Below are 230,686 nucleotides of genomic sequence, written 5' to 3'. Positions count from 1 at the left end.
ATAATCCATGTTGTGGCAGGTTTAATAGCAAGATTACCTGCAAACAGCCACAGCAAGATGGAGCCTGCTTCTACAGGTGTATAGCCTAAGCCCAGTTGCAGCATCAGAGGAATAAGAAAAGGCGCACTGCCTAACGCAATGCGGACAACGGAACCGCCATATACGGACAGTCGAAAAGTGCGATGTTGCATTGCATCAAATGAGAAAAGCGGATTTTTAGCTGTTTTTATGTGCCATATGGCGAGTAGCATACCGGCAAAACCCATCGAAATAATGGTAGCACTTTCCATTATTCTTTCACCGTTACTGGCTAGAAACTCAATGCCAGCCATAAAAAGCGCAAATCCAAAGCCGGTGAGCAGAAAGCCCTTTACATCGAATGTGCTTACTTCGCCTTTTGTATTCTGAAGTAAATATGCCGAGGCAATAATCGCAATTAAGCCCAAAGGAATATTCATATAGAATATCCATTGCCAGCTGAAATGGGTGGCAATATAGCCGCCTAATACAGGGCCGAGCAAAGGTGCACTCAGCGCTGGCCAGGTAATGATGGCCACCGTTTTCACTAACTTTTCTTTGGGCAGGTCACGAAGTACCACTAACCGGCCAACGGGCACCATCATTGCCCCGCCAATTCCTTGCAATATTCTAGATAGGGTAAATTCAACCAAAGTGGTGCTTAAGCCACATAACACAGAGGCAAGGGTAAATACCCCAATGGCAGCAATAAAGATGGTTCTAGCGCCAAAGCGATCGGCAACATAGCCACTGAGGGGAATAAATAGGGTAACTGCAACAAGATATGCTGATACGCCAATTGAAAGGTGAGCTGCGGGGATCCCAAAGTCTGCTGCAATTACTGGAAGCGCCGTGGTTATAACGGTCGCATCCAGTATTTCCATAAAGAGCGCTCCCGCCACAAGCAGGGCGGTAGCGGCTTCTTTACTGAGTAATTTCAAAGGCGCGCACAACTCTTGCAACGCCAGTAACGTTGCGGGCAATATCAACTGCTGCGTTCGCTTCAAGGCTGGTAAGTTTGCCCATTAAGAAAACTTCCGAGTCTTGCACCACTACTTTTACCTGCAACGCTGGAACGCGCTCGTCAGCGACGATTTTTGTTCGTACCTTTGACGCCAACCAAATGTCATTGGCTTGTGTTCCTGCTCCGACAGGAGAGCCAACACGTAGCTGGTTGTGAATCTTTTTCAAATAATCTACGCTTTGAGCACGTTGAACGGCCTCAGAGACTAACGCTTGAGAAGGCGCTTGGCCTGTAAGCAGAGCAACGCCGTTATAAACATCAACTTGTAAGTTAGCTTGCTCTTTCAGTGCTTCGCTTTTTGACCATTGATAAGCTACTGCACTACTCGCGTTTTGATCGTCTAGCTGTGTTCCTACGGTTCGACGATCGTTAGCCACCTTTGCCGCCATAGCACCAGCCGCTCCAACGGCAACAACGCACCCCTGTAGCCCCATGGTAAAAATAATGCACAGTATAGTAAGGCACTTAGTTACGTGTTTCATAAATGAATAATTACTCGTCACCGTGATCAGCTGGGAATAAGCTATCGTCAATGCACTCGCACAAATTATGAATAACAAGTAAATGTACTTCTTGAATACGTGCAGTGCGGTTTGAAGGAACGCGAATTTCTACATCATGCTCGCTTAGAAAACCCGCCATTTCGCCACCGTCTTTACCGGTTAACGCAACAATTGTCATATCTCGAGACAGGGCCGCTTCCATTGCCGCAATAACATTTCGCGAATTTCCGCTGGTAGAAATTGCGAAAAGAATGTCGCCGGGCTGGCCTAAGGCACGTACTTGTTTAGCGAAAATTTCATCATAGCTGTAGTCATTGGCGATAGAGGTAATGGTAGATGTATCTGTACTTAGCGCTATGGCAGGAAGGCTTGGACGGTCTCTTTCGTAACGGTTTAGCATTTCAGAAGAAAAGTGCTGTGCATCGCCAGCCGAACCGCCATTACCGCAGCTAAGCACTTTGTTACCGCGAATAAGTGCTTCAACCATCATGTTAGCGGCTTTTTCAATCGACTCCGGCAAAATCTCAGACGCAGCAATTTTAGTTTGAATACTTTCAGTAAAGTTAGCTTTAATTTGTTCAATCATACTTCTTCTCTTTTAGGGCAAGCTGCTGACGGGACATCTTCACAGCTGTTTAGCGCGGGTAATGCGCTATGAGTTTGAGACTGGAAAAATAAATTATAATTCCATTCAGCCAATATTTTTTAGCCATTGAAGGCGATGGCCGTCGATAGCAATAACGTCGATGCGCAACGGGGTAGACGTTGAATTGAGGTTATTATCTAACAAATAGAACTCGAACGCAGCCTGAATTCGCTGCAGTTTTTTCGCGGTTACAAATTCTATCGCACTGCCATATTGTGCGCTTTTACGATATTTAACCTCAACACACACAATGGTATCGCCATCTTGCATAACAATATCGAGCTCGCCTCGACGAGTGCGATAGTTTCTACAGCGAAGCGTAAGGCCCTGTTGAGTTAAAAAATCACAGGCCTTTTGCTCTGCAGCATTCCCTTGCACTAATGACATAGTTAACTATTACTCAGAGATTGATTCGACTTTTTCATTGCGAATGATAGCTGTAGGCTGCTTTCTTTCTACTTCGCCGTTTTCATTTAATGATAAAGCCCCCGTTAAGCCATTGTGATGCAGGTAATTTAGCGTGTTTAATATACCTAGCTTAGGCAGCAGCTCAAAAGCGTCGTAACCAAAAGCAAACAGACGCTTCTGCATGGTGTTTTGCCCATCGAATGCTTGTTCTACTGTTTGCGCGAGTGGCTTCCATTGATGTTGAGGCATCATCCATGGCATATCAATAAAGTGAATATTTTTGAGGTCTCGCCACTGATTTTTTCCGCTTTCGTAGTCCATAGACCTAGAGGTGGCATAAACTGGAATAGGTTTTCCACCAAGTGGGTTAAGGCTAGCTTCAATGATTGGGTTTAACAATTCAGTGTCTTGCGGAGAAGCGAAAGCGATAATTGCGTCGATATCTCGTCGGCTTCTAGGCATATTATAAACTTCGTCATTGGTCATATACTCAATCTGGTTAATACGCTCATTACTTTGCGCCACGTCTAATGCCGACGTAATACCTTCACGTAACGAGTTACTGTCGTTAAAGGTAACCGAGGTGATATTGGTTTTGTATTTACCTTCTGCTTTGTTGAGCGATTCCCAATGCGATTTAAACGTGTCGTCCATACGCTCATATAGCGAGCTTTGCTCTGTAATAACAATAGGCGCCCTAAACCCTTTGTTGAATATGAGTTCCGCCAGTTGTTTAGCTTCATCTTCGGGCGCTAAAGCAAAGAAGTTGGCAGCAATCGGACCATTTGCCGAACTCTGGGCTGATTCTAATGTATTGTCATCGCCGCGCTTTCCTTTGTCACCGTACTGGGCGTTGTTACTGTACTGGACATCGTTAAGAATAAGCTGTTGGCTATTGCTTGCTGATGTATTAAATGGCGTTTCAATTTGTGTAATATCGTCTGAGCGATTGAGGGCCAGCACATTCACCCCGACAGGCAGTGCAGGAATGATTCGTTCAACATTGCTTTTTAACAGCGGGCCTATAATAAATTTGGCGTCACCAATTTCTGCAATAATGTCGTTAACGTCTTTGTCTACTGTGTCAATGAAGTGAAGCGTAGGTAGATTGCGCTGATCTTGTCCAACCTCATTACCTTGCTTGTCTGCAATACTCTGGTAGTAAGCAGCCATAATTCCATTTTTTACAGTGCTTCCGGTAGTGGCAAGGCGACCAGATAGAGGAAGCAGTACGGTAATAGCGTTAATATTAGCGCGTTGAAGTTTTGTTGCGTTGAGAACGTCATCAGGGAAAGTGGCACCTAAACTATGCCCTGCATACACTTTTTGGAAGTTATTAAGATTTTCCGCAAGCTTCTCAGGCGAACTGCTATATTCTTCGGTTAATTTTCTGAGCGATACAAAAGGGGAAAGCGCAGAATACTGCTGAGCAATATCGTCTAGCGACGAGACAGGCATTGATGTTATCCACTTCCATACCTGTTCTACTTTTTGCTCGTCAGGTAGGTCCGTATTCAGAAGGCTATTTGCAGCGGCGCTGTAATTTCCATCTTTAGCAAATAACTGTGCTTGTAAATGCGCTTTTTCGATAAGAAGGTCTTTGTTACCTGACACTGGTTCCAGTAGTGACAATAATTCTTCGGTCGATACATCTGACTGGTTAGCGTATACTTTCGCCATTAACAAGGCATAAAAAGACTGATTTTCTGGAGAAACTCCATCTTGCTTTACTTCATAAAGAATTTGCTGCGCCATAATAGGTTTTTGTTGCAGCATATATAACTGTGCGGCTTCTAAAAGCAGACTGTCTCGTAACGCTTTATTTTGCATGTCGCTCCACACTTTTTTAGCTTCAACCAGCTTATGTTCGGGCGTGACTTCATTAACCAACGGAGTCTCTTTCACCGCGATAGGTCTACTCTTCGCCACGCTGACCGTTTTTTGTGCGGTGCTGCCACAGCCTGCTAGTAGTAATGGTGATAGCAATAATGAAGCTACCGCAGTACGGGTAATGTTTTTCCGAGAAAATCCGAGATGGCGCACAGTTTCATTCCTTTAACATCGATGAGCACTAAGTTTATCGTAACCTGTGTGAAAATCTATGCTTGGCAGCATAAACTGGACTAATGGCATGGTACACTTATCGCATTCATTAATTTTATTTCCGTGCTTTTACTATTTCTTATGACTAAACCAGCAACGTTGTACATTGTCCCCACGCCAATTGGGAACTTAAATGATATCAGTGCTCGCGCTATCGACGTACTCGGTGAAGTGAGTTGGATTGCAGCAGAAGATACTCGCCATAGTTCAAGGTTGCTACAGCACTTAAGCATTTCTACTAAAACACTGTCGCTGCACGATCATAACGAAGACAAGCGCGCAGCTATGTTATGTGAACGGTTAAAAGGTGGTGAGGCCGTAGCGTTAATTAGCGATGCAGGAACACCGCTAATAAGCGACCCTGGTTTTATTTTGGTACGACGCTGCCGCGAGCAGGGCATTCCGGTTTGCGCACTACCAGGACCGTGTGCAGCTATTACCGCTTTAAGCGCATCGGGGTTACCAACGGACAAATTTATATTCGAAGGTTTTTTGCCGGTAAAAGCGCAGGCAAGAGAAAGCGCGGTTTCTGCTTTATTAGATAGACCCTACACAAGTGTATTTTACGAAGCGCCACGCAGAATTTTAGACACAGTTACGCTTATTCAGCGGGTATTGGGCGAAAGGCACATTGTTATTGCAAAAGAGCTTACCAAAACCTTCGAAACCTATGTAAGCGGCAGCGCGCAAGATGTTATCAATTATCTTACGTCTGATGCTGCTCATCAAAAGGGTGAGTTTGTCGTAATGATAAGCCCAGCTCCAGTGAGTGAACAGGAAATTCCAAGTGAGGCAATGTCATTGCTAAACACGCTTTGTGAGCATATTCCACTTAAAAAGGCTGCGGCTGTAGTTGCCGGTCACTATGGGCTGAAGAAAAACGCCCTCTATCAAGCAGGTTTAGACGCAAAATAGTAAGCCTTTAGCGCGTTAGTAAACCTTTAGCGCATTGGTCAATAGTCCCTAGTTTCACGTTTTTCACTGATCTTAACTGTCTATTGGGAGTTACCAATAGATAGTTTTCATTAAGATAATTTGGACAACAGCAAATGGAGGCGTAAATGAAAAAAACACTGAAAATCACCATGCCAGAAGGTAAGTGGATGGTAGATGTTTTCTCAAAGGCTAATGATTCTGGAGAGTTCGATTTAGTGCACCCTAATACCAGTGCTGAAATTTCGTTTAATGAAGGCGAGATGTATGGTTTTCGCTATAGCGTAAGCGGAAAGCAAGGTACAAAATTTACTATTGAACTGGATGATACAGTGTTAGTAGAAGGTGAAATCGATAAAAGCGAGACTGCGAAAGGCAGCGGTGTTATTTAAGCGGCATCAACAGGTACTGCAAAAGTCGGCTAACGTAAGCCGACTTTTTATTACTCTTCTACAGTTACCAATAGGTGTGAGATGTAGCAATAAGTGTGCGTTGTCAAAGCCCCTTGATAAACTCGAGGGGAGTTGTCACAGAAAAACGTGACCAGATTTATCAGCTTAAGACAAGCGCCCTTTAAAGTCCTCATAAGTGAAGCTTCTTACCAATTCAAATTCGCCATTTGAGCGTAATATGCCAATGGACGGATGATCAACCCCATTGAAAAACGTGGTTTTTACCATGGTGTAATGCATCATATCTTCGAACTGAACACGGCTTCCCGCTACGAGAGGTTTATCGAATGAGTAGGTGTCTATTACATCGCCAGCAAGACATGAGTTGCCGCCAAGTTTGTAGTTGTGGGCTTTCTCATTAGGCAACGCCGCATTTAATACGGTAGGCCTGTAGGGCATTTCAAGCACATCTGGCATATGCGCAGTGGCAGAAATATCCAATATGGCAATATCACCTTCGTTATTTACTACATCCACTACTTCTGAAATTAAAGGGCCAGTTTGCCACGCTACTGCAGAGCCCGGCTCTAGAATTATATCAAGGTGAGGGTAGCGCTCTTTAAATGCCGACAGTGTGTTGATTAAGTGTTCAACATCGTAGCCTTCACTTGTCATTAAATGACCGCCGCCTAAATTCAGCCATTTCAACTGATGTAGCCACTTACCAAATCGCTTTTCAATGGCTTGCAATGTGCGCTCCGTTGCAAAAGAATCGCACTCGCATAAATTGTGGCAGTGAAAACCTTCAATTCCATCAAGGCTTATACCCTCTAACTCATCCGCTCTTATCCCTAATCGCGAGCCGGGTGCAGCTGGGTCGTAAAGGGGCGTATCTGCTTCTTGATGCTCTGGGTTAATTCTCAGTCCAAGTGATACGTCTTTTAGCGCTTCACGATGGGTATGCCACTGGCTAAGGCTGTTAAACGATAAATGATGCACTAATGTGGCGAGTTCTTTTGCATCCTCAGCTTTGTAAGCAGGGGAATAGGCATGAACCTCTTTGCCCATTTCGGCTGCTAATTTTGCCTCCCATACTGAACTCGCGGTGGCTCCGTGAAGATATTGCTTTACGATATCGAAGCAAGACCACATGGAAAAGCCTTTAAGCGCTAAAATAATACGCACACCTGATTCGTCCTGAACCCGCTTCATCAGCGTTAGGTTGCGAATTAATTTTTCTTCCTCAAGGACATAGCAGGGAGAGGGAATATCAGTGCGTTGGGTAAGATCGGTCAAGGTAATCAAGCTCCGGTCAATAACGTAAAAAAGGGGCACTTAACATAGTGCCCCTCGTAAATATCTTATATTTGTTTAAAGCAATCTACTTAGTAAATGGGCTGCTATCGCACTCTAGTACATGCCACGGCAGTCCGTGTTCGTTAAGCATATCCATAAACGGGTCTGGATCAAACTGTTCCATGTTCCACACGCCGGCTTCTTTCCACGTGCCGTTTAGCATAAGTGCAGCACCAATCATCGCAGGAACGCCTGTGGTGTAAGATACCGCCTGAGCACCTACTTCCTCATTACACTTAGCGTGTTCGCAGTTATTGTAGATAAAGATGGTTTTTTCTTTGCCATCTTTTATACCTGTAATGTAAGTACCAATACAAGTCATCCCTACATAACCTTCTGCAAGGGAGCCTGGGTTAGGTAATACGGCTTTTAGAAACTCTAAAGGCACAACTTGTTGGCCTTGGAACTCTATTGGCTCAATACTTGTCATGCCGATACCTTCTAGCACACGTAGGTGGTTAAGGTAGGCATCACCGAATGTCATCCAGAAGCGAGCACGCTTTAGTGTTGGGAAATGTTTAACCAGTGACTCTAACTCTTCGTGGAACATAAGGTAAGACGCGCGTTCACCAATATTTTGATAATCCAAGTCTTCGCGCACACTAAGCGGATCGGTTTCTTTCCACTCACCGTTTTCCCAGAATTTACCACGCTGAGTAATTTCGCGGATATTAATTTCAGGGTTAAAGTTGGTAGCAAACGCTTGACCATGGTCGCCGCCATTACAATCAACAATATCTAGGTAATGGATTTCGTCAAAGTAATGTTTTGCTGCATAGGCGGTAAAAACGTTGGTTACGCCTGGATCAAAACCACTGCCAAGCAGAGCCATAATGCCCGCTTCTTTAAATTTGTCTTGGTAGGCCCACTGCCACGAATACTCGAATTTCGCTTCATCTTTTGGCTCGTAGTTAGCCGTATCTAAATAATGCGTATTTGTTGCTAGGCACGCATCCATGATAGGCAAGTCTTGGTAGGGAAGTGCCAAGTTAATGACGAGGTCGGGTTTAACGTCATTAATAAGTGCTTCTACTTCTTTTGCGTTGTCTGCATCGAGGGCAAAAACACCTTTTACACGATCTTCACCCACTTCTTTTTGCAGGGCTTCGCATTTAGATACAGTTCGGCTAGCTAAGTATATTTCGTCAAAGTGCTGTGGTAAACGAGCACATTTTTTGACTGTTACCGACGCAACGCCGCCAGCACCAATAATAAGAACGCGAGACATAATAAGTAATCCCTAAATTTTGCTAATAAATTTTTGCTGAATGCTAGCAGACACCGGCAATTTGGCAAGTAAAGTCAGTGTCTACCAAATTAAATAGTATAAAATTCTACGTGAAAGGTTCAAAACGTTATGAATGTTTTATTGTATGAGCAGTAAATAGCGCGACCATTTCGGCCGCGCTCATTCTCCGTTATAGCTTAAGTCCAAACTTAACACTACTTGCGGCCTCGTGTTTATGGGGCTGCCGTGCTAATTGGTGGTGAAATTACGATAGAGCCGTCTACTCTGTAGTAAGGATAAAGAAGCAGATGTTCACCTTGGTCTGGCGATGAGGTGACCACGGCAATAGCGTCCATATTCTTGCTATCTTGTGTATTGACGGTGGCGGCATAAACAAGAACGCTGTAGCTATTGCTACCTGTGGTCGCGTCAATTATGCGCCATTGCAACTGTTCTATAAGTTGCGACTCACGTTTACTTTCTTTTGTCTCGTCTGCAAACACACACCCTGTGCGACCATCTTTGTTTATGGCTGCGAAGGGGTAAAATACGTCGCTGATAGGAAGCATAACTTCACATATTTTAAGCGACTTGGAAATGAGTTCTTGCAAAGGGGTTGGCAATGTAACTGGTCGGTCGATCATGGTATATCTCCTTAGAGTTAGCGTTGCTTGCGATACCTAAAGTATCTTCACTGATAATTTTGAATAATGTTTACCTTTAACTTTTTCCGTATTTTTCTTTTGTACACGTTTACATTTGTCTTTACGTTTCTCGAACGTCTTTAGTTTAGTAACAGAAAAACTAATGCAAGTAAAATTGGTTTTGAATATTAGCTGCGCTAGGCCGCGTTGTTTTCATTGGAACTTATTTGTACTTATTCCCATAGCCTAAGACCTTGAGCCTTGCAGTCCTCCTGTATGCACTACCACTAGTGTACTTCCTTTTACAAATGCCCCTTGGCCCAGCATTTTCTTAAGCGCAAAGAATACCTTGCCCGAGTAAACAGGCTCTATGGCTATACCCGTTGCGCTTTTAAATTGGTGACAAAATTCAGTTAAATAAGCTGGAGCTTTAGCGTAACCACCGCAATGGTATTCGTGCTCTATGTGCCAGTTATGATTGTTTTTACTCAAAAATTTGGCAACCAGAGATTCTAAATAATCTTGCCCTTTTAGTACGCCAATGCCGACAACGTGTTGATGCTTTTCTACTGCGCTTACAATGCCTGCCATGGTTGCCCCACTCGCAACTGGCGTAATAATAGTGTGGTAATTGGTACCGATTTCGTTATCAATTTCTGTTACTAAATCTGAAACACCCGCTAATGCCTGAAGCTGACTTCCACCCTCAGGAACTATTGTCGCGTTGGGGTAGCGACGCTTTAACGTATCAAGATACTCTGATGTATCTCTCAGTTTGTACGTGGCTTTGTCTACGTATTCTATGTTTGCATTCCACGCGATAAGGTCATTTATCATGGGCGTTGGCGACGATGAATAGTTACCGCGAATAACAACGGTAAGCGGTATCGCTAGTTGATAACACACATAACCCAATGCATGCAGGTGGTTTGAAAAACCACCACCAAAACTGATGAGCCTGACAGAATCTTCAGTAGGTAAAGAGCCTTCAGCGGAAGCAGAGCCTTCAGCAGGTAAAGAGCCCTCAGCCCGCGACAAGCCACTTTGATCAACAAACTCTCGAATAAAATGTTTGAGTTTACGCCATTTATTGCCGGAGATGACGGGATGTATTTTGTCATCACGCTTTATATAAATAGTGACATCTGACGCACCAGGCCAATTAGGTGTAAATAACTCTAGAGGGGATGGCTGAACAAGTGTTTGTTCCAGCTGGGTTAACTTATTCACAAGGTCCGCTACCGTGATTGATCATTCGCTACAGGCACGCAGTATAACTATTACATTGGCAATTCAAAATAATGCCAATCCCAAGCAAAGGTAAAATGAGACAGCTGACGCAATTTACACAGCATGAGAGCATTGTAAAACGCTGTTTTGATTAATACGGACGTTTTTAAGGTAGAAATTATGAATTCAAAATTAGTGTCTGGTTACAAAAGAGCCAATCGTTTCAGTTCTATACTAATGAGTTTAATGTTTATGAGCGCATCATTCGCAGCCAGTGCATCTTTACCCAAAGAAGTTGCCAAAAATGTCCCAAACGCCGCAGTAGTGGGGCAGGACATGTTTACCTACTATTTCTTTGATGTTTATGAAGCAACGTTATTCGCTCCGCAAGGTAAATACGACAAAGACAAACCACTAGCCCTTACACTGAAATATCAAAGAAGTTTAGACGGTAAGAAAATTGCCGAGCGCTCGATAGATGAAATGCAAAAACAAGCCAGCTTAGATTCAGAAAAATCAAAGCGCTGGTTACAAGACATGATAAATATTTTCCCCGATGTAAGTGAGGGTGACGTCATTACGGGTGTGGCCACAGAAGAAGGGAATGCACTTTTTTTCTATAACGGGAAAGAGGCAGGGGAAGTAAAAGACCCAGAATTTACCCAGAAGTTTTTTGATATTTGGCTGAGTGAAGATACTTCAGAGCCAAAGTTTAGAAAGGCACTTTTAGGAAAAAATTGAGATAAGGGCTTTCATAAGCCTTAGTGCAGAAATGTATTTTCACATCACTATTTTTCACACAATATTTTTAAGATAACAGGTTAATTATGAATACAATTAAACGAGCAACTTACGCATTGGTTGGAGTTGGGGTTACCGCCTTTACATTAAGCGGTTGTTCAGTCTCGGTGGATGGCAAAGATTATACGGCTGTCGAGCCTGCGTTTAATATCGAGCAGTTTTTTGACGGCGACGTGAAGGCGTGGGGCATTGTACAAAACCGCTCTGGTGAAGTAGTACAGCGCTTCAAAGTAGATATCGACGGTTCTATTGACGGTGACACGTTAACGCTGGATGAAAGCTTTGTTTACGGCGTAGGCGAGGGGCCCACTCAACGCACTTGGAAGATTGTTAAGCAAGGTGACGGTACCTTTATCGGCAGAGCGGGTGATGTGAAAGGCCCGGCCACTGGCACGTCTTATGGCAACGCCTTTAATTTCCACTATGAAATGGATTTGCCAGTAGATGATACTACCTATTCAGTAACTTTTGATGATTGGTTTTGGGCGTTCGACGAAACTACTATGATGAACCGCTCATATATTCGAAAGTTTGGCATAGTCATGGCTGAAGTCACCATATTCATGCAGAAGCAGTAAGTTTAATTGCGTTGTCTTGAAAGGGCTTTTTGTATTACCAAGAGCCCTTCTTTGGGGAGTAGCCGGTGGCAAGTAGCCGTTGGGAAAAAGCCTGTTTCCATCTTATATGGGAAAGTTTGTATCAACATAAATTAACTCAGTGCAGTGTTCACCTTCGCTGCTATGTTATTCAGTTGTCCAGCTGTCCAGTTGCCCATATAGGGCGCTAACTATGCATTGTTCGCGTAGTTAGTGCTTCAATAGCAAACAATAACGGGTTATGCCAACACTGATTAAAGCTCAAATCGCTACAGTACCGCTAATTATTGCAGCGAAATGTGGGGCTCGACTAAGAAGTATCAACGTCTAAATCTTAAAGCTTAAAGCTTAAAACAACGCCCAAACCCGAACCCTGCATCAGAGGGTCGTGAACAAACCACACTTTGCCGTCATGTAGCTTCACAATAGCGGAAACAAGAGACAGGCCTAATCCATTTCCTTTACTGGTTCTGCTGCCATCGGCGCGATAAAAGCGTCTTTCCAAGCTTTCAAGCTCATGCTCTCCCACACCCATACCAGCATCGTTAATTGAAATAACATGGTGGGTTTTGGTAGACGTGAGTTGAACCACCACACGACTGCCATCGGGTGAGTATTTTAATGCGTTATCAAGCACGTTAGCCACGGCTTGAAATAGCAAATTCGGATCGGCTGTCATAGAAACTGGATTTAGTGCACTGGTGAGGGTGATCTTTCTGTCTTCAGCTAGAGGGTGATAGAGGTCGACAACATCTTCAACAATGGCGCGAACATCAGTTTCGCAAAACCCTTCTTTTTTGTTGGTAGTTTCAAGGCCACTTATTCTCAATAAACTATTAAACATATTAAGCAGATTATCTGCTTCATGTGTAGTTTCTTCCCGTAACTTTTCGTCGTCGATTTGCTCTAATGTGTTACGCAAGCGCGCGAGTGGCGTCCGCAAATCGTGAGCAATACTGTCGGTAACCGTTTTAATGTTATTTACAGAGCTTTCAATGGTATCAAGCATGCGATTGAATACGGTAGATAGGCTGCTTAAATCATCCCAGTTGCTGTCTATCTCTAAGCGCTCCTCTAAGCTTCCCGTCTTGATAATTTTATCGGCAGTTTGAGACATTCGGTTAATACGATTGACCACGTAAACTGCAATGGCAAAGCTTAAAATACTTAACATAGACAGAAGAACAACAATGATCCAGCTAAAGGCTTTTCCAAACCACTGAGCGCTGTATAAATCGTCGATACCTCGTCCCACGGTTAGTGTGTGTTCGCCAAGTCTTACTTCACGAACCAACGCTTGTCTTAGCGTTTTACGATCTCCACTGTTTGGCAACGTAATAACTATTTCTGCGGTATTAAAATTAGCGCGTTCGTGCCTTTCTAGTACAAGAGGAATGCCTGCGAGATTTCCGGCAATAAACTGCTCATCTTTGCTCAGCACGATAAAGGAACGAAGGGAACGCTCTGCCTCAATAGCATCTGCATTGTTTGCTTGAGAACCATCGTTAAGGATAGGGTTTTGTGAAAACTGTCCGCTGTCAATTGCTTGCTTTACAGCATCGATCCCCAAAGTTTGATGGACCTGAGAAAGAGCGGCAATTTTTGCGTTAATTGCCGCGGTAGATTCGGTGATAAAAAGATCGCTACTTGTTAATCGCCAAAAGTAAACAATAAGAACGATTGCAACACTGGCCAGCGTAGTAAGCAGCGCGCCAACACGAAAGCTTGAACTTCTCGTGAAGTCCCGTATCGCTATCATGTAGCGTTATCGGCGATGCGGTAGCCTGTGCCTCGCACTGTTTCAATTAATGGAACATTAAATGCCTTATCCACTTTTTGACGCAGACGGCTTATATGTACATCAATCACGTTGGTTTGAGGGTCGAAGTGATAATTCCACACCTGCTCAAGAAGCATACTACGTGTAACTACTTTGCCTTTGTGACGAAGTAAGCACTCTAGCAGTTGAAATTCCTTAGACTGCAACTCTATTTCTTGGTCGCCACACAGCACTTTGCGATTCACCAAGTCTAGCGTTAAGTCGCCAAGCTTAATGAGCGTTTTATCGTCACCTTCTTTTGCTCGGCCTGCCAAGCCTTCAATTCGCGCCAATAATTCTTCAAACGCAAATGGTTTGGTTAGGTAGTCGTTAGCACCAGTACGAAGACCGCGTACCTTATCCTCTACCTGGCTTTTAGCGCTTAGCAGTAGAACTGGGGTATGGTTATCTGCTTCTCTTAATTTTTCCAAAACAGTAAACCCGTCATACTCTGGAAGCATCACATCAAGAATAACAACGTCTAATTCGTTTGAAGTTGCTTCTTTATAGCCAGATGCTCCGTCACCCGCAGTAATACATTCATGACCTTCGCCTAACAGTCCATTTGCAATGTGCGAGGCAACCTTTGGATCATCTTCTACAAGTAACACTTTCATGATTACACTTCTACTTTTATGTTGAAACGTGGAGTAAGACCGCTATTGGCTTACGGTTTCTTTTACGTGTCAGGAGATAAAAAGCGATCACTTTTACACTACTGAGGCATTATTTCTGCTACAAGTTTTGTCAGTGTTAACTGCGCTTGAATCGCTTACTTTCTCCGTAAGGCGTAAAGTGCTGAACATCGCCACGCTGGCACTTAAGCTGAACGTTATGCCAGTACTCCGGCGTCATTAAGTCACCATGCAGCGACTTTAAAATATCTTTAAGTTTTCGTTTGCCAACAATGAAGTGTTCGAACTGCTCTGGAAATACATCGGTGGGACCAACGGAGAGTGTGTCGATTGCGTAGGGATCGTCAGATTTTGGAAGCGCGCGAAAATGTCGTTCGTTCATAAGGCAAATTTCGTCGTAGTCGTAAAAAATAACCCGCCCATGTCGTGTGATTCCGAAGTTTTTGTGCAGCATATCGCCCGGGAATATATTCGCCATGGCTATCTGTTTAATGCACATGCCGAGCTCATCTAGCGCGTTTGTTATTTTTTCTTCATCCGTTTCCTGTTGTAGGTATAAATTCAGCGGCGTCATTTTGCGCTCAATATACATGTGTTTAATGACTAACTCTGTTTCAGTAAACTCGAGACTTGACGCGCAAGTTGCCTGCAGCTCTTCAATAAGCTCGGGCGAGAGGCGGTCTAGAGGAAACCGGAAATTAACGTATTCGTGCGTGTCTGCCATTCTGCCGATACGATCTGACATTTTCACTAGCTTGTAGCATTCTTTAACGTGGTCTCGGGTTATTTTTTTACTCTCTGGAAACTCGTCCTTTATGATTTTAAAAACTACCCCGTAAGAAGGAAGGTGAAATACCATCATTACTAGGCCGCGAATGCCAGGGGCTGCTTCAAACTGATCGTCAGAGGTATCAAGATGTGCAAGAAAGTTACGATAGAAAACCGTTTTGCCATGCTTGTAATGACCCATGGCCATGTAAAGTTCGAAGTGTTTTTTGTTAGGCAACAGCTCTTGTAAAAATGCCGCTACTTCAGCCGGGTTTTGCGTGTCGGCCATAAAGTAGCTTCTCGCAAAGCCAAAAATAACGCTTAAATCTTTTCTATCGGTAAGCAGCGCATCGACAAACATGTTGGGTTCATTGTATCGACGCATAGCAATAACAAAAGGAAGGGTTTCATCTGGCATACAGATACGGCCAATCAAGTAGGCTGCTTTTCCTCTAAAGAAAGTAGGCTTTAATATTTCTACCGCATGCACGCTAGCAAGCTGAGCTGTTGTCAATCTCGCCCTTAGAGCGTCTTCCAAATTTTTTAAGTCTCGTTCGTAATCTTCAAAGGGAATGTTGTATCGATAAAGAGAGAAAATAGACTCGTACATCTCTCTTACCGTAGTGGTGGTATCAAAGCTATTAATCACTTTATGTCTGTCTTGGCCGGGCAGATAGCAACGGCTTGGCTGTACAAACATCATGTCGTTGTCTATTTTTCGGTGCTTAAATATTCGCCCGATAACCGAGTTGAAGAATGTTTCGGCAAGTTCAAACTGTGGGTGGCCTTCTAACTGCATTGCAAAGACTTTTTTGAGTTCGCGCCAGAATCCATCGTCTTTTTTGTGCACAGAGGTTAAATGATAAATTTCCGCCACTGCGTCAGATAAGCTCTGTTCGTAAATTGTGATGCGTTCTCTTGATGCTTGTTGGGTTTCCTTCCAATCACCTTTTTCAAAACGCTGTTGTGCACCACGAGTTATTCGTGTGAACCACCTGTAACTTTTGTCAAAATGAGATAACACCAAATAGGCCGCTTTTTTGGCTAGTGACGTTTCCTGTACAGACATGGTGCTTTGCATTGGAAGGTTCCTTTGTGCAGGTTCTAAGCATAATTCTACATTTTAGTTAACCTTCTATGTTTATCACAAAAAAAATACGTAGGCATGGCTAGACGCAGATTTTTTGCGCTAAGTCACCAATAATTAGCGACTTATTTTGTTTTATTATACTTTAGTTTAAGGTAGCTTATGGTTATGGAAATCAGCCGTAATGAGCCCCGATGAGTTTTAATGTGTTAATTTGTGACGATTCCGCGCTGGCGCGGAAAATGATGACACAAAGCCTTCCTGCTGGTTTTACAAATAATACCTTTGAGGTTACAAACGGGGTTGACGCCTTAGAAGTTCTTGCACATCACCCTATAGACCTGATGTTATTAGACCTTACTATGCCGGTACTGGGCGGGTTAAGCGTATTAAGTGAGATAAAACGAAGGGGATTAGAAACCTTTGTCATTGTTGTTTCAGGAAATATTCAGCCAATTAGTCACAGAAAAGTTGCTTCATTGGGAGCACTAGACTTTGTTCCCAAGCCCCTTGAAAGTAAACGGTTACACGAGGTGTTGAAAAAGTTTGGCTTTTTGGAACCTCAAAAAGAAGCTGATGCCCTGGCGATGTAGTGGCCGAGGGCATCAAAATTTTACTGTAGTCTTTCACCTCACCATTTAAGTGGGTGCTTGATCAAACCAGTGGCGAGTTTTGTTAGCAAACCAAACCAGGGAAAGCATGACAGGCACCTCCACTAGAACGCCCACTACCGTTGCTAATGCTGCGCCACTGTGCAAACCAAATAGCGATATCGCCACGGCTACGGCCAACTCAAAAAAGTTAGATGTGCCAATCATACAGGCAGGAGCCGCAATATTATGGGGCAGCTTTATTTTCTTCGCGGCAACGTAAGCAATAGCAAAAATACCATAGGTTTGTATGAGCAGCGGCACCGCTATTAGCACTATATCTTGAGGTTGCGCGAGTATAGTGTTGGCTTGTAATCCAAATAAAATAACGATGGTGAGCAAAAGCCCACAAATTGAAAAAGGCTTAAAGCTCTCTACTAATTTATTAACCGCATCAGAGCCTCTTTTCTCAATACGTTTACGAGTAACGAAACCTGCAATTAGCGGGAAAACCACATATAGCGCCACGGACAGAAGCAGCGTGTCCCAGGGTACAGTAATATCAGTAACACCAAGAAGAAGTGCCGTTAGTGGTGCGAATGCCACAACCATAATGAGGTCGTTAATCGACACTTGTACAAGGGTGTAGTTAGCGTCGCCTTTGGTAAGATGGCTCCATACGAACACCATTGCAGTGCAGGGTGCAACACCGAGTAAAATCATGCCCGCAATGTATTCAGTGGCGGTTTGGGGGTCTACCATGTCAGCAAAAATAACTTTAAAAAATAGCCAGCCCAACAGAGCCATGGTAAACGGTTTTATTAACCAGTTGATCACTAAGGTAAGCACCAAACCTTTGGGTTTTTTACCTACATCCTTAATTGAGCTGAAGTCAATCTGTACCATCATTGGATAAATCATTAACCAAATTAATACTGCAACTACTAAATTAACGTGGGCATATTCTAGTGCTGCAATAGACTCAAAAAGTTGCGGTGCTGCATAGCCAATACCTACGCCAATAGCTATACACAGTCCCACCCATACGGAAAGATATCGTTCAAAGAAGCCCATTTTTTGTACCTGTTAACGTTGTTTTGCTAGAGATAAATGATAAATACTGTCTATTTTTGATTAACACGTTTGCTTACCTCTTCAGCACTTTCAACTCGCTCTGAATAACGGTCGACTAAAAATGCGCTGTTGTCTCTTGTGAGTAGCGTAAATTTCACCAACTCTTCCACAACATCTACAATGCGGTTGTAATATGCGGAGGGTTTCATACGACCGTCTTCCTCAAATTCAAGGAAAGCCTTGGCAACGGAAGACTGATTGGGAATAGTCACCATGCGCATCCAACGGCCCAAGATTCGCATTTGGTTTACCGCATTAAAAGACTGTGAGCCGCCACTGACTTGCATAACTGCTAAGGTTTTACCTTGAGTCGGTCGAATGCCCCCCATGTTGAGAGGAACCCAGTCAATGATGCTTTTCATAATGCCCGTTATACTTCCATGACGTTCTGGAGAACACCAGATTTGACCTTCAGACCAAATCATAAGGTCGCGCAACTCTTTCACTTTCGGGTGGTCGGCATCTTCAGTATCAGGCTGCGGAAGCCCTTTGGGGTCGTACACTTTCGCTTCGGCGCCAAAATATTCTAAAAGTCTGGCCGCCTCTTCTATCACTAAACGGCTGTAAGAGCGTTCACGCAGCGAACCATAAAGCAAGAGAATGCGCGGTTTATGTGAGGAAAGCGAGGGCGAAAAGTCTTCCGCTTCTGGCTTGTGCATTTTATCTTTTTGAATATTTGCAGAGGGCAAGGTTTCATCTTGTAAAGCTGCTTTTGTCATTAGCTTGCCCCCAATGAAAGCAGTTCGTTTTTAAGTTGCTCTTGGGATAGGTTTTTCTCAGAGATCGCAGTTAAAGCTGAAACTCGCTGTTCAATAAGCTCAATAGTGTGATAAAACGCTTCGGCTTTATCTTGCTCGCTGCCCTCTAACTTAGATGGATCTTCTAATCCCCAGTGTACTTTTAATGATTTGCTAAAATAGAATGGGCAGCTTTCTCCCGCTGCAGAGTCGCACACGGTAATAACTAGATCGGGCTCGAAATCTTCAAATTCATCCCAAGACTGACTCTCTAGCCCCTCTACGTTATACTCTTTTTGCGCTAAGTATTTCAGTGAAAGGGGGTGTACCTCTCCAACGGGCTGACTTCCCGCACTTCTCGCCTGCAATTTACCTGAAGATGCATTTGAGATAGCTTCGCAAAGAATGCTTCGGCAACGGTTATGTGTGCAAATATAAAGAACTTTCATTGTAATCCTTTTTACCTAGTGAGTAGAGAGCTCATGCAGCACGCAATGGGCCGCAATGGTATTAAAAACACTGCTTCAACAAATAGACTGGCAGCAGTTCAGCTTTGATTTTGCTTCGCTTATATAATTAGGGTTTTCTTTTGCCGTCGAGGTAATCACTTCAAACGCCCATGCTGGTAATGCTGGGTTAATTTTGTAATAGACCCACTTTCCTCTGCGCTCATCGACGACGAGTTCACATCTGCGCAAATCCGCAAGGTGTCTAGATATCTTTGGCTGACTTAACTGCAAAGCTTCGGTTAAGTCGCATACGCAAAGCTCGTCTGCAAAACTTAGTAAAAGAAGTGTTTTTAGCCGAGTATCTTCAGACAGGCACTTAAAAAAACTCAGAGGAGACATAGCACAATTCATTTAGCAGTCACCGTTATATTACATATATGAAATATCGTATGTTTTAATGGTATACGGAAAACCATATGTGTCAAATCATATCTGAAATTTCATATGTTTTATTTTGAAACAGCTATTAATCTGAAAAAAGCAACACAGCCTGGGTATATTTTAAAAAGTAAGAGAAGAGAAATAGGTGTGATAAAAGAGGTATTAGCTAATTCCAACTTAAAAAAAGAAGCTTGAGCAACGCGCTCAAGCCTCTTTTTTCAAATGCTAAATGACTCTAGCTTGAAGGCTCAGGAATGTATGCATCGAAAGACATAGCCACTTGTGTGTCGTTTATGGCGTTATAGTGGGCAATTACATTATCCATAAACTGATACCAGGTTGGGTTTGGCTGCCAAATTGATAATAAATCTTTTTTCGCGATAGCTTCATCTTCGCCAAGCACATTCACTCGATATAAGTAGGTAAAAGATGCGCCGCGCCAGTTAAGCTTGCAATGAGTGAGAACTTTATCTGATTTTTGGTCAACGCCCTGCATAAAAGCTGCATAGTTTAAAAAGTCTGCAAGCGCAGGCTTTTCCCAATCAACCGGCACATTGAAATATGTTAGTCCTATTTCTGAAGCACTTACAATTTCTTGAGAGCGATCGCCAGGGATAAGGTCTACAACGTGAGAGACCCCCTGATTTTTCAACAGAGACAAATGTGTTTTTGCAGGCAAACCCGATGAGTACATAAAGTCGTTATTGGTTTGGAGGTTGGTAAGAGAGGCTAGGCTATCTATCTTTTGAGCGCTTAGCTTCTGCTCGTTTGAGGTTTCTTTCCCTGGCTCTTGAGAGACTGCGATAACAGAAAAGTTAACGACAAATAATGTGGTTGCCAAAAGAGAAGATTTTAATAAACGTCGTGACGGAGTTTTTCTTAATGCAAATGAATTCATAGAGCGACCTTAAGGGTTAATACATACGCAGGTACCCCATTAACACTATCGCATTATAAAGAACTAACAAGTTTTTCTGAGTGCTAAAGCAAAACAGCCCGTCACGTTTACTTGGCGGGCTGTCTTACTATATTTTTTGCTAGATTGTCTACTTGAAACTAGTTGCGGCTTCTATTGGAGAGCGCCGCTATTTATCCATGTGTACAACAGAGCGAATGCTTTCGCCTTTATGCATGAGGTCGAACGCGTCATTGATTTCGTCGAGGCCCATGGTGTGGGTAATAAACTCTTGCAGGCCAAATTCACCGTTTAAATACTGCTCTACAATACCTGGCAGCTGAGAGCGACCCTTCACGCCACCAAAAGCAGAACCGCGCCATACCCGTCCTGTGACTAACTGGAATGGGCGAGTAGAGATTTCTTGGCCAGCACCTGCTACACCAATAATAACCGACTCTCCCCAACCTTTATGACAGCACTCAAGAGCAGAGCGCATGACATCTACATTACCTATACACTCAAATGAGTAATCAACACCACCATCGGTGAGTTCCACAATAACGTCTTGAATGGGCTTGTCGTAATCTTTGGGATTGATTAAATCTGTTGCCCCTAGCTGTTTCGCTAGTTCAAACTTGCTTTCGTTTATATCGATACCAATAATGCGCTTTGCGCCAGCCATTCGTGCACCAATTATTGCAGATAAGCCAATGCCGCCTAGACCGAAAATAGCGACGGTATCGCCTTCTTGCACCTTCGCCGTATTCAATACTGCACCCATGCCGGTGGTAACGCCGCAACCTAACAAGCAAACTTCTTCAAGAGGTGCAGTTTTGTTTACTTTAGCCAGTGAAATTTCGGGTAAAACAGTAAACTCAGAAAAAGTAGAGCAACCCATGTAATGATAGATAGGCTCGCCGTCTTTAGAAAAGCGACTTGTGCCGTCTGGCATTAGCCCTTTTCCTTGAGTAGCTCGCACTGCTTGGCATAGGTTTGTTTTGCCCGAAGTACAAAACTTACACTCTCCGCATTCCGCTGTGTATAGTGGGATAACATGATCGCCAACCTCGACGCTAGTTACGCCCTCGCCAACCATTTCTACTACACCACCGCCTTCGTGACCGAGAACTGAAGGAAATACACCTTCAGGATCTTCGCCAGAAAGCGTAAATGCATCGGTATGACAAACGCCGGTTGCCTTGATGCGAACTAAAACTTCGCCTTTCTTCGGCAACTCAACATCTATTTCTTCCATCTTAAGCGGTTCGCCGGGTCCCCATGCTACCGCGGCTTTCGATTTAATATGGGTTTGACCTTCGCTTAATGAATCTTTGAACGAGCTCATACTGTTACTCCTATCATTACGGGTGGGTTGATGTTCGTGCTAGTAGAGCAAGTATAGGAGAGGAAGCCACACAGATATATACAGATTTAGTAAATCACTATTTCATATTTGTAATAATAAACCTATCATTACTACTTTAGGGCGTATTTTTGCGCATAGGGTGCAGGTGGCGAACGTAGGAGAGAAATGAAAAATTTAGACGGTATTGTTGAGTTTTGTAGCGTGGCTAGCGTAGGCAACTTTACTGGTGCCGCCAATAGATTGGACACCTCGGTGGCACAGGTGAGTAGAAAAGTAGCGACCTTAGAAAAGCGTTTAGGGGTGAAGTTGCTTCATCGCACCACGCGTAATGTCTCTCTAACAGAGGCGGGAAAGCTGTACTTTGAACAAACAAACCCTGCGCTATCTGTGTTAGAAAACGCGCAACTGTCTGTAAGCGCATTACAGCAATCGCCACAAGGACTAATAAAGCTAACCGCTCCTGTCGCCTTCGGTGAAGCGTTTATCGCGCCTTTGCTCAATCGCTTTCTTGAAACGTATTCTGGCATAAGCATACAGTGCGCATTTTCAAACGATACATTAGATATTGTGGAGCAAGGCTTAGATTTGGCAATACGTATTGGGAAACTGGAGGATTCTTCGCTCATCGCAAAAAGACTGGCTACCCGTCAACTTTATGTGTGTGGCAGCCGTGAATACCTTCAAAATAATTCAATACCCACGTCACTCGAAGATTTAAAACAGCACAGTTTACTTGTTGGCTCTCAGCCTTACTGGCGCTTTTTAATCAACAATGATGTTCAAACCGTTAGTGTTAGCGGCAGAGTACGATATAACAGTGGAAACGCCCTAAAGGCTGCGGCAATTAACGGACTAGGACTTACGCAATTACCTGGTTTTTATGTCAGAGATTCCATTGCACAAGGACAGCTTGTGGAGGTCTTACCAGATTACAAAGACAAGCAAGAGGCCATATGGACGGTATTTCCTTCTAATCGCAATGTGGCACCCAAAATTCGATTACTTGTTGATTTTTTGTCGGAAAACCTGACAGACGACAGATAAGGCATGGCAAAAATTCATGTTTTATACCTAAAAAGGAAATGATTTCACTTAAGTGTTGCACAAACTGAAATACAGTGTGGTGAAAACTGCGGTTGACAGATAGACGTCTATACGGCAAATTGAAGCTATGAAAAAGATTCTAGCGATTCGCACCACCATGATGTTTATTACCACCTTAAATAGGGCGGTCGGTGACTAGTGCAAATACGCAAAAGACAACGAAAGCCCGCCTCAAACAGAGCGGGCTTTTTTTTACACGTTTTAGCATGCGCAACCTTAAGGAGTAGCATATGAAAGTCTTAAAGTTTGGAGGGTCTTCTCTTGCCGATGCACCGCGTTATTTGCGGGTTACAGAGATTAGCATGGACACTCACCAAACCGACGGTGCTGCCGTAGTTCTCTCGGCCCCCAAAGGCGTAACCAACGCACTTTCTCTATTGTGCGAACAAGCAGCAGCGGGTGAAGACTTTCAGCCATTACTCGATAAGTTAAACGCGACAGTAACCGGTATCGCGAATAGTTTAAATGAAGAGTTAGATGGCTTTGAATACAACAGCGTTATTGCGTTTATTGACAGCCATTTAGCAGTATTGAAAAAACATTTGCAGGGCATCAATCTACTTGGTGTTGCACCTGACAATGTAGCAGCGGGCATATTGAGTATTGGCGAGTACATCTCTGTGACGCTATTCAGTGCCATACTTTCTGCCAAAGGTGTAAAAAATCGCATTATCGACCCAGTAACCTACATTCTTGCTGACGGTGAGTATCTAGACAGTATTGCCGACGTAGCATTGAGTAAAGCAAGATTTACCGATGTTCCAGTTGATGGCAGTGAATTTTTAATCATGCCTGGGTTTGTTGCGGCGAATGAAGAAGGCCAGAAAGTAACCTTGGGTCGCAACGGCTCAGACTATTCAGCCGCTATTTTGGCTGCGTGTATCGATGCAAGCTGCTGTGAAATTTGGACTGACGTAGATGGCGTCTACAATGCTGATCCTAACCAAGTTGAGGGCGCAGTTTTACTCGACAAGCTTACGTATCAGGAAGCCATGGAGCTTTCCTACTTCGGCGCAAAAGTGCTGCACCCTAAAACAATAGGCCCTATTGCTCAGCACCATATACCATGCCTTATTCGCAATACGCTAAATCCTGCTGCTCCTGGCACCTTAATCAGCAATGAGAAAAGTGAAAAATGGACATCGGTGAAAGGGATATCTCAGCTTGATAACGTCACCATGTTCAACGTTGCAGGCCCCGGTTTAAAAGGAATGGTGGGTATGGCAAGTCGCGTATTCGAAGTGATGTCGAATGCCAACATATCTATTAGTTTAATCACGCAGTCGTCGTCTGAGTACTCAATTAGTTTTTGTATTCAAAGCAAAGACGCCAACAAAGCGCTAAATTTATTAGAAGACGCGTTTGCACTAGAGTTACAAAATCAGTTGCTTGACCCTATTGAAGTACGTCACGACTTAGCCATAGTTACGCTTGTGGGTGATGGCATGCGCCAAACCAAAGGGCTTGCAGCGCGTTTCTTTAACTCTTTAGCTCAGGCGAGAGTGAATAACGTAGCAATAGCACAGGGGTCTTCAGAGCGCTCTATTTCTACGGTTATAGAAAGCAAACGGGCGAAAAAAGCGGTGAAAGTTATTCATCAAAATTTCTTCTCAGACAGACATACCATTGACGTCTTTCTTGTAGGATGCGGAAATGTAGGCAGTGAGTTGTTGGCGCAAATTGCCAAGCAGCAGCCAGCTTTATTAGCGCGAAACGTGCAGCTTCGTGTTTACGGCATGGCAAACAGCCGCAAGCTGCTGCTCAACAGTCAGGGTATTGATTTGAGCAGCGACTGGAAAGCGGCATTAGAAGCTGCTGGCGAAGGTTTAAGTGTTGAGCGTCTCTATCAATTTGTGAATGACAATAGTCTGGTAAACCCAGTTATTGTTGACTGCACTAGTCATGAAGCCATAGCTAACCAATACGTAGATATGATGGAAAGCGGATTCCACGTTGTTACGCCGAATAAAAAGGCCAACACATCAGCAATGGAATACTACCGCAAACTTCGTAAAACGGCACAAGCAACAAACCGTCAATATCTTTATGAAACAACGGTAGGCGCAGGCTTGCCAGTTATTGATAACCTGCAAAAATTATTTAGTGCGGGCGACGTATTACACAGATTCGAGGGCATATTGTCAGGTAGCCTTTCTTATGTTTTCGGTAAGCTAGAAGAAGGGATGACGCTGTCTCAAGCGACAGAAACAGCGAAGAAAAACGGCTTCACTGAACCAGACCCAAGAGATGACCTAAGTGGAATGGATGTGGCGCGTAAGTTATTAATAATGGCCCGTGAGGCCGATTTGGCACTTGAACTAAGTGATATAGAAATAGAGTCGGTGCTGCCATCTGGCTTCGCAGAATCCTGCTCAGTTGATGAGTTCATGGCTCAACTGCCAGAGCTAGACAGCGAATTTGCTAAGCGCGTTGAAAGTGCTAAGTCTGAAGGGAAGGTATTGCGCTACATTGGCAGTATCGAAGATGGGAAATGTAAGGTAAGTATTCAAGCTGTACCTGCAAGCAACCCGCTTTCACAAGTAAAAGACGGTGAGAACGCGCTCGCTATTAACAGCGATTACTATAATCCTATTCCCTATGTAATACGCGGCTATGGCGCTGGCGGTACAGTAACTGCCGCAGGTGTGTTTGCAGATATTCTGCGCACTATGCCGTGGAAACAAATGGCTTACTGAGTGTTTAAACGAAGCATTTAAACAAAGCTTTTAAAAAGAGTTTTTTAATATGAAAGTAATTCGCGCTTATGCGCCAGCTTCAATAGGCAACGTCAGTCTCGGTTTTGATGTTCTTGGCGCTGCCCTTGCACCCGTCAACGGCACTAAACTGGGTGATGAAGTAGAAATAGCATCTGCTGAGCAGTTTTCTCTTGAGACTGTTGGTGCGTTTGCGCACAAATTGCCCGGCGACGCAGGCAGTAATATTGTCACCAAGTGCTATTACTACTTCTGCGAAAAAATGGAGAGTGAGGGCCGTCAGTTAGCACCTGTTGCCATTACTTTGCACAAAAATCTTCCTATTGGCAGCGGGCTTGGCTCGAGTGCAAGCTCCATCGTCGCTGCTTTTGCGGGGCTTAATGCTTACTTTGATAGTCCATTTGACGACAACACTCTACTTACTATGATGGGGGAGTTAGAGGGGCAGATAAGCGGCAGCATTCATTATGACAACGTGGCGCCATGTTTTCTTGGCGGCATGACGCTGATGACGGGAGCTACCTCTCCGGTAACCCTGTCTTTACCCCTTAATGATGAATGGTATTATGCGATATGCTATTCAGGAATTAGTGTGTCGACCGCGGCGGCAAGAGATATTCTTCCCAAGCAGGTGGATATGTCAACTGCACTCACATTTGGCAGACAGCTTGGCGTATTTGTACATGCACTTCATGAAGGTGAGTTTTCACTTGCCGCATCGGTAATGAAAGATGTGATTGCAGAGCCGTATAGAAAATCTTTGCTTCCAGGGTTTGACGAAGCTAGAGCATATAGCGACAGTGAGGGAGCATTGGCGTTTGGTATTTCTGGCTCTGGGCCAACCGTATTCGCAGTTTGCAATAGTAAGGCGCAAGCTGAAAAAATTGCGGACTATTTGAGTTCAAATTACATACAAAATGAAGATGGTTTTAGCCATGTGTGTCAGGTTCCTAAGCTCGGTACACTTATCACTAGTGAGTAATTGCAGTAGGCTGGACGCAGCGCCTATTTAGGCGCACTAAGAATTAATAAAGGTAAAGAAAGTGGAATTGGTAAATTTAAAAGACGCATCAGACACGGCAAGTTTTGCAGAAGCAGTAAAACGAGGCTTAGGTAAAAACCAAGGCCTGTATTTCCCTGAAACAATTCCAGCGCTAGACGACATAGATGGTCTACTGGAGAAGCCCTTCGTTGAGCGTAGTATAGAAGTATTACGCACGCTTATTGGCGATGAACTAGAAGAAGGCGAGCTTAATGCTATTGTTGAGACCGCATTCTCATTTGGCGCACCGGTAGAAAAAGTGAATGACAATGTGTATTCACTCGAACTTTTCCATGGTCCCACACTGGCGTTTAAAGATTTTGGCGGGCGCTTTATGGCGCAAACCTTATCTCGCATTAGTGAGGGTAAGCCAATCACCATTTTAACCGCTACCTCAGGGGATACTGGTGCTGCCGTTGCTCATGCGTTCCACGGCATTGATAATATCAACGTGGTAATTTTGTTTCCCAAAGATAAGATAAGCAAACTACAAGAAAAGCTATTTACTACGTTGGGCGATAATATTCATACAGTTGCGGTAGAAGCCGACTTTGACGCCTGTCAATCACTGGTTAAAACTGCTTTTGACGACCCAGATGTGCGTGAAGGTTTGCATCTTAACTCTGCAAACTCTATCAATATAAGCCGGTTACTTGCTCAGGTTTGTTACTACTTTGAAGCGATGAGTCAACTTCCAAAAGAAAAACGCGATCAGGTGGTCATTTCTGTACCAAGCGGTAATTTTGGTAACTTAACTGCTGGCATGATTGCTAAAGCGATGGGCTTACCGATAAAACGCTTCATTGCTGCCACCAATTTGAATGATACGGTTCCGCGCTACTTAAAAACTGGTGAGTGGGATCCTAAATCTACCGTTGCGACTATCTCAAATGCAATGGACGTAAGTCAGCCCAATAACTGGCCCCGTATCGAAGCGCTTATTGAGCGTGGATATATCGACAAAGCCTGTTTAAAAGGCGAAATGGTTGATGAAGAGTATACCCAGTTGGCTATGCGTCAGTTAGCACAGCAGGGTTACACCAGTGAGCCTCACGCTGCTATTGCTTATCGTGCAGTAAGTCACGATTTAGAAGAGGGTGAAATTGGCCTGTTCTTAGGTACGGCACACCCTGCAAAATTCCGTGAAACTGTAGAAAATGTGTTGGGCAACCCAATAAGCTTGCCAAAGCCTCTTGCTGATGTTGCGGGTGAAGATAGCTTAGCAGTGGATTTGCCGGCGTCTTACGAGGCGTTGAAACAGCACATGATGAGCCTTTTAAAACCATGATGACATGGACTGAGGCATTAGCAGACGAGAAGGCAAAACCTTATTTTCGAGAGTTGATGCTACAGGTTCAGGCAGAAAGAGAGGCGGGTAAAATTATATACCCGCCTAAAGAAGACGTGTTTACTGCATTTTCAATAACCGCATTGGAAGACGTTCGAGTTGTAATATTAGGTCAAGATCCTTATCACGGTTCTAATCAGGCACATGGGTTGTGTTTCTCGGTTTTACCCGGGGTAAAAATTCCTCCTTCTTTGAAGAATATATACAAAGAACTGGCTAGCGACATAGAAGGCTTTGTAATTCCCAACCACGGGAATTTGTTGTCGTGGGCACAGCAGGGCGTATTGTTATTAAATACTGTGCTTACTGTTGAACAAGGTAAAGCACACAGTCATGCAAAGTGGGGGTGGGAAACCTTCACCGATAAAGTGATAGATGCAGTAAATGAACACCGCGAGGGTGTTGTGTTTTTACTGTGGGGAAGTCACGCACAAAGAAAAGGCGATAGCATAAACAGAGAAAAGCACTGTGTTTTGCACGCACCACATCCTTCTCCGCTTTCTGCGCACAGAGGTTTTTTCGGCAGCCGGCCGTTCAGCCAGACCAATCAGTTTCTTGCACAGGCGGGCAAACCGCCTATTCAATGGCAAGTATAGCTTTTAATCGCGCCTAAAAAGAAAAAAGCCGCCTGATTTCTCAGGCGGCTTTTTGTTATCTTTCTAGTGTTTCAAGTTCGTACTCAAAACCACAGTCTAACTCAGCGAGTTCTTTTTCTAATTTGTATCGATCCTGTAGCGCTTCGATTTCTCTCCACTTTCTTTTTTTGCTTTTTGTTTTTGCTGGACTTGCTTCGATGTCTAACATGGCAAATAGATCTGATTTATCCATTGGGATCTCCTTTTTACACCACTACAACTAATACAGAGCAATTGAGTAATTTCCCTCTGTACATTTTTTATCACAGCCGACACCAAAATAAAATAGTTTTGTTTACCTTTTATTAACAATGTGTGGCAGTTTTATGAAACGGCTAAGGAACGTCAGACATAAGGCAGCTTTATAAACTGTATTAATAATGCCCGGATTGGCTTTAACAACTCGGACACTAATTGATACGACCAACAAAAAACGGCCGGGGGTAAGCCGGCCGTTCAGTTTGTTTATTGCACCAAATGGGGATGATTCTCTATCCCCTATTTTCCTTATTTTGGTGCATTCGCTGCTCTGAATTTAGCAATCAACTGTTGTGTAGAAGCGTCGAAATCGTCTTTGCTCGCTTCACCTTGAATGCCTGCAAGTACTTGGTTTCCTAGTACTTTACCTAACTCTACGCCCCATTGGTCGAACGAGTTAAGGTTCCAGATAACGCCCTGAACGAATACCTTATGTTCATACATTGCAACCAACGCGCCAAGAGTTTTGGGCATTAGGCTGTCGAACAGAAAAGTATTGCTGGGTTTGTTCCCTGGCATTGTTTTATGTGCCGCCAAGCGTTTGCGTTCAGCATCATCCAAACCTTTACCATCTAGGTCTGCATAACAGGCTTCGAAGGATTTACCCTGCATAAGAGCTTGAGTTTGACCAAAGCAGTTAGAAGCAAGCATAGCGTGGTGGGTATCATCTTGGTTCGGCACGTTTAATGGCAACATAAAGTCGGCAGGAATAATGCCCGAGCCTTGGTGAATTAGCTGATGAAAGCTGTGTTGGCCATTGGTTCCTTCACTGCCCCAAATTATAGGGCCTGTAGGGTAATCAACACTATCTCCAGCCTGAGTTACCTCTTTACCATTACTTTCCATATCAAGCTGCTGAACGTAAGCCGGTAAGCCGCGAAGATAGTGGTAGTAGGGCAGTAATACGTGAGACTGTGCGTCGAAGAAGTTGCGATACCATACGCCTAACAAAGCGAGAAGTACCGGCATGTTTTCTTCAAGTGGTGCTGTTGTGAAATGGGTATCCATTTCAAAAGCACCTTCAAGCAATGCCTTAAAGTTGTCAAAACCCAATGCCAGTGAAATAGGTAGACCAATAGCCGACCATAACGAGTAACGTCCACCAACCCAGTCCCACATTGGAAAGATGTTATCTTCACTGATACCGAAGTCGGTGGCTGCTTTAACGTTAGATGATACCGCCACGAAGTGTTTAGCAATGTCTTGTTGCGTGCCACCGGACTTTAAGAACCAATCTTTGGCCGTTAGCGTATTCTGCAGCGTTTCTTGCGTAGTAAATGACTTTGAAGACATCACAACTAAGGTTTCTTCAAAATTCAGACCTGAAAGCACGTCGTGAATATGGCAGCCATCTACGTTAGCAACAAAATGCACTTTTACGGCATCAACAGTGTGAGGTTTTAGCGCCTCAGTCATGATTTTAGGGCCTAGAAAAGAGCCGCCAATACCAATAGCAACAATATGCTTGATTGGTTTTCCTGTGTAACCTTTGTGCTCGCCGTTGTGAATAGACTCGGTAAAGCCTTTCATTTTTTCAAGCGTTGCATGCACTTCAGGCATCACATCCTTGCCGTCTACCATAACAGGGCGGTCAGAGAAATTACGCAGCGCGGTGTGCAATACGGCACGACCCTCAGTAGAGTTAATTTGCTCGCCCTCGAACATGTTAGTTCGAATGGTTTCAATATTACATGCACGAGCAAGGTCGAAAAGAGAGGAAAGCGCGGCTTCGTTAACTCGGTTTTTAGAGTAATCGAGATATATTCCGCATGCGCTAAGACTCATTTTTTCAGCGCGTTCACCATCAGATGCAAACCAGTCGCGCATGTGAGCGCTTTTAACGGACTCTGCAATTTTACTTAGCTCTTTCCATTCAGGAAGTGATGTTAATACACTCATCGTAGTCTGGTCCTTACGCATTCAGTTTTTCGCGAAGCAGAGTCTCAAGCTTATCTTGGTCTGCAGCAAAGTTACGGATACCTTCAGATAATTTTTCTGTCGCCATTGCGTCTTGGTTCATGTCCCAACGGAACTCACCCTCAGTTAGGCGAGGCCCTGGTGTTTTTGTCGCACCACCATCTTTGAGCATAACTTCTAACTCACCTGGCTCGTTTGCTAGCTCTTCAAGTAATGCTGGGCTAATAGTTAGGCGGTCGCAGCCAGCAAGGGCTTGAATTTCACCGATATTGCGGAAGCTTGCGCCCATAACAACAGTTTTGTAGCCGTGTTCTTTGTAGTAGTTATAAATGCTTGTTACTGATACTACCCCTGGGTCCTCACTGGCAGAGTATGACTCTTTACCGGTAGACTTTTTATACCAATCTAAAATACGGCCAACAAAAGGTGAAATTAGGTATGCGCCCGCTTCAGCACATGCTCGTGCCTGAGCGAAGCTGAATAACAAGGTTAGGTTACACTGAATGCCTTTTTTCTCTAACGCTTCTGCAGCTTGAATGCCTTCCCATGTAGATGCAATTTTGATGAGAATACGAGACTTATCAATACCAGCGTCTTTGTATAGCTGAACCAAACGCTCTGCTTTTTCGATAGTGGCAGCGGTATCAAACGATAAGCGAGCATCAACTTCGGTAGAAATTCGCCCTGGAATCGTTCCTGAAATTTCTTTACCGATGGCTACGGCAAGTTTGTCCGACGCATCAACAAGCTGTTGCTCTGCGTCACTAGACTGTAATTTAGCCCATGCCACTGCGTCGTCAATCAAGCTTGCATATTGCGGTAGGCCAGCTGCTTTTAATAACAAAGACGGATTTGTTGTAGCGTCTACGGGCTGGTACTTTTTAATAGCGTCAATGTCACCGGTGTCGGCAACAACGGTAGTGATATCACGTAACGATGCTAGCTGATTGCTCATAATTCTCTCTAATAGTCATTCAAAATTTGCACAACTTGCCAGAAGAGCAAGTTGACTAAAACGGTTCGTTTTTGCGTATGTAGGGCGCTGACGTTTGATAACGTCAATTAATTTATAATTATGCACAGTTATATCAAAATCGCATGAATATTTATAGCGTATCAGCGCTAATTTACGGCTAATCGGATTTCTCTGTTAGCCCAATTGGTGTCTTTGTTCTCTGCCATTATTTTTTCCCATGACGGTGGTGATATACTTGCGCCATGTTGTTCAGCAAATGCCGATAAGCATTGACTGCAAAAACCGAAGGAGTTTTCATGTTAGTTGTAGTTTCCCCAGCAAAAAATCTTGATTTTGATACAGAAGTGCCGGTCAGCACATATACTCAGCCAAGTATGATGGACGATACCGCGCGCTTAATGGAAGTGTGCCGCACATTGTCGCCTGCAGATTTATCGTCATTGATGAAAATCAGCGATAAGCTAGCAACATTAAATGCAAATCGGTTTGCTGAATTTTCCACTCCCTTCAATACAAACAATGCACGGCAAGCTATGTATGCGTTTAATGGCGACGTTTACACAGGGCTTGATGCATATTCGTTAGATGACGAGTCTGTAGCGTTTGCACAAGATCACTTAAGAATCTTATCTGGGCTGTATGGCCTTTTACGTCCGCTTGATCTAATGCAAGCCTACCGCTTGGAAATGGGGACGAAACTGTCTAACCCAGAGGGAAAAGACCTGTACGCATTTTGGGGCGACCGCATTACGAAAGTACTCAATGAAGCCCTTAGTGCTCAAGGTGACAATGTGCTTATTAATTTGGCGTCTAATGAATATTTCAAAGCAGTAAAGAAAAAAGAATTAGACGGCATGGTGATTACGCCTACGTTCAAAGACTGCAAAAATGGTCAATATAAGATCATTAGCTTTTTCGCCAAAAAAGCGCGAGGCCTTATGGCGCGCTATATTATTGAGAACAAAGTAGCTGACGTGGACGGATTAAAAGCCTTTGATACTGATGGATATAGCTTCAGTGAAGAGCAAAGCTCCTCTACCGAGTTAGTATTTTTGCGTAATCAAGAGGCGCAGTAATAACTGGGTCTGCTCAGATCTTAACAAGTGCGAAGTTTTGCTGCTGATAGACTTCTCTTTATCAAACACGAGAATTGAATAGCCCTTTTGCTTTCCCAGTAAAAGGGCTTTTTTTAGCGCTGTCATTTTCTTGTAGTATGTTGTTTATACCTTTACTGTTTGTTTTTCCCCCTGTCCTAAAAGACAGTTTCTATAAATAAACAGGAAAGTTTAATGAAAATAATAAAGACGACATTAGCAATTTCAGTAGGCGCGATACTCACTTCCAACCCAGTAATAGAGGCGTCGGCAGCGGAAATCGCCATAGCCGGCGATATGAATCAAAGTTCTTCGACTAATCTAATTAGTTATCAAAATACTCAGCGAGACGCTTTTTCATCATCTGCTGATGGATTCCAGAAGTATCAACGAGGGGTATCTGACAGCATACCTTTTGCCGTGTTAGACGACAGCCTTTCTACTTTTACCGGCGACAGCCTGGGCATCATTGATGATAACAACGGTGATGAATTTTTCGGCGTAACCGACACAGTAAACCCAGATAACAGCGAGCCTGTAAGCGCGCAATGGGTATTTGATATTAGTGGAGCTCCCCAGTTAGGGTTATCGATAGATATTGGTGCGATGGGGGATTTTGAAAATTCAGATTTTTTCACTATTACAGCCTCAATTGATGGAGGCGTCGAGCAGGTTTTAATTGCTAGTTCTGTTGATGAATCTGGAAGCGCCTCTTACACCTTGGCAGGTGGTAGCTCATTTGAATTAAACGACCCTTTATTTGCCAACGATACACAGCTTTCTAACAAATTAAAGACTATTCGAGCAGCAATTGAGGGCACGGGAGCAACTTTGCAGGTGACGCTTACTGCATCATCTAATGGCGGCAGTGAAGCGTTTGCGTTTCAAAACTTATCAATTATTAGTGGGTTCGAAGAAAGCGAGCCTACCGGTCCAGAGCTTGTTTCCATAGCGGATATTCAAGGCACTGGCTTTTCAACAGAGTTGAGCGGTGAGGAAGTCATTGTTGAAGGTATCGTTGTCGGGGATTACCAGCGTAATGATGAAACCGATAACGGTGATCTTCGTGGTTTCTTTCTTCAATCATTGACACCAGATGGTAACCCGCTGACCTCTGAGGGAATATTTATTTTTGATGGTTCTTCTCCTTCCGTAGATGTCAAAATTGGTGATGTCGTAAGCGTGATAGGCTCTGTTTCAGAGTTTAGTGGAATGACGCAGGTTAGTGCTGATTCGGTGGTAGTAAATGCTGAGGGGCAATCCCTTCCTGAGGCGGTGTCGTTAACGCTTCCCATCAATGATGATTTGGATCTCGAGTCGGTAGAGGGCATGCGAATAATTCTGGAGCAGCCTTTGGTCATTTCAGAATACTTTAATTTTGATAGGTTTGGTGAAATTGTGCTTGCGCTACCACTAAACAACGAAAATCGCTTGATAACACCAACGGCGATAGAAGCGCCTGGTTCTAGTGCATTTGAACAAAGAGATATCGCTAACAGCCAAGCAAAAATTACGTTAGATGACGGCCGTACGTCGCAAAACGCTGATCCTGCCATACACCCTAATGGCGACGTCTTTTTTTTAACGAATAAGTTCCGTGGCGGAGATACGGTGCAATTTTTAAACGGGGTTATGCATCAGGCGTTTGGCGCGTATCGAATTCAGCCAACATCAGGGGCTCAATTCCTTGAAACTAACCCAAGACAGAGCGCTCCCGCTTTTGAAAGTGATATTACGGTAGCTTCATTTAATGTACTAAATTACTTTACCACCTTAGATGAAAACGGAAACCGTTGCGGACCGAATGATAGTTCGTGCCGAGGCGCAGATAACAGCGAAGAATTCGAGCGTCAAAAGCAAAAAATAGTTGCTGCGCTTGTAGATATAGATGCTGATATTGTGGGTCTTATTGAAATAGAAAATAACCCAGATGTATCTTTAAAGGATCTCACCGACAGCGTAAATGGCGTTCTGGGTAGTGAGGTTTACGCTTATGTAGATACCGGAACCATTGGTACAGATGCAATTAAAGTAGGATTAATCTATAAACAAGAAAGCGTGGAAACTGAGGGCGCGTTTGCAACATTAGACTCTTCTGTCGATAGTCGTTTTATAGACCAGTTAAATAGGCCTGTTCTGTTACAAACTTTCCGAGAAAAACAGCGAGGCGGTGTGCTTTCTGTTGCCGTAAATCACCTAAAGTCTAAGGGCAGCGATTGTGAAGATTTTGGTGATGTAGATATGCAAGACGGACAAGGGAATTGTAACGACGTGCGCAATGACGCTGCAAAAGCGTTCGTTGATTGGATCGCTACAGATCCTACAAACAGTGGCGACCCCGATGTATTAGTTATTGGCGATTTGAATAGTTACGATAAAGAAGATCCTATCTTAACAATAACGTCGTCAGGTTTTACTGATTTAGTAGCCAAATATGAAGGCGAGTTTGCTTACTCTTATGTATTTGATGGTCAGGTGGGATATCTTGACCATGCCTTGTCATCATCTGTTTTGACGGAGCAAGTAATAAATACACAGGTTTGGCACATTAATGCTGACGAGCCTGATATTTTCGATTACGACACGTCATTTAAAAAAGATGCACAAGATGCATTATTCGAACCTAATGCTTTTAGAAGTTCGGACCACGACCCTGTGATTGTGGGCATTAATTTAAATGTAGTTCCTGAAGACAAATCCCAATGTAAAAAGGGTAACTGGAAAACACTGAACCGTCATGACGGAAGTACGTTTAAAAATCAAGGTGACTGCGTGAGTTTTGTTAATACGGGTAAATAAAGCAATCATCTTTCTTGTGATGCTGCAAAAGGTAGCTATTTAGGCCGCCATGTTGCAAGCCGTATTAATGGTATGGACCCTCTCCTCCCATAAAGGCTTCAAATGAGCCAAGATAGAGTTATTCAAATCACTATCAAGAAGAAGAGGGTCACATGAATAAGAAAATGACTTCATGAAAAAGCCGAATATATGGCAGCAATGAATCACGTTAATAAGTCAACACGGTGTCTTGCAATCGGAGAGGGTCCATATATGGTATAAAATCACTGTGATAAAGCTGCGCTCAAGCGCAGCTTTTTTTTGATAATTCTTTACACAACTTATGACGATACCTTTCTCCAAAAAATAGCACTTTACAAAGATAACGCCTAAAGTATGTCAATAATTAGATAGGCCATAAGACAGACTTAAAATAATGTCGTCGCCTGATTCGAACAAACAGTGCTTTTAAGTTGATTTGTTATGAATGATATTGGCGTTTGCACACTAAAATAATAAGGAAACCTTACAAATGATAAGAAAGATGTTGGCAGTTAGTAGCGCTGTTGCGTTAGCGTTGAGCACATCAGTTGCTATCGCAAATTCTCATAATGACGCTCTAAAAGAGCCAACCGTTATGCAAAAAGCTCAAAGTGAGCATGAAAAACTCTTTGCTCTTTTTGCAGCATCGGACGAGCGTTATTTAGCACTAAACCCTGTGATGGCCATATTCCGCGGTGATATGCGACGGGCAGATCGCTTGGGCGACTTTTTAACTGATGCTCATGATTTAGCAAGCCGTACCAGTACACAGCTCAATTTGTCGGAACTTGCGCAAATTGATAGAAGCAAGCTAGATGATACTGACAAATTGGCTTATGACGTTTTCAAATATAACCAAGAGCTTGCACTTGAAATGTCCTCGCCAGAGATCAGTGCGTTATTTTTAGTACGCCCTGTAAATCATTTTAGTGGGTTTCATACTTTTTACCCCTTTTTTGCCAGTGGTGAGGGGGCTGCTCCTTTTAAAACCGTTGAAGACTATGAGAACAACTTATCACGCCACAAAGATTATATTGCCATTTCAGACCGTGCTATAGAGCGTTTTAAAGAGGGGATGGAATCTGGCGTGTTAGAAACTACGCTTACCATAGACCGCGTTATTAAGCAGTTTGATACACAGCTAGCAATACCGCTAAAAGAGTCGCAGTTTTGGGGGCCTATGACGATGTTTCCAGAATCATTTTCTGAAGAAGAAAAAACTCGTTTAACGAGTGAATATGAGCAGGCTACGCAAGACATTTACGATGCCACCAGACGCATGCGCGACTTTCTTAAAAATGAATACTTACCCATTGCTCGTGAAACCATCGGTTTGAGCGACATGAAAGGTGGCGCGAAGCTTTATGAGTTGATGGTAGAGGACTCTACTACGCTGCCTTTGACTCCCGACGAACTGCATGAACTTGGTCTTAGAGAAGTTAAGCGCATTAAAAACGACATGCTAGCGATAAAAGACGAAGTGGGTTTTGACGGCACGCTAAATGAGCTTTTCGACTTTGTGCGAACAGACTCTCAGTTTAAGCCTGAAAGTCGTGAAGCATTAACCCAAAGCTACTATCGTATTGGCAAAGAAGTAGACAAGAAAATTGATGAGTATTTCTCACTATTGCCAAAGTCAGGGCTAGAAATAAAGCCTTACGATCCGGCTATTGAACAGTTTAGTGCCGGTGGTTCTTATCAACCGGGTACGCCTGATGGGTCACGTCCAGGAACGTTTTTCTTTAATGCCTATGATTTACCTAGCCGCTTAACTACGGGGAATGTGACGCTATACCTTCATGAGGGAGCACCAGGCCATCATTTCCAAAATAGCATTGCGCAAGAAAACGACTCACTGCCTTCGTTTATGCGCTTTAGCTTTTTACCTGCTTTCGGAGAAGGATGGGCGCTTTACGCTGAAACACTCGGGTACGAAATGGGCTTCTTCGATGACCCGTGGAATCGTTACGGCACATTGCAGGGCGAACAGTTAAGAGCCATGCGCTTGGTGGTTGATACCGGTATTCACGCCAAGGGCTGGAGCAGAGAAAAAGCCATCGACTTTATGCTCGATAACTCAGGCATGACGCGCACTGAAGTAGTGGCAGAGGTTGAGCGTTATATTGCTATTCCCTCACAAGCTTTATCTTACAAGGTTGGCGCATTAAAAATACAAGAGTTACGCGCACGGGCTGAACAAGCCCTTGGCAAGAATTTTGATATTCGAGAATTCCATGCGCAGGTATTAAACACAGGTGGCATTCCGCTGGCTATTCTTGAACAAAAAATAGACCGCTGGATAGCCAGTCAAAAAAGCTAGTCAAAAAAGCTAGTCTCTTAAAAGTACGCACAAAGCCAGCTTTTGCTATCAAGTGAAAGCTGGTTTTTTGATCTCACTTCCTCTACTCTAAAATTCAGCCCGTCGGGACTGGAAAGTAAAGTATGGAGAAGCGCAATGAAGCAACATAATGGATTTTTCGCGACTTTAGCCGCTATTGGCTTTGCATGTGTAGCGTTAAGCCTTTCTGGCTGCCAAAGCACCTCACAGCAAGTGAGTAGCAGCGATGATGTTTCCAGCAATCTGTCTTCTTCACTCAACTGGCAAAGCGACAAATTTAGCCAAACCAAGGTTATTAAGCCCCATGAGATATTGGTGCTCACACCCAACCAAAAAGCGGAATTTTTATCCTTTTTCAATAGCGACGAACAGCAAGACGTATCCCCCAATTTTCGTATATCCAACTTTTTAGAGAAATGGGCTACGGATTTTAGCTACGCAGGAGACACATTTACTGCAACAGAAGCGTTTGAAAAAAGGTCGGGAAATTGCCTGACGCTGGCAATACTAACCACCGCACTCGCTAACGTTGTTGGGTTAGATGTATATTATAAAAAGGTGTTCACGCCGCCTATTTACCGGCGCCACAATCATATTTTGACCACCTCTACCCATGTTAAAACCATTGTGCTTGGCCCTGAGGCGGAAGAGAAAAAGCTTGGCGTTATATTTTTTCGCAGCCGAACCGTTATAGATTATTTCCCGTCATCGCTTAACGACACAGGGGAGTACGTAGCCTTTAACGATTTTATTTCTATGTATTATCAAAACAAAGCGGCAAAGGCGATGGCAGTTAATAACTCGTCGCTAGTCTACAGTTTACTCTCAAGGGCAATGCGCCAAACCCCGCTTAATTCAGAAACCCTTAACGCTTTGGCGGTGTTTTATCGTCAGAACATGCTGTATAAAAAAGCGCGAGACATATATGAATTTGCGATTGAGAATAACGTTGAATCTATACACACCTTATCGAACTACGCTGTGCTGTTATCCGAGGTAGGAGATAGTGCAACATTAGCGAAAATAGGAAGTAAGCTTTTGGCCGTTGAAGAGAACAATCCCTATCAATGGTACGACCAAGGCGTTAAATATTTAAATCAAGGCGAAACAAGAAGGGCGGTTGCCCTTTTCAACAAGTCGGTAAAAACTGGGCCGTACCTGAGTGAAGGTTATATGGGGTTAGCAAAAGCATACTTTTTACTTGGCGATATAGAACGTGCAGAGTCTAAGCTTAAAAAAGCAAAGGAACTCGCCTTTGGTGAAAAGGAAAGAGGGTTATACGCTGCAAAGCTTGATGCCCTGCAGCGTGTTAATAAATTTACCGATTAATTAGCAAAGTAACCTTATTACTTATACAACCAAATAACGCTTAGATTTTCGCAGCCAATTCGGCGCCCTGACGAATAGCTCTTTTAGCATCAAGTTCTGCTGCTACGTCGGCGCCACCAATGATGTGTACCTTAAACCCAGCTTCTTCAAGAGGCGCTTTTAATGGCGTGAATGGTTCTTGGCCCGCACATACGATCACGTTATCGACTTCCAGTAGTTTTGGTTTGTCGTTAATAACAACGTGAAGCCCTTTGTCATCAATTTTTTCGTAAGATACGCCATTGATCATTTGCACGTTGTGAAGTTTAAGAGACTGACGGTGGATCCAGCCGGTTGTTTTGCCCAAGCCCTTACCCACTTTTGTGGTTTTACGCTGAAGTAAAAACACTTCGCGCGTGGTTGGGGTCAGGTGTTTTTCTTTAAGTGCGCCGCCGGCGGCATAGCTTTTATCAATTCCCCAGTGCTGCAGCCACTTGTCTCTATTTTCAGTAAGATCTGCATCTTCAACTAGGTATTCAGCGACATCAAACCCAATGCCCCCAGCACCGATTACCGCTACACGCTGACCTACTTCAACATGGTCCCGTAATACGTCTAGATAACCCAACACTTTCGGGTGATCGTGGCCTTCAATAGTTAAGCTTCTCGGTTTAATACCGCTAGCTAAGATAACCTCATCGAAGCTTCCATTTTTTAATGTCTCTGTGGTTGCAAGCGTATTTAGGTGAATAGTGACATTGGCTCGCGCTAATTGATGCGTAAAGTAACGAAGAGTTTCATAAAACTCTTCTTTTCCCGGTATTTGCTTTGCGTAATTAAATTGTCCACCAATCTCGCTAGCCTGGTCAAATAGATGCACATCGTGCCCGCGGTCGGCGGCATACATCGCAAAAGACAGGCCTGCTGGTCCTGCACCAATAACTACCAGTTTTTTCTTGTTCGAGGTTGGCGAGAAAGTGAGTTCGGTTTCATAGCAGGCCTGGGGATTCACTAAACAGCTTGCACGCTTTTGCTCAAAGGCATGGTCTAAGCAGGCTTGGTTACAAGCTATACAGGTGTTGATCAGCTTCGATTCATTCTGCATTGCTTTGGCTACAAAATGAGCGTCGGCAAGAAAAGGGCGCGCCATGGAAACCATGTCCGCGTGGCCCTCTGCCAACACTGACTCAGCAACTTCTGGCGTATTTATACGGTTAGTCGTCACTAGCGGCAATGATACCTCTGCCTTCATACGCTTGGTTATCCAAGTGAAAGCCGCTCGCGGGACCGAGGTTGATATTGTTGGCACTCTCGCTTCATGCCACCCAATACCTGTATTGATAAGCGTTGCGCCTGCCTTTTCTATCTCTTTAGCTAAATAAACCACCTCATCCCATTGGGCGCCGCCTTCCACTAAATCGAGCATTGAAAGACGGTAAATGATTATAAACTCAGCCCCTACTTTTTCACGCACACTTCTCACTACCTCGATAGCCAGTCGCGCTCTATTTTCGAGGCTTCCTCCCCATTCATCATTACGCTGGTTAGTGCGTTCACAGAAGAATTGATTGATGAGGTAGCCTTCTGACCCCATAATTTCTACGCCGTCGTATCCAGCCTTTTGAGCTAAACCTGCGCAATTTGCATAGTCTTTTATTGTGCTTTTGATACCGCTTGAAGACAGTGCCCTGGGTTTAAATGGAGTAATGGGCGATTTCACGGATGAGGCTGAGACCGCTAGAGGATGGTAGCCATAGCGCCCAGAATGAAGAATCTGCATGCATATCTTACCGCCTTCAGCGTGAACGGCGTCGGTAATAACTTTGTGTTTTTTTGCGTGTCTCTTACTGGTCATTCTTCCTGCAAATGGGGCTACCCACCCAGAAATGTTAGGGCTTATTCCTCCCGTTACGATGAGGCCAACGCCGCCTTTTGCTCGCTCTGCATAGAATGCAGCTAATTTATCAAACCCGCCTTTTTCCTCCTCTAAGCCTAAATGCATAGAGCCCATCAATGTTCGGTTTCGCAGTGTGGTAAAGCCTAAATCGAGAGGCTCGAGAAGGTGAGGGTAGGGGGTAGTCATAATAAGTCTCTTTTTTATAATTTTATTGTTGCGCATAAACTGCCGGTGAACACTTTTACTTAATTACCTAACAGTTCGACAGAGCGTACTTTTATGATTATTTACTAGGAAAGGCTAATGGTAAAGTGACTTAGAGCAATAAAGGTCAACACGCTCTTTTTAGGCCTAAAAAAAGCGAGGGCTCGTGAAAAGCACCTCGCTTGGTATCCGTTTAGCTTTTAGAGTCATCGGCGGGCCGAATGAAAAAAACTGTCTGATAAAACTGTCTGAATAAAACTCTTCCATGGCATTATACTAAATCAGCTATGGCCTCAGATTTTTCAGCCATCGACATACATTTTTTGCTTAAACTTTAACGTCTGCTGGCTTGAAGCCCTTTTCACGCTAATTTCGAAACGATATGTCTCTTGGTCGCGAAACGGTAAGACAGCAAGATAATAGATAGCATCACCGTCTTCTACCTTTTTGAACGAAAGGTCGCGTTTTTTCCCGAGTAAATTAGTGGCATGGCCGTCAACCGAAACCCGCTGTGCTTTACCTGAATCTTTATCGAGCACAGAAATATTAACTAAAGCATTGTACTTACTTCTTACAATCCCATAGTTTGCTGCAACTTCAGGAGTAAGAAAGGGGGTGTTCACTACCATGTAGTGGACATCCCATTCGCCTAATGTCTGCTTTTGTTCTGCGTTAGCTTGAAGGCTCAAGCACATAAGCAACGCGCCTAAAATAACTGCTGACACTTTTTTTACTATCTTCACCGTCGCTCCTCGCTTTGATATTTTTTTAAATTGTGCTTTTAAAACTTCAGCGCTAACTTAAGCTGTTTTTATATTAGAGGCTGTTATGCCAATTTTATACACTCATAGCACTCTGAGAGCATCTTGGATCAACAGCTGTAAAAACTGTAATCCAATGATTGCAATCAGCACTGACAAATCAAGCCCGCCTAATGGAGGAATGATTTTGCGAATAGGCGCTAAAAAAGGCTCGGTAAGTTGATAAAGCACATAATCAACAGGAGATTGCCCTTGAGATACCCAACTAAGTATTGCGCGTAGTAAAAGTACCCAAAACATGAGCGAGAGCGTTTCTTTTATCACGCCCATGAAAGACATAATTGCAATACCTATTGGGTTCAAAGTACCGCCCGATATCAATATCAGCGTGACGAGCTTCAATGCACAAACCGCGAGTGCTAAAACAAATGTGGCGGTATCAAATCTGCCTAATGACGGAATAACGCGTCGCAACGGCCCCACTATAGGATGTGTTGCTTTCACAATAAACTGACTCATTGGATTGTAAAAATCGGCTTGCACCATTTGCAGCCACAACCGCAATATGACAATCATTAAGTAGAGATTGAATAGTGTATCAATCAAAAAAACCGTTGCGTTCATTTACTCTTGTTCCTACAAACGTTAAAGCTGTTTTGCCATTTCTTCGGCACGGGCGACGGCAGCACGCATAGACTTGCTAATGATGTCTTTGAGGCCCTCGTCGATAAAGGTATTTACGGCTTGTGCCGTAGTTCCGCCTTTAGAGGTAACTTGGGCACGCAGCTCGCTTAATTCAAGGTCTGGGTTATTACACACCATCTCGGCAGCGCCAAGCATGGCTTGCTGAACCATAAGACGAGACTGGTCTTTATCAAATCCCATGTTCATGGCTTCTTCTTGCATATTTTGAAGGAATAAGAAGAAGTAAGCTGGGCTGCTACCTGCAGCAGCAATTACGCCATTTATGCCGTCTTCGTGATCAACCCATACGGTTTCACCTACGCTGTTCATTACGTCATCAACGTAAGTTCGGTCTTCTTGAGATACCGTGCTGTCTGCATACATACCTGACATGCCTTTACCTAGAAGGCTTGGAGTGTTGGGCATGATACGAACAACTGGGTAGTCACCACCTAACATCTCTTGTAAGCGAGACACCGGAAGACCTGCCGCAATGCTTAAAAATAGCTTACCCGCGAGGTCGTTGTTTTTCTGAAGGTCGGCACACATGTTGCCCATAATTTGCGGTTTTACTGCAAGTACAATGGCATCGGCAAACTGGCAGGCTTCATCATTTGATTGTGTGGTTTGTATGCCAAATTCTTCTTTCAGCTTGTCTAGCTTCGGTGTAGACGGGTTAGCTGCGAGTATATTTTCTTTTGCATAACCAGACTGAATTAACCCACTAATGATGCTGCGACTCATGTTGCCTGCGCCAATAAATGCCAATTTTTTCTGTTGCATGTAAATCCTTACTGTTGTCTGTGTAATTCTTAATTCAACACGCAAAATTGCACAAATGTATATTCGTAACTGCGTATTGCTTTTATAAGTAGCTCAAGTGCACTGTTAAAACGTCAACGCCACTGTGTTTATCGCTAACGCTGCGTTTTATTACGTTACCGTTTTGCGAAGTGACTTAACCACGCTTACCAAAAATTGCTGTGCCTATGCGCACCATGGTAGATCCATTTTTGATAGCCGCGTGCATATCGCTACTCATTCCTACCGATAGGGTATCAAAATTGGCCAGCGATTTGTGGTAATGGTCATATAATTCCTTCAGCTTACCGAGAGTGCTTTGTTGCTCTTCATCACTTGGGTTGGCTTTTGGAATGGCCATAATTCCGCGAAGACAAAGCTTTTCTTGCGACTTAATAAACTGAATTAAGCTGTCAAGTTGGTCTGGTTTCACGCCAGATTTACTCTCTTCGTCATCGATGTTGAGCTGAATACAAACATTTAATGGAGGTAAATTGTCAGGACGTTGCTCGTTTAGTCTTCGAGCTATTTTTTCTCTATCTACAGATTGCACCCAATCGAAATGTTCTGAAACGACTTTGGTTTTATTCGACTGTATGGGGCCTATCATGTGCCACTCTATGTCGGTGAGGTGAGCAAGTTCCTGAACTTTTTCAACACCTTCCTGAACATAGTTCTCTGCGAACATTCGTTGTCCCGCTTCATACGCTTCAATAATATCCGATACGGGTTTTGTTTTGCTAACCGCTAGTAATTTGACTGAATTTGGTGGACGATGTACTGAAGTAGCGGCTTGTGTGATTCCCTGAAGTGCGGAATCTATTCTTTCTGCTATTGTTTGCATTATTCACCTTGTTATGGAGAAGTGGTTGTGGATATTACCGAACTTTTAGCGTTTAGTGTTAAGAATAACGCCTCAGATTTACACTTGTCAGCCGGACTTCCGCCGCTTATTCGCGTAGACGGCGAAATGCGCAAGCTCAATGTCCCAGCACTTGACCACAAGCAGGTTCACGGGCTCGTTTATGAAATCATGAACGATATGCAACGTAAAGAATACGAGGAAAATCTAGAAACCGATTTTTCTTTTGAAGTAAAAGGGCTGTCGCGCTTTCGTGTCAACGCGTTTGTTCAAAACCGCGGTGCCGCCGCTGTACTTCGTACTATTCCTAGCGACGTTCTGACTCTTGACGATTTAGGCGCGCCGGATATTTTTAAGGAAATTATTAATCAGCCAACCGGCATTGTTTTAGTAACCGGTGCAACGGGCTCCGGTAAAAGTACTACACTAGCGGCCATGGTAGACCACATTAATACTCACAAGCGTGAGCACATTCTTACTATCGAAGACCCCATCGAATTTGTTCACGACAACAAACTTAGTTTGGTCAACCAGCGGGAAGTACATCGAGATACGCATTCATTTAATAATGCTTTGCGATCGGCATTACGTGAAGACCCTGACGTTATCCTTGTAGGCGAGCTTCGAGATTTAGAAACCATTCGACTAGCTATATCAGCCGCAGAAACCGGCCATTTGGTATTTGGTACTTTGCACACTAACTCCGCGCCAAAAACTATTGACCGTATTATCGACGTGTTTCCTGCAGAAGAAAAATCGATGGTGCGTTCAATGTTATCAGAATCTTTGCGGGCGGTTATATCTCAAACGCTGCTCAAGAAAATAGGCGGTGGGCGTGTGGCAGCTCATGAGATAATGGTAGGAATACCGGCAATCAGAAACCTTATTCGTGAAGACAAAGTCCCGCAAATGTATTCAGTGATTCAAACTGGACAGGCACACGGTATGCAAACCATGGATCAATGCTTACAACGGTTAGTGGCTATGGGTGTTATCACTAAGCAAGACGCCGCGGCAAAATCGGTTGACAAACAGGCCATGAATAGCTTTTAGAGTGACTTTTTAGGGGGATTTTAGAACCCCTCTCCATGAACTATCTTCGGGAACAAGCATGCTAGACTCTCTTTTACAAAAAATGATTGATACCAATGCCTCAGATTTATTCGTAACGGCAAACTTTCCGATCAGTGCCAAGATAAACGGAAAGCTTACACCTATTTCCGATAGCGCAACTTCTGAGGAAACTGCTCTCGCTCTGGTTCACGAAGCCATGACCGAGAAGCAGCAAAAGGAATTTCACGAATCTAAAGAGTGTAATTTTGCGATTGTAAGAGAGGGCATTGGACGCTTTCGTTGCTCAGCATTTTGGCAGCGCGATCAAGCCGGCATGGTTATTAGACGTATAGTAACTCAAATTCCTAAAGCGGATGATTTAGGGCTTCCCAGAGTTTTAAAAGAAATCATTATGGCAAAACGCGGTTTAGTGCTATTTGTTGGCGGAACGGGTACCGGTAAATCAACATCATTAGCGGCGTTAATTGGCCATAGAAATGAGAACTCTCACGGTCACATTCTTACCATTGAAGACCCGATAGAGTTTGTTCATGAACATAAAAATTGCGTCATCACTCAGCGCGAAGTGGGCATTGATACCCAGTCGTTTGACGACGCTTTAAAAAGCTCTTTAAGACAGGCCCCTGACGTCATTCTCATTGGGGAAATTCGCTCTATGGAGACCATGGAATACGCTATGTCGTTTGCAGATACAGGGCACCTTTGTGTTGCAACTTTGCATGCAAACAACGCTAATCAGGCCATCGAGCGGATAATGCACTTAGCGCCAAAGGATATGCATGACAAGCTGCGATTCGATTTGAGTTTGAATATTCGCGCCATTGTAGCCCAGCAACTTGTTCCTACCCCTGATGGTAAGGGCCGCGTAGCCGCTATAGAAGTTTTATTAAATACCCCACTTGTGCGCGACCTTATTCAGCGAAATGAAATAGGCAGCCTTAAAGAGGCGATGAAGAAAGGGAAAGAGCAGGGAATGCAAACCTTCGATATGGCGCTTTATGACCTTTATAAACAGGGCCGTGTTGAAATGGATCAGGCTCTGCACCACGCAGACTCGCCTAACGATTTGCGTTTGATGATAAAGTTAGACGCCAGCGACAATTCAAGTTTAGGAACACTGTCGAACGTGTCGTTTGACATGGATGACTAGACATTTTCGCGTACACGGGTAGCTTACTGTAAAAGACTGTTAGGGAATGAACGCTTGAAAAAACTGTTTGCCTCAGAAGATGCCTTTGAGCTTCAAGCCATTCGCAGTGAGCTTGATGCACTGGCCATCCCCTATATGGTAAAAAATGAGTTCGCAGGTGGCGCGCTTGGTGAATTACCTTGGCAAGAAGCACAGCAAGAATTATGGCTAGTAGATGAAACATGGTTCAATCGTGCATCTAAAGTGGTTAATGCGTTTGAAAATAAGCTCAAACCCACCGCGGAAAGTGACAGGAACGAATGGACATGCAGTGAGTGTGGCGAAGAAAATGGCGGCGCATTTGAAGTATGCTGGCAATGTAGCAAGGCCCGATAGGTTATCGGCAGTCTATCAGCAGTCTATCAGCTGAAGGCGTTTTCAACCCAGCTGGTGAAAATAACGCAGGCCGAAACGCTGTCTACCTTATCCTTGGTCAGCTTTTTGTACCCACCCAGTTCAAATAGCATGGCTTTGGCGTCTGTCGTAGTTAAACGCTCGTCACATAACTCTACATGCACTTTAAAGCGACCATGTAAACGGTTAGCAAATTTACGAGCGCGCTGCGTCATCTCTTGCTCAGTGCCGTCCATGTTAAGCGGTAGTCCCACAACGACAGCGTGAGGAAGCCATTCAGCGTATAGTTTTTCAATCAGGCTCCAATCGGGAATGCCATCTCGCGCTTTCAATGCTGAAAGCGGTGATGCGGTGCCTGTGATCTCTTGGCCTACCGCCACACCAATGCTTTTGGTTCCGAAGTCGAAGGCCAGAACCGTGCGGTTTCCAATGTGTTCTTGAGAGTTACCTTGAGATTTATGCATGGCCAGAACCAGGCGCTAACTGCCATACATCAACGCCTAACTTGTTCACCGTAGCCTGCCATTTTTTGTGAATTGGCGTATGAAATAGTATATCTTCGTCGGCTTCAATGGTAAGCCACGCGTTTTCCTGCATTTCTTGTTCAAGCTGGCCTTTAGACCAGCCAGCAAAGCCCAACGCTATAATGACGTCTTCTGGACCTTCATCGTTGCCTATTGCCGTTAGAATATCTTTCGATGTGGTTACCATAATGCCCGGCGCTAGCGCGAGGCTAGAGGCCCATCCCTTTTGCGTAGAATGCAGTACAAAGCCTCTTTCTTGGCTTACTGGACCGCCTGCTAGAACAATTTGTTCCGCTTTGTCTGCAGAAACATCAAGCTCTTTATCCGTTTGCTCAAGTAACTGCTTTACATTCATTGTTGAGGGTTGATTGACAACAATACCCATTGCGCCATCGGCGTCGTGCTCGCACACATAAATGAGGGAGCGAGAAAAGTAAGGATCGTCTAGGCTTGGCATGGCTACCAAAAAATGATTTTTTAAACTCTTTAATTCCGTCATATTTTCTCAGTCTTGCTACATCGGTATTGTTTCAACACGCCCTAGTTATGTGCCAATCTCTTTTCAATGGCTTCAAATAGTTTTTCCATAATATTAATGTCAAAGTGTGCTTCAATTTCTCGAACACACGTAGGGCTTGTAATATTTATTTCGGTTATTTTATTACCTATCACGTCTAAGCCAACGAACAATATATTATTTTCTTTCAAGGTTGGCGCAATTGCTTCGGCTAATGCTTTATCAGACTCTGAAATTGCCTGAGGGCGGCCTGTTCCGCCTGCTGCAAGATTACCTCTAGTTTCCCCTTTAGTTGGAAGACGAGCTAAGCAGTAAGGCATAACTTCACCATCAACGATGAGCACCCGCTTGTCTCCGTCTTTTATCTCAGGCAGATACTCTTGAACCATCATATATCGTGTGCCAAGTTGGGTGAGGGTTTCTATAATCACACCAAGATTATTACCGTCTGGTTTTACTCTGAATATAGAAGCGCCGCCCATTCCATCAAGTGGCTTACAAATTATATCTTTGTATTTTGCGTGAAATTCTCGAATAGGTACTTGGTTATTAGCTACAAGCGTGGCAGGGATGTGCTCAGGGAAATACGATGTAAAAAGCTTTTCATTATAATCGCGCAGAGCCTGCGGATTATTGACTACCAATGCTCCGGCGTCTTGGGCTAGTGATAGCATTTGTGTAGCATAAAGAAACTCGCTGTCGAAAGGCGGATCTTTTCTCATCAGCAGTACGTCAATATCACCAAGCTGAACTGTATTTGTTTCGGTTATTTCATAAAAGTCGGTAGGTTGATCTTTGACTAATACTGTTTTTGCCACCCCCATAGGTTTACCGTTTTCTAGATAGAGATCTTTCAACTCAAAGTATACGACCTTAGCACCCCGGCGCTGTGCTTCCAGCATCATTGCGAGGCTTGTATCTTTATGTGGAGTTATCGCCTCGATTGGGTCCATTATTACGCCAACAGTGTATTGCATAGAGTTCTCGCTTGAATTAACGGTAAATAAGTAAATAGCAATAATACCCCATATGTTGGGGCGTTTTAGCATAGTATCAAGTTACGTTAAGTATTTCAGTTGGGGCTTTTTAGGTTGGCCAGACCTCACTAAAAGTCACCGTGCAACGACTGTAGGATACTTAATGAAGTAATGGCCGCTGTTTCTGTTCTCAATATACGGGGCCCAAGACTGACAGAAATATACCCATTCTCATTTGCTTGGTGTATTTCGGAATCTGACAGCCCACCCTCAGGCCCAATAAGTAATCGATACCCTTGTGTATTATAAGGCTGTCGAGCTAAAGGCTGAGTTGCGCCAGGAGCAAGTACCAGTCGAGAGGTTGACGTGGAATGAGAAAGCCATTGCCCTATAGATACAGGTTCATTTAGCTTGGGAATAACGTTACGACCGCTTTGTTCACAAGCCCCAATAATGATTTTTTGCCATTGTTGTAATTTCTTTTCCCAACGAGCTGGGTCTAATTTAACTGCGCATCGCTCTGTGATGATTGGGGTAATTTCACTTACCCCTAACTCAACGCCCTTTTGAAGCACAGTGTCCATCCTGTCGCCTTTTGATACGCCTTGGCCTAAGTGTAGATGAAGGGGGGATTCGTTTGAGACAGACAAGCAAGCATCGATTTCCACAATGACCTTTTTGCGCTGAACATTAATAATAAGGCCGCTGTATTCATTACCATCGCCGTTAAATAAAACAATGGGGCGGTTTGCCTTCAACCGAAGTACAGTGGCCACGTGATGTGCAGCTTCTGGAGTTAATTCAAACTCTTGTTCTACGGTGATAGCGTTGGGGTAATAGACTCTTGGTATGCGCATGTGAAAAAAGACAAAAATTATTTAGCGCTATGATACGTGGGGAAGGGGCCGACTTGCAACGCTATCACTGCCGAAAAAATGGTACTGCCCTAATAGGCTACCAGTCAATCAGTGACAAACCCAGGTGATCAAACAAGTACTGAACAAGTACTAGGCAAGTACTAAACAAATATTAAATTACCTGTGCTGCTCGCGCTGGGCTTTGACCCGTGGGGACACTGGAAACCTTTGATTCGTTGAGTGCTTTCGAGTCATTTGTGTCTACTGCTGGATAGTGCATTGCTGTGGAACGGTTAGCTTGAGGTGCTAGCTTTGATGACTCTGTCGCTTTTAAATCTGCTGAATTTGAATTTCTTGCATGCTTTGTGTGCCTGCCTTTGTCTGGACGTAAAGCGTAAATAAAAATTCCAGACACTACGACAAATAGGGTGGTTAAAAGCAGCATGAGAAAATCCTTCTTGTTGCATAAATTGCTAGGGCAGCAAACCCTTGAGTATAAAATAGTAAAAATTCTGTTTTTGCAGATGTTCACTATCCATGCATTGGTCGCAAATTTGGTTGAGTACCAAACACATCATCCATGAGACTTTAGTATAACGTCTGCAGCCAAAAAGTAATTGTTTTTTTAATCACATTTTTTAGTTCGCTTTACTGTCTAAAAATGCGTTGTCACGATCAATATGAAAATTACAAAGGAAGTATGAAAGCCAATACCTGATTCTCAACTGTAGTAAAAAGGTTATTAGATTTTTATGACAGGGAAATGACTACATAAAGTCGGGGCGGTTAAACAGCCCAGCTTTGCAACAACACTCTTCCCGATGCTTTTTCTTACTACTTTTGTATAGCTTTTAGCGAGGTTGTATTAGCTGAAAGCCGCGATGCACTATGACTTTAGCGTAATTTTGAAAGGTTAATTAAGTTTGACTATTGGTGATATTTGTTTTTACTGATACCTTGATTTGCACAGTGACCACAAACTCAAAAAGGAAAAATTATGGAAGAACAACTCTCGCTCTTATCTGCAAGTGATATTGAAAGGTATATAAATGATTACGCAATTCCATGGGGTATTAATATCGCCATGGCTATTGCTATCTATGTTATTGGTCGAATTGTTGTAGGCCTGCTGCTTTCTGTTTTCAGACGTGTAATGGCAAAGTCTAAGTACGACGATATGTTGGTCGATTTCTTAGAAGCGATTATCAGCGCCATTTTGATGCTATTTGTTATCGTAGCATCGTTAGACCAATTAGGTGTTGATACAACGTCACTCGTTGCTATCTTGGGTGCTGCAGGTTTGGCTATTGGCTTGTCGCTGCAGGATTCACTGAAGAATTTCGCAGCGGGCGTTATGCTTCTTGTGTTTAAGCCGTTTAAAGCAGGTGATTTTGTTGAGGCGGGCGGTACATCAGGCTCAATCAAAAAGATCGGCATTTTCACGACCACAATGACGACTCCTGACAATAAAGAAATCATTGTGCCAAATGGAAATATCTACGGTGGCAATATCACTAACTATTCGGCAAAACCAACACGTCGTGTAGATATGGTAGTGGGTATTGGTTACGACGCAGACTTGTTAAAAGCAAAGAAAATTCTGCAAGAAATGGTAGAAGCTGACGACAGAATTCTGTCAGATCCTGCTCCTCAAGTAGCCGTGTCTGAGCTTGCCGACAGCAGTGTTAATTTTGTAGTTCGCCCGTGGGTTAATGCAGCAGATTTCTGGGGTGTTAAGTTTGACTTTACTGAAGCGGTTAAATTGCGTTTCGACCAAGAAGGCATCTCTATTCCATTCCCACAAATGGATGTTCACTTACACAAAACTGACAGTGAATAACATCACGCCAGTTGCGTAAACGAAAACGCCGCTTTCTTAAGCGGCGTTTTTTTCTAAATCAAGGTCAGCACGCCTCACTTACAGTTTGGGCGGTTAGTGGTAGCTTGATAGTCAGCAAGCGCAGGACTCATGTTAGCTCGTAAGTCATTAATACGGGTTTGCGGAACGGGGTGAGTGGATAGAAATTCCATTGGGCTATTACCGCCACTCGCTGCTTCCATATTTTGCCAGAGATTCACAGATTGGCGAGGATCGAAGCCAGATTTAGCCATAAGCTGTAGGCCAATTTCGTCTGCTTCCGACTCGTGAGTTCGACTAAATGGTAGCTGTACACCAACCTGCATACCCAATCCTATGGCTGCCATAATAGGGCCTGACTGAGGCACCTCATTCGCTGCTAATACTTGGCCTGCTGCCTGTGTACCCATGTTGATAAGCGTAGATTGTGACATTCGCTCGTTGCCGTGCTCGGCGATAACATGGCCTACTTCATGGCCGATAACCGCAGCGAGTTGATGCTGATTTTCTGCAACTTTTAAAAGGCCGGTGTAAACACCAATTTTGCCGCCAGGTAGCGCGAATGCATTGACCTGCTCATCGTCAAAAACAACCACTTCCCACTGACCATCAAACACTGAAGATGGCACCTGCGCAGTTATGGCATTTGCAATACATTTAACATAGCTATTTTGAACTTGTTTTGTAGACACCGTAAGTTCCTCTTTCATCCCTGAAAAAGCTTGCGCACCCATTTCTGTTAGCTGTGCGTCTGAAAACAACAGCACTTGATTTCTACCAGTAGGGGACGTGGCGCAAGAGGTGAGCGCAATAGTAGCGGCGACAACCGCCGATAGCGTGAATTTCAATTTCATTTTAAATCCTTGGTGTCTGAAAATTATTTAAGCATACCTGCATTTTAATCATGAATATAGCAACCTGATTGGTTGATTTATTCAGATACTTTGCTGCACATTATTTGGGGGCAAAAATGCAAGGAAAAGCTCGAAAAAAAACGCCACATAGAAGCTCGCTGTAAAGGCTTTGCCAAATTAATATTTGTGTCATAAACTGGCTTTAATTTATACATAGAAGTTAAATCAGTTTTCTGTTGTACTGTTGAGATACTGAACATAATACCAAGCCTGCTTATAGCTTATATTAAGCGCCTCGCGGTAAATAAAGCGCAATGCACGCAGGAAGCGATATTTGTCTAGCAGTTCAACTTGAGATACCACAATAAAAAAGGAAATAAAGATGGCAGTGCGTAATAAATTCAAGTACGGGTTACTCGCTCTTTTAGTATCAGCATCATTAACCGGGTGTGGCCTCGATGGCGATGATGGTGAACAAGGCGAAACTGGTGCTCAGGGTCCTCAAGGTGAACAGGGTGCCCCTGGAGCAGATGGATCTGATGGTACCGATGCATCTATTGGGATTGAACTGGATGTTGTAGGTCGAGCTTTCCTTGGTAATCAAGGTGCGGCTGAAATTGTTCAGTATCATGTAGCCACTCAAACGATTTACGCGACTAACACGGGAACAAATACCATTGCGGTTATCCCTGCCGGAAACCTTACCTCTGCCGTATTAGCCGACCCAATCAACACCATTAATCTTACTCCTTCAACTATTACGTTACCTGCTGACATTAACGGTGCAGTGCTAGGCGGCGTCAACAGTATTGCCGTTAATGGCGATCTAATGGCGGTAGCCGTAGCTGCAGATGTAAAAACGGACAACGGGTTTGTGCTTTTTTATAGCGGCCTTGACGCTGGTGCAGCAACTTTCTTAGATTCAGTAGAAGTAGGTGCTCTGCCTGACATGGTTACCTTCACGCCAGATGGCGGTAAGGTATTGGTTGCTAACGAAGGTGAGCCTTCAGATGATTACACTGTAGACCCAATGGGTTCTGTGTCTGTTATCAATATTTTAGCTAGCGGCGAGCCTGAAGAAACAGGCACAACAGTTGGCTTTAGCGCTTTCAACGATGCTCAAGCAGATCTCATGTCTCAAGGCATGATGTTTCCTAATCGGTCAGGTCGTACAATAAACGGCACTGCCATTACTACTACAGTGGCTCAGGATTTAGAGCCTGAATATATTGCGGCTACCAACGACGTGGCCTACGTAAGTTTGCAAGAAAATAACGGGTTAGCTGTTATCGACCTAGAAGAACTGACAGTTGATGTAGTTGGCTTAGGCACAAAAGCATGGGCTAACTTGGATATTGATATCCAAGAAAATGATTCAGTGAGTTTTGGTCAGTACACTGGTTTGTATGGCGTTTATCAGCCAGATAGTATTGCTGCATTCTCATGGAAAGACGCAACGTTTTTAGTTACCGCTAATGAAGGCGATGCTCGCGAATATTTCTTTGACGTAGCAGATGAGGCTGCGTGTACTGCCGCTGGTGGTGTGGAATTTGATGAAGACAACGGTTGTTTAGCCTACACGGACGAGGTGAAAGTAGAAGACTTAACGGCTGCACCAAACTCTGAATTAGCCATGCTACAGGCAACGGGGGAAGCGGACGACTTGCGTGTAACATCTGCCATGGGAGATGCTGATGGTAATGGCGAATACGATGCTGCGTATGCCTACGGTGCTCGCTCGTTCACTATTTGGGATCAAAATGGGCTTGTAGTTTACGACTCAGGTGATGATTTCGAGCGTATTACTGCATCTGTTCACGGTGTTCGGTTCAACAATGATAACGACGTAAACGAAGGTGACTCTCGCTCGGAAAATAAAGGGCCTGAGCCAGAAGCTATTACGGTGGGTCAAATTGGCGACCGCACCTACGCATTTATTGGTTTAGAGCGTATGGGTGGAATTTTTGTCTATGACGTTACCAATCCTTACGATGTTCAGTTCACAGAGTATGTGTTTAACCGAGATCTAACAGACGGGCTAACTGCAGACGATGTTATCGGTGACCTTGCCCCAGAAAGTCTGGTTTTCGTTAGCGCTGAAGACAGCCCAAGCGGAGAAGCGTTGCTTATTGTTGGCAATGAAGTAAGTGGCACAGTGTCAGTTTGGCAAATCAGCCAGTTGTAAATTTCGATGTACTTGTAATAGCCTCTAAAGAAGCTCGTTGTTAAGCGAGCTTTTTTATTCGGCGCGATATAGCGCTGCTTCCCTCTATTTTTTAAAGATCCTTTATCCCCGCCCCAAAAGGTTGATGCAATACAATTCACAGAGTTTGCTCTATATCACAGAATAGTTACAGGGCGAGTGTATTGAGGTAAGCTATAACAAAAGATACGGTGTAACTTAAATCGCCATTGGATTGTTATATTAAAGACTTGCCTAATTCGAATATTCAAAGTGTTTATTCTGTCTTTAATGTTGGTCTAATGGCAATGGCCGTCATAAAGGTGTTTAGCAGACCTTTTATATGCGTTTGCATGCCTTTGGTTACCATATAATTAGAAGAGTATTACTATGTCTCAGCAAGTCGTTATCAGTGGCGTTGGTGTCTGGCACCCCGAAGAGAGCATAACCAACGAAGAGTTGGTGGCGAGTTATAATTCATACGTCGATAGTTTCAACGATAAAAACAAAGAAGAAATAGAGAAATGCGAAGTAGAGGCGATGCCGTACTCAAGTGCGGAGTTTATTGAAAAGGCGTCTGGGATCAAAAGTCGTTATATCTACAAGAAAGACGGTGCGTTAGATATAAACCGAATGAAGCCAAAAATTTCTCCGCGAGGCGACGATGAACTTTCTCATCAAGCAGAAATAGCGGTAGAAGCAGCACGTTTGGCACTGAGCGCGGCTAAAGTAAGCGCTGAGGAGATTGATGCCGTTATTGTTTCTTGTGCTTACACGCAAAGGGCCTATCCAGCCATTGCTATTGAAGTTCAAGAGGCCTTGAATATTGAGGGCTTCGGCTTTGATATGCTTGTAGCTTGCTCGGCGGCAACGTTTGGAATGCATAGAGCGTTTGAAATGCTTAGCGCTGGAAACGCGTCTCGAGTTCTTGTGATCAACCCAGAATTAGTGTCACCGCAAATCAATTATACGGATCGCGACAGCCACTTTATTTTCGGTGATGTAGCGACAGCAACCGTGATGGAGTTGGCTAGCACTGCGAAGAGTGAACATGTTTACGACGTGTTGAGCACAAAAGCGGTAACTAAATTCTCCAACAATATCCGTTCAAATTTTGGTTACTTAACACGCGCGGAAGACGTTGATCCGTATGGTGTCGATAAGCTATTTCATCAGGCTGGGCGCAAGGTGTTCAAAGAGGTGTGTCCTATGGCGGCAAGTCATATTGAAGAGCATCTCGCTAGACATGACATTTCACCTGCTGATGTAAGGCGCTGGTGGCTCCACCAAGCGAACATCAATATGAACACGCTAATTTGTAAACGCCTGCTTGGTCGTGATGCAACTGAACAAGAAGCGCCTATTGTGCTTAATGAATACGCGAATACAGCATCGGCGGGCTCAGTGATCGCGTTTGGTTTAAATCACGAAGATCTTGTTTCAGGCGATCTAGGCGTGCTGTGTTCTTTTGGAGCAGGCTATTCCATTGGCTCGCTAGTGGTGAAAAAGCGTTAGACGTTGTGTGAAGGGGGCTTATTGAGAGCGCCCACAAGACCGTAAAAAATTATTATTCACTAGGACGAATGCAACTAAATGGTTTCAGACTTAGGGTACGGGCTTAACAGCTTAGCGCATCTTGCACTGCTACTTTTATTGTTGACGGTAAGGAAACCAGGCGTAGCAAAGCACTTACTTGTGCTTGCTACTGCTACCACGGTTATTTGGTCAACAAGCTTGATCACGCTGCTTTTTGGACCTATTTCATTAAGTTGGTTACTTACTGTTGATATTGTGAAGCAACTAGCGTGGTTGCTATTCCTCGCAAGCTGCATTCAAACTAATTTTCAAAGCCTTCACCATGTTCTAAGACGTCCGACAACGTTAATAATATTGGCTCCAGCCTGTTTTGCGCTGGCTTCTCCTTATTTTTTTGCTGCCAATCCTGCGTGGAGCTTTTTAACACTAATAGTGCTGTCTCTCGAGGTACTGGTGCTGTTAGAAGTAGTTTATAGACAGGCGGGAAGAGAACAGTGGGCATTTAAACCGCTTATTATCTATCTTGGCGCTGCAAATGTGTTTGAGTTTGTAACCTACGCTAATGCCACTATGGTTAATCAAGTGGAAGTTGGCTATATCGCAGCTCGTGGTTATATTTATTTTCTTCTTATGCCGCTTCTGGTTATTTCAATTCGCCGTATTCATCACTGGGGAATAGATATTTTTATATCTCGAGACGTGGTGTTGCACAGTTCATTGCTCCTTGTTGCTGGTGGCTATTTGTTCGTTATGGCTGTTATTGGCTACGCTATTAACTTTGTTGGAGGTAGCTGGGGAGCAACAGTACAAATCATACTTGTGGTGATGTCATTTGCGCTTCTTGCCACTGTCTTCTTATCGAATGCTTTTAGAACCAAGATAAAAATCTTTATTACTAAGCACTTCTTTGCCAATCAATACGACTACCGTGTTGAATGGGTAAAACTCACTAAATGGCTGACTCGTTCGGGAGAGAGCACTTCAGATGTTTATCACGCAGGACTAACCGGCTTACTAAATGCAGTTCAGTACGACTCAGGTTTGCTTTTCAAGGTCTCAAAAAGTGGTATTGAATGCATCGCTAAAGCATCGCAGCTTAGCCATGCCGATATTGATGAAAAGCAAATCAGTATGCTCAACAAGCTGGTTGAATATAGCGGTGAGAACGGCTGGATTATCGATACCGATGCCTACCTTGTTAAGCCCTTTGACTACGAAGGTTTGAAACTAGACAGAGAGGTGCTAAAGCAATGGAATTACCAGCTTTTTATTCCTTTCATGCAGGATAACAACGTGTGGGGCTTTGCTGTATTAGCCGCTGGAGACAAAGAAAAAGTGACCCTGAATTGGGAGGTGAAAGACTACCTCAATGCAGTTTCAGAGCAAGTTGGAACCTTTATACAACATCATGAAGCTGCGCAGGTTGTGGCCGAAAATGCCCAATTTGCCGCCTTCAATCGCATGTCAGCATTTGTGCTCCACGACTTAAAAAATGTACTGGCTCAGGTTGACCTAATATTGGCTAATGCTCAGCAGCATAAACACAACCCCGAATTTATTGAAGACACCTTCGAAACACTTGAACATACTAAAGCACGTATGGAAAAAATGTTAAAGCAGCTTACGGATAAAAAAGTAGTTGAGGACAGTGTTAACGATGAGCAGTGTCTTTCTAGTGTTATTGATGAAGTAATAAAGCAGCGATGTAGCTCATTAAGTCCAGTGCCTAAACTGCATCTAATGAAAGAACGGTCCGTGGTGGTGGATAAAGAAAAAGTAGCGAATGTGCTCTATCACTTGATAAGTAATGCCCAGCAAGCCACGAGTGATGATGGCGAGATTGATGTGGTATTAAATGTAGATAGTGCGCAAAATACACAATTAGTGCTTATTGAAGACTCTGGCATAGGCATGGAAAAGTCATTCATTGAAGAGCGATTATTCAAACCTTTTGATACCACAAAAGGGAATGCAGGGATGGGTATTGGAGCCTACGATGCAAAAACATACCTAGAGTCTATAGGCGGTAAGCTAGTGGTAACAAGTGAAGTTGGAAAAGGTAGCTGTTTTACTCTTCATTTTCCAATAGTATAGCATTAAGCATTAAAGGTAATAGATACTCAAGGTTCAAGATATCAGCCATCAAAGTATCACGGATTTAGAGGTGATAAACCTTGTGACGATTTGCATAACAGCGGTTCAAATATAGTGATTGCAGTGCTGAGTCATACAATACAATACAATGATACGGTGAACAGCTTACACAAGCTAGCGTACGGACTGACATAGAATGGCAGACAGTGCAGAGTAATTTAGCGGAGCTATGTACCGGAGCTATGTACCGGAGCAATCCACCATAGCAATGCACCAGCGCCATGTAAGTATGCAGAGCACGATTATTACAGTCGCATCGGACAGTGAAGTAAAATAATAGGATGACATAATGACAGATACCATTTTGGTAGTAGATGATGATCTCGGTATCCAAAAACAACTTAAATGGAGTTTAACAGACTACACCGTCGTATTTGCCGATGATCATGCCTCAGCTATTGCGCAATTGCGTCGTCATGAGCCAAAAGTGGTTACCCTTGATTTAGGATTGCCGCCAGACCCTGCAAATGCATCAGAAGGCCTTAGAATTTTACATGACATTATTTCTCTTGCGCCTAGAACCAAGGTGATAGTTGTTACGGGGAACAGTGACAAACAAAATGCGCTAAAAGCAATCGATTTTGGCGCCTATGATTTTTATCAAAAGCCGATAGATTCAGACACAATCAAGCTGTTAGTTAATCGCGCGTTAAACTTAGCAAAACTAGAACATGAAAACGCTATTTTGGCCAGAACCAGAACAGGAATGTCTAGAATTGTTGGCAATAGTGAAGCTATACAAACTGTGGTTAGGCGCGCTGAGAAAATAGCTAACACAGATATTAGTACCTTGTTGCTTGGTGAAAGTGGAACCGGTAAGGAAGTTTTTGCTCGCAGCATTCACGAGCATAGCCCGCGTAAAGAAAAACCTTTTGTTGCCATAAACTGCGCCTCAATTCCAGAAAACCTTCTGGAAAGCGAATTGTTTGGCTACGAAAAAGGGGCGTTTACAGGCGCAAATAAAACCACCCTTGGTAAGATAGAAACCGCTCAGGGTGGCACCTTGTTTCTCGATGAAATAGGCGACATGCCTATTGGTTTACAGGCAAAAATGCTGCGTTTTCTGCAAGAGCGAGTTATCGAACGGGTGGGCGGAAGAAGTGAAATACCCGTCGATATACGCGTGATCTGCGCGACTCACAGAGATTTGCAGGCCATGGTTGCAAACGAAAGCTTTCGAGAAGATTTGTATTATAGAGTAGGTGAAATGCCAATCGTCATACCGCCGCTTCGAGACCGCGACCAAGATATTATTTTATTGGCGCGGACATTTTTGAATATTTACCGCGAAGAGTTCAAATCGAAAGCAAAAAGCTTTTCAGAGTCTGCCGTTAATGCATTATTAGCCCACAAGTGGCCGGGTAATATTCGAGAGATGCAGAACAAGCTCAAGTCAGCAGTTATCATGGCAGAGGGGACGGTAATTCAGCCTGACGATTTAGGACTGTTGCCGGTAGATAGTGTTGACGAACCCACCACGTTAAATCTTCGAGAAGTAAGAGAAATAGCTGAAAGTAAAGCAATTAGACATGCCTATCAGACAGCGGAGAAAAATATGTCAAAAACGGCGGAGCTTTTAGGTGTTACTCGCCCAACGCTTTATTCGTTGATTGATAAGTATCACATGGAAGATATAAAAAGCAGTGATTGATGGCGTAACTTAAGTGTTATTGTCGTTTGGTCGCTAAGGCCACCAAACGACAATAAAGCAGCGATTTTAGTCTTTCGTGTCACACTCGCTTACGTCACCACCCATTTTTTCTTTCATCTTAATGCAGGCTTCACGCAATTTTTTAGCAGTAGCATCTTTTAACTCTTCAGTTTTTGCTGCGCCTTCTTCCATCATATCAGCGCCCATTTCTTTGCCTTCTTCATAGGCGTCAGAGGCTTTTTCTTTACCTTCTTCATACGCATCAGACGCCATACCTTTACCGTCTTCGTATGCTTCTTCCGCGCTGTCTTTGGCGTCATCCCAAGAGTCTGCGGCTTCTTCTTTCGCATCTTCATAGGTTTCAGCTGTGGCTTCACCTGCTTCTTCCATTTCTGACATGACTTCTTGTTTCGTGTCTTCTTTAGACTCTGAGCAGCCTGTTACGCCGAATATGCTGAGTAATAGCGCTAACGCAATCGTTTTTGTTTTCATGGTGAAACTCCATTTGCTGATTTGATCAATATGAATGAAGAGGTAAGTGAAGACTAACTTTACAAACAGCACCTATACGGTACATGCGAACACAGCCGAATCGAATCTTACGCTCAACATTTCGAGTCTAGCCTATATTTTCATCAAAGTATAAGGGGAAATAAATACTACCCTATAACGCGATATTTTGAGGTGATGTTTAAGCGTGTTACGTGGTCACCACGTCGGGCATTGGTTGTGGCCCAAAAACTTTACTTTAAGATGCAATACGTTGGGGCTTTTTTCCACAAATAGTAGAGTACCACATTGATTACAAACATGATGTGTTTCGCCACTGGCGGTGTGAAGTGTGTTAACCGTTGATGGGGCTGAGTCTATAATAACATGCTGCTTATCGGCTTCTAGCATCAGCGTATATTCATCATGTACATGCTCAGAAATGCTCTCTTCAGACAAAGCCATCGGAGGTACACGAGGCGACACTTTTACGGCATCAGACAATTCGAAGTTAACCGCTTGGCACTCACAATTTCCTTTATACACGTTATTACCCCGCTACTTCTTCAGGCCAATGAATACTGGCAATATTATTAAATGAGGTTGCTATTCTCGAGCTCGGAAAGTCGAACTTTTTATCTAACGATGTCCGATTCGACGTCGTTGTATTATACGTCTCAATTACGCCAATCCAGCCATTTCTACCAGAAAGTTTTGCAGCGTAAAGTGCGTAATCGACCACTTCGAAAGTTCGCCGCCACGCGTTGTCGAAATTCACGATTTCATTAGGAGGAAGAATTGAAAACCCAATGCTACAGGTTACTTTTATTGTTTTGCTATCGCCAATATCAAATACATGGCTGGCAACTGTCTCTCGGCAACGCTCGGCAAGTTCTGGTAGTTCCTCGCGAGAGGAATGCCTACAAACCACGAGGAACTCCTCACCTCCCCAGCGTATAATCAAGTCTGTATTTCTAAATACTTCTTTAAGAACGGCTGCAAAACCTTCTAAAACTTTGTCTCCCGCCAGGTGGCCAAAATCATCGTTAATACGTTTGAAATGATCAATATCGATAAGTAAGCACAAAAGGTCGTGTTTTCCGGACGTTGTCGCGTTTTTACTTATTTCTATCTGGCTGCGCTTAATTTCTTCGGGTAATTGTGACTCTAGATAATACCTGTTATAGAGCCCGGTGAGAGGGTCTCTTAAGCTGACGTGTTCGAGCGTTTTATAAGCTCTTTCCAGCTCGCTATTTTTGTCTTGAAGTGCCTCTGTTTGTAGCCTAACTTCACGGCGAAGTATGATAGTTTGTTGGCGCTCTTTAAATCGGCTCCACAACAAAAACATCATTAGCAGTACTGCCAGTGATGCACTCCAGAACAAGGTGTTTTTTAGTTTTTCTTTCTCTGCTTGGGCAATAACAAGCTGTTTAGATTCTTCTAGTCGTTCTAGCTCTTTAGATTGGCGAACAAGTTCAATTTCAGCTTGTAAGCCTTTCAATGCGTTTTGGTTTTCTGAGCTTAGCAAAGCCTCTCGAAGCTTCTGAATTACAGACTGAATATCTAACGCTTTTTGAAAATCGCCTAACGAAACGCTCGCGCTAAGCTGAATAGCTAAAAAGCGAAGTTGGCCTCGTAAATTTCCCTTTTCTCGGGCATCCGTTAATCCCTCGCTGGCGAAGGCTAGGGCAAGATCAAATTTTTGCTCTCTAAGATAATTTTGCGCTAGAGCTAATCGAACATCATTTACCAGACGAGTTTGCCCAGACTCGGCGGCAAAGCTCATTGCCTCTTGCAATAAACTTATTCCTCTTGGTTCATTTCCTGTTTCGATAAGAGCTCTTCCCAGCACTATTTTAGCTTCTGAAATGGCTCCCACATCATTGGTCGCCAAGAGCAAATCTAGGCCACCTGTGATGGAGCGAAGTGCCTTTTCTTTCTCATTATTTTTAAGTTGAAGCGCACCGAGCCTGGTTTTAATGATGCCCATTAACTGCTTATTAGCCGTATTGGAGATAGCAGAAAATGCGTCGTTGTAATAAGAAAGAGCTTGAGTATTTTGGTCTAGAAGGGCGTAAATATCGCCGATATGAGATAGGCATGCGCTTGAATCGGCGATAGAGTCATTATTGCGGAAAATGCCAAGGGCTTCTTTCAAAGGTTCCAACGCTCGTTCTACCTCCCCTTGCTCTTTAAAAACGATACCCATCTCTAAGCTGATCTTAGCTTGCAGAAGCTTTTGCTTTTTCATTTGAGCAATAGACATGGCTCTTCGCAAGTAATCCTGAGCCGTCACATAGTTTGCAAGCTGCCGCTCAGATTGACCAAGATACAAAAGTGCTCGGGCAACTTCGGATAACTTTCCTTCTCGGGTATATGCTTCAAGGGCAGCATTTAATACTGCAATAGATGATTCAAAGCGGGATGACGTTTGCAACAGTTCCGCTAATGTAAAAAAGCCGGATGTGGGTGTTTCCTGTTGAAGTGCCGATTCAGCAAAAAGAAGTGCCTGACGGTCGGCATCTTCGTACTGTTTTGCATCTAGCAGACCTTGTATCACCTTTATATCGGAAGCGTTGCTCTTTTCGGCGTATGCAGGCGAGGCTGTGACAAGATAAAGAGCAGCAACATTGAGAAACAGAGTCAAAACTAGCGTAAGCGCTGTGCGAATACCGAAAACCACGTTCGTCCTCCTGAGTTGCGTAGTAACTTCTCTTTATTAAGTAGGTGCAATGTAAGCCGCCGATGTGCTTCAATGCTCAATGACAGCGTCGGGTCTGAGTATGAACGATTTCGCGCACCGAAACTATATAAAGATACTCCTTTATTGGCACGTGCTGGCCTTTTTATGCTCGTGTAGGCTTGGAATTAGACCGTGAAGTTCAACACGTCCTTAGTTCATGCTTCTCGCTCGGATAATGTTGTATTAAGTAAATTAACAACCCATTTTCAAACTACTTCGTCTTAGGTATTCGCCCTTCAAGTCTAGTGTATTCGCCCTTCAAATAGATGCTTTTCAGCAAGCTAGTTTTTTGATTCTTTTATAAGTCGGCGTTCTTCAAACTCTCTGGTAATCCATTTTCTAATAAGCGCTGATTTGGGTATTCCGCTGTCCTGTGAGAGCAACGAAAGCTGAGATATGCACTCTGGTGTTAGGGTAAAGGTAGCGTGACGCATGCCTAGATACGTATTTTTACCTTGAGAGATTGGCTTGTCGGTGTGCGGCATTACTTTGGCTGTTGTTTTCTCATTTGCTTTCTCATTAGCTCTCTCACCCGCTTTCGCATCTGGCTTTTGCTTCGTTTTTAACTGTCGTTGAATATGGCCCTGTATGCTTGAAGACGATTCGTTTTGCACATAAGGTGCATCCACCGATTTTAAATGCACTGGGTGCGTGTCAGTGCTGCGACCTTCAATATGACGATGTTTAGCCTGTGCAATTTCCTCTTGCCCGAGTGCTTGCACACCCGCTGCGTAAGAAATCGCATCGTCTATAAAAGCATCTACCGAATGAAGCGTTGTTTTAGCTGATGGCTTCGACTTTTTGAGGCTGAGTAAACTCATGCGAATCCTCCACTTTTCCAGCTAACAATTCTTCAAATAATGTTCTAATCTCGTGAGAGGCTTTACCTTCAGGCTCGCTTTCTATTACAGACTGACCAGATTCTTCAGAATCGTCATACATATTGCGGCTGAATGTAACGGCGTTTAGCACTGGAATTCCAAATGAGCGACATACTTCTTTTGCTTCTAAAATTCGACCCGCTAGGCTTGGCAATGATGGGCACTGAGTAATAACGAAGGCCGCGTTCATTTTGGGGTTCACCATTTTACACGTTGAAAGAATATCTTCCATGTGAGGTACAGTTTTCAGATCTCTGCGCTTTGGGCGCAACGGAATAAGAATATGATCAGCAACTGCCATAGAGGAGCGAAGCGCTAGATTATCTTGACCGCCACAGTCGATAACCACGTAGTCGTAGTACTGCCTTAAGTTGAGTAACTCGTTACGTATTTTTCCGTATAACTGAACGCAGTTTATTTCAGCAAGCTTTGGGTTAGCCTTTCTTTCTTGGATCCAATCAGAAGTGGTGCGTTGAGGATCGCAATCCACCATTAGCACGTTTGCGCCTTTTTCAGTGCGTAAATACACTGCTATATTCTGGGCTAAGCAACTTTTACCGCTACCACCTTTTTCACCGCCGACCAAAATAATCATGGTACCAACCCTCTAGTAAACTCTTAATAAACTGCTTTTACCAATATGCGCTTATCGGTTTGAAGTACGCTACGGGTAACCTATTTGCAATAGCATAGAACACTCCCATCATTGTTCAGCATCAAAAACGATATTTACGAATGTAGGTGAATACCTAATGGTGGCTTTAGACAAAGTGGCAGCATTGTTAATTTGCTTACACCAGGTTTTAAAATCTCACTGTAGATAAGCGCTGCTTTTTATTGATTTGTGATTTAACACGCACTAGGCTTGTCGGTAATCAGTTAGTCTTTTAAAAAGTGAGGGAAGTTATGTCTGAGGGTCGTTTTAAATCCAAAGAAGGTGAAAAAGTACCAAGTGTTACGTTTCAATGCAGAGAAGGTGAGTCGTGGGTAACAAAAACCACAGAAGAAATCTTTGCTAACAAAAACGTAGTGGTATTTTCACTACCAGGGGCGTTCACACCTACATGTTCATCAACTCATTTACCTCGCTACAATGCACTTGCCAAGAAGTTTGCAAAGCATGGTATCGATGACATCGTGTGTATGTCGGTCAATGATACCTTTGTAATGAATGCATGGTCTGCAGACCAAGAAGCAGAAAATGTTACTGTTATTCCAGATGGTAATGGTGAGTTTACTGATGGCATGGGTATGTTAGTAGACAAAGCCGATCTGGGCTTTGGAAAGCGTAGCTGGCGTTATTCGATGTTAGTTAAAGACGGCGTAGTTGATAAAATGTTTATTGAGCCAGATGTGCCAGGAGACCCTTTTGAAGTCTCTGATGCCGATACTATGCTGTCCTATATTGCTCCTGATGAAGTTACAAATGCTCCGGTTGCTATTATCACAAAACCAGGTTGCCCATTCTGCACGAAGGCAAAAGCGTTACTTACTGAAAAAGGCTTCGATTACGAGGAGTTAGTGCTAGGTAAAGACGCAACGTTAACAAGCTTATCAGCAATTAGCGGCAGAGAAACTGTGCCTCAAATTTTCATTGGCGGTAAACACATTGGTGGTTCTGACGATCTCGAGGCGTACTTTAGCTAACAGACTTGTCGCTATGTTCTGAATACTCAACTCTAATCAGAACAACATACAGCGGGGCCGTGTTATCATGGCCCCGTTTTTTATTGCGCTTTTTCGAGATGTCTTATCACACATTTGTTTCATGGAGATTTACAGTGTTAACAAAACCAGGTTTTAAACTTTTTGCTGCTTTCTCATTGTTCTTTTCATCAACGATGGCAGTTGGTAATGAGGTAAATGAAGAGTTTAAACGTTTATATGAAGCAGAATGGGGACAAACGCAGCCCTGTCGTGAGACATCCTTAAACAAGTATGGCGTGTGTAGCAATGTGTTGCGAAATGAAGGGAATGCGCCTTTCATTATGCATAACAAACAAAGTGAGCGTGTAGCTGTACTGGTGCACGGGCTAAGTGATTCTCCGTTTTTTATGCGCGCTATTGCACAAATACTCTTTGATGAAGGTTTTTCTGTTGTAGTACCGCTACTGCCAGGGCATGGCTTGCGGGATGCCGGAGATAACATGTCCGATTGGGATCTAGCTGAGCGTTGGCAATTACACATAGACGACGTGATTTCGCTAGCCAGTACAATGGGCGAAACGCTTGTTGTTGGAGGATTTTCTACTGGCGGAGCGTTGGTTGTTGATAATCATTTTAAAAATGACAAGCGTATTGATGGTTTGATGCTATTTTCAGGTGCCTTGGCCTTATCTGATAACGCTGAAGGTATGTCGCGCATATGGGGGATTAAACTTCTTGCACTGATGATCGACGGCGCCTACGAAACTCACGGCCCCAACCCTTACAAATATCCCAATGTCGCAGGCTTTGCTGGTTTGGAGTTAATGGATATTATCAATGACATTCGGGATACTATCGACAATGGTCAGCAGCTTGATGTGCCGATATTTGCAGCTCATTCACAAGCAGATACAACAACGCCAATATATGGTGTCGAAAACCTGATAGAGCAAAGCAAAGGACCCAATACGTTTTTCGTCATCGATGAGTCCTATGAATTGTGTCATGCCGACTTGGTAGTCAACAAACCTTTGCTAGCGCAAATGAAGTTTAACGCCAATATGGTCAACAAGCAGGAAGATTGCGCGGTGCCCAAATCTAACCCACTGTTTCCTACCATGACACTCATGCTTGTAGATTATCTATCGCAGTTTAAATAAGCTCTTGGCAAAGCGCTATAGAGGCGAAGCTAATGGCTTTTGGCGTAGTCTTCGACCTCTTGCCAAACGCGCAATAAGTTTCCGCTGAGGATTTTTTCGATATCCTCTCGGCTATAATCTCTGTCTAATAATCCTTGTACCAAATTTGGAAAACTTGCTACGTCTTTAAGTCCTATTGGAAGAGAATCACCAACGCCGTCATAATCTGAGCCTATACCCACGTGTTCAACACCAATGAGTTCTACAACATGATCGATATGATCAAGCACTTCATCTAGGGTTGAATAAGGATAGGGGACTTCTTTGCGATACTGAGCCTCAAAGTTTTCAAGTTTAGGGCTATCCTCGCCTTCTTCTTTTATCAGCGCTTTACGTGCGTTTGTTAGACCTGTACGCCACTGCCCGGCCTCTTTAGAAACAAAGCTAGAGCCAAAGTTAATCATGATCACACCGCCATTTTCACCTAGCTTTTTAATCATGTCATCATTCATATTACGCTCGAAGCCCGGCGTGAAACGGCGAAGGGACGAATGCGATGCAATAACGGGCACTTTGGTTAGTTCAACAACTTGATAAAAGGCGTCGTCAGATACATGTGAGATATCCAGCATAATGCCAATATTATTCATCTCGGTAACGAGCTGTTTACCGAAAGGGCTTAATCCCTTCCACTGTCGACGCAAGTCGTATGAAGAGTCTGAAATATGATTAGACTGACTGTGGGCAAGAGTTATATAGCGAATGCCCCGCTCGTAGAAATCATTTAAGTTGTCGAGGTTGCCCTGAATAGGAGATCCGTTCTCCATTCCTAATGGGAGTGATATTACGCCTGTTTCGAAGTGAGACTTCACATCACTAGGGCTTTTAGCAATGGCGAATTTATCAGGTGCTCTTGCAACTATAGCCTCTACAGAGTCGATAAGTAGATGAGCTAATTGTGTAGATTCTGGAGAATTATCTAAACTCGCTGGCACGTAAATACTCATAAAGGGGGCATTTAAGCCGCCTTCAACCGCTCTTGGATAATCAAAATCTCCATCTTCGGTAGCTTTAGTCACATCTACCCACTGGTTTTTCACTCTATAGGGCACATCAATATGACCGTCCACTATAATAGTCTCTCTAGCAATGGCTATCGCCTTTTCAGATGCACTGTATTGAGGCTGCTCCTGAGCAGCAGCGGCCAACGTGACTTCACTTACTGTCCCTAACGTAAACAATGTCGTTAAAGCTAGTGCGCACTTTCTCTTTGAAAAGTGTGTTTTTATCAAGCGCCCCTTCATTTATTATCCTTATTTTTGTTGTCATCATGTTCACTAGAAGATTAATGCATATCGGTTTGCGCTACAACGACTGCTTTTTTTATGCCGAGAGCCAAAGTTCGAGCGAGCATATGACCTCAATTGCTCAATTTTAAAGCGGTTGTGAGCATTTACGTCAAGTTTACATTGCAATAAAAATTTAAAACTTGTTATTGTGGAGCCTGCGTGACTTCGGTGCACGAATACGGGATACTCCACAGCGCGACTAAGGTATATTCCCAGCGCTCAGCCGATAGGCAATGGCGATACGTCATCTGAACGGCACAACATCATTTTTTGTGGCTCCGCACTTATCAAAACAAAAGCAGGGGCCACCGTTAACAAGTATGAGAAATAAATATGGCTATTAATTTTGTACCGCTAGATAAAGAAAAGCATAAAGACCTGAAGGTTGCGGTAAATTCATCTTTCAGCTTCGCAAAAAATACTCACCTAGCAGCGGCAACGATCCGCGAGTTTGCTCAACTTGCAGCAACTATGCCTTTAGTTTTTATTGAAGATCCAACGTCTAAGCGTCACCACGTTGTGACTATGCTAGGCATGGAGCAGGGGCAAAACTTGTTCTTAACTGGCGACACGTGGAAGGGCCCGCATGTACCAATGAACATTATTCGTTACCCGTTTGACGTGCGTCCTGACGGTGACAAGTTAGGTGTTTACATTGATGAAGGTAGCGATCTAGTTTCTACCGGTGAAGGTCAAGCGTTATTCACTGAAGCTGGTGATCCAAGTGAGTTCCTAGACGGCCGTCAGAAGTTCTTAGCAGACCTTGCGAACAGTGAAATGCTTACTCAGCGTTTTGTTGCCAAGGTAGTTGAGTTAGACCTTCTCGATCAAATCCAAATTCGCCTTACTTACCAAGACGGTAAACAGCGCAATGTTACTGGCATGATGAGCATTAATGAGAAGAAGCTGCTTGAGCTTCCAGAAGAACAAGTGATTGAACTTCATAAAGCTGGTTTCCTTGGCGCAATTTACGCGGTAATGATGTCGGTAGGCCAACTTAACCGTTTAGTTGAGCTATCAAACGATACAGAAAACCCTATTCGTAATATGCAGCTTTCAGCGGTTAAGCCTGAAGACCAAGCGGCCAGCGAAGAAGCGCCAACCGAATAATAGCGGTATTTCAGCGCAGCAAGTATAAAAGCCAAGCCCCGCTAGATAGCGGGGTTTTTAGTTCTACTAAGCCCAATCTAAAACAGCAGTGCAAAGATTTATAACAAAGATTGAAACGCTCCAGCTTTGCCACACTCCCTGATGCAGTTCATCGATTAATTTTTTCGCGTCTTATTTCTTTTCCTTTCATTTTCCTTTTTTTTGCATGCCTTATCATACACTTCCTAAAACCACTGTATATAAAGCCAGTTTAAAGCCAGTGAATACGCGGCCTACACGCCATTTTTATACTTGACAGTGGGGAACATTGGTACCTAAACTGTAACCTAGTGGGTAAATGTGGCGAAATGTGGATCAAATCATCATCACTTTGCAAATTAGTACTCAAAAATTAATAAAAATAACAGTAAATAATAAAAGGCTAGGGGAATGTTCCGCGGCGCTAACGCAATCAACCTGGATACAAAAGGCAGACTGGCAATACCTACGCGGTATCGGCAGTCGCTGCTGGATGATTGTGAGGGACAACTAGTTTGCACTGTCGATACACAACAAAGTTGTTTGCTACTTTACCCACTTCCCGAATGGGAAGAAATCGAGCTTAAGCTTATCAAGCTTTCTAGTATGGTTCCGGCAGAGCGCCGTATGCAGCGCTTACTGCTTGGTCATGCATCGGAAGGTGAGATGGATAAAAGCGGTCGAATTCTTATACCTACACCTTTGCGTGCTCACGCAAAGCTATCAAAAGAAGTCATGTTAGTTGGTCAGTTAAACAAATTTGAAATTTGGGATGCCGAAGTATGGGCACAACAAATTGAGGTTGATATAGACACCGAACGCAAAGGCGAATTTGAACTAACCGAACGGCTACAGGATTTTTCTCTATGACAACGCAAAACACTTCATCATCAAGCGAGTTTAAGCATATTTCCGTGTTGCTTGATGAATGTATAGAGGCGTTAGCCATAAAACCTGGCGGTATTTATATTGACGCAACCTTTGGTCGTGGTGGGCACTCTGCGCATATATTAGATGCGTTGGGCGATGATGGTCAGTTAATTGCTTTTGACCGCGACCCTCAAGCTATTCAGGCCGCTGAGCGCTTTGCTGAAGATAAGCGATTTCGCATTATTCATGCACCTTTTGGCAATATGGCTGAAGAGGTTGAAAGTCTTGGTCTTACTGGGAAAATAGATGGCGTGTTGATGGATTTGGGCGTGTCGTCACCTCAGTTAGACGATGCTGAGCGCGGATTCAGTTTCTTAAGAGACGGACCTCTTGATATGCGCATGGATACGTCTAAAGGACAAAGTGCGGCAGATTGGTTAGCACATGCTGAAGAGCAAGACATCACTCAGGTGATTAAAGAGTTTGGCGAAGAAAAGTTTGGTAAGCGAATAGCGCACGCTATCGTGAACACGCGCAAGGAAACCCCTATCACGCGCACGGCGCAACTTGCGACAATTATCGACCAAGCAGTGCCAGTTAAAGACAAGTATAAACACCCAGCTACACGCGCTTTCCAAGGTATTCGTATTTACATCAATGCAGAGCTTGAGCAACTTCGCGTTGGTTTAAAAGCAGCAACGCAAGTGTTAGCCAAAGAAGGTCGACTGGCCGTTATCTCTTTTCACTCTCTAGAAGACAGATTGGTTAAGCGTTTTATCAAAGACCAAAGTAAAGGCAAAGTCGTTCCCCACAATATGCCTATAACTCAGGCAGAAATTGATGCAGATAAAGTATTAAAAGCACTCGGCAGGGCAATCAAGCCCTCTGAGGAAGAAGTGATGAATAACGTACGCTCTCGTAGCTCCGTATTACGTGTGGCTGAAAAACTATGACTAAGCCAGACAAAGCCAGTACGAACTTTAATTTAATACTGATTATGGTTTCAGATTTGACCCGCAACAAGTTGCGGGTTTTGTTGTATTTGATGGTTATTGTTAGTGCAATGGCGGTGATTTTGAGTAGCCACCACAACCGTCAGCAGGTCATTGCTTTAGAAGACTTAATGCAAGAGAAAGACGAGCTTGACGTTGAATGGCGAAATCTGGTTCTTGAACAGCGTGCGCTAACCGAACACAACAGAATAGAAACCCTGGTTGAAAAGCAGCTTGGCATGTATCGCCCCACTGCCGATGACGAAGTAGTGGTGAGACTCAAATGAGTACAGTATCAACTTCTCGTTCACGCAAAAAAACAGGTGCAAAGCAGAATGTTACGCCAAGCTTTATGCATTGGCGCTTTATTGTTGTGCTTGTGATGATTGGTTTGGTGTTTTCCATGCTAGCGGCCCGTGCTGCGTATATTCAAGTGATAGAGCCCGATGAACTCATTCAGCAGGGCGATAGTCGCACGTTACGCACACGCAATATGCCTACATACCGTGGAATTATTACCGATCGCAACGGTGTTGAGTTAGCGGTGAGCGTGCCAGTAAGAGCTATTTATGCCGATCCTAAAGTTATTCACGAGAACAATGGCTTTGAAGAAGAGCGTCGTTGGGATGCATTAGCAGATGTATTGCGGCAAGACGTGAAAGAGCTCAAAGAGAAAGTGTCTAATCCCAAGCGTCGTTTCGTTTATCTACAGCGCCAAGTATCGCCAGCTATGGCCGAGTACGTGGATAAACTCGATATTCCAGGCATTTATTTGCGCAGAGAAAGTCGTCGTTACTACCCTACTGGTGAAGTGTCTGCCCAGCTTATCGGTGTAACCGACGTTGATGATACCGGCATCGAGGGCCTTGAGCATATGTTCGACGAGTGGCTTACCGGTACACCTGGCTCAAGAAAAATCCGTCGTGATGCCAAGGGGCGTCAGGTAGAAATTTTGGAAACCAAAGCTGGCGAAAAAGCGGGTGATCTCCAATTAGCTATCGACCAGAGAATTCAAGCGCTAGCGTACAAAGAAATTAAAGAAGCCATGATTTATTACCAGTCGAGCTCTGCCTCGGCGATGGTGGTCGACGTGAAGACGGGCGATGTATTAGCAATGGTGAATGCGCCTTCGTTTAATCCAAACGATAGAAGCGATATTGCGCCACACAGAATGCGCAACCGCGTTATAACAGATGCGTTTGAGCCTGGCTCCGCCCTTAAACCCCTTGCGGTGCTTACAGCACTAGAATTTGGTGAAGTAGAGCCTAACGATACAGTAGACACCAACCCAGGTTGGATGCGTCTTGGCGGCAGCCTAGTGAAAGACTCTAGAAACTATGGCGAGCTAACCTTAGAAGAGATTATCCAGCATTCAAGTAATATGGGCACGTCTAAGCTAGGGCTTTCGGTGCCTAAGAACTTTCTTTTAGATACGTATTATAACCTTGGGCTAATGAGCGATACCGGGCTCAATATGTCGGGTGAAAGCAGCGGTATTTTTCACGAAAGAAGTCGTTGGTCGAAGTTTGAATTAGCCACCTTATCTTTTGGTTACGGTATTTCAGTAACGACTGCTCAATTGGCAAGGCTATATGCCACCATCGCAAATGGTGGGATAAAAATGCCGTTGAATATGATCAAGTCACCGGAGCAACCCGCGTGGCAGGGACAGGCTGAACGAGTTATCAGTGAAGAAAATGCAAAAGCGATAGTGCAAATGATGGAAAGCGTTACGCAGCGTGGAGGCACTGCCACCAAAGCTGCTGTGCCGGGTTACCGCGTTGCGGGTAAAACCGGCACCAGTCGTAAAGCAGTAGCAGGTGGCTATGGCGAAGAGTACGTAAATATTTTTGCCGGTATTGCACCTGTGTCTGATCCTAGGTTGGTTACTGTCGTGCTTATTAACGAACCCGGTGGTGATTTGTATCATGCTGGAGACACAGCAGCACCTGTTTTTTCCTCAATTATGGGCGGCGCGCTGCATATTTTGAACGTTACGCCAGATGACAAACAAGTTACCTTCAGTCGATTTTTAAAAGGAGGCCAAAGTGGTAGTTAGTGCCTTCACCCAAAGTATTCGTGCGTTGTTAGCAAAGTTTGAAATAGATGCGCCAGATATTCGCGTTGAGGGATTAACCCTTGATAGCCGCGAGGTAAACACAAAGCTGGCGTTTATTGCTGTAAAAGGTCATGAGCGCGATGGCAGAGAATTTATTCCTCAAGCAATTAGCTTAGGGGCAAGAGTCATTATGGCGCAAACTGACGACAGTGACGCCCATGGTCAGATGGAAATGCGCGACCACAGCATGATTATTTCTATCTACCAATTGCCCAGTTTATTGTCGTCAATTGCGGGGGCGTTTTATGATTACCCCGCACAGAAAATGATGACCGTTGCTGTAACGGGTACTAACGGGAAAACTTCGACAGTTCAACTGCTTACGCAGCTTAAAGATGCGCTAGGCACCCGAAGTGCAAGTATAGGCACCTTGGGAAGCAGTATTTTTGAGGGCGAAGAAACTCAGTGGAAAACCACGCCAGCAGCTAACACCACACCAGATGCTATTCGCATGCAGTACGTGTTGGCAGAGTTTGTGCAAAGCCAAGTTCGACATACTGCATTTGAAGCCAGTTCACACGCCCTAGTGCAGGGCCGCTTGGGAAATGTAAAAACAGACATCGCCGTATTTACTAATCTGACACGAGATCACCTTGATTACCACGGGTCTATGGAGGAGTACGCAAAAGCCAAGCGCTTGTTGCTTACCCAGCCAGGATTAAGTGCCGTAGTGCTTAATGCCAACGATAAAGAAAGTGAAAACTGGGATGCTTATGCAGATAAAAGCATTGCTCGGGTTTGGACAGGCATTGAAAATAAGCAGCTTGTAAGTACTTACCAACAAGATGGCGCCGGTGAAAAAGCGAAGTACTGCTTTGCAAGAAGCGCAGAATATCATGACGCTGGTTGTCGCTTTGAGATCCAAAGCTCATGGGGAAATGCGTTGATATCGCTCCCTTTATTTGGTGCTTTTAATGTAAGTAATGTGCTAGGTGCCATCGCTGTCTTGCTTCAACAAGGCGAACGTTTTGAAGACGTCGTTAATGCGGTTAACGCTATTACGCCTGTAGCCGGGCGCATGGAAGTCTTCACTTTCAATGCGAATGCGAATGTGGTGGTGGATTACGCACATACTCCAGACGCCCTTGAAAAAGTACTAGACAGCGCTAGGGCGCATACTGAAGGAAAAGTGTGGTGTGTGTTTGGCTGTGGTGGAGACAGAGATAAAGGTAAGCGCCCGTTAATGGGGCAGGCCGCAGAAGCTGGCGCAGACAAAATTATTATTACAACAGACAACAGTAGAAGCGAAGCGGCTGAAGCAATTGCAAAAGACATTATGGATGGGCTGCACAACCCAGATTCTGCTGTTGCCATTTCTGATAGAGAAACCGCTATTCGCTACTGCCTAGATCAAGCTGCGACTGACGATATTATTATCGTGGCTGGGAAGGGGCATGAAAACTACCAAATTATTGGTAATGAAACGATAAATTACAATGAACGCGAGGTTGTAGCCAAGCTACAGCAGCTACTGCAGCAGGAGTACAGCTAATGATAAAAACAACGCTGTCATGGGTAGCCGAAAAGATTAACGGTAAATTAGTGGGAGCCGATTGCCACATTGTTGATGTGAGCACCGATACGCGAACCATTCGTGAGGGCGCGATATATCTTGCGCTAAAAGGACCTAACTTTAACGGACACGATTTTGCGAAGCAGGCCGAAGCTGCTGGCGCGAAGGCTATTATAGCCAGTGAACAAGTAGAAACGTCGTTACCTGTTGTTCAGGTAAACGATACAAAGTTAGCATTAGGTTTATTGGGCGCTGCGGTTAAACAATGTGTGGCACCCAAAACGCTAGCTATCACAGGAAGCAGCGGTAAAACCACAGTTAAAGAAATGTGTGCTGCTATTTTGCAGCCTTGTGGCAGCGTGCTGGCCACGCACGAAAACTTTAATAACGATATTGGCGTGCCTCTTACGTTACTTCGTTTAGAAGAACATCACAAATTTGCTGTCATGGAGTTAGGTGCCAACCACAAAGGTGAAATTGCCTACACCACAGATTTAGTAAAGCCCGACGTTGCTACGATTGTAAACGCCGCAGCTTCTCATTTAGAAGGCTTTGGCAGTATAGACGGTGTGGCGCGGGCAAAAAGTGAAATTTTTGACGGCTTAGGTGATGACGGGATTGCTATTGTTAATGTAGACAGTGAGTTTGCAAGCTTTTGGCTAGATAAGCTGGAGGGCACGCAAACACTGACATTTTCACCCAATCAGAAAAATGCCGCTGACTTTTATGCCTCAAATATTCATATGCAACAAGACGGCTGTGCATCGTTTGTCCTTAATTGTCCGCAGGGCAATGTTGATATTCAGCTAATCATTCCTGGTATCCATAATGTTGGCAATGCGTTACTTGCAGCAGCGCTTACCCTCAACATTGGCGCCACTCTTGATAATGTTCGAACTGGGCTAAGCTCGATGAAGCAAGTCGATGGGCGCCTTAACGTTAGGCAATTGAATACAAAAATTAGACTACTTGATGATAGCTACAATGCAAACGTTGCATCAGTGAAGGCGGCCATAGACACATTAAGTCAGTTTACGGGTGCTAGAGTTCTTGTGCTCGGTGATATGGCGGAGCTCGGCGATGAGTCGGAATTCTATCATCAGCAGATAGGCGAGTATGCCAAGCAGAAGGGCATTGATTATTTGTATAGCATGGGCGATTTCAGTGTACTTTCTAGCCAGGCTTTTAATGTTAACGGCGCGCATTTTGCCGACGTTGACAGCTTAGTGAAAACCTTTGAAAACGATGTGGTTAATGCGTTTGGGGATATTTCTATCTTAGTAAAAGGTTCCCGCAGTTCGAAAATGGAGCGTGTCGTAAAGGCTATCGAAGCCTCTTCATTCGCACGAAGCAACACAAATGAGGAGCACGATAAATGCTAATGTGGCTAGCCGACTGGCTAACTCAATTTGATTCTGGGTTTAATGTATTTTCCTATCTTACATTAAGGGCTATTTTAAGCACTCTTACGGCGCTGCTTATCGCTATTCTAATTGGTCCGAAAATGATTCGCTATTTGCAAAACATGCAGATAGGGCAGACGGTACGCGACGATGGTCCTCAAAGTCATTTGTCGAAGTCTGGAACGCCGACTATGGGTGGATTACTTATCTTAGCGGCCATTGTTATTAGTGGTTTGCTTTGGGCAGATTTATCAAACCGTTATGTGTTGGTAACCCTTACTGTGGTTGTTGCTTACGGCATTATCGGTTTTGTTGATGACTACAGAAAGGTTATTCGCAAAGACTCTAAAGGTTTGATAGCGCGCTGGAAATATTTTTGGCAGTCGGTGATAGCTTTAGGTGTTGCTTTTTACTTGTACAGTAGCGCAACATTAAGTGCCGAAACATCGCTGTTGGTACCTTTCTTTAAAGAAGTTTTTCCTCAGCTGGGCGCGTTTTTCATAATTATCACTTACTTTGCCATTGTGGGTACAAGTAATGCCGTTAACCTAACAGACGGCCTGGATGGCTTAGCCATTGTGCCTACCATCTTGGTTGCTGGTGCATTTGCCGTTTTTGCTTATGTAACGGGTAATGCAAACTTCGCAGCTTACTTAAATATTCCTCATATTCCCCTTACCAGTGAACTCGTTATTGTGTGTACCGCCATGGTGGGAGCTGGCCTTGGGTTTTTGTGGTTCAACACCTATCCTGCGCAAGTTTTTATGGGGGATGTAGGCTCGCTGGCGCTTGGTGGCACCTTGGGTGTGCTTGCCGTTTTAGTAAGACAAGAATTAGTGCTGATAATTATGGGCGGTGTGTTTGTAATAGAAACCTTATCGGTCATTCTGCAAGTGGGCTCTTACAAACTGCGCGGTCAGCGCATATTCAGAATGGCACCTATTCATCATCACTACGAATTAAAAGGCTGGCCAGAGCCAAGAGTCATTGTTCGATTTTGGATAATTTCTATTATTTTGGTGCTGGTAGGTCTAGCAACCTTGAAACTGAGATAAGTCATTAATGACATATAACGTACGCGAACACAGCTATGCAGTTGGAGGCCTTGGAATGACAGGCCAGGCTTGCGTGCGCTACTTACTCAGCCATGGCGCTAAGGTTAAAGCCTTTGATACCCGTAGTTCAGCGGCGCTATCTGATGAAAACTTAACCAAAGACATGATAGCGAGTATGCAGGGTAAAGTTGAAACGTCACCGCTTACAAGCGCTTTCTATGATGACGTAGACACCCTTGTGCTAAGCCCAGGGCTTTCACCTGAAATTGAACAAGTTGCGCTAGCAAAGTCCTGCGGCGTAGAAGTGATTGGTGATATCGAGCTATTTGCACGGCTAAATACTAAGCCCGTAGTGGGGATTACCGGCTCAAACGGCAAGACGACTGTAACTCTGCTGGCAACGCATTTGCTAAATAGTACTGGCTTAAAGGCCCTAGCTGCTGGAAACGTAGGGCTTCCTGCATTAGATACGTTAGACACAGATGCAGACGTTGTGGTGTTGGAGCTGTCCAGTTTTCAGCTTGAAACAACATCTAATTTAGCGCTGAACGCGGCTACTATTTTGAATTTATCTGACGATCATCTCGACCGCCACGGCTCATTCGAACGCTACGCAAGTGCAAAGCACCGTATTTTTGATAACGCTTCTCTTGCTATTGTTTGGCGCGATGGCGATAACATTCAGCCTCGCTCAGCCTCTTTGCAGCTTATGCATTATGGCTTAGGCGAATCTGAATATGGATTTGGTATTGCCCAAATTGACGACAAAGCCCAGTTGACGTTCAACGGCAATGCATTAATAGACGTTAGTGAAATACAGCTTGCGGGTACACACAATGTGTTAAATGTCATGGCTTCCTTGGGCTTATGTCATGCACTTGGTGTTTCACCCGAGGCGGCGGTGCCCCACATTAAAAACTTTACCAGTGCGCCTCACCGCTGTGTGGAATTGGCCAATAACGGCGTGCGTTTTATAGATGACTCGAAAGCGACCAACGTTGGGGCAACCATAGCTGCCCTTGAAGGTCTTGCGCCAGTTACTACCGGAAAACTTTTGCTGATTGCAGGGGGCGACGCAAAAGGTGCCGATATTAACGCTCTATCGCCGTACCTTTTGCAGCATGTGGCTCAAGTTTTTGCCATCGGCAAAGATGCTGAACTTTTTGCAAAGGCGTTTGAAAATACAGTGTTGAGCAATGATTTGAGCGACGCTGTAAAAAGAGCTTACAGCGCGGCCAGTCATGGCGACGTTGTTCTGCTTTCTCCAGCCTGTGCCAGCATAGATATGTTTGATAATTACATGCATCGCGGGCAGGTGTTTAAAAACGCAGTTGAGGAGGTAATAGCAGCATGATGTTAGCCTCTACAAAACTCAGTCAGCTTTTTGCGGCTCGTCACGACAGCCCGAAGCAACCTAAGCATCCATACGATGCCACCCTTGTGCTTATAGCCCTTGCGCTGTTAAGCATTGGAGTGGTGATTGTAACCTCTGCATCCATGCCCGTAGCAGACAGACTGCACGGCAATCCTTTTTACTTTGCTATTCGCCACGGCATTTACATAGTGGGCGCTATACTCGCAGCAATTGTTGTGCTGCAACTGCCCATGCAGTTTTGGCGGGTGACTAATCCGTATTTGCTTTTCGCCGCCATTGGGTTGTTAGTTGCGGTGCTTCTAGTTGGGCGCACAGTTAACGGCAGTACACGATGGCTTGCGATTGGGCCTATCACTATTCAGGCCGCTGAACCTGCCAAGCTCTTTTTCTTTGCGTATTTAGCTGGGTATTTAGTTCGTCGTTATGAAGAGGTTACCGAAAATTTAAAAGGCTTTATTAAGCCGTTAGGCGTTTTCTTTGTGCTTGCGCTGTTGCTGCTGCTGCAGCCAGATTTGGGGACTGTGGTTGTGATGTTTGCTACCACTATTGGTCTACTATTCTTAGCCGGCGCAAGACTCTGGCAGTTTTTTGCGCTTGTCTTTGTGGGGTTAATGGCCGTAGTTGCCCTTATCGTATTTGAGGAGTACCGCTTAAAGCGGGTTACCTCGTTCCTAGACCCTTGGGCCGACCCGTTTGGTGCCGGCTATCAGTTAACTCAGTCGTTAATGGCATATGGCCGCGGAAATTGGTTTGGGCAAGGCTTAGGCAACAGTTTGCAAAAGTTAGAGTTCCTGCCCGAGGCTCACACCGACTTTGTTATGGCCATATTAGCCGAAGAATTAGGATTTGTTGGTGTGCTTGCTGTTTTAGGACTTATTCTCTGGATGGTGATAAAAGCTCTTCATATTGGCAATCACGCACTTGAAAGAGGACGCGCGTTCGACGGTTTCTTGGCTTACAGCATTGGCATCTGGTTTAGCTTTCAAACAGCCGTAAATATCGGCGCTAGCGCTGGCGTGCTTCCAACCAAAGGACTGACATTACCACTAGTTAGTTATGGTGGATCTTCTCTTATTATTATGGCAGCTGCAGTAGCTATTTTATTGCGCATAGATTTTGAATTACGCGTTGACGGTGTTCAGGCGTTAGATCGCGGTGAAAAAAGAAAGTCTAAGGCTGCCGTAAAACCGGCAAAGGGGTCAGAACAAGCCACGGTGGCAAGTGGTGTCAAATCGAAACAAAAAGACACCAAGGTAGATATCGCCAAGGTAGACAATGCAAAGGTAGAAAACGCCAAGCCCGAAGATGAGGGTAAAGCAGGCATAAAAGCAATTTTAGCTCGCGTTGCCGAGGAGGCCGATAATGACTAAGCGCTGTCTTATTATGGCTGGCGGAACCGGCGGGCATGTGTTTCCAGGGCTGGCAGTAGCCAATGCACTTAGAGATGAGGGGTGGGATATTCAATGGCTTGGAACGCCTGAGCGTATGGAAGCCCAAGTAGTGCCTAAATACGATATTCCTATTCACTTTATTCCTGTTAAAGGCTTACGTGGTAAGGGATTAGGTGCGCGTATGAAAGGAGCGTTTGCGCTTGTAAAAAGCCTCCTGTCAGCCCGTCGAATTATAAAGCGCATAAACCCCGATGTTGTCGTTGGGTTTGGTGGTTATGCAAGTGGGCCGGGCGGTGTTGCGGCCAAGTCATTGGGTATTCCTGTGATCATCCACGAACAAAACGCTGCAGCCGGCATGACAAACAAACTTTTGAGCAAGATTGCACACAAAGTGTTGCTGGGCTTCGAAGATGCTAAAGCGCAATTTGTAAAAGTAAAAAACAAAGTTCATGTTGTTGGTAACCCCGTAAGGGACGACATTTGGGAAATACAGCAGAAGTCGCAGGAAAACAGCGGCGAGCAGTCTGCAGATAAAACGCTGAATATGCTTGTTGTCGGAGGAAGCCTTGGTGCACAGGTACTTAACGACGTCGTACCGCAAGTGTGTAGTGCGTTAAAGGGGCTTTCAATTCGCCACCAATGCGGAAAAGGAAATGCGAAAACCGTAGAGCAGACTTACGCAAACACAGGTTCTGTACACATTGATTCTGCACGCGGTGGTTCTAAGAGTGCCGATGTGGTTGTTAGCGATTTTATCGATGATATGGCAGCTGCTTACGAATGGGCAGATTTTATCGTTTGTCGCGCCGGTGCGCTAACAGTGAGCGAAGTGGCCGCCGCGGGAAGAGCCGCTATTTTCGTGCCTTTGCCCCATGCGGTAGACGACCATCAAACAAAAAATGCGCAGTCGCTAGTGAAGCACAATGCAGCAATAATGATTGCGCAATCAGTATTAAAAGAGAATTTAGGGCAATCAGTGCGTAATTGGATTCAACATCCAAGCGACTGTTTGAAAATGGGAGAGCTTGCTCGTGAATGTGCAAGCCCCAATGCTACACAGAATGTTGTAAGCCACATTAAGTTAGTGGTAGGAGAAGGGGACTAATGGTTTTCAAAACCCCATTTGAAAGCCCGCAAATGCGTCGGGTAAAAAATATTTTCTTCATTGGTATCGGCGGTGCCGGTATGGGTGGGATCGCAGAAGTTTTACTGAACGAAGGGTACAAAATTTCTGGCTCGGATATTCAAGAAGGGCCTATGACGAAGCGTCTTAGTGAATTAGGCGTTGACGTTAAAATTGGGCATAAAGCTGATAATGTAAAAGGTATGGACGTGATAGTCGTTTCGAGTGCTATCAACGAACAGAATCCTGAAATAATAGTAGCGCGAGAGTCTCGCATTCCCATCATTCGTCGTGCTGAAATGCTGGCGGAGTTGATGCGTTTTCGTCACGGTATTGCCATTGCCGGTACCCACGGGAAAACCACTACAACCAGTTTAATTTCGACGATTTTTGCTGAGGCAGAATACGACCCAACGTTTGTTATCGGTGGATTACTAAACAGCGCAGGCACCAATGCTCGTTTGGGTAAAAGCCGTTATTTAATTGCTGAGGCCGATGAAAGTGATGCGTCATTTTTACACCTTCAGCCTATGGTGTCTGTAGTCACCAATATCGAAGCTGACCACATGGGCACTTACGGCGGCGATTTCTCAAAAGTGAAAGACACCTTCGTAGACTTTTTATCTAATCTGCCGTTCTACGGACAAGCAATTATGTGTGGTGATGATGCCAACATCCAAGAAATTCGCCCTCGTATTGGTCGAAGCATTCTCACCTATGGTTTTGAAGACCATAACGATTATCGCGCAGAAAACATTCAGCTGTCTTTTGGGAAGGCAAACTTTACAGTGCACCGCCCTGACAGCAAGCCGTTAGACATTACGCTCAATCTTACTGGGAATCACAATGTACTTAATGCGCTAGCTGCCATTGCAGTAGCGTCTGATGAGGGCATTGATGACGAGTCTATTGTGAGTGCCTTGGCTAATTTTGGTGGTATTGGGCGTCGTTTTGAGCAACTAGGAACGTTCAACACCAGCAAAGGTGAAGTGTGCTTGGTAGATGATTACGGCCATCACCCTACAGAAGTAAAAGCGACCATTGCTGCTGCAAGAGCTAACTGGCCAGACAACCGCTTAGTGATGGTGTATCAGCCACATCGATACACGCGAACTCGAGACCTTTACGAGGACTTTGTTGAAGTGTTATCGAGTGTGGATGCGCTCTTACTGCTTGACGTTTATGCTGCGAGTGAGCAGCCCATTGAAGGAGCTGACAGCAAGTCGCTATGTCGTTCAATTCGCTTGCGAGGGCAAATTGAACCGGTTTATGTGGGAGATAAAGACGCATTGCCTGGAATATTGTCGAACATTTTACAAGATGGCGATATTGTGATGACTCAAGGTGCAGGTAATATTGGTCAAATAGCTAAGTCGCTTGCGGCCTGCGAGCTAGAACCCGCAAAGCTTGCACAACAAGGAGTTAACCATGTTTAAGCCCTTGTTAACCACACATACTCCCGCGGAATATGGAAAAGTTGCTGTGTTGCTTGGTGGTGACTCTGCAGAGCGTGCTGTATCGCTTAATTCTGGTAAAACCGTGCTCAATGCATTATTGCGCCAGGGAGTAGACGCATTTGCATTTGATCCTGCAGAGCGTCCACTTACTGATTTAATAGACTTAAACGTCGATCGCGCACTCATTATGTTACACGGTAGAGGCGGTGAAGATGGTACTATGCAGGGAGCGCTTCAACTGCTGAAAATTCCCTACACCGGAAGTCGTGTTTTAGGCTCTGCTTTGGCAATGGATAAGATTCATACTAAGCAAGTGTGGCAAAGTTTAGGACTGCCAACTGCAAAATATGAAATAGCTGACAAAAGGCGCTTTGAAGCTGGTAAGTGCAGCGCTATAATGGAAAAATTGGGAAATGAGGTCATGGTCAAACCGGCCCAGGAAGGCTCGAGTATTGGCATGGCAAAAGTGACAAGCGCTAAACAATTAGAAACAGCTGTGCAAGACGCCTTTCAGTACGATGACCAGGTATTGCTAGAGCAGTATATAGACGGACCAGAGTTCACTGTTTCAGTAGTTCAGGGCCAAGCCTTACCGTCAATTCGTATGTCTACGCCTCACACTTTCTACGACTATGCTGCGAAATATCAGGATAATACTACCGAATACTTCTGTCCAAGCGGCTTGTCAGAGGCGCAAGAAGAGCAACTGGCTTCATTGGCGTCTCGTGCGTTTAACGCTATTTCAGGTAGCGGTTGGGGACGAGTAGATGTGATGCAGGATAACCAGCGCCAGTTTTATTTGCTTGAGGCGAATACGGTGCCGGGTATGACTGAAAAAAGTTTGGTGCCTAAAGCTGCCAAAGTTGCCGGTGTAAGTTTTGATGAACTAGTACTCAGCATTCTATCAACAAGCTTTAACACCGGGACAGAAAAGGTAGATGGGTAAAATAGCGGTGCATAAGCGAAATATGAAAAAGTGTTTCGTTTATACAAAAGGCTCTTTGTAACTATGGCAACAGCAGCTCGAAATACCCCTAGCGTTTCTGGTGAATCTGCTAGCGCTAGTAAAACTGCTAGCAGTAGGGCAGAAAAACGAAATAAGCGCACAATGTGGGCTGGCATTGCGTTTTTGTTGTTTGTTATTGCTGGGCTCGTTGTAGGTGCAATTAAGGCAAACCAGTATTTGCATGACGAACAGCAAATGCCGGTGCAGGTAATCGATTTCTCTGGTGAGTACCAGCATATCGATATTACCAAGCTCGAGAGACTGATAAGAAAAGCACAGCCTGGAAGCTTCTTTGCGTTAGACGTTAATGATGTGTTCGAATTGGTTGAGTCGCAGCCTTGGGTATACCGCGCTTCGGTGCGAAAAAAGTGGCCAAATACACTAAAGATTTATTTGGTAGAGCAGCAAGCTGTTGCAAAATGGAACGAAGATTTATTGCTCAATCCATATGGTGATACCTTCAATGACGAAGGGGTAGAAATGGAATTGCCGAGACTTTACGGTCCTGGTGGTAGTGAGAAAACCGCGTTAGAAGGCTTTAATAGCATGCACGCGTTGATGGCTACTACCAATATGGCTATTGATGAACTGTCGTTAAGCGAGAGATTTGCTTGGCAGGTACAGTTAGAGAACGGTATTAGATTGAATTTAGGGCGTCAGGACTTTATCGATAGACTACAGCGGTTTATTGATGTTTATCCGTTATTGGCGCAACAAGAGAAGGCCGTACGTTATGTCGACCTTCGCTATGACACGGGCGTTGCCGTTGGTTGGAACGACGACAATGCCACAAACAAAGAGAGTTAAGGAAACCATGTCAAAACCTGCTGAACGCAATTTGATTGTAGGACTAGATATCGGCACCAGCCAAGTGAAGGCCGTGGTGGGCGAAGTGCTAGATGATGATCAAATCAGTATTGTTGGCGTGGGTACCCATGCATCAAAAGGCATGGATAAAGGCGGCGTCAACGATTTGAATTTGGTAGTGAAGTCGGTACAGCGCGCAGTAAATGAGATGGAACTGATGGCAGATTGCCGCGTTTCTTCTGTGTTTATGTCAATTTCTGGGCGCCATGTTAAATGCCAGAACGAAAATGGTATGGTGCCGATCAATAACCAAGAAGTTACACAAGAAGACGTGGATAATGTGATACATGCGGCGCGTAGTGTACCTATTGCAGCGGAAAGACGTTTGCTACATGTGTTACCACAAGAATTTACCATTGATGTACAAGAGGGAATTAAAAATCCGATTGGTATGTCAGGGGTTCGTATGGAAGCCGATGCACACATTATTACCTGTGCAGATGATATGGCTAAAAATATGGTGAAATGCGTTGAGCGCTGCGAGCTGAATGCCGATCAGCTTATTTTCTCCGCATTGGCCTCAAGTTACGCTGTGCTAACCGACGATGAGCGTGAATTAGGCGTATGTGTTGTCGATATTGGTGGCGGCACCATGGATATGGTTATTTACACAGATGGCGCAATTCGTCACACTGCTGTAATACCAGTAGCTGGCAATCAAATAACCAGTGATATAGCGAAAATTTTTAGAACGCCAATCAGCAATGCAGAGGAAATTAAAATTAATTATGCCTGTGCATTAAAAGATATGGTGAGTATGGAAGATAGTATTGAGGTACCTAGTGTAGGCGGTCGTCCTGCTAGGGTAATGTCTCGTCATACATTAGCTGAGGTTATTGAACCTCGCTATCAAGAACTTTTTGAACTGGTACACGATGAAATTCGTGCCAGTGGTCTGGAAGAGCAAATTGCTGCTGGTCTTGTGTTAACAGGAGGCACCGCCAAAATGGAAGGTGCAGTAGAGTTTGCTGAAGAGCTTTTTCAGATGCCCGTACGTGTGGGCAAACCCATTGACGTAAAAGGCTTAGCTGAATACGTTGACGATGCCGGCTTTGCTACGGTAGTGGGTTTACTGCAATACGGTAAAGCACAAAATGATAATAAGAATTCCAGTACGCAGAAATCGAGTGAAAGCTTGTTTCACAGAGTGCAAAGCTGGTTTAAAGGTGAATTTTAATTTTTAGGGGGCGCTATTGCTATGGCATTTAGGCTAGCAGGATGCAATAAGCCTTTGTAGATGACCTAGTGTAGTGTTTTAAAGACGTACAACCGGAGAGTAAGTATGTTCGAATTAATGGATAGTCACGGCGAAGAAGCCGTAATCAAAGTCATCGGTGTAGGCGGTGGCGGCGGTAATGCTGTTGAGCACATGGTGTCTCAAAGCATTGAAGGCGTAGAGTTTATCGCGGTAAACACCGATGCACAGGTACTTCGTAGTTCAAATGCAGACATTACTCTGCAAATTGGCTCAAGTGTGACTAAAGGGTTGGGCGCAGGCGCCGATCCCAATATTGGTAGAGATGCTGCGCAAGAAGACAGAGAAACTATTCGTCAAGCGTTAGACGGCGCCGACATGGTGTTTATTACTGCCGGAATGGGTGGTGGTACCGGAACAGGTGCTGCGCCAGAGGTGGCAAAAATTGCTCGTGAAATGGGTATTCTGACTGTTGCAGTGGTAACAAAACCGTTTCCTTTTGAAGGGAAAAAACGTACCTCTTTTGCAGAGCAGGGCATTGTTGAATTAGCTAATAACGTAGACTCGCTTATTACTATTCCTAACGAAAAACTGCTCAAAGTGATGGGACCAGGTACGCCATTACTTCAGGCATTTAGTGCGGCAAACGACGTGTTACGCGGTGCGGTTCAAGGTATCGCTGAACTGATTACACGCCCTGGTTTGATCAATGTGGATTTCGCCGACGTAAGAACGGTTATGTCTGAAATGGGTAAAGCCATGATGGGCAGTGGCGCGGCAAGTGGTCCAGACCGCGCTGAAGAAGCTGCTGAATCAGCTATCGCCAGTCCACTGTTGGAAGATATCGATTTGTCGGGTGCACGAGGTATTCTTGTTAACATTACGGCTGGCCCAGATTTCGCTATCGACGAGTTTGAAACAGTAGGTAACGCAGTAAAAGCGTTCGCTTCTGAAAACGCGACCGTGGTTGTTGGTACTGTTATTGATATGGAAATGACTGACGAGCTTCGTGTTACCGTTGTTGCAACGGGCATTGGCGCAGAGCGAAAGGCTGATATTTCTTTAGTAAGCACCGAGGGTTCACGTTTAACTCAGCCGGCTAAAGAATACGGAAGTAGCAACAACGCTGGTGAGTCGCGTTCTTCTGTTGGTGGTACCGAAGGTAACCAAGCATTAAAAGCAGAAGACAGCGCTCAGCCTGACAACGATTTGGAATATTTGGATATTCCTGCGTTTCTACGTAAACAGGCAGATTAACGTACTGCCTTGTTTTCTTGAAAAACTGCGAAGGGCTTCGAGACACTGTGAAAAGCTGCGAATAACTGCGAATAATTGCGCGAAGTTGCAGGGAATTTTTTTGTTCTATTGCGGTCTTATGCATAGCAATTAGTTAAACACTGTGTATGCGTAGGTCAAATTAGAACCTGCATAAGCGCTAACATAGATAAAGACAAACGCTGCGGGGAAACCCTGTATTTGTGTGTTTTTTGACATGTGAGTAATAACTCACTATAATTCGCGCCCGCTTTTTTAAAAGGTAAAAGCATAAGCAAATGATTAGACAACGTACAATCAAGCAATCGGTTCAAGAAACTGGTATTGGTCTGCATAAAGGGGAAAAGGTCACGATGACTCTCCGGCCTGCGCCTGCGAACACGGGGATCGTGTTTAGGCGTGTTGACCTTAACCCACATGTTGATATTCCTTCTCGCGCTAATGCGGTAGGGAACACTATGCTGTGCACGTGTTTAAATAATGAAGACGGTGTAACTATTCAGACCGTTGAACATCTTGCTTCTGCTCTTGCTGGCTTGGGTATTGACAATATTATTGTTGAAGTAGACAGCAACGAATTGCCTATCATGGATGGAAGTGCAAGTCCGTTTGTTTTTCTTCTTCAAACCGCTGGTATTGAAGAGCTTAACGCACCAAAGCAGTTTATTCGTATCAAAAAGCCCGTGCGTGTTGAAGACGAAGATAAGTGGGCCGAACTTGTGCCCTACGACGGTTTTCGCGTCGATTTTAAAATCGATTTCGATCATCCTGTTATCAGTGAAACCCGCCAGCATATGGTGATGGATTTCGATTCGTGTTCATACGTTAACGAAGTGAGCCGAGCGCGTACGTTCGGTTTTATGCGAGATTTAGAATACATGAATGCTAATAACCTTGCATTAGGTGGCAGCATGGAAAACGCAGTGGCGCTAGATGAATTTCGCGTTCTTAACCCCGAAGGTTTGCGTTACGATGACGAATTTCTAAAGCACAAGATCCTTGATGCAATCGGTGATCTGTACTTAGGTGGAAACAGCCTAATTGGTGAGCTTAGAGCTTACAAAACAGGGCACGGCTTAAACAACAAACTTCTTAACGCGTTACTTGCGCAGCAAGATTGTTGGGAATATGTGACTTACGACTCTCAAGAGTCTGCGCCAATTCGCTACGCACAGCCCGTATTAGCATAATTTCAAAAAGCCGCCTTTATGGCGGTTTTTTTTCACGTGGCAATCGTTCAAATAAATGATAAAGTAAGCCACTATTTTGTAGTACTTTCACCTCAACGCTCATAACGAAGCGACTAACAAAAAAGCGTTGGCGATATCGCTAAGCGCAAAGCAATGAAAAGAGTGTGAAACCCAAATCCGTTACGTGGTATGAAGTTAACAATTACACTAGCAGGTAAAAATACACGCTATCGGCACAGTGTCAGTGTTCGTACGCTTGTGAGCGCAACTGTGCTTACTTCTATTTTTATGCTTGTGTCTAGTCGTTCAACAGAATCAGTTCCTGAAGATATTGCTCGCGTTCGTTTAGCGCAAACTCAGTTAGACGAATCCAAAGACGATATTGAATCACTGAAAAAAGAAACCACAACGAAATTAAACGTTTTGTTATCTCGCGTGGCTGAGCTCTCAGCCAAAGCCACCTTGCTCGATGAGCAGGGGAAGGAGATAGCAACAGAATTAGGTATGTCAGCGACTGACCTGGACGCTTTCGTACCGGTATCGATACCAGACAACACCCAAGACGACCCCATTCTTCACGAGATAGCAAAGCTAGAGCAATCACTCGACTTGAAATCGCAACAGTTAGCTATGCTTGAAAATTTAGTACGGGGTCACCATATCCAAGAGCAGAGTCGATTATCTGGTCGTCCGATTGCGTCGGGGTGGTTGTCTTCTTATTACGGTATGCGTGCCGACCCGTTTACTGGCGAGCCTGCTATGCACAAAGGGCTAGACTTTGCCGGTAAAGCGGGAATAGACGTAGTATCTACAGCGGCAGGTATTGTTACCTGGGCTGGCGAACGCTATGGCTATGGCCAACTTGTAGAAATTGATCACGGAGATGGTTTTGTTACCCGTTATGGGCATAACGATACCTTATCTGTTTCGATAGGTGATGTGGTTACCAAAGGGCAACCTATCGCAAAAATGGGCAATACCGGTCGCTCGACCGGGGCCCACGTTCACTACGAAGTAATAAGAAACGGAAAACAAGTCGATCCTCTGCCTTTTGTAAGAAAAAAGTAAGGTAGCAGCCAGGTTAGTAGGTTTTACACCTGCATCAAGGGTAGCAAGCAATGAAAACGCTGTTCGTTTTTGCGCGCTAGTTACATAAAAATCGCAAGGCATTGCCAGGTAATGGTATACGCCTTAATTATTTAATTTTGCTGTACTTTTGGTATAGCGTCTCGACAAGTAGTGGAATAAAAAAGCTAATGTTTTCAAGCATCCTAAGAAAAGTATTCGGAAGTAGAAACGACCGACTATTAAAAAAATTACGTAAAAACGTAGATGCCATCAATGCACTGGAAGCAGAGTATGAAAAGCTTTCTGATGAGGCGCTAAAAGCGAAAACCGAAGAATTCAAAGCCCGCATTGAAAAGGGTGAAACCTTAGATGCGCTGCTTAACGAAGCGTTTGCTACGGTAAGAGAAGCCAGTAAGCGTGTTTATGGTATGCGTCACTTTGACGTTCAAATGCTAGGCGGGCAAGTTCTTCATCAAGGTAACATTTCAGAGATGCGTACTGGTGAAGGTAAAACTCTTACCGCTACGTTGCCTACTTACTTAAATGCACTTTCTGGAAAAGGTGTTCACGTTATTACCGTGAACGACTACCTTGCCAAACGTGATGCGCAGTGGAGTAACCAACTTTTCAATTTCTTGGGTATGGAAGTAGGTTGTAACGTGCCGGGCATGTCATCTGAGGAAAAGCGTAAAGCCTACCAAGCTGATGTGACATACGGTACGAACAACGAATTTGGGTTTGATTATCTTCGCGACAACATGGCGTTTAGCCCACAAGACAGAGTGCAGCGCCCACTTAACTATGCAGTCGTAGATGAAGTTGACTCAATCTTGATTGATGAAGCACGAACGCCTCTTATTATCTCAGGTCAAGCTGAAGATAGCTCTGAGCTTTATCGTCGTATCAATACAATAATTCCGAAACTAGTACAGCAAGAAAAAGATGACGAAGAAGGCCAGGAAGGCGACGGCGATTTCACAATCGACCTTAAAGCCAAGCAAATTCACCTGACCGAGCGCGGACAACTTCATGTTGAAGAAATTCTGCAGGAAGAGGGTGTGTTGCCTGAGGGTGAATCACTATTCGCCGCAGGAAATATATCATTATTGCACCACATTAATGCTGCGCTACGTGCGCATAAGCTCTTTACCAAAGACGTAGACTACATTGTTAAAGACGACCAAATTGTCATTGTTGATGAGCACACGGGTCGCACAATGGAAGGCCGCCGTTGGTCAGAAGGCTTACACCAAGCTGTAGAGGCAAAAGAAGGTGTTCGCATTCAAAACGAAAACCAAACGCTTGCGTCTATTACCTTCCAAAACTACTTCCGCATTTATAACAAGCTCGCGGGTATGACAGGTACCGCAGATACTGAAGCATTCGAATTTCAACATATTTATGGTCTTGAGACCGTGGTTATTCCAACGAATAAACCTATGCAGCGTAAAGACATGGCCGACCTCATTTACTTAACGGCCGAAGAGAAATACGAAGCCATAGTAGAAGATATAAAAGATTGTGTTAAGCGCGGTCAGCCTACGCTGGTAGGTACGGTATCTATCGAAAATTCGGAGCTTATTTCACGAATTCTGAAAAAGGCGAAAATTCCGCACAAAGTATTGAATGCTAAGTTCCACGAGCATGAGGCTGATATTGTTGCCCAGGCGGGTAAAACGGGTGCCGTTACTATAGCTACAAATATGGCGGGACGTGGTACAGATATCGTGCTTGGCGGAAATTGGCAGGCCGAAATTGAAAAAATTGAGAACCCAACTGAAGCTCAAATTGAAAAGATAAAAGCAGAGTGGAAAAAGCGTCACGACGAAGTGCTTGCCGCCGGTGGTTTACATATCATTGGTACCGAGCGTCACGAATCACGTCGTATTGACAATCAGCTTCGTGGTCGTTCTGGTCGTCAAGGTGATCCGGGCTCAAGTCGTTTCTATCTGTCGCTAGACGACGCACTTATGCGAATATTTGCCTCTGAAAAAATGGGCAACATGATGAAGCGCTTGGGTATGGAGCGTGGCGAAGCTATCGAGCACCCGTGGGTAACTCGCGCTATCGAAAACGCGCAGCGTAAAGTGGAAGGTCGCAACTTCGATACCCGTAAACAGCTTCTTGAATACGATGATGTGGCCAACGACCAACGTAAAGTTATTTACGAGCAGCGCAACGAGTTGCTGGACGAAGGCGATATTAGCGAAACGATTACAGCAATTCGCGAAGATGTTATTAGCAGCGTAGTGGATGAATATATTCCGCCACAGTCGTTGGAAGAAATGTGGGATGTGAAAGGGCTGGAAGAGCGCCTTAAAGCAGATTTTGCCACTGATCTACCCCTTCAAACATGGCTAGAAAATGACGACAAGCTTTACGAAGAAAAGCTTAGAGAGCGTATTCTGGAGGAAGTGGTAAGCGCTTATACAGAAAAAGAGAAAATTGTTGGCCCAGAAGTGCTACGTCAGTTTGAAAAAGCGGTAATGCTGCAAAATTTAGACAGTCACTGGAAAGAGCATCTGGCGGCAATGGATCATTTGCGTCAGGGAATTCATTTGCGCGGTTACGCTCAAAAGAACCCTAAGCAGGAATATAAGCGAGAGTCTTTTGCACTGTTCTCTCAAATGCTTGAAACTCTGAAAGTTGAAGTAATAACAATTCTTGCGCGTGTGAAAGTGCAGGCCGAAGAAGATGTACAAAAAGTTGAAGAGCAGCGTCGTCAGGCTGACGATGTGCCCAAGAACTTTGAGCATGAAGACGCCTCTGCAAAGCCAGAAGAAGCAAGCGACACGCCTCGTACCGCAGTGAGAAACGGGCCTAAGGTTGGTCGTAACGACCCTTGCCCATGCGGTTCTGGTAAAAAGTATAAGCAGTGCCACGGTAAGTTAAGCTAATGAAGCGAGTACACGTTGCCGTGGGCGTAGTTGCCCGCGGTAGTGATATCTTTACCACTCTTCGCTCGAAAGACGTCCACCAAGGCGGTAAATGGGAGTTTCCCGGGGGCAAGGTAGAAAACGGTGAAACCGTGACTGAAGCACTCAAGCGGGAACTTGCTGAAGAGATTGGTATAGATGTTTTGTCTAGCGAGCCACTCATAGTTATCGAGCATGACTATGGTGATAAGTACGTAAAGCTAGATGTGCATCGCGTGACGAACTTCAATGGCGAGCCTCACGGCAAGGAAGGCCAGTCATCTCGTTGGCAGGCTGTTAATGACTTAAACGTGAAAGACTTTCCGGAAGCTAACGTCGCTATCATTCAAGCGCTAACGGAAGAGAATAAATAAGCAATTGAATTAGCTGGCAGCGATACCTGCTGTCATTAGCAATACAATTGCTTTTCGTGAGAGCAGCTAACGCTGAAATAAAAAAAACAGCTACGCGTTGTACCTGTTTTTTTATGTGCGGTATTCCTATGCTACTTCCACGCTATTTCTGTGGACAGTTTTAAGCTTGATTTCAATAGCAGAGAAAAGTTAGATTTCTATGCGTTCAGATGTGGCAAACGCCACGTCTAACTTGTGATAGGCGGCCTCATTAATAAAGTGAGGGTAGGTAGGCTCATCGCCATGCCACACGATATCTTTACCATCAAACCCTCTAAACATAGGGTTACCGGGCATTAACGGCACAAAATCATTATCTTGAATAGAATGATGAATCATTGCCGTGCGATTTCCTTCTTCGTTGAGCGGAAATGACACATTTTCTCCTAAACGAAATGCCTCACACGGTGGCAAGTTATCGCACTCATTGTTATTTAGTGCGATACAAAAACTCAATAGCACTTCTGCCATTTTTTGTGTAGACAAAAATACATCTTCTCTCAGCACGCCTTGTGGCTGTGCGCCTACTTCTATCATTACCCCCAGCTTTCCGGTAGTGCATAAATACCCGTGCTCATGATAAGGCTTCTCATCTTCTACCAGAATATTGGCGTCGGGCATGTGTTGTTTTACGTAGCGAGCCATTTTTATATACACATCGCTGGTATCAAGAATGATGAGGGTTGCACCCATATTGCTGGTGGTATTGTGAATATCAATCACTAAATCGGTTGTTGAAGCACCTTTGGGACCTAGCTGAGCGTTGATCGCTGCTGCAAGCTCTTGTTCTTGCGAGATGCTGCCTAACGAGTTTGGCGTCTTGGTGTGCCGACTACTCGAAAGTGCTTGGTTAGTAAATTGGCGATTGAGATCTTCCTCTAAAAATCTCACGTTTGCAGCAATAGCGGCGGGGTTTGCTTTGTAGAGCGTAATATCTAGGCTGCTAAACTGAGACGGTACGCCATTATCTTCCCAGTTTTGAACGAGCTGAATACCGCTCATTTCGTTACCGTGAGTGCCACCGACTAATGCGATAGAATTAATCATGATGTTCCTTTAAAAGAAAAATTAGTGTTTAAAAAAGTCGTCTGGCTGCTCGGCTAGCATTGCTTCAATCTCTTCTATATCGATAGATTGCGGCGTTGCATCATCGGCAGGCTTACCCGCTATTTTTCTGTCTTCTCCAGCCCACTCACCTAAGTCAATTAGCTGACATTTTTTACTACAAAAAGGGCGATATTCACTTTCGGGTGACCAAACTACGGGTTTGGTACATATGGGGCATTTGACTTCCATCTATCTCTCCAATAAAAGAATTTATATCAAGGATGAAAATAAGACTATAAACTAAGTACTCAAACTGAGCCCTTAAAATAAGCTTCCATCCAAGCTATCAAATCAAGTCTTTAAGTTACGCCTTCGAGTCAGCATTTTGAAAAAGCAGCGTATAAAATAAATTTAAAACGGCACCGATAAAGAGCCCTATAAAAGAGTTCACCAGTACAAAAATACGTTAAGTAACATCAAATGTAAGCGTGGTATAGGTTAGCAGGCTGCCAGAAGGAATTGAACGTTTTCTTCCACTGAACCACTTTTACTGTCTTCAGTTGAAAACAACATAAAGCGCAGCGCGTAGCGATACTTATTACCGCTCAGAGTAGGGTAGTAGCCTTCATCTACACGACATTTTACGCGAATAAGTTCATTTTTATCTTCGGCGGCACCTTGGAAGAAACCACTTTCAGCAACTGTGGTTTTGAACTGACCTCGTTCGCGAATAAACGACAGGCTCACTGTAATGGCGTCGTCTAGCAAAGCAAGGGTTTCTAACCATTGTGTTATTTCATTTAGACGACGTTCTAAAGGCTGGTGAAGCCAAAAATGTAAGTTAGGTAGGTCAAAGCTGCACGCCCCGCCGGGTATGGCGAAACGCTGCCTAATGGAGCTTAAAAGCTTATCTTCTTTTAACGCATTGCCAAACCGGCCGTCGGTTTTAATCTTTTGACGAAGGCGTAGCACTGTTTTTAGTGCATGCTCTAAAGCGGTAGTATCAATTTTGGGGTGCTTAGACCAATACACGAGGTTTTTTTCGTGGGCTTCTAAATCTTTAGTTAAATCTGAGCGAAGATCGATGCGTTCTATCAAGTCAAGCAGTTCAAAAAGCTGCTCGAAAAATACCAGTTGTAAGCTACTTTGTTCTGCTTTCGCTGTAATTTTAAGTTGGCCAAGCAGCTGCTCTACGCGCAGATAGTTGCGCACTTTTTCCTTAAGGGGAAATTCGAATACAGCGTCGCTCATGGAAATCCTTAAAACACACTTACGTTAGGCGAAAGTCTAAAGCCTAAAGCATAGAGGCGGTTAAGCCAAGTATACTTCTCAACCAAACTCTTCTTTTGATGCTAATTGAGTAAAAAAGTTTCAAAATCAAACAAAAACCAGAGAAAACAAAAAATTAAAACCTGCAGGCGGAGTGTCTGCAGACAGAGTATGTTTAGACGGACGGCATAAAGACAGATTACTTATAAACAGATTATTTGTAGACAAATTACTTGTAGAAAACTAGGGCACAATTCTTTCACTTAAGTAGAGAGCCCTTTGTTAAGTGCCCTTCTAAAATAGCTCTCCGTTAAGTGCCCTTCGAAAATAGCGCTCCGTAAAAAGCAATCCGTAAATAGCTCTCCATAAAGAGCTTTCCGTTAAGACACCTGCATTAGCAGCTTAGTATGTAAGCCGTCAACTTGCTGGTGCAACGATGTAAGCGTAGTGCTGTTATCAAGCACGTAGTCTGCAGCCTGTAAGCGTTCCTCTCTGCTTGCCTGTGCCGCCATAATATTTTTAATTGTTTGCTTGTCACTACTATCTCTTTGCATAGCGCGCTTAAGCTGAATATCCTCTTCACAATCCACCACAACTACCTTACTACACATTTCAGTAAGCTTATTTTCTACCAGCAAGGGCACAGACAATATGCAGTAAGAGCTAGTTGAGGCTGCAATTAGCTCTAGCATACGCTCGCGAATAAGCGGATGTAATAACTTGTTTAGCCATGCTTTGGCTTCGGGGGCTGCGAACACTTGCTTGCGCAGTTGGGCTCTGTCGAGAGTACCGTCATTGAGTAATACGCTTTTCCCGAAGCGCTGTACAATACTGTGTAACCCGAGGGTTCCTGGGAGTACAACATCTCTTGCTACTTCATCTGCATCAACAACATCGATATTGTGGGTTTTAAAGCGCTCAGTAGCAGCTGATTTGCCGCTTCCAATACCGCCTGTTAGGCCAATAACGTAAGGAGTATTGATCATTTATAATACAAGCTCGAGATAGGTAGAAATAATAGTATCTTTGTACAAAAGGGTAAGCCAACCTGCCACTGCCAAATAAGGGCCAAAGGGGATAGCCAGTGACTTGCCTTTATTTTGCGCCAACATTATGGCGATACCTACCACCGCACCAACGAAAGATGACAATAGTATTATTACTGGCAAACCTTGCCAGCCCGTGTAGGCACCAAGCGCTGCAAGTAATTTAAAATCGCCATAGCCCATTCCTTCTTTGCCAGTAACAAGCTTAAACAGCCAATACACCGACCATAAACTAAGATACCCAGCAGCAGCGCCTATAATAGCGTCGGTGGTGCTCACAAAAATGCTATTAGTACTTAGCAGTAAGCCAAGCCATAGCAGGGGCAGGGTGAGTTGGTCGGGCAGCAACATTTTATCAAGGTCGATAAAAATAAGCGCTATAAGTATATAGGTAAATAAAACTGCCCAAAGCGCTTGAGGGGTAGGTCCAAAATGAAAAGCGGTAAAGGTACATGCAAAGGCCGTAAACAGTTCTACCAGTGGATATCGAGGAGATATACCTGTTTTACAACTGGCGCATTTACCTTTTAATAGCACATAGCTTATTACCGGAATATTTTCCCAAGCGCGAATAGTGTGGCCACATTTGGGGCAGGTGCTGTCTGGTTTAACGAGGTTGAAAGGGGCTGAACTGCTCTTGGAGTCACTATTAGAACCATGTGTAGAATAAGTCCCTTCACTAGTGTCCGCAAAATAACTATCGTATTCCTCTTGCCAGCTACGCTCCATCATAATGGGTAGGCGATAAATAACCACATTCAAAAAGCTGCCAACCATTAAGCTGACTAAAAACACGAGTAGATAGAAGAACTCTGGGTGAAGTTGGCTAAGGGTGATCATTGCATCCATTAAGTTGCTTCCATAAACAGTATGGTTATATAGGTAAATACTTATGTAAAAAGCTCGCTGGTTAGCGAGCTTATTTAATAAGGTTTTTCGGACAGGTAATTTGTAAGCTTAAGCGTAAATGCTAACCAATACTATTTTGCCTAAGCTTCTTCCCAACGCCATTTATACCACGTTACCCATATCAAATATAGGCAGGTACATAGCAACAATAAGACCACCGATAACTACACCTAGTACAGCCATAATCATAGGCTCTAGTAAGCTAGTTAAGCCGTCTACCATGTCATCCACTTCCGCTTCATAGATAGTGGCAATCTTGCTTAGCATTTCATCTACAGCACCAGACTCTTCGCCAATAGCAATCATCTGCGTCACCATATCGGGGAATACGTTAGTCGCACGCATAGCCACATGCATGGGTATACCGCCTGCTACTTCTTTACGCATAAATAAGATAGCATCACGATATACTGCATTACCCGAGGCTCCGGCAGCAGATTCAAGTGCGCCTATCAGAGGTACACCAGCGGCGAATGTTGTTGCAAGTGTACGGGTAAAGCGAGCAATACTGGCTTTTCTGAGAATTTCCCCAATCACAGGAATTTTTAAAACGAATCTATCACAAGAATCCCGCAGCTTTTGACTTTTCTTATAAGCACGGCCAAACAAAAAGGCTGCAATACCTACAGCAATTGCGATAAAGATACCGTAATCTTGCACGAAGCGAGAAATACCTAGAACAAACTGCGTGAAGGCCGGTAGTTCAGCACCAAAACTGCTGAATATCTCTTCAAACTGTGGAACAACAAAAACAAGAAGAATAGTAGTTACAATAAACGCAACTACAACCACAGCTATAGGATAAAACATCGCCTTTTTGATTTTAGATTTTAAAGCTTCGGCTTTTTCCTTGTATGTGGCTATTCGGTCGTAAATAAGCTCGAGGGCTCCAGACTGCTCACCGGTATACACAAGGTCGCAATACAAATCATCGAAATAGTTGGGGTGTTTTCTCAATGCTGAAGATAAAGGGTTACCGGCTTTTACTTCCTCGGTAATCTCGCCAAGCAACTTGCGCATGCTAACTTTTGCATGGCCTTGGGCAATCATCTCAAGAGATTGTATAAGGGTAACACCAGCGCTAAGCATAGTGGCTATTTGCCTAGAGGTGACAGAAATATCTGCCGCAGTTATTTTTGCAGCGCCAGAGCCAAACAAAGGTTTACTTTGTTTTTTTACTTTGTTCGCTGATATTCCCTGTCTACGTAAAAGGTTCTTAGCTTCCGAAAGTGATGCCGCTGAAATTTCACCTTTCCTACCCGCACCGTGCCGGTCTTTACCTTGCCATTCAAAAACAGCTGCTGTTTTCACTTTTTAGTTTCCTCATAAACTAAAAAGGGAAGTGCAGTGCACTTCCCCCAATTTTCATTACGATTACTCGTTAGCAAACTCCTGCGGCTACACATGTACCGCCTTTTTCCCATGTAATCGGAGCGTCAACACCGCTAGGTGTAAGAGTAAATGTAAGGCCATCAACCTCAGCAGAACCGGTTGCTTGAATTACACCGTTAGCAATCGTCACGCTGTCCGCAATGCTGTCTGGATCAGCAGAGTTGTCGATCGCAGCTGGGAATCCATTTACTCCAGGGTTTGCTTCTGCTAATGCTGTAATTTCTCCCGTTTGTGCTGCTACTTCGAATGCACTTTTGAAAGCAGTTGTCGCCATCACAACCTCAGTAAACTTAGACTTCTGCGTGTAAGTCTGATAAGCAGGCAACGCAATCGCTGCAAGAATACCGATGATTGCAACAACAATCATTAATTCAATAAGGGTGAAACCTTTTTGGTTTGTTTTATTCATTTTCATCATGGTCTATCTCCGGGACGCGTATAACACGCTAAGTTTAAATAAATTCAAATTGACGTTTATACCCGAGTCGTCCTTAAACGCCCCTGGTACTTGTTACTCAGTATAGAATTTTATTTGTCACTGACAAGTATCTAGAACTATACCTATGTCTGACTAAGCAAGTATGACACGTTCATCTACGCCTTTGCAGGTCTATGTCATTGAACTTTTGTATAAAACTCTTTTTGCTTTCGACGTATATCGGGCAATACAATACTCAATATTTAATGTTTTAAGTGTTGACCGCTATCGCTGTTCCCGCCTTCATTTTTATTTTGCGAATATTTGCAAGTAGTTAACCAGCGTATTCCTCAAAACACAATTTAAGCACACTACATCAAGCCCAGGTTCTCTTAAACACTAACGAAATATTACTTATGCCTGCACTATATATTAGTCCAAATTTATACGCAGCGATAAATCTATCGCCTGCACATGCTTGGTTAATGCACCGGAAGATATATAATCCACGCCTAGCTTAGATAAAGAAGACAGTCTCTCGTCGGTAATATTGCCAGACACTTCAAGCTTACACTTACCGTTATTAAGCGCCACTGCCTGTTGGATCTGTTCGTTAGTAAAGTTATCTAACATCACTATGTCTGCACCGGCCTCAAGCGCTAACTTGAACTCGTTGATACTTTCCACTTCTACTTCTACTGTTTTACCCGGCATAGTTTCTTTAGCCCGGCTCACCGCTTTTTCAATGCCGCCGCAAGAGAATATATGATTCTCTTTTATTAGAAATGCATCAAATAGCCCAACGCGGTGATTTTGTCCGCCGCCACAGCGAACAGCGTATTTTTGCGCATATCGCAGGCCAGGAAGCGTTTTTCTGGTATCTAGAATTTTCGTTTTCGTACCTTGCAAAAACTTTGTGTAAAAAGCAGTGACGGTTGCGCTGGCTGATAAAGTCTGCAAGAAGTTAAGTGCGGTGCGCTCAGCGGTAAGAATAGCGCGGGCAGAGCCAGACAAACTCACCAGCACGGTATCAGCAACTACGCTGTCACCATCTTCAACATGCCAGGTTACCGTTACCGATTCGTCAATAAGTGCAAATGCCTGATTTACCCATGCCACGCCGCAAATAACGCAAGGTTCTCTGGTGATAATTGTCGCACTAGCCGTTACATCTTTGTCGATAAGGTTGGCGGTAATATCATTATCGGCATTAAGCTCTCCGCCCAAATCTTCTATTAATGCTAAAGAAACTTGCTCGCGTATGGCGTCTATATCGGGTGATGTTATCTTCATCGCTATGGTCTTTTCAGGTTGTCTTTTTTACAGGGTACGCAATATTAACCAATCGCCACGCTGAGTAAACTCTAATTGGCGAAGAACGCTCATTCCAAGCAAAATATGGTTATCTTGCATACCAGGGTTTAAGTTTGCCTGTACGTTTCGTAGCTCAATATCGCCAATGCGAAGGGTATCTATTGTCGATTCGGCAATTCTAACCGTGCCATTGGCGGTTCGCGCTAGCCCTTGGCGGCCAGCCTGTAATTGTAGCTTGTTAGCTAAATGGGCGGGAACGGCAACGTCGGTAGCTCCGGTATCAACTAAGAAAATAACTTCTTCACCATTAATGAAGCCACTGGTTACATAATGCCCCTGACGATTTTGCTTTAGACGCACTTCGGTTTGTGCACCCATTCGCTCAGAAATTGGGTCACTGTTGGGGTTTACCTGTTTTTCCAATAGGTCTGAGAATACAAAAACCAGCAGTCCCAGACCGCAGACCCAGGCAAGAACCACCATCCATTTGCCAGCAGCGCTTGTTTCGTATTGTTCCTGTGACATTACCCTCTTACCTCTTTTTGCTTATGTAAACGAATGACACTGTATGGCACTGTAATAGTGCACAATGATGAGACATCATTGCCTCTTATAGATACTGTGTTAATTCCTTGTTTTAATTCTGATTGCTATTAGTAAGGTAGCAATGTAACACTTCTATATGTAATCGGTTTTTTGTAAAAGAGATTAAAAACAGGTCTCAACCAATCACCGAATAACTTTTATCAAATATTTTGCGAGAAAACCCAGCGATCTTTAGTCGCTGGGATGAATCGCTAGCCTTGTTCCTAAATATATCTTCGGATTGTTTCTGCACTAGCATTTCCAACGGAGCAGACAAAATAGCCGTCTGACCAGAATGTTCTTTCCTTCCAAAACTGCTTTTTGAGGTTTGGACTGTAGCACCATATTTTGTGTGTAGTCAGTTGTTTGATATTTCTAACATGCTGAGAAATGCTGTATTTGGGCGAAATAATCATTAAAATATGGACATGATCTTTGTCGATTTCAATCTCTTCAATATCGAAATCTGACTCCATCGAGAGTTGTTTAATTGTCGCCTTAAGAAATTGACCTAGTTCACCAATCAGTAGCTGTTTTCTGTACTTAACAACCAATATTAAGTGTAAAGCTATAAGATATTTACAGTGTGATTTTGTTTCATAATCCATCTTGACAACTCATGCTTATACAGTAGTCTATACAGTATATGAAAAAGACGCTCAGATACAATTACAGGCTCAACCCAACGCCAGAGCAGGAAGCGAAACTCATCGAGTTTGGTGCAACAGCGCGTGGCATTTGGAACCTGTTGTTGTCTGAAACTATGCGGCGCTACGAGTTTGACACGACGTTCTTGTTTTACAAGGATATGGCTTCGCTACTCAAAGAACTTAAGGCTTTTGAAGAGTTTGCTTGGATAAAAGCGTTCGATTCAGCAGCAGCTCAGCAAGTTGCAAGAGACTTGGAAACAGCACTCAAGAACGCATTTTCAAAAGGCCGTTTGCAGCACTTCCCAAAACATAAAGTCTCTTATAAGCAAAAAAAGCTTCATAATGATAGCTTTCGAGCGGTGAACAATTCTAATTGCATACGTATTGAAAATGGCGCTATTAGCATCCCAAAGGTGGGTAAAGTGCCAATCATCTTGCACCGCGACTTAATGAGCCAAATTAAGACCGTCACCATTCAATACCGACACGGAAAGTGGGAATGTAGCATCACTCAGGAAGTTGAGTGTAAAACAGCGCTTCGTGTTTTAAATTCCATCACTGGCTTTGATATTAATTCAAAACAAACGGTTGTAGGCTCAAATGGTTTTACCGCCGACAACCCCAAGTTTTTAAAACGCTCGAAAGAGAAATTAACGCACTTACAACGCCAGCTTGCAAGGCGAAACAAAGGCTCTAATCGCTGGCAAAAAACCAAACAACGCATCAATAAGCTTCATGGCAAAATCTCACGGCAAAGACTCGACTTTGCACATCAAATATCACGACAGATAACCAATGAAACCGATATTCTGGTGTTTGAAGATTTGAACATAAAAGCAATGCAGCAGTTCAACGGCAGCATGGTGGCCGACAATGTGATGGGCTTAATCACCCAGCTTTCGAAGTATAAAGCAGAGCTGAAAGGTAAGCTCTATCACGAAATTGGTCGATTTGAAAAATCTACAGGTATTTGCAGCGAGTGCGATCAACAGCATGCATTGTCATTGAACGAACGATATTTTACCTGTACGGCGTGCAACACCTATCAAAGCCGAGATCTCTCTGCGGCAAAGAGCATTGCTAAGACAGGTGAATTAGACTTAGTTGCGACTGGAATCGTCGCGAGGGTTATGCCCACATCTCAGCAGAAATCAATCATTAAAATGAAAGTCTTCGAATTATCGAAGTTGGTTGAAGGATCTGAGAAAAAAGAAGCAGCCTAGTATCAAAGCTAGGCTTTAGAAGCCCAGTGAACTTTAGTCACTGGGTAGTTCACACTCATCACTTGCACCACGTTACGATAAGAAGATTTGCGACATGACAATTTACCACAACGCCACTCTTTTGCCTTCTCCGCACTGCGATGCACGTCCTGATGGAGCCGTGGTGAACGTATTAGTTATTCACAATATCTCTCTGCCACCCTCACATTTTGGTACGTCGGGGATAAGAGATTTGTTTATGGGTGAGCTCGACCCTACTGAGCATCCATTTTATCAAGAAATTGCCGGATTGAGGGTATCTGCCCACTGCGTTATTTACCGCACGGGCAAAGTAGAACAGTTTGTGCCATTTAATGAACGTGCATGGCATGCAGGTCTGTCCACTTTTCAGGGGAAAAGCAGGTGTAATGACTTCTCAATTGGTATTGAGCTTGAAGGCACAGATACGCTGGCATACACCAACGAGCAGTACGCTGCATTAACAGAGCTAACCGAGTTTATCGTTAAGCACTACCCAGACATTACGTTAGGGCGTATTGTAGGTCACAACGATATCGCTCCGGGGAGAAAAACTGATCCTGGACAAGCTTTCGATTGGGCGCGTTACAGAAAAAGCCTGACTCATTTGATATAAGCATTGCTGCAAGCTATTTATCAAGTATGCGAGCTCACAACGAAATATGATGCAAAAAATGAACAAACGTACAAACAAATAAACCAATAAAGAAGAAGCGACCTATCACATGATTTTAATGAGTTTGCTATTAGTTTTAAGCTTGGAACGGCTGATAAGTAAAGAACCGAATTGGCACATTGAAAAATATGCTAGTCAATACAGAGAATGGCTTACAGGTAAAGGATGGATAGGAAAGAAAAGCAATTCTGCAGTTTTGTATAGTAGTTTGCTGGCCCCGGCTGTCATTTTAGCCGCTGTTGAGTATTTTCTGCTGGGTGCTTTTCTTACCTTTATTGAGCAAAGTATTGTTCTATTCCTGTGTATTGGCTGCCCAGCCTTAAGAGCAACTTACAAATGCTTTTTAAACGCAGCTGAACGTAACGACTTGCAAGCCTGCAGCATGTATACAGACCAGCTTGGTCATTGCGCGAATACACAGAGTGAAAATGAAAACGGTGAAAACGAAGACGGTGAATACGAAGAAAAGAATCAAGGAAGTGCTCAAGTACAGGGAAAAAGCTTTGGGCAACACTTAACCTGGCTTAATTATCAGCATTACGCAGCCGTTATGCTGTGGTTTATGGCCTTTGGTGCGCCCGGTGCACTGTTTTACAGTTTTAGTAGAAGCACAACGGAAGCACTCTGCGCGGCACAACATCCTTTGCGAGAAACTGCTGGTCGCCTTATGTTCGCACTAGATTACGTTCCAGTGCGTATCACCACATTTGGAATGCTAATGATGGGGCATTTTTCAAGGGCATTGCCCGAGTGGATAAAGCACGCGCTGCAACTTGATATATCCGCTTACGATGTGTTGACGATTATTTCAGCAAAAGCGGAAATGCTCACGCCTGAAGAACAGGCATTGCAGGCTGAAAATGCAGCTGTTGAACCCAAGGTTTTAGTAAAATTAGCAAAACGTAATGTTATTTTTTTACTGGTTGTTACGTCTGCACTTACGGTTATTGGCAGCTTGGCATAGCGATTATTTTTTACATTTACCTGTTGGGGAATAGTTGGTCTAATAAAAAACTGCCGCTATATCAGACCTTTTTGTCGCTATTTCCTTCTTTTCTTTCTCATCAGACCAGTAATGATGAGAAAACTTTTCTTAACAAATTCAATTATAAAGCTTTACACGCTGCAAACTGAGCAAGGTTTGCTATGCTTGAGAGTATTTACCTCTAAATCGATCTGCCTTAAACTGTATAGGTAAAATGGTATTACCAATTTTCGTTGTGAGAATATTTAACTGATGTATTCAGTGCATTCACAACTGTTATTGATACCAAAGGACTTCAGCAAAGAACTTCACAATAGGACTTCAACAAAGGAAGACAAGGCCGCATGCGTCAGCAGCGAAAAAAACTAGCAGATGTTATTACCGAGCAGCTTGAATCTATGATTCTTGATGGTTCGCTTTTAGCCGGGCAAAAGTTACCGCCTGAGCGCGAATTAGCGCAGCAGTTTGATGTGTCTCGTCCCTCTTTACGTGAAGCCATTGGTAACCTGCAAGCCCGCGGTTTAGTAGAAAGAAAGCAGGGTGGCGGCACATTCGTCAATCGCAATCTCAATTCTGCTATGACAGACCCACTGATGGACTTAGTGAGTGCGCGACCAGAAACACAGTTCGATTTGCTCGAATTTAGACATGCGTTAGAAGGTATGTCTGCGTATTACGCGGCGCTTCGAGGTCAGCCCGAAGATTACAACGCGCTCAAGCAAGCGCTTAACAATCTTCCAGCACCAAAAGCCAATGAGAGCAAGCGAGAACAAGCGGAAGCGCTAGGCCGATTTTATATCATCATGGCCAGGGCTTCTCATAACATGGTTCTGCTACATGTAATGAGCACCATGCAAAGTATGTTGGTAGACAACATAGAACGAAATTTAGACATGCTTGCTGTGCATAGCGATGCGGTTGCAGATATTGCAAAGCAGCGTCGCGAAATTGTTGAAGCCATTGCTTCACAAGATCCAGAAGCAGCGCGACAGGCATGCAATACACATTTGGCGTTTATTGAAAAAACGCTATTAACCATTAATCAGCGCGACACTCGTGTTCAGCGAGCGTTGCGCCGTTTAGAGATTTAGCCGCGCGCACCGAGCACACGGTTAATTATTCGCAGAGGCCGGTCGGGGTATTCCCGTGCCACTGCAACAGCAGGTGAGCCAGAACGGGTCACTGTGAGTACAACGTAGTTTAGTTTTCCTCCTTAAATGCAGGGGCTTAGCCATGCACAAGGAGGATTTTCTATATAAGCAAAAATAGGATGGCACCATGACTGATATGATGCACCAAGATGTGGATCCTCAAGAAACTAAAGAGTGGCTAGATGCCCTCGAGTCTGTATTCGAAGAGGAAGGTGTAGAACGCGCTCATTACTTACTTGAGAAGCTAGTTGATAAAGCTCGTCGTAGCGGAGCACACTTACCGTATGACGCAACAACTGCGTACATCAACACTATCCCTGCGGCGCAAGAACCTAACATGCCTGGCGACCTAACGATTGAAGCGCGTATTCGTGCAGCAATTCGTTGGAACGCACTAATGATAGTATTGCGAGCGTCTAAGAAAGATCTAGAACTTGGTGGTCACATTGGTAGCTTTGCCTCTTCAGCCATGCTGTACGATGTGGGTTTCAACCACTTCTTTAAAGCGCCAAAAGATGGCAACGGCGGCGATTTTATTTTTGCTCAAGGGCATATTTCTCCGGGGATCTACGCTCGTTCTTTCATTGAAGGTAATTTAACTGAAGAGCAGCTAAACAATTTCCGTCAAGAGTGTGCTGGCGATGGCTTATCATCGTACCCTCATCCTCACTTGATGAAAGATTATTGGCAGTTCCCAACGGTTTCTATGGGCTTAGGTCCACTTCAAGCTATTTATACTGCTCGCTTCCTTAAGTACCTAACCAATCGTGGTATAAAAGACTGTTCAGAGCAGCGCGTGTACTGCTACATGGGCGATGGTGAGTGTGATGAGCCAGAATCATTGGGTGCAATTGGCTTAGCGTCTCGCGAAGGCCTAGACAACCTAACATTTGTTATCAACTGTAACTTACAGCGCCTAGACGGCCCTGTACGCGGTAACGGCAAGATTATCCAAGAACTTGAAGGCACATTCCGCGGCGCAGGCTGGGAAGTGGTTAAAGTTATTTGGGGTAGTTACTGGGATGAACTTCTTGCGCGCGATAAGTCTGGTAAGCTAATTCAGCTTATGGGTGAAACCGTAGACGGTGAATACCAGAACTGTAAAGCTAAAGGCGGAAAATACACCCGCGAAAACTTCTTCAACAAGTACCCAGAAACAAAAGCGCTTGTAGCTAACTATTCAGATGATGATATCTGGCGCTTGAACCGTGGTGGACACGATCCGGTTAAAGTATTTGCTGCGTATCAAAAAGCTATCGACACCAAAGGTCGTCCAACGGTAATACTAGCGAAAACTGTAAAAGGTTTTGGTCTTGGCTCTTCAGGTGAAGCACAAAACGTTGCGCACAACGTGAAGAAAATGGACGTGGAATCTATTAAGAAATTCCGCGATCGTTTCAACATTCCGGTAGAAGACGACAAAATTGCCGACCTTCCTTACTACCGCTTCCCAGAAGACAGCGAAGAGCTTAAGTACCTTAAAGAGCGTCGTGAAGCGCTTGGCGGTTATTTACCCGCGCGCAGAGAGCAGGCTGAAGAGCAGCTTGAAGTGCCAGAACTTAAAGCTTTTGACGCCATTCTGAAAGGATCTGGCGATCGTCAGGTGTCGTCTACCATGACATTTGTACGAGTACTAAACGCTTTGCTTAAAGACAAGAAAATTGGCAAGCGCATTGTACCCATTATTCCTGATGAAGCTCGTACGTTCGGTATGGAAGGCTTGTTCCGTCAGGTTGGTATTTACGCTAACGAAGGCCAAAAATACGTTCCACAAGATGCCGACCAAGTGGCTTACTATCGCGAAGATAAGAAAGGTCAGGTACTACAAGAAGGTATTAACGAGTTAGGTGCAATGGCATCGTGGGTTGCGTCAGGTACGTCTTACTCAACCTGTAACGCTACCACTATTCCGTTCTACATTTACTATTCGATGTTTGGTTTCCAACGCGTTGGCGACTTAGCATGGGCGGCTGGCGATAGCCAAGCACGTGGTTTCCTTTTGGGTGCAACAGCAGGTAGAACAACACTAAATGGTGAAGGTCTACAGCATCAAGATGGCCACTCACATGTTCAGGCGAACCTAATTCCAAACTGTATTACTTACGACCCAACGTATGGTTACGAAGTGGCGGTTATCATTCAAGACGGTCTGCGTCGTATGTACGGTAACAACGAAAATATCTTCTACTACCTAACGCTGATGAACGAGAACTATCAGCACCCTGCAATGCCAGAAGAAGATGATATTGCAGAGAAAATCATTAAAGGTATCTACAAGCTAGAGCGCGTTGAAAACGACAAGTCTAAGCTTAACGTTCAGTTAATGGGCTCAGGTACTATCTTGAACGAAGTACGTAAAGCAGCGCAGATTCTTTGTGAAGACTACAACGTATCGTCTGACGTTTACTCGGTAACCTCATTCAACGAGCTAGCCCGCGAAGGTCAAGACATAGCACGTTGGAACATGCTAAACCCAGAAGCCGAGCAAAAAGTCCCTTACATCGGTCAGGTGATTACGAAAGATGCAGGTCCAGCAATTTCTGCCACTGACTATGTGAAGAACTACTCTGATCAAGTACGCGCGTTTATCGATACTGAATATCGCTGCCTAGGTACAGATGGTTTTGGTCGAAGCGATAGCCGTGAAAACTTGCGTACACACTTTGAAGTTAATGCGTCGTACATTGTGGTGGCATCACTTTACGAATTAGCTCAGCGCGGTGACGTTGAGAAGAAAGTGGTGGCAGAAGCCATTAAGCGTTTTGATATAAACGCTGAAAAACTTAACCCACTTTACGCGTAAGCCAGATAAGGTATTTTACATATGTCAGATATTCAAAAGATTATCGTACCCGACGTAGGCGGTGACGAAGTTGAAGTTATCGAGCTATGTGTTGCCGTAGGCGACAACATTGAGGCAGAGGAAGGCGTTGTTACTGTAGAAAGTGACAAAGCGTCTATGGACATCCCAGCACCGTTTGAAGGTGAGATTGTAAGCCTGTCTGTATCAGTAGGCGATAAAATCAAAGAAGGCGATGTGATTGGTGAAATGAAGGCTGCAGGTGGTGACAGTTCGGATGAGAGCAGCGCTGAAGAAACATCTTCAGACAACGCGTCACAAGAAGAAGCGCCTAAGCAAGAAGAAGCACCAAAAGAAGAAAGCAAGTCAGATGCAGCGCCCGCTGCGTCTGGCGGCAGCGAAGTGATTGAAGTTGCCGTTCCGGATATCGGTTCTGACGATGAAGTTGACGTAATCGATGTATTGGTTTCAGTGGGCGACACCATCGATAAAGAAGATGGTCTTATTACCCTTGAAACTGATAAAGCGACGATGGACGTTCCTTCAACACACGCAGGTACAGTGAAAGAAGTTCTTATCAGTAATGGTGATAAGGTAAAAGAAGGCACGGTAGTGATTAAGCTTGAAATTGCTGGTGAAGGCGGTTCAAGCGAGTCGTCTTCAACTGAGAAAGCTGAAAAATCAGAAGCGTCTTCTAGCGAAGAGTCGAGCCAACAAGAATCAGCACCTCAAGCAGAAGCAAGCAGCGAGACTATCGAAGTTGCAGTACCTGATATTGGTGAAGACGGTGAAGTTGACGTTATCGATGTGCTTGTATCTGCCGGCGATACTGTTGAAAAAGAAGACGGCCTAATAACGCTAGAAACCGACAAAGCCACTATGGATGTACCTTCAACACATGCGGGTACCATCAAAGAAGTCTTTATCAAAACAGGCGATAAGGTTAAGCAAGGCACACTAGTCGTTAAATTAGAAACTAGTGGCGGCTCTTCGGCAAGCGCCGAATCTGCTGACAAGCAGTCTTCAGGCAAAGAAGCTAGCAACGCGAATGAAAGTAAAGCTGAAAGCAAGTCAGAAGCGCCTAAACAGGCTGCAGCTGCTAATGCATCAACTGTGAGTGCATCAGAGCAAAAGTCTGCGCCAGCTAAACAAGAGTCGGCTCAAGACAACGGTGGAAAAGCTCATGCCTCTCCATCAGTACGTCGTATTGCGCGTGAGTTTGGTGTAGATCTTACCCTGGTTAAAGGTTCTGGTCGCAAGAACCGTATTTTGAAGGAAGATGTTCAAGAATACGTCAAAGCTGAACTGGCTAAGCCTAAAACTGCTGCCGCGTCAGGTAATGCGCCTGTGGGTGACAACGTGCTTCAAATTGTGCCGGTTAAACCTGTCGATCACAGCAAGTTTGGTGAAATTGAAGAGCAAAAGCTATCGCGTATTCAGAAAATCTCTGGTCCGTTCTTACATCGTAACTGGGCAACTATCCCACACGTTACCCAGTTCGACGAAGCAGATATCACTGAAGTTGAAGACTTCCGTAAAGAGCAGAATGCTTACCATGCGAAAGTTAAGTCTGGTCTTAAGATCACGCCACTTGTATTCGTAATGAAAGCGGTAGCTAAAGCACTTGAAAAATACGAAGTATTTAATTCTTCACTGTCTGACGATGGCGAAAGCTTAATTATCAAGAAGTTCATCAATATTGGTATCGCGGTGGAAACACCAGGAGGCCTTGTTGTTCCCGTTATTCGCGACGTCAATAAGAAGGGCATTGAAGAACTTTCTCGCGAGCTTATCGAAACATCGAAGAAAGCCCGTGAAGGTAAGTTGAAAGCTGCAGACATGCAGGGCGGCACATTTACTATTTCAAGCCTAGGCGGTATTGGCGGTACGGCATTTACACCAATCGTGAACGCGCCAGAGGTAGGTATTTTAGGTGTCTCTAAATCTGAGATGAAACCTAAGTGGAATGGCAGTGAATTTGAACCTCGTTTAATGGTTCCGCTAAGCTTGTCATACGACCACCGTGTGATTGATGGTGCGGTAGGTGCAAGGTTTGCTGCAGAAGTTGCTGCCAATCTTACTGACTTACGTAGAATTATACTTTAAAAAAAAATCGTAAAATGTTTACAATATGATTAACATTTTCGACGATTTTATAAGCCCTTAGGGCGGTATTTAGGTTATGCTAGCACCTATGTGCGTAAGCATCGTGTGTTAGCATAATCAAAAAAGAGGATTGAGGTTCACAATGAGCGAAATTAAAACGCAATTAGTGGTACTGGGCGGCGGCCCTGGCGGTTATTCTGCTGCATTCCGTGCAGCTGATCTAGGCGTTGAAACAGTTATCGTAGATTCGCGCGATTCATTAGGCGGTGTATGTCTTAATGTTGGCTGTATTCCTTCAAAAGCTCTTCTTCACGTTGCGAAAGTAATGAAAGAAGCAAAGCATTTGGCAAGTCATGGCGTGAGCTTTGGTGAGCCAAAGATTGATCTAGATAAAATTCGTGATTACAAAGACGGCGTTGTTAAGCAGCTTACCAACGGTCTTGCTGGCATGTCTAAAATGCGCAAAACCAAGCACGTTAAAGGCTTTGGTAAATTTACAGGCGCAAACACCCTTGAAGTAAAAAATGGTGACGACGTTACTACTATTACTTTTGAAAAAGCGATTATTGCTGCGGGTTCTGAGCCTGTAAGCCTGCCGTTCATCCCAGAAGATGAGCGCGTAATTGACTCAACTGGCGCACTGGAAATGAAAGACATTCCAGAGAAAATGCTAGTACTAGGCGGTGGTATCATCGGTCTAGAAATGGGTACAGTATACGAAGCGCTTGGCTCAAACATTGATGTAGTTGAATTCTTAGACCAGCTTATTCCAGCAGCTGACAAAGACATCATGAAAGTATTCATGAAGGACTACAAAGAAAAATTCAACATCATGCTAGAAACGAAAGTTACTGCAGTTGAAGCAAAAGATGACGGTCTATACGTAACATTTGAGGGCAAGAACGCACCTGCTGAGCCAGTACGTTATGACAAAGTACTCGTTGCTGTTGGTCGTAAGCCTAACGGTAAACTAGTGGGCGCAGAAGCTGCAGGCGTTAATGTTGATGATCGCGGCTTTATCAATGTTGATAAGCAAATGCGTACTAACGTTGACCACATCTTCGCCATCGGTGACCTTGTAGGTCAACCTATGCTTGCGCACAAAGCGGTTCACGAAGGTCACGTTGCAGCAGAAGTTATCGCTGGACAGAAGCACTACTTCGACCCACGTGCAATTCCTTCAGTTGCATACACTGAGCCAGAAGTAGCTTGGGTTGGTTTAACTGAGAAAGAAGCGAAAGAGCAGGGCGTAAGCTACGAAACAGCGGTATTCCCATGGGCAGCCTCTGGTCGTGCAATTGCATCTGATGCAACTAACGGTATGACCAAGATGATCTTCGACAAAGACACGGGTCGCGTTATCGGTGGTGCAATGGTAGGTACCAACGCGGGTGAAATGCTTGGTGAGATTGGCCTAGCCATTGAAATGGGTGCGGATGCTGAAGATGTAGCATTAACTATCCACGCTCACCCAACGCTGAACGAATCTATCGGTCTTGCGTCTGAAATCTTCGAAGGAAGCATCACAGACTTGCCAAATCCGAAAGCGAAGAAAAAGAAGTAAACGTCTTTTTCGCTAATTAATTAAAACCCGCTCAACGAGCGGGTTTTTTGTATCTTGCACTTTTACAGCTCTGTGCTTTTCCTTTCTTTCGCTTAAGTTCTAACATAAAAAATTTCTTATTTGTTGGTTTTTTATACTAAAGGGTGATTTACGTTATTGAACGATTAATTAAAATACGCGCCTCTTAAGTTATCCCATTTTATACTCAACATACATAAAAGGTTTTAATGCAAAGTACTCCACCATCTCGTTTGTCATCTCCGGCTTCATTTTCTAAACACGGTGAATATGCCATTGAACTCAACGGCTGCGTTATAAAGGCAGAATTGAAAGGTATTGCAACGCAAAAAATGCTGCAGCAATATCACGACGATGTTCTCATGCTGACAGGGAATCTTGATGGTGCGCAATGGGGCTTCATCGGCTCAATTTTTGGGACGGGTGTATTAACACCAGAAGCGGAAGAGTGGCTTGTAGTGTCTATAAAGCGCCGTATGAAGCTTGGCATGCTTGCAAGTGTGGTAATTGCAGATAGGGCAAAAGTGCCTGCCTTAGTGGTTAGGCAGTTTGAGCGGGTATTCCAGCAGGCGGGAATAAAGTACTTGTTCTGTAGTAGCGAGCAGGAAGGGCTAGATTGGCTTTCTTCACTGGGATGTAAAGCCAACTAACCCTGTTACTTGTTTTGTTATTGCATGTTTAAGCAATCACTTTTTCTTTAATTTTTTGGTTGGCTGCAACTTCTTCAGTGTCAAACTCTTGCGTTTTAAGATGCGCTGGCGTGAATTCGTTGCAGTCCATATTACGCTGCTCCATAAAGCGCTTAACGGTTTTTTCGCAATACGCTTTACGGCAACATTGAGACAGCAACATTTCGTGACGCTGTACCCGTTCGCGTATAAATTTTACTACCAAACCTCGAAGCCATTGTAATCCTGCATCTTGGTCTTGACGCTTGTGCCACATAACAGACAGTGGTGAACTTACAATTTCAATTGGCGTTTCAAAAACCGCAAGTTCACCAGAAAATATCTCTCGCTCCATTACAAGTGATGGTGCAACACAAATGAGGTTACTTTCTTTTAGCAGAGGCGTTGCGTTGTAAAACTGATTAACCGACATAGCTACGCGGCGTTTTAACCCTAAGTTAGCCAATACTTGATCGGTAGGGCCTGTCACATCGCCTGTCACAGAAACCAATAGATGATCAGCGGCCACAAACTCTTCTAACGTAAGCTGACTTTTCGCCAATGGGTGATCTGGGCGCATAACCACAACCCAGCTGAGATCAAGTACGTGTTCGGCGCGTATAACTGAATCTGGCTCTTGGTATTTGGAAAACGTTAGCTCAGCTTCTGCGTCTTTAAGTATTTTGTCCGTTTCCATGTCGTAATTAGGAATAGCGTGAATATTGATACCTGGCGCTTCGTTTTCGATAACTTGGCGAAGTGGTCCCCACACCATAGAAACAATACTGTCTGTCGCGGCAATTCTAAATGTACGCTTGGCCGTTGCGGGGTTGAAGTCTGTCGGGTTTACCGCAACTTCAAGTTCACCCAACGGGCCTTGAATTTGGCTCCATAAGTTTTTGGCAAATGAAGTGGGTTGAATACCGCGTCCGTCCTTAACAAATAATTCGTCTTTCCATGCAGTTCTCATACGTGACAGGGCATTTGATACTGCCGGCTGAGTCATTGACAGCCTATCTGCGGCGCGGGTAATAGCACCTTCTGTCATTATCGCATCGAATATCATTAGTAAGTTTAAGTCATGTGGACGCATAATCGTCTCCGGTCTTTAGACGCTTCTTGCGATAATCATTTAGCCAAAAAGGAGGAAGCGCTGCGTAAACGCGCCGTAAACCCATCCTTGGGGGCTCCGCTACCGCATCCTTGCGGTAGAGGGTTTACTCCGCGCTTCCACCTCTTTGTCTCTCGACTATCGCAAAAAGCGTCAATTGCTTTTTATGTACCCGAAGGTACAAGTGATCTACTTCGCATTGACAACGAGTGTCATCTTGCTTTGTATCTACAGGCCATTTTTTACTCGCCTGAATTAAGGTGAAGTTACTCCGCGCTTCCACCTCTTTGTCTCTCGACTATCGCAAAAAGCATCGATTGCTTTTTATGTACCCAAAGGTACAAGTGAACTACTTCGCATTGACAACGTGTGTCACCTCGCCTTGTATCTACAGGCCTTGTTATTACGCCTGAAGTAAGGTGAAGTTACTCCGCGCTTTCACCTCTTTGTCTCTCGACTATCGCAAAAAGCGTCAATTGTTTTTTATGTACCATAAGGTACAAGTAAATTACTTCGCACTGACTACGAGTGTCATCTCGCTTTGAATCTACAGGCCAAAAAGTTCAGCCTTAATTTTGGTGAAGCGTACTTCGGTACACACATTTACTTTTCAGTTTTCGAAAAATATATCGATGTCATTGTAATGACATAGTTTAGTTATAGGTTATAGCTAAATGCATTTATTTTCCAAATGAATGCGATGAGTGACAGTGTTACACTGCGCCGCTGCAGCCCGCTAATTTCCTAAGTTCTCGCTTTCTAAGCAGTTATTTGCGTGATAAGGGTGAAACCACCTTTTATACGTTCAAACTTTGTTCACTAGATTCTCAATATATAACATTGTGTGATGTGTTGCATATAAAAAGATAATTATTTTTATTGTTTGGCGTGGTCCATAATGCATTCCATCAAACTTTAGTCGAATTTAAGAGAGAATCTTGCAATGAAAACTTTTACCCGTTTATTGGCTGTTTTAAGCCTTACTGCGCTAGTCGCTGCATGCGGTGGTGACGAGCAGGATCCTAGTCAATCTATGCAGGCAAATGCTGGCGTACCTGTGGATGTAGCAGCAGTTGTCATGCAACGTCTTACCGAATGGGACAATTTCACTGGTCGCTTGGAATCGCCACAAATTGTAGCGCTTCGTCCTCGTGTTTCAGGTTACATCGATTTTGTCGCATTTAAAGAAGGCGAATATGTTGAGCAAGGGCAAACACTGTTCCTTATTGATAATCGCACTTTTAAAGCAGAAGTCGCTCGCTTGACTGCACAGCTTGAAGAATCGAAAAGTCGACTAGAGTTTGCCGAGCAGAACTATAAACGCGCCTACAAACTGCGTAAGACGCAAGCTGTATCTGAAGAAGTGCTTGATGCCCGTTTAGCAGAAAAAAACCAAGCGCTAGCTAGCCTTAATCAAACTCAAGCCGCTCTTGAAGTAGCGCGCTTAAACCGAGGTTTTGCACGCGTTGAGGCACCTATCTCAGGCCGCATTTCTCGCGCTAATATTACTGAAGGTAATTTTGTAACGGCGGGTCAAACGGAACTTACTCGTATCGTGTCAACAGACCGTCTATATGCATACTTTGACATCGACGAGCAAACCTACCTTAATTATGTATCAAGCAGCAATGCCACGTCTGTAAACGACAAGCCAGTTGCGCTGCGCTTAGCCAATGAGTCTGATTATCAGCATTGGGGCCAAATTGACTTTATCGATAACCAAGTGAATGGCAGTACAGGTACATTGCGCGTTCGCGCGGTGTTCAATAACGAAGAAGGTCGCTTGATCCCTGGTTTGTTTGCCCACCTAAAACTCGCTGGAAGTACAGACGAGCAGGGCATCCTTATTAAAGAAAAGGCCATTGGTACCGACTTGAATAACAAGTATGTGCTTGTGGTAAATGAAGAAAACAAAGTGGAATACCGTGCTGTTACACTGGGTGACAAAGTTGGCAGCATGCGCATTATCAAAAGTGGGCTTGCCGCTAGCGACACCATAGTAGTAGACGGATTACAACGCGTACGCCCAGGGGCGCCAGTGTCGGCGAACGAAGTACCTATGGGTGACCAAGATGCACTTGCGAGCTTGCAGGATTGGCAGTCTCAGGTAGATAACGTAACAGAAGTAACCAACATGGCGCATTACGAGGACGTACTGTCTGGTGGTTCAGTGGCATCTAGCACTGTAACAGTAGGTCTTAAGTAATGAACATCTCGCAATTCTTTATTAGCCGCCCGATTTTTGCGGGCGTGCTATCACTACTCATTTTTATTGGCGGTGCCATTGCAGTATGGCAGCTGCCCATTACAGAATATCCAGAAGTTGTTCCGCCAACGGTAGTGGTAACAGCCAACTATCCGGGCGCAAACCCAGAGGTAATAGCCGAAACCGTCGCGACACCACTTGAGCAAGAAATTAACGGCGTTGAAAACATGTTGTACATGTCTTCACAAGCAACCAGCGATGGCCGCATGACATTAACTATCACGTTTGCTATCGATACAGACCCGGATGAAGCTACCACGCTGGTCCAAAACCGTGTGAATCGTGCTACTCCACGTTTGCCACAAGAAGTGCAGCGTTTAGGTGTGGTTACTGAAAAGTCATCGCCTGACCTTACCATGGTGGTTCACTTAACCTCGCCAGATAACCGCTACGACATGCTTTATCTGTCGAACTATGCCGATCAGTTTGTAAAAGACGAGCTGGCACGCATTGACGGGGTAGGGCAAGTACGCCTGTTTGGTGCTGGCGAGTTCAGCATGCGTGTGTGGCTAGACCCTAACAAACTTGCAGCGTTGCAAATGAACCCTGGCGATGTAGTAGCGGCAATTGCCGATCAAAACCAGCAAGCGGCTGCGGGCAGCCTTGGTGCACAGCCAACGGGTACTAGCGAATTTCAGCTTCTAATTAACGTACGCGGTCGCCTTAAAGACGAATCTGAATTTGAAAATATCATCGTTAAAACCGGTGACAATGGCGAGATTACGCGCCTTAAAGATGTAGCTCGTATTGAACTAGGTTCAGAGTTTTATTCACTTCGTTCATTGATTAACAATAACCCGGCAGCGGCTTTACCTATTTTCCAAGCGCCAGGTTCAAATGCTATTCAAATTTCAGACGATGTGCGTTCGCGTATGGCTGAGTTATCACAGTTATTCCCAGAAGGCCTAGAATACGAAATTGCTTACGATCCTACCGTGTTTGTGCGTGGCTCAATTGAAGCAGTAATTAGCACATTACTTGAAGCGGTATTGCTTGTTGTTCTTGTGGTAGTACTTTTCCTTCAAACATGGCGTGCATCTATAATTCCATTGGTTGCAGTTCCAATTTCGTTGGTGGGTACCTTTGCATTTATGCAGTTGATGGGCTTCTCACTTAACGCCTTGTCATTGTTTGGCTTAGTACTCGCCATCGGTATTGTTGTTGATGACGCCATTGTAGTTGTTGAGAACGTCGAGCGTAATATTTCTGAAGGCAAAACCCCATTTGATGCCACGGTACAGGCAATGAAAGAGGTAACTGGGCCTATTATTGCGACAACACTTGTACTTGCTGCAGTGTTTGTACCGACCGCCTTTATGAGTGGCTTAACGGGGCAGTTCTATAAGCAGTTTGCACTGACTATCACTATTTCAACGGTAATCTCAGCAATTAACTCGTTAACGCTTAGCCCTGCCTTGTCTGCACTATTGCTGAAGCCTCACGGTCAAGCTAACGACTGGCTTACCCGAGTAATGGATAAAGTGTTTGGTCGTTTCATATTCGCGCCTTTTAACCGTTTCTTTGACCGAGGTTCTAAGAAGTACACTGGTGCTGTGGGCGGTCTTATCCGTAAAAGCAGCGTCATTATGGTGCTTTACGCTGGGTTGCTTGGCCTAACTTATTTCCAGTTCGCCAATACACCCACTGGTTATGTACCGCCACAAGACAAGCAGTACCTGGTCGCGTTTGCTCAGCTACCTAATGCCGCCAGCTTAGATAGAACTGAAGAAGTTATTCGAGAGATGTCACGTATTGCCATGGAACACCCTGGCGTTGAAGATGCCATTGCATTTCCGGGGCTAAACATTAACGGCTTCACCAATAGCCCAAGTTCAGGTGTTTTATTCGCTACCTTGACCGACTTTGACAAGCGTACAAGTCCTGAATTATCGGGTGGCGCCATTGCTGCTCAGCTAAACCAAAACTTTGGCTCTATTAAAGGTGCATTTGTGGCTATCTTCCCACCACCACCAGTAATGGGGTTAGGGACAATTGGCGGGTTCCGTTTGCAGGTGGAAGACAGAGGCAATCTTGGTTTTGAAGAGCTAGAGCGCGTCACACAAGAAGTGATTGGCAAAGCATGGGCACATCCTGCGCTTACCGATGCTTTCACCAGCTTTACGGTTGCTGTACCTCAACTTGACGTAGATGTAGACCGTGAAAAGGCCGTAAGCCAAGGCGTGAATATCGATACCTTGTTCACCACTATGCAGGCTTACTTGGGCTCACTGTATGTTAATGATTTCAATTTGTTTGGTCGCACGTACCAAGTGAATGTGCAGGCCGATGCTCAGTATCGTCAAGATATTGAAGATATTACGCAATTTAAAATCAGAAATGCACAAGGTGAAATGATTCCCCTAGGTTCATTTTTAAATATCGAGCACAGCGCAGGTCCAGACCGTGTTATGCACTATAACGGCTATATCACGGCAGAAATCAATGGTGCGCCGGCGCCGGGTTATTCATCTGACCAAGCGAAAGCCGCTATTGAAGAAATTTTGGCGGAAACACTGCCATTAGGCATGACTTACGAGTGGACTGAATTAACGTATCAGCAAATTCTTGCAGGTAACGCATCAGCCTTCGTATTCCCACTCGTGGTGTTGTTGGTGTTCCTTGTGCTTGCAGCACAATATGAAAGCTTGCGTCTGCCATTGGCTATCATTTTGATTGTACCAATGACATTGCTGAGCGCGTTAATAGGTGTGCAAGTTTACGGTGGTGATAACAACATCTTTACCCAAATTGGTTTGATTGTGCTGGTGGGGTTAGCAACGAAAAACGCCATTCTTATTGTGGAGTTTGCTAAAGAGTTGCAAGACAGCGGCATGGATGCGCTCGCGGCCATAAAAGAAGCAAGTCGATTGCGTCTTCGCCCCATTCTGATGACATCAATCGCCTTTATTATGGGGGTATTGCCTATGGTGTTGTCCACAGGGGCGGGTGCCGAAATGCGTCAGGCCATGGGCGTGGCGGTATTTTCCGGCATGATAGGCGTCACCTTTTTTGGGCTTATTCTTACTCCCATATTTTATTACCTATTGAAACGTAATGAAAAGGCCAGCACTCACTAGCATTTCTGGCTATCGTTTCTATCTATTCAGACTCTCCCGTCTACCCAAGCGTTGCTCTCTCAAGGAGCACTTTTAGGCCACTCAATTGAGTGGCCTTTTTTCAGCTAACGGTTTTTCGCATCTTCAAATTTTGTCTTCGCCTCCACGTATTGAGTATAGCGCTTGGCAAGTTCAGGGTGTGAGTTGATAAGCTCAGCCATTTTAGTGGCCATTTCTTTTTTCTTTTTTGCGTAAGTTAAACGCAAGGCTGCTTTGTCTGGTGTTGCGTTTAAAATCGAGCTGGCGGAAAGCCTGCCACTTCTTAAAGCGGCATCTTCTAGCTCTTTAGCATTCTCAATTCCAACATAACGGGGAATGCAGGCGCGGTATTTTACCTTTGACTGAAGGTGCCTTAAACGCATTTCACAATCCATGCGAAATTGATTTTCATCCACAAGTTCGTTGTAAAGGTCAAAAAAATTATCTTCATGGCGATAGAAAGCTTTTCGCAGAAGGTTGGGTGGCTGCTTTCCTATTACATCAATTTTCTCTATTTCTTTAGCAGCCGTTATTTCTTTTTCTGCTTGCCGGCCCTCTTTTTGATAAGCCCCTGTCTGAAAAATAGAATCTGCCTGCACATGACAGGTCACCAATAAAAGCATCAAAGCAGTGCATTGGCCTTTTACGATAAACGTCTTATTCTTACTCATCATTTCGTCCTTTTTATGATTTCATTAAAAACATAGACGATTAAAGGTAGAAATCAAAAAAAGGGGGGCACGCCCGAGTATTTACTATAATCTAAATTGTGCAAATGAATGAGCACTAGTGATTAATGCGCAATAACAGTAATCTAACTCATATATACTGAATACAAAAAATCGGGGAGATCAATCACATGAAAGTAGGTGCGGCCATTGTTATTGCACTAGGTATGATCCTGGCTGTCGTGTTTCTCGGCACAACCATATCTTCTTCGTTAAGTGATATGCAAACATGGAATCGCGTGGTAACGGTTAAAGGGCTATCAGAGAGAGAATATGTTGCAGACCAGGTGATTTGGCCTATTCAGTTTGTCGACGCCGGAAATGATTTACCTGAGCTGTATAAGCGTATCGAAGAAAATAGCAAGAAGGTGAAATCCTTTTTAGAACAAGTCGGTATTGCTACAGACAGCATCACCATAGGTAAACCACAAATAACTGACAAGTTGGCGCAACAATACGGCGGTGGACAGCAAGCACCGTTAAGGTACAGCAGCATACAAACCATCACCGTATTTTCGACACAAGTTGAGACGGTGCGAGGCGCAATGCAGAAGGTAGGCAATTTGATAAAGCAGGGCATCGTGCTTTCTGAAAACCGCTACGACGTGCAGCCCGACTATGTATTTACTCGTTTAAACGACGTAAAACCCGCTATGATTGAAGAGGCAACGCTCAACGCACGGGAAGTGGCTGAGAAATTCGCCAAAGATTCTAATAGTACGTTAGGTAAAATCAAACGGGCAAATCAGGGTAGGTTTAGCATAAGTAGTCGCGACAGTTACCATCCGCACATAAAAAAGGTGCGCGTGGTATCCACCATAGACTATACGTTAATCGACTAACGTGTTGACTGTTTAAGCACTGAGAAAAGCTAGCTCGCCGTATTCTTATCGTGTTCTTGTCGTGCCCTTATTGTGTTCTTGTCAAATTAGGGCAACCTAAAAAGTAGGGCTTATAACTGATAGGAGAATTGATGCTAATGTCTAGTAGCGATTCAAAGCGAGTTGGGGTTTAATTACGCTGTGCTCACTTAGATGTAAAATTAAATGAATCATTAGCTAAATCATTAGCTGAAATAAAAGTAATAGGCCGTGCGTACCTGATTGTAAATAAAGCAAAATAGGGCTAAATATTGCCCTTGCAGTTTTCAATCAACAGCCAAAGTTCACTATAATGAACACCACTATGCTAAATTTCACTATGACTAATTTTACTACAGGCCGAATAGCGATATATTTTGAGCAGTGATGTCAGATCAAAAAGCACAATCTGAACAGTTAGAGTTCTTTGAGATCCCCAGCCCATGCATAGGTGTGTGTGAATCTGGGCCTCGTGGTTTTTGTAAAGGATGCTTACGCAGTAGAGACGAGCGTCTTTACTGGCTTCAAGTTAATGATACGACCAAACGTCAAATATTGGCAGCCTGTGCACGTCGCAAGCGCGCGATAATTGCTAGAGCACGAAAACAACAACAGGCAGAGAAAACACTCGATGCAAATAGCCAAATTGGTTTATTTGAAAGCGAAACCAGCAATAAAAAATAGTCCCTGTTTACAAAATGTCTATCACTACGATCAATTGAGAATGTGTTAATGTCGATACAGAAGTACGTAAAATTTGCCACTAAATCCTTTGCACTTCCAAATGTGTGCGTTAGGTTACGTGAATTACTCGACAACCCACGATCGACAGCTGAGGATATTGGCAACCTAATAAGTATAGATACTTCTTTAACGGCGAAGGTATTACGCTTAGCGAATAGCTCGCTGTTTCGATTTCCCTCGCAAATAGAATCTGTGCCTAAGGCAATTAATGTTATAGGCGGAGAAGCTCTCTATAACCTTGTAGTATCGGAAACGGCAAGCACAGCATTTACTTGCTTTGACTCAGAATTAATCGATTTGAAAAAGCATTGGCATGGCTCTGTTTACTCGGGCATGTTAGCTAAGCACATCGCCCTAAGTGCAGGCGTTAAAGTGGCTGAGCGTTTCTTTGTTATGGGTATTTTACAAAACTTGAGCGAACTGGTGGTGGCAAAGCGCTCACCAGAGTTGTATCAAGAGTATATGAATAGCGATAAATCACAGTTGCCTTTCGAGCATCAAAAACAGCTTTTCGGTTTTACGTTTGCTCATTGTAGCGGTATCATACTTGAAAATTGGAACCTTCCTATTGGCTTGTTCTATCCCATTACCAACGTTAACGATGTATCAAGACAAGCATCAGACCGTGAAGTGGGTTTATTGGCACTGGCTAATCGCATTGCGGTTAGTCAACTTGAGCAAGAAAACTACGCAAATATTGAACTTTTTACGCCAGAAATAGCCAATACGGTAACGGTTGATATGGAAATGGTGGGTAACGCCACTGACTACGCTGAACGAGAAACAGTGAAAGTTGCCGCGCTAATCAAATGAGCCGCTGCGTTTTACGCGGTATTTTAAGGCTCGGTTAAAGAATGGATGCTAGCAAGCGCCACGATAGGGCGTGAATAATAAATATAAAAGCCCAACGTAAACCGAATTATGCCTACAAATTTCAACAAGCTCGGCAACGTGCTATGCGCTCTATTTTTGAGTATCTTTTCAAGCGCAGCCACCTTCGCACAAGCTAACGATCTCATCCAAACTCTCTATCACGCTGAGCCTGTAGCTGATGCAGACGATGACATTCCTCATTTTAATCTTGATGGTGAATTGGGGATCTTAGTCAACACCGGCAATACCTCTGCCGCGAGTGTTAAAGCGGCTATTAACGCAGATCATGAAACGCAAGAGTGGAGCAGTGTGTATTTTGCTGAACTGCTTTATAAAGAGAGTGCGCCTATTGGCGCCAAACGAGACATAAGTGCCCAGCGTTTTTTCAGCAGCGCGCAGTTTGACTACAAGCTAGTGGCTAATGGCCGTCGTGTTTTTATGTACGGGGATTACGAAGACGATAGGTTTACGGGCTACGAGCACCGAGCGTCTATTGCAGCAGGTTATTCAGAACGTCTTTGGCGCAACGAAGACAGTGAATTTCGCTATAGTATTGGTCCAGGGTACACGTTTATCGAGGCAGCTGACGATAACAATACTATGATAAATGATGGGGTCATTGTGAGAGCGTCAGCAGAGTATAAGTACCGCTGGAGTTCAGGCGCAAAGCTCCGTCAATTTGTGAGTACTGAAGCCGGTGAGGAAAACACCAAATCTCGCAGCGAAACCTCACTTTCGGCCAATGTTTTTGGCTCTCTTGCTATGAAATTATCATTTATTCTCAACCACGAAACTGACACGGCAGAAAATATTGCACCGCTCAGTACCGAAACTTCCGTGGCCTTGGTTTATCAATTTTTTTAAACCTAAGACGTAAAGACCAACACACTTCAATCTTTTGTCTTAGTCTTTTGTCGATATTTTGACCTTCACCCGTTGACTGTCAATATTTTAACGGTAAACTGCGCGGCATTATATAACCCGCGCTGGTTTACATCCTTCGCAAATCCTCTTTATCTAGATGGGCTGCTTCTTCAAGCCGTGACCGCAGCACAATAAATGGAAAAAACATCAAATAGGAATGTTCAATGAATAAGCAAGTTCTGGTATCGATAATAGCACTCTCTTTTACTCCAAGCGCTTTTGCGCAAGATAAGCCTAAGCCTTTCACTATGGAAGGAGAGTTAGGATTTATTTCAACTACCGGTAACACTGAAACCACCTCAATTAATGCTGGCATTACGGCTCACCAAGAGCTTGAAATGTGGAGTAATGATTACCTTATTGAAGGCCTTTATAAAGAAGAAACCGTAGAAGGTGAAGATGGTGAAGACGTTGAATTTACCTCTGCGCAGAAGTTTTTCGCTTCAGCTCAGGGTAACTATAAGTTAGACAACCCTGATAACCGTTTGTTCGGGTTTGCCTCATACGAAGATGACCGTTTGAGCAGCTTTAACTACCAGGCCACGTTGGCACTTGGTTGGAACCAAAAAGTACTGCAAAACGAGAAGCATACGTTAGAGTATTCAATTGGTCCTGGTTACTCGTTTGTAGAAACGCAAGACGGCGAAAATCAAGACAGTGTGATTGTTCGTGCTTCAACGGCATACACGTGGTTAATTTCAGATACATCTAAGTTTACCCAAACGCTAAGTACGGAAGTAGGTTCTGAGAACACAAAATCTCGTGCCGAATCTGCGCTTACTGCAGTTATTACGGGTAACCTTTCAATGCGTTTGTCTTTCAAGATGGATCATAACTCAGACGTAGCAGCAAACCGAGATAACCTAGATACAGAAACTGCAGTAAGCTTGGTGTACAACTTCTTCTAAACATTTACAGTTTCTAAAGACGTAAAAAAACGCTGCCAAGACGATAATCATCAAGGCAGCGTTTTTGTTTAAAGTGATTGTAAATCTTTGCTTTAGTGCAAAATACGAGTTTTAATAGTCCCGTCAATTTGCTGTAGTTCGGCCAGTGCTTCGTAGCCCCTGTCTTCTTTCACATCAACCACTACATACCCAATATCCGCATTGGTTTGAAGGTATTGTGCTTCAATGTTAATGCCTTTTTCAGCGAACGCCCGGTTAATTTGAGTAAGTACACCTGGCTGATTTTTATGAATATGAAGCAAGCGAGAACGTTCTGTATGCTCTGGCAGCGACACCTCTGGGAAGTTAACCGCAGATAGCGTAGAGCCGTTATCGCTGTATTTTGCTAACTTTCCAGCCACTTCAATACCAATGTTTTCTTGAGCTTCTTGCGTACTTCCCCCAACGTGTGGGGTAAGAATAACGTTATCAAACTCTCGCAAAGGAGACTGAAACTCTTCGGTATTGGATTTTGGCTCAACGGGAAATACGTCGATAGCAGCCCCATTTAGATGACCGCTTTTAAGCGCGCCGGCAAGGGCATCAATGTCTACTACCGTGCCTCGTGAGGCGTTGATAAGAATACTGCCTGGCTTCATTTGAGAGAGTTCCTTTTCGCCTATCATATTCTGAGTTTGCGGAGTCTCTGGTACATGAAGGGTAACGACGTCAGCGGTGTTCAAAAGCTTTTCTAGCGACTTCACTTGCGCCGAGTTACCCAATACAAGCTTATCTTCAATATCAAAAAATTGAACGCGCATACCCAAATGCTCAGCAAGTATACTTAGCTGTGTACCAATATGGCCATAACCAATAATACCTAAGGTTTTGCCTCTCGCTTCGTAAGAGCCTGCCGCTGTTTTTTCCCATTCACCGCGGTGTGCTTTTGCATTCTTGCTAGGCACTTGACGAAGTAACAGAATAATTTGGCCAAGTACTAGCTCTGCTACTGAGCGAGTATTTGAAAAAGGAGCGTTAAAAACGGGAATTCCGCGGCGTTGAGTAGCGCTCAAATCGACTTGATTGGTTCCAATACAAAAACAGCCTATAGCCACGAGCTTTTTGGCGGCATCTACCACTTTCTCAGTAATTTGAGTACGAGAACGAAGTCCAACGAAGTGAGCATCTTTTATTTTTTCAATCAGTTCATCTTCAGGAAGCGATGTCTTCAGATACTCAATGTTTGTATAACCGTTGCTTTTTAACGTTTCTAGCGCGCTCTGGTGAACACCCTCTAACAATAAAATCCGGATTTTGTCCTTCTCAAGTGAAACTTTACTCATGAACTCGCTATCTCTCGCTGTTGTGTTTCGGTTCGAAAATACAATAAAGACCCATAGATCAGTAAAGTGACTGGTTAAAACATATTAGCGGCCTGTTGAGTCGCTATATGTTTGTTTAAGTCGATTACCGCTGTAACTTGCTGCTGCTTTTACTTTCGAAAAGCCGCTTAAAGCGGCTATTGCTATATTTAAAAGCCATCTAGACGTCTAAATGGAAGTTAACAGAAAATGCGTTCAGTTAAAAGTAGTATTTTACTTAAAGGTTTTGACGCCATCTTCTGTTGCTGACAACACGATATCCGCACCACGCAGAGCAAAAATACCGTTAGTTACAACACCAGGAATATTATTGATTTTTTGCTCTAATTCTCTTGGGTTTAGAATTTCTAGGTTGTGAACATCTAAAATAACGTTGCCGTTGTCGGTAACAACACCTTGACGGTACTCAGGATCTCCACCAAGTTTTACTAGCTCCCTTGCTACAAACGAGCGAGCCATAGGAATCACTTCAACTGGCAGAGGAAAGTTTCCTAAAACAGGAACGCGCTTACTGTCGTCCACAATACATACGAAGGTTTTCGCTACGCCTGCGACAATTTTCTCGCGAGTAAGAGCTGCACCGCCGCCTTTAATCATGTGCTTGTGTTCAGTAACTTCATCCGCACCGTCTATGTAAACGGATAAATTACTTACATCGTTGAGTTCAAAAACTTCAATACCCAATGCCTCAAGCTTGGCGGTAGAGGCCTCTGAGCTTGATACAGCTCCCTCTATATCATTTTTGATTTTACCTAGTTCTTCAATAAAGAAGTTAACGGTTGAGCCAGTTCCTACACCAACAATACTGTCTCGCTCAACATACTCAATGGCGGCTTTTGCTACTGCCTGTTTTTTTGCGTTTTGATCCATAATTAGTCTCCTTTTCGGTTGAGTAAAGTGTAACCGATATATCGTTTATTACCCACTAATACAGTCTCTAAAAAGACAAGCGTCGGTTTATGAGCAAAGATAAGAAGCAGAGGCATGTAAATTTAATCTTCTCATGCTATGAGAAAACCTAAAACACGCCCTAGGCTATAAGAGAAGAAAAAGTCAGTATTCTGCTAGGCGTAACTATAGCGTCAACCGGGATATCCCAAGAGGCGAAAGGCAGGGTGTCTACCTCTTGCTCATCGTGCGCAATGCCAACAAGCAGTGGTTTTTGATCGCTGGAGCGGGTAAAGGCTAGCGTTCGATCATAATAGCCCCCTCCCATACCTAGCCGGTTGCCTTTGTTATCAAAACCCACTAAAGGCATTAATATAATATCTAACGCGTGGGTTGGAATAACGTTTTGGCAAGCTAATTCGGGCTCGTCTATCCGGTACTTATTTTTTACCAGGGGTGTACTTTTAGCATACTGCAGAAATAGCAGGTGGCCTTTACAAACGGGGTGTAAAACAGGTATTGAAAATGTGGGAGATGGTTTTGATTCCCACTTCTGTTGTATAAACTTACTTAAGTCCAGTTCGCCATCGTTTACCAAGTATGCGGCGATAGATGATGCATTTGATATACACGCTAACGAGTTAAGTTGTTTTTTCACTAGAAAGGCAGATTCTTCGTGCTGCTCAAAAGAGATAGAGTTTCTTACAGTGCGTAATTGATGGCGCAAATTTTTACGTAAATCATTGCGCAAATTGATTGGGTTCTCTAGTTGCTGATGACTCGATGTAACGGGGCTAGGCATAGCTTATTAGTCGCCTAGATAATGGTTTAATATTTTTACCAACGCCGCCGCATTAATTGGTTTAGTCAGCACATCGTCTAAACCTCTTTCTTTAAGCTCTTTTGCCCCGGTAATGACATCAGCTGTTAATGCGATAATGGGAAGGTTGGGGTGGTCTTTCTTAATTAATGCAGAGGCTTGGTCGCCTTGGATACCGGGTAAGTTTAAGTCCATTAAAATTAGATCTACGTTATTGGACGAGATAAATTCTATGCCTTCTTCTGCAGTAGCAACAACGCTAAAGCCAAGCCCTAACTTTTCGAATAAAGCCACAATTACCGCTTGGTTAATTTGATGGTCTTCTACAATAAGAACGTTTACGGGTTTACTTACCGTAAGCTGGGCCGCTGCGCTTTGGGGAGAGGCTTTAATTGATGACGTTGACTTTGTTTGAGAACATGGAATAGATATGCTAACTCGAGTGCCTTCGTGCAATTTACTGGTTAGTTTTAATGTACCACTCATCAGCTCGACAAGTTGTTTGGAAATGCTAAGCCCTAACCCCGAACCGGGAATGGTCTGCGCATTGTCCATGCGTTCAAAGCGAGTGAAAAGACGCTCTTGATCTTCGTCGCTTATTCCAATGCCTTCATCGGTCACGATAAAAATTAACGCCCCTTTTTTGTACTTTACCGAGCAAGTCACAGCGTTATTTTTTTGAGTAAACTTAATCGCATTCGACAAGATATTAAGCGCAATTTGCCCGAACTTTGTGTCATCTAGTTGAATTGAAGCTGGCACAGTAGAGTCTATTGTAGCGCTAAAGCTGATATCACTTTGCTCTGCGCGCACCCGCGAAACCGAAAACAAATGAGTAAAAAAGTCTTTGGTATTCACCGCCCTTGGCATAACGCGCATTTTACCCGCTTCTATCTGTTTGATATCTAGCACAGAGTTTACTATTTCAAGTAAACGCTCTCCGCTTTTGCTTATGTGCGAAAGTGATGAAGTGAACTGAGTAGGTAATTCGAGTTTGCGAGCCTCACTTTCAAGCAAATTACTAAAAGTGTTAATTGCGTTTAACGGCGTGCGAATTTCATGGCTGATATAAGAAAGAAAGTCCGATTTAAACTGACTTGTACGCTCTAACTCTCTGTTTTTACGCTTTAGTTCTAAGTGCGCTACCACAGACTGCCCTAAAGTTTTCAGTGCGGTTCTTTGCTCATCGGTCAGCTTGTTCGGTTTTTTATCGATGGCGCATAATGTACCAATAGCATAGCCTGCAGGCGTGGTGAGCGGGGTTCCGGCATAAAAACGAATATCTGGAGAGCCTGTTACTAACGGGTTATCGCGAAAGCGCTCGTCTTTTGTGGCATCAGGAACCTCAAAAATTTCTTTTTGTAAAATTGCGTGAGAACAAAACGCTATATCGCGTGATGTTTCTTTTGCGTCTAGTCCAACCCGAGATTTAAACCATTGACGGTCTGGGTCTACCAAACTGATTAAAGCGATTGGTGTCCCGCAGATTTGGGATGCAAGAGCGGTTAATTCATCAAAAAGCTGCTCTGCTTCGGAGTCTAATACATCGTAGCTGAGCAGTTCAGCTAACCGTTCTTTTTCGTTTTCTGGAATAGGGGCACGTTTCATAGAACTTATGTATTAACCTCAGAATGACACACTAATAGGGGAGCGTAGTGCTCCCCAATACTATCTTACTTTAAAGCGTTGCTACTAGTGAGCATAGCGTTTAAAGAGCGTAGGTGTCTATGAACAATTTCTCAAGCTTGCCGTGGTCAACTTTAGTTGCAACTTTTATAGTATTTGCCTCATTCCAAAGCGGGCTTGGTGTTGTACCCTTTGGAGCCACCACTGTTTGGCCTCTGTCGAGCGGGCCTGTTCCAACCCTTGCGTGCCCTTCTGTTAATTCAAATAGCTCAGGGTGACGCAAGTGCGCAATTGGAAACGCATCGTGGAAGAAACATACTCTGTCTTCGCGGTTTTGCGAGTAGAAGTCCATGTAGAATTGTGCGCTTTCTTGCACAAAGCCGCCCAAAGTTGGGTTTTTCTCTGCTAATACGTCGACAAACGTTGGTGCGAACGGCACGTCGTTGGTGACATCTAGGCCAAACATCGTCAATTCCCAGTCTGCGGCGAAAACAATTTCTGCAGCATGAGCGTCGTTCCATATGTTGGCTTCGGCAACCGGCGTTACATTACCTGGTACAAACGCTGCGCCGCCCATAATGCTCACACCTTTCACCAATTTAGGTAATTCTGGTTCTAAACGAAGTGCTAGCGCTAAATTACCCAACGGACCAATTGCTACTAGTGTAATTTCGCCTGGGTATTTGCGAGCCATATCTACAATAAATTGAGCCGAGCTACGTGGGTCTAGTTCACCTTTTGGAGGCTCTGGTTTCATATGGCCAAAACCGTGTTCCCCGTGAACAAAATGAGCATAGGTAGGTTCAGGTCCAACCCATGGCATACCTACGCCTTTTGTTACCGGAACGTCTTTTCCAGCTACTTCACACAATGTAAGCGCATTTTGCGCTGCCATTGTTACGGGAACGTTTCCGTAAACCGTGGTTAAACCTAGCAGCTCGATGTCGGGTGACTGAAATGCAAAAAAGATGGCCATTGCATCGTCGATGCCCGGATCCGTGTCTAAAATTATTTTATGTGCCATGAAATACTCTCTGAATTTTTAGTTGGCGTGTTTAGCCAAGAATCGGTCGACTTCTTTCTGCGTAGGGATGCTTTGCGCTGCGCCTTCACGTGTAACGGCAATAGCAGACGCAGCACACCCTCGCTTAAGCGCTTGCTTAGCGTCGGTATGATTGCTGTAGGCTGATAAGAAGTAACCAATAAAGGTGTCACCCGCGGCGGTAGTATCCACGGCGTCTACGCTGAATGCGCTGACATTAATAACATCATCACCGCGCAGCATCATTACGCCGGCTTTTCCAAGCGTAATAATGACTTCACAATGAGACCAATGCTGTTTGAATTCAGCAACGATGTCGTCAAGCTCATCTTTACCCGTTAACGCCGCAGCTTCGGTTTCATTCACAATAAGCAAGTCAATACAATCGTGAGGGAGAGCCTTCACAGACTCACTCATCGGGGCGGGATTAAAGGCAACCTTAAGGTTATTCTCTTTTGCCTGACGTAAGACTTCGTCAATACTGCTGGTTTCGTTTTGCGTAAGTACCCAATCTGACGGTTTGGTATCGTCTAGCGCGGCCATTACTGTTTTGGCTGTAATGGTTTGATTAGCGCCGCCAAAAAGTACGATGGCATTCTCACCGCTTGGGGTTACTTGTATAATGGCGTGGCCTGAAGGAGTTTCAGAGCATTTAACACCGCGACAATCGACGCCTTTCTTAATTAGCGCTTGTTTGAACGATGCGTCATTCTCGTGAATACTGCCAACGTGTCTGACATCTGCTCCTGCTTGTGCAAGGGCGATAGACTGGTTCGCTCCTTTACCACCTAACAAGGTTTGATAGTGAGTGGAGGCTATGGTTTCACCAGGCTGAACAAAGTGGTCTACCTGATAAACGTGATCGATATTTATGGAGCCAAAGTTTATTATTGCCATTTCTTCTTCCGTCGAAAGAGGGCGTCTCCCAGAATGCCGCGTGTCCATTTTCGCCCGTGAACCGAAAAGTTCAGGGCGGAAGAATCACTGTGACCGTAGGCGTCTCGATACGAGCCGAGCTTGCACAATAGTCACGGTTTCAACTTCCTAGGTTTAAAGCATCGGCCAGGGACATGAATGAACTTGCAAACATCCCAGGAAACATTGTTATTGTATTAACGCAACAGGGTATACCAAACGCGTATCCCAGTGAAGAGGATCACTCTAATGCGATGTAAAACGTTGCATTGTTGAATATAGCTGCCTCTAGAATAGTTAATTCTTGACCAAATGGTCAGCATCTATTGGTTGCTAAGTATACACGCATAAGTTTTAAGCTCAAGAAACAGAACTCAATCAATAGAAGTAGTGCGCTATCAACAAGAACGGATCTACAGTAAAAGTGATATCACTTTAAAGCATTCTGTCTTTTAAAATGCTTGATTGCTTTTACCCGTTGCTAGGGGAAGTCCTTGTCCACAACAAGATGGTAGTAGAAATGTGTTGTCGTTACCAGTGAAGTTCAACGTTTCCTTGCTTTTTAACTTCTGTTTGCGCAGTGAGTAATCAATATGGCAAAAGTGGGTTTTATAATGCTATTTTGCTACTATGCTGTCTTGAATATGACATCATGAAGGTCACTATGATTGAAGAAGCGCTAACCGATACTTGCACTCTTAGCGAGCGCGTTATTTATGTAAGGTAAAGACATCATTTCTCTTAAACTTACTTGTCGGTGCCTTCTCCGGTTATTAGTCCGGTACTGAGTGCAACAACTCAAAAATACAATCAAACACGAAATAAAAGAGAGTTATCAGTGGAAAAGCAGCTCGATTACGACAGCGTTACCAATAAATTATCACAGCACGGCGTAATAGTGGATGGCGCCGAAATACACGGAATTCTATGTGGAATGTTGTGCGGTGGTATGTCACTTACCGACCAGAAATGGCTTGAAGCGTTAAGCGAAACTGTTAATCAGGGCGATGACTTTTCCGAACCGGTCGTATTTACATTAACCACATTGTTTAATCAAACATGCCAGCAATTGCTCGAACCTGAATTTGCTTTGTCTTTATTGCTGCCAGAGGATCAGGCGCCTATTAACGATCGCGGCGCAGCACTAATTAATTGGGTGCAGGGTTTTATGTTGGGTTTTGGGCTACATCAACAAGATTTGGTTCAGTGTTCAGACGATGTTAAGGAAGCGCTTGAAGACTTTTCAGATATCTCTCGAATGGAAGAACCTATGGAAGCTGATGAAGAGTCGGAAAAGGCGCTTTTTGAAGTAGAAGAATATGTGAAAATATCAGCAATTCTGTGCTTTAGCGAGCTGGGCCAATCGTTACTAGACGACCAAAAAGACAAGCCTTCACTTCACTAAAAAAATAATAATTATCACAGGGGCCGCGAATTTATGATTAGTGCGCAAGAGTTCATTTCTCGCCAAGACAGACTATTAGCACAATGCCAACCAAACAGTGTGTGTATTATTCCTGCGGCCTCGTTGGTAACACGAAGTCGAGACACCGAGTACCTTTTTAGACAAGACAGCGACTTTTGGTATTTGACCGGCTTTGAAGAGCCGAATGCGTGGCTAATTATGTCGAACAACCCTAGGTATGGTGAGCGTTACCGTAGCATGGTTGTACAGGCAAAAGACAAGCAGGCCGAAATATGGCAAGGAAAGCGGCTTGGTGGCGAGGCGGCGTTATCTCGATTCAGTTTAGACGAAGCGTTCGAAGAGCAAGAGCTAGAAGAAGCGTTGCTTGAGGCTATGCAGGGACAAGATCATTTGTACGCGCCAATAGGCGCAAATGAACAACATGATAAAATATTGTTCACTGCACTAAAAACCTTGAAAGGGGCGCCAAAATCATCACTTGCACCTAGCGCCGTTCACGACGTGCAGCCCACACTTCATGAAATGCGCGTGTATAAATCGGCCAGCGAAGTAGCGGTAATGAAAGCGGCTGCTGAAATAACTGCCAGAGCGCATAAGCGTGCCATGCAGTTTGCTCATCCAAATTGTTATGAATACCAACTTGAAGCAGAACTTCATCATGAGTTTGCCATGGCAGGTGCCCGTAGTCCTGCTTACGGCACTATTGTTGGGAGTGGTCACAATGCCTGCATATTGCACTACACAGAAAACAGTGCGCAAATTAACGATGGCGACTTAATTCTTATCGATGCAGGCGCCGAGTACCAAGGTTATGCTGCAGATATTACGCGCACATTTCCTGTTAACGGCGTTTTTAGCGATGAACAAAAAGCCATTTACAATGTGGTCTTAAAAGCGCAAAAAAGCGTTTTAGATATGCTGGCACCAGGTGTAACTTTGCCCGAAGCAATGAGGCATAGCGTTGAAATTATTACCGAAGGCTTGGTAGAACTGGGTATTTTAAAAGGTAGCGTAGCCGAGCATTTAGAAAACGAGAGCTGGCGACAGTACTATATGCACGGGCTAGGGCACTTTTTAGGGTTAGATGTTCACGATGTGGGCGATTACAAACAAAACGATCAAGACCGTCCGCTAGCGCCTGGGATGGTTATCACCGTAGAGCCTGGTATCTATATTGGCGAAGACACCGACGCGCCAGCGCGTTTTAAAGGTATTGGCGTAAGAATAGAAGACGATGTTGCTATTACTGCCACCGGTGTTGATGTGCTTACCGCCGATGTGCCCAAAGAAATTGATGAAATAGAAGAGTTGATGGCAAAAGCGTAGAAAGAGCTTCACAACAGCTCTGAATCTATGCAGAAGCGCAGCGTTATGTAAAAGAAAAGCGCAGTGTTAAAGAGCAGCGCAGTGAAAAGATCAGTGCTATGTAAATGTAAAGCGCGATGCAAACGTGAAAGATAAGGGAAAGCGTAATAGTGAAGAGTGTCGATGTTGCAGTAGTAGGGGGAGGCATTGTTGGCAGTGTATTGGCCAAAGGTTTAGCCGAACGCGCAGGGTTAAGTGTGGCACTCATTGATGCGGCACCCGTTAGCCAAAGCGTCGCCGAAGTCTCAAAGGCCAACGCCCTCGATTTTAACCCTTTCACCGACACTCGGGTTATTGCGCTAGCTCGTCGCACCGTTGATGAGCTAAAAGCGCTCAATGTTCCACTTGAAAAACTTGCAGACATTTATCACGGTGAAACCCCACCTACCATTGACTCCATTGAAGTAAGTGATCGCGGCCATTTAGGCTTAGTCAACCTAGCGGCCGAAGACTACCGCATTCCCTCTTTTGGGCAGGTTGTATCGCTAAGTGCTTTAACACGCCTTGTTGCGTCATCAAGTAATGACTATGAACATATTGCACCGGCAACGGTGCAGAGTGTGACTCAGCATCAAAATTACACTGAGGTGGCGCTTGATAATGGTGATACTCGTCGCGCAAAGCTTGTTGTACTGGCCGATGGTGGACGCTCTGCTCTTGCTCAGCAAGTAGGGCTTACGCGCACAGCAAACGATTATGAGCAAACGGCGATAGTGTTTAATGTACACACTCAGCAGCCTCACAATAATAAAGCATATGAGCGTTTTACAGAGTCTGGGCCACTGGCATTTTTACCCTTCGACAGTGATATAGATAATCAAAAGTCGACAGGCTGTGGCTTTTCCGTTGTGTGGACAGTGAAAGCTGACAAAGCGGAAGCACTACTTTCTATGACTAATAAAGCGTTCGTCGACGCGCTACAAGACGCTTTCGGGTTTCGCCAAGGTAAGATTATACGTGTAAGTGATAAGGCAAGTTATCCGCTTTCTTTAAAGTTAGTTGATGAGGTAACAGCTCATAGAACAGTGGTAGTGGGAAATGCGGCTCAAAGCCTTCACCCTATTGCTGGACAAGGTTTTAACTTAGGGCTTCGAGATATTTATACGCTTATTTCCACTTTGCAAAGCGAACGGTTAAATAAAAGCTCTATAGATAAAGACGGTGAGTTCGATCCGGGACAGTTTAACGTGCTCAATACTTATGCAAAGAAACGTAAAAAAGACAGAGCGGCCACCATTACCCTAACCGATACCTTGGTTCACACGTTCTCAAACCAGCACTTTCCCCTTGTAGTTGGCAGAAACGTATCATTAATGGCCCTGAGTATGGTGCCTTTTGCTAAAAAGCAGTTTGTAAAACAAACTACAGGCTATGGCTTAGGTGCACGGTAATAAGCAGAGCAGGGACATAATAAAACCATGACGTTAAATTTTATCACGCTAACAGAAAGAGAGATTTATGCAGCACGTTGATATTGGTATTGTTGGCGGAGGTATTGTTGGTTTAACTCTCGCAGCCGCGCTTAAAGATAGCTCGCTTTCCGTTGGAGTTATTGATAAGCATCCGTTGTCTACTGCATTAGGTGATAAAGCCACATCCCGTGTAAGCGCCATCAATCAGGCAAATATTACTGCATTGCAAAACTTAAATGTCTGGCCTCATGTGCAGCCTAACCGCGCCACCCCCTATGTGGCTATGCACGTGTGGGACAAAGACAGCTTCGGTGATATTCACTTTCATTGCCAAGAAATGGGCAGTGACACGCTAGGGGTTATTGTTGAGAATCAAGCTTTAGTAAATGCACTTGCTCACACCGTTGAAAAACAAGATAACGTTCAAGTATTTGAGACAAGCATAGAGCGCGTATTGTCTGGCCCTAATCAAAATATGGTGATGTTTGATAATAGCGATGTTTTAAGCTGCCGGCTTCTTATTGGTGCGGATGGCGCTAACTCATTTGTTCGTCAGCAAGCCGGTTTTCCCATTACATTTAAAGATTATGAGCACACGGCCATTGTAGCCAATATAAAAACTGAAATGTCCCATGAAAGTGTGGCGAGGCAAGCTTTCACTCCTACAGGTCCTCTTGCGTTATTACCCATGTCTGAACCCGACGTATGCTCTATCGTGTGGTCGCAAAGCCCTGATAAAGCCAACGAGCTTATGGCAATGGATGACACCGCGTTTTGCCACGCACTTGCAGCGGCAAGCAACAGCATTCTTGGCCCCGTAGAGCTTGAAACCAAGCGTTCTGCATTTCCATTAACTATGAGATACGCCAGAGAATGGGCGAAAGACGGCATTGCCCTAGTGGGAGATGCTGCCCATACCATTCATCCTCTAGCGGGGCAGGGGGCAAACTTGGGAATGCAAGATGCACTAGAACTTGCTGAGTTATTGCAAACATTGTCTAGCGAAGGAAGCGATATAGGGCTTCATAAAAACTTGCGCCCGTACGAACGTAGTCGCAAAACCGAGGCTATGAAAATGATTGCAGCTATGGACGGGTTTAAGCTGTTGTTTGATGGCAATGACCCTATCAAAAAACTGATTCGAGGTATTGGCTTAGCGGCCACAGATAAGGTTAGTGTCATAAAGCAATCCTTTGTTAGTCATGCTATGGGGCTTTAGCCGTAACCAACAAACCAAAATCTATAATAAATAAAACAATAATTAATAAAATAAACGACAGGTGAACGTTATGGATAAACGCCATTTTTTAAAATTTGCAGGTGCGGGGTTAGCACTCTCGCCGGCACTTTCTCTGGCCGCAAGTTCAGACAGTATTCTTCAATCTGATAGACAAGATGCAAAACCGCTATCATCGCTCAAGCCTCTTACAAAAGGTGTTGCGCCAATTACAAACTCAGAGAGAAAAGCGCGCATTGAAAAAGCGCAATCTTTGATGAAAGAACAAGGTGTATCGGCCATTCTCATTGAGCCTGGCGCGGCAATGGATTACTTCTCTGGTATTCAGTGGTGGCGTAGCGAACGCCTAACGGCGCTTATTATTCCTCAAAAAGGGGATGTTGCCGTTGTTACGCCATTTTTTGAAAAGCCAAGCGTATTAGAGTCTCTCAAAGTGGGCGATGACGTTCGCGTATGGCAAGAGCATGAAAGCCCCTTTGATGTCGTTGCTGATATCCTAAAATCAAGAGGCATTACCAGCGGCAAGCTGGGTGTTGAAAGCAGTGTTCGCTACTTTGTAGTGAACGGTGTGGGTAGCGCTATGCCCAACATAGATATTGTGCCTGCCGAGCCTATAACTCGTGGCTGCCGAATGTATAAAACCGCAGCTGAATTAACCTTGATGCACAAAGCAAACGAAATAACGTTAGCGGCTTATAATGTGGTTTTTAGCCATTTAAAAGAAGGCATGACACAAGCAGATGTAAAAGCACTTATGCACCAAGCTCAGCAGAATTTAGGTGGCAGCAATACATGGTGCTTGGCTCTGTTTAATGACGCTAGCGCTTATCCTCACGGAACCAATGCAAAACAAGTTATTCAACAAGGCTCAGTGGTATTACTTGATAGCGGCTGTAGTGTGCATGGCTATCAAAGCGATATCAGTCGTACGCTTGTATTCGGTAAGCCATCACAAAAAGTGACAGACGTATGGAATACGGTGCGAGAAGGGCAAAATGTAGCGTTCAACGCAGCCAAAGTGGGCACACCTGCCGGTAAGGTTGATGATGCCGTGCGAGCTTACTACGTTACTCAAGGTTACGACAAAGACTACGCATTACCTGGGCTAAGTCACCGCACTGGGCATGGCATTGGCATGGAAGGTCACGAAAGCGTGAACTTTGTGCGCGGCGAAACAGCACCGCTTAAAAAGGGTATGTGTTTTTCTAACGAGCCTGGCTTATACATACCCGGTGAGTTTGGTGTGCGTTTGGAAGATTGTTTGTATATGACAGACAAAGGCCCACGATACTTTACTGAGCCACCTGTATCGATAGAAGAACCGCTAGGTCGCTTAGTGCCTATGGTATAGGACTTTCACCCGTTAGTTATTTTTAAGCCGAGTAGTGAAAAATTCCGCCAAGGTTTTACTAATAACAGGATGCTGGGTGTCTTGGTTAAACAAGCAAATTTTCACTTTCCCCAGCTTAGGTAGGTGAGGGTGATTAAGAAGCATTAGGTTTGCAGGTAAGCTCGATTTTGCCAATGCGGTAACGCCTAGCCCTTGTTGAATAGCTGCGGTTATACCGCCTAAATCAGCATTGGTATAGGTAATTTTCCATGCAAATGTTTGCTGTTTAAGTTGCTCTATTACTCGGCTTCTATACATACAGCCATCTGGGGCCAGTACAAGGGGAATAGTGCTACCTACAAGCGGATGGGAACTATCTCCCACCCACACCACATCATCTTCTAACACCACTTCGCCTTCGGTGTCTTCATCGGGGTTCACCAAGGCCAAAATAAGATCGAAGTGATCGCGCTGGCTAGGATGCAGTAAGTCGCGGCTGAGTGAGGACGTGACTTCTAAAGACACATCTGGGTAGCGCTTTGAAAATTCACCAATTAACCCTGGCAAAAGGGTAGAGGCAAACTCATTGGGAATGCCCAGCCGAAGGCGGCCGCTCAGTGGCGCAGGGGTTAAACTTCGAAATATGCTGTCGTTGAGTTCAAGTAACTCTTTGGCTTTTGCATACAGCCAATTGCCATCTGCACTTGGCACATGTCGCTGGCCGAGTTTGATAAAAAGCTTTCGATCTAACTGCGATTCCAGCTTTTTAATTTGCAAGCTGATAGCCGGTTGAGAGCGACCAAGAAAGTCGCCGGCTTTAGCGTACCCACCAAGCTCAATAACACTTACAAATGTACGCAAGTTATCTAACGAAAGCTGTTTCATTATATAAGTATTTCTAATTGCCTAACCAAACTACATTATATTTATAAATGTTAATATTGAAAACCGCTATTACAAGTGGTCGCTTCTAAGACTGAGCTGTGTCTGAGGTTGTATCTGTCGTTGAACCTCTTTTTCAGCTCTTATTTAATAGGGCTCATGCTGGTTTTTTATATATCGCTCATGCTGGAATTGTTTTAGGCTTAACTTAATTTCATCATCAAGCTACATAGGGTAAGTAACCTATTATGAAAAAAACGATGTACGTTGATTCCATCTTAGTGAAAGGCGAGTGGAAGACGAAGCAAGTAATGACTATTGAAAGCGGCAGTATTTTAGACATTGTCGATAGTAGTGATGAAGAAAGTAAAAAATTAGAGAGCAAAGACTTACAGGGCATCCACGAGCATATTAAAGGAACGGTTATCCCAGGCTATGTAGATACCCAAGTGAATGGTGGTGGTGGCGTTATGTTTAATCATGCCCCCACGTTAGAAAGTGTAAATACTATTGCCAAAGCACATGCGCAGTTTGGTACTACGAGTTTGTTTCCTACCCTTATTACCGATGATTTTGCCACCATTTGCAGTGCCGCCGATGCTATATCGCAGGCTATAGACCTTAATCATCCCTCTATTCAGGGCGTTCATTTTGAGGGGCCGCATTTGTCGGTGGCGAAAAAAGGGGTACATAAGGCTGCTCATATCAGGTCCATCTCAGATGAAGAGCTAGCGGTGTATACGCGCAAAGATATTGGCCAAGTTATTGTAACTGTAGCGCCAGAAAATGTGTCGCCAGAGATAATACGCACCCTTGTTTCAGATAATGTGGTTGTTGCGCTTGGCCATTCAAATGCGCCATATGAGGTGGTGCAGCAAGCCCTTGATGCTGGCGCAACTGGGTTTACCCATTTGTTCAATGCTATGTCGCCACTAACATCAAGAGAGCCAGGAATGGTAGGCGCCGCATTTTTATCTGATGCTATTTGCGGGCTTATTGTTGACCATCAACACCTTCACAAAAAGTCGGCAGAACTTGCCTGCAAAGTAAAAGGCGAAGAAGGCATTATGCTGGTAACCGATGCCATGGCTCATGTTGGCGGAACACAAGACACCGTTGCCTTTTTTGATACTAAAATTACGCGCACGCGCACCCTTACGGGTGAGAAGTTAACCACACCCGATGGCACATTAGCCGGCAGCTGTTTAGATATGCATTCGGCACTACGTCATTGCGTTAACGATTTAGGCATTAAGCTTAAAAGTGCCAGCGTAATGGCAAGCACTACTGCCTCTTACTTCACCCATAGCTTAGATAACATTGGGCAGTTAGTACCAGGGGCTGCTGCTAATTTTGTAGTACTCGACGATAAGCTTGATCTTAAATCAGTGTGGCAGCAGGGCGTTAATATTCTCAATAACGATTAGCCAAAAAGCCTGAACAAATAAAAAAGACTGCCCTATGTGTTTGAACTTTTAACTCTCACTATTGCCCCACACTATTCAACTGGTGTGAAACCCAATAGATGCAAAGCGTTATGGGTAGAACGAAGTTGTTCACAATTGGCTAGAAGAACGGCTTTCAAATAACGAAGTTAAACTCAATTATCGCAGCCAATTGACATTCATGAAATGACAAGGAGCTTTAATGAAGCTTATTAAGACAACATTGCTCACCGCCGCCTTAACCGCAGGACTAAGTGCAGGTGCAGCCATTGCACAGGAAACAAATACACAAGCCTCCAAGGCACAAGGCGTACAGGCTCAAGAACAGCAGGGCGCCACAAAACAGGTGCAAATTTCTGAAAAGCAGGTCGACCAGTTTGTTCATGCCTATTTAACGGTTCAGTTAATAGGCCAGAAGTATCAGGCAGAAATTCAGGCTGCTGGCGATCAGGCTAAAGCCAAAGATCTTCAGCAAGAAGCTAGAGAAAAAATGCAAACCGCCATTTCAGACAACGGCATAGCAATGCAGAAATATCGTGAGATCTCCATTGCGGCTAATCAAAATGAATCGTTACGAGGCCGCATTTCTGAAAAGCTTACCATAGAGCTAGAGTCGCGTAAGCAGGCTCAGAACGTCGACAGCTGAGTCGCATCGTATTCACGCATTCTCAATAAAACGCTGCATCAATAGGCAGCGTTTTTTATTTTGCGCTATTTATTTAGTCCTTATCTATTTTTCCCCTATTGGCAAACCTGCTCGATCAACGCTCTCTAATCTTACTAAACAGGTTCTCCTCGAAGGCTCTTCTCAAGCTCTTTTACAGCTCTTCTTAAGCCCTTCTCAACCCCTCTTACGAATATAACGTTTTCTGATGTTCTCTAGTATTTACATCAGGTTTTCAAATGTAGTGATAAGAATTATCAATTTGTTGCGTGATTGTTACCTAACTATACTCATTGTTGTTTTCTATCTTTCAACAAGAGTAAAGTGGAATGTCTAACACCACCGCCCTACATGCGAAGCACCTAGAAGCTGGTGCCAAAATGGTCGACTTCTTCGGCTGGGATATGCCAATTAATTATGGTTCTCAAATTGAAGAGCATCATGCTGTGCGCCAAAACGCCGGTATGTTTGATGTATCTCACATGACCATTGTTGATGCTACAGGCCCGCAGGCAAAAGCGTACCTTCAATACCTATTGGCAAACGACGTTGCTAAGCTAAAAGATAAAGGCAAAGCCCTTTACAGCGGTATGTTGAACGAAGAGGGTGGGGTTGTTGATGACCTTATCGTGTATCACTTTGACGAAACTAATTACCGCTTAGTGGTTAATTCAGCCACTCGCGAAAAAGACATGAATTGGCTAATGAGCAAAGCTGAAGGTTTTGACGTAACCATTACCGAGCGTTCTGAGTTCGCGATGATTGCAGTACAAGGCCCCAATGCAAAAGAAAAAGCGGGAACGCTTTTCAGTGCGGCGCAAAAAGAAGCAGTAGCAGGCATGAAGCCGTTCTTTGGCGTACAAGCTGAAGACTTATTCATTGCAACAACAGGTTACACCGGTGAAGCGGGCTACGAAATTATGGTGCCAACGGCACAAGCAGCAAGCTTTTGGCAAAGCTTGTTAGACGCAGGCGTTAAGCCGTGCGGTCTAGGCGCACGAGATACATTGCGCTTAGAAGCAGGTATGAACCTTTACGGCCAAGATATGGATGAAACTATATCGCCACTGGCGGCTAACATGGGTTGGACAATTACTTGGGAGCCAGCAGACAGAGACTTCGTTGGCAGAAAAGCCCTTGAAGCACTGCGCGAAACAGGCACCGACAAGCTGGTTGGCTTAGTAATGACTGAAAAAGGCGTATTGCGTCATGGTCTTAAAGTAAAAACAGACAACGGCGAAGGCGTAATTACCTCAGGTACGTTTTCTCCAACACTTGGGCACTCCATAGCAATGGCGCGAGTGCCTAGCAATGTGGGTGACACAGTAGAAGTGGAAATGCGCAAAAAGTGGGTTACAGTAAAAGTGGTTAAGCCCTCCTTTGTTCGCAACGGAAAAAGTGTTTTATAAGTTTACGTCTCAAGTTTACAAAATTGATAAAGATTAACAGGAACGATTATGAGCAACATCCCAACTGATTTACGTTATGCCGCTACCCACGAATGGGTTCGCTCTGAAGGCGACGGTGTTTTTACTGTAGGTATTTCTGAACACGCACAAGGTTTACTTGGCGATATGGTTTTCGTTGAATTACCAGACGTAGGTGACGCGGTAACTACTGGCGACGACGTGTGTGTTGCTGAGTCGGTTAAAGCGGCTTCTGACGTTTACACGCCAATCACTGGTGAAGTAATCGAAATCAACGAAGACCTAGAAGACTCGCCAGAGTTAGTAAACTCTGACCCATACGGCGAAGGCTGGATGTTCAAGATTAAAGCGGAAGACCCTGCAGAAGTAGAAGGCTTGCTTGACGCAGAAGGTTATGAAAACAGCATTGACGAAGAGTAATTCGTTACGCTGATAGAAAGATACACAGTTGAAAAAGGGGCATGAATATTATTCAGCCCCTTTTTAACTTTTAGATTTAACGACGCCCTTGCGGCAACCATTAAGAGTGCTTAACAACGTTATGTCGAATACTTCTCCTACATTAGCTCAACTAGAGCAAAAAGATACGTTTATCCGCCGTCATATTGGCCCGGGTAAAGGCGAAATTGAAGAAATGCTGTCTGCCATTGGTGCTAGCTCATTAGATGATTTAATTGAGCAAACCGTACCGGCAGGTATTGCGCTACCAGAACCGTTAAAATGCGGCGAAGGTGCGACAGAAGTTGAAGCATTAAGTGAATTAAAAGCGGTTGCGGCGAAAAACAAAATAAACCGTTCGTTTATCGGAATGGGCTACTACGATACCCACGTACCGAACGTTATTTTGCGTAACGTGTTAGAAAACCCAGGTTGGTACACGGCGTACACCCCTTATCAGCCAGAGATTGCGCAAGGTCGTTTAGAAGCTATTTTGAACTTCCAGCAAGTGACCATCGATTTAACCGGTCTTGAGCTGGCATCTGCTTCATTGCTAGATGAGAGCACCGCGGCAGCCGAGGCTATGGGCCTTGCCAAGCGAGTTTCGAAAAACAAAAAAGCAAACATCTTTTTTGTGTCTGACGATGTGCACCCACAAACACTAGATGTAGTAAAAACTCGCGCCGAGATGTTTGGTTTTGAAATTGTTACTGGCCCTGCAGAAGAAGCCGCAGAGCACGACGTGTTCGGTGCGCTTTTACAATACCCAACCAGCACGGGCGAAATTAAAGATATTTCTGACATTATTGCCGCAGTACAAGCGAAAAAAGGGATTGTGGCAGTAGCGGCAGACCTAATGAGCTTAGTAATGCTTAAGTCGCCTGGCGAACTGGGTGCCGATGTAGCATTAGGCAGTGCGCAGCGCTTTGGTGTACCAATGGGTTATGGCGGCCCACACGCTGCTTTCTTTGCAACCCGCGAAAGCTTCAAGCGTTCATTGCCAGGACGTATTATTGGCGTAAGTAAAGATACACGCGACCGCCCAGCACTGCGTATGGCACTGCAAACTCGCGAGCAGCACATTCGCCGCGAAAAAGCGAACTCGAACATTTGTACCGCGCAAGTGCTACTTGCCAACATGGCGAGCTTTTACGCCGTATATCACGGCCCGCAGGGCTTAAAAACCATCGCCGAGCGTATTCACCGTTTTGCTGACATTCTTGCTACTGGCCTAACACAAAAAGGCGCTAGCAAAGGCGTAGCCCTTAAGCACAGCACGTACTTCGACACACTCACTGTAATGGTTGAAAACAAAGAAGACGTACTTGCAAAAGCCTATGCCAATGGCATGAACTTACGTTCAGATTTAGACGGTGCAGTAGGCGTATCGCTAGATGAAACCACGACTCGCGAAGACATTCTTGCGTTATTCAACGTTATTCTAGGTGATGATCACGGACTAAGTGTTGAAGACCTAGACGCAGAAGTAACGACACAAGCCGTTAAATCTATTCCAGAAGAGTTAGTACGTACTAGCGACATTTTGACTCACGAAGTGTTCAACAAGTATCACTCTGAAACTGAAATGCTGCGTTATATCAAAAGCCTTGAAAACAAAGATTTGGCATTAAACCATTCAATGATTTCATTGGGCTCTTGCACCATGAAGCTAAACGCGACGGCAGAAATGATACCCGTAACCTGGGCTGAATTTGGGCAATTGCACCCGTTCGCGCCACTTGATCAAGCCGTAGGCTATCAAGAAATGATTGCAGAATTAGCCGAGTGGCTAATTGATGTAACGGGTTACGACGCACTTTCTATGCAACCTAACTCAGGCGCACAAGGTGAGTATGCTGGCTTATTAGCTATTCAGCGCTACCATGAAAGCCGCGGCGACAGCCACAGAAACGTATGTCTAATACCAAGTTCTGCTCACGGCACTAACCCAGCTTCGGCGCAAATGGTTAGCCTAAAAGTAGTGGTAGTAGCCTGTGATTCAAATGGTAACGTAGACCTTAACGACCTTCGCAAAAAAGCGGAAGAAGTGGGCGACAACCTATCATGCGCAATGATCACGTACCCATCTACTCACGGTGTTTACGAAGAAACGGTGAAAGAAATATGCGACATCGTTCATGAGCACGGCGGCCAGGTTTACATGGACGGCGCGAACATGAACGCGCAGGTGGGTATTACGTCACCAGGCTTTATTGGCTCAGACGTATCGCACCTTAACTTGCACAAAACATTCTGCATTCCACACGGTGGCGGCGGCCCAGGTATGGGGCCAATTGGCGTAAAATCGCACCTTGCACCGTTTTTACCAAATCACACCGTGATTAATGTAGAAACTGCGGGTAAAAACTGCGGCGCGGTAAGCGGTGCGCCATGGGGAAGTGCGTCTATTTTGCCTATCAGCTACATGTACATCAAAATGATGGGTAGCGAAGGCTTACGCCGTGCAACGGAAGTGGCCATTCTTAACGCGAACTACGTGGCTAAGAAGCTAGAGGGGCACTTTGAAATACTTTACAAAGGCAACAACGACCGTGTAGCCCACGAATGTATTATCGACCTTCGCCCATTAAAAGAAGCCAGTGGCGTAACCGAGCTAGACATTGCTAAGCGCTTAAACGACTACGGTTTCCACTCACCCACAATGAGCTTCCCAGTGGCGGGCACATTAATGGTAGAGCCAACAGAGTCTGAAGCGAAGTACGAGCTAGACCGTTTCATTAACGCCATGATAAGCATTCGCCAAGAAATAGCGAAAGTGGAAAGCGGCGAGTGGGATGCAACAGACAACCCACTGCACAATGCACCGCACACGCTAGCAGACATCTGTGACAGCAACTGGAACCGCAGCTACGACCGCATGCTAGCGGCGTACCCAGCACCAGAAGTACACAGAAACAAATTCTGGCCAACGGTTAACCGTATTGATGACGTTTACGGCGACCGTAACCTGATCTGTTCTTGCCCTAGCATTGAGAGCTATGTTGAGGAGTAGGGTGGTTGTGACAAATAATGAGGTTACCCGTTAGGAATAATGGGTTTCCCGTTATTAAAGAAGTTACCCGTTAGCAATTAGGTTTTTACTATAATTTATAAGCCCTCACTGTTGACAGTAAGGGCTTATAAATTTTATTAGCTACACGGTTGAGTGTTCAGCCCTTATCGGTGTGAATGGACTTGGAAATATTGAAGTCGTCGATTTTATCGCGAAGTTCGGCACACCTGTCTAGATAAGTTGTCGGTGCTTTTTTAAAATCACTCCACTTAACAGATAGTATGTATGAGTGATCTCCTGTATAAGCTGGATTGCCAGTATGATGGTCACAGTCTGTCGCCTCAATCGACTTACTGTTAAAGACATTTCTCCTTAGAATTCCAAAAAGGAAGTCAGTTTTTAGTGTGCGGCAATTGCAATAAGGACAGCTCTTTTCTTTTATGTAGTAATCATAGGCACCATCTTCATCTGGTAAAACAAGCATTAATACACCATTGGGTTTACTCCTTCTCCCATTTTTGGATAGCTCTCTAAGAGAGTATGAAATTTCCCATGGCATCCATTGGTCTTTTTCATCATCAAACCATGCTTTCATACCCCTCGAAACAACAACGATGGTTATGCTACTGTCAAATATCTTATTTCTTAGTCTAGATTCGATAGTGCTATCTTTGAAGTCACTAAGGTCTTCGTTGTCATTTTCACCCTTGTAAATTTCATTGTAGTCACTAAGCAACTGTTGTAGCTCTGTAACGTAATCTCTGGCTTTTGTTGAGACAAAAAAGCTATCACTTAAACTTTCAACATTAGTATCCCCATATTTATAGGATACAAAAATCTTCCTTGCCATAGTTACTCCTTTATCACTAATTCCATAAGTTCAGTCACTTGAGAAATAATTTCAGCTGGCCCATCTACTTCTTGGCCAAGTTCATTCAACTTATCAATAAAGTCTGCACTGGCATCTGGATAATAGGTGGCGATATCGGCTGTCACTCGCTCCCATAAAGTTTTAGCAACAAAACCTGAGCAACCGATCGGTATTACAAAAACACCTTTACTAAGCGCAATTTCAAATTCCTCTATAACACCATTTGCAGCCACAGTTTCTTTTCCGTTTCGCTTGTTGCCCATAAAGAATAAAGCTATACCAGATTTACCGATGATAGCTTCCCGGTATCTCGTCCAGACATTAGCCCTTTCTTTATCATCTTTAATGAATTGTGGAAACGGACGCATTAATAGATGGTCGTCTAAATGCGATTGCTGCTTTTTGTATGCCGACGAAATAGCGCCGGATATTAATGGGTTACCAATACCTAAACCAACTCCTGAAGCAACGCGAAACCCTTTGTCTACCATTGAAGACCCAAGTTTAAAAAGAGCTTCTTCAACATCGTGTTTTTGCCACGGCCCAAAATCGTCAGCAGACCCAGAAAAGAATACTGTTTTACGTTTGTACTGTTTATAAAGCTTCTCCAGAAGAGACGTGATGTCGGTATATTTCTCTACAAAGACAACATTTATATGAAACCTATTTAAATCTTGAGCGACGAGTTCTTGTTTTATTTTTCCGTTTTCAAATTGAGCATCTGTGTCGAAATCGTTCCTTTCAACTTTTTTGAAAATGCAATAATGATTTCTCTGGTTATCTTTAAAATTAACTCTAATTCTGCTTAAAATATAATCCAAGTTGGGGTCGCTAAAACTGAATCCAACAAACAAAAATGTTTTAGAAACCAAGTCTCCAGAAAGAGCAGTTATGAATGGTGCATGCGTGAAAGGGTATTTTTCATACTCATCTTTCGTGAGCGTAGTATCTTGTGGGTTCTCAATATCACCATGCATTTTATACAAGACTACATCCCTGCCTCGCCTTGTATTGGCTAGCTGATCTTTGTTGTATTTGGAGTCAACAATCTTCCCTTCAGCTTTCAATGCGTCTTCAATAAGCCTGTCGTAATTAGTTGTCCATATAGTGCTGATTGGCAGAGAAGCGAGGATTTCGTGATTAACCGTCGGGTTTGCGACTGTTCCTAACTCGTCGATCAATTTTTGGGTGATACGATTACGATTGTTGCTATTTCGAAAAAATTGAGCAACAGAGACTAGGTCTTGCTCAAGATCTAAATTGAGCCCTAGCTCTTTTGCTAACGGGGTTAGTAGGTTCTTCCAGTCAACATACCCTGCATCAATGGAAAGACCTGCTCCTGCAAAGAGTGCAGCGTTGCCGTCCTCGATTTCATTCAAATAAAGACGAAGAAAGTCTTCCTTTTTCATAGATTATCTGTCCTTGTTTGTTTGGTATTGAAATAGTTGTGATTTTTTAAGTTTCTACCTGATATGACTGAATTAATTGGTATTTTAATAACTCCAATCTTCATAAGCCAACGGCAAACTGTTCAGAAGATTTCGTCGTTCACGCCAGTCGGGGAGGTGTTTGTCCATCAATGCAACAAACTTCTTGTTATGATGCCTTTCGAGCAAATGCACTAGTTCGTGGACAAGAATAAACTCTAAACACTCAAAAGGTTTTTTAGCTAGCTCAAGATTTATAAGTATGCGTTTCGTGTCTGTGTTGCAGCTTCCCCATTTGGTTTTCATTTTTCTTATGCTTATAGCGCTAGCTTTTACACCTAATCTTGCTTCCCAATACGGCAGGTGTTTATCTAATTGTTGCTGAAGTTCGATACGATAGAAGCTATTCAACAGCTTCAGTTTATTCTCTAACGCCGTGCCTGCTCTAACCTCAATTTCTAATTTTGTTTTACCTTTAAGCGCGATGCTATGTTGTCTTGCTGTTGAATTAACCTCTAGCCTTAACTTCTGGCCCCAAAGGTAATGGGCTTCGCCGCTCACCATTTCACGTTCAGATTGTCTCGCTTGCTGTTTGAAATCAGCCTGCTGGCGCTTAATCCACCCCAATTTATGAACAATTGCTATTCTTATCGATTGTTCAGAGGTGTTTTTTGGAACCGATAGCCTTACTCTGCCATTTGGCGGCAAAACATTTAGGTGTATGTTTTTAATATCACGGCGATGAACTTCCACATCCACTTCGCCAAACTTTTTGTGCTCAACGCTGACCATACTAATGGTATTCCTTTTGAGCTTTTATAAGTTCCATTACGTTAGCGATTTCAACGTCATAATCAGCAGTTTCCTCTCTAATAGCATTGGCTATCTCACGCTCTTTAAACCGATCACCAAGCCAATCGGCTTTTTTAGTGTAGCGGACCGCAGTATCAATTTTAGTGGTAAGAACTTCATCGTTTCCGAAGTTGTCGTAAATCGCTTTTTTAGCAGCTGTGTCGATGGATAGAGGGTAGCTCTGAGTGCTGTTCTCAGCAGGATTGACTACTTTCTTAGCGAGTGCCTTTATCTGTTCAAGGTATTCCTGATAGCTTAATGCTTGCTCTCTGCGTTGCTTGATTATTTCATCTAGTAGGGCAGCCATGCTGTCAAAATATTTGGGGTTAACCGGATTTTCATCAACAATGGTTTTTCTAACATTGTTTTCAATAGCTTCAGCCATAGCTTCTTCATTTTTTCTCAAGCTTTCAGGTAAAGACTCCAAGCCCTTACCGTTATTATTGACTACCAAATCAATCAAGCCTAACTCTTCAAAATCCATTAGCGACTCACTATCATCAGCACGTATATACATGTCTAAAAGATGTCGCATTGCTGGCTCAAAGCGCTTCATTTCGAGTAAGTCGCCACTGGCTAGTTTTACCTCATCTCTCACTTTCTCAAAGTATGCGACTTCTTTTTTAATGTTTTCGGCTTCTTCAAAGGTGTAGCCCGCTTGCTCCATTTCATTTGCAAGGTTAGTGTACGCACGGATCAGCTTAGCGACTGATTGATAAAGGGTTAAACGTAGTGCTTCTTTTTCAGTGCGCTCATTCTCATCTTTGGGTTCTACACCAGACTCACCGCAAAAATAGTGGATAAAATCTTTGGTATCTCTAGGTGATTTAACTGGTTCACACAAAGCTCGTACCGCTTCGAGCGCGTTATCTAAATCAGCACGAGACTCTTGTAATCGATCCTTTAAAAGACCTTTAACATCGTCAGCATCGTAGCCGTCAAACGCTTCCGCTGTGTAATCTTTAATAGCTTTGTCCAAAGAGCGAAATAAATCTTTATAGTCGATGATGTAACCGTAATCTTTATCTTCACCGTCTAAACGATTTACACGGCATATTGCTTGAAATAGATTATGGTCAGCCATCTTCTTGTCGATGTAGAGGTAAGTGGCAGAAGGCGCATCAAAGCCAGTGAGCAGCTTATCTACAACTATCAGCAGACGCATTTGCCCCGGTTCTTCGATAAAGCGTTTCTTAACGGCTTTCTCGAATTCTTCAACGCGTTTTGCTGCTTCCTCTTCACTTTGTTCAAAATACTCAGCCAGCATTTTGCGATAAGTATTATATTTGAAAAGCTTTTCAGTTAGCCCTTCACCAGATTCTTCACCTTTTATGGTGCTGGCAGCGGGATGGTAGCTGGTTACTACTGCACATTTACCTGCGAGGTCTGTTTTGCTAAATAAGTCATATACAACACATGCTTGATGCACACTAGCGCAGACCAGCATCGCGTTGCCTCTGCCAGACATGAGCGCAGGTTTGATTTCCATGTCCATCAAGATATCGCTAACGATTTGCTCTAGACGTGATTTGCTAGATAGCACTTTTTGCATTGTGCCCCATCTTTGCTTGAGCTGCATTTTTGCAAGGTTAGATAAACCCTTAGTTTTAGCTTCAAACCACTGATCTACTTTTTTCTCTGACGTTAAATGTTGGTCGATATCTCTTGCTTCATATCGAAGATCCAACACCACACCGTCACTTACGGCTTCATCAAATTTGTAGGTGTGAATATAAGGGCCAAAGACCTCTAAGGACTTCTTCTTATCCTTTTTCATCAGCGGTGTACCTGTAAAACCAATAAACATGGCTTCAGGTAAAATAGCTTTCATCGCTTCGTGCAACTTGCCCGATTGTGTTCGATGGCACTCATCGACGAACACAAATAATTCCCCCTTTGCTGTAAAATCATTTGGCAAGTTTTTGGTTAAGGCTTCAAGGTAGTCCTTTGTTGCTTCATCATCGTCTTCTTCCGAGACTGGTTCGCCATTTCTACCAAACTTATGTACCAGTGAGCAGAACAGCCAAGGGTTAGGTTGATTGAGCGTGGCAACTAAGTCTCGTCCGCTTTTTGTACGATAGATCTCTTCATCAACACCAGAGAATACTTTTTCTATTTGTTCATCTAATTCGGTTCGGTCGGTAATAATTAGAACCCGTGAATCCGTTACATTTTCCCGAATCCACTTGGCAAGCCAAACCATAGTTAAGCTTTTACCAGAGCCTTGTGTATGCCAAATAATGCCGTCATCGTGTGTTTTTACGTGCTTCTGCGCAGCCTGAATACCAAAGAATTGATTGTGACGGCATGTTTTCTTCACGCCAGCGTCAAACACAATAAAGTCATGAATAAGTTGCAAGAAGCGCCTTTTATCGCACAATTGCGCTATATGAGTATCAAGTAAGTTATCTGTTGTAATGCCTTTCGCTGGCAGTGGATTGGGGTTTTCTTTACCAGCGCATTCTTTCCATTCAAGGTAATACTTTTCAGACGTTTCAATTGTGCCGTAGCGGACACCTTGAGTGTCGTTACCCGCCATAACGAGTTGCATGGTAGTAAAGAAGTTACGTACAAACGCTTTCTTTTGATTGTCTAAGTTCTGGCGAATACCTTCGCTGACTGATACTGAAGAGCGCTTTAATTCAATTACACCAAGCGCAATACCATTTACGTAGATAACGATATCAGGGCGCTTTTTCAGTTCACCTTTTACTGTAACTTCTTCAGCAATGGCAAAGTCGTTCGCTTCTGGTTTTTTCCAATCAATTAGCCAAACAGTTTGGTTTTGCTCACCTGCACCTTCTTTTTCTTTTACGCCATAACGAAGAAGGCGATAAACGTCTTTGTTTGCATCAAAGAGCTTTTTTCCTTCACCAAGAGCTGCGGCAGTGTCGAGCTGACGTAATGTGCGAGTAATTAGTGAGTCAGAAATACCACGACCTTTTAACCATTTAGTGAGCAGGTCTTTTTCTATATTGCTGTTACCGTCACGGTATTCCCAATTACCTAAGTAATCGTAATTAAGCTGTTCTTTAAAAAACTTAACCACGCGGTTTTGGGTTTTCCGTTCTTTTTGCCCGACATTACTCATGGCCTCATCCTTGTAATTATCTACTAATCAAAAATTTTTCTTTTTTATTGTTCTCATCAAAGCAATCTTTAGGGAGAAAAATCCATCCTTCTTGCTCTGGCGCAGCTTCATCAGGAAACCTTAGCACTTCCGGCTGCTCAGCGAATAGTTTGGCAATTAAAGCACATATAAACGCATCGATATGATCTTGTGTTGGTAAGCGGTGGTCAACCAATTGTTCTTCACCGATGTCATTGATGCACCACTCAAGCACCGCACTTTTTTGTAATTTATTCATAATGGCAGAATGAGCACAGGGAGACGGATAAGCTTCAATTGCGGTGATGTCACCACTTTGCCATACTCCAGCTTGTCGTATCTTAGGCACAAACTTAGCCAAAGTGTGTATACCCTTTGTAGCCTGACTGCCAATCATATCTTTAATAGGGGAGAGAGGTGTGTAGCCCCATTCAGCTAAAAAACGCTCTGTATACCTAAATAGATAAGGGTTTAGCGCACTAGCGGTGTCACAATCTGCGAATGTCCCCGTCAGTAGGCCATGAAAATACGTACTAAATCCAAGGGGCGTGTCTATTGCCAAGGTAATGTGACCAACTGTGTACTCAGTTTTGCAGAGCGAAAATAGTGACCTAATAAATTCAGCTTGGCTGCTTGCTGAATTAATTGTCGGCGATAAGTTTCCGCGCCAAGGCGTGCCAACAATTTTATTTTTACTATTGAGGATAACTAAAGCATCGCGGCTATTGCGGTTTCTAGCGCAGTTCCAGCCACCTACATCCCAACCGACAAAGTAATGTTCCTTATATTGAATATTACATTCAGCCATGCATTCTTACCTCAATAGACATTGCCATATTCAATATCTCTCTCTTGGGAAAAGACGCTTTAATACGGTATCACCTGTTGTTAGCATTACCGAGTTTTCTTCTTCCGTAGCGATGTAGCGTGCGCCTTTCACTCTATGGAATCTGATTGACTCAGGGACAAAAAACAAAGCAGCACTATTTTCTTGAAAAGAGTCAGTATTTTCGAGTGATATGGTTCCGTTGTTTGCTATAGAACGCTCTGGGAATAAGGCAACACTATAACTATCCCCGTTGGTTTGAATTGAAGGATATATAATTCCATCAATTTGAGAACCAAATTCAGTGCTCAGGTACTCAAAAATGATTTGAGTCGTTAAGTAATCATGTTGATTGTGACGACTGGATGGACGAGTAAGCTTAAAGACTAGCTCAGGAAAAAATGTATAAGCATGAGATAGCATTTTCCATCTGTCGGAAAATATATCGTCATCGATTTGAATATCCTTCAAGGCGTCCAAGTCCAAAAGCTTTAAAGCTCTGATAGGACGGAATTCGCCAGAAATTACATTATCGCCGACAATTGGTCTTAATTCACTAATACAAGTGTTTCGATCGAAGGCTGCATAAAAAGCGGACACTCCCGCTGGTGTCATTCTTTGTGAAGTAGCCAGCTGGGCCGGAACCGCCCCTAACTCTCTTATAGGGTCTTCGTCAATGGTTTCTATATCTCTAACGCTGTAAGCAACTCTTGCGCGGTAGAGAGCTTGCGTAATTGGTAAATCAACTACTAAAGAAGGCAGTATTTGGTCGTCATCAATAATCGTACTAAATAGGTCATTGCAGAAGGAAAGTGCCAACTCATTGAAGAATCGTTTTTGGTGTTTAATAGAGTTAATGAAACCACCCCAACGGTTTTCAAAATCATTCAAGTCTTCAAGATTTCCATCGTCCAAAGCATATAAAACTGAGCTGCCATTATCATTAGTATCATTCGGTAGTCTTTCTAGCAGTCCCTCAAGATAAGTTCCATTCACTATTGGGACATACATTTCAATGAAATCGCCTAGTTCAAAAACGCTGACTTCATCACTACCACACTCGAATATTATTGCCTGTTGGTAGCCAGATAGTTCACTAGTTGGGATTAAGATTTCGTGTATTTTATCTAACAAAAATTTATCTAGCGCTTCATCTTCGACACAAATGTTTTCTTTACCGCAGTAGCTACATTCTGAGCTCATGCCTGTACTAGCCACAAATCTCTTAAAAGCGTTGTGGTAAACGCAATTTGTGCAAATCAAAATGGCAACCTCGTGCGCCCTGTAAGAAGTTCCTGCATCATACCCTGTTTGACTTGGCGGGTTTTCGCTAGGCGCTGTTCAAGGGTTTGGATTTCGTTATCCATATCCGATAGGATGGTAGCGATGGCGGTTTGTTCTTCAATGGGCGGTACTGCTATTTTTAAGTTCTTTACGTCATTACTATTTATTGCAGGATAATTTGATCCCGATATCAGCATTTCGATTTGGTTATTAATGACATGGCAAAACAAGTGATGAAAAATAAACTCCGAACATAATTTAATATTTCCACTTCTTATGACAGCAAACCCTGTTGAACAGATTAAGTTCTTTACTTTATCTCTGATAAATAAGTGAGATTTTAAATTCGGCCTCACAGTTGATAATAAAACATCATTATGTTTTAAAACTCTTCTCGCTCGTGAAGGGGCATCTTGAAATTTATATTGTGTAGTTCCAATTAATTTTCCATTATCAACTTGTTCTAATGAAATGTATTCAAACTCATAGTCTGGGGAAGTGCCAGCCCCTAAATTTTGGGGATCAACAGTTGAAACATCACCAATTCTATCAACATCCCAATCTTCAGGAATTTCGCCTAGTTCGCTGGGTTTTGTGTCTTTTGGCTGGCCTTGGCTCTTACCTTCAACAGCGCCTTCGGTGTAAGTGGCGAATTGCGGTAAACGTGTTTTGCCTGTCAGCAGTTGCTGCATAGCGGCGGTTTTAATCGATTGTTTTTTTGCGATCAGCTTTTCCAATTCCGTTAATAGCGCATCCACATCGGATAGGGCATTGGCAATGGCGATTTGTTCTTTTTCATCTTCAGGGATCGCGACAAATATTTTGCCAAGGGCGTTTGTTCCAATATTTGGCGGATCTGTTCCTGCCATTGCTAGATTCATTGCAGCGATAAAGTCTTCTCGTTGAATTGAGTAGTAAATATAATTGAGGTTATTACTGCTCTTAGGCTTCAGCTTGGCTACACGTTGATTAAGTAACGCAGGCAAATCTTTACTTTCTATTTTGGCGACTTTTAATTGGTCACCTAGCAAAGGTCTAGTAAGTGCCATTACTACATCATTTTCTGCTAGAGAATATTCTTTAAAAGACTGAAGCAGATATTCTGGCAAATATGAAACAGCACCCCATTTAATTTCATTTATTCCAACATTAGCTATTTTGAGCCATTTAGTACCATCATTTGAAGCTAATCGGCTGCTAAAACCGTATCCGCCAAAGAATTCAACAACTTCTTTTGCTAGTACTGCATTCCATCTTTCAGGAATTATGCCTACTTCAGAAGTTTTATAGCCCTCAGGAATAAGTTGATCTAAACCATTCATAGTGACCACTCCAAGCCCATTGCTTTTAGGTGGTCTGCTACTTTATCGCTAAGATCATCAACTGAATTAGAAAGGGTTGGTAGTGGCGAGCTGTATCGTTCTTCAAGTTGTTTAACCCGGTTTGCCATTTGTTGGGTAACACGTTCAATTTCAGCAACGATATTGGCTTGTAATGTGGCTAGCCATTTGTCATCGACAATCAGGGTTTTGATTGCATCGATAGTGAGTTTTGGATATTGGTTAAATACGCTTAAATCGAGTGCTTCCTGTGCATCTTTAACTGCTTTTTTCGCAGCCGCTTCGGCATTAAACAGCTTGGTTGCTTGTTTCAGGGCTTTAACTTCATCAGAATCGGTTGCTAGCTTAGCTCTGGCAGCAACACTGGCTTTGGTGATTTTGTCTTTATCATTTAAAGCTTCAACCAATAAGCCATCTTCACCACCATGCTCTTCTAGATAGCTTTCTAATGCTTGAGTTGCCTCATCCTGCTTAGCTTGCAGCGCATCAACCTGAGTTTGTTCGCTAGCAAAGTAACGGGCAACGATTAAGCTAGGTGGAATAATCTCGGCTTTGTACTTTTTCTTATTGACGATTAAGTCTGGCGTTTCTTTGAGTTTTTCACCTTTTTTAGCCACTAACTCACGAAGGGTGTTACCTGCTTTCCAATCGTCCTGCACCAATACATACACATCGTCCTGCATGGTATCAGCCCAGTAATCCATCAGGATTTGGTAAATATCATATTTGCTTAATAAGTCGCTATTGGCATAGTTATTTAACAAATTCTCTGAAATGTTAAAGATAAAGCTTTTCGGGTTATCGCCTACTTTAATATCTCTTAATTTCGCTTCTGGTATCCATTTTTTAAATGGCAATAGGCTACGTGCTGCAAAATCTTTAAACTCTTGGTGAGCCAAAATCGTGCTTTTAACTTGGCTAGCTTCAACTAATGCATGGCTATAGCCGCTTCTTTTTGGATTGGGCTCAGGTTTAAATAAGGTGGCTCGAATACTTGGGAATACCTGCCAGTAATGCTCAAGCGCATCAATGTCGCGGTTTGGAATGCCACCTTGCAGGTGAGCGCTTAAATCGTGTAAGTCCTCTGGCTCAGATGAGTCGATATAACGCGGGATGTTAAGGTTGTAGTCGTTAGCGGCAATTTCATCAATTTCCACTAAGCGGCTGTAACGCTCAAGCTCTCGGCCTTTGTTAAACACATCAACAATTTTATGAATATCTTGACTGCGCAGGCGGTTTTTATTGCCATCTTTGATAAAGCCTTTGCTGGCATCAATCATAAAGATGGGGCGACCTGATACGGTTGGTAAGTCAGTGTCACTCTCATTAAAATTAGAAACCGCTTTTTGCGCGTGCTCCTTATCAATCACGATAATACACGCAGGAATACCAGTTCCGTAAAATAGATTGACTGGCAGGCCAATAATGCCTTTGATGTAGCCTTGTTTGATGAGGTTTTCGCGAATCGTTGCTTCAGCATTACCACGGAATAATACACCGTGCGGTAAGATTACAGCACCTTTACCTGTGCTTTTTAAGCTTTTAATAATGTGAAGTAAGAATGTGTAGTCACCGTTTTTCTCAGGTGGAATACCCCATGTGAAACGGTTGTACAAATCGTTTTCTGGCGTTAAGCCACTCGTCCAGTTTTTATTAGAAAATGGAGGGTTGGCTACCGCAAAATCAAAGGCCTTAAGTTGGTTAGGGGCATCCTTCCATTGTGGCTCGGCAAGTGTATTACCTTTCCATATCTTTGCTGTTGTATTGTTATGCAAAATCATGTTCATACGGGCAAGTGCGCTAGTCGCATTGTCCATCTCTTGCCCATAGAGGGTTAAGCCACGCTCTGCTTGGTCACTGGCTTTTAACAATAGTGAACCTGACCCACAGGTGGGGTCATACACAGTCGCATCCTGCGGAGTGTCCTCTTTAATGCCAACCACTTTAGCCAGAATTTGCGAAACTTCAGATGGAGTATAAAACTGACCTTTTGACTTTCCTGACTCAGTGGCAAAATGTCGCATTAAGTACTCGTATGCGTCACCCAACAAATCATCACCGCCAGCACGATTAGATGATAAGTCTAGCCCTTGGAAAATACCGACCAGCTTAGTGAGTCGGTCTACCATATCCTTGCCTTTACCTAGCTTGTCTTCATCGTTGAAGTCAGCTACATCTATAATACCTTTTAGGTCGTTTTCTTCGGCAAGGGCTGCGATGATTTTATTAATTTTATCGCCAATTTCTTTATCGTTTTTAGCGGCTATCATATCGTCATAGCTAGCGCCGTCAGGCACTACAATCATGCCATATGGGTCACCTTTGTATTTATCGCTAACGTACTTCATGAACAGCATTGTGAGCACATAATCTTTATACTGGCTTGCGTCCATACCACCACGAAGTTCGTCGCAGCTTGCCCAAAGTGATGAATAAAGTTCTGTTTTTTTAATTGCCATTGGGTTCCCTTATCTAATTTGTCCTACAGGCGGTTGCCAAGCCTGTAAATATTTTGATTCTGTTGAAAAGCGCTTAAACAGCGTTCAAGATGTTATCGCTTCAAAGGTTGTTTTATTCGCGTTCTCAATTTCAGTTCGTAAAGCTTCAATCTGTACAAATTTTTCTGTGATTTGGTCATGCGCTACACCTAATACTTCCAGTTGCGATGTTTCGAAACCCGGAACTTTCATCGATTGGATATCATTGCTGGAAAGCATTAATGATGTGGTTCCTGTCGCCAAAGAAGTTAGTTGGTATTTGCCAAATTCTGACAAAAAGTATTGAAAAAGCGCTTTGGGCGTCATCCTTCTGCACCCCGATTTTACTCTAAGAATGGTAAAGGCTTGATTCGCAACGGCGTTCTCTTCTATCCGTTCTGGAACAAAGGCGACTTTGCCTACCGCGCCACGGCAAACGACTAGAACATCATTAGCTTGAATCCGTTGCTTTTCAGCACGCTTTTTAAGGCGTTTACTCACTTTTACGAGGCGGGGTTTACCTTCAAGGTGATTAATATCGTTTACGTTGTTTAGTCCATACTCTGAAAAAGTAACGTCTGAACTATCATCATGACTTAGTGCTTGTGGCCGGATGAATTCAACTAGCTCCTTAAGTGGCGCTTCTCTAAATTGGGATAAAAAGTTAGAAAGCTTCCTGTCATCATCTGTTAATACATAGCGGGCAGGAGATAGGTTGTAATCGTTTTCTTCGATGCGCGAAGGCTTAATATCTATTGAATAATCTGAAGATGATACGCTGTTAAACTCGCGGATAATTTGCTGAACGTTTCTTAGGCGGTTCTTTGTTTTTGACAGCGGCTCTGTAAATTTAAAACTGCGAGCATTCAGGAACTTGACGTGGCTACCACTTTTTTCTTTGTTAAGGATAACTGCATTGATTGGAGCTGATGTGTGGCTTAGTAATCCGCTAGGTAGGGCAATTACGCCTTCAAGCCAGTTTTCTTCAATCATATTTTCTTTGAAAAGCTTTTCGCCAGCAGCGGTACGGAAAAGAAAAGCATCTGATACGAAACAGACTACTCTCTTTGTACTGTGCGCTAACATATGGCGTAAATAGTACACTTCGCCCATCAGTGACTCTTCTGGGAATCTCTCCCAAATATCGATAGTGATTTTTTCTTTCAGTCTTTGACCAAAAGGCGGCATTGCGATTGAGGCCTCAAACTGCTTAAGCTTATCATTGTCTACCAATCTGGGGTTCAGAATCGGGTCTGAATCCTTGACAGTTATGCTTCCGTTATGAAGGTAGTTAAGAAGTTTAGCATAGTGTGCGTCTTCGCGGCTCCCTGTTTCACATATCGCTTCTGTGTGTACTGGAAGACGAAGCGCAAAGTTATATCCTTTTTCAAAAGGGCAATACACACTGCATTGATCGCCCAAAAGAGCAATACCAAGCTCGCATACTTCAGGTGGTATTGCATAGCTAAACTTTGAAGTATTGTGCATGTAGTACACTGTTTCAGTTAGTGTATGCGCAGAGATGATGTTTTGTTCTAGCAGTTGCAATAGTTGATTAATAAACTGCGTAAGTGAACCTTCATACTCAGGGATATTTTGATGGGAAACTCTTAAGGAAGATAGCTTAAACGTCTTATTAAGCATCACATTAAGCGCTTGGAAGGTAACAGGTTGCCTGTGCTCGACACCATCAGGTAAATCGTTGTTCATTGCCATTACAGCATATACAAAGCAGGTAGATACCAGTTCTACTCTTTCGGGCTCATCAAACGGAAAAAGCGTTTTTGATTCAGAAATGAGTTGCTTGAGTGACGAGTGCACTAGCTGTCTCCTTGCTAGTCGAACATCACATAGTGAAAAACTGTTCGAAGGATTATTTATAGATACGTCTTACTAGCGCATAGACTATTCCAAAAAATATAATTTTGTCAATTGGAATAAAATAATAAGCAATAAATTATTTAAATTCTTGTTTTTAAAATTTGGGGGTTATTGTGCGGTTAGGCGTCAATTACGGGATTCAATATTACACTAAGGGAGGCTTTCGGGCCTGAACTAAAAAAGAGCCGTAGTTGAGTGTATAAAAAATTTTGTCAACACCTAGTGTAGTCGCTCTTAATTCCGTAAACCTCCGAATTAGCTAACCGCTAGCGCAGGTCTATTCTGATATTACAGATTATGCCTAATTTAAAAGATGTGTTCTTATGGCGAGTAATCCTTCATTTTATTCAAAGCTGTGTGTTTTTATAGGTTAGCTAATTTTACCGCCTATTAAGTAAGGCTTTCTTGACTTTCCTAGGTCAGTTAACTGTTGTCAAATCGCCAGAATGTGTTTTTATAAATTATTGTATTTACCAATAACATTAATAAATTGGTGATTTTTTAGTTTTCCTACCAGTTTTCTTTGCCTACCTTCATTTTCATGGAGGATCTTATATGAAAGAAAACAAACAAATTTCCGGTTTCTATACAGTCGGTAATCAACCCCCCGTTACTTGGCTAACGCTAAATCGTATTGCTAAGTGGGAAGAGGAAGTGCTTAGCACGCAGCAATATGTTCCATACATAAAAGTGAAGCGCAGTCCCACGGTAGGTAAAGGTAGTAAAGTTTTTAATCCGGAATCGGACCAAACACATGAGGTTCTGTCCATTTTGGAAACTCAGCTACTTCGATACCTAGCGTTTGTTCCAAACATAACATCTGTAAAAACGCAGTATCCACTGCTACCGATATCAAATACGTTGGAAATTGCAGATGCAATGAGCGTAAAGCATCCAAGTTATCGCCCCAAGGGTAAGCACATTCGGCACGCGCTTAAAGTTGACCAAGCGGTCGTGATGACAAGTGACTTTCTGATCGACTATACAGATGGAGAAGGTGAGCTGCACCAGTGTGCATTGGCACTTAAGACTGTCAACGATGACGGTGACTTTTCAGACAAGGCCGGTCGAGACCTTAACATACGTAATAAGCTCAATATTGAAGCCGAATATTGGCGGAATGACGGTATTGAGTGGCGTCTTATTACATCAGCACAGCACTTTTGTGAGGATATCTTCGCTCGAAATCTATTGGAAGCAGAAGCCCGAAGTGAGCGGGAGATTGGTGCATCACTTCTTCAGGATATTGAGACAAGCTTTATTCACTGGTTTAGTACATCCCCCCATACAAGCTTTGCCCCGTTATTAAAAGAAATAGCCGGGGAGTTAGGCATTTCCACTGGCGAAGTTCGAGTGGCGTTTTGGAAGCTAATATGGCAGCAGCGCCTCCCCGTAGATATTTCTAAAGAAATTATTTTCAATCGTCCGGTTCCGCTAGGAGGTAAGCAATGGATTTGGCGTTAAATAAAGTACTCGTTGCACCTAGCACGAGCGCGAGTGGTCAGGAACCAGCGCGATTTACCGTTGTCGAGTATGAGTACGGTTCTGATATGGTTGTGCTATGTCAGCAAATCAAAAAAAGTCCCAGAAAGCCATTTGTTCATCGTATTGGCAGCCCAATTAAGTTTTCGCATGAAGGCTATCGCCATATCATTAACTGGGATGAATTCTCACTTGAAAGCCAAGGCTTTTTGGATGGTGTGCATACTCAATACTACCGAGATATGCGGCTGTCCCAAAATATCCCAAGAGGAGACGGCGATAAGATCAAAGCATATTTTGACAGATGCCAGAAGCTCGAAGATAAGGTTAAATTAAAGCTTCGCACTGTGGAGGCTTTTGAGCAATTCCCTCAGCGTCGCAAAGCGTTTTTTAACGGCGATATTCCGACTAAAAGTTTGCAAGGACTTGCGAAAAGCTTAGGGGTCTCATACGACTTCGTTTGGGATACCCTTTGCCGATACTACGCTTATGGACAATGTGAAGACGCGCTTATACCAGCTTTTGGAAATTGTGGGAAAAATACGCAATTACCTGCTGATACAGATGAGGCTCGTAGGCAATTTCCGAAAGGAAGGGGACGCAAGAGTAAGTCTACTCATGCCATTAAACGCATAGCGCATAGAGGAGATGCTGAAACAGTAAAGCGGTTCAAGCAAAATGACTTACCCACACTCCAATATCACAGCATGAAAAGTTTGTGTCGCCAATACAATGCTAAGTACGCAACTGAACTGCTTTTTGAGGACGAGTTAGGCAATAAATATTGGGACTATGTACCTGAGAAATATTTAACCCCACAACAATTTATTACGCGCTTAGAGGATGCTTGTAAAAATAGGGCGGAGTTCGAACGAATAAAGCGGGGAGCAAAAGAGTTTCGAAATAAGCTTCGTATTAAGAAAAGTACGGTGATGAAGCATGTGGTCGGTCCGAGCCATATGTACGAAATTGATGCCACTGTGCTGGATGTGCATCTCGTTTCTAAGTTTTGCACGGAAGAAAAGCTCGTTATAGAACGCCCAATTCTTTATACAGTAATTGATGTAGCGACAACAATGATTGTGGGCTTCCACTTATCTTTAAACGGGGCTAATGCGGAATCGGTAACACTAGCACTTTTTAATGCCATGACTGAAAAAGAAAGCTTTTGTAAGCAGTGGGGTTTTGATTATCGCCCCGGAGATTGGCCTTGTAATCACGTTTGCCACACCTTAGTAATCGACCGGGGGGCTGAATATCTCGATAAAAAGATGGCGGCTCTGATTAAGTCAAAGGTAGGACTGACTTCAATTCAGATAACTGAGGCATATGTTGGTCGAGCAAAAGGCACAGTTGAGGGACTTTTTAATAAGTTAAATAGGATGTGCATCCATGCCTTGCCGGGAGCGTTAATAAAAGGTCGGCCAAAGGCAAAGGCAGATACCTCAAATCACGCCTGCTATACCATTGATGACCTTTATCACATTCTCGTGCACGAAGTTATTGCCTATAACAAAGATACAGTTGTTAAAAAGAAACTTACACAAGAGCACCTATTAAACGGCGTGAGTCCTACACCTCTAGATCTATGGAACTGGGGACTAGAAGAGCTGATGGGAGGAGGTAAAACCGTAGATCCGAAGAGTTTAATGGCCGAGTTATTGCCAAAACGTACCGGAGTAATAACAGACAGTGGCCTGAAGCTGAAAAAAGAGAAAATTACCTATCAAACCGATAATAAGAAGTTTGAGGAATTCAGACAGGAAATTGTTCTCCAACGATACCGCTCAGGTTATGAAGTTGAAGTCATGATGTTGCCATCTTGGAATCAGCACCTTTGGTTTAAGATGGGGCAAGAATCAAGTGACATCATAACTTTTGAAGTGGCTGATACTAATGAGCTGGTAAAAAACCTTCATTTCTCTCAAGCAATAGAGATTTTAGAAGAATTGTCGGTATTCGAGTCCAATGCTAGGCATATCAATGCTATTGAAGAATCGATCCGGGTAAAGCGTCAGATTGATATAGCGAATAGCAATATCAAGCAGCTGAGAGGCTTGCTTCGCAGCGAGGGTAAGTCGCCTGCTAAGGGGCGAGCGGAAAACACAAACGCTGACCGATACGCTCAAGCACAGCACAACGCATCTATTGTTCAATCAGCCATAAGCGGCCTCTCTACCAATAACTAAAGGATTCTAGCCATGACAAATACACTTAAAAAACCGCAGTGGGTGTCCCCCACAGCTAAAAACCCACTTGTAAAAAAGTTGAATTTTATTAGCGACAAGCAAACCTATTTCACCCTTGTTGAGCAGCGACCTGATAAAGAATATGACTTTAGCAATGCCAGTGCTAAAGATCGGGTTGCTGCTTATGAAACCGAATTCTATGTGCCCAGTGATTTATCATGGGAGGTCTATCAGGCGATGTGTGAAATGCTGGAATTAGGTTACCGTTTTAAAAACATCGCATATCCCAGCTATTACGCAATGATGAATGCTGTTGCATTGAGTGATGATGACAAGGTCGAAGGGATAATTGAAGTTGAAAGTGAGCTTGAAACAGGCGGTTCAACCATTGCACCTTCGGGGGCTGGCAAAACCCAAGCCGTTAAAATTGCAACATCTATGATCCCATCTGCAATTATGCACCCACCTGAAGATACGGCATTTAAAAAGCCTTTTCTACAAGTCCCAGTTATTACGACAAAGCTAACTGACCGTTCAGCCTTGAGTGTGTTGAAAGAACTTTTAAGATCAATTGACAAAAATGCTGGAACGACTTTTTACGCTGACTTACCAAGCCGTAATACTGAAGATGAACTCCTTAAAAAGTTGCGCAACGCGTGTTGGCAACATGGGGTTGGGCTTGTAGTCCTTGATGAAGCTCAGACGTTTATAACGGAGAGCGGGAAAAAGAAGGGGAGTGACTCTAAAAATGCTAAGTTTTTACAACGCATCTTTAATTTCTTGTGTTTACCTATTTTGTTGGTAGGCACGCCTGAAACTGAAGAGTTCTTATCATGCAACTCGCAAACTTTCCGTCGATACAAAAAAGATGCAGATATTATTCACCACAATTACACGCTTGATTCTGAATACTGGCAGAATTTGGTTGAAGGTATACTGCAAGGATTTGTTTTTTGCCGAGATATAGCTGTCACTGACGCACATCAGCGCTTGATTTATACTTATACAGCAGGTAATCAGAGTGCATTACAAATTTATTGCAAAGCTTTGATAAGACGGGTTTTAGAAACACGATGCAACGTATTAAGCGAGAAGTTGTTAAAAGACGTTTTCGAAATCAAGAAAGCTACGCTTTTGCCGCTGACAAGCTTGCTTGGCAAACCCGCCAAAAATACTGAAGCTGCCTTTACCGCTGAATTTCAATCGCCTACCCCTAAAGCTAAATCTACTCATAAAGCGGTGAAAGCTAAGCGCGATAACATCGAACCAAATGTTGCTTCAAAACTATCAAAAGAGCGAGGCCAAGCTGCTCATAAATTGTTTATGAGAGGTTAAAGCATGTCTGAGCATATTATCGACCACTACGCGAATCAAATCCCTATTTTGCCGGGAGAGTACCTACCAGCTTATCTTGCGCGACTGCGCAAGATGACTTGTGGTATTGAACCACGAAGATTAATGTCTTTCAGCGGCTCAACTCAAATGGGTAAGCTCCACCAACTGTTTCCGCGAGTAGCGTCTTGTTTTGCCTACCGACCTTCAGAACGCGAGCGTAGTGGCGCGCTTTTGCAAGAGCACTTAGGCTCACGTTATTGGCGAGGCTTTTTGGATGAGAAGGCTTATAAAGAACACGTACAGCAAGTTAACTTAAAAGTTAAGTCCAAGCGAAGCATTTTCGAAGGTGAAGAGTTACTCGATAGCCTGAAACCAATGAAGTTCTGCGAGCATTGCCGTGATGATGATATTGAGCGTTACGGAACACCAATGTGGCATGCTGCGCATCAAGTAACGTCGCTGTATGTTTGTGAAAAACATCGTGTACCACTGCATCAGTTCTCAATGAAACCTGACAAAACATTGTTAGATTATCCTGTAATAACCAACTTTGTCGCTGCCAACTCTGCTTCGGTTCAGGCCGATCCGCTTCGGACATGGTTAGACGTGGCGTCGAAACAGTTGCTTAAAATCCGTACCATACATAATCGTGAGCGAATTAAAGACATCAAATCTGATATGGCACGCGCTTTTAGGGCGAAAGAAACGCCATATACCATGCGCATCAATATTGAGTATCGAAATGCATGGCGAAGCTATGCGGCAGATTCTCTCAATGCACTTTGTCCAAATGAGCAGTGTTTTAAATTTTTTTTAGCAAGACCAAGTTTAGGGCTTACACAACAGCTGAAACAGAATGCGCCAGTTCGCCATCCATTGATATTCCTTCTAGCGATGAAGTTTGCTGAGGATATGGTAGGAGGGAATTTGTCATGACATATGAATTTGTTCCACCAATATATCCAGATGAAACTATCTACTCTTACGCTGCACGTTTACATGTTTACTGGGCGGAAAAAAATCACAGGAAAACAGCAAAACGATTGTTTGGCAAAGCGCCTATAAACATCGATCAGCGATTACCTTTAGGAATTGAGCATATCGCTAGAGCCACTGGCAACGAAGTCGATACGTTATTGCAGCATCATACATTTTATCCACTGTTCTCAGGCTTTGTCTCTTGCCCTATAGCGTTAAAAGAGGCCATGTTATCAAAGTCAGGAAAAAATCTAGCAAACGCTTCAAGTGTTGCTCAGGCCGGAATTGCTTCTCTTGGAGGCAGTCGGTACTGCCCGCTGTGTATCGAGCGGGACAAGTTACAATACGGCATAGCATATTGGCATCTTAGTCATCAATTACAAGGCGTAACATGCTGCACGACCCATGACGTAGAGCTAGTGCAGGTAGAACAGTGTACGCGTAAGTTTGAATTGCCACCGCAACAAGATGAAAGTAATGGAGTGATCGCTTCAAAAGATGCCTTACGATTAGCTCGACTGCTTCTCCGGTTCAATTCTGATTTTGAGTTCAATATTCCAGATTGCCGTGAGGATTATTGGGGAGGTCCGTCAGAATTGTTACGGCTTAAGAATCAGTATCGGGGCCAAAATGTAGATATGGCAGTGCTAATGGAAGCCGTTAACTTGCTGTCTGAGAAAGTGTTCAATTTTCGCATTCTGTCTGAGAATGTAGTGTTTAACCTCATTCATTGCACCGACTACTACTGCCATCCGACGAAGCATATTTTCCTCTGCTTCGTACTTGATCTCCTCTCAGTTCGGCAACCGGAAACTTCGGTGAATCGCGATCTGCATAATCAGATATTAGAAAGAGATAGGTTTAAGACTATTGGCTATTATCAACTTGGAATAAACCAACTTCGACCCACTTCAAGAGAAGTTAACCGAAGTGTCAATTATGTAAAAAGTATAGCGCGTCAAATAGGAGTTAAGTACCAAAAGCGTACTAAGTTTATCACTCCTGATATAGAAGCACGAATAATAGCGAAAGCCAAGGCCGGAGTGCATAGGCAGACGATTGCTTATGAAGAAGGAGTATCCGTTTCAACAGTAGAACTTTTCATTAATGGCGTATTGGGGCTAAGCGAAAAGCGGCGTAACCTTCGCAAAGAAAGTCGACGGAAAGACGCTCGGCAATCGTTACTCAATACTATGTCCAACCTACCCGAATTGACGCGTAAGAATATAAAAAAAGCTATATATGCTGACTATATGTGGCTGTATCGTCACGACAAAACGTGGTTGTACCAAACTCTACCAGCGGCAAGAAACCGTACTAAACTCTAGGAAAAGACTATGAAAACAAAGAAAGTAGAACTGTCAGATGAGCTTATCGCTGAAGCGAAAGCTTATTTAGAAACACTGCCAAAAACGCCTGAAGAGGTAATTGAAAATTGGGCAAGATTGGGCAAGCAAGTTGCTGGTGATATGACTGAGCGAGAAGCGATGAATTTCTTGCTAGGAAATGTTGATATTAGTATGCAGGCGAAGAAGTAGATAGTATCTATGGGGGTTGCATTCTGTATTTGCTCGCTACTGAAGATAATTTAAATGGTAGAAGAGGCTGAAGGCGATGCTTGAACAAAACATTTCAGTACCATGAGAGCCAATCGTTCTATGAAGAGCAGGAAACACACACTTCCGGACATTTCTGAGTAGTAAAAAAAAGTCAAAAATACCTATGCTAGCTATTTGCTAGCCCAGAAAATCTAATCTCCGATTAATAAGTGGAGATTCAAATGAAGTTAATATCCATAGGGCACTGCCCAGAGCGAATATTCTTAAAGGCCAAAGAACGACTAGCTGTGCCTTTTACCAAGCATCACTGGAAAAACATCAAGTCATTAAATAAAGTCAAAAGTTGCAAGCTATCGAGAGGCTTTAGATTGTTGTATAGCGGCGGTGGAACTGCCGTGATCTTGAATCATGCTAATTACATAAAGAAAATCAAAAATTATAAGGAAGTAAAATGAAAGTTAGTGAAGGTATTCCAACAGCGACGCTTTTGAAAAGAATGGGTTTTAACAATGAGAAAGCACTAGCTAAATACGTAAACACAGTGCTTACAAGTAAAGAAAACTACAGTAAGTATATTGTTGAAGAAACAGGTGAGCGTAGGGGGCGACCTGAAAAGTTTCTAGTTACGCCTGAAGCCAAGACAATTGTACAGAACATAGCATTACTTCAGCCTTACTCTGGTCTTTTTGGCAGGAGCAAAGACGCTTCGATATTTGCACCAAAAGTTAAGCTTCAATCTAAAAAAAGTGGTGAGCATTTACGTAAGGCGGCTATTAGGATAAAGGAGCGCTTAAGCGATGATATTCTTCGTTCACAACAAACGTTAGAATGTTTGGGCTCTGTAACTTCAGCAATAATTAATAACCTTCCCATTGATATCGAAAAAGACTCTATTGAAGATATGATTCAAAAGGCAGAGCCCATCAGCCTATCTAACTTTTCCAATAGCTATCTGATTGGGCAATGGAATGACATTGTTGAATTGCGTCATAGAATTAGTGGAGGCGAACATAGCAGCCATGTATACCGTCTATTAGGAGAAAAACTATTTTTGATGGGTGATATAGATGGCGCAAAAGATGTATTGCACACTGCATTAGAGGTTGAGCATGATAACGGTGTGGCTAATGCCCTATTAGCGTTGATTTATAATCGAGAATTACTTGAAAACAGAAGGGAGCAGTATCAGCTTTATGCAAGGACTGAACTTTCTGGGACTATTGAAAGCCCTGTAACGAGTGAAGAACACTGGATAAACGATAATTTAGAATATGCTAGCAGCGTGGGTGAGGAGTTAAAAAAAGAGTTTATTCATTATGCCACCTTAGCTTTAGAGCATTGGCCAGAGCATGAGTATCGCCGCGAAGGGCGGAAAAACTTCTTGCTGAATTTATCCCATAGTCATGATTGCAACGTTTCACTATCAAGGTGGGAGCTGTTTATGCAGCTGATCAAGTATATTGGTAAAAACGAATGGGATGAAAATAGAGAGGCACTCAGCCGAATAGTTCCGGCATTCGTAGAGTCTAGTGATTATGGCTTTCATACCAAACTAGGCTCAGATCTTAGCACCGACGAAAAAGTTAGACTTCTCAACGTGGTTTATTTTTATTCGCCAAGCACGGCAAAAAATCATCTAGCACAATTGTCTAAAGCTCTAGACAGTGGGCTACCCCTTGCTCCAGACTCCGATTATGAATATTTTGTAAACATTTTCACCAAAGCCTTATTTATCGAATACTTTGGGGATGATGCTTATGACAGGCTTATCTCACGTTTATTGGATGCTAAACACGAGCATGAACGACTTGCGTTATTTTCCTCCCGTGCATCGCGAAAATTTGAAAAACTAAGATTGTCACTTTCATCGATAGAAAAAATCGGTTATGACATATCGAAGCCACTTAACTTTGATCAGTTTTTTCTGAGTGAATCAGAAGATTTACAGGACGAAGAGGGGATACGTGAATTAGAACGGCAACTTCCAATCATGCTGGAACATGTCAGAGGCTGGAAAGAAATCGCCAATGACGAGTTGTGGTGGAATTTTAAGGGAACATCGTGGGAAAGCTATGAAACGAGAACTCTTATCTTGTCAGCCTGCTTAATTGAATTGGCGTCAGGTGAAAATACTGAGGAAAATTCAGAACGTTTGTATCAAATATTGCAAGAACCTCAAACAAAAAGTTCGCTAACGTCTATACCCGAAAGGTTTCTCGATACTATTTCTTCATTTATAACAAACTCGATGAACGAGAATAAAGAGCTTTTGGCGATTATAAAAACACTGCGGTCTATCACTGAAGAAGCCTACAGTGACCATGACGCATTATTATAGACAGGCATATGTAATAGGTGAGTAGTTTTATTTTCAAAGCAAGAGCGCAGAATGGTTCGTATTGAAATAGCAAAAGTGGTTAGCTTTTTCAGTCGTCGGGCAAATACACTTATTTGAAAGAACCTTCTCTTTGTTTGAAGGAAAAGTTAGCTATACTGAGTTTGAGGTTGTGTATTATCGCAATACATGGGGGGAAGGCGCTACCTACGCCTTTCCCCCACTTAATCTATAGGTGGCTCGTTATTCTCGGAGACGACATGTATACATTAGATGTTTTCAAGCTTGCAAAGCAAGTGAGTGAAGATTCTCTGTCTGGTTCGATGTCAAAAGAGCTTCTACTAAAAGAAAACGTGTTATACGGTAAGCGGTCAAAATAGACCGCTCTTTTATTCTTAAGCTAAGCCCCTAAAATCTAATCATTGATTAATATAGGAGAAAATATCAATGACTAGACGAAGTCTGTGTTGGTTTTTTTTGGCGAAAGATCTGATCACCAAATGCCATGAATGTTCCCTAACTCTTTGACTTTATTTTACTATTCGTGGGGATAGCTCAGACTTAAACAGTATTTTCCGAATATGAAGGAATAGCATGGATAAGGAACTACCTCCCTATTTTAGATATTGGGGTAAAGCTAAAAAAGACAGTGAGCAGTCGGGCGCAGATTATCACCTCTTGCCTTACCATTGCTTGGATGTAGCGGCGGTGTGTTATGAGTGGCTTGACACTGATACCAAGCTTGCTGGTGAATTAAGCGATTATTTGGCAATACCTCGAGATCAATTTACATCCCTGATGAGCTTTTTTATGGCGATGCATGATCTTGGGAAATTTGCTTCTGCCTTTCAGGCTTTGTATTCAAGCGGTTCATCAAAACTCATCTTGCCCAATAGTCGAAAGAGCTACGACGGTTCGCATTATCGCCATGACAGGCTAGGTACCTGGTTTTGGAGAAAACTGCGCAAGCAAATCTGCGAGCGATGCACAGCAGGTTATGGATTAAATAGAAGGCAACAATCATATTTAGCCAAGCCCTTAAATATCATCATGGATTGTATGTTAGGGCACCATGGAGTTCCCGTAGAGCTTGATGAGCCAGGAATTGAGGGCTTCACTGAAAGTCAAAATTTAACTGCATCAGAAGCATTTACGGCAGATTTAATTGTACTATTCCAACCAGAACTTACCGAAATCATATATCAAAATGATACCGAGTGGTTAGCAAAACTAAAACAAGTCAGTTGGCACATTGCAGGCATAGCAGTGCTTTGTGATTGGATAGGATCAGATCAAGCTGACTTTCCCTACGTTTCAGGTGAAATGTCGTTAGATACATATTGGCAACGAACAAGACTTCAGGCCAAAAAAGCACTTGAGAGTAAACAACTCATTCGCTCATTCAACGTTGCGCCTTTCTTTTCAGTTGAGAATAGCTTTGGTTTTAAACCTACCCCATTGCAGAGCTGGGCTGAAAAAGTAGAAATCACAGATGCTCCACAGTTATTCATACTGGAAGACGTGACGGGAGCAGGCAAGACGGAAGCTGCGCTCACATTAATCCACCGGCTCATGCAAAAAGGTGTTGCGAGTGGTTTTTATTTTGGTTTACCCACAATGGCTACGTCTAACGCCATGTATAAACGGGTGACCGAACATTATCTGAGTATGTATGAGTCGGAGGCAGAAAAGCCCAGTATTGTGCTGGCTCATGGTGCCCGGGAGATGAACCCACTTTTCCAGCAAACGGTTATCACTTCAGGTGAAGATAACTCTGAGTACAATGGCGAAGACAAAACCGCTATCGCAGAATGTCACTGCTGGCTTGCTGACTCTCGTAAAAAAGCACTCATGGCACCAGTAGGTGTTGGCACTATTGATCAGGCACTACTGGCGGTGCTACCGAAAAGGCACCAATCCCTCAGGTTATTGGGGCTGCACAACAAGGTGCTGATTTTTGATGAGGTCCATGCGGCAGACGAATACATGTTTGAACTGCTGGAAGCATTACTCAAACTGCATTTCCATCAGGGCGGGTCCGTCATTTTACTCACTGCAACATTACCCTTAAAGCAGCGTAAAAAGCTGGTAGAAATATGGCAAGCGTCAGCAGGAAATGCTGTGAAACCGCCCACAAGAACCGGATTGAACGATTTCCCTCTTGCGACACATGTTACACCCGAATTAGATAATCCAGTGCGAGAAGAAGTTTTGTTCAGTCGGGAAGAAGTGAGTCGAGCGGTAACGGTAACATTTTTGCATGATGAAGCGAATTGTATTGAGCGTATTATCAACGCTACAGAAAGCGGGAACTGCGTTGTATGGGTGCGAAACTCCGTTGATGACGCCTTAGCGGCATACTCAACATTGTCTGCTCGAATGAGTAACCCTGATGATTGTATTTTATTTCATAGCAGGTTCACCCTGGATGATAGAAATACTATTGAAGCAAAGGTATTAAAGGTATTTGGTAAGCACAGTGAGGCGGATACACGCTCCGGGAAAGTACTGGTAGCGACGCAGGTTTTTCAGGAAAGCTTAGATGCAGACTGTGATCTGATGATTTCAGATATTTGCCCGATTGATGATTTGATCCAGCGAACCGGGCGATTACATCGCCACTCCCGAGACATGCAGGGTAAGTTTACACCGGGTGAACCAGATCAGCGGGAGCAACCCGAACTGATCATACATGCACCACAATGGAGTGATAACCCAAATGAAGACTGGGTAAGAAAAGATTTCAGAAATACCAGCTATGTATACCCATCGGCCGGAAGATTATGGCTGGGCATGAGAGAGTTGCTGAAATTAGGCACCATGTGCATGCCCGAGGATGCTAGACAGTTAATCGAAGCGGTATATAGCGATGAAGGGAGAGAGCAAATCCCTGCTAGTTTAATTGCCCAGGAACAAAGGGTTCTGGGTAATGAAAGAGCGAGAGAGAATCAGGCATTTGCCAGAAAGCTCAACTGGGAATTGGGATACCAGATAACGAGCCGTGGGCGCTGGGAAGAAGATGAGGTTGAAATTAATACCCGGCTCAGTGAGCGGGAAGAAGTGCAGATTGTGCTATTACAAGTAGATGCGCAGGAACGGTTAACTTTTTGGTGCGAGCATAAACAGCATGCAATACAGTTAAGTACGCTGAAACTCGCAAAAAATAAGTACGCAGACAATTTAAGCCCAGTGCCGGAAAAATATCAGGAGCAATTGGATAAATTGATCGCGAAATACCCAGTGCTTCAATTTAAACAATGCTGGATACCGGAGAATGATGAGCGGTTTGGTTACTCTCCGGGATCTGGTTTTTATCAAAAAATAATCAAGGAAGAGTTATGAACTTACTTAAAGATCCTTGGCTGATATTTAAGGTGCAACAACCAGACGGAAGTCTTATTGAACAAACGTTGCCGATAACCGCCATTGCAAAACCAGAAGTTATCGACTTTGCGTTACCGAGAGCCGATTTTCAGGGCGCAGCCTATCAGTTTACGATTGGGCTATTGCAAACCTGCTTCGCGCCTGATGATGAGTTCGAATGGAAAGATAACTATCTTGAACCACCAACTGCTGAAGTGCTCAAGCAAGCATTTTCAAAAGCAGAACATGCATTCAATGCCACGGGTGATGGCCCGCTGTTTATGCAGGACTATGACAGTTTGGATGAGGCGAAGCGAAATTCAGTATCGAGTTTACTCATCGAAGCGCCAGGTGGAAATGGCTTAAAGCTGAATACCGATCACTTTGTTAAAAGAGGGATTGGTGAAGTTATGTCTTTGCCTATGGCGGTTTTGGCGCTTTTTACTCTCCAGATAAATGCTCCTGCTGGTGGGCAGGGAAATCGTACCGGACTTCGTGGTGGTGGCCCGCTTACTACCTTGGTAATGCCACAAAATGAAAACTCCCCGCTCTGGCAAAAACTGTGGTTAAACGTTGCGCCTAATGATGAACGTTACTCCGCCCCAGATTTACACTGTGACACTGTGTTCCCATGGTTAGGTAAAACTCGAGTCAGTGCAAAGAAGGGGAGCGAAACTTATCAAAAAGATGTGCACCCGCTACATATGTTCTGGGCGATGCCAAGACGCATAAGACTGATAGTCGAAGATGTTGCTGGCGAATGCAGTCTTACCGGGAAGTCTTGTAGCCAGTTGGTGAAACTCTATAAGACGCAGAATTATGGTGCCAATTATGCGGGATCGTGGTCACACCCCCTTACACCGTATAAGCGTGACTTAAAAAAGCCGGACCAGGAAGATTTGTCTATAAAAGGTCAACCTGGCGGCATTACCTATAAGATCTGGGACGTACTCACACTGACGGGCTCACCCGATGGCGGCAAAACCCAGCAGATGTGTGCAAGTGTAGTTCGTTCTTTTAATCATGTGGTCAACGATGACATTTTAGAGGATGTAACGGCACAAGCCAGACTATGGGTTTTTGGCTACGACATGGACAACATGAAAGCACGTGGTTGGTACTCAGAAACCATGCCGCTTTATCAGGTTCCACCGGCTAAGCAACAAAACATTCTTGACTACATTAAACAACTTCAGACTATCGCTAATGATGCCCTTTGGCATTGTCGCAGCCAGATAAAATCGGCGTGGTTTGATAAACCCGGTGATGCAAAAGGGGATTTTAGTTTTATTGAAACCGCCTTTTGGCAACAAACTCAATCTGCGTTCTTCGCGGCCGTGCAGCAGTTGATGAGTAGTGATTTCCTGTACTTAACCTCAATGGAAGCAAAACAGTGGCTGTCCACTCTTAGGAATGTTGCGTTGTCTTTATTCGATGAATATGCGCTATCTGAACTGGGTTCTGAACGCACCATGGAGAAGCGAATTGGAGCAAGAAAAAACCTGTTAAAAGGGCTGTATTCAAAATCATTCAAAAAATTTGAAACGGAGCACCAAATTGAGCCGAATAAGGAGACCAACTAATGAATAAAGAGCTACTTCAACGCGGGGTATCAACGGCACTTCGCTGGTGGAAATCTATGTATGCGAGCGCGAGTGAATTGAAAAAAGAGGGGATCCAGGCTGCTCCCACTGCATGGAAAGCCGAATTAAAAAGAGCTGAATCTATTGATGCGGTGTTGCTCTCACAAGGATTCAGAGCGCTTTGGTTATCGTTAAGTAGTGACATAACTGAAGGCAGTGACAAGCAAGTTAGCGAAAACATGCTTTGTTGGGCAGCGGTTGCCGGCGCTCTTGTTTTTGTGTCAGACAACCATACCGAAAGCTTTGCTAAATTAGCCGGGAGAAAGGGCGACGGGGATAAACCTGTGGTGAGTGAATTGCGTTTCGCTCAATTGCAACAGGCTCAAGCGCCAGAAGAGTTTTTACGTCGAATTAGGCGAATTTTAAAACAACTAAAAGGCAAAGCATCAGTAACGCAGTTAGCCAAAGATACCTGTTGTTGGTACCAGGAACTAACGTCAAATTACCCCCGAGAAGCTGACAAACGCATTGCGGTACGTTGGGCAATGGATTACTACCAGGCAAATTAAACATATACGCCTAAGCAACTATTTTATGAAAAAAGGATTAATCACATGAGCAAATTTATTCAACTTCACTTACTGACTTCCTACGCACCCTCAAACTTAAACCGTGACGATCTCGGACGCCCTAAAACAGCAAAGATGGGCGGGTTTGATCGCTTACGTGTGAGTTCACAAAGTTTGAAAAGAAACTGGCGCGTTTCCGAGTTATTTGAAGAGGCCATGTCTGGCGAAATCGGCATTCGTACCAAAAAACTAGGAGAAGAAGTATTTAACACCTTGGTAGCTGGTGGTGTAAAAGAGAAGCAGGCTACGTCATGGGCTTCATCTATTGCTGGGGTTTTTGGCAAGGTCAAAAAAGACAAACCATTAGAAATAGAACAGCTTGCTCATATCAGCACAGCTGAAAAAGAAGCTGTTTTGGCATTGGCAGATCTACTTTGCAAAGAGCAACGAGAGCCAACTGTTGATGAATTGAAATTGCTAAAAGCAGATCGTACTTCAGTCGATATTGCCCTATTCGGCAGAATGCTGGCATCCAGTCCAGAATTCAATGTAGAAGCAGCCTGTCAGGTGGCCCACTCAATCAGTGTTCACAAGGTATTGGTGGAAGATGACTATTTTACTGCGGTTGATGACTTAAACGATGGTAAAACAGACACTGGCTCAGCCCATATAGGTGAAGCTAACTTTGCGGCGGCTTTATTCTATAGCTATATCTGCATTAACAAATCTCAACTCATCGAAAATCTTGGCGGTAATGAAGCCTTGGCCGACAGCGCCATAAAAGCCCTTACTGAAGCAGCGGTTAAAGTCTCTCCCAAAGGCAAGCAAAACAGTTTCGCATCACGCGCGTATGCCAGTTATGTCATGGCTGAAGTTGGTGAACAACAACCACGGTCATTGTCAGTAGCATATCTTAGGCCGGTTCACGACGACATGGCTGATGCGGCGATTACTGCAATAGAAAAACAGGCGGCGAATTTTGATGCGGTTTATGGCAAGTGTGCCGACGCACGCTATACCATTAATGCTGTAAAAGGCGAAGGTACACTAATCGAATTATTAGAATTCGTTGCAAAGTAATTGGAGCGTAACAATGAAAGAATATTTAGTCTTTCGGCTCTATGGACCCATGGCGAGTTGGGGCGTGCCAGCAGTTGGGGGAGATAGAGCCACAGCAATCGCGCCCACCCGTTCAGCATTGTTAGGGTTACTTGGTGCTGCAATGGGCATCACCAGAGATAATGAGGCAAAACTCGAAGCGCTGCAGCAAAGTGTTTCGTTTGGCGTGAAACAATGTGTACCCAGCTCTATATTGCGTGATTATCATACTGCCCAAGTGCCTTCAGAAAAAAGAGGGATATCCCATTTAACCCGCAAGAGCGAGCTAAGTGAAGCAAAGCTGAATACGGTATTATCCAGCCGAGATTACCGTTGTGATGGGATTTGGATAGTTGCAGTTTGGTCAAGGGCTAAGTCTCAAGTAACGCTTTCAGCCATAAAACACGCGCTGGAAAAACCGGTATTCCCTCTCTACTTGGGACGTAAATCTTGTCCTCTTGGTTTACCTCTTTCACCCAAGACGTTTGAAACTGAGACGTTGCAGCAAGCTTTAGATACCGATTTCCCCCCTGTTGTTTCAGAACAATCAGACAAATATTGGTTTGGTGCTAACGGTTTCGTAACTTATTTTTGGGAAGGTGCTGCGACGGCATTTGACGATGAACTCACTCAGTCTTATCAGCCCTGGGATGAGCCTGTGCATCGAGGACGATGGCAGTTCAAGCAGCGAACTATACATCAATTAACATTGCGGGAGGCTAAATAATGTTTTTATCAAAAGTCACAATGATATCGAGCCCGCAAACAGCCCAAGAATTAGCAAAGCTTCAGCGCAACGGAGTTTACGCATCACACCAGTTAATCTGGCAGTTGTTTTCAAGTGATACAGAAAGATCTTTTCTGTATAGAGAAGAAATGGGCGCAACGGGCATGCCGGAATTTTATGTTTTATCCAAAACTGAACCGCAAGCAATTTCACCTATCTTTTCGTGTTTAACAAAAGTATTTGAGCCTAAATTAGACAAGGGGCAGAAGCTGTCATTCAAGCTAAGAGTTAACCCTACAGTTTGTGTAAAAGGTGTGGATGGGAAGCAGCGCCGCCATGATGTGATGATGCAGGCGAAGTATAACGTCAAGGACGAACTATCGGATGTAAAATCGCTCAAGATGCATATGGAAAAGGCTGCGATTAGCTGGTTGAACAACGAGAAAAGATTGGATGAATGGGGGATTACTCTAGATTTCCAACCGACCATTGATGGCTATACCCAACACAAGGTTCAGAAAAAACGTCATCAGATACAGTTTTCAAGCGTTGATTATCAGGGCATGTTAACAGTTCAAGACCCACTAAAATTCATTAATCAATACGCCAAGGGATTTGGCAGAGCCAAAGGAATGGGCTGCGGATTAATGATGATTAAACGAGCGTAAAAAACTAAACAGGGACGTTTATGAAACCCAAACTTCAAGTACTTGAACAAACAATTGCTACCATGACCAAAGAGGACGTGGAGTATATTTGTATTACCGATATTGCAAAATATAAAAATTCGACGCGCTCTGATGATCTTATTCGCAATTGGCTAAGAAATCGCAATACCATCGAGTTTTTGGGAATTTGGGAGCAGTTAAATAATGCGGGTTTTAATCCCGTGGAATTCAACGGGTTTAAAAAAGAAGCGGGTTTAAATAGTTTTACACTTACCCCCAAACAATGGATAGAAAAAACCAATGCTATCGGCATTGTTTCGAAAGCCGGGCGCTATGGCGGTACCTTCGCACAAAAAGATATTGCTTTTGAGTTTGCCAGTTGGATTTCTGTTGAGTTTAAACTCTATTTGATTAAAGAGTTCCAACGTTTAAAAGAACAAGAGTTCGAACAACTTGGCTGGGATATTCGACGCAATCTCGCAAAAGTGAATTACTTGATTCATACGGATGCGGTAAAAGAGCAGCTCATTCCGGAAACGCTAAATAACCAACAAATAGCCTGTGTATACGCCACCGAAGCAGATCTGCTAAATGTTGCACTTTTTGGTGTTACGGCTAAGCAATGGCGCGATAAAAACCCTAGCCTAAGTGGCAATATGCGCGATCACGCCAACATTCATCAACTTGTTTGTTTAGCTAATATGGAATCCATGAATGCCCATTTTATTCATCAGGGCATTAAGCAATCAGAGAGAATTGTAAAACTGAACCAATTAGCCATTCAGCAAATGCAGGTCCTGATTGCAGCAAATACTTCCAAAAATCCATTATTAAAGGAGTAAATATGGCATTTATTCCACTTAAACCTATTCCTGTTAAAGATCGCAATTCTATGATTTTCGTTGGAATGGGGCGAATCGACGTCAAAGATGGTGCGTTTGTGGTAATCGATGAGGTCAATGGCGAGCGCATGCATATTCCCGTGGGTTCGGTTGTATGCATAATGCTTGAGCCTGGCACTCGGGTATCTCATGCTGCTGTAAAACTGGCGGCGCAAGTTGGTACTCTGTTAATTTGGGTCGGTGAAGCTGGCGTGAGGCTGTATGCCGCAGGTCAACCCGGTGGCGCACGGTCAGACAAATTGTTGTATCAAGCCAAACTGGCACTTGATGAAAACTTGCGATTGAAAGTGGTTCGTAAAATGTTTGAGCTACGATTTGGAGAACCTGCCCCAGAAAGACGAAGTGTAGATCAACTGCGCGGTATTGAAGGAGCACGCGTGCGTAAAACCTATGAACTGCTTGCGAAGCAGTATGGTGCTGAATGGCGAGGCAGAAAGTACGACCCCAAAGATTGGGGTAAAGGCGATGTTGTTAATCAATGCATTAGCGCAGCCACGTCTTGTTTATATGGCGTAACCGAAGCAGCAATATTAGCGGCAGGGTACGCCCCAGCGATTGGGTTTATTCATTCAGGTAAGCCTTTGTCATTCGTTTATGACATGGCCGATATAGTAAAATTCGAATCCGTAGTACCAGAAGCATTCAAAATAGCCTCGAAACGGCCCCGTAGTCCTGATAGAGAAGTACGCGTTGCATGCCGCAATATTTTTCGGGAAACCAAGCTATTAAACCGCCTGATTCCTTTAATTGAAGACGTCTTGAGTGCTGGAGAGATAACTCCTCCAGAGCCCCCTAGGGATAGTCAACCACCGGCTATACCAGAGCCTAGGAATATCGGAAACGAAGGGCACAGAACGGGATAAGTATTATGACAATGTTAACTGTGGTGACAGAAGCTGTACCCCCTAGATTGAGAGGACGGCTTGCTGTTTGGTTATTAGAAGTTAGAGCTGGTGTATACGTTGGGAATGTTTCAAGGCGGGTTCGCGAAATGATTTGGTTTCAGATAACCGAGTTGGCTGATGAAGGAAATGCAGTAATGGCATGGGCAACCAATAATGAGTCTGGCTTTGAGTTTCAGACTTTTGGTGAAAATAGACGAGAACCTATTGATGTTGATGGACTAAGATTGGTCCGATTTTTACCTATTGATTCTGACCAAAATTCATAACTTTGTTCTTTAAAAAGTTGGTACAATTTTAATTTATATTATTTCTTTTATAGATCAATTGTCTATAGTTAGAGTGTTCCCCGTGCCCACGGGGATGAACCGTACTTCAGCACTACGGCTGCGTATTAATGAGGGTGTTCCCCGTGCCCACGGGGATGAACCGGATCTGCATAACAACACCGCCGGACCACGTTGGTGTTCCCCGTGCCCACGGGGATGAACCGTTTGAGCCGCACCCAGCGCCTACGCCAATAGAGTGTTCCCCGTGCCCACGGGGATGAACCGGCGGTTGCATGAGTGATTTAGATAGGTTATTTGTGTTCCCCGTGCCCACGGGGATGAACCGTGAACATGAGTTTGACATTGTTGACAAAATAAGTGTTCCCCGTGCCCACGGGGATGAACCGGAGTTAGAGAAATGAAACCAATAAACGAGCTAGTGTTCCCCGTGCCCACGGGGATGAACCGCTATAACGCTTTCAGTGATTACAAGCGTTTGAGTGTTCCCCGTGCCCACGGGGATGAACCGTAATTCCATGAATCGGGCATGCATTTCGTTTTGTGTTCCCCGTGCCCACGGGGATGAACCGTGATAGAATAGAAAGCGCGTTGTAAACAGTTTGTGTTCCCCGTGCCCACGGGGATGAACCGGGCGAGTGGGTTATCTGCGATGGTGATTCTTGGTGTTCCCCGTGCCCACGGGGATGAACCGTGTATGTGTTGCCAATGTCGTCGCGCCCGCTAGTGTTCCCCGTGCCCACGGGGATGAACCGGTTGCAACGGCTGATTTTGGTACAGCGCTGCAGTGTTCCCCGTGCCCACGGGGATGAACCGCACTAGATTTGTTCGTCCTGACTCGCTCAGACGTGTTCCCCGTGCCCACGGGGATGAACCGGAGAGTGCGGCGTGAATATAGATAGAAACCCAGTGTTCCCCGTGCCCACGGGGATGAACCGTCTTTATAGCTCATCTAACACTCCACAATGTTGTGTTCCCCGTGCCCACGGGGATGAACCGACGGATGACATTTTGCACTGGCTTGCATTATGGTGTTCCCCGTGCCCACGGGGATGAACCGGTGAAACTGAGTGTTGCGAATGCGGTCATGAAGTGTTCCCCGTGCCCACGGGGATGAACCGAATTACGTAAAACCGCAGACGTTTTGGACAAAGTGTTCCCCGTGCCCACGGGGATGAACCGGACTAATAGCGACACAAACGGCGGAGGCCGGCGTGTTCCCCGTGCCCACGGGGATGAACCGCAACTTAAACAGCCAATTAAATGCGATGACCGGTGTTCCCCGTGCCCACGGGGATGAACCGCCCCCTTTCATAGTGGTCCACGGTGATGCTGGCGTGTTCCCCGTGCCCACGGGGATGAACCGCTGATAAAAGAGAACCCTGGCAAACCTCAGGTGTGTTCCCCGTGCCCACGGGGATGAACCGTCAGTCTTTTCTTCTGAAACGTCCACCTACGAGTGTTCCCCGTGCCCACGGGGATGAACCGGCATGGTGAATCGACCAGGCTTCTTTAGACACTTAATTGTTTTACAATTGTGTGCACTAAGGTCTAAAGATTGTCCACTTTCACTATACTGCGACTGATTAAATCAACGATGCCAAGAATTTTGTAAAAGGCACAATATCTTGTTTGACGCTGGCAGCTTCCAACGCTTTCATATATTCATCTCGCCTCGTAACCGGCACAATTGTCCAAGGGTAGCCACCCGATGCCATCATTAGATTCATGATGAATCTTCCCATTCTACCGTTACCATCAAAATAAGGATGGATGTAGACGAAAATGAAATGCCCCAGTACCACTCTCACGGCTGCATTTTCCTCTTCTGCGAGCAGGTCGAAGAGTGTTGGCATCATATCGCGAACCGCTTCTCTACTTGGTGGAGTATGCATAGATTGACGAATATAGACTGGTCCTGTCCGGTAACCAGCCAAGTCCGACTGCTTAATAATACCAGCAGCCACACTTGGGCCAAATAAAGCCAGATACCAATCGCTGTGTGTCTGTTCCAATACATCGCCAGCGTTTCTACCTTCTAACACCGCTAACACGGCTTTTTTAACTTCCTGAAATGCATTCCAGTAGCCTTTAGCGGCCATAGCATCTAAATGCCTTTTACTCTCGTCTGAACCTTCAGCTTGCCAGCTGCCAGAGCGAACTAGTTCAATCAACTCACGAGTCACCCGATAACCTTCAATGGACAGTGAGTGATAAGCGTCTGTAACGTACTTGTCTTCCACTTCAGCCATGTAGGTTTCGATGTCAATGGTTTGGTGTGGCTGTTCTGGAAAGTGGGCGATAATACTTTCACGCATTTGCGCCCACATTAACCGCATGCGATTAACATAGGGCGAGACATCACGACGACCAAAACTCACCTGCACTTTCTCTACGAAAGGATCTTCTTCTTGCACTTTCAAATCGGCCGCTTGCATGCCCTTTAAGATATTGTCAGCAATCAAATCTCGGCCAATATTTCTAAAAGCCCCCACTAATCGGCCGGCAATCACACTGTGATTACCTGCGAGTAAAACGGACAATACGTCGGATGCATCTGTCACCATCGATAAGGCAGTACGCATTTGGATGGGCGCATTTTGAAACTGGTTCGCCGAAGAGTAAACAAGTGCAGCCGCTAAGCTATAGACATTTAGCCCTTCCAAGTTTTCAATGTATTCTGCGGCAGGCATGTTCAATCGAACATCAAAAACCGAGGTGTTGTGCAAAAAGGCGGTGGGTTTATTATTGCCTTTAGGCGAGCGCACGAGTAATTGCTGAGGCACGGTTCTATCGCCGATATGCAGGCTAATTGATTGTTCAGGTGATAGACACCAGACATTGTCGAATCGCTGTGACAAATAAGCGCCGCAAAAGCCCCAGAAAGAAGTATACCAAGATGTACTGTCACCCGGCTTTTCATCTGGCATCGCCGGTATGTACCAGCCCCGGATGACTTCGCGAATAAACCCATGCTTCAACAGCCGCTCTCGATGCACTCTGCTGAGTTGCTTAGACTGGATGGCAACAGTCCCTGACTCTTGAAGTAATTGTAATTGCTCAAGCGAATCTGCTAGCTTTTGTGATGAAACATTCATATTCGCTCCCACTATTATTCGTGCTACTGACCAGTTATTAATCTTTATTTATAGATTTTGTTGTTATATCATTTATAGGTTTTAATGTCTTTTAGTTTATAGGTTTTAATGATTTATCGTTTTTAGGCTTTAACCCTTATTTTTCTGTCATCGAATTCGATGATTTTAAAAAAGAAGCTGGTTTAAATAGTTTTACGTTTACGGTCGAGTTTAAACTCTACCTCATTAAAGGGTTTCAGTGATTGAAAGAGTAAAATTTCCAATAACGGGGCGTAGCGGTTGCCTACATCTAGCTCAAGCTATAGTTGCGACATAAAGCCAGCATCTGCGCCACTGTGACCAAAGCCCAGAATCTCCCCGTTGTCATCCTTGTTGAGAGAAAAGCCGATGCCAACATTAGGTGCTTCATCGGTTGGCATATTATTGGTTAACATTTCCTGCGCGGAACTAAACAAGACAGGCATGTTAAGCAGCAGACTTTTGGTTAACCTACACGAGCAAACTCACCCCAAGCGCGGCCATAACAAACCCTATTATAAATTCGAGTACCTTCCACGCTTTTGGTTTTTTGAAAACAGGAATTAATAATTTCGCGCCGTATCCGAGTGAAAAGAAAAAAACAAACGAGCCGAAAATTGCGCCCAAACCAAATGCAACTTGCTGCCCTTCATATTGAGTGGATATTGAGCCTAGTAAAATGATGGTGTCTAGGTACACGTGAGGATTAAGCCATGTAAAAGCAAGGCATGTTAGTGTGGCCGCTAAAAGACTTCCTACTTCTTTTCCCTGTGCCTGCAAAGCGTGGTCTGTCGTTAAAGCCGATTTAAAACTAAGTGCGCTGTAAAAAAACAAAAATGCTGCGCCTAAATAACGCGCCAGTTGTTCGATAAATGGATACTTCTGCACTACCACCCCAAAACCTGCCACACCAAGAGTGATCAAAATAGCGTCTGATAAAGCACAAATTAAACAAACAAGAAAGACATGCTGTTGCTTTAAACCTTGTTTGAGTACAAACGCATTTTGCGCACCAATGGCAAGTATCAGAGAAATACCAAGTGAAAAACCTGCTAGAAACACCGAGAAGCTCATTTATTCTTCCATTCTTTACTTTTCTTTTTGTATCAAACACGACGCCACATCTACTGGTAACATCGGCTGGTGGTTTTTTGGAAGGATTACAGTAACCCTATTGATAAATTGCATGCTCCATTTGAACAATGCATTAGATGGTCTGTTTTTCCAAGCATGCCTTTACAATTCCGAGCTCATTTAGCTTCCGCGGTTAGGCGATAGTCTAATTTATCGCGCCCTAGCATTTTTTCAGGAACGAATTGTGGTTAAGTGTATTAGACAACTCGAGCGGCCAGTCATGTAGTTGAGACCACGTAGGTTTCATTGAAATATCACTAATCCGTTTTCGTAAGCCCACTGTGGGATTTTAGCACCTTGCTACCGTCGTTCTGCTCAATAAGGTAGGCAGGAGCTGTTTCGCTTGCTTCTCGCTTTGCCTACGATTAGTTCATAAATTGGGGGATATGAGTGTGTTTACACTACAAAAAGTGGTGCAAAAGGTGGTGCAAAAGAGAGTGCAAGAGGCGGTATAAAAGCTGTAAGAGGCACTAGGAGTTGGCGTGTTTAAAATGGTAAAGCTATGCATGCATAAGTAAGCGAAGAGTATATTCTATACTGGCAATGTAAGTACAATTTACCCATACTGAAATCTTTAATCGCTGCTAGGCTCAAATGGAAACTAAACTCCCGATTTACAAAAAGCTGCTGGTAATGTTTCGCATTGAGCCAGGCTGTTTGGGGCCGCAAGGCGCAGACTACGTGGAAGAGTTTTGTATCTTTGCGAAACAAAAGCTAAAAAATCACCACGGCCACTGTTTACGCTGGTCTATCAAACCTCGTTACGACAAGTCGTTACCAGAGTTAGAATTTCAGATAAAAAACAGCGTAGTGTCTCGAGAAAATGCTGCAAAATATATGGACCGCTTTGACATCGATATTGATACTTTTGAAGAAGGGCTAGAAGAATCTCTAGCCGATTTTATCGATGCGTTTTTTGAGCGTTGACTTATTCTGAAATTAATTCCACCTCAAGCTCTCGTGGTAGAACATGGCATAAGTCTTTGCCAATGCCATAGTCGTCTACCTGAAATGTTTGATAACCGTCTTTTTCAACAGTGATTGAATAAAAACCAGGGCGTTCATCTAACATGGTTATTAATTCGTTTCTGTCACACGCTCCAGTCGCTGTTTCAGTGAAATTTTCATCGGTTGCAGTAACAGTGGTGTCGCATGCAATTGGCGCTTCTGTAGACGCATCGGTGATAGATACTATTAAACCACTCTCTATGGATGTCGTGCAGGCAATGTCGTCAGCTGAAACCACGTTACTTACTGTAATTGTGTATTCATCATCTGCGGTCTGAGCGTTACCGTCTACCTGTATAAATGTGGGGTGACCGAGCTCAGGGTGGTATTCAACATTAAGCGATTCGGCGCGGCTTTCTTCTAAGGCGATGCGTTCGAATAAGCCATCAATGGTCTCTGAAGTAAACGTATCTTGCGGTAGGGCGATATTGCTCTCTATGATGGTTTGCGATTCCACTTGGTCTGCGTTCACAACCACCAAGCGGGGACGAGTTGCGTCGTCTAAACAAAAACACGAAATACTGTATTCAAATTGATAGTTGTCGATATTCGCGCTTTCCCATTTTGCGCGGTTTGCATTTAGGTCTTCCAGTATGTTGTTTGAATCGCTGTTACAGGCAAAGAGCAAAACCGTAGTGACGAGAGTAGTGCCATAGCGGGTAATATTATTCATAGCTATCCCTAGTGCTGAATGGTGATTAGCTTGTAGTATTGCTAACAGAGGTGAAACGTTCAACAACTTCCGATGTATTTTTTTTTGGTAAGAATTTGCAGCAACTTACCTTACGTTTGCCACTTATTTGTATTTACTACTTATCTGCGTTTTCTGCGTCCTTTCGATTTTCCCTTGCCTTTGGGCTTGTCGAAGGCTTCAAAATTACCGTAAAGGTCGTCTGTTTTTTGGTCTTTTTTAATCTCTGGTGGTTTAGGTTTGGGTGTAAATTCCGAGATAAATGTCTTTTTAAACTGACGGCCAAGCATGCGCTCAATGGCTCTTAACTGCTTGGCCTCGTCGTCGCTATAGAGTGATATAGCCAGCCCTGAAGACGATGCTCTGCCCGTACGCCCAATTCTGTGAATGTAGTCTTCAGGTACATACGGTAAATCTATATTTATAACGCAAGGCAACTGTTGAATATCAATGCCCCGTGCGGCAAGGTCAGTTCCAATCAATACTTTCAGGCTGCCATTTCTAAAGCCATCTAACGCAAGCGTTCGTGCTTGTTGTGTTCTGTTAGCATGAATAGATTCAGCTGCAATACCTAAAGCCTCTAGCTCGTTTCTTAATTCGTCAGCACCGCGCTTAGTACGCGTAAATACCAGTATTTGAGACCAATCATTGTTGTTTAAAAGGTGTATAAGAAGCTCATGCTTTCGTTCTTTATCCACTGGGTGCAGCACTTGAGTGATATTCTCAATGTGATCACGTGCCGTGGTCAACTCAATGGTAATAGGGGTCTTCACCATAGTGGCCGCGAGTGCTTTTATTTCCTTTGAAAAGGTTGCAGAAAATAGCAAAGTTTGACGCTTTTTGGGCAGCAGGTTTTGTATGCTGTGAATATGGTCGATAAACCCTAAATCTAACATTCTGTCAGCTTCGTCGAGTACTAAAATTTCGACATGATCGAAGTTAATTGCACCTTGCTGGTACAAATCTACTAAACGCCCTGGTGTGGCGATAAGAATGTCTACACCTTGCTCAAGCTCGTATTTCTGTGGCTCTATACGCACCCCTCCAAATACTGCCGTAGAGCGAATATTCATATTTCGACCATAGGTAGCAACATTAGCTGCAACTTGTGCTGCCAACTCTCGCGTTGGCGCTATGATTAAAGCTTTAACACAATGTGCGTCTGCACGTTGCATATCTACTAAACGCTGCAGTATTGGCAGAGAAAAACTAGCGGTTTTTCCGGTTCCTGTTTGCGCTATGGCGATTAGATCTCTTTGACTTAAAACCACAGGAATAGCCTTGCTTTGAATGGACGAGGGTTCAACATAGCCCTTATCAGTAATGGTATTTAAAAGTTCAGTACACAAGCCTAGGTCGCTAAATGGCATAAAAGGGGTTCACACAAAACAAGAAAGTTATCGCTATTGTACGTGGAGTAGCGGTCAATGTAAGAAAGTTCTTTGTCTCCGTTTATCGGCTTAACCTTGCAACGTTGGTTTTTAACACAAGGAGGTAATAACTTTAGGAAGTACAAGGAAATGATAATGACAACAAAGCCTATTTGAACTTACTGAATTATGGTGCGTATTAATGGCAGTTAATAATCAATTGCGATGCGTATTGTGATAAGAAAGGTCATTGCGATGTGACGACTCATTGCGATGTGACAAGTATTACGCGAGCGTATACAGAGTAGGGAAATTACATGCTTATAAAATTGAAGCCTCAAAAACGCATTAAACAAAAAGTAGCACTTTTAGCAACGCTGCTGGCTACATCATTTGCCGCCTTGGCGCAGTCAACTGAACAAGTTGAAATCAGCGGCAGCGAAGGTAAAGCACTTGTGGGTGAGGTGCTTTCGTCATTCGATAATCCTTGGGCAATGACGTTTTTGCCAGACGGTCACAGCTTGGTAACAGAAAAGCCAGGTACAATGTGGCTGCTGGATAAAAATCAGCAAAAACGCTTTTCTGTCAGTAATGTTCCAAGCGTAACTGCGCGAGGGCAGGGCGGTCTTGGCGACGTTATTATTCATCCTGAATTCGCTACTAACAGCACAATCTATGTCTCTTACGTAGAGCGCGACCCTAAAGATGACAAATTCAGTGGTGCCGTTATAGAGCGCGCCACGCTCACTATTACTGATAAAGGCGCTAGCCTATCGAACAGAGAGCTTATTTGGCGCCAATCTCCTAAAGTTACTGGCAACGGACACTACTCCCATCGTATGGCAATCTCGCCCGATGGGTACTTATTCATTAGCTCTGGGGAAAGACAAAAATTTACTCCTGCCCAAAATATGGCTATGAACCTAGGTAAAATCGTACGTTTAAATGACGACGGTAGTGTGCCAGAGGATAATCCTTTTTATGGTAACGGCAGTGTTACAGAGCAAATCTGGACGTTAGGGCATCGCAACCCGCTGGGTATAGACTTTGATGCAGAGGGGAACTTGTGGGCGCACGAGATGGGGCCTCGCCATGGCGATGAATTGAACATTATTGAAAGAGGGCGTAACTACGGCTATCCCACCGTATCTCAGGGCGATCATTACTCTGGTGTAAAAATACCTAATCACGAAGACATTCCCATCTTTAAGTCGCCTGAAAAAGCCTGGGTGCCTGCCATAAGCCCTGCCGGCTTTATTATTTATAAAGGTGATAAATTTGGCGACTGGACGGGAAATGGCTTCATTGGCGGGTTGTCGTCTAAAGCGTTAGTCCGTGTTGCCATCGACAAAGATGAAGAGGGTAAATGGAACGTTGAGGAAGCCGAAAGATATGAATGGGGAAAGCGTGTACGCGAAGTAGAGCAGGACAATATGGGCAATATTTATGTGCTTGAAGATAAAGAGGGCGGTCGCTTAATTAAGCTACAGCACAGCAATTAGCCTGTATTTATTGTTTCGATAGTCATTTTATTTCCAAGGTTTTTTGTAGAATATTCGGCTGCTTTTAGGCACTATCTGAAAGCAGTCGAACCTTAAAATACCTAGTAGTTGAAAATGGAAATTAGAGAAGCTTCTATTCAAGATTTTGACCTCATTTGGCCAATTTTTCATGAAGTTGCCAAAGCGGGTGAAACCTATGCGTTTCGCACAGATACCACTAAAGAAGAGGCACTTAACATTTGGGTGAAAACGCCTCTTAAAACTTTTCTGTTTGAAAATAATGGAGAGATGTTAGGAACCTACTACCTCAAAACAAACCAAGCTGGGCCGGGGCAGCATGTTTGCAACTGTGGATATATGGTAGCTGAATCAGCACGGGGAAAAGGCTTGGCGACGGCTATGTGTGAACACTCTCAAAAAGTAGCGAAAGAATTAGGCTATAAAGCAATGCAGTTTAACTTTGTAGCCTCTACCAATGAGGGCGCCGTTCGTTTATGGCAAAAACTTGGATACGACATTGTTGGCCGTTTGCCCAACGCATTCAACCACCCAACTAAAAGCTATGTTGATGCCTTGGTGATGTATAAGTGGCTTTAAATGAATAGGTCATGGGTGCGTTACTCGTTTCTATTTATTTCGAAACTCAACCCCAATAATCCACCATAAACAAACATCGAAATTCAAAAAATCTATTAAGGACAATATATGACTTCTGACACACAAGATAGTAATCAAGACGACCAGACCATAGGCAATTTCGCCGCGGTTAAAACCTCAATTGCTAATGGCGATGTTGATGAGGTTAAAGCAAGATTGGACGGTAAATCCATCAAGCCGTTAGAAAAAGGCTATCTGATAGACATTGCTAAGCTCAGTGGCAATAGTGAAATACTAAAGGTCATTGAAGCTACGCCTGAGTCTGAGTGAGTGGTTAAACGAATAGCAACTGCCAGCTTTTTTTTAAGCTGGTTGTGCATATTTTCTACTCAGCATCATCCGAAAAGTTAATACGCGCCAGGCGTTCTTTTTCTTCATCTTCGGCCGCCTGAATTTCATCAAGAATTGCATTCACGTCGGCAGATTCTTCGTCATCTTCAAATTCACCAGTGAGAACTGAGTTAGGCGTTAAATTACCTTCTTCAAACAGCGCCCACATTTCTTTGGCATAGTTAGTGTGTAATAACTCAGGGGCAAATTCACCGTAATAGCGACGCATGTTGTTTACGTCACGGGCGAACATGGCTTCCGCGCTATTGTTGGCTGCTGCATTAACGGCCTGCGGCAAGTCGATAATTACAGGTCCCTTGTCGTCAACTAACACGTTAAACTCTGAGAGGTCTCCATGAATAATACCTGCACACAGCATAAGCATGATGTTATGCATCATTTCTTTGTGCTGTTTTAAGGCTTCTTCCTTACTCATAGAAACGTGGCCTAGTTGTGGAGCTACGTCGCCATTCTCATCTGACACAAGCTCCATAAGTAGCACACCATCAACACAGCAATAGGTATCGGGTACACGCACGCCTGCTTCATTTAAACGTGATAGGGCATCAACCTCTGCGGTTTGCCAAATCTCCTCTTCTAGCTGCCGCCCATAGCTAGAGCGCTTGCCCATTGCTCGGGCTTGGCGTCCGCCGCGCACTTTTCTGCCCTCTTGATATTGTGCGGCTTTTTTAAAGCTTCGCTTCACGGCATCTTTATAAACTTTTGCGCAACGAACGTGCTCGCCACAGCGAACAATAAAAACATCGGCTTCCTTACCACTCATTAAGCGGCTTATTACCTCATCGATGAGCCCATCATCAACGAGAGGTTGTAGGCGTTTAGGTATTTTCACGCATTGCCTGCTAAATGGTGCTGTCTATTCATCATTTTTTTAAAAGTACTCTTTGAAGTTTACATTGGTGTGTCTGGTTAACCAGCGATAGCAGTATATCAGTCTTGAAAACGAACAGCAGTAATACCGAGATACTTATTCACTACGTTATTTTCGCGGTAAGCTCAAATGCTCATATAATTGCTCAAGTGTACTATTTAAAAATATCACCTAAACTAATAAATCTAAGCAAAGGACGCGCGGTAACAGCGTTTAACGTTCAAGGACCATGCTATGTCAATAAAATCTATATTTGTAACCTCTTTGTCTACACCTTCAACACCTATACCTTCTACACCCATACCCTCTATTTCTAGACATTCCATTTTTTCACCTTTGAATGTTGCTAAGGCTACCTTAATGACTACTGCTGCTTTACTAATAAGTCTCGCTAGCTTTGATGTTTGGTCTCAAGCTGGTGGCATGCAAGGTTACGACAAAAACATTAAGGCTATAGAGCCGTCCAGCGTATCGTATTCTGTAGGTTTAGCAGGAGATATGGCCCCTACCATAAGCCGTCTCATTTTGGCTGAAAGCCAGGGTGTTCGTAATTCCAAACTATCCCCAAAAGGAAAATACGTTGCGTATGTTTCGGGGCTAACGGGAAAGCTACAGCTTTGGGTTCAGCCTGCCGATGGTGGACAAGCGCGCCAATTAACGTTTGGTTCTGGGGTGAGAAATTATGCATGGGCACCTAGCGGTTCACATATTTTATATTCATCAGATAACAATGGTAACGAACAAGAATCTTATTACTTGTTAAATGTAGAGGCTTTTACTGAAAAAGAAGTGTTGCCCGCCGTTGAAGGAGGCTTCCGAGTATTTGGTGGCTTCGTCGACGAAACTACAATCTTATTTACTAGCACCGAGCGCAATAAACTAGACTTCGACTTGTATCTTACCAACCTCAAAACAGGCGAGACCACGATGATTTATGAAGGGCGAATGGGCCTGTATATTTCATCAGTTTCGCCCGATGGCAAGTGGGCCGTCATGAAGGAGTCCGTGGGAGAAGACTCTGATATTGTTTATTTGTTTGATCTTCAAAATCGCTCGCTTAAAACCATTTCAGCGCCAAAGCGTCGTGCTAATCATACAAGGGCTGGTATTGCGTGGACAAAAGATAGCAGTGGCTTTTACTTTGCTACTAACGCGCAGCAGGAGTATATCAACTTAGCCTTTTACGATATCGACAAAGGCATTAAAAAGTTAGATCAAGTCCCCCATGATGTTGAGCAGATAAGGCTATGCCGAGATGATCGATACCTCGCTTATACGCTTAACATAGAGGGGTTTAGCCAGCTTCAAGTCAAAGAGGTCGAATCAGGTACCATGTTAAAAGCAGGTGGGTTACCTGAAGGCATTTTACGTATCGATTGTGGAGTAGGGGCAACGCAACTGCTTGTAGAATCAAAATCTTCTGACGACCCGGGGTCACTCTATTTGTGGGACTTTAGCGACACAGCGGAAGTATTATTCGAGGCTGGGCTGGCTGGAGTTCCGAAAAATAGCATAGTGAAACCTAAAAGTATTCGCATCGAAGCACGTGATGGCGTAATGCTTCAGGGGTTGTTATATCTACCGGAGTCAAAACAAGAAACGCCTCCGCCTGCCTTATTTCGTGTTCACGGGGGCCCAACATCGCAGTCTCGTCCTTACTTCGATGCTATGACGCAGTATTTAGTGAACCACGGTATTGCAGTGTTTAAGCCTAATGTACGAGGTTCAACAGGGTTTGGTCATACCTATGTTACGCTTGATGATCGCGAGAAGCGGCTCGATAGCGTTCGTGACCTCGTTGATATGCATGAATATTTATCTGAGAAAGAGATCATCGACGGCAAAAATGTTGCCGTAGCCGGAGGCAGTTATGGTGGCTACGCCGTGAACGCCGTTTTGGCAAATTATCCGGGGTACTTTGCTGCAGGCGTCTCCCTGTTTGGTGTGGCAGACTGGGTTACCGCATTAGAAGTTGCCTCTCCTATGCTAAAGGCCTCCGACATTATCGAGTATGGCGATATTAAAGATCCGAAGTGGCTGGCGTTTTATCAGCAATATTCACCTATACGCCAAGCTCAAAATATCAATGTTCCTGTACTCTACTCTCATGGAGTTATGGACCCGCGAATCGATATAGCTGAAACTGAAATTATGGTAAAAGCACTGAGAAACAATGGCATAGAGGCACCGTTTATTCGTATTCCCGACGAAGGTCACGGCTGGAACAAACGAGAAAATAGAATGTTTTATGCGCTAGAGGAAGTGAAATTTCTTAAAAAAGTGCTAAACGCCCAATAGATGCCGCATTAGGTGGCACGTTAATTTATATTGTTGAAACAAGGTTCAATGTCTAAAAGTATAATGACTACTTGTACTGAACCTTGTTTCGCCCATTTTGTTTCGCTTGATAAAGCGCTTCATCTGCACGCTTCATTATGTCCTCTACTGTGTCAGGGCTTTGCTGTTTAACGTCGGTAATACCAATACTTACGGTAATTGAAAACGTATTTTCACCGTCTTTGAATACTCTATTTTGCGTGGCGTGTTTTATACGCTCTGCAATTACCAGAGTATCCTCTCTTGTAGCATTATGGATAATAGCGAGAAACTCTTCGCCACCAAATCTACCTAATATATCCACTTCTCTTAGTTCAGCTGAGGCAATGTTTGTGAACTGTATTAGCACGTCATCGCCAACAAGGTGACCATATTGATCGTTTATTTCTTTAAAGTAATCTAGGTCCATAATCATGACTGAAAAGGGTAGATTATCCCTTTGGAAACGAGCTAGCTCATCGCCTAATGAGTTTACTATTTCATTCTTATTCCAAAGCTGTGTCATGCCATCTCTTTTGGCTCGTTCCTCAAGTTTTGATTCAAGAAGCTTAGAATCGGTTACATCAACCATGTAACCCGTCCAAACTTCATGTCCCTCGAAGAGCTCGTTACTTGGTTTAGACGATAGCCTTATCCAAATGTTGCCTTTGGCTGGGTTATTGAAGCGAATGTCAGAAACAAAAAAGCTGCCTTGCTGATTAGCGTTGATATCCTCTTCATATAGCCTGTCAACATCTTCTTCGTTTACAAGATTCCAAAAGTTGTCGATGTCTTCGATAAAGCATTCAGCTTTTATTCCCAACACGTCAGAACTACCAGAGCTGATATACAAAAAGCGTCCTTTGCCCTCTGGAAATAAAACATATTTGTATAGAACAACGGGAGCAAACTCAAGAAGGTGTTCTAGTTCGCCCAAAGAGATATTGGTATGCATCGATTAAAAATACAAAGTAAAGAATTTCATAAGTTAAGCATAAACAGATGTTCACAAAATCGCCAATACATAAGGCTTTCAGCATGAAAGTTAATAAAAATACGCCGACAACAAATTCGCGATTCCAACCATATTTGTTAGAACGGCAGTTTTCCTTAGTGACTTACGAGTTTGAAGCAACTATTTGCTTTACTGCACAGTTCATTTCAAAAAGCGCACTATGCATCAAATCTAGTTGCTTAACGAACTCTTCCGATTGCTTATTTTGTTGAATGGTAAGCTCAATAGCACGAGTGAAGTCGGCCAAATTATAAGCGCCTATGTATTTAAGTGCGGTACTGTAGATATGTGCAATTCTTGAAATTGTAGTGTTATCTTTGTTTTTAATAGCTTGATGGAGTGTATCTAGCTCCGATTGCAGGTCTAAAAAGTCATTAAGTAACGTTTTGTAAAGGTGTTCGTCGGTAAGTAGTGACTGCATAGCACGTGCTTTATCAATCTGGTTAAGCCTGCCGATTGACGTTTCGTTGAAAGTTTCAACACCGAGCGCCTGAGTTTTATGGCCTGCAGTATTTACTTCTTGAACTGAAATCGCGGTAGCCAGAACGTTAAAAAGCTTTTTAGGCTCAACAGGTTTCGTTAGGTGAGCCGTCATACCCGCAGCAATACTCATATCGATGTCTTGTTGCATGGCATGTGCCGTCATAGCAATAATAGGCATGGTAAGCTGTAGTTCATTACGAATGACTTTCGTTGTCTCTAAGCCATCCATATCCGGCATTTGAATATCCATTAGCACCACATCGAACTTATTGTTGCGACGAAGTATATCAATCGCTTTTATGCCATTACTGGCCACTTCAATTTTGGCACCAGAATCTTTAAGTAATCCTAAGGCTACTTTTTGGTTCAGTGCGTTATCTTCTACTAGCAGAATGGTTTTGCCGGCAAGGTTGGGGAGTTCAGATATATCTGTATCTATCCTTTCTGTACCAGCTTGGTAGTCAAGACACAGCTCTTGAATATGATTAATTAGTTCACTGGTTCCGAAAGGCTTTTTGACAACGCTTTCAATACCAAGGCGTGAGGCTTGTTCACGCATTTGGGGCGACTCAAACGCTGAAAGCATTATTATTTTAGGAGGTTTAATAGAGAACTCTTGGTTCATTATAGCGACAACTTCAAGGCCGTCGATATCGGGCATTTTCCAATCTAAAATGAGTAAGTCGTAAGGCGTATTGTTTGCTGTAGCGGCACGTAACTTGGCTATGGCTTCTTCACCTCCAGTGGCAAGCTCGGCTTCAATTTTTGCCAATGATAACGTTTCTGATATTGCTCGTCGTGATAAGCTTACGTCATCTACAACTAGCACCTTAAGGGCCGAAAGCTGTTTGGAAGGTGACACCATTGTTACTTCTGAGTTGCGTTTTACCTTTACCGTAAAATAAAAGCTAGCGCCTTTGCCTAGTTTGCTTTCAACCCATGTTTTTCCACCCATTAATGAGGCCAACTGCTGGCATATGGCTAAGCCTAAACCGGTTCCACCATAGCGACGAGATGTGGATTCATTGCCTTGGTTGAAAGGTTGAAACAGCCTGGTTTTTTGTTCGTTGTCTAATCCAATGCCAGTATCTTTTATTTCAAATTCAAGCTCTACGTGGTCATCCCTAAGTTCACATCCAACACTTACAGATACCAGCCCATCGTCGGTAAACTTGAGCGCGTTGCTTAAGAAGTTATTTAAAATTTGCTGTATGCGCAGCGGGTCACCAATTAGATTATGAGGAACATCTCTGCCTATATGCTGAATGAGTTCAATGTTTTTTTCATTGGCCCGAGGTAAGTGGTATCGAATTGCCTGATTAACCAACGCGTCAATATTGAACGGCGTCGACTCAATATCCATTTTTCCCGCTTCAATTTTTGAAAAGTCGAGAATATCGTTTACTACGCTCAACAGTGTTTTCGATGCACCTTCTATTTGTAATAAGTTAGTCTGTTGGTCTTTGTTTTCTGCCGAGCGCTGGGAAAGTTTTGTAAGCCCGATAATTGCATTGAGTGGGGTACGTACTTCATGACTCATGCGAGCTAAAAAATCAGATTTTGCGTCGGTTGCCTTTCGCAGTTCTTTCGCTAGTTCATTCAGGGCGCTACGTTGTTGCCGAGTTCTGAGTAATAAGCTTATCACTAAAGCTAAAGACAAAATGACGCCGACTATAAAATAAAGTTGAAACGTATTGGCTTTTTGTTGACTGATATTACGCTGTTCTTTTAGCTGGTTGTCTTTTTCAAGCAGCTGTATCTTGTCCTCTTTTTCTGCTATCGCCAAGCGCACGCGATTAAGCGCAAGTAATCGAGATTGCTGTTCGTTAAAGCTTTGCTCATAGACATCTTGAAATTGCTTTGAATATTGCAGGGCCGACCGATAATCGTTTGTAGACTCAAGTAGAGAAATGAGTTTTTCAAGAAATTTAAGTAACAGCGCCTTATCATTTTTAACTTCTTCTTTTTTAAGTCCTGACTCAAGTTCGCTGATGGCAAGTTCGACTTCACCGCGGCGTAAATGAATTTCAACCAGCTGCAGCAGGCGAGGGCCCTCTGTATATTTAAAACCAACCTTACGGTCTGCTTCTGCGGCTTTATTGAGGTTTTTTAACGCCTCATTGATGTTGCCCTGTGCAATATGCAGCTCTGCCATAGAGCCGTAAACAATTCCGATGAAAGGGTAATTGGTATCAATCAGCAATTCATCCGCTAGCATCAAATTAACTTTCGCTTCCTGAAAATTGCCTAATTCTTTGTGCGCATAGCCCTGATAATAGTAAGCAATACCCTCATTTTCACTACTCTCCAATCGTTGCGCCCAGGAAAGATATTGATGGCTAAACGACAGTAACTTTTCAAAATCGTTGAGCGAGGCATACACATTACCCATTGCACTGTATACCGAAAGCACTTGGTCGCTATTCAACTGATTATAAAGCTCAAGGGAGTGATTCAAGGCATCTAGTGCTCGCCCATGCTCGCCAGAGAAATCTAGAATAAACCCTTCTAATCGAAATGACTCGGCAAGGGCTAATTTATTATTGCCAACCTTGGCGTATTCGCGAGCATCTAAAAGCTGTTGATAGGCTGATACATAATCTTGTTTTAAAATATCGCGGTAGGCTTTTAAGTTAAGAAATCGCGCGTGGTGATAGTCGCTTGGATATTCAGTGAAGTACTGAGTAAGCTGTTTAACCGTGGTTTCTACAGATGACTCGTTTTGTTTGATGTGCTCTTCAAGAGAGTTTAATAGCGCGGGTGTGGGTTGTATCTGGCCAAGGGCACTTTCTAACGTGTTATTTTGAACAAGCGTACTTCGAAGCGGCATATTTTGCATAGCCATCACTGCTTTCACCGATAAACCGGCGAAAACAACGACGATAAAAATAAACTGCTGTACTGCAACTTTCACGTCAATTAATAACTCACTACGCGATTGGCTTTACTAGCATCGTCAAACCGCTTCTTCACTTCATCTATGCACGCTCCGACAAAGCTTGAAAATTCCTTACTATTAGTGTCCATCATTCCCTTTTGTCAGTGGCTACATAGTATACTCCCGTTACTATAAGTCAGATTTGTTGCATTTACTACGGCTGACGATTTCACGCATGCTCTCCCTCAATGAGCCGTTAATTTTTACTTTAAAAAATGGTGTACATTGAATGGTTCTCTTCCATTTAAACTGGCACTTTCACCTCTACAACTTCCACTTCTACTTATTTCCATTTTATGTGTAAAAATGTCGAAAAGTAATTTATTTCAACCCTTATGTTAAAAATACTATACATTGAGTAATGAATTAATTACTCTTTGTTCATTGTAAGCACACCCTCAAGCGCACAAGGCCTTAAATCACGTCGCTGTAACAAATTTAATGGAGCTACTTATGAACATGACACTAAAAGAAAAAAGTACCTGGCTATCGCTTATTGCCACACTGGTGATTTTTGGCTCGTACACATTAAATGTAATCAGCATTGATTTAGCTAGCGTGTCAGAGCAGCAAGCTATTGATATTGCCATGGGAAATTTAAGTCAGGCTATTTTATATATCATCATTGTAGAAATTATTTTTCAGTCACTTATTGCTGTTGCAGGGTCTAAAGCTGACATAGAAGGTGATGAGCGAGACCGGTTTATCGCATTAACTGCTAATAACAGCGGCTACTGGGTATTAAGCATTGGAGTAGTCATGACATTAGGTCAATTATTGCTGCCACATGCACTTGGTGTCGAATCGTCGATAAAAGCCTACTTTCCCATCCCATTGTTTGAAGTTCATGTGCTGTTGCTTATGTTTATTTTTTCGGAAATAGTGAGATTTACACATCAAATCATACTTTATAGAAAAGACGCGGTATAACCATTATGGCGATTACGAATAAAGTGAGAGAATGTCGCTTTTTTGCTAACGAGATGACGCAACAAACACTCGCTGAGGCAGTTGGTGTTACGCGGCAAACTATTATGGCTATTGAAAAAAACAAGTATAACCCCTCGCTAGAGGTAGCTTTCAAAATTGCCAAACTCTTCGATAAGTCTGTAGAAGAAGTGTTTGCCTATTTTCCTGATGATTAGGGCACCTGGGAAATAAGCCATTTTGCCTATTGAAAAAGTAGGGCGAAGACAAACATATACACTGAATACATTACCTGGAATGCTCTTGATAACCTTACGCCATTTTCCTACTTTGTTGATATATTTCGCGTTTCTTTTTACGTCGATTTTTGCATCATTTTGTGTGACTGCTGAAGATGAACTGCTATCACAACAAGAAGTCGTCAAGGCGCTAAATAATCTTGTAGTGAGTGTAGATAAAGACTACCTGCATGAGAAACATCGGGAAAAGATGACTGAGAAGCTCACCACCTCCCTCAACCAAGGTGACTTTGACGGTCATTATCAATTTCATCGGTTTAAACGAAAGCTCGAATCTTTATTATATGCTTCAAGCCATGATGCTAATTTTGAGATTACATGGCGGTCTGGGTCAGAAAATTTGGGCAAAGCACCAGATAGAGTCTTTCCCAGTACCATTGAAACTCAATTGCTCGAATCGAATATTGGCTACTTGGGAATTGATGGCGACCTTTTTAATGAGCACGCAAAAAGCGATATAGACAGTGCTGTGGCTTACTTATCTAGCGCCACTGCGATCGTTATTGATTTAAGAAGCGCTGGCTACGTCGACTTAGATGTTGCCAAGCAATTTTTAAGTTACTTTGTACCTACGGGTAAACCCCTTGCAACCCTTACCCTAGCTCACAATAATACCTCTCTATTAGTGGCGAGTGATACTAGGTTTAAAATGGGTGAGAATGTGCCTATTTTTGTGGCTACATCGCCTTTTGTGGCGGGTTCGTGGGAGTTTGTAGCCTTTACACTTCAACAGACGAGTAAGGCGACTGTTGTGGGCACGCGTACAATGGGTTTGAGCTATCTATCGGCTACCAAACCACTTAGTGAGCACATCAACCTTGTGATGACCTACGGCGATTTACGACATCCGTTTACCCAAGAGAGCTGGAAAGGTGAGGGAGTCATACCGGATATTCCCTGTGAGGCAACCGACGCAGTGACAGCCGCTCTTGAACTAGCTGAGAAACGTTTAACCACTGAAACGATAGGTAACTGAAACGAAAGGCAAGTGAAATGCATACATCTTCATTATACTTTTGCTTTCGCTTGTTTTTTGCAGCTGTCATTAAAAGCGGTCGCTGGCTGAAATAACAAGCTGTGTGAAAATATTTTAATCCTAGTCATACCCACTGCTGTATCTATCCTATCAACAAAAAACTAACGCGAGACTATGAGTAATACACACCTCAGTGAAGCGAGCACAGCTTTTCAACTCTCACTCAACAACTGGTGGAGCATTCTCAAGCGCATATTCACTAATATTGGCGGTCATAATATTCCCCTTATTTCCGCAGGTGTTGCGTTTTATTGTTTGTTGGCAATCTTTCCCTTACTGGGGGCAACAATATCCTTATATGGTCTTATTGTATCGCCAGAAGAGTTGCAGCGTCATATGGCTTTACTCGTAGATGTGGTGCCTTCCGACAGTAGCTATATCATTGAAGAGCAGCTTAAAAAACTGACGGAAAAGTCGAGTTCTGCATTAGGGTGGGGGTTCTTTTTAACCCTATTCTTGTCGCTTTGGAGCAGTAGTAAAGGAGCAAATGCATTAATCACAGCGTGCAATATCACCTATAACGAAAGTGAGGGACGAGGCTTTTTTAATGGCTTAATAGCTCGCATAACCTGCACTATCAGTATGATAGCCACCGTAATAGTTGCCTTGGCGTGCGTTACTATTTTGCCCGAAACTATTAGTTGGGCTTCAGGAGGCTCAATTGATGACAAGCAGGCTATTTGGCTTACGTGGCCTGTTATGCTTGTGTTGTTTAATTTTTGTCTTTCTGCGTTGTATCGTTATGCGCCCCACCGGCGCTCGGCACAGTGGCGATGGGTTACACCTGGCTCAATGCTGGCAACCGTACTATGGATAGCAGGGTCTTATGCGTTCTCAATATATTTAAATGAATTCGCCAGCTATAACAAAACCTATGGCTCAGTGGGCGGTATTATTATTTTGCTTATGTGGTTGTATTTAAGTGCCTACATTATTCTTATTGGTGCTGAAGTAAACTCAAGCATAGAGCTACAAACCAGTGTGGATAGTACCGTAGGTGAGGACAAACCAATGGGGGAGCGAAACGCTGTTGTTGCCGATAATACACCTGAAGATTTGCGTAAATCGTAAAAATGTGACAACAAATCATTAGCACAAGGCGACCTCTGCTGTAGGAATTTTGGGCTGAATGTACTGCAAAGGTCAACACGCTCTAATATCTTGCGATTTCATCTTGCTGTATCATCTTTGCGACTTTACAGATGATACCAAACTCAATGACCTCAGATTATTCTACATTACTTCATCAGCTTTTCGGCTTTTCCTCGTTTAGACAAGGGCAGCAAGAGGTTGTGCAGGGATTGCTTAGTCAGCGCTCTACGCTCGCTATTTTCCCTACTGGTTCAGGCAAGTCTTTGTGTTATCAGTTCGTAGCAACCCAGCTTCCTCACCTTACTCTGGTGGTATCGCCGCTACTGGCGTTAATGAAAGATCAGCTTGAGTTTTTGCATAGCAAAGGCATTGCGGCAGCCAGTATCGACTCAACGTTAACGCCTCAGCAAAACAAGCAGGTCATGAACGATATTCGCACTGGCCAGTGTAAAATTCTTATGGTTTCAGTAGAGCGATTTAAAAATGAGCGTTTTCGGCAGTTTATTGAGTCTATTCCAGTGTCGATGTTGGTGGTGGACGAAGCCCACTGTATTTCAGAATGGGGACATAACTTTCGCCCTGATTACTTAAAACTTCCCGCGTATCAGAAAGACTTAAATATACCTTTGGTGCTTTTGTTAACAGCTACAGCGACTAAAAAAGTTAAGCAAGATATGGCAGTACGGTTTGGCATCGCTGACAACGATGTTATTCAAACAGGGTTTTATCGGCAGAATTTAAATTTAAATGTGTTGCCAGTAGTAGAAGCAGAAAAAGACAGCACCTTGTTGCAACAATTAAAACAACAGCAGGGCGCTGGCATTGTTTATGTGACGTTGCAACAAAGTGCAGAGCAGGTGGCACGTTTCTTACAACAAAACGGTGTTGCTGCCAGTGCTTATCACGCTGGCCTAGACAGTGATGTAAGGCAGAGTATTCAGCTCGATTTTATGGAAAATAGGCTGCAAGTGGTGGTGGCTACTATTGCTTTTGGTATGGGTATCGATAAATCGGATATCCGATTTGTTATACATTATGACTTGCCTAAATCTATTGAGAATTACAGTCAGGAAATTGGTCGCGGAGGCCGAGACGGAGACATTGCAAACTGCACGGTACTGGCGAATTTAGACGGTTTGGTTACCATTGAAAACTTTGTTTACGGCGATACTCCAGACCAAGTTGCAATACAAAAAGTGATTGACGATATTGCCTCACAAGACAGTGCATCTCATGATATTGGTCAAGCTCAAAAAGTAAGCCAATCGGATGATGGCCTTTATCAATGGGAAACCCAAATTAATAGTCTATCGGCGTTAAGTAACATTCGTCAGTTACCGTTAAAAACCTTGCTGGTGCAATTGGAGTTGGCCGGGGTAGTAAAGCCCTTGTTTGCTTATTTCGCAGAATTTAAGTTTCGCTTTATCACCGACAAAGACACTATTTTGAATCAATTTTCACAAGAACGAAGAGATTTTTTAGATGCAGTGTTTTCGCACACAGCAATGAAAAAAGTGTGGGGCATTGTCAATTTTGACAGCATATTTGAGCATTATGGTGCTGAACGAAGCCGAGTAGTTGCTGCGCTGGAATATTTACATGAGCACAGTCATATTGAGCTTGCGTCTCGTTTAATTACCGATGTGTATGAAGTGAACAAACAGGCACTACTGGTCGGCGATTTAGCTGAAAAACTGGCATTTTATTTTGCCGACAACGAGCAAAAAGAAATAAAACGTATTGCCGCACTGGTTCGCTTCTTTGAACTTCGCACGTGTCTTAACTTCAACTTGTCTGCCTACTTCGATGACAATAACGCGCCTAAACAATGCGGTCATTGCAGTGTATGTAGAGGAAATGTGGCAAAGCTTGAGCATTCGACGCCTGTAGCGACCCCGAATAAAAATGATGTGGCTCGAGCAGTACAAGCGTTGCAAACTCACTTAAAAGGTAAATATACCGATGACATCACGCTTAGTACTTATTGCCGTTTTCTCACCGGTATGTCGATGCCACTATTCACTCGTTTTAAAGTAAGGCAAGTAGCGGGGTTTGCTAGCTGTGAACAGTGTAGGTATGCAGATGTAAAAGCCCTAGTGGCGGTACTTATTCAGTAGTGGAGGAACTTAATCAATAGATAAAGGCGAGTGTGCCCTTTGACTGTATCATAATTACTGAATAGAAAATGTATAAGCCTCGTTTGCATTTTCCTAAGGATTAACATGGCACTTAAAGCAACGATATTTAAAGCGGACATATCGATAACGGATATGGACCGCAATTATTACAACGATCATAATTTAACTATTGCCCGCCACCCATCTGAAAACGACGAGCGTATGATGCTGCGCATTATCGCCTTCATCGTTAATGCTCACGAGCAACTGCAGTTTACTAAGGGGTTGTCAGACGATGAAGTACCAGATTTATGGCAAAAAACCTTTAGCGACGAAATAGAACTCTGGATTGAGTTAGGACAACCATCGGAGCAGCGAATCAAAAAGGGCTGTAATCAAAGTAAGCAAATGAAGATTTACGCTTATGCCGATAACAGCTTTGATGTGTGGTGGAAGAAAGAACAGAACAAACTCAATACAAAAAAGAACTTATCTGTGTATACGCTACCAAACTCCCTCTCAGCAACATTATCTGCTGCGGTAGAGCGCTCTATGCAAATTCAGGTCACCATTCAAGATGGACAAATTTGGCTCACCATTGCTGGTTCCAAGGCGAGTGAATGCCTAGAAATTGAGATAGAAAAGCACCTATAGCATTCATCTTTAAACATAGAGTGCTTTGAACGGAGTCCACTTTTATCCGTCCAAGAAACTAGCATAAAAAGCGCCAAAAATTAAAAGTTTGCCATAAAAATCAATCCTTCTTTACATGATGAATTCAAATGCTACATTGAAGTTGTGTTCAGCAGATATCGAAGGAGGTGATCATATGTCTAGTGTTTTGAAAACAGGTGAATTGGCTATGAATGGGGTACGTTTTAACTAACCCTTCTTACGTCACCATTCTGGCTGGCTGATTCGCTGGCCAAAGCACGGGGAGTCGCAGCAATGCGGCTCCTTTTTCATAAATGGGGTCAGGTCACAATTGATATTCACCTGACTCATTTCATGCCTACTTATACTTAAATTGCTTATAGCAATACACTATTGGCATCTACCCTTTAGCCACTTCACACCCGCTTCTTTATTCGAAAATATTCTAAACGGGGCTGGGCTTCTTTGTATCGCAAAAATCATTCAAAGCACTGGCCGTAAAAATGGATTTGGCATGATGTAAGCCACTCCCTGACAATATTGCTGGATTAAGTTGAAGTGTGTTTGCATCCATTGCGCCTGAAGTTTTTGATACGCAATGTTTGGAGTAGGGGCTTTTTCTGCGTCAAAAATTAGGCCTATGGGCGCCTTATCATCATAATTTCGATGTAACTCGTTAAGATAGTTTTCGAAATTTTCAGGGGTTTCACGTTGCCCTGTAAAGGTGACATAGATAAGCGGTTTGCAACTTCTATCGATGATGGCGTAGGGCTTTGCTGTCGAGTCTGTTTTCATAGTGGCGAGCATAAATTTAATTTACGATATATACGCATAGTTTTCGTTTATGGTCTTAATGTTGCGAGGCGCTTTTTCAACTAGTGCTTTGCACGATTTATCACGTTTTCATAGGGAAGCTAAGGCGAATAGGAAAGCGACGGCGAACCGCATTGGTCCGCCATCTAATCTGATGCCGTATCAAAGCGTGTTAGATCGTTGAAGGTAATCATGTCACGCAACTCTTTTCCATACTCCTCACCACGTTCAGAGTATTTGTTTAAACCGTGGGTAAGCGGTAACCCAGAAATAACAAACCCTTTTTCCCTAAGTGATTGGCGAATAGTGCGAAGCGGTTTGTAGGCATCATGACGATTTAAATTCATCATGTAGCTTTCGACCGAATCTGCTGGTGAACGAAAGTCGGCGACCTCATGGGCTTTTCCTTTATCACGAGACTGGGGAACAATGCCGCAGCCTTTGGTAAAGCACCATTGGCCAAAGAAGTTGTTCCCTTGTTTAGCAAAACGAGACGTGCCCCACGCACTTTCGTTTGCAGCCTGAGCGAGTGCTAATGAAACGGGCACCACATCCGCGCGACGCAACAATAATTGACAAGCAGACTCTTGTTGTAGATCGGCATCGTCAATCCGATACTTGGTTAAGTAACTTTCTAGCGAGGCCGCGTCACTGTTACCCTTATCGCATATTTTTTGAATTTGTCGTCTATCTGCGGCTAGTTGCTTATTAGCATCAACGATTATAGGGGTAAAATAATTGAAGAACGCGGTTTTGCGCTCTGGCCCAGCAGCGTAGGCAGTAAAATCAGGTGCTAATTCCTTGGCGAAAAAAATAAACCATACAGCTACACTAAGCAGTAGTGCGGAGCCTAAAAAAACAATATATTTAAAGTTTAGAATTGAATTCTTCCTTTTGATTAGTCAACGTTGTGATACTTAAGCTGTACCATAATTAATGGAAATATAGGTTAACCGCCTGAATACTTTATACAAGTTAAACTTAATATAGAAAATAAGCACGGTACGCTGTATAAAAATCGCGTAAAAATTTCAAACTGAGTGCACACTCGGTCTTGTGTACAACGATCTATTAATAAAGTGCACTCAGCAATGAAAAAAGGGGTTGCAACTATGTTAGCCGTAAACGCCCTTTGCTTTACTTTTCAGCTTAATACTGGCGATTAGCATATAAATGCTGGTGGCGAGGAGACAAGTAAATAAGTAACCCATCAGGCCTTGTTCATGCAGTATAAAACCATCGGCTATAATGGGTCCTGCAACTGAACCAAGACTATAACTGAAAAGCATAATCTGAGTAGCCGACACAATGTAATGGGCATCAAGGTTGTCGCAAGCAAGGTTGATGGCAACCGGATATAGGGCAAATAGGGCCATTCCAAGAAGGAATAGACCGGCGCCCAGTGCATATAAACCTGCAAAGGACAGTGTAAGAGAAATAGCAGCAACGCCCAGTAAGCAAAACAGGGCCATTAGTAGAGTTCTGGATAAATAGCGAGATAACATAGGGATCAAAGGCTGAACAGCCATTGCCCCAAGAATGACCAGCGCCATCAATCCTCCCAAGTGCTGATGAGCAATACCTCGCTGTATCAACTCTAGGGGCATTAAGCCGTAAACAGCACCTAGCGTTAACCCTGATACAATACATCCCATTATTGCAGCGTGATTGAGCTTGGTGATTTGCTTAAACGATAGTGGTGTGATTTCCGCGCTACTGGGCTGATCGCTTTTTATAAGCAGTAATACACCAACAGCAAAAAGTAGCGCAGTAAAAATGGCGACAAAAGGCATCACACCGTGAACGCCAACAAAGCCAAGGCAAAGCTGTCCTAACGAGCTGCCACCATAGAACGCTCCCATATAAAGGCCCACGCGCTTGGCGCGGTCGGCTTCATTACCATGTAATAACCAAGACTCAACAACAACGAATACACCTGCAACGGCAACGCCAGCAACGAACCGGGCAAGCAACCAAACGCTGGCGTCAGGGATTGCAGGCATTATGGCAATAGTAGTGATGAGCGTACCTAAACACCAAACAAATCCGTTTCGGTGTCCCAAGCGGGTAACCAAAGGCTCAATGGCCAACGCACCGAGAAGAAGGCCTGCATAAAAGCTACTTGCTAACCAACTGGCCAGCGACGTATCAAGGCCATAGTGCGTTAGCATAAGTGGAATGAGGCTCATTAAATAGCCTGACGCTATCGCATACATTGCCAGGGCAATCACCGGCGCTGAAATGCGTACTTTAGGCTCTGTAGACAATGTGTTTTCCAACGTTAAAGCCCCTGCAATCCGCAACTGCGTTCTAATGGCTATTAATTATTTGCGGGAATATGAGGGAATTTAACGGCGAGGTAAAACAAAAAGAAATGGTCGTAAAGAGCGATTTTATTACATGTTGAAGTGTGGAGGTGGTCTGAAAAGACGCTGGTTATAAGCGCGCACCGCAGGGCCAAGTTATCGCCCCTGCTTGCTTACAATTTTGCTATTTACATTTGAAAGCGTACGCCTGCAAATACGGTTCTTTCGAGGGCAGGTTCGATACCATCATTTCTCACGCGAGAATAATAGTTCTCGTCTAAAAGGTTATTAATGCCTCCATATACTGCCCATTGCGAATCGATACGATATTCAGCGGTCAGGTCAACAACTTCATAGGAAGGAATTAGCGCGGCTATTTCATCGATGCCTGTTCCTCTAGACGCATTCGAGTCTTGCCAAAATTGCTCGTCTACCATTGTCGCAGTAAGCGCGACATCAAGCTTTTCCGTGTTGTATATAAACCCGGCGCGTAAAAGATACTCCGGTGCAAAAGCGGTGGTATTTCCAACCAGGCTCTCGTTAAGGGAAGAGACGATTTCGGCATCAAGCAACGAGCCATTGGCAAAAATTCTAAAACTTTCGTCAGCACGACCCGCAAAAAGGTCGTAGTCGACGCTAAACTCTACGCCTTGATGGCGAGAGTCGCCAGAGTTCACTCGCTCTATGTCAGCGATATTTACCTGAATAGTTTCAATTTTGTCGTCAAAGTCGATTCTAAACGCGCTCACGTCAAGTACAAGACCATCAACAGGCATGGCGCGGTAACCAAATTCATAGTTCATTGCACTAGAAACATCGGGGCCATTTGAGCTGGCGAGTTCTGAATTGGGGTTGGCCAAATCATCAAATCGTTGAGGGCGATAAGATTCAGAAACGTTTGCATAAAGCTCACTGATTTCGTTGAGCTGATACATCATGCCAAGACCGAGTAGCAGTTCATTTTCAGTCTCGTCTACGTCGATAGGATCTCGGTTTAGACTTGGATTTTTAGTCAACTCTTCTAAGTCGTAATTAACGCGCTCATAACGTAGGGTAGGTACCACACTCAATTTATCGAATTTGAATAAATTTTCGATAAATACGGCGTTATACGTCATTTTACGGTCTTGATCGAATAGCAAGTCAGCGGCGTTCTGTTGGTTAGAGCGAATATCGCTACTGACGTGACGAGTTCTTGGGCTATCTCCCCAGTAAGAGGTTGTCCCCACAGTCAGCACATTGTTGTCGCCCCAGGCTTGCGCATAACGGGCGTCGAAGCCCCAATTATCGAATTCTTGTTGATCAATATTTGTGGTAGCAGGCTCATTCTCAGGCTCAGAAAATTGCCCAGAACGGCGACTAAAGCGGTCCATGTATGAATACCAGACATTCGCGTCAAGCGTCGCACTATCGCTAATCTTCTGCGCAAAAGTAAAATTAGCCAGTACTTGTTCTATCTCAACACGATTGAATGGGGTTAATGTTTGATTGCGGTCTTGTTCAAATTCCGTCGTACTCAAACGACCTGCTTCACCAGAGTCTGAGTTGTATACATCAAGTTCGAAACCAAGGCGAATGTCGTCAAACCCTTCATAAGCCACACTAACGTGGCCTGATGTTACATCGAAATCTTCATTATCTCGAGGGCCGTCGGCCGAACGGTGGTCTACCGATGCAAAGAAACCGAAGTCTCCAGTTGAAGTGGCAAACTCATTATAAGTGCTATATAGCCCATTGCTCCCGAGTGCTTGATCGGTTCGAAAGCCCGTATCGCGGCCTACTTCTGCGCGCTTGGTAATAAAGTTTACCGTCGGCCCTATTTGTGGACCGTAAATTAAACCCGACCCGCCGCGAACGAATTCTATGCGCTCAATACGCTGTGCTGGCGGCATGTAGTAGATGGTAGGGTATCCGAAAAGGTCTGCGGCTAGGGGAATATTGTTTTGAAAAAAGCCCACGAACTCAGACTCATGAGGGTTTCCTAAGCCGCGGTAGTTCACATTGTAAAAACTGGGGATGGCTTGATCTGAAACGAAGAGCCCCGGCAGCGTAGAAAACATCTGTCTTAAGTTTGGCTCAATGAAGTTAGGCATTTCATCAAGCTCTACCACTGAGGTCTTTTTGCCCTCAAAGATTTTGCCAGAATCAACGGCAGCCATGGTGCGTGGAAATGTTGAATCGCTATTTCCACTAATGGTGATACGCTCAATATCGTCTGGCGCTATAGCCGCCATTGCGGACGCGCTCGACAGTCCCGCTAGTGCAAATGCTATCGCTTTACCCAATTTAGATACTCTACTTACATTTCTCATAAATTTACCCTTTAATACTCTAAATACAAATGATAATGGTTCGTATATGATATATATAATTGTTTTTTTATCAACAAAAAATTCGAAGAATAAAATCTATTTAACAAAAATGCTTATGAACTAGATGATTGCCCACTCAGAGGGCGCTAGCAAGTCTCCTAGCGAAACGTGAGAATCCAGGAGTGGCTGTTCCCTTTCAAATTCCCAGGACGAAGCTACGGAACTTGCCAGACCTTCCCGAAGTGCGAGTTTGAAATGTCCTTACTCTTTGTTGTGTCACTTTGATGCAGAACCACTTTACCTGCGGTAACACGGCGCGATTACGAAATTTTAAGTCTCGCTGAGTGGGTAATTTTCTATGCGGAATGATGGTTTTAAAGAGAGAGAATATGCTGAATAGTGAAATTGTTAAAAAACGTCACACCCAATCAAAATTGGGTGTGACATGAGTGAGTCAATAGTCAAAGTATTACGCAACCGACTGAGCTCTCCCACCTCTGCGAGCTGCGTGCGTTAGCTTCACCATAGCAGGACGAACCGATTGCGGTGCTAGGCAAGGAGAGTCATATTTGATGAAATATACGTTGCCTGCAGCGTTAACATGAAAACCTTCAATGCATGCATTTAGCATTTCAATGTCGTTTTCATTGGCTTTTACGCCGTATTGATGGTCTAACATAAGAGCCAACGCATCTTTATGGTCTTCATGCATGTGGTCTATCATCCCTTGCTTATGCTCAACCCATTCGGGCGTAGCATAGTGCCAATCTTCCGGCTTAAACCAGTGTATTTCGCCAAAACCGCCAATATAACGAATGCGGGTGGGGGTAATGCGATAAAACTGAAAGTCGTGTGCATTAACATAAGCTCGGGCCTGAGGATAAAGCGTAAAGTAGCTTTCAGCCTCTTCACAGTCGCTGCCTATTACGCTGGCATCGCCAATCACGGTAACGCGGGCGTTAGCTTGGCTATCGTCTTTATTACTATCAAACACACACAAACTTACTTTAGAATCCGCTTTCATATTTCGGCTGTGCTGAGCAATGTCCGAAGCATACAAAATGAGATCGCCATTATCGGTCATCCAATATGGAGTAACAGAGCCAAAAGGATACCCTTTTAGCGAGAGGCTAACAGTAGATAGCACTCCGGTATGCTGCGTTCGCATTAAACAGCGGGCGTTAAAAATATGGTCAGGCGCTGGCTGATTGTCCATTTTTATTCCTTATTACAAATAGTGAAAGTAAGCATGATTATCGCCGTGATGCTGAACCGAGCCGGATACATTAAAACAGCGATTTAGATGAGATTCTGAGAAAACGTCTTGAGTGCGACCGGATGCAACAACATGCCCTTGATTTAATAAAAGCATAGCATCTGCAATACGTGCTGCTTGATTAATATCGTGCAACACAATAAGAACGGTACCGCCTTCCGTCATAAATTCTTTTAATAGCGAGAAGAAACGACCCTGCTGATATATATCTAATGCTGCTGTAGGCTCATCAAGCAGCAGTACTTTATTTTTAACTCCCTCATGGGATAGCACTTGCAACCAAGATCGAGCAAATTGCACGCGTTGCCACTCGCCACCAGATAGCTGAGTAATAGGGCGTTGTAAAAAAGGTTGAAGCTCTAGGCGCTGCACAATGGTGTCGGTAAATTCAATGCTTTGCTGCTTAGACTCTACCCATGCATGACGAGCTAACATGAGGTATTCCAATACTGTAAACGCAAATTGCGGACGTCGCTGCTGCGCCATTATCGCTCGAGTGGTTGCAAGTTCATCCGCGGGCCATTCATGAAGCTTTTGACCGCATAAGCTTACTGTTCCCGAAGACGGTGCTATATCACCGGACAGTACTTTAAGCAGTGTACTTTTACCTGCACCGTTGGCCCCCAGAATTGCACTTAACTGGTTAGAGTGAAAATGCACAGTTACATTGTTGAGCAAAGTTGTGTTACCTACTCTAACGCTCAAGTTATTTGTTTCAAACATGGTATTGTCCTTTGCGTTCTCTTAGCAGTAAGTACAAGAAAAAGGGCACGCCAAGGCAAGAGGTAACTATCCCCACAGGCAGTTCAGAGGGAATAATAAGGGTTCTTGCTAATGTATCGGCACTGCCAACTAGGAACGCTCCTGTTAGAGCCGATAGGGGGAGTAGCTTGCGCAAGTCAGGGCCCACAACCATGCGGCAAATATGAGGTGTTACTAATCCTACAAAACCCACAATGCCGGTAAAACACACGCAGCACGCTGTTAGCAAGGCAACGGCAAATAGGCTGTAGCTCTTTACTTTTTGAACGGGAACGCCGAGATATTTCGCCTCTTGCTCTCCACTTAGCATGAGCGTCAGTTCGGTTTTGTATCGCCACATAAGTGTTGCAGGAAGGCCCACGCCCAATGCGACCAAACCTACTTGCTGCCAATTGGCGCCTGCGTAGCTTCCCATGCTCCAAAAGGTTATTAGGCGCAAGGTTCCATCGTCAGCAACATAGGCGAGTAGCCCCATTAATGTGCCCACGAGTGCGTTTATCGCTACACCGGCCAATATGAGTAATAAAGTGTTAATACCTGAGGTGGTGCGAGCTAGCCTGAACACCAACATGCTTACTACAAGTGCGCCAGTGAATGCAGCGATAGGTAGCAACAATGGCTGCAATACTGCCGGCAATCCCATCGCACCACCAAATACCATTACTACCGCAGCAAAGAGAGCCGCGCCGGAAGACACGCCAATTAAGCCAGGATCTGCCAATGGGTTTCGACAAATACCCTGCATAACTGCACCGCTTATTGCTAACCCTGCGCCAGTAATAAGGCTCATCAATACTCTTGGCAAACGTATTTCCCACATCACCTTCATTTGTAAATTGGCGTCTGTGTTATCAGTACCCGTTATACTTTGCCATAGTGCTTCGAGAGAGAGTGACATAGCGCCCTGCGAGGCGGCCCACATGACTAGAAGAGGGGCGACAATAAGTAAACCGGCGCAAAGAGTCATAAAGCGAGTGTGATCTCGTGTAAGGAGTCTTTGAGTTTCGCTGACTCTGGCCGCGGGTGGTTGCATTGGTATGGCTGAAGTTTGTTCCGACATAAGCAACTCTCTATTTTGAGGTTTTCATATCTTTTATTAGTGCAACACCGTTAGCTAATCGTGGGCTAAGACCCATAAACACTAGCGGGTCAACCACGGTTATATTGCATCCTGTGAGTTCGGCCCACATGCGTAATGCGGGTAACTGACACAACTCTTCTACAGATTGTCCTGCCGCAGCGTGTGAGGGGATAAACAGGCGGCTGGGCTTTGCCACCAGCAATGACTCTGGTGATATGGGTTTATAGCCTTCTAAATCGGCAAATGCATTATTGGCGCCGGCAAGTTTAAACAGTGTGCTAGGCATGGTCTTGGTGCCCGCAGCGACAAGACCGCGACTGCCCACAGAAGCAAAAAAGGCGAGAGTATTTGTATTGGAATGATTGGGTTGTGAAGAGATGTCAGAACTTACTGTATTTAGCTCATTTGAAATATGCGCAATCAGTTTTTTTCCTGCTTCCTCTTGCTTAAAACGCTTTGCAAGGGTGTCGATTAAACCATACAAGCTTTCCACAGAATAATCGTGTTCTACATGAAGTACTTCTACATCGGTTGTTGAAATTTGTGATAACACATCCTCGGGCCCCATGCTGCTGTGACCCACTAAAATATCTGGCTTTTGGGCTAAAACGCCTTCCGGGCTAAGCTGACGGTAATATCCTATTTTAGGCAGGGTAGTGGCTTCAACGGGATACAAACTCGACGTGTCGACAGCAACGATCTGGGCACCAAGGTCAAGAGCAAACAGTATCTCTGTCACGCTGCCTCCTGCACTCACAATACGTTCATTTCCAAGCTTTTCTGCGTGAGTACTAAAGGTTGCAAAACCACTGGAACAGCAAAGAGAAATAAGTAACCCTTTGAAATATATTTGAAAGTTTTTCATAAAAGCCTCTAAAAATTAACCATTGCAAATGCGAATGGTTATCATTAAGATCAAGTTTCTCAGATTGTTTTAATCTTTACAAGAGGAAATCTAATGTCTATTTGTGCTGTCTCTCCCAAACGTTTAGCGCTTTGTATAGCAAGCGCATTGGTGTCTTCAGTCAGTGTTGCCGAAGCAATACCAGAGGATGCTGCGTTTGAAACCATCACCATATCTGCTACGCGAAGTGAGCGTGATATTAATGAAATTACGTCTCATGTGAGCGTTATTGATAGTGAGCAGATTGACGCACAGGTAATGACAGATATTCGTGACCTCGTGCGTTACGAGCCCGGTGTGTCTGTGGAAGGCGGCGGGCGCTTTGGGGTGGCCGGTTTTAATATTCGCGGTATTAACGGCGACAGAGTGCTTATGCTGCTTGATGGTGTGCCCATTGCCGACGAGTTTAGTTTTGGACCAGCGCTTTCAGCGCGTCGAGATTTTGTTGATATTGATATGCTTCAACAAGCAGAGATTATTCGCGGCCCCGCTTCTACATTGTATGGAAGCGATGCTATTGGTGGCGTAGTTGCTTTTATCAGTAAAGATCCTAAACATTTAGTGGCAGAGGGGGAGCGTTTTGGTGGGCGATTAAAGACTGGATACGTTAGCGCTTCTGACGAATGGTGGGTAACTGGGCAGTTGGCCGGCTACGCAGGCGATTGGCAGTGGCTTCTTTCGGGAACAGAACGCCAAGGTCATGAAATTGAGAGCTTTTATACAAAAGGCCCTGAAACGGGCAGTGAACGAGTGGCTGCAGACCCTCAGGAAAGCACCAGTACAAGTGGCCAGATAAAGTTGATTTACACGCCAAGTGAACATCACAGGCTAATGCTCATAGCAGATATGCTAAATGGAAGCACCCAAACAGATGTTCAGTCTAGCGTGGATACCTTGGTAAGGGGCGTGCTTATTACCGAGAGTTTAGGTGATGATGAAAGAGAGCGTTCGCGGATTCAATTAAACTATGAATACGATAATGAGCACACGTTGTTTGATAAATTTTTACTACGTGGTTTTATGCAAGAAACCGATACATTGCAAAATACTAAAGAAGAACGATTTGGTGCCGTTAGTCGAACCGATCCCACTCCTATCGCATTAGACCGGACACGCTCGAGCCGATTTGAGCAGCGGATTCGCGGCGGAATTCTTCAATTTGACAAATCGTTTAGCGGATGGGGAGAGCACTATTTAATTTACGGTAGTGAATTGCAATTTACTGAAAGCACCTCACTTAGAGAGGGCGCCACATTTGTAACAGAAACCGGCGTTCAGGTACCTGAGTTTACGGCGTTTCCAGCCCGCGATTTTCCAGAGTCTGAAGCCAGAGAATTATCGTTTTTTGTGCAAGATGAAATAAGGTTTTTAGACGGTAAACTAACGGTTTCACCCGGCGTCAGATATGATGAGTTTACACTAAGTCCAAGGGAGGATGCGCTGTTTGCGGCAGCGAATCCAGGAGTGGAAACGGCATCTTTTGACGACAGTGAAGTGTCTGCAAAATTGGGAACTTTGTACAAGCTTACCGACGGATTGACCATGTGGTTACAGTACGCAGAAGGGTTCAGAATACCGCCATTTGATGACATTAATGTTGGCTTTACAAACTTCGCGGGCGGTTACACCTCGCTGGCCAATCCCGACCTTGAACCTGAGCAAGTTAAAAGTTATGAAGTGGGGCTTCGTGGAGTAAATGCCGAAGTAGATTGGAGCGTCAGTTATTATCATAACGACTATGACAACTTTATCGAGTCGCTCTCAATGGTTGGATTTAATCCGTCTACTGGGTTAGTAGAATTCCAAGCGAAAAACTTGTCTGAGGTAACGATTGAAGGGATAGATGCGAGAGCGACATGGTTTTTAGGTGAGCGCTTTGATGCGCTAGAAGGGGTACGAATAAATACGGCAATCACATGGCTTACCAGTAAAAATGAGGCTACCGGAGAGGAATTAGAGCCTATTCTTCCACCGCAAGCGGTACTGGGCATTGGATATGGTATGCCAGAAGATCCATGGTCTGTAGAGTTCGTTGCGACGGCAGTAGAGCGTTTTGATAGTCAGCAGCAACCCTTAAATGAAGAAGTCCCTCGCTTTTTTGAGGCGCCCGGTTATGTCACCTTTGATTTGTTAGGACACGTGAGATTGGCTGAAGCGCTCAATGTGAACTACGGTATTTTTAATATTACAGATAAAGAAACGTGGATTGGTACAGAAGTTCGAGGACGAACAGAAAACGAAAACCTCGGAATATTAACTGCTCCGGGACGAAACTTTACTGTTAGTCTTAACTATCAATTTTAGAAATATGCGCTCTAGCTATAAAAGTTAAGCACAAAAAAATCCGATGATTTCTCAATCATCGGATTTCATGTTTAGCGTGATCAAGCTACCTAACGAGGTAGCGATCCTCCTTTCGGAGCCATATGCTAGTAGCTAGTCGTGTGCAAGAAGCTTCGACTTTTTCTCGATTTTACAATCTAAAATACGTTGTGCGTTTTTGCGGCCTACGTATGCGGCAACTGCGTATGGGTGCTTGCGTTTGAATAACTTCGTGAATGTCTTTAGCATGTTAAGCCCCCTTTGATAAATTTTCACTATTTAAATTTACATTATTACAGTTATGTGATCAAATTTTATTTTCAACAGCTGATTTAGACTAAAAATGTAAAGAGGCCATACGCCGTCTAGAAAATCGTCTAGATTTCAACCTCGCCTATTATCACTTTGCCCTTCGATCACCTTGCCTTATCGGCAAATTTTGTTGATGTGAACAATGCGAGCCTTCGCGAATAACGCTACACAGCGTTTACTTTATTCACTGTTTGCCCTATTCCTGCTACGCAGAATGTATCTGGTTGGATTATGAACACAGCGTTTTCAAAACTTTTGATTGTATTCAGTATGCTTGTTGCTTTTAGTGGGCAGTCTTTTGCGTACGTGTTTGAGCATTGCGCTGTTTTTTCTGTTCGCTCGCCAACTACCTCTGCATCTGGCTCGGCACTTGTTTCAAATGTAGACGACCGTCACGGTAGCTTACATCACCAATCACATCAGCAAATGGCAAGTGACAAAAACCAACACGCCTTGCACGGTGCTTCTAAAGACATTGATCATAAAGAAAGTTGCTGTGTTGAAGAGTGCGTTTGTAAAACAAGTGCGTGCTCTGCAGTGAGTATCATAGCTTCATACCATTACTATTTCACCTTACAAGCAATTAGCGAACGCATCGCTGCACAACAGGTGAACTCCCCAAAATCAGTGACTTCTCTTCTCTATCGGCCCCCTATTTTTAGTTAAGCGGGGTAATTGCGTCTTTTTTTCGTGATTAACGTGGAAATGTCGCACATTCAATTTTTATCATTAAGCATAGTTTTACCGACAATAGGCATTTTTAGCCAATTTAGCTGACGCGTTCGTTGAAAGGTGGGCCTCACTTTCCGTATGGACGACTAGTTGTAAGCGTGTTACCCAGTAAGCGCTACAGCGTTAAGCTATAAATGCCTATTTCTAAAGGACAAGTATCATGAATCGCATTTATTTTAGTCTCTCGATACTGATGGGATTTTTGTTAATTACTCATTCTGCGTTGGCTGAGCAAACACGCAATGTCATTTCTCTTGAACAAGCTATTTCGCGGGCCCAGCAAAACGATCCTTGGCTTCATGGAAGTCAGCTTAATCAGAAAGCGACAGAATACAGAAGCGATGCTGCGAACACATGGGCTAACCCTAAAGTGTCGTTAAGCATGATGAACTTACCCACAAATTCGTGGGCGTTTAACCAAGAAGCCATGACCCAATTTAATATTGGCGTAGCACAAATGTTTCCCCGAGGTGATTCTCTCGCCATTCGTGAGGCTCAGCTTAACATTCAGGCCTCTCAGTTTTCTTTTTTGCGGGAAGACAGAAAGGCGAAATTAGAAACCCTAGTTTCTGAGCTGTGGCTTGATGCCTATCTTGCACAACAGACTATCGCCCTTATCGAGTCTGATCGTGCCTTGTTCGAGCAGATGTCTGAGGTGGCCAGAGCAAATTATGCTTCAACGGTAGGAAATACAAGACAGCAAGATGTGATCCGCGCCGACCTTGAAATCATTCAACTTGAAGACCGTTTAATGGTTCAGCAGCAAGCGTTGGAATCTGCCGTGGCTCAGTTGAATGAATTTCTTCATATATACAGCCGCAATTAAAGTGGCGAGGCTTTTAACTTCGATTCTCAGCCTTTGGCTTTTTCCGTATCGAACACACTGCCTAAAATTGCGTTAAATAACCAAGAAATAACCAACATGAGCACTTATAAAAGAAGCCGAATGGCTCGAGCTCTATCGCAACATCCTGCTGTGAAGGCATTAGAAGTGAAAAGAAAGGTGTCTGAAAAAGCGATTGATTTGGCCAAGCAGCAGTATAAACCTCAGTGGGGGGGTAACGCTAATTATGGGTACAGAGATGATATGCCATCGGGGCAGAGCAGAGCTGACTTTTTCTCTGTTGGCGTATCATTCGATGTGCCTTTGTTCACTAAAAAACGACAAGACAAAGAAGTCGCCGCCTCTGTGGCAGATACTGAAGCAGTCAAAACAGAAAAACTGCTGCTCACCAAAAAAATGTTAAGTGCTGTTGAAAAGGAAATAAAGCAGCTAAATCGCTTGCGCGAGCGCCAGGCGATTTATGAGCAGCAGTTGTTAATACAAACCCATGAGCAAGCCGAAGCTTCTTTAACCGTATATACTAATGATGACGGCGATTTTGCTGAAGTCGTACGAGCGAGAATCGCTGTGCTAAACGCCCGAATAGCGTCATTGCAAATAAATGTTGAAGCGCTGAAGACCGTCTCAAGAATCAATTACTTCTTCTCAGATTCTCATAACAACACATATCGCTCAGATCAGGGCTTAACCCTACAAGAGGGAGAAAAATAATGTCTAACAACGCACCTAGCTCACAGATTTTTACTACGCCAGCAAAAGCAGCGATTTTTGGAATCGTCATTGGGGCAGTAGTAGGCGTAGCTCTGTTGATGCTCTTTCAAGGGGAAGAGCATGGCAGTGCGGCAGCGCAAGACAGTGAAAGTACCAGCCAGAGCAAAGAGCCTCTTTACTGGGTTGCTCCTATGGATCCAAATTATCGTAAAGATGGGCCAGGAAAATCACCCATGGGAATGGATTTGGTTCCTGTTTACGAAGGGCAGCAAGGAAACGCAGAGAATAACCAAGGTAACGGGGCTGGGGTAGTCACCATTTCACCCAATGTGGTAAATAATTTAGGGGTTAAAACGGCTCCAGTAAAACGTGAACCCATCGACAGCAAAATTTCAACCGTAGGGTATGTTCAGTACGATTAGGATGAAATGGTGCATATTCACCCGCGGGTAGCAGGCTGGGTTGAGAAGCTGCATGTAAAAGCTGAGGGCGATAGAGTAGAAAAAGGCGAACCGATTTACACGTTGTACTCACCTCAGTTAGTTAACGCGCAAGAAGAACTCGTGATAGCGCTCAAGCGCAAAAATACGGGTTTAATAAACGGAGCAAAAGACAGATTAAAGGCACTGCAACTATCAGAACGTTTAATTCAAAACTTAGAGAAAACGTTAAAAGTGCAGCAAAATATCACCTTCTATGCCCCCCAATCTGGCGTAGTAGACGGGTTAAACATACGAGAGGGCTTTTATGTAAAGCCAGAAAATACGTTGCTTAGTATTGCCAAACTCAACAAAATTTGGGTTGAAGCAGAGATATTTGAACGAGATGCTGCACTTGTCAAAAAAGGGCTGCCAGTGAGTATGACCGTCGATTACTTACCAGGCAAAGATTGGAAAGGTAATGTTGATTACATCTACCCCTCGCTCAATGAAAGCACTCGAACACTGAGAGTAAGATTGAAATTCGATAATACGAATGACGAGTTAAAGCCCAATATGTTTGCCAGCGTGACGATGTTTTCAGATGAAAACTCCGAGGTTGTTGTCGTACCTAAAGCAGCGGTTATTCGAACCGGTACTCAAAATCGTGTTGTAGTAGCGTTAGGCGACGGTCAGTTTAAGTCTGTTCATGTGGATATTGGTCGAGTGGGCAACGAATATATTGAAATTGTAAACGGCGTCGTTGAAGGCGATGAAGTTGCAGTGTCAGCTCAGTTTTTACTCGACTCTGAATCTAGCAAAACGTCTGACTTCGCCAGAATGAACGCTTCAGAACTCCCGAAGTCGGTATGGATGGAAGGTGAAATTAACCACGTTATGGCTAGGCACCGTATGGTTAACATTTCTCACGGCCCAGTAACAGCCTGGGACTGGCCAGAGATGACCATGGATTTTATGGTTGCCGACGGCGTGGATTTTGAAGCACTAAAGGCTGGGCAGACCTTACATTTTGAGGTAACCAAAGACGACAACGAAAACGTTATTCTCACTGGCATTCACATTATGTCAGAGCCTGAGGTGTCATCAGCAACAGTGAACGGCGTTATTAATGATATTAATATCGCCACCCGAATCCTCAATATTAGCCGAGGTGCCATTGAAAAATGGGGAAGAGAACCTGCGACAATGGACTTCATTGCCGCTGAGCACATTGTTCTGTCTGAATTCAGTGTTAATGACGAGGTGACGTTTACCTTTGAGATACACGATGACTTTATCATAGTGGAAATGAATGGTCAGCATGGTGAGCATAACCAGCATCGTATGCACGACGCCTCTTCTGCAAGCGATACCTCGGGTGTTAAAAAAGCCCATCAAGCGGAAAAGGCACCTAACACTCACGATGCTCATAGGGCGCATAAAGAAGGGGGAGAGAGCGCTGAAAGCCACGATAGCCACGATAGCCATGATAGCGCAGACCACTCTCAGCATAAGAGAGGGCATTTTGCATGATTGAATCTGTTATAAGGTGGTCAATTAAAAATCGTATTTTTGTGGTTTTGCTCACGCTTATGATTATTGGCGCAGGGCTGTATTCAATAAAAAGTACACCCGTGGATGCGATCCCAGATTTGTCCGACGTGCAGGTGATTATAAAAACCAGCTATCCAGGGCAGGCACCGCAGGTAGTGCAAGATCAGGTGACGTTCCCATTAACTAGCGCAATGTTATCGGTGCCTGGAGCACAAACGGTAAGAGGCTATTCTTTTTTTGGTGACTCTTATGTGTACGTTATTTTCGACGACGACACCGATGTGTATTGGGCAAGAAGCCGAGTACTGGAGTACTTAAGTCAAGTTGCCACTAGTCTTCCAACATCCGCTAAACCTCAACTTGGTCCCGACGCCACAGGTGTGGGTTGGGTGTATATATACGCACTCACCGATACCAGCAACACCTATGATTTAGGTGAACTTCGCAGCATTCAAGATTGGTTTTTGAAGTACGAGCTTCAAACTGTGCCCGGGGTTTCTGAGGTGGCGGCTGTGGGGAAATGGTGAAGCAATATCAGGTTCAAGTAGACCCAGAGAAACTGCGCGCTTACAAGGTTCCGCTAGCTCACGTACAAACTGCGCTGCAAAGGGGCAACAAAGAGGCTGGGGCCTCGGTGATTGAAATGGCTGAGGCCGAGTACATGGTAACGGCTACCGGTTACATTCAGTCAATTGATGACATCGAAAAAATACCCTTAGGGCTGAATGATCAAGGAACGCCACTGCGTATCGGCGATGTTGCTTATGTAAACCTAGGGCCGCAAATGCGCCGAGGCGTAGCCGAATTAAATGGCGAAGGTGAGGTGGTTGGCGGCATTATTGTGATGCGCGCTGGCGAAAATGCACAGCAAACAATTAATGGAGTAAAAGAAAAGCTAGCCTCGCTGAAGGCATCAATTCCCGAGGGTGTTGAGATAGTGCCAGTGTACGATCGCTCGAAGCTTATAGAACGGGCTGTTGATAATTTATGGGATAAATTATTAGAAGAGCTAGTTGTAGTAGCGCTAGTTTGTGCAATATTTCTCTTTCATTTACGTTCCTCTTTGGTTGCCATTGTTACGTTGCCATTAGGCATACTGGTTGCTTTTATCATCATGTATATGCAGGGAATTAATGCCAATATCATGTCCTTAGGGGGAATCGCCATTGCCATTGGGGCCATGACTGATGGTGCAATCGTGATGATTGAAAATATGCACAAGCACATGGAAAATCTACATCAAAACGGTGAAACGCTGAATCGAGAGAATCGATGGGAAGTGGTATCGAGAGCAGCCAGCGAAGTTGGGCCAGCGCTGTTTTTTAGTTTACTGATCATAACTGTTTCCTTCTTACCGGTTTTTATCCTTGAAGCGCAAGAGGGCAGAATGTTTGCGCCACTCGCCTTTACTAAAACCTATGCTATGGCAGCGGCCGCTGGTTTGGCCATTACTTTAGTGCCAGTACTCATGGGATATTTCATTCGGGGCAAAGTCATCTCGCAAAAGAAAAACCCGCTTAATCGATTGCTGATTGCCTTGTATATGCCTGTTCTAAAGCGGGTAATGCAGTTTCCCAAATTGACTATCGCCTTAGCGTTCATTATTACTGTGGTAGGGTTTTGGCCTGTAAGTAAAATAGGGAGCGAGTTTATACCGCCTCTTGATGAAGGTGACCTGATGTATATGCCTACAACCTATCCTGGTATTTCTATAGGTAAGGCACGACAGCTGTTACAGCAAACGGACAAACTTATTGCAACAGTACCTGAAGTTGAAAGTGTGTTTGGCAAAGTTGGCAGAGCAGAAACCGCCACAGACCCGGCACCGCTTACCATGATTGAAACCTTTATACAGCTCAAGCCCAGAGATGAGTGGCGAGAAGGAGTAACAACCGAATCGTTAAAAGCAGAGTTTGATAGCTTGGTAAAACTCCCGGGCTTAACCAATGCGTGGGTAATGCCGATAAAAACCCGAATCGATATGTTGGCTACCGGGATTAAAACCCCCGTGGGAATTAAAATAGCCGGTCCCGATCTCAATGTTATCCAGGAGATTGGCCAACAAATCGAAAATACATTGCCCGAAGTAGAGGGTACGGCGTCTGTTTATTCTGAACGTGTCGCAGGCGGGCGTTACATAAAGGTGGATATATCTCGCGAGAAAGCGAGTCGCTACGGATTGAATATTGATGATGTCCAGCAGGTAGTATCTACCGCCATTGGTGGCATAAATGTAACTCAAACCGTTGAAGGACAAGAGCGTTATCCAGTGAATGTGCGTTATCCGCAGGATTACAGAGACTCGCCTGAGCAACTGTCCCGTTTACCCGTGGTTACGCCAAATGGACAACACATTGCTTTAGGAGATGTGGCTGATATTCGTGTGGAAGATGGTCCGCCGGGAATAAAAAGTGAAAACGCCCGTATTAATGGATGGACGTTTATTGATATAGAAGGTGTGGATGTAGGAACCTACGTTGTTAATGCGAAAGCTTACCTCTCAAAGACGCTCGACCTTCCAGTTGGCTACTCTATTACATGGGCTGGTCAATACGAGTACATGGAGAGAGCAAAAGAAAAACTGTCTTATGTGCTTCCATTAACTTTCGCCATTATTGTTATTTTACTCTATCTTAATTTTAAAGCGTTTAGTGAGGTGGCAATCATCATAGTAACGCTCCCCATGGCTATGATAGGTGGACTTTGGTTGATGTACTTTGAAGGCTTTAATTTTTCCGTAGCCGTCGGTGTGGGTTTTATAGCACTAGCCGGTGTAGCTGTAGAAATAGGCGTTATTATGTTGGTTTACTTAAATCAAGCAGTCAACGAGCTGAAAGGAAATGCGAGCGAGAATAATGCGCCAATATCGGCCGACGCGTACCGTAATGCGCTTGTTCATGGCGCGGGATTACGAGTTCGCCCTGTTATGATGACGGTAGCAACTATTATATTGGGTCTGTTACCTATTCTATATGGTACGGGAACAGGCTCAGAAATAATGAGTAGAATAGCCGCGCCTATGGTTGGCGGCATGACAAGCGCAGTACTTTTAACGTTAATTGTCGTGCCTGCATTGTATTCTATAGTTAAAAAGTCGGACATATCGGCATTCAATCGCGAACTATCAAATCATGGTGAATAATACGGCGTGGTCGACATCGGTGGTATGGCTAAAAAAAGCGAGAAAATATCACCGATGGTTGATGGCTGTGGTAGGGGTGCAATTTCTTTTTTGGTCGATAACCGGTGTGTATATGGTAAGTATGAACATTCACTATATACACGGGGAGTCGCTGGTAAAAGATGATGACGAAAAACTCGACTTAGGAAATATTGAGTTTCCCATGAGTGCGCTGGTGGCTGAATATCCAAACGCCAGAGCTATATCGCTTACCCAGCGGATGGGAGCGCCTATTTATATCGTTGCTACCGGTGCGAACACGTTTTCCATCGATGCCATAACTGGAGCGCAATTGCCCAAGCTTAATGAGGCGGCGGCAATTGCTATAGCCCGATATCACTATGCGGCCAGTGATGAAATTACAGGAAGCCGGCTTATTCGCTTCTCATCAGGCATGCCTGAAGAACTCTCATCTCGCCATTTACCCGTATGGCAAGTCACTTTCGATAATGTTGCAGCTCCTACCTTTTATATCAGTCAGCAAACCGGAGAAATTGTTACCAAGCGCCACCATTATTGGCGCTTATTCGATTGGATGTGGCGTTTTCATATGGCTATGTTCGGATTAACTGTTGTTGAATCGAAAAGAGCCTGTTTTCGTTAAGGTTTTCTGGATTATCCATAAACCTGAACCAACCCAGGTAGTGTCTCGGCTATAAGCTTTGTAAATTGTGCTGGGATCATGATCAACCCTCAATAACTGTATTCATATACAGTATAGCAACAATTTAGCAGAACATAGCCTTTCATATTATGGATTACGATAACGGCGAGAACGTAAAAAACGGGTTCTTGTTTTTTGTCGCAGCAATTGGAGTTATCGCAGCATTGTTGGGAGCTGCCTTAACGTATTTTAGTTTGCGTACTTCTGTAACAAAGGGCTCGGTTGAAAAGGGCTTTAACAAATGAAGATAAGCAAATTTAAACCCGCTTTCAGCACTCCATTTACTAACGATTACACCGGCGTATCCAAGATTGCATTCACCGCTTCTTTGCATAAATGGCTTTCATTATTGGTGGGCGTTCAGCTATTAATTTGGCTTGGAACTGGGTTGTATTTCAACCTTATGGATCACGAAAAGGCAAGCGGTAATGCGCTAAGAGAGCCAGTGAGTGTTAAACGGAGCTTTACTGACAGTGAACTTATTCCTCTCAATAAGTTAAACACTGTAAGTGAGGTGGCGCCTCAGAAAGTAGAGCTTAAATGGGTGCTGGGGAGCCCCTATTATCATGCTATTAGCAGACAGGGAGAGCATAGTTACCAATTTCGTCATTCGTTACTATTTAATGCCATTACAGGCGAGAAAGCGGCGTTAACATCCCAACAGGTGTTGGAAATAGCAAAACTTTCTTATTCCGGGTCCAGCGAATTAAGCAATCCTAAACTGCTTCAGCCTCCTTTTTCAGATTATGTCGCACAGCAAAACCCAATGTGGAAGGTGTCTGCGAATGACAATAACAATACCTCTATTTATATTGACAGTGTTACCGGGCAAGTTTTAAAGCATGTGAACGATGATGCCAGATTAAAAGCCCTGATGTTTAAACTGCATTTTATGGACTACACCAACACAGGAGGCTTTAATCATTGGCTTATTATTTGTTTTGCTTTCGTTACATTATTTCTCTCGGGAACAGGGGTAACCTTGCTGGCAAAACGATATCAACGTCGAATATTTTCAGTGAAAAGAGACGGCAATAAACAGGTTATTTCTGTCATTTTATCTCATTCGCACACACCAACACCGGCTCTCGTAGAATCTGAGGCAAACTTATTTAATGCGCTTGCGGATGTAGGTATCGAGTTACCCTCGGTGTGTAATGGTGCTGGTACCTGCGGTAAATGTAAGTTCTTTTCTGAAAACAGGCTTCGCGTTGCTCCTACTGAACGTAGGCTTTTGTCAGCAACTGAATTAGCTGAGGGTGTTCGGCTTGCCTGTCAGCATAAAGCTTCTGAAGTCACCGGTGTAATTGATGTGAGCGTGACAGGCTTTGCGACAAAGCGTCAGGAGTAGGTATTGCGAATAGGCCTTTAGAGCGAGCTTCACTGGAAGCACCTCTTTCAGAGGTCGCAGTGATACCTACTTGTACAAATGGCGTATGAAAGATGGCAATAGGCAGTGCGTAAGTTGACGCACTTCTTATCATTAAAAGTGTTAATCAATATGGGCGAACCAATGAAGCGTTTCAGTTTTGTACTTTTTATATTTGTCGCCGTAATCAGTATGGCAAACGGGGCACAAGTGGAAGAGTCTCGTTTGAGTAAAGGGTTACTGGCGGTTGTAAATAAGTCTGATAACAGCATTAGCGTGATTGATATAAATGATAAACGGATTATCAAAACACTGCCTACCGGTAAGGGACCTCACGAGCTTGTAATGTCTAACAATCAAAAGTGGGCGGTAAGTACCAATTTTGTAGGCGGCGACAGCTTGACGGTTTTTAATTTGAGAGAGCTTGAAGTGGAGAGAACAATTCCACTCGAGGCGTTGAAAGGTCCACATGGTGCTGCGTTTTTAACCGACAATAAACACGTTATTTTCACCTCAGGTAAGGCAAAACATCTTGGTATAGTAAACGTTGAAACGGGAGCGCTCGAAACAAAAATAAAAACCGCGCAAGATACCACCCACATGGTGGCTTTAAACAAGGATGAAAGTAGAGCATTTGCCACCAATATTCGAAGTGATTCGATATCGGTACTAGACTTACAAAATCAAAGTCGAGTGAAAAATATTGCTACATTCTCTATGCCAGAGGCTATTGGCTATCGTGCGAGTGCCCATGAGATATGGTACGGCGCAAACAAGGAAGGTAGGCTCGTTGTTATTAACCCTGACACCGAACAAAAGATTGCACAATGGCAAGGTTTTAGTTTTCCTTACAGAGTGCTGTTTAATCACGATGAGTCGGTAGCTATGGTGCCAGACTTTCAGAATCACTACATTCGTTTCTTTGATGCGAATAATAAAAAAGAGCTAGGCACTCTGGCTTTAGAAGAGGGGGCAGGACCGCAGGGCATCACACTTCATCCAAAGCATGATATTGCATTCTTATCACTGAACTTGAAAAATAAGATAGTCGCGATAGACATTCATACTCGGGAAGTTATTGCAGAGTTTCCCACGGGAACTAACCCCGATGGCGTGATTTTTATTAGTCGTTAATCTGCATAAATTAATAAGACATACCCATCTTTTAAAAGAGCGACGACTGGCAAGACAATAAACTCAGTTGAACCCTCCAGTCGCAGCTTTTAGTTAATAGGCTCGTATCCCCACGGTGTTCCAGGCGGTTCAACCGGGTTGGTTAAATCAAAATCTACCTGAACTTCCCTTGCAGGACGCACTAAGCGATAGCTAAAGTGGGTGGGATAAATCATCATTTGCCAAACATTATCAGTTGAGGCAGTAATTCCAGAGTCGATAAACAGCTGTTTTGAATACGCATCGGCTGGGAACGACTGAACTTCGTTATAACCTCTGTCTGTTGTATGTCCTCCATACATAGTTGATGTATGAAAGCTTCCGTCTTCATTGCGGTGATCGTGCTTTAGCATTAATCCAGAACCTGTTTTAGTGAGGATCCAAGTGCGAGACGCATCATCACCAACATGAAACGGGATATGCAGCTGGGTATTTGAACACTCTCGAACATGCATAATTAGCGTATTATCACCAAAGGTGTTGCCCACATTGTCTTTTGTTACTTTGCCAACAAAGGCCTTGCCGCAATGCGCTTTTATGGCGTTAAAAAATGTATCGTGAGTATCTATTGATACCAGCGGCGCTGGGTTCGCATTTACTGCAGCAGAAAGCACAGTAAATAATAAAGCTAAAATTTTGTTCATAGGGTTCCTATTCTCATTAACGGTAAAAGGAGACACATTATTTTCTTTATTGCAGTTTGATTTGTTCTCACCAAAAGAAGCCTATGTCGATGAATAATTTTAAATACTGTAGCTGAAACAATTAAAATCGATAGGCTAGAATAGCTTCAAACTGCGTAAATTTCTCTTGCCCAATACTTTGAACTGAAAGGTTAAAATCTAATGCTGCGTTAGAAATACCATACTGGTGCAATCCAAACTTAAATTCATCTAAGTATTGACTATTCCCGTACTGATTGTATGTACGTTCGATTTGCAGGCTAAGTTTGTTATTAAATTTAGTATATATATAGGCGCCAAAAACCGGGCGCACATATAAATACTGCTGCTCTTTATTTGCGCCTGCACCAAGAATGACATCAGAGTAAACACCCACTCCCTTGGTTATTTCTTTAGTAAGCCCCACTCCAAACTCTGTTTGAAAAACCAGATTTTGATCCCGCTCATCTGATAATACTCTATTAATTCCTATATTAAATGACGATGACAAGTTCGTAATATCCTGGGTAACCGGTATTCGAGATATCATCTGATAGAGCATTGCTTTGTCTAAATAAACGGTGCCTAAATTATCACTGTCGACACCCACTCTCATTTCAAGATCGGCAAGAATTAATTCGGTTTCACCTATCACTCCTCGGTTGTCATCTTCTACACGCCTTGCAACTGGAAAGCTTCTAATTTTTAGGTAGTTGCTATCATCTACGTGACTGTAGCCTATGCCTAAATAGCTTTCATTTTGAAGGTCTGTTGGCACAGGGTACTCTGATACGTCGAGAGCAAACCCAGAAAACTTTTCCCTTACGGAAGTAAGAATCTTTGCGTTTTTTTCATATCTTTTTTGCGCAATTTGGTTTGATTCTCGAAGGTATTGGTTTAGTGCTTCAGCATATTTAGCTTCTACAAATGACAGTGAGAGCGAGCTTAAATCAACGCTGTGAACTTGTTTTGCTATTTCAGCAGATCTTAAAGTGTCTAAGTTATTTTGAAGATTAGTTACTTTCCATTTGTTGGAGGGGGTAAATTCTGTGGATGATATTAGGTTATTATTTTCTGCAAATTTGACTACGTCCAGAGGCGTTAACCAGTTTGCCACGTCTCCTAATTTACCGGGGCGAGCAATATTCACTAGTAATTGAGTTACCGTGGCACAATTAAAGATATGAAAAAAGTACTTTGGGCTCTGCTGGCCTAATTCCCAAATGAAGTCTTGTAAAAAGCGTTTATCTTCGGTGCTGAAGTTGAGCGCGTAACTCCATAAATTTCGCTGCTCTTCATATAAATAGAAGTTTTCGAAATCCTCGTATGGCGCTACTTTGAATACGCCTTCTTTACCTGTAATTAGTGTATTGTACATTATTTTTGGGACATTCAAGGAATCAAGCTCGGTGAAGAAGGTGATACCGTGTTTTACGAAAAGGCCCTTATTGTTGATTCCGTCCATGCGCAGCATAATATGTCCCATCATTGAACTTGCCGAAGTCACGTTTTCAGAGGCGTAAATAAGCTTTAATTTGTCTGCCGGTACACTCTCTAGGAACTCCTTGTAGTCTTTGCAAAGAAGCTTGGGTTTCACATTTTCGAATGCGGGTATGTAAGATTGAATTAATCGTAAGCGCGCCGGATAACTGCACACGCTATCGACGTTAGTTTTAAATAGGTGAAGAGTTTTTTTTGTTTCGTCTAATGCGCTAACGAACCTTTGTCCAATATAGATTGAATTATCACCGCCAATAGGGTGAGAATTTTTTAACTGTAACAAGAGGTGCCAAAGGGGGTCGTTTGCTACCGCAGTAATTTGAGCTTCACTAAAATGTGACAGTGAGTCGCTGCTGGTATAATTTGCGAGAGAAAAAGGGCTTATAAGTAAAAAAAAGGAAGCAACGATGCTTCCTTTTATCGCTTTTTTCAGCATAACTTATTTGCAAGCAATGCTTACTGAATCTTGATATTTCCACATCTTTTCAGAACCATAGTCAGTTGATGAGCCAAATACGCCACCACTAATTACGTTGATAAAGAATGCAGTTTCAACTTCTTTGTTAAGATTTACGTCAGTACATTTTGCATCGTCAGCAACTAGTACTTTATCTTTGTTTTCTTTTTGTACAGTTACAACGCCGGGAACAGTTTGGGAAACACCGTCAACAGTAACTGTTGTAGTTTCACCACTGCTTGTAGTCACGTTAATTTTGTGGGTATCTTCTGTAAGAATAGTCGCACAACCAGAAGTAAGGATAAGGCTTGCAGCTGCTAGTCCAATTAGTTTTTTCATTGTTTTTCCTTGAAAAATTTCACTCGTCGAATTTCCGACGACCGCTAATATATAGTTTGTTTAGGAAAAATCAATTACTAAATTAATGATTAGATGTGTGAGCCTTTAGGTTCAGTTTATTTTTAAATTTCAGCTCATTATTCATTTCATGAAGGCATAAAAATTAGTCAAATAAAGTATGTCAATTCCTTGGTACATCATATTCTAAAAACAATCTATCTGTGCTTGGCGGCTGAGTTAATTACCGGCTAAGAATACGGCGAAGAAAGCAGCAAATTAAATAGCAAAGAAAGCCGCTAAGTCACAACTCATCAAGGTGAATATTATGTCTAACGAATTTAAAGGTAAAACTGCGGTGATTTCGGGCGCTGCTGGCGGTATAGGGCTTGCGTTAGCACACGCTCTGGCCGAGCAAGGTATGAATATAGTAATGGGCGATATTGATGCTGTCACCTTGGCTGAAGCCAGCGAAACGCTGAAAGAAAAGGGCCACAATGTAGTGACATGTCCTTTAGATGTTACCGATTATACGCAGTGGGAAAGTATCGTAGCGAAAGCAAAAGACACCTTTGGCAAAATTCATATGGTGGTGAATAACGCTGGCGTAGGCGGTACGCCCGGAAAAATTGAAGATACAGAGCATGCAACTTGGCGCTGGGTAATGGATGTAAACGTGATGGGCGTGCTTTATGGCGCTCAAGCTTGTGTACCTGCTATAAAAGAGCATGGCGAAGGAGGCTGGATTCTAAACGTGGCGTCTATGGCAGGCATGATGGGTATGCCTTATGCTGCTGCATATTGTGCTTCTAAAGCCGCAGTTGTATCTATGACAGAAAGCTGGATACCAGAGCTTCAGCCGCATAACATTCATGTTTCTGTGTTGTGCCCCGCGTTTGTTAAAACGCGCATTCATGAATCTCATCGCAATCGCCAAGAAAAATATGCTGTGGTAAAAGAGAAGCGCATAAGCAAAGAAAAACTCAAAGCGGGCGCACAGGCAGCGGCTACTGCTGTAGAGTCTGGCATTCCCGTCTCTATGCTCGCCGAGCGAGTTATAGAAGCCTTGCGCTCAAATCAGACCTATATCTATTCTCATCCAAATTACAGAAAGGTGACCAGTGGTCGCTCGAAAGCAATTGATATGGCTTTTATAGACGCTGAACAAAGCCCCGTTGTCGGCCACCTAATTAACGATGACATAATAACTTTTTAAAAGTCATATTAATGAAGATGCTCTCTAGCAGCTACGCATTAAACATAAGGCATTTAGTGGGAGCCTTCACTTTGTTTGTCGCGATTTCTGGATATGCGGTGTTTAGATAATTGCTCATAGCATACGCCTAAAATAATGAATAGCAGTGCGGTTTGCAGGTACGAATGGTGTGTGTCTAGCCCCGGCGCTTTGAAAAAAGCATAGATGGCCTCTAGCATAAAAATAAGCGCTGCTGCGCTAATACCATATTTAAAAATCATGTTGTGCTCTCTTGTAATGAAGAGGCTCACAGAGCCTCTTTATGTTTACTGACCTTTCTATTTAGCAGTCTATTTTGGCAGTTGATTTAAATTGCCCATTTACATGGACTACCAGTGATTTCTGTTCGTGTTGCCATAGGTGTTGTAAATAGACTCATCAGCATTGACCACTTGAGCAATAAAAGCACCAAGGTCGTAAAACAATCCCCCACCAGAGACTGCGAGTGCTTCGCTTTCTGAGAGTATGTGCTGTTCACCGAGTACTAAGTGTTTTTGTGCCTCGTTAACGGGGTTCATCACAATATTTTTCATGGTTACTTCCTTAATTTCTGTGGTCAGTATAGCCTTGGTAAAACTCGTA

General features: G+C 43.8%; 193 protein-coding genes, 1 other RNA gene, 2 pseudogenes and 1 CRISPR repeat array (2 of these 197 only partly in view). Of the genes and pseudogenes, 106 read left to right on the top strand and 90 right to left on the bottom strand.

Annotated features, from left to right (window positions below; translation table 11 throughout):
• The 5 genes from BM528_RS14530 to BM528_RS14510 form a co-directional block, all read right to left on the bottom strand.
• Positions 1-902, bottom strand: partial view of an MFS transporter gene (locus BM528_RS14530; RefSeq protein ID WP_071981337.1) — the 5' portion only. 454 nt of this gene lie to the left of the window's left edge; the window shows 902 of its 1,356 coding nt (coding positions 1-902); the start codon lies at positions 900-902; its stop codon lies off the left edge, out of view.
• Positions 903-942: 40 nt separating this feature from the next.
• Positions 943-1,524, bottom strand: coding sequence for a BON domain-containing protein (locus BM528_RS14525; RefSeq protein WP_071980444.1), 582 nt, complete (start codon positions 1,522-1,524; stop codon positions 943-945).
• A gap of 10 nt (positions 1,525-1,534) precedes the next feature.
• Positions 1,535-2,131, bottom strand: a complete 597-nt coding sequence (locus BM528_RS14520) for a phosphoheptose isomerase (RefSeq protein WP_071980443.1) — start codon at positions 2,129-2,131, stop codon at positions 1,535-1,537.
• 105 nt (positions 2,132-2,236) lie between these two features.
• Positions 2,237-2,578 carry a YraN family protein gene (locus tag BM528_RS14515; protein ID WP_071980442.1) on the bottom strand — a complete coding sequence of 114 codons (342 nt, stop codon included), beginning with the start codon at positions 2,576-2,578 and terminating at the stop codon, positions 2,237-2,239.
• Positions 2,579-2,587: 9 nt separating this feature from the next.
• Entirely contained in the window at positions 2,588-4,642 is a 2,055-nt protein-coding gene (locus tag BM528_RS14510) for a penicillin-binding protein activator (protein ID WP_071980441.1), read from the bottom strand.
• 141 nt (positions 4,643-4,783) lie between these two features.
• On the opposite strand from BM528_RS14510, the gene rsmI reads away from it, so the two are divergent.
• Together rsmI and BM528_RS14500 are read left to right on the top strand one after the other, a co-directional pair.
• Positions 4,784-5,617, top strand: a complete 834-nt coding sequence (gene rsmI / locus BM528_RS14505; RefSeq protein WP_071981336.1) for a 16S rRNA (cytidine(1402)-2'-O)-methyltransferase — start codon at positions 4,784-4,786, stop codon at positions 5,615-5,617.
• A 146-nt stretch (positions 5,618-5,763) separates the two neighbouring features.
• Complete coding sequence (locus BM528_RS14500) at positions 5,764-6,027, top strand: hypothetical protein (protein ID WP_071980440.1); 264 nt, start codon at positions 5,764-5,766, stop codon at positions 6,025-6,027.
• 165 nt (positions 6,028-6,192) lie between these two features.
• Here the strand turns inward: BM528_RS14500 and nspC are convergent, their stop codons facing one another.
• The 4 genes from nspC to BM528_RS14480 all read right to left on the bottom strand — a co-directional run bounded on the left by nspC (position 6,193) and on the right by BM528_RS14480 (position 10,485).
• Entirely contained in the window at positions 6,193-7,344 is a 1,152-nt protein-coding gene (gene nspC / locus BM528_RS14495) for a carboxynorspermidine decarboxylase (RefSeq protein WP_163112326.1), read from the bottom strand.
• 64 nt (positions 7,345-7,408) lie between these two features.
• Positions 7,409-8,611, bottom strand: coding sequence for a saccharopine dehydrogenase family protein (locus tag BM528_RS14490; RefSeq protein WP_071980439.1), 1,203 nt, complete (start codon positions 8,609-8,611; stop codon positions 7,409-7,411).
• Positions 8,612-8,844: 233 nt separating this feature from the next.
• Complete coding sequence (locus BM528_RS14485; RefSeq protein WP_071980438.1) at positions 8,845-9,255, bottom strand: hypothetical protein; 411 nt, start codon at positions 9,253-9,255, stop codon at positions 8,845-8,847.
• Between the two features lie 246 nt (positions 9,256-9,501).
• Positions 9,502-10,485 carry a 1-aminocyclopropane-1-carboxylate deaminase/D-cysteine desulfhydrase gene (locus tag BM528_RS14480; RefSeq protein ID WP_071980437.1) on the bottom strand — a complete coding sequence of 328 codons (984 nt, stop codon included), beginning with the start codon at positions 10,483-10,485 and terminating at the stop codon, positions 9,502-9,504.
• A 252-nt stretch (positions 10,486-10,737) separates the two neighbouring features.
• On the opposite strand from BM528_RS14480, the gene BM528_RS14475 reads away from it, so the two are divergent.
• Positions 10,738-11,226, top strand: coding sequence for a chalcone isomerase family protein (locus BM528_RS14475; protein WP_083595405.1), 489 nt, complete (start codon positions 10,738-10,740; stop codon positions 11,224-11,226).
• A gap of 86 nt (positions 11,227-11,312) precedes the next feature.
• On the top strand, positions 11,313-11,864 hold the full coding sequence (locus tag BM528_RS14470; protein WP_071980436.1) for a DUF3833 domain-containing protein: 552 nt from the start codon (positions 11,313-11,315) through the stop codon (positions 11,862-11,864).
• A gap of 352 nt (positions 11,865-12,216) precedes the next feature.
• On the opposite strand, the gene BM528_RS14465 is transcribed toward BM528_RS14470, so the two are convergent.
• The 3 genes from BM528_RS14465 to aceK form a co-directional block, all read right to left on the bottom strand.
• Entirely contained in the window at positions 12,217-13,641 is a 1,425-nt protein-coding gene (locus BM528_RS14465) for a sensor histidine kinase (protein ID WP_071980435.1), read from the bottom strand.
• Positions 13,638-14,318, bottom strand: a complete 681-nt coding sequence (locus tag BM528_RS14460) for a response regulator transcription factor (RefSeq protein WP_071980434.1) — start codon at positions 14,316-14,318, stop codon at positions 13,638-13,640. Before BM528_RS14460 ends, BM528_RS14465 begins: the two co-directional genes overlap by 4 nt.
• A 136-nt stretch (positions 14,319-14,454) precedes the next feature.
• Positions 14,455-16,185 carry a bifunctional isocitrate dehydrogenase kinase/phosphatase gene (gene aceK / locus BM528_RS14455; protein WP_071980433.1) on the bottom strand — a complete coding sequence of 577 codons (1,731 nt, stop codon included), beginning with the start codon at positions 16,183-16,185 and terminating at the stop codon, positions 14,455-14,457.
• A 200-nt stretch (positions 16,186-16,385) separates the two neighbouring features.
• Between aceK and BM528_RS14450 the strand changes: the two genes are divergently transcribed.
• Positions 16,386-16,784 (top strand): response regulator, encoded by a 399-nt coding sequence (locus BM528_RS14450; RefSeq protein ID WP_071980432.1) that lies wholly within the window; start codon positions 16,386-16,388, stop codon positions 16,782-16,784.
• Positions 16,785-16,829: 45 nt separating this feature from the next.
• Here BM528_RS14450 and arsB read toward each other — a convergent pair whose 3' ends face one another.
• From arsB to BM528_RS14420, 6 genes are all read right to left on the bottom strand, one after another.
• The gene (gene arsB, locus BM528_RS14445; protein ID WP_071980431.1) at positions 16,830-17,855 is read right to left on the bottom strand and encodes an ACR3 family arsenite efflux transporter; all 1,026 of its coding nucleotides are present in this window, start codon (positions 17,853-17,855) and stop codon (positions 16,830-16,832) included.
• Between the two features lie 50 nt (positions 17,856-17,905).
• Positions 17,906-18,634, bottom strand: a complete 729-nt coding sequence (gene arsH, locus BM528_RS14440; RefSeq protein ID WP_071980430.1) for an arsenical resistance protein ArsH — start codon at positions 18,632-18,634, stop codon at positions 17,906-17,908.
• Positions 18,634-19,101, bottom strand: coding sequence for an arsenate reductase ArsC (locus BM528_RS14435; protein WP_071980429.1), 468 nt, complete (start codon positions 19,099-19,101; stop codon positions 18,634-18,636). The genes arsH and BM528_RS14435 overlap by 1 nt, the downstream gene beginning before the upstream one ends.
• A gap of 75 nt (positions 19,102-19,176) precedes the next feature.
• Entirely contained in the window at positions 19,177-19,500 is a 324-nt protein-coding gene (locus BM528_RS14430; protein WP_100973285.1) for a metalloregulator ArsR/SmtB family transcription factor, read from the bottom strand.
• Between the two features lie 277 nt (positions 19,501-19,777).
• A complete protein-coding gene (locus tag BM528_RS14425) occupies positions 19,778-20,440 on the bottom strand; it encodes a hypothetical protein (RefSeq protein ID WP_071980427.1) in 663 nt (220 codons plus the stop codon).
• Between the two features lie 187 nt (positions 20,441-20,627).
• Entirely contained in the window at positions 20,628-21,785 is a 1,158-nt protein-coding gene (locus tag BM528_RS14420) for an S-(hydroxymethyl)glutathione dehydrogenase/class III alcohol dehydrogenase (protein ID WP_071980426.1), read from the bottom strand.
• Positions 21,786-21,971: 186 nt separating this feature from the next.
• Between BM528_RS14420 and BM528_RS14415 the strand changes: the two genes are divergently transcribed.
• The 5 genes from BM528_RS14415 (at position 21,972) to ung (ending at position 28,610) form a co-directional block, all read left to right on the top strand.
• Entirely contained in the window at positions 21,972-22,850 is an 879-nt protein-coding gene (locus BM528_RS14415; protein WP_071980425.1) for a LysR family transcriptional regulator, read from the top strand.
• 290 nt (positions 22,851-23,140) lie between these two features.
• Positions 23,141-25,606: a bifunctional aspartate kinase/homoserine dehydrogenase I gene (gene thrA / locus BM528_RS14410; protein WP_071980424.1), complete on the top strand. Its 2,466-nt coding sequence runs from the start codon at positions 23,141-23,143 to the stop codon at positions 25,604-25,606.
• A gap of 49 nt (positions 25,607-25,655) precedes the next feature.
• Positions 25,656-26,606, top strand: coding sequence for a homoserine kinase (gene thrB / locus BM528_RS14405; protein WP_071980423.1), 951 nt, complete (start codon positions 25,656-25,658; stop codon positions 26,604-26,606).
• A gap of 61 nt (positions 26,607-26,667) precedes the next feature.
• Complete coding sequence (gene thrC, locus BM528_RS14400; RefSeq protein ID WP_071980422.1) at positions 26,668-27,954, top strand: threonine synthase; 1,287 nt, start codon at positions 26,668-26,670, stop codon at positions 27,952-27,954.
• On the top strand, positions 27,951-28,610 hold the full coding sequence (gene ung, locus BM528_RS14395) for a uracil-DNA glycosylase (RefSeq protein ID WP_071980421.1): 660 nt from the start codon (positions 27,951-27,953) through the stop codon (positions 28,608-28,610). The genes thrC and ung overlap by 4 nt, the downstream gene beginning before the upstream one ends.
• 55 nt (positions 28,611-28,665) lie before the next feature.
• Here ung and BM528_RS14390 read toward each other — a convergent pair whose 3' ends face one another.
• The 3 genes from BM528_RS14390 to tal all read right to left on the bottom strand — a co-directional run bounded on the left by BM528_RS14390 (position 28,666) and on the right by tal (position 31,779).
• Positions 28,666-28,842 carry a DUF3545 family protein gene (locus BM528_RS14390; protein ID WP_012519516.1) on the bottom strand — a complete coding sequence of 59 codons (177 nt, stop codon included), beginning with the start codon at positions 28,840-28,842 and terminating at the stop codon, positions 28,666-28,668.
• 314 nt (positions 28,843-29,156) lie between these two features.
• A complete protein-coding gene (pgi, locus tag BM528_RS14385) occupies positions 29,157-30,806 on the bottom strand; it encodes a glucose-6-phosphate isomerase (protein WP_071980420.1) in 1,650 nt (549 codons plus the stop codon).
• A 13-nt stretch (positions 30,807-30,819) separates the two neighbouring features.
• Positions 30,820-31,779, bottom strand: a complete 960-nt coding sequence (tal, locus tag BM528_RS14380; RefSeq protein ID WP_071980419.1) for a transaldolase — start codon at positions 31,777-31,779, stop codon at positions 30,820-30,822.
• A gap of 317 nt (positions 31,780-32,096) precedes the next feature.
• On the opposite strand from tal, the gene yaaA reads away from it, so the two are divergent.
• The 4 genes from yaaA to BM528_RS14360 all read left to right on the top strand — a co-directional run bounded on the left by yaaA (position 32,097) and on the right by BM528_RS14360 (position 39,381).
• Complete coding sequence (yaaA, locus tag BM528_RS14375; protein ID WP_071980418.1) at positions 32,097-32,876, top strand: peroxide stress protein YaaA; 780 nt, start codon at positions 32,097-32,099, stop codon at positions 32,874-32,876.
• 213 nt (positions 32,877-33,089) lie between these two features.
• Positions 33,090-35,693, top strand: coding sequence for an ExeM/NucH family extracellular endonuclease (locus tag BM528_RS14370; RefSeq protein WP_071980417.1), 2,604 nt, complete (start codon positions 33,090-33,092; stop codon positions 35,691-35,693).
• 511 nt (positions 35,694-36,204) lie between these two features.
• The gene (locus BM528_RS14365; protein ID WP_071980416.1) at positions 36,205-38,034 is read left to right on the top strand and encodes a DUF885 domain-containing protein; all 1,830 of its coding nucleotides are present in this window, start codon (positions 36,205-36,207) and stop codon (positions 38,032-38,034) included.
• Between the two features lie 135 nt (positions 38,035-38,169).
• The gene (locus tag BM528_RS14360; protein WP_071980415.1) at positions 38,170-39,381 is read left to right on the top strand and encodes a tetratricopeptide repeat protein; all 1,212 of its coding nucleotides are present in this window, start codon (positions 38,170-38,172) and stop codon (positions 39,379-39,381) included.
• A 40-nt stretch (positions 39,382-39,421) separates the two neighbouring features.
• Here BM528_RS14360 and BM528_RS14355 read toward each other — a convergent pair whose 3' ends face one another.
• From BM528_RS14355 to BM528_RS14335, 5 genes are all read right to left on the bottom strand, one after another.
• Entirely contained in the window at positions 39,422-41,443 is a 2,022-nt protein-coding gene (locus BM528_RS14355) for an oxidoreductase (RefSeq protein WP_083595300.1), read from the bottom strand.
• A 320-nt stretch (positions 41,444-41,763) separates the two neighbouring features.
• Positions 41,764-42,156 carry a DUF4426 domain-containing protein gene (locus tag BM528_RS14350; RefSeq protein ID WP_083595403.1) on the bottom strand — a complete coding sequence of 131 codons (393 nt, stop codon included), beginning with the start codon at positions 42,154-42,156 and terminating at the stop codon, positions 41,764-41,766.
• 150 nt (positions 42,157-42,306) lie between these two features.
• Positions 42,307-42,846 carry a YggT family protein gene (locus BM528_RS14345; RefSeq protein WP_071980412.1) on the bottom strand — a complete coding sequence of 180 codons (540 nt, stop codon included), beginning with the start codon at positions 42,844-42,846 and terminating at the stop codon, positions 42,307-42,309.
• A 21-nt stretch (positions 42,847-42,867) separates the two neighbouring features.
• The gene (proC, locus tag BM528_RS14340) at positions 42,868-43,689 is read right to left on the bottom strand and encodes a pyrroline-5-carboxylate reductase (protein WP_071980411.1); all 822 of its coding nucleotides are present in this window, start codon (positions 43,687-43,689) and stop codon (positions 42,868-42,870) included.
• A gap of 175 nt (positions 43,690-43,864) precedes the next feature.
• Positions 43,865-44,551, bottom strand: a complete 687-nt coding sequence (locus tag BM528_RS14335; RefSeq protein ID WP_071980410.1) for a YggS family pyridoxal phosphate-dependent enzyme — start codon at positions 44,549-44,551, stop codon at positions 43,865-43,867.
• 27 nt (positions 44,552-44,578) lie between these two features.
• Here BM528_RS14335 and BM528_RS14330 point away from each other — a divergent pair, with 27 nt between their 5' ends.
• The 3 genes from BM528_RS14330 to BM528_RS14320 are packed head-to-tail and all read left to right on the top strand — an operon-like array spanning position 44,579 to position 47,168.
• On the top strand, positions 44,579-45,622 hold the full coding sequence (locus BM528_RS14330) for a type IV pilus twitching motility protein PilT (protein ID WP_071980409.1): 1,044 nt from the start codon (positions 44,579-44,581) through the stop codon (positions 45,620-45,622).
• A gap of 58 nt (positions 45,623-45,680) precedes the next feature.
• The gene (locus BM528_RS14325) at positions 45,681-46,793 is read left to right on the top strand and encodes a PilT/PilU family type 4a pilus ATPase (RefSeq protein ID WP_071980408.1); all 1,113 of its coding nucleotides are present in this window, start codon (positions 45,681-45,683) and stop codon (positions 46,791-46,793) included.
• A 54-nt stretch (positions 46,794-46,847) separates the two neighbouring features.
• Positions 46,848-47,168 carry a putative signal transducing protein gene (locus BM528_RS14320; RefSeq protein ID WP_071980407.1) on the top strand — a complete coding sequence of 107 codons (321 nt, stop codon included), beginning with the start codon at positions 46,848-46,850 and terminating at the stop codon, positions 47,166-47,168.
• Between the two features lie 26 nt (positions 47,169-47,194).
• Here BM528_RS14320 and ruvX read toward each other — a convergent pair whose 3' ends face one another.
• From ruvX to BM528_RS14295, 5 genes are all read right to left on the bottom strand, one after another.
• Complete coding sequence (ruvX, locus tag BM528_RS14315; RefSeq protein WP_071980406.1) at positions 47,195-47,650, bottom strand: Holliday junction resolvase RuvX; 456 nt, start codon at positions 47,648-47,650, stop codon at positions 47,195-47,197.
• Complete coding sequence (locus tag BM528_RS14310) at positions 47,643-48,209, bottom strand: YqgE/AlgH family protein (RefSeq protein ID WP_071980405.1); 567 nt, start codon at positions 48,207-48,209, stop codon at positions 47,643-47,645. Before BM528_RS14310 ends, ruvX begins: the two co-directional genes overlap by 8 nt.
• 41 nt (positions 48,210-48,250) lie before the next feature.
• Positions 48,251-49,204, bottom strand: coding sequence for a glutathione synthase (gene gshB, locus BM528_RS14305; RefSeq protein WP_071981333.1), 954 nt, complete (start codon positions 49,202-49,204; stop codon positions 48,251-48,253).
• A gap of 128 nt (positions 49,205-49,332) precedes the next feature.
• The gene (locus BM528_RS14300) at positions 49,333-50,061 is read right to left on the bottom strand and encodes a 16S rRNA (uracil(1498)-N(3))-methyltransferase (protein WP_071980404.1); all 729 of its coding nucleotides are present in this window, start codon (positions 50,059-50,061) and stop codon (positions 49,333-49,335) included.
• 172 nt (positions 50,062-50,233) lie between these two features.
• Positions 50,234-50,506: a hypothetical protein gene (locus BM528_RS14295; protein WP_071980403.1), complete on the bottom strand. Its 273-nt coding sequence runs from the start codon at positions 50,504-50,506 to the stop codon at positions 50,234-50,236.
• Between the two features lie 552 nt (positions 50,507-51,058).
• Between BM528_RS14295 and BM528_RS14290 the strand changes: the two genes are divergently transcribed.
• Positions 51,059-51,901, top strand: a complete 843-nt coding sequence (locus BM528_RS14290) for a mechanosensitive ion channel family protein (protein WP_071980402.1) — start codon at positions 51,059-51,061, stop codon at positions 51,899-51,901.
• Positions 51,902-51,975: 74 nt separating this feature from the next.
• Here the strand turns inward: BM528_RS14290 and BM528_RS14285 are convergent, their stop codons facing one another.
• On the bottom strand, positions 51,976-52,773 hold the full coding sequence (locus BM528_RS14285) for a M48 family metallopeptidase (RefSeq protein WP_071980401.1): 798 nt from the start codon (positions 52,771-52,773) through the stop codon (positions 51,976-51,978).
• Positions 52,774-53,155: 382 nt separating this feature from the next.
• On the opposite strand from BM528_RS14285, the gene BM528_RS14275 reads away from it, so the two are divergent.
• The 4 genes from BM528_RS14275 to prsR all read left to right on the top strand — a co-directional run bounded on the left by BM528_RS14275 (position 53,156) and on the right by prsR (position 60,296).
• Positions 53,156-54,958, top strand: a complete 1,803-nt coding sequence (locus BM528_RS14275) for a choice-of-anchor I family protein (protein WP_071980399.1) — start codon at positions 53,156-53,158, stop codon at positions 54,956-54,958.
• Positions 54,959-55,345: 387 nt separating this feature from the next.
• Entirely contained in the window at positions 55,346-56,470 is a 1,125-nt protein-coding gene (locus BM528_RS14270; RefSeq protein WP_071980398.1) for a beta-ketoacyl-ACP synthase III, read from the top strand.
• A 78-nt stretch (positions 56,471-56,548) separates the two neighbouring features.
• A complete protein-coding gene (gene prsK / locus BM528_RS14265) occupies positions 56,549-58,585 on the top strand; it encodes an XrtA/PEP-CTERM system histidine kinase PrsK (RefSeq protein WP_071980397.1) in 2,037 nt (678 codons plus the stop codon).
• A 349-nt stretch (positions 58,586-58,934) separates the two neighbouring features.
• A complete protein-coding gene (prsR, locus tag BM528_RS14260; RefSeq protein WP_071980396.1) occupies positions 58,935-60,296 on the top strand; it encodes a PEP-CTERM-box response regulator transcription factor in 1,362 nt (453 codons plus the stop codon).
• A gap of 66 nt (positions 60,297-60,362) precedes the next feature.
• On the opposite strand, the gene BM528_RS14255 is transcribed toward prsR, so the two are convergent.
• The 5 genes from BM528_RS14255 to BM528_RS14235 form a co-directional block, all read right to left on the bottom strand.
• Positions 60,363-60,788, bottom strand: coding sequence for a hypothetical protein (locus BM528_RS14255; RefSeq protein ID WP_071980395.1), 426 nt, complete (start codon positions 60,786-60,788; stop codon positions 60,363-60,365).
• Between the two features lie 216 nt (positions 60,789-61,004).
• Positions 61,005-61,331, bottom strand: coding sequence for a hypothetical protein (locus BM528_RS14250; RefSeq protein ID WP_071980394.1), 327 nt, complete (start codon positions 61,329-61,331; stop codon positions 61,005-61,007).
• Between the two features lie 4 nt (positions 61,332-61,335).
• On the bottom strand, positions 61,336-63,468 hold the full coding sequence (locus BM528_RS14245) for a GGDEF domain-containing protein (protein ID WP_232230497.1): 2,133 nt from the start codon (positions 63,466-63,468) through the stop codon (positions 61,336-61,338).
• Between the two features lie 341 nt (positions 63,469-63,809).
• Positions 63,810-64,349, bottom strand: a complete 540-nt coding sequence (locus BM528_RS14240; protein ID WP_071980393.1) for a hypothetical protein — start codon at positions 64,347-64,349, stop codon at positions 63,810-63,812.
• Positions 64,309-65,004 (bottom strand): AAA family ATPase, encoded by a 696-nt coding sequence (locus tag BM528_RS14235; protein ID WP_071980392.1) that lies wholly within the window; start codon positions 65,002-65,004, stop codon positions 64,309-64,311. Before BM528_RS14235 ends, BM528_RS14240 begins: the two co-directional genes overlap by 41 nt.
• 311 nt (positions 65,005-65,315) lie before the next feature.
• On the opposite strand from BM528_RS14235, the gene BM528_RS14230 reads away from it, so the two are divergent.
• Both BM528_RS14230 and BM528_RS14225 read left to right on the top strand, forming a co-directional pair.
• The gene (locus BM528_RS14230; protein ID WP_071980391.1) at positions 65,316-66,056 is read left to right on the top strand and encodes a glutathione peroxidase; all 741 of its coding nucleotides are present in this window, start codon (positions 65,316-65,318) and stop codon (positions 66,054-66,056) included.
• 194 nt (positions 66,057-66,250) lie between these two features.
• Entirely contained in the window at positions 66,251-67,216 is a 966-nt protein-coding gene (locus BM528_RS14225) for an alpha/beta hydrolase (RefSeq protein WP_232230649.1), read from the top strand.
• A gap of 29 nt (positions 67,217-67,245) precedes the next feature.
• Here BM528_RS14225 and BM528_RS14220 read toward each other — a convergent pair whose 3' ends face one another.
• Positions 67,246-68,499 carry a dipeptidase gene (locus BM528_RS14220; protein WP_083595299.1) on the bottom strand — a complete coding sequence of 418 codons (1,254 nt, stop codon included), beginning with the start codon at positions 68,497-68,499 and terminating at the stop codon, positions 67,246-67,248.
• A 378-nt stretch (positions 68,500-68,877) separates the two neighbouring features.
• Here BM528_RS14220 and BM528_RS14215 point away from each other — a divergent pair, with 378 nt between their 5' ends.
• From BM528_RS14215 to mutT, 20 genes are all read left to right on the top strand, one after another.
• Complete coding sequence (locus BM528_RS14215) at positions 68,878-69,654, top strand: SapC family protein (protein WP_071980390.1); 777 nt, start codon at positions 68,878-68,880, stop codon at positions 69,652-69,654.
• A gap of 429 nt (positions 69,655-70,083) precedes the next feature.
• Positions 70,084-70,542 carry a division/cell wall cluster transcriptional repressor MraZ gene (gene mraZ, locus BM528_RS14210; RefSeq protein ID WP_071980389.1) on the top strand — a complete coding sequence of 153 codons (459 nt, stop codon included), beginning with the start codon at positions 70,084-70,086 and terminating at the stop codon, positions 70,540-70,542.
• Complete coding sequence (gene rsmH / locus BM528_RS14205; RefSeq protein ID WP_071980388.1) at positions 70,539-71,495, top strand: 16S rRNA (cytosine(1402)-N(4))-methyltransferase RsmH; 957 nt, start codon at positions 70,539-70,541, stop codon at positions 71,493-71,495. Before mraZ ends, rsmH begins: the two co-directional genes overlap by 4 nt.
• Positions 71,492-71,821 carry a cell division protein FtsL gene (ftsL, locus tag BM528_RS14200; RefSeq protein ID WP_071980387.1) on the top strand — a complete coding sequence of 110 codons (330 nt, stop codon included), beginning with the start codon at positions 71,492-71,494 and terminating at the stop codon, positions 71,819-71,821. Before rsmH ends, ftsL begins: the two co-directional genes overlap by 4 nt.
• Positions 71,818-73,593 (top strand): penicillin-binding transpeptidase domain-containing protein, encoded by a 1,776-nt coding sequence (locus tag BM528_RS14195; RefSeq protein ID WP_071980386.1) that lies wholly within the window; start codon positions 71,818-71,820, stop codon positions 73,591-73,593. The genes ftsL and BM528_RS14195 overlap by 4 nt, the downstream gene beginning before the upstream one ends.
• A complete protein-coding gene (locus BM528_RS14190) occupies positions 73,583-75,145 on the top strand; it encodes a UDP-N-acetylmuramoyl-L-alanyl-D-glutamate--2,6-diaminopimelate ligase (RefSeq protein ID WP_071980385.1) in 1,563 nt (520 codons plus the stop codon). The genes BM528_RS14195 and BM528_RS14190 overlap by 11 nt, the downstream gene beginning before the upstream one ends.
• Positions 75,145-76,548: a UDP-N-acetylmuramoyl-tripeptide--D-alanyl-D-alanine ligase gene (locus BM528_RS14185; RefSeq protein WP_071980384.1), complete on the top strand. Its 1,404-nt coding sequence runs from the start codon at positions 75,145-75,147 to the stop codon at positions 76,546-76,548. The genes BM528_RS14190 and BM528_RS14185 overlap by 1 nt, the downstream gene beginning before the upstream one ends.
• Complete coding sequence (gene mraY / locus BM528_RS14180) at positions 76,542-77,624, top strand: phospho-N-acetylmuramoyl-pentapeptide-transferase (protein ID WP_071980383.1); 1,083 nt, start codon at positions 76,542-76,544, stop codon at positions 77,622-77,624. The genes BM528_RS14185 and mraY overlap by 7 nt, the downstream gene beginning before the upstream one ends.
• Before the next feature lie 7 nt (positions 77,625-77,631).
• On the top strand, positions 77,632-78,978 hold the full coding sequence (gene murD / locus BM528_RS14175; protein WP_071980382.1) for a UDP-N-acetylmuramoyl-L-alanine--D-glutamate ligase: 1,347 nt from the start codon (positions 77,632-77,634) through the stop codon (positions 78,976-78,978).
• Complete coding sequence (gene ftsW / locus BM528_RS14170; RefSeq protein ID WP_071980381.1) at positions 78,975-80,369, top strand: cell division protein FtsW; 1,395 nt, start codon at positions 78,975-78,977, stop codon at positions 80,367-80,369. Before murD ends, ftsW begins: the two co-directional genes overlap by 4 nt.
• Positions 80,362-81,495: an undecaprenyldiphospho-muramoylpentapeptide beta-N-acetylglucosaminyltransferase gene (murG, locus tag BM528_RS14165; protein ID WP_071980380.1), complete on the top strand. Its 1,134-nt coding sequence runs from the start codon at positions 80,362-80,364 to the stop codon at positions 81,493-81,495. Before ftsW ends, murG begins: the two co-directional genes overlap by 8 nt.
• Positions 81,495-82,949: a UDP-N-acetylmuramate--L-alanine ligase gene (gene murC, locus BM528_RS14160; RefSeq protein WP_071980379.1), complete on the top strand. Its 1,455-nt coding sequence runs from the start codon at positions 81,495-81,497 to the stop codon at positions 82,947-82,949. Before murG ends, murC begins: the two co-directional genes overlap by 1 nt.
• Positions 82,942-83,916, top strand: a complete 975-nt coding sequence (locus BM528_RS14155; protein ID WP_071980378.1) for a D-alanine--D-alanine ligase — start codon at positions 82,942-82,944, stop codon at positions 83,914-83,916. Before murC ends, BM528_RS14155 begins: the two co-directional genes overlap by 8 nt.
• A gap of 162 nt (positions 83,917-84,078) precedes the next feature.
• A complete protein-coding gene (locus BM528_RS14150) occupies positions 84,079-84,783 on the top strand; it encodes a cell division protein FtsQ/DivIB (protein WP_071981329.1) in 705 nt (234 codons plus the stop codon).
• 7 nt (positions 84,784-84,790) lie between these two features.
• Positions 84,791-86,020, top strand: a complete 1,230-nt coding sequence (gene ftsA / locus BM528_RS14145) for a cell division protein FtsA (RefSeq protein WP_071980377.1) — start codon at positions 84,791-84,793, stop codon at positions 86,018-86,020.
• A gap of 105 nt (positions 86,021-86,125) precedes the next feature.
• A complete protein-coding gene (gene ftsZ, locus BM528_RS14140) occupies positions 86,126-87,295 on the top strand; it encodes a cell division protein FtsZ (protein ID WP_071980376.1) in 1,170 nt (389 codons plus the stop codon).
• A gap of 296 nt (positions 87,296-87,591) precedes the next feature.
• On the top strand, positions 87,592-88,503 hold the full coding sequence (gene lpxC / locus BM528_RS14135) for a UDP-3-O-acyl-N-acetylglucosamine deacetylase (RefSeq protein WP_071980375.1): 912 nt from the start codon (positions 87,592-87,594) through the stop codon (positions 88,501-88,503).
• Between the two features lie 189 nt (positions 88,504-88,692).
• A complete protein-coding gene (locus tag BM528_RS14130; protein ID WP_071980374.1) occupies positions 88,693-89,571 on the top strand; it encodes a M23 family metallopeptidase in 879 nt (292 codons plus the stop codon).
• A 188-nt stretch (positions 89,572-89,759) separates the two neighbouring features.
• Positions 89,760-92,468 (top strand): preprotein translocase subunit SecA, encoded by a 2,709-nt coding sequence (gene secA / locus BM528_RS14125; protein ID WP_071980373.1) that lies wholly within the window; start codon positions 89,760-89,762, stop codon positions 92,466-92,468.
• Positions 92,468-92,860 (top strand): 8-oxo-dGTP diphosphatase MutT, encoded by a 393-nt coding sequence (gene mutT / locus BM528_RS14120; protein WP_071980372.1) that lies wholly within the window; start codon positions 92,468-92,470, stop codon positions 92,858-92,860. The genes secA and mutT overlap by 1 nt, the downstream gene beginning before the upstream one ends.
• 189 nt (positions 92,861-93,049) lie before the next feature.
• On the opposite strand, the gene BM528_RS14115 is transcribed toward mutT, so the two are convergent.
• The 10 genes from BM528_RS14115 to tnpA all read right to left on the bottom strand — a co-directional run bounded on the left by BM528_RS14115 (position 93,050) and on the right by tnpA (position 101,487).
• A complete protein-coding gene (locus BM528_RS14115) occupies positions 93,050-93,946 on the bottom strand; it encodes an aspartoacylase (RefSeq protein ID WP_071980371.1) in 897 nt (298 codons plus the stop codon).
• Between the two features lie 21 nt (positions 93,947-93,967).
• Entirely contained in the window at positions 93,968-94,195 is a 228-nt protein-coding gene (yacG, locus tag BM528_RS14110; protein ID WP_071980370.1) for a DNA gyrase inhibitor YacG, read from the bottom strand.
• Between the two features lie 249 nt (positions 94,196-94,444).
• Positions 94,445-95,197: a cell division protein ZapD gene (gene zapD, locus BM528_RS14105; RefSeq protein ID WP_071980369.1), complete on the bottom strand. Its 753-nt coding sequence runs from the start codon at positions 95,195-95,197 to the stop codon at positions 94,445-94,447.
• A 398-nt stretch (positions 95,198-95,595) separates the two neighbouring features.
• Positions 95,596-96,201, bottom strand: coding sequence for a dephospho-CoA kinase (gene coaE, locus BM528_RS14100; RefSeq protein ID WP_071980368.1), 606 nt, complete (start codon positions 96,199-96,201; stop codon positions 95,596-95,598).
• The gene (locus BM528_RS14095; RefSeq protein ID WP_071980367.1) at positions 96,202-97,110 is read right to left on the bottom strand and encodes a prepilin peptidase; all 909 of its coding nucleotides are present in this window, start codon (positions 97,108-97,110) and stop codon (positions 96,202-96,204) included.
• Positions 97,111-97,272: 162 nt separating this feature from the next.
• Positions 97,273-98,481, bottom strand: a complete 1,209-nt coding sequence (locus BM528_RS14090; protein WP_071980366.1) for a type II secretion system F family protein — start codon at positions 98,479-98,481, stop codon at positions 97,273-97,275.
• A 70-nt stretch (positions 98,482-98,551) separates the two neighbouring features.
• Positions 98,552-98,980, bottom strand: coding sequence for a pilin (locus BM528_RS14085; protein ID WP_071980365.1), 429 nt, complete (start codon positions 98,978-98,980; stop codon positions 98,552-98,554).
• A gap of 432 nt (positions 98,981-99,412) precedes the next feature.
• Positions 99,413-100,267, bottom strand: a complete 855-nt coding sequence (nadC, locus tag BM528_RS14080; RefSeq protein ID WP_198033618.1) for a carboxylating nicotinate-nucleotide diphosphorylase — start codon at positions 100,265-100,267, stop codon at positions 99,413-99,415.
• 33 nt (positions 100,268-100,300) lie between these two features.
• Positions 100,301-100,819 (bottom strand): retropepsin-like aspartic protease family protein, encoded by a 519-nt coding sequence (locus BM528_RS14075; RefSeq protein WP_071980363.1) that lies wholly within the window; start codon positions 100,817-100,819, stop codon positions 100,301-100,303.
• A gap of 284 nt (positions 100,820-101,103) precedes the next feature.
• The gene (tnpA, locus tag BM528_RS14070; RefSeq protein WP_071980362.1) at positions 101,104-101,487 is read right to left on the bottom strand and encodes an IS200/IS605 family transposase; all 384 of its coding nucleotides are present in this window, start codon (positions 101,485-101,487) and stop codon (positions 101,104-101,106) included.
• A 38-nt stretch (positions 101,488-101,525) separates the two neighbouring features.
• On the opposite strand from tnpA, the gene BM528_RS14065 reads away from it, so the two are divergent.
• The 8 genes from BM528_RS14065 to BM528_RS18890 all read left to right on the top strand — a co-directional run bounded on the left by BM528_RS14065 (position 101,526) and on the right by BM528_RS18890 (position 112,720).
• Entirely contained in the window at positions 101,526-102,752 is a 1,227-nt protein-coding gene (locus BM528_RS14065) for an RNA-guided endonuclease InsQ/TnpB family protein (RefSeq protein ID WP_071980361.1), read from the top strand.
• 94 nt (positions 102,753-102,846) lie between these two features.
• Positions 102,847-103,386: a 1,6-anhydro-N-acetylmuramyl-L-alanine amidase AmpD gene (ampD, locus tag BM528_RS14060; protein WP_071980360.1), complete on the top strand. Its 540-nt coding sequence runs from the start codon at positions 102,847-102,849 to the stop codon at positions 103,384-103,386.
• 109 nt (positions 103,387-103,495) lie between these two features.
• Entirely contained in the window at positions 103,496-104,410 is a 915-nt protein-coding gene (gene ampE / locus BM528_RS14055; protein ID WP_071980359.1) for a beta-lactamase regulator AmpE, read from the top strand.
• A 365-nt stretch (positions 104,411-104,775) separates the two neighbouring features.
• A complete protein-coding gene (locus tag BM528_RS14050; protein WP_071980358.1) occupies positions 104,776-105,522 on the top strand; it encodes a GntR family transcriptional regulator in 747 nt (248 codons plus the stop codon).
• Positions 105,523-105,709: 187 nt separating this feature from the next.
• Entirely contained in the window at positions 105,710-108,385 is a 2,676-nt protein-coding gene (aceE, locus tag BM528_RS14045; RefSeq protein WP_071980357.1) for a pyruvate dehydrogenase (acetyl-transferring), homodimeric type, read from the top strand.
• 21 nt (positions 108,386-108,406) lie between these two features.
• Positions 108,407-110,488, top strand: coding sequence for a pyruvate dehydrogenase complex dihydrolipoyllysine-residue acetyltransferase (gene aceF, locus BM528_RS14040; RefSeq protein ID WP_071980356.1), 2,082 nt, complete (start codon positions 108,407-108,409; stop codon positions 110,486-110,488).
• Positions 110,489-110,630: 142 nt separating this feature from the next.
• Positions 110,631-112,052, top strand: coding sequence for a dihydrolipoyl dehydrogenase (gene lpdA / locus BM528_RS14035; protein ID WP_071980355.1), 1,422 nt, complete (start codon positions 110,631-110,633; stop codon positions 112,050-112,052).
• A 227-nt stretch (positions 112,053-112,279) separates the two neighbouring features.
• Positions 112,280-112,720 (top strand): hypothetical protein, encoded by a 441-nt coding sequence (locus tag BM528_RS18890; protein WP_071980354.1) that lies wholly within the window; start codon positions 112,280-112,282, stop codon positions 112,718-112,720.
• Positions 112,721-112,748: 28 nt separating this feature from the next.
• Here the strand turns inward: BM528_RS18890 and BM528_RS14025 are convergent, their stop codons facing one another.
• Complete coding sequence (locus tag BM528_RS14025) at positions 112,749-113,831, bottom strand: LysR family transcriptional regulator (protein ID WP_071980353.1); 1,083 nt, start codon at positions 113,829-113,831, stop codon at positions 112,749-112,751.
• A 961-nt stretch (positions 113,832-114,792) separates the two neighbouring features.
• Here BM528_RS14025 and BM528_RS14020 point away from each other — a divergent pair.
• A complete protein-coding gene (locus tag BM528_RS14020) occupies positions 114,793-116,055 on the top strand; it encodes an efflux RND transporter periplasmic adaptor subunit (RefSeq protein WP_071980352.1) in 1,263 nt (420 codons plus the stop codon).
• Positions 116,055-119,192 (top strand): efflux RND transporter permease subunit, encoded by a 3,138-nt coding sequence (locus tag BM528_RS14015; protein ID WP_071980351.1) that lies wholly within the window; start codon positions 116,055-116,057, stop codon positions 119,190-119,192. Before BM528_RS14020 ends, BM528_RS14015 begins: the two co-directional genes overlap by 1 nt.
• A gap of 104 nt (positions 119,193-119,296) precedes the next feature.
• Here BM528_RS14015 and BM528_RS14010 read toward each other — a convergent pair whose 3' ends face one another.
• The gene (locus BM528_RS14010; protein ID WP_156844078.1) at positions 119,297-119,884 is read right to left on the bottom strand and encodes a hypothetical protein; all 588 of its coding nucleotides are present in this window, start codon (positions 119,882-119,884) and stop codon (positions 119,297-119,299) included.
• A 185-nt stretch (positions 119,885-120,069) separates the two neighbouring features.
• On the opposite strand from BM528_RS14010, the gene BM528_RS14005 reads away from it, so the two are divergent.
• The 5 genes from BM528_RS14005 to BM528_RS13985 all read left to right on the top strand — a co-directional run bounded on the left by BM528_RS14005 (position 120,070) and on the right by BM528_RS13985 (position 124,247).
• The gene (locus BM528_RS14005) at positions 120,070-120,780 is read left to right on the top strand and encodes an SIMPL domain-containing protein (RefSeq protein WP_071980349.1); all 711 of its coding nucleotides are present in this window, start codon (positions 120,070-120,072) and stop codon (positions 120,778-120,780) included.
• Positions 120,781-121,185: 405 nt separating this feature from the next.
• A complete protein-coding gene (locus BM528_RS14000; RefSeq protein WP_071980348.1) occupies positions 121,186-121,482 on the top strand; it encodes a DUF1289 domain-containing protein in 297 nt (98 codons plus the stop codon).
• Positions 121,483-121,530: 48 nt separating this feature from the next.
• Positions 121,531-122,355: an HDOD domain-containing protein gene (locus BM528_RS13995; protein WP_071980347.1), complete on the top strand. Its 825-nt coding sequence runs from the start codon at positions 121,531-121,533 to the stop codon at positions 122,353-122,355.
• A gap of 156 nt (positions 122,356-122,511) precedes the next feature.
• Positions 122,512-123,279, top strand: a complete 768-nt coding sequence (locus BM528_RS13990) for a DUF481 domain-containing protein (RefSeq protein WP_232230496.1) — start codon at positions 122,512-122,514, stop codon at positions 123,277-123,279.
• Positions 123,280-123,503: 224 nt separating this feature from the next.
• On the top strand, positions 123,504-124,247 hold the full coding sequence (locus BM528_RS13985) for a DUF481 domain-containing protein (RefSeq protein WP_071980346.1): 744 nt from the start codon (positions 123,504-123,506) through the stop codon (positions 124,245-124,247).
• A 92-nt stretch (positions 124,248-124,339) separates the two neighbouring features.
• Here the strand turns inward: BM528_RS13985 and serA are convergent, their stop codons facing one another.
• The 7 genes from serA to ssrS form a co-directional block, all read right to left on the bottom strand.
• Positions 124,340-125,569 carry a phosphoglycerate dehydrogenase gene (gene serA, locus BM528_RS13980; RefSeq protein WP_071980345.1) on the bottom strand — a complete coding sequence of 410 codons (1,230 nt, stop codon included), beginning with the start codon at positions 125,567-125,569 and terminating at the stop codon, positions 124,340-124,342.
• A gap of 252 nt (positions 125,570-125,821) precedes the next feature.
• Positions 125,822-126,478 carry a ribose-5-phosphate isomerase RpiA gene (gene rpiA / locus BM528_RS13975; protein ID WP_071980344.1) on the bottom strand — a complete coding sequence of 219 codons (657 nt, stop codon included), beginning with the start codon at positions 126,476-126,478 and terminating at the stop codon, positions 125,822-125,824.
• Between the two features lie 160 nt (positions 126,479-126,638).
• Entirely contained in the window at positions 126,639-127,298 is a 660-nt protein-coding gene (locus BM528_RS13970) for a 5-formyltetrahydrofolate cyclo-ligase (RefSeq protein WP_071980343.1), read from the bottom strand.
• A 6-nt stretch (positions 127,299-127,304) separates the two neighbouring features.
• Complete coding sequence (locus BM528_RS13965) at positions 127,305-128,924, bottom strand: ATP-binding protein (RefSeq protein ID WP_071980342.1); 1,620 nt, start codon at positions 128,922-128,924, stop codon at positions 127,305-127,307.
• Between the two features lie 100 nt (positions 128,925-129,024).
• A complete protein-coding gene (locus BM528_RS13960; protein ID WP_071980341.1) occupies positions 129,025-129,966 on the bottom strand; it encodes a nucleoside hydrolase in 942 nt (313 codons plus the stop codon).
• 18 nt (positions 129,967-129,984) lie between these two features.
• Complete coding sequence (locus tag BM528_RS13955; protein WP_071980340.1) at positions 129,985-130,881, bottom strand: ribokinase; 897 nt, start codon at positions 130,879-130,881, stop codon at positions 129,985-129,987.
• 21 nt (positions 130,882-130,902) lie between these two features.
• Positions 130,903-131,085, bottom strand: a non-coding RNA gene (ssrS, locus tag BM528_RS13950) — 6S RNA.
• A gap of 652 nt (positions 131,086-131,737) precedes the next feature.
• Here ssrS and BM528_RS13945 point away from each other — a divergent pair.
• The 5 genes from BM528_RS13945 (at position 131,738) to BM528_RS13925 (ending at position 137,690) form a co-directional block, all read left to right on the top strand.
• Complete coding sequence (locus BM528_RS13945; RefSeq protein ID WP_071980339.1) at positions 131,738-132,304, top strand: UPF0149 family protein; 567 nt, start codon at positions 131,738-131,740, stop codon at positions 132,302-132,304.
• Positions 132,305-132,337: 33 nt separating this feature from the next.
• On the top strand, positions 132,338-133,651 hold the full coding sequence (gene pepP, locus BM528_RS13940) for a Xaa-Pro aminopeptidase (protein ID WP_071980338.1): 1,314 nt from the start codon (positions 132,338-132,340) through the stop codon (positions 133,649-133,651).
• 149 nt (positions 133,652-133,800) lie between these two features.
• Positions 133,801-135,081: an FAD-dependent monooxygenase gene (locus BM528_RS13935; RefSeq protein WP_071980337.1), complete on the top strand. Its 1,281-nt coding sequence runs from the start codon at positions 133,801-133,803 to the stop codon at positions 135,079-135,081.
• Between the two features lie 67 nt (positions 135,082-135,148).
• Positions 135,149-136,321, top strand: coding sequence for an FAD-dependent monooxygenase (locus BM528_RS13930; RefSeq protein WP_071980336.1), 1,173 nt, complete (start codon positions 135,149-135,151; stop codon positions 136,319-136,321).
• A 70-nt stretch (positions 136,322-136,391) separates the two neighbouring features.
• Positions 136,392-137,690, top strand: coding sequence for a M24 family metallopeptidase (locus BM528_RS13925; RefSeq protein ID WP_071980335.1), 1,299 nt, complete (start codon positions 136,392-136,394; stop codon positions 137,688-137,690).
• A 12-nt stretch (positions 137,691-137,702) separates the two neighbouring features.
• Here the strand turns inward: BM528_RS13925 and BM528_RS13920 are convergent, their stop codons facing one another.
• The gene (locus BM528_RS13920) at positions 137,703-138,554 is read right to left on the bottom strand and encodes a LysR family transcriptional regulator (RefSeq protein ID WP_071980334.1); all 852 of its coding nucleotides are present in this window, start codon (positions 138,552-138,554) and stop codon (positions 137,703-137,705) included.
• Between the two features lie 245 nt (positions 138,555-138,799).
• On the opposite strand from BM528_RS13920, the gene nagA reads away from it, so the two are divergent.
• The 5 genes from nagA to gcvP all read left to right on the top strand — a co-directional run bounded on the left by nagA (position 138,800) and on the right by gcvP (position 145,538).
• Positions 138,800-139,978, top strand: coding sequence for an N-acetylglucosamine-6-phosphate deacetylase (nagA, locus tag BM528_RS13915; protein WP_071980333.1), 1,179 nt, complete (start codon positions 138,800-138,802; stop codon positions 139,976-139,978).
• 220 nt (positions 139,979-140,198) lie between these two features.
• Entirely contained in the window at positions 140,199-140,642 is a 444-nt protein-coding gene (locus BM528_RS13910) for a DUF4168 domain-containing protein (protein ID WP_071980332.1), read from the top strand.
• A 347-nt stretch (positions 140,643-140,989) separates the two neighbouring features.
• Entirely contained in the window at positions 140,990-142,069 is a 1,080-nt protein-coding gene (gene gcvT, locus BM528_RS13905; protein WP_071980331.1) for a glycine cleavage system aminomethyltransferase GcvT, read from the top strand.
• A 48-nt stretch (positions 142,070-142,117) separates the two neighbouring features.
• Positions 142,118-142,507 carry a glycine cleavage system protein GcvH gene (gene gcvH, locus BM528_RS13900; RefSeq protein ID WP_071980330.1) on the top strand — a complete coding sequence of 130 codons (390 nt, stop codon included), beginning with the start codon at positions 142,118-142,120 and terminating at the stop codon, positions 142,505-142,507.
• Between the two features lie 121 nt (positions 142,508-142,628).
• Complete coding sequence (gene gcvP / locus BM528_RS13895; protein ID WP_071980329.1) at positions 142,629-145,538, top strand: aminomethyl-transferring glycine dehydrogenase; 2,910 nt, start codon at positions 142,629-142,631, stop codon at positions 145,536-145,538.
• Between the two features lie 157 nt (positions 145,539-145,695).
• Here the strand turns inward: gcvP and BM528_RS13890 are convergent, their stop codons facing one another.
• From BM528_RS13890 to BM528_RS13850, 9 genes are all read right to left on the bottom strand, one after another.
• Positions 145,696-146,388: a TIR domain-containing protein gene (locus BM528_RS13890; protein WP_071980328.1), complete on the bottom strand. Its 693-nt coding sequence runs from the start codon at positions 146,386-146,388 to the stop codon at positions 145,696-145,698.
• A gap of 2 nt (positions 146,389-146,390) precedes the next feature.
• Positions 146,391-147,818 carry an SIR2 family protein gene (locus tag BM528_RS13885; RefSeq protein ID WP_071980327.1) on the bottom strand — a complete coding sequence of 476 codons (1,428 nt, stop codon included), beginning with the start codon at positions 147,816-147,818 and terminating at the stop codon, positions 146,391-146,393.
• An 84-nt stretch (positions 147,819-147,902) separates the two neighbouring features.
• Positions 147,903-148,628 carry a M48 family metallopeptidase gene (locus tag BM528_RS13880; RefSeq protein WP_071980326.1) on the bottom strand — a complete coding sequence of 242 codons (726 nt, stop codon included), beginning with the start codon at positions 148,626-148,628 and terminating at the stop codon, positions 147,903-147,905.
• 1 nt (position 148,629) lies between these two features.
• The gene (locus BM528_RS13875; RefSeq protein WP_071980325.1) at positions 148,630-151,779 is read right to left on the bottom strand and encodes a type I restriction endonuclease subunit R; all 3,150 of its coding nucleotides are present in this window, start codon (positions 151,777-151,779) and stop codon (positions 148,630-148,632) included.
• Between the two features lie 16 nt (positions 151,780-151,795).
• Complete coding sequence (locus tag BM528_RS13870) at positions 151,796-152,605, bottom strand: DUF429 domain-containing protein (protein ID WP_071980324.1); 810 nt, start codon at positions 152,603-152,605, stop codon at positions 151,796-151,798.
• 30 nt (positions 152,606-152,635) lie between these two features.
• Entirely contained in the window at positions 152,636-153,841 is a 1,206-nt protein-coding gene (locus BM528_RS13865) for an RES domain-containing protein (RefSeq protein WP_071980323.1), read from the bottom strand.
• Between the two features lie 41 nt (positions 153,842-153,882).
• Positions 153,883-155,229 carry a restriction endonuclease subunit S gene (locus BM528_RS13860; protein ID WP_071980322.1) on the bottom strand — a complete coding sequence of 449 codons (1,347 nt, stop codon included), beginning with the start codon at positions 155,227-155,229 and terminating at the stop codon, positions 153,883-153,885.
• Positions 155,226-157,706 (bottom strand): type I restriction-modification system subunit M, encoded by a 2,481-nt coding sequence (locus BM528_RS13855; protein WP_071980321.1) that lies wholly within the window; start codon positions 157,704-157,706, stop codon positions 155,226-155,228. Before BM528_RS13855 ends, BM528_RS13860 begins: the two co-directional genes overlap by 4 nt.
• An 84-nt stretch (positions 157,707-157,790) precedes the next feature.
• The gene (locus BM528_RS13850) at positions 157,791-159,545 is read right to left on the bottom strand and encodes a type I restriction-modification system subunit M/S (RefSeq protein ID WP_071980320.1); all 1,755 of its coding nucleotides are present in this window, start codon (positions 159,543-159,545) and stop codon (positions 157,791-157,793) included.
• 615 nt (positions 159,546-160,160) lie between these two features.
• Here BM528_RS13850 and BM528_RS13845 point away from each other — a divergent pair.
• The 16 genes from BM528_RS13845 to cas2e all read left to right on the top strand — a co-directional run bounded on the left by BM528_RS13845 (position 160,161) and on the right by cas2e (position 179,564).
• On the top strand, positions 160,161-161,069 hold the full coding sequence (locus BM528_RS13845; RefSeq protein ID WP_071980319.1) for a TnsA endonuclease N-terminal domain-containing protein: 909 nt from the start codon (positions 160,161-160,163) through the stop codon (positions 161,067-161,069).
• Positions 161,054-163,276 (top strand): hypothetical protein, encoded by a 2,223-nt coding sequence (locus tag BM528_RS13840; RefSeq protein WP_071980318.1) that lies wholly within the window; start codon positions 161,054-161,056, stop codon positions 163,274-163,276. Before BM528_RS13845 ends, BM528_RS13840 begins: the two co-directional genes overlap by 16 nt.
• A gap of 12 nt (positions 163,277-163,288) precedes the next feature.
• On the top strand, positions 163,289-164,611 hold the full coding sequence (locus tag BM528_RS13835; RefSeq protein WP_071980317.1) for an ATP-binding protein: 1,323 nt from the start codon (positions 163,289-163,291) through the stop codon (positions 164,609-164,611).
• A gap of 3 nt (positions 164,612-164,614) precedes the next feature.
• Positions 164,615-165,547 (top strand): TniQ family protein, encoded by a 933-nt coding sequence (locus BM528_RS13830; protein WP_071980316.1) that lies wholly within the window; start codon positions 164,615-164,617, stop codon positions 165,545-165,547.
• Positions 165,544-166,917 carry a TnsD family Tn7-like transposition protein gene (locus BM528_RS13825; protein WP_071980315.1) on the top strand — a complete coding sequence of 458 codons (1,374 nt, stop codon included), beginning with the start codon at positions 165,544-165,546 and terminating at the stop codon, positions 166,915-166,917. Before BM528_RS13830 ends, BM528_RS13825 begins: the two co-directional genes overlap by 4 nt.
• 9 nt (positions 166,918-166,926) lie before the next feature.
• A complete protein-coding gene (locus tag BM528_RS13820; RefSeq protein WP_071980314.1) occupies positions 166,927-167,127 on the top strand; it encodes a hypothetical protein in 201 nt (66 codons plus the stop codon).
• Positions 167,128-167,599: 472 nt separating this feature from the next.
• Positions 167,600-169,486: a hypothetical protein gene (locus tag BM528_RS13810; RefSeq protein WP_071980312.1), complete on the top strand. Its 1,887-nt coding sequence runs from the start codon at positions 167,600-167,602 to the stop codon at positions 169,484-169,486.
• Between the two features lie 591 nt (positions 169,487-170,077).
• Positions 170,078-172,825, top strand: coding sequence for a CRISPR-associated helicase/endonuclease Cas3 (locus BM528_RS13805; protein ID WP_071980311.1), 2,748 nt, complete (start codon positions 170,078-170,080; stop codon positions 172,823-172,825).
• Positions 172,822-174,429: a type I-E CRISPR-associated protein Cse1/CasA gene (gene casA / locus BM528_RS13800; protein ID WP_071980310.1), complete on the top strand. Its 1,608-nt coding sequence runs from the start codon at positions 172,822-172,824 to the stop codon at positions 174,427-174,429. Before BM528_RS13805 ends, casA begins: the two co-directional genes overlap by 4 nt.
• Complete coding sequence (gene casB, locus BM528_RS13795; RefSeq protein ID WP_071980309.1) at positions 174,429-174,998, top strand: type I-E CRISPR-associated protein Cse2/CasB; 570 nt, start codon at positions 174,429-174,431, stop codon at positions 174,996-174,998. The genes casA and casB overlap by 1 nt, the downstream gene beginning before the upstream one ends.
• Positions 174,999-175,043: 45 nt before the next feature.
• Complete coding sequence (cas7e, locus tag BM528_RS13790) at positions 175,044-176,078, top strand: type I-E CRISPR-associated protein Cas7/Cse4/CasC (protein ID WP_071980308.1); 1,035 nt, start codon at positions 175,044-175,046, stop codon at positions 176,076-176,078.
• Between the two features lie 13 nt (positions 176,079-176,091).
• On the top strand, positions 176,092-176,823 hold the full coding sequence (gene cas5e, locus BM528_RS13785; protein ID WP_071980307.1) for a type I-E CRISPR-associated protein Cas5/CasD: 732 nt from the start codon (positions 176,092-176,094) through the stop codon (positions 176,821-176,823).
• Positions 176,823-177,491, top strand: a complete 669-nt coding sequence (gene cas6e / locus BM528_RS13780) for a type I-E CRISPR-associated protein Cas6/Cse3/CasE (protein ID WP_071980306.1) — start codon at positions 176,823-176,825, stop codon at positions 177,489-177,491. Before cas5e ends, cas6e begins: the two co-directional genes overlap by 1 nt.
• Positions 177,492-177,511: 20 nt before the next feature.
• Positions 177,512-178,333: a KilA-N domain-containing protein gene (locus BM528_RS13775; protein ID WP_071980305.1), complete on the top strand. Its 822-nt coding sequence runs from the start codon at positions 177,512-177,514 to the stop codon at positions 178,331-178,333.
• A 2-nt stretch (positions 178,334-178,335) separates the two neighbouring features.
• On the top strand, positions 178,336-179,256 hold the full coding sequence (cas1e, locus tag BM528_RS13770) for a type I-E CRISPR-associated endonuclease Cas1e (RefSeq protein WP_071980304.1): 921 nt from the start codon (positions 178,336-178,338) through the stop codon (positions 179,254-179,256).
• A gap of 5 nt (positions 179,257-179,261) precedes the next feature.
• Positions 179,262-179,564, top strand: coding sequence for a type I-E CRISPR-associated endoribonuclease Cas2e (gene cas2e / locus BM528_RS13765; RefSeq protein ID WP_071980303.1), 303 nt, complete (start codon positions 179,262-179,264; stop codon positions 179,562-179,564).
• A 73-nt stretch (positions 179,565-179,637) separates the two neighbouring features.
• A CRISPR array of direct repeats spans positions 179,638-181,070; the repeat unit is 29 nt; unit sequence GTGTTCCCCGTGCCCACGGGGATGAACCG.
• Between the two features lie 98 nt (positions 181,071-181,168).
• On the opposite strand, the gene BM528_RS13760 is transcribed toward cas2e, so the two are convergent.
• From BM528_RS13760 to BM528_RS13755, 3 genes are all read right to left on the bottom strand, one after another.
• A complete protein-coding gene (locus BM528_RS13760) occupies positions 181,169-182,680 on the bottom strand; it encodes a Fic family protein (RefSeq protein WP_071980302.1) in 1,512 nt (503 codons plus the stop codon).
• A gap of 299 nt (positions 182,681-182,979) precedes the next feature.
• Complete coding sequence (locus BM528_RS18975; protein WP_269529654.1) at positions 182,980-183,114, bottom strand: hypothetical protein; 135 nt, start codon at positions 183,112-183,114, stop codon at positions 182,980-182,982.
• A 55-nt stretch (positions 183,115-183,169) separates the two neighbouring features.
• Entirely contained in the window at positions 183,170-183,772 is a 603-nt protein-coding gene (locus BM528_RS13755) for a LysE/ArgO family amino acid transporter (protein ID WP_071980301.1), read from the bottom strand.
• 654 nt (positions 183,773-184,426) lie between these two features.
• Between BM528_RS13755 and BM528_RS13750 the strand changes: the two genes are divergently transcribed.
• Positions 184,427-184,759, top strand: a complete 333-nt coding sequence (locus tag BM528_RS13750; RefSeq protein ID WP_071980300.1) for a hypothetical protein — start codon at positions 184,427-184,429, stop codon at positions 184,757-184,759.
• Between the two features lies 1 nt (position 184,760).
• On the opposite strand, the gene BM528_RS13745 is transcribed toward BM528_RS13750, so the two are convergent.
• Together BM528_RS13745 and BM528_RS13740 are read right to left on the bottom strand one after the other, a co-directional pair.
• On the bottom strand, positions 184,761-185,513 hold the full coding sequence (locus BM528_RS13745; RefSeq protein WP_071980299.1) for a DUF6174 domain-containing protein: 753 nt from the start codon (positions 185,511-185,513) through the stop codon (positions 184,761-184,763).
• 140 nt (positions 185,514-185,653) lie between these two features.
• Complete coding sequence (locus BM528_RS13740) at positions 185,654-186,901, bottom strand: DEAD/DEAH box helicase (protein ID WP_071980298.1); 1,248 nt, start codon at positions 186,899-186,901, stop codon at positions 185,654-185,656.
• A gap of 317 nt (positions 186,902-187,218) precedes the next feature.
• Here BM528_RS13740 and BM528_RS13735 point away from each other — a divergent pair, with 317 nt between their 5' ends.
• From BM528_RS13735 to BM528_RS13725, 3 genes are all read left to right on the top strand, one after another.
• Positions 187,219-188,403, top strand: a complete 1,185-nt coding sequence (locus tag BM528_RS13735) for a PQQ-dependent sugar dehydrogenase (protein WP_071980297.1) — start codon at positions 187,219-187,221, stop codon at positions 188,401-188,403.
• A 114-nt stretch (positions 188,404-188,517) separates the two neighbouring features.
• Complete coding sequence (locus BM528_RS13730) at positions 188,518-189,000, top strand: GNAT family N-acetyltransferase (RefSeq protein WP_071980296.1); 483 nt, start codon at positions 188,518-188,520, stop codon at positions 188,998-189,000.
• Between the two features lie 108 nt (positions 189,001-189,108).
• Positions 189,109-189,330 (top strand): hypothetical protein, encoded by a 222-nt coding sequence (locus tag BM528_RS13725; protein WP_071980295.1) that lies wholly within the window; start codon positions 189,109-189,111, stop codon positions 189,328-189,330.
• 55 nt (positions 189,331-189,385) lie between these two features.
• Here BM528_RS13725 and BM528_RS13720 read toward each other — a convergent pair whose 3' ends face one another.
• Both BM528_RS13720 and BM528_RS18675 read right to left on the bottom strand, forming a co-directional pair.
• A complete protein-coding gene (locus BM528_RS13720; RefSeq protein ID WP_071980294.1) occupies positions 189,386-190,243 on the bottom strand; it encodes a PA4780 family RIO1-like protein kinase in 858 nt (285 codons plus the stop codon).
• 224 nt (positions 190,244-190,467) lie between these two features.
• Positions 190,468-190,608, bottom strand: coding sequence for a hypothetical protein (locus tag BM528_RS18675; RefSeq protein ID WP_198033565.1), 141 nt, complete (start codon positions 190,606-190,608; stop codon positions 190,468-190,470).
• Positions 190,609-190,642: 34 nt separating this feature from the next.
• Here BM528_RS18675 and BM528_RS13715 point away from each other — a divergent pair, with 34 nt between their 5' ends.
• Positions 190,643-192,580, top strand: a complete 1,938-nt coding sequence (locus BM528_RS13715; protein WP_071980293.1) for an alpha/beta hydrolase family protein — start codon at positions 190,643-190,645, stop codon at positions 192,578-192,580.
• Positions 192,581-192,647: 67 nt separating this feature from the next.
• Here the strand turns inward: BM528_RS13715 and BM528_RS13710 are convergent, their stop codons facing one another.
• Both BM528_RS13710 and BM528_RS13705 read right to left on the bottom strand, forming a co-directional pair.
• The gene (locus BM528_RS13710) at positions 192,648-193,553 is read right to left on the bottom strand and encodes a sensor domain-containing diguanylate cyclase (RefSeq protein WP_071980292.1); all 906 of its coding nucleotides are present in this window, start codon (positions 193,551-193,553) and stop codon (positions 192,648-192,650) included.
• A 163-nt stretch (positions 193,554-193,716) separates the two neighbouring features.
• On the bottom strand, positions 193,717-197,010 hold the full coding sequence (locus BM528_RS13705) for a response regulator (protein WP_232230495.1): 3,294 nt from the start codon (positions 197,008-197,010) through the stop codon (positions 193,717-193,719).
• Positions 197,011-197,487: 477 nt separating this feature from the next.
• Here BM528_RS13705 and BM528_RS13700 point away from each other — a divergent pair, with 477 nt between their 5' ends.
• The 6 genes from BM528_RS13700 (at position 197,488) to BM528_RS13675 (ending at position 203,159) form a co-directional block, all read left to right on the top strand.
• Entirely contained in the window at positions 197,488-197,964 is a 477-nt protein-coding gene (locus BM528_RS13700) for a hypothetical protein (RefSeq protein WP_083595296.1), read from the top strand.
• 5 nt (positions 197,965-197,969) lie between these two features.
• A complete protein-coding gene (locus tag BM528_RS13695; RefSeq protein ID WP_032097230.1) occupies positions 197,970-198,179 on the top strand; it encodes a helix-turn-helix transcriptional regulator in 210 nt (69 codons plus the stop codon).
• Positions 198,180-198,342: 163 nt separating this feature from the next.
• On the top strand, positions 198,343-199,236 hold the full coding sequence (locus BM528_RS13690; protein ID WP_198033564.1) for a S41 family peptidase: 894 nt from the start codon (positions 198,343-198,345) through the stop codon (positions 199,234-199,236).
• 174 nt (positions 199,237-199,410) lie between these two features.
• Entirely contained in the window at positions 199,411-200,367 is a 957-nt protein-coding gene (locus BM528_RS13685) for a YihY/virulence factor BrkB family protein (protein WP_071980290.1), read from the top strand.
• Between the two features lie 146 nt (positions 200,368-200,513).
• Positions 200,514-202,505: a RecQ family ATP-dependent DNA helicase gene (locus BM528_RS13680; protein ID WP_071980289.1), complete on the top strand. Its 1,992-nt coding sequence runs from the start codon at positions 200,514-200,516 to the stop codon at positions 202,503-202,505.
• 105 nt (positions 202,506-202,610) lie between these two features.
• A complete protein-coding gene (locus BM528_RS13675) occupies positions 202,611-203,159 on the top strand; it encodes a YaeQ family protein (protein ID WP_071980288.1) in 549 nt (182 codons plus the stop codon).
• Positions 203,160-203,642: 483 nt separating this feature from the next.
• Here BM528_RS13675 and BM528_RS13670 read toward each other — a convergent pair whose 3' ends face one another.
• From BM528_RS13670 to BM528_RS13635, 8 genes are all read right to left on the bottom strand, one after another.
• Positions 203,643-203,954, bottom strand: coding sequence for an STAS/SEC14 domain-containing protein (locus tag BM528_RS13670; RefSeq protein WP_156844074.1), 312 nt, complete (start codon positions 203,952-203,954; stop codon positions 203,643-203,645).
• A gap of 164 nt (positions 203,955-204,118) precedes the next feature.
• On the bottom strand, positions 204,119-204,538 hold the full coding sequence (locus BM528_RS18880; RefSeq protein WP_269529786.1) for a glucosaminidase domain-containing protein: 420 nt from the start codon (positions 204,536-204,538) through the stop codon (positions 204,119-204,121).
• Positions 204,539-205,087: 549 nt separating this feature from the next.
• Entirely contained in the window at positions 205,088-206,251 is a 1,164-nt protein-coding gene (locus BM528_RS13660; RefSeq protein ID WP_071980286.1) for an MFS transporter, read from the bottom strand.
• Positions 206,252-206,466: 215 nt separating this feature from the next.
• A complete protein-coding gene (locus BM528_RS13655; RefSeq protein ID WP_020745975.1) occupies positions 206,467-208,590 on the bottom strand; it encodes a TonB-dependent receptor family protein in 2,124 nt (707 codons plus the stop codon).
• A 469-nt stretch (positions 208,591-209,059) separates the two neighbouring features.
• Entirely contained in the window at positions 209,060-209,806 is a 747-nt protein-coding gene (locus BM528_RS13650) for a HugZ family pyridoxamine 5'-phosphate oxidase (RefSeq protein WP_052806652.1), read from the bottom strand.
• A gap of 12 nt (positions 209,807-209,818) precedes the next feature.
• A complete protein-coding gene (locus tag BM528_RS13645; protein ID WP_044447363.1) occupies positions 209,819-210,589 on the bottom strand; it encodes an ATP-binding cassette domain-containing protein in 771 nt (256 codons plus the stop codon).
• Complete coding sequence (locus BM528_RS13640; RefSeq protein ID WP_083595294.1) at positions 210,582-211,688, bottom strand: FecCD family ABC transporter permease; 1,107 nt, start codon at positions 211,686-211,688, stop codon at positions 210,582-210,584. Before BM528_RS13640 ends, BM528_RS13645 begins: the two co-directional genes overlap by 8 nt.
• Positions 211,689-211,698: 10 nt before the next feature.
• Positions 211,699-212,574 (bottom strand): heme/hemin ABC transporter substrate-binding protein, encoded by an 876-nt coding sequence (locus BM528_RS13635; RefSeq protein ID WP_071980285.1) that lies wholly within the window; start codon positions 212,572-212,574, stop codon positions 211,699-211,701.
• A gap of 93 nt (positions 212,575-212,667) precedes the next feature.
• On the opposite strand from BM528_RS13635, the gene BM528_RS13630 reads away from it, so the two are divergent.
• The 9 genes and pseudogenes from BM528_RS13630 (at position 212,668) to BM528_RS13590 (ending at position 225,855) form a co-directional block, all read left to right on the top strand.
• Positions 212,668-214,917 carry a TonB-dependent hemoglobin/transferrin/lactoferrin family receptor gene (locus BM528_RS13630; protein WP_071980284.1) on the top strand — a complete coding sequence of 750 codons (2,250 nt, stop codon included), beginning with the start codon at positions 212,668-212,670 and terminating at the stop codon, positions 214,915-214,917.
• A gap of 561 nt (positions 214,918-215,478) precedes the next feature.
• Positions 215,479-215,913 (top strand): hypothetical protein, encoded by a 435-nt coding sequence (locus tag BM528_RS13625; RefSeq protein WP_071980283.1) that lies wholly within the window; start codon positions 215,479-215,481, stop codon positions 215,911-215,913.
• A gap of 226 nt (positions 215,914-216,139) precedes the next feature.
• A complete protein-coding gene (locus BM528_RS18875) occupies positions 216,140-216,805 on the top strand; it encodes a TolC family protein (RefSeq protein ID WP_232230493.1) in 666 nt (221 codons plus the stop codon).
• Positions 216,806-216,925: 120 nt separating this feature from the next.
• Positions 216,926-217,534, top strand: coding sequence for a TolC family protein (locus BM528_RS18870; protein WP_232230492.1), 609 nt, complete (start codon positions 216,926-216,928; stop codon positions 217,532-217,534).
• Positions 217,534-219,303, top strand: a pseudogene (locus BM528_RS13610) (efflux RND transporter periplasmic adaptor subunit); the annotation flags it as partial. The gene BM528_RS18870 and the pseudogene BM528_RS13610, both read left to right, overlap by 1 nt.
• A gap of 179 nt (positions 219,304-219,482) precedes the next feature.
• Positions 219,483-222,649, top strand: a pseudogene (locus tag BM528_RS13605) (efflux RND transporter permease subunit).
• Positions 222,639-223,292, top strand: coding sequence for a PepSY domain-containing protein (locus BM528_RS18395; protein WP_156844073.1), 654 nt, complete (start codon positions 222,639-222,641; stop codon positions 223,290-223,292). The pseudogene BM528_RS13605 and the gene BM528_RS18395 overlap by 11 nt, the downstream one beginning before the upstream one ends.
• Before the next feature lie 301 nt (positions 223,293-223,593).
• Positions 223,594-224,703 carry a PepSY domain-containing protein gene (locus BM528_RS13595; RefSeq protein WP_071980280.1) on the top strand — a complete coding sequence of 370 codons (1,110 nt, stop codon included), beginning with the start codon at positions 223,594-223,596 and terminating at the stop codon, positions 224,701-224,703.
• Positions 224,704-224,865: 162 nt separating this feature from the next.
• On the top strand, positions 224,866-225,855 hold the full coding sequence (locus BM528_RS13590; RefSeq protein WP_156844072.1) for a YncE family protein: 990 nt from the start codon (positions 224,866-224,868) through the stop codon (positions 225,853-225,855).
• Between the two features lie 89 nt (positions 225,856-225,944).
• On the opposite strand, the gene BM528_RS13585 is transcribed toward BM528_RS13590, so the two are convergent.
• The 3 genes from BM528_RS13585 to BM528_RS13575 all read right to left on the bottom strand — a co-directional run bounded on the left by BM528_RS13585 (position 225,945) and on the right by BM528_RS13575 (position 228,852).
• Entirely contained in the window at positions 225,945-226,538 is a 594-nt protein-coding gene (locus BM528_RS13585) for a hypothetical protein (RefSeq protein ID WP_071980278.1), read from the bottom strand.
• A 121-nt stretch (positions 226,539-226,659) separates the two neighbouring features.
• Positions 226,660-228,492, bottom strand: coding sequence for a lipoprotein N-acyltransferase Lnb domain-containing protein (locus tag BM528_RS13580; RefSeq protein ID WP_071980277.1), 1,833 nt, complete (start codon positions 228,490-228,492; stop codon positions 226,660-226,662).
• A 3-nt stretch (positions 228,493-228,495) separates the two neighbouring features.
• Complete coding sequence (locus BM528_RS13575) at positions 228,496-228,852, bottom strand: adenosine deaminase (protein WP_071980276.1); 357 nt, start codon at positions 228,850-228,852, stop codon at positions 228,496-228,498.
• 325 nt (positions 228,853-229,177) lie between these two features.
• On the opposite strand from BM528_RS13575, the gene BM528_RS13570 reads away from it, so the two are divergent.
• Complete coding sequence (locus tag BM528_RS13570) at positions 229,178-230,065, top strand: SDR family NAD(P)-dependent oxidoreductase (protein ID WP_071980275.1); 888 nt, start codon at positions 229,178-229,180, stop codon at positions 230,063-230,065.
• A 53-nt stretch (positions 230,066-230,118) separates the two neighbouring features.
• On the opposite strand, the gene BM528_RS13565 is transcribed toward BM528_RS13570, so the two are convergent.
• The 3 genes from BM528_RS13565 to BM528_RS18550 form a co-directional block, all read right to left on the bottom strand.
• Complete coding sequence (locus BM528_RS13565) at positions 230,119-230,325, bottom strand: hypothetical protein (protein ID WP_156844071.1); 207 nt, start codon at positions 230,323-230,325, stop codon at positions 230,119-230,121.
• Positions 230,326-230,433: 108 nt separating this feature from the next.
• Entirely contained in the window at positions 230,434-230,637 is a 204-nt protein-coding gene (locus BM528_RS13560; protein ID WP_071980273.1) for a hypothetical protein, read from the bottom strand.
• 10 nt (positions 230,638-230,647) lie between these two features.
• A protein-coding gene (locus BM528_RS18550; RefSeq protein WP_156844070.1) for a hypothetical protein crosses the window boundary here: on the bottom strand, positions 230,648-230,686 show its 3' portion. Its footprint extends 102 nt past the window's final position; the window shows 39 of its 141 coding nt (coding positions 103-141); its start codon lies beyond the right edge, outside the window; it ends in the stop codon at positions 230,648-230,650.

This window comes from Alteromonas sp. RW2A1 (genome assembly GCF_001886475.1).
Classification (GTDB): Bacteria; Pseudomonadota; Gammaproteobacteria; order Enterobacterales; family Alteromonadaceae; genus Alteromonas; species Alteromonas hispanica.
The sequence above is the reverse complement of the archived record's forward strand: the minus strand, read 5'-3'. Positions and strand labels throughout refer to the sequence as shown.

Excerpts from the sequence above, each read along its gene's own strand:
- BM528_RS13970 (WP_071980343.1), bottom strand. The coding sequence starts at position 127,298 with ATGCCTAGCCCCGTTACATCGAGTCATCAGCAACTAGAGAACCCAATC.
- BM528_RS14520 (WP_071980443.1), bottom strand. The coding sequence starts at position 2,131 with ATGATTGAACAAATTAAAGCTAACTTTACTGAAAGTATTCAAACTAAA.
- ung (WP_071980421.1), top strand. The coding sequence starts at position 27,951 with ATGATGACATGGACTGAGGCATTAGCAGACGAGAAGGCAAAACCTTAT.
- BM528_RS13855 (WP_071980321.1), bottom strand. The coding sequence starts at position 157,706 with ATGGCAATTAAAAAAACAGAACTTTATTCATCACTTTGGGCAAGCTGC.
- BM528_RS18395 (WP_156844073.1), top strand. The coding sequence starts at position 222,639 with ATGGTGAATAATACGGCGTGGTCGACATCGGTGGTATGGCTAAAAAAA.
- casB (WP_071980309.1), top strand. The coding sequence starts at position 174,429 with ATGAATAAAGAGCTACTTCAACGCGGGGTATCAACGGCACTTCGCTGG.
- yacG (WP_071980370.1), bottom strand. The coding sequence starts at position 94,195 with ATGGAAGTCAAATGCCCCATATGTACCAAACCCGTAGTTTGGTCACCC.
- BM528_RS13920 (WP_071980334.1), bottom strand. The coding sequence starts at position 138,554 with ATGAAACAGCTTTCGTTAGATAACTTGCGTACATTTGTAAGTGTTATT.
- BM528_RS14000 (WP_071980348.1), top strand. The coding sequence starts at position 121,186 with ATGTCAGATCAAAAAGCACAATCTGAACAGTTAGAGTTCTTTGAGATC.
- BM528_RS13885 (WP_071980327.1), bottom strand. The coding sequence starts at position 147,818 with ATGAAAAAGGAAGACTTTCTTCGTCTTTATTTGAATGAAATCGAGGAC.
- gcvP (WP_071980329.1), top strand. The coding sequence starts at position 142,629 with ATGTCGAATACTTCTCCTACATTAGCTCAACTAGAGCAAAAAGATACG.
- BM528_RS13805 (WP_071980311.1), top strand. The coding sequence starts at position 170,078 with ATGGATAAGGAACTACCTCCCTATTTTAGATATTGGGGTAAAGCTAAA.
- zapD (WP_071980369.1), bottom strand. The coding sequence starts at position 95,197 with ATGAGCGACGCTGTATTCGAATTTCCCCTTAAGGAAAAAGTGCGCAAC.
- BM528_RS14130 (WP_071980374.1), top strand. The coding sequence starts at position 88,693 with ATGAAGTTAACAATTACACTAGCAGGTAAAAATACACGCTATCGGCAC.
- BM528_RS18890 (WP_071980354.1), top strand. The coding sequence starts at position 112,280 with ATGCAAAGTACTCCACCATCTCGTTTGTCATCTCCGGCTTCATTTTCT.
- BM528_RS14345 (WP_071980412.1), bottom strand. The coding sequence starts at position 42,846 with ATGAACGCAACGGTTTTTTTGATTGATACACTATTCAATCTCTACTTA.
- BM528_RS13715 (WP_071980293.1), top strand. The coding sequence starts at position 190,643 with ATGACTACTGCTGCTTTACTAATAAGTCTCGCTAGCTTTGATGTTTGG.
- gcvH (WP_071980330.1), top strand. The coding sequence starts at position 142,118 with ATGAGCAACATCCCAACTGATTTACGTTATGCCGCTACCCACGAATGG.
- BM528_RS13860 (WP_071980322.1), bottom strand. The coding sequence starts at position 155,229 with ATGAATGGTTTAGATCAACTTATTCCTGAGGGCTATAAAACTTCTGAA.
- tal (WP_071980419.1), bottom strand. The coding sequence starts at position 31,779 with ATGAGCAATCAGCTAGCATCGTTACGTGATATCACTACCGTTGTTGCC.
- gcvT (WP_071980331.1), top strand. The coding sequence starts at position 140,990 with ATGTCTAACACCACCGCCCTACATGCGAAGCACCTAGAAGCTGGTGCC.
- BM528_RS13630 (WP_071980284.1), top strand. The coding sequence starts at position 212,668 with ATGTCTATTTGTGCTGTCTCTCCCAAACGTTTAGCGCTTTGTATAGCA.
- BM528_RS14485 (WP_071980438.1), bottom strand. The coding sequence starts at position 9,255 with ATGATCGACCGACCAGTTACATTGCCAACCCCTTTGCAAGAACTCATT.
- yaaA (WP_071980418.1), top strand. The coding sequence starts at position 32,097 with ATGTTAGTTGTAGTTTCCCCAGCAAAAAATCTTGATTTTGATACAGAA.
- BM528_RS13775 (WP_071980305.1), top strand. The coding sequence starts at position 177,512 with ATGAAACCCAAACTTCAAGTACTTGAACAAACAATTGCTACCATGACC.
- BM528_RS13845 (WP_071980319.1), top strand. The coding sequence starts at position 160,161 with ATGAAAGAAAACAAACAAATTTCCGGTTTCTATACAGTCGGTAATCAA.
- prsR (WP_071980396.1), top strand. The coding sequence starts at position 58,935 with ATGACAGATACCATTTTGGTAGTAGATGATGATCTCGGTATCCAAAAA.
- rpiA (WP_071980344.1), bottom strand. The coding sequence starts at position 126,478 with ATGGATCAAAACGCAAAAAAACAGGCAGTAGCAAAAGCCGCCATTGAG.
- BM528_RS13880 (WP_071980326.1), bottom strand. The coding sequence starts at position 148,628 with ATGGTCAGCGTTGAGCACAAAAAGTTTGGCGAAGTGGATGTGGAAGTT.
- BM528_RS13725 (WP_071980295.1), top strand. The coding sequence starts at position 189,109 with ATGACTTCTGACACACAAGATAGTAATCAAGACGACCAGACCATAGGC.
- BM528_RS14450 (WP_071980432.1), top strand. The coding sequence starts at position 16,386 with ATGAGTTTTAATGTGTTAATTTGTGACGATTCCGCGCTGGCGCGGAAA.
- BM528_RS13735 (WP_071980297.1), top strand. The coding sequence starts at position 187,219 with ATGCTTATAAAATTGAAGCCTCAAAAACGCATTAAACAAAAAGTAGCA.
- BM528_RS13835 (WP_071980317.1), top strand. The coding sequence starts at position 163,289 with ATGACAAATACACTTAAAAAACCGCAGTGGGTGTCCCCCACAGCTAAA.
- BM528_RS14465 (WP_071980435.1), bottom strand. The coding sequence starts at position 13,641 with ATGATAGCGATACGGGACTTCACGAGAAGTTCAAGCTTTCGTGTTGGC.
- BM528_RS14270 (WP_071980398.1), top strand. The coding sequence starts at position 55,346 with ATGTCTCAGCAAGTCGTTATCAGTGGCGTTGGTGTCTGGCACCCCGAA.
- BM528_RS13560 (WP_071980273.1), bottom strand. The coding sequence starts at position 230,637 with ATGAAAAATATTGTGATGAACCCCGTTAACGAGGCACAAAAACACTTA.
- BM528_RS13590 (WP_156844072.1), top strand. The coding sequence starts at position 224,866 with ATGAAGCGTTTCAGTTTTGTACTTTTTATATTTGTCGCCGTAATCAGT.
- rsmI (WP_071981336.1), top strand. The coding sequence starts at position 4,784 with ATGACTAAACCAGCAACGTTGTACATTGTCCCCACGCCAATTGGGAAC.
- BM528_RS13570 (WP_071980275.1), top strand. The coding sequence starts at position 229,178 with ATGTCTAACGAATTTAAAGGTAAAACTGCGGTGATTTCGGGCGCTGCT.
- BM528_RS13740 (WP_071980298.1), bottom strand. The coding sequence starts at position 186,901 with ATGCCATTTAGCGACCTAGGCTTGTGTACTGAACTTTTAAATACCATT.
- BM528_RS14005 (WP_071980349.1), top strand. The coding sequence starts at position 120,070 with ATGAAAGTAGGTGCGGCCATTGTTATTGCACTAGGTATGATCCTGGCT.
- aceK (WP_071980433.1), bottom strand. The coding sequence starts at position 16,185 with ATGCAAAGCACCATGTCTGTACAGGAAACGTCACTAGCCAAAAAAGCG.
- BM528_RS13595 (WP_071980280.1), top strand. The coding sequence starts at position 223,594 with ATGAAGATAAGCAAATTTAAACCCGCTTTCAGCACTCCATTTACTAAC.
- BM528_RS14475 (WP_083595405.1), top strand. The coding sequence starts at position 10,738 with ATGAGCGCATCATTCGCAGCCAGTGCATCTTTACCCAAAGAAGTTGCC.
- murD (WP_071980382.1), top strand. The coding sequence starts at position 77,632 with ATGACATATAACGTACGCGAACACAGCTATGCAGTTGGAGGCCTTGGA.
- BM528_RS14370 (WP_071980417.1), top strand. The coding sequence starts at position 33,090 with ATGAAAATAATAAAGACGACATTAGCAATTTCAGTAGGCGCGATACTC.
- BM528_RS14115 (WP_071980371.1), bottom strand. The coding sequence starts at position 93,946 with ATGATTAATTCTATCGCATTAGTCGGTGGCACTCACGGTAACGAAATG.
- BM528_RS14225 (WP_232230649.1), top strand. The coding sequence starts at position 66,251 with ATGGCAGTTGGTAATGAGGTAAATGAAGAGTTTAAACGTTTATATGAA.
- BM528_RS14435 (WP_071980429.1), bottom strand. The coding sequence starts at position 19,101 with ATGAAAGTTCTTTATATTTGCACACATAACCGTTGCCGAAGCATTCTT.
- BM528_RS13875 (WP_071980325.1), bottom strand. The coding sequence starts at position 151,779 with ATGAGTAATGTCGGGCAAAAAGAACGGAAAACCCAAAACCGCGTGGTT.
- BM528_RS13700 (WP_083595296.1), top strand. The coding sequence starts at position 197,488 with ATGAACATGACACTAAAAGAAAAAAGTACCTGGCTATCGCTTATTGCC.
- BM528_RS13710 (WP_071980292.1), bottom strand. The coding sequence starts at position 193,553 with ATGCATACCAATATCTCTTTGGGCGAACTAGAACACCTTCTTGAGTTT.
- BM528_RS14360 (WP_071980415.1), top strand. The coding sequence starts at position 38,170 with ATGAAGCAACATAATGGATTTTTCGCGACTTTAGCCGCTATTGGCTTT.
- BM528_RS14050 (WP_071980358.1), top strand. The coding sequence starts at position 104,776 with ATGCGTCAGCAGCGAAAAAAACTAGCAGATGTTATTACCGAGCAGCTT.
- BM528_RS14460 (WP_071980434.1), bottom strand. The coding sequence starts at position 14,318 with ATGAAAGTGTTACTTGTAGAAGATGATCCAAAGGTTGCCTCGCACATT.
- murG (WP_071980380.1), top strand. The coding sequence starts at position 80,362 with ATGACTAAGCGCTGTCTTATTATGGCTGGCGGAACCGGCGGGCATGTG.
- BM528_RS14275 (WP_071980399.1), top strand. The coding sequence starts at position 53,156 with ATGGCAGTGCGTAATAAATTCAAGTACGGGTTACTCGCTCTTTTAGTA.
- murC (WP_071980379.1), top strand. The coding sequence starts at position 81,495 with ATGGTTTTCAAAACCCCATTTGAAAGCCCGCAAATGCGTCGGGTAAAA.
- BM528_RS14515 (WP_071980442.1), bottom strand. The coding sequence starts at position 2,578 with ATGTCATTAGTGCAAGGGAATGCTGCAGAGCAAAAGGCCTGTGATTTT.
- BM528_RS13955 (WP_071980340.1), bottom strand. The coding sequence starts at position 130,881 with ATGGCAATAATAAACTTTGGCTCCATAAATATCGATCACGTTTATCAG.
- BM528_RS13910 (WP_071980332.1), top strand. The coding sequence starts at position 140,199 with ATGAAGCTTATTAAGACAACATTGCTCACCGCCGCCTTAACCGCAGGA.
- BM528_RS14470 (WP_071980436.1), top strand. The coding sequence starts at position 11,313 with ATGAATACAATTAAACGAGCAACTTACGCATTGGTTGGAGTTGGGGTT.
- BM528_RS14085 (WP_071980365.1), bottom strand. The coding sequence starts at position 98,980 with ATGATGAAAATGAATAAAACAAACCAAAAAGGTTTCACCCTTATTGAA.
- BM528_RS14010 (WP_156844078.1), bottom strand. The coding sequence starts at position 119,884 with ATGATGAGTAAGAATAAGACGTTTATCGTAAAAGGCCAATGCACTGCT.
- pgi (WP_071980420.1), bottom strand. The coding sequence starts at position 30,806 with ATGAGTGTATTAACATCACTTCCTGAATGGAAAGAGCTAAGTAAAATT.
- BM528_RS13870 (WP_071980324.1), bottom strand. The coding sequence starts at position 152,605 with ATGGCTGAATGTAATATTCAATATAAGGAACATTACTTTGTCGGTTGG.
- BM528_RS13645 (WP_044447363.1), bottom strand. The coding sequence starts at position 210,589 with ATGTTTGAAACAAATAACTTGAGCGTTAGAGTAGGTAACACAACTTTG.
- BM528_RS13985 (WP_071980346.1), top strand. The coding sequence starts at position 123,504 with ATGAATAAGCAAGTTCTGGTATCGATAATAGCACTCTCTTTTACTCCA.
- BM528_RS13750 (WP_071980300.1), top strand. The coding sequence starts at position 184,427 with ATGGAAACTAAACTCCCGATTTACAAAAAGCTGCTGGTAATGTTTCGC.
- aceE (WP_071980357.1), top strand. The coding sequence starts at position 105,710 with ATGACTGATATGATGCACCAAGATGTGGATCCTCAAGAAACTAAAGAG.
- BM528_RS14390 (WP_012519516.1), bottom strand. The coding sequence starts at position 28,842 with ATGGATAAATCAGATCTATTTGCCATGTTAGACATCGAAGCAAGTCCA.
- BM528_RS14215 (WP_071980390.1), top strand. The coding sequence starts at position 68,878 with ATGGCTATTAATTTTGTACCGCTAGATAAAGAAAAGCATAAAGACCTG.
- cas7e (WP_071980308.1), top strand. The coding sequence starts at position 175,044 with ATGAGCAAATTTATTCAACTTCACTTACTGACTTCCTACGCACCCTCA.
- BM528_RS14095 (WP_071980367.1), bottom strand. The coding sequence starts at position 97,110 with ATGGATGCAATGATCACCCTTAGCCAACTTCACCCAGAGTTCTTCTAT.
- BM528_RS14350 (WP_083595403.1), bottom strand. The coding sequence starts at position 42,156 with ATGTGCTTGAGCCTTCAAGCTAACGCAGAACAAAAGCAGACATTAGGC.
- mraY (WP_071980383.1), top strand. The coding sequence starts at position 76,542 with ATGCTAATGTGGCTAGCCGACTGGCTAACTCAATTTGATTCTGGGTTT.
- BM528_RS14295 (WP_071980403.1), bottom strand. The coding sequence starts at position 50,506 with ATGCTGCTTTTAACCACCCTATTTGTCGTAGTGTCTGGAATTTTTATT.
- BM528_RS13930 (WP_071980336.1), top strand. The coding sequence starts at position 135,149 with ATGCAGCACGTTGATATTGGTATTGTTGGCGGAGGTATTGTTGGTTTA.
- BM528_RS14420 (WP_071980426.1), bottom strand. The coding sequence starts at position 21,785 with ATGAGCTCGTTCAAAGATTCATTAAGCGAAGGTCAAACCCATATTAAA.
- cas6e (WP_071980306.1), top strand. The coding sequence starts at position 176,823 with ATGTTTTTATCAAAAGTCACAATGATATCGAGCCCGCAAACAGCCCAA.
- BM528_RS13830 (WP_071980316.1), top strand. The coding sequence starts at position 164,615 with ATGTCTGAGCATATTATCGACCACTACGCGAATCAAATCCCTATTTTG.
- BM528_RS18870 (WP_232230492.1), top strand. The coding sequence starts at position 216,926 with ATGGCTCGAGCTCTATCGCAACATCCTGCTGTGAAGGCATTAGAAGTG.
- BM528_RS13890 (WP_071980328.1), bottom strand. The coding sequence starts at position 146,388 with ATGGCAAGGAAGATTTTTGTATCCTATAAATATGGGGATACTAATGTT.
- BM528_RS13680 (WP_071980289.1), top strand. The coding sequence starts at position 200,514 with ATGACCTCAGATTATTCTACATTACTTCATCAGCTTTTCGGCTTTTCC.
- BM528_RS18975 (WP_269529654.1), bottom strand. The coding sequence starts at position 183,114 with ATGTTAACCAATAATATGCCAACCGATGAAGCACCTAATGTTGGCATC.
- ruvX (WP_071980406.1), bottom strand. The coding sequence starts at position 47,650 with ATGCATAAATCTCAAGGTAACTCTCAAGAACACATTGGAAACCGCACG.
- BM528_RS13585 (WP_071980278.1), bottom strand. The coding sequence starts at position 226,538 with ATGAACAAAATTTTAGCTTTATTATTTACTGTGCTTTCTGCTGCAGTA.
- BM528_RS14285 (WP_071980401.1), bottom strand. The coding sequence starts at position 52,773 with ATGAAATTGAAATTCACGCTATCGGCGGTTGTCGCCGCTACTATTGCG.
- BM528_RS14425 (WP_071980427.1), bottom strand. The coding sequence starts at position 20,440 with ATGAATTCATTTGCATTAAGAAAAACTCCGTCACGACGTTTATTAAAA.
- BM528_RS14290 (WP_071980402.1), top strand. The coding sequence starts at position 51,059 with ATGGAAGAACAACTCTCGCTCTTATCTGCAAGTGATATTGAAAGGTAT.
- mraZ (WP_071980389.1), top strand. The coding sequence starts at position 70,084 with ATGTTCCGCGGCGCTAACGCAATCAACCTGGATACAAAAGGCAGACTG.
- BM528_RS14230 (WP_071980391.1), top strand. The coding sequence starts at position 65,316 with ATGTCTGAGGGTCGTTTTAAATCCAAAGAAGGTGAAAAAGTACCAAGT.
- BM528_RS13960 (WP_071980341.1), bottom strand. The coding sequence starts at position 129,966 with ATGGCACATAAAATAATTTTAGACACGGATCCGGGCATCGACGATGCA.
- BM528_RS13755 (WP_071980301.1), bottom strand. The coding sequence starts at position 183,772 with ATGAGCTTCTCGGTGTTTCTAGCAGGTTTTTCACTTGGTATTTCTCTG.
- casA (WP_071980310.1), top strand. The coding sequence starts at position 172,822 with ATGAACTTACTTAAAGATCCTTGGCTGATATTTAAGGTGCAACAACCA.
- BM528_RS14365 (WP_071980416.1), top strand. The coding sequence starts at position 36,205 with ATGATAAGAAAGATGTTGGCAGTTAGTAGCGCTGTTGCGTTAGCGTTG.
- BM528_RS13580 (WP_071980277.1), bottom strand. The coding sequence starts at position 228,492 with ATGCTGAAAAAAGCGATAAAAGGAAGCATCGTTGCTTCCTTTTTTTTA.
- ampE (WP_071980359.1), top strand. The coding sequence starts at position 103,496 with ATGATTTTAATGAGTTTGCTATTAGTTTTAAGCTTGGAACGGCTGATA.
- ftsL (WP_071980387.1), top strand. The coding sequence starts at position 71,492 with ATGACTAAGCCAGACAAAGCCAGTACGAACTTTAATTTAATACTGATT.
- BM528_RS13675 (WP_071980288.1), top strand. The coding sequence starts at position 202,611 with ATGGCACTTAAAGCAACGATATTTAAAGCGGACATATCGATAACGGAT.
- BM528_RS14220 (WP_083595299.1), bottom strand. The coding sequence starts at position 68,499 with ATGAAGGGGCGCTTGATAAAAACACACTTTTCAAAGAGAAAGTGCGCA.
- BM528_RS13730 (WP_071980296.1), top strand. The coding sequence starts at position 188,518 with ATGGAAATTAGAGAAGCTTCTATTCAAGATTTTGACCTCATTTGGCCA.
- BM528_RS14255 (WP_071980395.1), bottom strand. The coding sequence starts at position 60,788 with ATGAAAACAAAAACGATTGCGTTAGCGCTATTACTCAGCATATTCGGC.
- ftsW (WP_071980381.1), top strand. The coding sequence starts at position 78,975 with ATGATGTTAGCCTCTACAAAACTCAGTCAGCTTTTTGCGGCTCGTCAC.
- mutT (WP_071980372.1), top strand. The coding sequence starts at position 92,468 with ATGAAGCGAGTACACGTTGCCGTGGGCGTAGTTGCCCGCGGTAGTGAT.
- thrB (WP_071980423.1), top strand. The coding sequence starts at position 25,656 with ATGAAAGTAATTCGCGCTTATGCGCCAGCTTCAATAGGCAACGTCAGT.
- BM528_RS14355 (WP_083595300.1), bottom strand. The coding sequence starts at position 41,443 with ATGACTACCCCCTACCCTCACCTTCTCGAGCCTCTCGATTTAGGCTTT.
- nagA (WP_071980333.1), top strand. The coding sequence starts at position 138,800 with ATGAAAAAAACGATGTACGTTGATTCCATCTTAGTGAAAGGCGAGTGG.
- BM528_RS13625 (WP_071980283.1), top strand. The coding sequence starts at position 215,479 with ATGAACACAGCGTTTTCAAAACTTTTGATTGTATTCAGTATGCTTGTT.
- BM528_RS13640 (WP_083595294.1), bottom strand. The coding sequence starts at position 211,688 with ATGTCGGAACAAACTTCAGCCATACCAATGCAACCACCCGCGGCCAGA.
- BM528_RS13655 (WP_020745975.1), bottom strand. The coding sequence starts at position 208,590 with ATGAGAAATGTAAGTAGAGTATCTAAATTGGGTAAAGCGATAGCATTT.
- BM528_RS14430 (WP_100973285.1), bottom strand. The coding sequence starts at position 19,500 with ATGTCTCCTCTGAGTTTTTTTAAGTGCCTGTCTGAAGATACTCGGCTA.
- BM528_RS18675 (WP_198033565.1), bottom strand. The coding sequence starts at position 190,608 with ATGGAATGTCTAGAAATAGAGGGTATGGGTGTAGAAGGTATAGGTGTT.
- arsH (WP_071980430.1), bottom strand. The coding sequence starts at position 18,634 with ATGACAAAAGCAGCTTTACAAGATGAAACCTTGCCCTCTGCAAATATT.
- coaE (WP_071980368.1), bottom strand. The coding sequence starts at position 96,201 with ATGATCAATACTCCTTACGTTATTGGCCTAACAGGCGGTATTGGAAGC.
- BM528_RS14310 (WP_071980405.1), bottom strand. The coding sequence starts at position 48,209 with ATGACGGAATTAAAGAGTTTAAAAAATCATTTTTTGGTAGCCATGCCA.
- BM528_RS13965 (WP_071980342.1), bottom strand. The coding sequence starts at position 128,924 with ATGAAACGTGCCCCTATTCCAGAAAACGAAAAAGAACGGTTAGCTGAA.
- cas1e (WP_071980304.1), top strand. The coding sequence starts at position 178,336 with ATGGCATTTATTCCACTTAAACCTATTCCTGTTAAAGATCGCAATTCT.
- BM528_RS14025 (WP_071980353.1), bottom strand. The coding sequence starts at position 113,831 with ATGCGTCCACATGACTTAAACTTACTAATGATATTCGATGCGATAATG.
- BM528_RS14075 (WP_071980363.1), bottom strand. The coding sequence starts at position 100,819 with ATGTCACAGGAACAATACGAAACAAGCGCTGCTGGCAAATGGATGGTG.
- BM528_RS13820 (WP_071980314.1), top strand. The coding sequence starts at position 166,927 with ATGAAAACAAAGAAAGTAGAACTGTCAGATGAGCTTATCGCTGAAGCG.
- BM528_RS13635 (WP_071980285.1), bottom strand. The coding sequence starts at position 212,574 with ATGAAAAACTTTCAAATATATTTCAAAGGGTTACTTATTTCTCTTTGC.
- BM528_RS14020 (WP_071980352.1), top strand. The coding sequence starts at position 114,793 with ATGAAAACTTTTACCCGTTTATTGGCTGTTTTAAGCCTTACTGCGCTA.
- thrA (WP_071980424.1), top strand. The coding sequence starts at position 23,141 with ATGAAAGTCTTAAAGTTTGGAGGGTCTTCTCTTGCCGATGCACCGCGT.
- BM528_RS13745 (WP_071980299.1), bottom strand. The coding sequence starts at position 185,513 with ATGAATAATATTACCCGCTATGGCACTACTCTCGTCACTACGGTTTTG.
- BM528_RS14525 (WP_071980444.1), bottom strand. The coding sequence starts at position 1,524 with ATGAAACACGTAACTAAGTGCCTTACTATACTGTGCATTATTTTTACC.
- cas5e (WP_071980307.1), top strand. The coding sequence starts at position 176,092 with ATGAAAGAATATTTAGTCTTTCGGCTCTATGGACCCATGGCGAGTTGG.
- BM528_RS14240 (WP_071980393.1), bottom strand. The coding sequence starts at position 64,349 with ATGAGTTTACTCAGCCTCAAAAAGTCGAAGCCATCAGCTAAAACAACG.
- BM528_RS13670 (WP_156844074.1), bottom strand. The coding sequence starts at position 203,954 with ATGAAAACAGACTCGACAGCAAAGCCCTACGCCATCATCGATAGAAGT.
- BM528_RS14155 (WP_071980378.1), top strand. The coding sequence starts at position 82,942 with ATGTTTAAGCCCTTGTTAACCACACATACTCCCGCGGAATATGGAAAA.
- rsmH (WP_071980388.1), top strand. The coding sequence starts at position 70,539 with ATGACAACGCAAAACACTTCATCATCAAGCGAGTTTAAGCATATTTCC.
- BM528_RS14500 (WP_071980440.1), top strand. The coding sequence starts at position 5,764 with ATGAAAAAAACACTGAAAATCACCATGCCAGAAGGTAAGTGGATGGTA.
- ampD (WP_071980360.1), top strand. The coding sequence starts at position 102,847 with ATGACAATTTACCACAACGCCACTCTTTTGCCTTCTCCGCACTGCGAT.
- BM528_RS13575 (WP_071980276.1), bottom strand. The coding sequence starts at position 228,852 with ATGAAAAAACTAATTGGACTAGCAGCTGCAAGCCTTATCCTTACTTCT.
- BM528_RS13565 (WP_156844071.1), bottom strand. The coding sequence starts at position 230,325 with ATGATTTTTAAATATGGTATTAGCGCAGCAGCGCTTATTTTTATGCTA.
- arsB (WP_071980431.1), bottom strand. The coding sequence starts at position 17,855 with ATGGGCTTCTTTGAACGATATCTTTCCGTATGGGTGGGACTGTGTATA.
- BM528_RS13995 (WP_071980347.1), top strand. The coding sequence starts at position 121,531 with ATGTCGATACAGAAGTACGTAAAATTTGCCACTAAATCCTTTGCACTT.
- cas2e (WP_071980303.1), top strand. The coding sequence starts at position 179,262 with ATGACAATGTTAACTGTGGTGACAGAAGCTGTACCCCCTAGATTGAGA.
- ftsZ (WP_071980376.1), top strand. The coding sequence starts at position 86,126 with ATGTTCGAATTAATGGATAGTCACGGCGAAGAAGCCGTAATCAAAGTC.
- BM528_RS14325 (WP_071980408.1), top strand. The coding sequence starts at position 45,681 with ATGCTAGACTCTCTTTTACAAAAAATGATTGATACCAATGCCTCAGAT.
- pepP (WP_071980338.1), top strand. The coding sequence starts at position 132,338 with ATGATTAGTGCGCAAGAGTTCATTTCTCGCCAAGACAGACTATTAGCA.
- BM528_RS14300 (WP_071980404.1), bottom strand. The coding sequence starts at position 50,061 with ATGCGCATACCAAGAGTCTATTACCCCAACGCTATCACCGTAGAACAA.
- gshB (WP_071981333.1), bottom strand. The coding sequence starts at position 49,204 with ATGCAATACACTGTTGGCGTAATAATGGACCCAATCGAGGCGATAACT.
- BM528_RS13825 (WP_071980315.1), top strand. The coding sequence starts at position 165,544 with ATGACATATGAATTTGTTCCACCAATATATCCAGATGAAACTATCTAC.
- BM528_RS13925 (WP_071980335.1), top strand. The coding sequence starts at position 136,392 with ATGGATAAACGCCATTTTTTAAAATTTGCAGGTGCGGGGTTAGCACTC.
- BM528_RS13840 (WP_071980318.1), top strand. The coding sequence starts at position 161,054 with ATGGATTTGGCGTTAAATAAAGTACTCGTTGCACCTAGCACGAGCGCG.
- serA (WP_071980345.1), bottom strand. The coding sequence starts at position 125,569 with ATGAGTAAAGTTTCACTTGAGAAGGACAAAATCCGGATTTTATTGTTA.
- BM528_RS13685 (WP_071980290.1), top strand. The coding sequence starts at position 199,411 with ATGAGTAATACACACCTCAGTGAAGCGAGCACAGCTTTTCAACTCTCA.
- aceF (WP_071980356.1), top strand. The coding sequence starts at position 108,407 with ATGTCAGATATTCAAAAGATTATCGTACCCGACGTAGGCGGTGACGAA.
- prsK (WP_071980397.1), top strand. The coding sequence starts at position 56,549 with ATGGTTTCAGACTTAGGGTACGGGCTTAACAGCTTAGCGCATCTTGCA.
- BM528_RS14065 (WP_071980361.1), top strand. The coding sequence starts at position 101,526 with ATGAAAAAGACGCTCAGATACAATTACAGGCTCAACCCAACGCCAGAG.
- BM528_RS13695 (WP_032097230.1), top strand. The coding sequence starts at position 197,970 with ATGGCGATTACGAATAAAGTGAGAGAATGTCGCTTTTTTGCTAACGAG.
- tnpA (WP_071980362.1), bottom strand. The coding sequence starts at position 101,487 with ATGGATTATGAAACAAAATCACACTGTAAATATCTTATAGCTTTACAC.
- secA (WP_071980373.1), top strand. The coding sequence starts at position 89,760 with ATGTTTTCAAGCATCCTAAGAAAAGTATTCGGAAGTAGAAACGACCGA.
- BM528_RS13760 (WP_071980302.1), bottom strand. The coding sequence starts at position 182,680 with ATGAATGTTTCATCACAAAAGCTAGCAGATTCGCTTGAGCAATTACAA.
- BM528_RS14235 (WP_071980392.1), bottom strand. The coding sequence starts at position 65,004 with ATGATTATTTTGGTCGGCGGTGAAAAAGGTGGTAGCGGTAAAAGTTGC.
- lpdA (WP_071980355.1), top strand. The coding sequence starts at position 110,631 with ATGAGCGAAATTAAAACGCAATTAGTGGTACTGGGCGGCGGCCCTGGC.
- lpxC (WP_071980375.1), top strand. The coding sequence starts at position 87,592 with ATGATTAGACAACGTACAATCAAGCAATCGGTTCAAGAAACTGGTATT.
- ftsA (WP_071980377.1), top strand. The coding sequence starts at position 84,791 with ATGTCAAAACCTGCTGAACGCAATTTGATTGTAGGACTAGATATCGGC.
- BM528_RS13650 (WP_052806652.1), bottom strand. The coding sequence starts at position 209,806 with ATGGACAATCAGCCAGCGCCTGACCATATTTTTAACGCCCGCTGTTTA.
- proC (WP_071980411.1), bottom strand. The coding sequence starts at position 43,689 with ATGCAACAGAAAAAATTGGCATTTATTGGCGCAGGCAACATGAGTCGC.
- BM528_RS14195 (WP_071980386.1), top strand. The coding sequence starts at position 71,818 with ATGAGTACAGTATCAACTTCTCGTTCACGCAAAAAAACAGGTGCAAAG.
- BM528_RS14015 (WP_071980351.1), top strand. The coding sequence starts at position 116,055 with ATGAACATCTCGCAATTCTTTATTAGCCGCCCGATTTTTGCGGGCGTG.
- BM528_RS14490 (WP_071980439.1), bottom strand. The coding sequence starts at position 8,611 with ATGTCTCGCGTTCTTATTATTGGTGCTGGCGGCGTTGCGTCGGTAACA.
- BM528_RS14150 (WP_071981329.1), top strand. The coding sequence starts at position 84,079 with ATGTGGGCTGGCATTGCGTTTTTGTTGTTTGTTATTGCTGGGCTCGTT.
- BM528_RS14185 (WP_071980384.1), top strand. The coding sequence starts at position 75,145 with ATGATAAAAACAACGCTGTCATGGGTAGCCGAAAAGATTAACGGTAAA.
- BM528_RS14415 (WP_071980425.1), top strand. The coding sequence starts at position 21,972 with ATGAAAAATTTAGACGGTATTGTTGAGTTTTGTAGCGTGGCTAGCGTA.
- BM528_RS18875 (WP_232230493.1), top strand. The coding sequence starts at position 216,140 with ATGAATCGCATTTATTTTAGTCTCTCGATACTGATGGGATTTTTGTTA.
- BM528_RS14335 (WP_071980410.1), bottom strand. The coding sequence starts at position 44,551 with ATGCAAACAATAGCAGAAAGAATAGATTCCGCACTTCAGGGAATCACA.
- BM528_RS13810 (WP_071980312.1), top strand. The coding sequence starts at position 167,600 with ATGAAAGTTAGTGAAGGTATTCCAACAGCGACGCTTTTGAAAAGAATG.